This window comes from Afifella sp. YEN Y35 (genome assembly GCF_047553465.1).
Lineage (GTDB): Bacteria > Pseudomonadota > Alphaproteobacteria > Rhizobiales > Afifellaceae > Afifella > Afifella aestuarii.
Genome location: NZ_CP180203.1, coordinates 2259811 through 2487881, shown reverse-complemented (window position 1 = coordinate 2487881; position 228071 = coordinate 2259811). Strand labels below are relative to the sequence as shown.

At 63.7% G+C, this 228071-nt stretch carries 203 protein-coding genes, 2 tRNA genes, 2 pseudogenes and 1 riboswitch (2 of these 208 only partly in view); of the genes and pseudogenes, 107 read left to right on the top strand and 100 right to left on the bottom strand.

The genetic code is table 11. The features are described from left to right. Both ACK8CP_RS11850 and ACK8CP_RS11845 read left to right on the top strand, forming a co-directional pair. A protein-coding gene (locus tag ACK8CP_RS11850; protein ID WP_234629505.1) for an RT0821/Lpp0805 family surface protein crosses the window boundary here: on the top strand, positions 1-355 show its 3' portion. It extends 68 nt beyond the left edge of the window; 355 of the gene's 423 nt are visible here — the last part of the coding sequence; the start codon falls outside the window, past its left edge; the stop codon is at positions 353-355. 81 nt (positions 356-436) lie between these two features. Beyond that, positions 437-1471 (top strand): DnaJ C-terminal domain-containing protein, encoded by a 1035-nt coding sequence (locus ACK8CP_RS11845; RefSeq protein WP_234629504.1) that lies wholly within the window; start codon positions 437-439, stop codon positions 1469-1471. A gap of 36 nt (positions 1472-1507) precedes the next feature. Here ACK8CP_RS11845 and ACK8CP_RS11840 read toward each other — a convergent pair whose 3' ends face one another. The 3 genes from ACK8CP_RS11840 to ACK8CP_RS11830 are packed head-to-tail and all read right to left on the bottom strand — an operon-like array spanning position 1508 to position 5051. Then, the gene (locus tag ACK8CP_RS11840; protein WP_414831920.1) at positions 1508-2368 is read right to left on the bottom strand and encodes an SDR family oxidoreductase; all 861 of its coding nucleotides are present in this window, start codon (positions 2366-2368) and stop codon (positions 1508-1510) included. Between the two features lie 54 nt (positions 2369-2422). Then, complete coding sequence (locus tag ACK8CP_RS11835) at positions 2423-3178, bottom strand: crotonase/enoyl-CoA hydratase family protein (RefSeq protein WP_414831919.1); 756 nt, start codon at positions 3176-3178, stop codon at positions 2423-2425. Positions 3179-3230: 52 nt separating this feature from the next. Further along, positions 3231-5051: an acyl-CoA dehydrogenase gene (locus tag ACK8CP_RS11830; protein WP_414831918.1), complete on the bottom strand. Its 1821-nt coding sequence runs from the start codon at positions 5049-5051 to the stop codon at positions 3231-3233. 176 nt (positions 5052-5227) lie between these two features. Between ACK8CP_RS11830 and ACK8CP_RS11825 the strand changes: the two genes are divergently transcribed. From ACK8CP_RS11825 to dxs, 4 genes are all read left to right on the top strand, one after another. Next, a complete protein-coding gene (locus ACK8CP_RS11825) occupies positions 5228-6247 on the top strand; it encodes an L-threonylcarbamoyladenylate synthase (RefSeq protein ID WP_414831917.1) in 1020 nt (339 codons plus the stop codon). A gap of 97 nt (positions 6248-6344) precedes the next feature. Next, entirely contained in the window at positions 6345-7271 is a 927-nt protein-coding gene (locus ACK8CP_RS11820) for a histone deacetylase family protein (protein ID WP_414831916.1), read from the top strand. 9 nt (positions 7272-7280) lie between these two features. Then, on the top strand, positions 7281-7532 hold the full coding sequence (locus ACK8CP_RS11815; protein WP_234629498.1) for an exodeoxyribonuclease VII small subunit: 252 nt from the start codon (positions 7281-7283) through the stop codon (positions 7530-7532). A 121-nt stretch (positions 7533-7653) separates the two neighbouring features. Further along, positions 7654-9579 carry a 1-deoxy-D-xylulose-5-phosphate synthase gene (gene dxs, locus ACK8CP_RS11810; protein WP_414831915.1) on the top strand — a complete coding sequence of 642 codons (1926 nt, stop codon included), beginning with the start codon at positions 7654-7656 and terminating at the stop codon, positions 9577-9579. 97 nt (positions 9580-9676) lie between these two features. Here the strand turns inward: dxs and ACK8CP_RS11805 are convergent, their stop codons facing one another. The 3 genes from ACK8CP_RS11805 to ACK8CP_RS11795 form a co-directional block, all read right to left on the bottom strand. Beyond that, on the bottom strand, positions 9677-10228 hold the full coding sequence (locus ACK8CP_RS11805) for a superoxide dismutase family protein (RefSeq protein WP_414831914.1): 552 nt from the start codon (positions 10226-10228) through the stop codon (positions 9677-9679). 117 nt (positions 10229-10345) lie between these two features. Beyond that, positions 10346-10765, bottom strand: a complete 420-nt coding sequence (locus ACK8CP_RS11800; protein WP_414831913.1) for an ester cyclase — start codon at positions 10763-10765, stop codon at positions 10346-10348. 370 nt (positions 10766-11135) lie between these two features. Continuing rightward, entirely contained in the window at positions 11136-11324 is a 189-nt protein-coding gene (locus ACK8CP_RS11795; RefSeq protein ID WP_414831912.1) for a hypothetical protein, read from the bottom strand. Positions 11325-11336: 12 nt separating this feature from the next. Between ACK8CP_RS11795 and ACK8CP_RS11790 the strand changes: the two genes are divergently transcribed. The 4 genes from ACK8CP_RS11790 (at position 11337) to ACK8CP_RS11775 (ending at position 14731) form a co-directional block, all read left to right on the top strand. Then, on the top strand, positions 11337-12080 hold the full coding sequence (locus tag ACK8CP_RS11790) for a TlyA family RNA methyltransferase (RefSeq protein WP_414831911.1): 744 nt from the start codon (positions 11337-11339) through the stop codon (positions 12078-12080). Then, complete coding sequence (locus ACK8CP_RS11785; RefSeq protein ID WP_414831910.1) at positions 12073-13326, top strand: class I SAM-dependent RNA methyltransferase; 1254 nt, start codon at positions 12073-12075, stop codon at positions 13324-13326. The genes ACK8CP_RS11790 and ACK8CP_RS11785 overlap by 8 nt, the downstream gene beginning before the upstream one ends. 281 nt (positions 13327-13607) lie before the next feature. After that, on the top strand, positions 13608-14453 hold the full coding sequence (locus ACK8CP_RS11780; protein WP_414831909.1) for a class I SAM-dependent methyltransferase: 846 nt from the start codon (positions 13608-13610) through the stop codon (positions 14451-14453). After that, positions 14453-14731, top strand: coding sequence for a hypothetical protein (locus ACK8CP_RS11775; RefSeq protein WP_234629490.1), 279 nt, complete (start codon positions 14453-14455; stop codon positions 14729-14731). Before ACK8CP_RS11780 ends, ACK8CP_RS11775 begins: the two co-directional genes overlap by 1 nt. Positions 14732-14754: 23 nt before the next feature. Here the strand turns inward: ACK8CP_RS11775 and ribB are convergent, their stop codons facing one another. The 7 genes from ribB to ACK8CP_RS11740 form a co-directional block, all read right to left on the bottom strand. Then, on the bottom strand, positions 14755-15861 hold the full coding sequence (gene ribB / locus ACK8CP_RS11770) for a 3,4-dihydroxy-2-butanone-4-phosphate synthase (RefSeq protein ID WP_414831908.1): 1107 nt from the start codon (positions 15859-15861) through the stop codon (positions 14755-14757). Between the two features lie 2 nt (positions 15862-15863). Beyond that, positions 15864-16961: a chorismate synthase gene (aroC, locus tag ACK8CP_RS11765; protein ID WP_234629488.1), complete on the bottom strand. Its 1098-nt coding sequence runs from the start codon at positions 16959-16961 to the stop codon at positions 15864-15866. A 75-nt stretch (positions 16962-17036) separates the two neighbouring features. Further along, positions 17037-17615: a histidine phosphatase family protein gene (locus ACK8CP_RS11760; protein WP_414831907.1), complete on the bottom strand. Its 579-nt coding sequence runs from the start codon at positions 17613-17615 to the stop codon at positions 17037-17039. Beyond that, positions 17612-18655, bottom strand: coding sequence for an NUDIX hydrolase (locus ACK8CP_RS11755; protein WP_414831906.1), 1044 nt, complete (start codon positions 18653-18655; stop codon positions 17612-17614). Before ACK8CP_RS11755 ends, ACK8CP_RS11760 begins: the two co-directional genes overlap by 4 nt. Then, on the bottom strand, positions 18627-19142 hold the full coding sequence (locus ACK8CP_RS11750) for a tyrosine phosphatase family protein (protein WP_414831905.1): 516 nt from the start codon (positions 19140-19142) through the stop codon (positions 18627-18629). The genes ACK8CP_RS11755 and ACK8CP_RS11750 overlap by 29 nt, the downstream gene beginning before the upstream one ends. Before the next feature lie 4 nt (positions 19143-19146). Further along, a complete protein-coding gene (locus ACK8CP_RS11745) occupies positions 19147-19776 on the bottom strand; it encodes an HD family hydrolase (RefSeq protein ID WP_234629484.1) in 630 nt (209 codons plus the stop codon). After that, positions 19769-20647: a YgfZ/GcvT domain-containing protein gene (locus ACK8CP_RS11740; RefSeq protein ID WP_414831904.1), complete on the bottom strand. Its 879-nt coding sequence runs from the start codon at positions 20645-20647 to the stop codon at positions 19769-19771. Before ACK8CP_RS11740 ends, ACK8CP_RS11745 begins: the two co-directional genes overlap by 8 nt. An 88-nt stretch (positions 20648-20735) precedes the next feature. Here ACK8CP_RS11740 and ACK8CP_RS11735 point away from each other — a divergent pair, with 88 nt between their 5' ends. Further along, positions 20736-22061: a dihydroorotase gene (locus ACK8CP_RS11735; RefSeq protein WP_234629482.1), complete on the top strand. Its 1326-nt coding sequence runs from the start codon at positions 20736-20738 to the stop codon at positions 22059-22061. Positions 22062-22176: 115 nt separating this feature from the next. Next, entirely contained in the window at positions 22177-23601 is a 1425-nt protein-coding gene (locus ACK8CP_RS11730; RefSeq protein ID WP_414831903.1) for a polysaccharide biosynthesis C-terminal domain-containing protein, read from the top strand. Between the two features lie 34 nt (positions 23602-23635). On the opposite strand, the gene ACK8CP_RS11725 is transcribed toward ACK8CP_RS11730, so the two are convergent. The 3 genes from ACK8CP_RS11725 to ACK8CP_RS11715 form a co-directional block, all read right to left on the bottom strand. Then, positions 23636-24385, bottom strand: a complete 750-nt coding sequence (locus tag ACK8CP_RS11725; RefSeq protein WP_414831902.1) for a hypothetical protein — start codon at positions 24383-24385, stop codon at positions 23636-23638. A 196-nt stretch (positions 24386-24581) separates the two neighbouring features. After that, positions 24582-25025, bottom strand: a complete 444-nt coding sequence (locus ACK8CP_RS11720; protein ID WP_414831901.1) for a TIGR02301 family protein — start codon at positions 25023-25025, stop codon at positions 24582-24584. A gap of 32 nt (positions 25026-25057) precedes the next feature. Then, the gene (locus ACK8CP_RS11715; protein WP_414831900.1) at positions 25058-25522 is read right to left on the bottom strand and encodes an NUDIX hydrolase; all 465 of its coding nucleotides are present in this window, start codon (positions 25520-25522) and stop codon (positions 25058-25060) included. 41 nt (positions 25523-25563) lie between these two features. On the opposite strand from ACK8CP_RS11715, the gene ACK8CP_RS11710 reads away from it, so the two are divergent. After that, positions 25564-26283 (top strand): SOS response-associated peptidase, encoded by a 720-nt coding sequence (locus ACK8CP_RS11710; protein WP_414831899.1) that lies wholly within the window; start codon positions 25564-25566, stop codon positions 26281-26283. Here the strand turns inward: ACK8CP_RS11710 and ACK8CP_RS11705 are convergent. Both ACK8CP_RS11705 and ACK8CP_RS11700 read right to left on the bottom strand, forming a co-directional pair. After that, positions 26280-26744: a GNAT family acetyltransferase gene (locus tag ACK8CP_RS11705; protein ID WP_414831898.1), complete on the bottom strand. Its 465-nt coding sequence runs from the start codon at positions 26742-26744 to the stop codon at positions 26280-26282. The genes ACK8CP_RS11710 and ACK8CP_RS11705 overlap by 4 nt on opposite strands. Continuing rightward, positions 26741-28165: an FAD-binding oxidoreductase gene (locus ACK8CP_RS11700; RefSeq protein ID WP_414831897.1), complete on the bottom strand. Its 1425-nt coding sequence runs from the start codon at positions 28163-28165 to the stop codon at positions 26741-26743. The genes ACK8CP_RS11705 and ACK8CP_RS11700 overlap by 4 nt, the downstream gene beginning before the upstream one ends. Positions 28166-28290: 125 nt before the next feature. On the opposite strand from ACK8CP_RS11700, the gene fabI reads away from it, so the two are divergent. Next, complete coding sequence (fabI, locus tag ACK8CP_RS11695; protein ID WP_414831896.1) at positions 28291-29112, top strand: enoyl-ACP reductase FabI; 822 nt, start codon at positions 28291-28293, stop codon at positions 29110-29112. Between the two features lie 24 nt (positions 29113-29136). On the opposite strand, the gene ACK8CP_RS11690 is transcribed toward fabI, so the two are convergent. The 5 genes from ACK8CP_RS11690 to ACK8CP_RS11670 form a co-directional block, all read right to left on the bottom strand. Continuing rightward, on the bottom strand, positions 29137-29721 hold the full coding sequence (locus ACK8CP_RS11690) for a class I SAM-dependent methyltransferase (RefSeq protein ID WP_414831895.1): 585 nt from the start codon (positions 29719-29721) through the stop codon (positions 29137-29139). Between the two features lie 7 nt (positions 29722-29728). After that, positions 29729-30859: an acyl-CoA dehydrogenase family protein gene (locus ACK8CP_RS11685; RefSeq protein WP_414831894.1), complete on the bottom strand. Its 1131-nt coding sequence runs from the start codon at positions 30857-30859 to the stop codon at positions 29729-29731. Next, positions 30834-31880 (bottom strand): glycosyltransferase, encoded by a 1047-nt coding sequence (locus tag ACK8CP_RS11680; protein ID WP_414831893.1) that lies wholly within the window; start codon positions 31878-31880, stop codon positions 30834-30836. Before ACK8CP_RS11680 ends, ACK8CP_RS11685 begins: the two co-directional genes overlap by 26 nt. Positions 31881-31953: 73 nt before the next feature. Then, positions 31954-32949, bottom strand: a complete 996-nt coding sequence (locus tag ACK8CP_RS11675) for an MDR family oxidoreductase (protein WP_414831892.1) — start codon at positions 32947-32949, stop codon at positions 31954-31956. 99 nt (positions 32950-33048) lie between these two features. Beyond that, positions 33049-34293 carry an MFS transporter gene (locus tag ACK8CP_RS11670; RefSeq protein ID WP_414834249.1) on the bottom strand — a complete coding sequence of 415 codons (1245 nt, stop codon included), beginning with the start codon at positions 34291-34293 and terminating at the stop codon, positions 33049-33051. 108 nt (positions 34294-34401) lie between these two features. Here ACK8CP_RS11670 and ACK8CP_RS11665 point away from each other — a divergent pair, with 108 nt between their 5' ends. After that, positions 34402-35175 (top strand): 2-keto-4-pentenoate hydratase, encoded by a 774-nt coding sequence (locus tag ACK8CP_RS11665; RefSeq protein WP_128292403.1) that lies wholly within the window; start codon positions 34402-34404, stop codon positions 35173-35175. Between the two features lie 152 nt (positions 35176-35327). Here the strand turns inward: ACK8CP_RS11665 and ACK8CP_RS11660 are convergent, their stop codons facing one another. The 6 genes from ACK8CP_RS11660 to nadA form a co-directional block, all read right to left on the bottom strand. After that, the gene (locus ACK8CP_RS11660) at positions 35328-36536 is read right to left on the bottom strand and encodes a cell wall hydrolase (RefSeq protein ID WP_414831891.1); all 1209 of its coding nucleotides are present in this window, start codon (positions 36534-36536) and stop codon (positions 35328-35330) included. Between the two features lie 254 nt (positions 36537-36790). Next, positions 36791-39460, bottom strand: a complete 2670-nt coding sequence (gene ppdK, locus ACK8CP_RS11655; RefSeq protein ID WP_414831890.1) for a pyruvate, phosphate dikinase — start codon at positions 39458-39460, stop codon at positions 36791-36793. A 166-nt stretch (positions 39461-39626) separates the two neighbouring features. Then, on the bottom strand, positions 39627-40481 hold the full coding sequence (gene nadC, locus ACK8CP_RS11650; RefSeq protein WP_414831889.1) for a carboxylating nicotinate-nucleotide diphosphorylase: 855 nt from the start codon (positions 40479-40481) through the stop codon (positions 39627-39629). Then, a complete protein-coding gene (locus ACK8CP_RS11645; protein ID WP_414831888.1) occupies positions 40465-42093 on the bottom strand; it encodes an L-aspartate oxidase in 1629 nt (542 codons plus the stop codon). Before ACK8CP_RS11645 ends, nadC begins: the two co-directional genes overlap by 17 nt. Before the next feature lies 1 nt (position 42094). After that, on the bottom strand, positions 42095-42559 hold the full coding sequence (locus ACK8CP_RS11640; RefSeq protein WP_234629465.1) for a GNAT family N-acetyltransferase: 465 nt from the start codon (positions 42557-42559) through the stop codon (positions 42095-42097). 22 nt (positions 42560-42581) lie between these two features. Next, a complete protein-coding gene (gene nadA, locus ACK8CP_RS11635; protein ID WP_414831887.1) occupies positions 42582-43670 on the bottom strand; it encodes a quinolinate synthase NadA in 1089 nt (362 codons plus the stop codon). 295 nt (positions 43671-43965) lie between these two features. On the opposite strand from nadA, the gene ACK8CP_RS11630 reads away from it, so the two are divergent. Together ACK8CP_RS11630 and ACK8CP_RS11625 are read left to right on the top strand one after the other, a co-directional pair. After that, positions 43966-45570: a phage minor head protein gene (locus tag ACK8CP_RS11630; RefSeq protein ID WP_414831886.1), complete on the top strand. Its 1605-nt coding sequence runs from the start codon at positions 43966-43968 to the stop codon at positions 45568-45570. Next, positions 45567-46133, top strand: a complete 567-nt coding sequence (locus ACK8CP_RS11625; protein ID WP_414831885.1) for a contact-dependent growth inhibition system immunity protein — start codon at positions 45567-45569, stop codon at positions 46131-46133. The genes ACK8CP_RS11630 and ACK8CP_RS11625 overlap by 4 nt, the downstream gene beginning before the upstream one ends. Positions 46134-46275: 142 nt before the next feature. Here ACK8CP_RS11625 and glyS read toward each other — a convergent pair whose 3' ends face one another. The 6 genes from glyS to ACK8CP_RS11595 form a co-directional block, all read right to left on the bottom strand. Then, the gene (gene glyS / locus ACK8CP_RS11620; RefSeq protein WP_414831884.1) at positions 46276-48393 is read right to left on the bottom strand and encodes a glycine--tRNA ligase subunit beta; all 2118 of its coding nucleotides are present in this window, start codon (positions 48391-48393) and stop codon (positions 46276-46278) included. Positions 48394-48402: 9 nt separating this feature from the next. Next, the gene (locus ACK8CP_RS11615; RefSeq protein ID WP_414831883.1) at positions 48403-48882 is read right to left on the bottom strand and encodes a hypothetical protein; all 480 of its coding nucleotides are present in this window, start codon (positions 48880-48882) and stop codon (positions 48403-48405) included. A gap of 1 nt (position 48883) precedes the next feature. Beyond that, entirely contained in the window at positions 48884-49822 is a 939-nt protein-coding gene (locus tag ACK8CP_RS11610; protein ID WP_092809197.1) for a glycine--tRNA ligase subunit alpha, read from the bottom strand. Between the two features lie 123 nt (positions 49823-49945). Beyond that, on the bottom strand, positions 49946-50818 hold the full coding sequence (locus ACK8CP_RS11605) for a 4-(cytidine 5'-diphospho)-2-C-methyl-D-erythritol kinase (RefSeq protein WP_414831882.1): 873 nt from the start codon (positions 50816-50818) through the stop codon (positions 49946-49948). A 155-nt stretch (positions 50819-50973) separates the two neighbouring features. Further along, on the bottom strand, positions 50974-52794 hold the full coding sequence (locus ACK8CP_RS11600) for a tetratricopeptide repeat protein (RefSeq protein WP_414831881.1): 1821 nt from the start codon (positions 52792-52794) through the stop codon (positions 50974-50976). A 124-nt stretch (positions 52795-52918) separates the two neighbouring features. Next, the gene (locus ACK8CP_RS11595) at positions 52919-53935 is read right to left on the bottom strand and encodes a polyprenyl synthetase family protein (RefSeq protein WP_234629457.1); all 1017 of its coding nucleotides are present in this window, start codon (positions 53933-53935) and stop codon (positions 52919-52921) included. A 157-nt stretch (positions 53936-54092) separates the two neighbouring features. On the opposite strand from ACK8CP_RS11595, the gene ACK8CP_RS11590 reads away from it, so the two are divergent. The 5 genes from ACK8CP_RS11590 (at position 54093) to ACK8CP_RS11570 (ending at position 56828) form a co-directional block, all read left to right on the top strand. Then, positions 54093-54329 (top strand): DUF2007 domain-containing protein, encoded by a 237-nt coding sequence (locus ACK8CP_RS11590; RefSeq protein ID WP_128292416.1) that lies wholly within the window; start codon positions 54093-54095, stop codon positions 54327-54329. A 3-nt stretch (positions 54330-54332) separates the two neighbouring features. Continuing rightward, entirely contained in the window at positions 54333-55103 is a 771-nt protein-coding gene (locus tag ACK8CP_RS11585) for a tRNA1(Val) (adenine(37)-N6)-methyltransferase (protein ID WP_414831880.1), read from the top strand. Positions 55104-55194: 91 nt separating this feature from the next. Continuing rightward, positions 55195-56037, top strand: a complete 843-nt coding sequence (locus tag ACK8CP_RS11580; RefSeq protein WP_128292418.1) for a S49 family peptidase — start codon at positions 55195-55197, stop codon at positions 56035-56037. 4 nt (positions 56038-56041) lie between these two features. Further along, positions 56042-56230, top strand: coding sequence for a hypothetical protein (locus ACK8CP_RS11575; protein ID WP_092809203.1), 189 nt, complete (start codon positions 56042-56044; stop codon positions 56228-56230). Between the two features lie 7 nt (positions 56231-56237). Beyond that, positions 56238-56828: a Uma2 family endonuclease gene (locus ACK8CP_RS11570; protein ID WP_414831879.1), complete on the top strand. Its 591-nt coding sequence runs from the start codon at positions 56238-56240 to the stop codon at positions 56826-56828. A 156-nt stretch (positions 56829-56984) separates the two neighbouring features. Here ACK8CP_RS11570 and ACK8CP_RS11565 read toward each other — a convergent pair whose 3' ends face one another. Continuing rightward, positions 56985-58649, bottom strand: coding sequence for an electron transfer flavoprotein-ubiquinone oxidoreductase (locus tag ACK8CP_RS11565; RefSeq protein ID WP_414831878.1), 1665 nt, complete (start codon positions 58647-58649; stop codon positions 56985-56987). A gap of 189 nt (positions 58650-58838) precedes the next feature. Here ACK8CP_RS11565 and ACK8CP_RS11560 point away from each other — a divergent pair, with 189 nt between their 5' ends. From ACK8CP_RS11560 to moaB, 3 genes are all read left to right on the top strand, one after another. Next, the gene (locus ACK8CP_RS11560) at positions 58839-59753 is read left to right on the top strand and encodes a uracil-DNA glycosylase (protein WP_414831877.1); all 915 of its coding nucleotides are present in this window, start codon (positions 58839-58841) and stop codon (positions 59751-59753) included. A 97-nt stretch (positions 59754-59850) separates the two neighbouring features. Then, the gene (locus ACK8CP_RS11555) at positions 59851-61218 is read left to right on the top strand and encodes an MFS transporter (RefSeq protein WP_370642391.1); all 1368 of its coding nucleotides are present in this window, start codon (positions 59851-59853) and stop codon (positions 61216-61218) included. 129 nt (positions 61219-61347) lie between these two features. After that, positions 61348-61890, top strand: a complete 543-nt coding sequence (gene moaB, locus ACK8CP_RS11550; RefSeq protein WP_234629450.1) for a molybdenum cofactor biosynthesis protein B — start codon at positions 61348-61350, stop codon at positions 61888-61890. A gap of 6 nt (positions 61891-61896) precedes the next feature. Here the strand turns inward: moaB and ACK8CP_RS11545 are convergent, their stop codons facing one another. After that, complete coding sequence (locus tag ACK8CP_RS11545; RefSeq protein ID WP_414831876.1) at positions 61897-62388, bottom strand: glycosyl transferase family 2; 492 nt, start codon at positions 62386-62388, stop codon at positions 61897-61899. Positions 62389-62540: 152 nt separating this feature from the next. Between ACK8CP_RS11545 and ACK8CP_RS11540 the strand changes: the two genes are divergently transcribed. Together ACK8CP_RS11540 and ACK8CP_RS11535 are read left to right on the top strand one after the other, a co-directional pair. Beyond that, positions 62541-63800 carry a PA0069 family radical SAM protein gene (locus ACK8CP_RS11540; RefSeq protein ID WP_414831875.1) on the top strand — a complete coding sequence of 420 codons (1260 nt, stop codon included), beginning with the start codon at positions 62541-62543 and terminating at the stop codon, positions 63798-63800. Positions 63801-63910: 110 nt separating this feature from the next. Further along, positions 63911-64603 (top strand): ribonuclease HII, encoded by a 693-nt coding sequence (locus ACK8CP_RS11535; RefSeq protein ID WP_414831874.1) that lies wholly within the window; start codon positions 63911-63913, stop codon positions 64601-64603. Positions 64604-64770: 167 nt separating this feature from the next. Here the strand turns inward: ACK8CP_RS11535 and ACK8CP_RS11530 are convergent, their stop codons facing one another. The 8 genes from ACK8CP_RS11530 to ACK8CP_RS11495 all read right to left on the bottom strand — a co-directional run bounded on the left by ACK8CP_RS11530 (position 64771) and on the right by ACK8CP_RS11495 (position 72405). Further along, positions 64771-65256 carry an ATP F0F1 synthase subunit B gene (locus ACK8CP_RS11530; protein WP_128292428.1) on the bottom strand — a complete coding sequence of 162 codons (486 nt, stop codon included), beginning with the start codon at positions 65254-65256 and terminating at the stop codon, positions 64771-64773. Between the two features lie 2 nt (positions 65257-65258). Further along, positions 65259-65831 (bottom strand): F0F1 ATP synthase subunit B, encoded by a 573-nt coding sequence (locus ACK8CP_RS11525; protein ID WP_234629447.1) that lies wholly within the window; start codon positions 65829-65831, stop codon positions 65259-65261. A gap of 70 nt (positions 65832-65901) precedes the next feature. Beyond that, complete coding sequence (locus ACK8CP_RS11520) at positions 65902-66129, bottom strand: F0F1 ATP synthase subunit C (RefSeq protein ID WP_092810041.1); 228 nt, start codon at positions 66127-66129, stop codon at positions 65902-65904. 48 nt (positions 66130-66177) lie between these two features. Beyond that, positions 66178-66957 carry a F0F1 ATP synthase subunit A gene (locus ACK8CP_RS11515; RefSeq protein ID WP_234629446.1) on the bottom strand — a complete coding sequence of 260 codons (780 nt, stop codon included), beginning with the start codon at positions 66955-66957 and terminating at the stop codon, positions 66178-66180. Positions 66958-66997: 40 nt separating this feature from the next. Further along, positions 66998-67402, bottom strand: coding sequence for an AtpZ/AtpI family protein (locus ACK8CP_RS11510; RefSeq protein ID WP_414831873.1), 405 nt, complete (start codon positions 67400-67402; stop codon positions 66998-67000). A 193-nt stretch (positions 67403-67595) separates the two neighbouring features. Continuing rightward, positions 67596-71072 carry a chromosome segregation protein SMC gene (gene smc / locus ACK8CP_RS11505; RefSeq protein ID WP_414831872.1) on the bottom strand — a complete coding sequence of 1159 codons (3477 nt, stop codon included), beginning with the start codon at positions 71070-71072 and terminating at the stop codon, positions 67596-67598. 69 nt (positions 71073-71141) lie between these two features. After that, positions 71142-71783: a DsbA family protein gene (locus ACK8CP_RS11500; RefSeq protein ID WP_234629444.1), complete on the bottom strand. Its 642-nt coding sequence runs from the start codon at positions 71781-71783 to the stop codon at positions 71142-71144. Positions 71784-71937: 154 nt separating this feature from the next. Further along, complete coding sequence (locus tag ACK8CP_RS11495; RefSeq protein WP_414831871.1) at positions 71938-72405, bottom strand: DUF721 domain-containing protein; 468 nt, start codon at positions 72403-72405, stop codon at positions 71938-71940. 135 nt (positions 72406-72540) lie between these two features. Here ACK8CP_RS11495 and mutY point away from each other — a divergent pair, with 135 nt between their 5' ends. Together mutY and ACK8CP_RS11485 are read left to right on the top strand one after the other, a co-directional pair. Beyond that, on the top strand, positions 72541-73644 hold the full coding sequence (gene mutY, locus ACK8CP_RS11490) for an A/G-specific adenine glycosylase (RefSeq protein WP_414831870.1): 1104 nt from the start codon (positions 72541-72543) through the stop codon (positions 73642-73644). 105 nt (positions 73645-73749) lie between these two features. After that, positions 73750-74391, top strand: a complete 642-nt coding sequence (locus ACK8CP_RS11485) for an HAD family hydrolase (RefSeq protein ID WP_414831869.1) — start codon at positions 73750-73752, stop codon at positions 74389-74391. A gap of 6 nt (positions 74392-74397) precedes the next feature. Here the strand turns inward: ACK8CP_RS11485 and ACK8CP_RS11480 are convergent, their stop codons facing one another. Then, positions 74398-75537, bottom strand: coding sequence for a site-specific DNA-methyltransferase (locus ACK8CP_RS11480; protein WP_128292435.1), 1140 nt, complete (start codon positions 75535-75537; stop codon positions 74398-74400). A gap of 153 nt (positions 75538-75690) precedes the next feature. Between ACK8CP_RS11480 and ACK8CP_RS11475 the strand changes: the two genes are divergently transcribed. From ACK8CP_RS11475 to gcvPB, 6 genes are all read left to right on the top strand, one after another. Continuing rightward, positions 75691-76281 carry a hypothetical protein gene (locus ACK8CP_RS11475; RefSeq protein WP_414831868.1) on the top strand — a complete coding sequence of 197 codons (591 nt, stop codon included), beginning with the start codon at positions 75691-75693 and terminating at the stop codon, positions 76279-76281. 131 nt (positions 76282-76412) lie between these two features. Beyond that, positions 76413-76516, top strand: a riboswitch (glycine riboswitch). A gap of 176 nt (positions 76517-76692) precedes the next feature. Then, a complete protein-coding gene (gene gcvT, locus ACK8CP_RS11470; protein WP_414831867.1) occupies positions 76693-77859 on the top strand; it encodes a glycine cleavage system aminomethyltransferase GcvT in 1167 nt (388 codons plus the stop codon). Further along, the gene (gene gcvH, locus ACK8CP_RS11465; RefSeq protein ID WP_128292438.1) at positions 77856-78227 is read left to right on the top strand and encodes a glycine cleavage system protein GcvH; all 372 of its coding nucleotides are present in this window, start codon (positions 77856-77858) and stop codon (positions 78225-78227) included. Before gcvT ends, gcvH begins: the two co-directional genes overlap by 4 nt. Beyond that, positions 78224-78685 (top strand): OsmC family protein, encoded by a 462-nt coding sequence (locus ACK8CP_RS11460; RefSeq protein ID WP_092809223.1) that lies wholly within the window; start codon positions 78224-78226, stop codon positions 78683-78685. The genes gcvH and ACK8CP_RS11460 overlap by 4 nt, the downstream gene beginning before the upstream one ends. Before the next feature lie 90 nt (positions 78686-78775). Then, positions 78776-80116, top strand: a complete 1341-nt coding sequence (gene gcvPA / locus ACK8CP_RS11455) for an aminomethyl-transferring glycine dehydrogenase subunit GcvPA (RefSeq protein ID WP_414831866.1) — start codon at positions 78776-78778, stop codon at positions 80114-80116. 64 nt (positions 80117-80180) lie between these two features. After that, positions 80181-81755, top strand: a complete 1575-nt coding sequence (gene gcvPB / locus ACK8CP_RS11450; protein ID WP_414831865.1) for an aminomethyl-transferring glycine dehydrogenase subunit GcvPB — start codon at positions 80181-80183, stop codon at positions 81753-81755. Between the two features lie 8 nt (positions 81756-81763). On the opposite strand, the gene ACK8CP_RS11445 is transcribed toward gcvPB, so the two are convergent. Next, on the bottom strand, positions 81764-82537 hold the full coding sequence (locus ACK8CP_RS11445) for a sulfite exporter TauE/SafE family protein (protein WP_414831864.1): 774 nt from the start codon (positions 82535-82537) through the stop codon (positions 81764-81766). 247 nt (positions 82538-82784) lie between these two features. Between ACK8CP_RS11445 and ACK8CP_RS11440 the strand changes: the two genes are divergently transcribed. From ACK8CP_RS11440 to ACK8CP_RS11415, 6 genes are all read left to right on the top strand, one after another. After that, positions 82785-83765, top strand: coding sequence for a 1-phosphofructokinase family hexose kinase (locus ACK8CP_RS11440; RefSeq protein ID WP_234629437.1), 981 nt, complete (start codon positions 82785-82787; stop codon positions 83763-83765). Positions 83766-83901: 136 nt separating this feature from the next. Beyond that, entirely contained in the window at positions 83902-84219 is a 318-nt protein-coding gene (locus ACK8CP_RS11435) for a hypothetical protein (RefSeq protein WP_414831863.1), read from the top strand. Between the two features lie 261 nt (positions 84220-84480). Next, positions 84481-85119 (top strand): cell wall hydrolase, encoded by a 639-nt coding sequence (locus tag ACK8CP_RS11430; RefSeq protein WP_234629435.1) that lies wholly within the window; start codon positions 84481-84483, stop codon positions 85117-85119. Positions 85120-85395: 276 nt separating this feature from the next. Beyond that, positions 85396-87588, top strand: coding sequence for a methyl-accepting chemotaxis protein (locus tag ACK8CP_RS11425; protein ID WP_414831862.1), 2193 nt, complete (start codon positions 85396-85398; stop codon positions 87586-87588). Positions 87589-87845: 257 nt separating this feature from the next. Beyond that, positions 87846-88628: a hypothetical protein gene (locus ACK8CP_RS11420; RefSeq protein WP_414831861.1), complete on the top strand. Its 783-nt coding sequence runs from the start codon at positions 87846-87848 to the stop codon at positions 88626-88628. 411 nt (positions 88629-89039) lie between these two features. Next, entirely contained in the window at positions 89040-89699 is a 660-nt protein-coding gene (locus ACK8CP_RS11415; RefSeq protein ID WP_414831860.1) for an isochorismatase family protein, read from the top strand. 63 nt (positions 89700-89762) lie between these two features. Here ACK8CP_RS11415 and ACK8CP_RS11410 read toward each other — a convergent pair whose 3' ends face one another. Together ACK8CP_RS11410 and betC are read right to left on the bottom strand one after the other, a co-directional pair. Next, the gene (locus ACK8CP_RS11410; protein WP_414831859.1) at positions 89763-90254 is read right to left on the bottom strand and encodes a DUF523 domain-containing protein; all 492 of its coding nucleotides are present in this window, start codon (positions 90252-90254) and stop codon (positions 89763-89765) included. Between the two features lie 13 nt (positions 90255-90267). Next, on the bottom strand, positions 90268-91782 hold the full coding sequence (gene betC / locus ACK8CP_RS11405; protein WP_414831858.1) for a choline-sulfatase: 1515 nt from the start codon (positions 91780-91782) through the stop codon (positions 90268-90270). A gap of 506 nt (positions 91783-92288) precedes the next feature. On the opposite strand from betC, the gene ACK8CP_RS11400 reads away from it, so the two are divergent. The 6 genes and pseudogenes from ACK8CP_RS11400 to ACK8CP_RS11375 all read left to right on the top strand — a co-directional run bounded on the left by ACK8CP_RS11400 (position 92289) and on the right by ACK8CP_RS11375 (position 97760). Further along, a complete protein-coding gene (locus ACK8CP_RS11400) occupies positions 92289-94091 on the top strand; it encodes an ABC transporter ATP-binding protein (RefSeq protein ID WP_414834248.1) in 1803 nt (600 codons plus the stop codon). A gap of 118 nt (positions 94092-94209) precedes the next feature. Then, positions 94210-94947 (top strand): spermidine synthase, encoded by a 738-nt coding sequence (locus tag ACK8CP_RS11395; protein ID WP_414831857.1) that lies wholly within the window; start codon positions 94210-94212, stop codon positions 94945-94947. Positions 94948-94955: 8 nt separating this feature from the next. Then, the gene (locus tag ACK8CP_RS11390) at positions 94956-95609 is read left to right on the top strand and encodes a class I SAM-dependent methyltransferase (RefSeq protein ID WP_414831856.1); all 654 of its coding nucleotides are present in this window, start codon (positions 94956-94958) and stop codon (positions 95607-95609) included. Positions 95610-95704: 95 nt separating this feature from the next. Further along, positions 95705-95956: pseudogene (locus ACK8CP_RS11385) on the top strand (type II toxin-antitoxin system RelE/ParE family toxin). Positions 95957-95981: 25 nt separating this feature from the next. Next, complete coding sequence (locus ACK8CP_RS11380) at positions 95982-96278, top strand: HigA family addiction module antitoxin (protein WP_414831855.1); 297 nt, start codon at positions 95982-95984, stop codon at positions 96276-96278. A 270-nt stretch (positions 96279-96548) separates the two neighbouring features. Continuing rightward, complete coding sequence (locus ACK8CP_RS11375; protein ID WP_414831854.1) at positions 96549-97760, top strand: MFS transporter; 1212 nt, start codon at positions 96549-96551, stop codon at positions 97758-97760. A gap of 82 nt (positions 97761-97842) precedes the next feature. Here the strand turns inward: ACK8CP_RS11375 and ACK8CP_RS11370 are convergent, their stop codons facing one another. Beyond that, positions 97843-99249: a sigma 54-interacting transcriptional regulator gene (locus ACK8CP_RS11370; protein WP_414831853.1), complete on the bottom strand. Its 1407-nt coding sequence runs from the start codon at positions 99247-99249 to the stop codon at positions 97843-97845. Next, positions 99246-101096, bottom strand: coding sequence for a two-component system sensor histidine kinase AtoS (gene atoS, locus ACK8CP_RS11365; protein WP_414831852.1), 1851 nt, complete (start codon positions 101094-101096; stop codon positions 99246-99248). Before atoS ends, ACK8CP_RS11370 begins: the two co-directional genes overlap by 4 nt. A gap of 421 nt (positions 101097-101517) precedes the next feature. Between atoS and ACK8CP_RS11360 the strand changes: the two genes are divergently transcribed. The 6 genes from ACK8CP_RS11360 (at position 101518) to ACK8CP_RS11335 (ending at position 108055) form a co-directional block, all read left to right on the top strand. After that, positions 101518-102111, top strand: coding sequence for a CoA transferase subunit A (locus tag ACK8CP_RS11360; protein WP_414831851.1), 594 nt, complete (start codon positions 101518-101520; stop codon positions 102109-102111). Then, positions 102112-102768 (top strand): 3-oxoacid CoA-transferase subunit B, encoded by a 657-nt coding sequence (locus tag ACK8CP_RS11355; protein ID WP_414831850.1) that lies wholly within the window; start codon positions 102112-102114, stop codon positions 102766-102768. Between the two features lie 136 nt (positions 102769-102904). Continuing rightward, a complete protein-coding gene (locus ACK8CP_RS11350; RefSeq protein WP_414831849.1) occupies positions 102905-104341 on the top strand; it encodes a short-chain fatty acid transporter in 1437 nt (478 codons plus the stop codon). Positions 104342-104475: 134 nt separating this feature from the next. Then, the gene (locus ACK8CP_RS11345; RefSeq protein WP_261213451.1) at positions 104476-105657 is read left to right on the top strand and encodes an acetyl-CoA C-acetyltransferase; all 1182 of its coding nucleotides are present in this window, start codon (positions 104476-104478) and stop codon (positions 105655-105657) included. Between the two features lie 152 nt (positions 105658-105809). Further along, positions 105810-106754 carry a bifunctional enoyl-CoA hydratase/phosphate acetyltransferase gene (locus ACK8CP_RS11340; protein WP_414831848.1) on the top strand — a complete coding sequence of 315 codons (945 nt, stop codon included), beginning with the start codon at positions 105810-105812 and terminating at the stop codon, positions 106752-106754. Positions 106755-106840: 86 nt separating this feature from the next. Beyond that, positions 106841-108055: an acetate/propionate family kinase gene (locus tag ACK8CP_RS11335; RefSeq protein ID WP_414831847.1), complete on the top strand. Its 1215-nt coding sequence runs from the start codon at positions 106841-106843 to the stop codon at positions 108053-108055. A gap of 154 nt (positions 108056-108209) precedes the next feature. Here ACK8CP_RS11335 and ACK8CP_RS11330 read toward each other — a convergent pair whose 3' ends face one another. From ACK8CP_RS11330 to ACK8CP_RS11310, 5 genes are all read right to left on the bottom strand, one after another. Continuing rightward, positions 108210-108458 (bottom strand): DUF2442 domain-containing protein, encoded by a 249-nt coding sequence (locus ACK8CP_RS11330; protein WP_414831846.1) that lies wholly within the window; start codon positions 108456-108458, stop codon positions 108210-108212. Positions 108459-108472: 14 nt separating this feature from the next. Further along, entirely contained in the window at positions 108473-109213 is a 741-nt protein-coding gene (locus tag ACK8CP_RS11325) for a DUF4145 domain-containing protein (RefSeq protein ID WP_414831845.1), read from the bottom strand. Positions 109214-109245: 32 nt separating this feature from the next. Then, the gene (locus ACK8CP_RS11320; protein WP_414831844.1) at positions 109246-113001 is read right to left on the bottom strand and encodes a vitamin B12-dependent ribonucleotide reductase; all 3756 of its coding nucleotides are present in this window, start codon (positions 112999-113001) and stop codon (positions 109246-109248) included. A 485-nt stretch (positions 113002-113486) separates the two neighbouring features. Next, positions 113487-115544 (bottom strand): putative bifunctional diguanylate cyclase/phosphodiesterase, encoded by a 2058-nt coding sequence (locus ACK8CP_RS11315; RefSeq protein ID WP_414831843.1) that lies wholly within the window; start codon positions 115542-115544, stop codon positions 113487-113489. 274 nt (positions 115545-115818) lie between these two features. Next, a complete protein-coding gene (locus ACK8CP_RS11310) occupies positions 115819-116691 on the bottom strand; it encodes an alpha/beta hydrolase (RefSeq protein WP_414831842.1) in 873 nt (290 codons plus the stop codon). Positions 116692-116828: 137 nt separating this feature from the next. Between ACK8CP_RS11310 and aroQ the strand changes: the two genes are divergently transcribed. From aroQ to aat, 4 genes are read left to right on the top strand one after another with little or no spacing between them, the layout of a single operon-like run. Then, positions 116829-117281, top strand: a complete 453-nt coding sequence (aroQ, locus tag ACK8CP_RS11305; protein ID WP_128292463.1) for a type II 3-dehydroquinate dehydratase — start codon at positions 116829-116831, stop codon at positions 117279-117281. A gap of 2 nt (positions 117282-117283) precedes the next feature. Continuing rightward, positions 117284-117754, top strand: coding sequence for an acetyl-CoA carboxylase biotin carboxyl carrier protein (gene accB, locus ACK8CP_RS11300; protein WP_234630401.1), 471 nt, complete (start codon positions 117284-117286; stop codon positions 117752-117754). A gap of 17 nt (positions 117755-117771) precedes the next feature. Continuing rightward, positions 117772-119136: an acetyl-CoA carboxylase biotin carboxylase subunit gene (accC, locus tag ACK8CP_RS11295; RefSeq protein ID WP_092809252.1), complete on the top strand. Its 1365-nt coding sequence runs from the start codon at positions 117772-117774 to the stop codon at positions 119134-119136. 4 nt (positions 119137-119140) lie between these two features. Next, on the top strand, positions 119141-119818 hold the full coding sequence (gene aat, locus ACK8CP_RS11290; protein WP_414831841.1) for a leucyl/phenylalanyl-tRNA--protein transferase: 678 nt from the start codon (positions 119141-119143) through the stop codon (positions 119816-119818). Here aat and ACK8CP_RS11285 read toward each other — a convergent pair. The 4 genes from ACK8CP_RS11285 to ACK8CP_RS11270 form a co-directional block, all read right to left on the bottom strand. Continuing rightward, positions 119815-120282 carry a DUF2155 domain-containing protein gene (locus ACK8CP_RS11285; RefSeq protein WP_128292467.1) on the bottom strand — a complete coding sequence of 156 codons (468 nt, stop codon included), beginning with the start codon at positions 120280-120282 and terminating at the stop codon, positions 119815-119817. The genes aat and ACK8CP_RS11285 overlap by 4 nt on opposite strands. A 132-nt stretch (positions 120283-120414) precedes the next feature. Next, positions 120415-120795, bottom strand: coding sequence for an NADH:ubiquinone oxidoreductase subunit NDUFA12 (locus ACK8CP_RS11280; protein WP_414831840.1), 381 nt, complete (start codon positions 120793-120795; stop codon positions 120415-120417). A gap of 80 nt (positions 120796-120875) precedes the next feature. Continuing rightward, a complete protein-coding gene (locus ACK8CP_RS11275; protein WP_234630404.1) occupies positions 120876-121694 on the bottom strand; it encodes a DsbA family protein in 819 nt (272 codons plus the stop codon). A 35-nt stretch (positions 121695-121729) separates the two neighbouring features. Continuing rightward, positions 121730-123133 carry a M48 family metalloprotease gene (locus ACK8CP_RS11270; protein WP_128292470.1) on the bottom strand — a complete coding sequence of 468 codons (1404 nt, stop codon included), beginning with the start codon at positions 123131-123133 and terminating at the stop codon, positions 121730-121732. Positions 123134-123261: 128 nt separating this feature from the next. On the opposite strand from ACK8CP_RS11270, the gene ACK8CP_RS11265 reads away from it, so the two are divergent. Then, a complete protein-coding gene (locus ACK8CP_RS11265; protein WP_414831839.1) occupies positions 123262-124449 on the top strand; it encodes a pyridoxal phosphate-dependent aminotransferase in 1188 nt (395 codons plus the stop codon). Here ACK8CP_RS11265 and ACK8CP_RS11260 read toward each other — a convergent pair whose 3' ends face one another. Together ACK8CP_RS11260 and ACK8CP_RS11255 are read right to left on the bottom strand one after the other, a co-directional pair. Next, positions 124450-124605, bottom strand: coding sequence for a hypothetical protein (locus ACK8CP_RS11260; RefSeq protein WP_164879643.1), 156 nt, complete (start codon positions 124603-124605; stop codon positions 124450-124452). Positions 124606-124718: 113 nt separating this feature from the next. Next, positions 124719-125135: a hypothetical protein gene (locus ACK8CP_RS11255; protein ID WP_414831838.1), complete on the bottom strand. Its 417-nt coding sequence runs from the start codon at positions 125133-125135 to the stop codon at positions 124719-124721. Between the two features lie 141 nt (positions 125136-125276). Here ACK8CP_RS11255 and ACK8CP_RS11250 point away from each other — a divergent pair, with 141 nt between their 5' ends. Both ACK8CP_RS11250 and ACK8CP_RS11245 read left to right on the top strand, forming a co-directional pair. After that, the gene (locus ACK8CP_RS11250) at positions 125277-126905 is read left to right on the top strand and encodes a long-chain-fatty-acid--CoA ligase (protein ID WP_128292472.1); all 1629 of its coding nucleotides are present in this window, start codon (positions 125277-125279) and stop codon (positions 126903-126905) included. A 13-nt stretch (positions 126906-126918) separates the two neighbouring features. Continuing rightward, complete coding sequence (locus ACK8CP_RS11245) at positions 126919-127752, top strand: DUF1499 domain-containing protein (RefSeq protein ID WP_234630407.1); 834 nt, start codon at positions 126919-126921, stop codon at positions 127750-127752. Between the two features lie 171 nt (positions 127753-127923). On the opposite strand, the pseudogene ACK8CP_RS11240 reads toward ACK8CP_RS11245, so the two are convergent. The 5 genes and pseudogenes from ACK8CP_RS11240 to ACK8CP_RS11220 form a co-directional block, all read right to left on the bottom strand. Beyond that, a pseudogene (locus ACK8CP_RS11240) lies at positions 127924-128871 on the bottom strand (dipeptide ABC transporter ATP-binding protein); the annotation flags it as partial. Beyond that, positions 128868-129842 carry an ABC transporter ATP-binding protein gene (locus tag ACK8CP_RS11235; protein WP_414831837.1) on the bottom strand — a complete coding sequence of 325 codons (975 nt, stop codon included), beginning with the start codon at positions 129840-129842 and terminating at the stop codon, positions 128868-128870. The gene ACK8CP_RS11235 and the pseudogene ACK8CP_RS11240, both read right to left, overlap by 4 nt. Before the next feature lie 72 nt (positions 129843-129914). Further along, the gene (locus ACK8CP_RS11230; RefSeq protein WP_414834247.1) at positions 129915-130817 is read right to left on the bottom strand and encodes an ABC transporter permease subunit; all 903 of its coding nucleotides are present in this window, start codon (positions 130815-130817) and stop codon (positions 129915-129917) included. A gap of 13 nt (positions 130818-130830) precedes the next feature. Next, entirely contained in the window at positions 130831-131841 is a 1011-nt protein-coding gene (locus ACK8CP_RS11225) for an ABC transporter permease subunit (RefSeq protein ID WP_414831836.1), read from the bottom strand. A gap of 76 nt (positions 131842-131917) precedes the next feature. Beyond that, positions 131918-133522 (bottom strand): ABC transporter substrate-binding protein, encoded by a 1605-nt coding sequence (locus tag ACK8CP_RS11220; RefSeq protein ID WP_414831835.1) that lies wholly within the window; start codon positions 133520-133522, stop codon positions 131918-131920. A gap of 200 nt (positions 133523-133722) precedes the next feature. On the opposite strand from ACK8CP_RS11220, the gene ACK8CP_RS11215 reads away from it, so the two are divergent. Both ACK8CP_RS11215 and ACK8CP_RS11210 read left to right on the top strand, forming a co-directional pair. Next, positions 133723-134475 (top strand): phosphatase PAP2 family protein, encoded by a 753-nt coding sequence (locus ACK8CP_RS11215; protein ID WP_092810058.1) that lies wholly within the window; start codon positions 133723-133725, stop codon positions 134473-134475. Positions 134476-134477: 2 nt separating this feature from the next. Next, complete coding sequence (locus ACK8CP_RS11210) at positions 134478-134999, top strand: TlpA family protein disulfide reductase (protein ID WP_414831834.1); 522 nt, start codon at positions 134478-134480, stop codon at positions 134997-134999. A gap of 23 nt (positions 135000-135022) precedes the next feature. Here ACK8CP_RS11210 and ACK8CP_RS11205 read toward each other — a convergent pair whose 3' ends face one another. From ACK8CP_RS11205 to ACK8CP_RS11165, 9 genes are all read right to left on the bottom strand, one after another. Next, complete coding sequence (locus ACK8CP_RS11205) at positions 135023-135565, bottom strand: copper chaperone PCu(A)C (RefSeq protein ID WP_414831833.1); 543 nt, start codon at positions 135563-135565, stop codon at positions 135023-135025. A 26-nt stretch (positions 135566-135591) separates the two neighbouring features. Continuing rightward, a complete protein-coding gene (locus tag ACK8CP_RS11200; RefSeq protein ID WP_414831832.1) occupies positions 135592-136917 on the bottom strand; it encodes an ABC transporter permease in 1326 nt (441 codons plus the stop codon). Further along, positions 136910-137593 carry an ABC transporter ATP-binding protein gene (locus ACK8CP_RS11195; protein ID WP_414831831.1) on the bottom strand — a complete coding sequence of 228 codons (684 nt, stop codon included), beginning with the start codon at positions 137591-137593 and terminating at the stop codon, positions 136910-136912. The genes ACK8CP_RS11200 and ACK8CP_RS11195 overlap by 8 nt, the downstream gene beginning before the upstream one ends. A 5-nt stretch (positions 137594-137598) precedes the next feature. Next, complete coding sequence (locus tag ACK8CP_RS11190; RefSeq protein WP_414831830.1) at positions 137599-138039, bottom strand: hypothetical protein; 441 nt, start codon at positions 138037-138039, stop codon at positions 137599-137601. 167 nt (positions 138040-138206) lie between these two features. Next, the gene (locus ACK8CP_RS11185; protein ID WP_414831829.1) at positions 138207-139706 is read right to left on the bottom strand and encodes an alkaline phosphatase; all 1500 of its coding nucleotides are present in this window, start codon (positions 139704-139706) and stop codon (positions 138207-138209) included. Positions 139707-139873: 167 nt separating this feature from the next. After that, on the bottom strand, positions 139874-140794 hold the full coding sequence (locus tag ACK8CP_RS11180; RefSeq protein ID WP_414831828.1) for a 2-hydroxyacid dehydrogenase: 921 nt from the start codon (positions 140792-140794) through the stop codon (positions 139874-139876). A gap of 32 nt (positions 140795-140826) precedes the next feature. Continuing rightward, positions 140827-143175, bottom strand: a complete 2349-nt coding sequence (locus ACK8CP_RS11175; protein ID WP_414831827.1) for a molybdopterin-dependent oxidoreductase — start codon at positions 143173-143175, stop codon at positions 140827-140829. Between the two features lie 66 nt (positions 143176-143241). Continuing rightward, positions 143242-144216, bottom strand: a complete 975-nt coding sequence (locus ACK8CP_RS11170) for a quinone oxidoreductase family protein (protein ID WP_414831826.1) — start codon at positions 144214-144216, stop codon at positions 143242-143244. A 36-nt stretch (positions 144217-144252) separates the two neighbouring features. Then, positions 144253-144939 carry a GntR family transcriptional regulator gene (locus tag ACK8CP_RS11165; protein WP_234630420.1) on the bottom strand — a complete coding sequence of 229 codons (687 nt, stop codon included), beginning with the start codon at positions 144937-144939 and terminating at the stop codon, positions 144253-144255. 299 nt (positions 144940-145238) lie between these two features. On the opposite strand from ACK8CP_RS11165, the gene metC reads away from it, so the two are divergent. The 9 genes from metC (at position 145239) to ACK8CP_RS11120 (ending at position 155909) form a co-directional block, all read left to right on the top strand. Then, on the top strand, positions 145239-146444 hold the full coding sequence (metC, locus tag ACK8CP_RS11160) for a cystathionine beta-lyase (protein WP_414831825.1): 1206 nt from the start codon (positions 145239-145241) through the stop codon (positions 146442-146444). A gap of 57 nt (positions 146445-146501) precedes the next feature. Then, entirely contained in the window at positions 146502-147503 is a 1002-nt protein-coding gene (locus ACK8CP_RS11155) for a TAXI family TRAP transporter solute-binding subunit (RefSeq protein ID WP_414831824.1), read from the top strand. Between the two features lie 56 nt (positions 147504-147559). Further along, positions 147560-149473, top strand: a complete 1914-nt coding sequence (locus tag ACK8CP_RS11150) for a TRAP transporter permease (RefSeq protein WP_414831823.1) — start codon at positions 147560-147562, stop codon at positions 149471-149473. A 9-nt stretch (positions 149474-149482) separates the two neighbouring features. Further along, the gene (locus ACK8CP_RS11145) at positions 149483-150196 is read left to right on the top strand and encodes an aspartate/glutamate racemase family protein (protein WP_234630424.1); all 714 of its coding nucleotides are present in this window, start codon (positions 149483-149485) and stop codon (positions 150194-150196) included. Positions 150197-150199: 3 nt separating this feature from the next. After that, on the top strand, positions 150200-151318 hold the full coding sequence (locus ACK8CP_RS11140; protein ID WP_414831822.1) for an NAD(P)/FAD-dependent oxidoreductase: 1119 nt from the start codon (positions 150200-150202) through the stop codon (positions 151316-151318). Further along, positions 151302-151613 carry a 2Fe-2S iron-sulfur cluster-binding protein gene (locus tag ACK8CP_RS11135; protein WP_414831821.1) on the top strand — a complete coding sequence of 104 codons (312 nt, stop codon included), beginning with the start codon at positions 151302-151304 and terminating at the stop codon, positions 151611-151613. Before ACK8CP_RS11140 ends, ACK8CP_RS11135 begins: the two co-directional genes overlap by 17 nt. Next, positions 151610-153022, top strand: a complete 1413-nt coding sequence (locus ACK8CP_RS11130) for an FAD-dependent oxidoreductase (RefSeq protein ID WP_414831820.1) — start codon at positions 151610-151612, stop codon at positions 153020-153022. Before ACK8CP_RS11135 ends, ACK8CP_RS11130 begins: the two co-directional genes overlap by 4 nt. Next, positions 153015-153410, top strand: a complete 396-nt coding sequence (locus ACK8CP_RS11125; RefSeq protein WP_234630428.1) for a carboxymuconolactone decarboxylase family protein — start codon at positions 153015-153017, stop codon at positions 153408-153410. Before ACK8CP_RS11130 ends, ACK8CP_RS11125 begins: the two co-directional genes overlap by 8 nt. A 117-nt stretch (positions 153411-153527) precedes the next feature. Further along, positions 153528-155909 carry a transketolase-like TK C-terminal-containing protein gene (locus ACK8CP_RS11120; RefSeq protein WP_414831819.1) on the top strand — a complete coding sequence of 794 codons (2382 nt, stop codon included), beginning with the start codon at positions 153528-153530 and terminating at the stop codon, positions 155907-155909. A gap of 65 nt (positions 155910-155974) precedes the next feature. Here the strand turns inward: ACK8CP_RS11120 and ACK8CP_RS11115 are convergent, their stop codons facing one another. The 3 genes from ACK8CP_RS11115 to ACK8CP_RS11105 are packed head-to-tail and all read right to left on the bottom strand — an operon-like array spanning position 155975 to position 159475. Next, positions 155975-157066 carry a hypothetical protein gene (locus ACK8CP_RS11115; RefSeq protein ID WP_414831818.1) on the bottom strand — a complete coding sequence of 364 codons (1092 nt, stop codon included), beginning with the start codon at positions 157064-157066 and terminating at the stop codon, positions 155975-155977. Further along, positions 157063-158697, bottom strand: a complete 1635-nt coding sequence (locus tag ACK8CP_RS11110; RefSeq protein WP_414831817.1) for a class I adenylate-forming enzyme family protein — start codon at positions 158695-158697, stop codon at positions 157063-157065. The genes ACK8CP_RS11115 and ACK8CP_RS11110 overlap by 4 nt, the downstream gene beginning before the upstream one ends. 13 nt (positions 158698-158710) lie before the next feature. Next, positions 158711-159475, bottom strand: a complete 765-nt coding sequence (locus ACK8CP_RS11105) for an enoyl-CoA hydratase/isomerase family protein (protein WP_414831816.1) — start codon at positions 159473-159475, stop codon at positions 158711-158713. A gap of 144 nt (positions 159476-159619) precedes the next feature. On the opposite strand from ACK8CP_RS11105, the gene ACK8CP_RS11100 reads away from it, so the two are divergent. From ACK8CP_RS11100 to ACK8CP_RS11050, 11 genes are all read left to right on the top strand, one after another. Further along, on the top strand, positions 159620-160402 hold the full coding sequence (locus tag ACK8CP_RS11100) for an IclR family transcriptional regulator (protein WP_414831815.1): 783 nt from the start codon (positions 159620-159622) through the stop codon (positions 160400-160402). Between the two features lie 105 nt (positions 160403-160507). Continuing rightward, positions 160508-160822, top strand: a complete 315-nt coding sequence (locus tag ACK8CP_RS11095; RefSeq protein WP_414831814.1) for a (2Fe-2S)-binding protein — start codon at positions 160508-160510, stop codon at positions 160820-160822. Positions 160823-160826: 4 nt separating this feature from the next. Continuing rightward, on the top strand, positions 160827-162227 hold the full coding sequence (locus ACK8CP_RS11090) for an NAD(P)/FAD-dependent oxidoreductase (RefSeq protein WP_414831813.1): 1401 nt from the start codon (positions 160827-160829) through the stop codon (positions 162225-162227). Further along, positions 162224-163423, top strand: coding sequence for an NAD(P)/FAD-dependent oxidoreductase (locus ACK8CP_RS11085; RefSeq protein WP_414831812.1), 1200 nt, complete (start codon positions 162224-162226; stop codon positions 163421-163423). Before ACK8CP_RS11090 ends, ACK8CP_RS11085 begins: the two co-directional genes overlap by 4 nt. 647 nt (positions 163424-164070) lie before the next feature. After that, a complete protein-coding gene (locus ACK8CP_RS11080; protein WP_234630437.1) occupies positions 164071-165135 on the top strand; it encodes an ABC transporter substrate-binding protein in 1065 nt (354 codons plus the stop codon). 59 nt (positions 165136-165194) lie between these two features. After that, a complete protein-coding gene (locus tag ACK8CP_RS11075; protein ID WP_414831811.1) occupies positions 165195-166301 on the top strand; it encodes an ABC transporter ATP-binding protein in 1107 nt (368 codons plus the stop codon). Continuing rightward, complete coding sequence (locus ACK8CP_RS11070) at positions 166294-168108, top strand: ABC transporter permease subunit (protein ID WP_414831810.1); 1815 nt, start codon at positions 166294-166296, stop codon at positions 168106-168108. Before ACK8CP_RS11075 ends, ACK8CP_RS11070 begins: the two co-directional genes overlap by 8 nt. Positions 168109-168219: 111 nt before the next feature. Continuing rightward, a complete protein-coding gene (locus ACK8CP_RS11065) occupies positions 168220-169530 on the top strand; it encodes an NAD(P)/FAD-dependent oxidoreductase (RefSeq protein WP_414831809.1) in 1311 nt (436 codons plus the stop codon). Then, the gene (locus tag ACK8CP_RS11060; RefSeq protein WP_414831808.1) at positions 169527-170531 is read left to right on the top strand and encodes an ornithine cyclodeaminase family protein; all 1005 of its coding nucleotides are present in this window, start codon (positions 169527-169529) and stop codon (positions 170529-170531) included. The genes ACK8CP_RS11065 and ACK8CP_RS11060 overlap by 4 nt, the downstream gene beginning before the upstream one ends. 162 nt (positions 170532-170693) lie before the next feature. Further along, the gene (locus ACK8CP_RS11055) at positions 170694-172196 is read left to right on the top strand and encodes an aldehyde dehydrogenase family protein (RefSeq protein ID WP_414831807.1); all 1503 of its coding nucleotides are present in this window, start codon (positions 170694-170696) and stop codon (positions 172194-172196) included. A 148-nt stretch (positions 172197-172344) separates the two neighbouring features. Next, positions 172345-173421, top strand: coding sequence for a DUF6625 family protein (locus ACK8CP_RS11050; RefSeq protein ID WP_414831806.1), 1077 nt, complete (start codon positions 172345-172347; stop codon positions 173419-173421). Between the two features lie 260 nt (positions 173422-173681). On the opposite strand, the gene ACK8CP_RS11045 is transcribed toward ACK8CP_RS11050, so the two are convergent. Next, positions 173682-173758, bottom strand: a tRNA-Pro gene (locus ACK8CP_RS11045). A 192-nt stretch (positions 173759-173950) separates the two neighbouring features. Between ACK8CP_RS11045 and ACK8CP_RS11040 the strand changes: the two genes are divergently transcribed. Then, a tRNA-Gln gene (locus ACK8CP_RS11040) sits at positions 173951-174025 on the top strand. Between the two features lie 141 nt (positions 174026-174166). Then, entirely contained in the window at positions 174167-175123 is a 957-nt protein-coding gene (locus tag ACK8CP_RS11035; protein ID WP_414831805.1) for a polysaccharide lyase, read from the top strand. A 19-nt stretch (positions 175124-175142) separates the two neighbouring features. On the opposite strand, the gene ACK8CP_RS11030 is transcribed toward ACK8CP_RS11035, so the two are convergent. Genes ACK8CP_RS11030 through ACK8CP_RS11005 form a run of 6 tightly spaced genes read right to left on the bottom strand, consistent with a single transcriptional unit; the run spans position 175143 to position 181586 of the window. Continuing rightward, positions 175143-176231 carry a Stf0 family sulfotransferase gene (locus tag ACK8CP_RS11030; RefSeq protein WP_414831804.1) on the bottom strand — a complete coding sequence of 363 codons (1089 nt, stop codon included), beginning with the start codon at positions 176229-176231 and terminating at the stop codon, positions 175143-175145. Next, the gene (locus ACK8CP_RS11025; protein ID WP_414831803.1) at positions 176224-177003 is read right to left on the bottom strand and encodes a polysaccharide deacetylase family protein; all 780 of its coding nucleotides are present in this window, start codon (positions 177001-177003) and stop codon (positions 176224-176226) included. Before ACK8CP_RS11025 ends, ACK8CP_RS11030 begins: the two co-directional genes overlap by 8 nt. Beyond that, a complete protein-coding gene (locus tag ACK8CP_RS11020) occupies positions 177003-178145 on the bottom strand; it encodes a glycosyltransferase family protein (RefSeq protein WP_414831802.1) in 1143 nt (380 codons plus the stop codon). Before ACK8CP_RS11020 ends, ACK8CP_RS11025 begins: the two co-directional genes overlap by 1 nt. Beyond that, positions 178145-179233 (bottom strand): glycosyltransferase family 4 protein, encoded by a 1089-nt coding sequence (locus ACK8CP_RS11015; RefSeq protein WP_414831801.1) that lies wholly within the window; start codon positions 179231-179233, stop codon positions 178145-178147. Before ACK8CP_RS11015 ends, ACK8CP_RS11020 begins: the two co-directional genes overlap by 1 nt. Further along, positions 179230-180483: a glycosyltransferase family 4 protein gene (locus ACK8CP_RS11010; protein WP_414831800.1), complete on the bottom strand. Its 1254-nt coding sequence runs from the start codon at positions 180481-180483 to the stop codon at positions 179230-179232. The genes ACK8CP_RS11015 and ACK8CP_RS11010 overlap by 4 nt, the downstream gene beginning before the upstream one ends. 23 nt (positions 180484-180506) lie before the next feature. Further along, the gene (locus ACK8CP_RS11005; protein ID WP_414831799.1) at positions 180507-181586 is read right to left on the bottom strand and encodes a glycosyltransferase family protein; all 1080 of its coding nucleotides are present in this window, start codon (positions 181584-181586) and stop codon (positions 180507-180509) included. A gap of 587 nt (positions 181587-182173) precedes the next feature. Between ACK8CP_RS11005 and ACK8CP_RS11000 the strand changes: the two genes are divergently transcribed. From ACK8CP_RS11000 to ACK8CP_RS10955, 10 genes are all read left to right on the top strand, one after another. After that, entirely contained in the window at positions 182174-184030 is a 1857-nt protein-coding gene (locus tag ACK8CP_RS11000) for a dipeptide ABC transporter ATP-binding protein (RefSeq protein ID WP_414831798.1), read from the top strand. A gap of 92 nt (positions 184031-184122) precedes the next feature. After that, the gene (locus ACK8CP_RS10995; RefSeq protein ID WP_414831797.1) at positions 184123-185988 is read left to right on the top strand and encodes an ABC transporter substrate-binding protein; all 1866 of its coding nucleotides are present in this window, start codon (positions 184123-184125) and stop codon (positions 185986-185988) included. A 33-nt stretch (positions 185989-186021) separates the two neighbouring features. Continuing rightward, positions 186022-187047 carry an ABC transporter permease gene (locus ACK8CP_RS10990; RefSeq protein ID WP_414831796.1) on the top strand — a complete coding sequence of 342 codons (1026 nt, stop codon included), beginning with the start codon at positions 186022-186024 and terminating at the stop codon, positions 187045-187047. After that, positions 187044-188219, top strand: a complete 1176-nt coding sequence (locus tag ACK8CP_RS10985; protein WP_414831795.1) for an ABC transporter permease — start codon at positions 187044-187046, stop codon at positions 188217-188219. The genes ACK8CP_RS10990 and ACK8CP_RS10985 overlap by 4 nt, the downstream gene beginning before the upstream one ends. Before the next feature lie 34 nt (positions 188220-188253). Beyond that, on the top strand, positions 188254-190923 hold the full coding sequence (locus tag ACK8CP_RS10980) for an ABC transporter transmembrane domain-containing protein (RefSeq protein ID WP_414831794.1): 2670 nt from the start codon (positions 188254-188256) through the stop codon (positions 190921-190923). Between the two features lie 16 nt (positions 190924-190939). Then, complete coding sequence (locus ACK8CP_RS10975; RefSeq protein ID WP_128292497.1) at positions 190940-191404, top strand: Crp/Fnr family transcriptional regulator; 465 nt, start codon at positions 190940-190942, stop codon at positions 191402-191404. A gap of 2 nt (positions 191405-191406) precedes the next feature. Continuing rightward, on the top strand, positions 191407-192261 hold the full coding sequence (locus ACK8CP_RS10970; RefSeq protein ID WP_414831793.1) for an MBL fold metallo-hydrolase: 855 nt from the start codon (positions 191407-191409) through the stop codon (positions 192259-192261). Then, positions 192258-193622: an adenylate/guanylate cyclase domain-containing protein gene (locus tag ACK8CP_RS10965; protein ID WP_414831792.1), complete on the top strand. Its 1365-nt coding sequence runs from the start codon at positions 192258-192260 to the stop codon at positions 193620-193622. The genes ACK8CP_RS10970 and ACK8CP_RS10965 overlap by 4 nt, the downstream gene beginning before the upstream one ends. A gap of 161 nt (positions 193623-193783) precedes the next feature. Then, the gene (locus ACK8CP_RS10960; RefSeq protein ID WP_234630458.1) at positions 193784-194527 is read left to right on the top strand and encodes an SDR family NAD(P)-dependent oxidoreductase; all 744 of its coding nucleotides are present in this window, start codon (positions 193784-193786) and stop codon (positions 194525-194527) included. Positions 194528-194542: 15 nt separating this feature from the next. Next, entirely contained in the window at positions 194543-195550 is a 1008-nt protein-coding gene (locus tag ACK8CP_RS10955) for an asparaginase (RefSeq protein ID WP_414831791.1), read from the top strand. 330 nt (positions 195551-195880) lie between these two features. On the opposite strand, the gene meaB is transcribed toward ACK8CP_RS10955, so the two are convergent. Further along, positions 195881-196867 (bottom strand): methylmalonyl Co-A mutase-associated GTPase MeaB, encoded by a 987-nt coding sequence (gene meaB / locus ACK8CP_RS10950; RefSeq protein WP_414834246.1) that lies wholly within the window; start codon positions 196865-196867, stop codon positions 195881-195883. Between the two features lie 58 nt (positions 196868-196925). Further along, complete coding sequence (locus tag ACK8CP_RS10945) at positions 196926-197252, bottom strand: heavy metal-binding domain-containing protein (protein ID WP_414834245.1); 327 nt, start codon at positions 197250-197252, stop codon at positions 196926-196928. Between the two features lie 237 nt (positions 197253-197489). On the opposite strand from ACK8CP_RS10945, the gene ACK8CP_RS10940 reads away from it, so the two are divergent. From ACK8CP_RS10940 to ACK8CP_RS10930, 3 genes are all read left to right on the top strand, one after another. Then, positions 197490-198200, top strand: coding sequence for a hypothetical protein (locus ACK8CP_RS10940; RefSeq protein WP_234630460.1), 711 nt, complete (start codon positions 197490-197492; stop codon positions 198198-198200). Positions 198201-198333: 133 nt separating this feature from the next. Further along, positions 198334-199023 carry a hypothetical protein gene (locus tag ACK8CP_RS10935; protein ID WP_414831790.1) on the top strand — a complete coding sequence of 230 codons (690 nt, stop codon included), beginning with the start codon at positions 198334-198336 and terminating at the stop codon, positions 199021-199023. A gap of 88 nt (positions 199024-199111) precedes the next feature. Next, positions 199112-199411: a hypothetical protein gene (locus tag ACK8CP_RS10930; RefSeq protein WP_414831789.1), complete on the top strand. Its 300-nt coding sequence runs from the start codon at positions 199112-199114 to the stop codon at positions 199409-199411. Between the two features lie 68 nt (positions 199412-199479). Here ACK8CP_RS10930 and ACK8CP_RS10925 read toward each other — a convergent pair whose 3' ends face one another. The 8 genes from ACK8CP_RS10925 to ACK8CP_RS10890 all read right to left on the bottom strand — a co-directional run bounded on the left by ACK8CP_RS10925 (position 199480) and on the right by ACK8CP_RS10890 (position 210864). Then, positions 199480-200757 (bottom strand): AGE family epimerase/isomerase, encoded by a 1278-nt coding sequence (locus ACK8CP_RS10925; RefSeq protein WP_414831788.1) that lies wholly within the window; start codon positions 200755-200757, stop codon positions 199480-199482. Beyond that, entirely contained in the window at positions 200750-201577 is an 828-nt protein-coding gene (locus ACK8CP_RS10920) for a glucose 1-dehydrogenase (RefSeq protein ID WP_414831787.1), read from the bottom strand. Before ACK8CP_RS10920 ends, ACK8CP_RS10925 begins: the two co-directional genes overlap by 8 nt. 214 nt (positions 201578-201791) lie before the next feature. Continuing rightward, the gene (gene scpA, locus ACK8CP_RS10915) at positions 201792-203957 is read right to left on the bottom strand and encodes a methylmalonyl-CoA mutase (RefSeq protein WP_414831786.1); all 2166 of its coding nucleotides are present in this window, start codon (positions 203955-203957) and stop codon (positions 201792-201794) included. Then, positions 203954-205438 carry a methylmalonyl-CoA mutase family protein gene (locus ACK8CP_RS10910; RefSeq protein ID WP_414831785.1) on the bottom strand — a complete coding sequence of 495 codons (1485 nt, stop codon included), beginning with the start codon at positions 205436-205438 and terminating at the stop codon, positions 203954-203956. The genes scpA and ACK8CP_RS10910 overlap by 4 nt, the downstream gene beginning before the upstream one ends. Before the next feature lie 267 nt (positions 205439-205705). Then, a complete protein-coding gene (locus ACK8CP_RS10905) occupies positions 205706-206116 on the bottom strand; it encodes a DUF4332 domain-containing protein (RefSeq protein ID WP_307152890.1) in 411 nt (136 codons plus the stop codon). Between the two features lie 151 nt (positions 206117-206267). Next, positions 206268-206648 (bottom strand): DUF2267 domain-containing protein, encoded by a 381-nt coding sequence (locus ACK8CP_RS10900; protein WP_414831784.1) that lies wholly within the window; start codon positions 206646-206648, stop codon positions 206268-206270. 171 nt (positions 206649-206819) lie between these two features. Continuing rightward, positions 206820-208592, bottom strand: a complete 1773-nt coding sequence (locus ACK8CP_RS10895) for a hypothetical protein (protein ID WP_414831783.1) — start codon at positions 208590-208592, stop codon at positions 206820-206822. Positions 208593-209304: 712 nt separating this feature from the next. Beyond that, complete coding sequence (locus ACK8CP_RS10890) at positions 209305-210864, bottom strand: DUF1963 domain-containing protein (RefSeq protein WP_414831782.1); 1560 nt, start codon at positions 210862-210864, stop codon at positions 209305-209307. A gap of 236 nt (positions 210865-211100) precedes the next feature. Here ACK8CP_RS10890 and ACK8CP_RS10885 point away from each other — a divergent pair, with 236 nt between their 5' ends. The 6 genes from ACK8CP_RS10885 (at position 211101) to ACK8CP_RS10860 (ending at position 219209) form a co-directional block, all read left to right on the top strand. Then, positions 211101-211886: a MauE/DoxX family redox-associated membrane protein gene (locus tag ACK8CP_RS10885; RefSeq protein WP_414834244.1), complete on the top strand. Its 786-nt coding sequence runs from the start codon at positions 211101-211103 to the stop codon at positions 211884-211886. A 157-nt stretch (positions 211887-212043) separates the two neighbouring features. Continuing rightward, entirely contained in the window at positions 212044-213438 is a 1395-nt protein-coding gene (locus tag ACK8CP_RS10880) for a dipeptidase (RefSeq protein WP_414831781.1), read from the top strand. A gap of 12 nt (positions 213439-213450) precedes the next feature. Continuing rightward, positions 213451-214032: a TIGR00730 family Rossman fold protein gene (locus tag ACK8CP_RS10875; RefSeq protein WP_414831780.1), complete on the top strand. Its 582-nt coding sequence runs from the start codon at positions 213451-213453 to the stop codon at positions 214030-214032. A 16-nt stretch (positions 214033-214048) separates the two neighbouring features. Continuing rightward, on the top strand, positions 214049-214285 hold the full coding sequence (locus ACK8CP_RS10870; protein WP_414831779.1) for a DUF1413 domain-containing protein: 237 nt from the start codon (positions 214049-214051) through the stop codon (positions 214283-214285). Then, entirely contained in the window at positions 214282-214842 is a 561-nt protein-coding gene (locus ACK8CP_RS10865) for a DUF1284 domain-containing protein (protein ID WP_414831778.1), read from the top strand. Before ACK8CP_RS10870 ends, ACK8CP_RS10865 begins: the two co-directional genes overlap by 4 nt. Positions 214843-215108: 266 nt before the next feature. Beyond that, positions 215109-219209: a helix-turn-helix transcriptional regulator gene (locus tag ACK8CP_RS10860; RefSeq protein WP_414831777.1), complete on the top strand. Its 4101-nt coding sequence runs from the start codon at positions 215109-215111 to the stop codon at positions 219207-219209. A gap of 228 nt (positions 219210-219437) precedes the next feature. Here ACK8CP_RS10860 and ACK8CP_RS10855 read toward each other — a convergent pair whose 3' ends face one another. Genes ACK8CP_RS10855 through ACK8CP_RS10845 form a run of 3 tightly spaced genes read right to left on the bottom strand, consistent with a single transcriptional unit; the run spans position 219438 to position 223259 of the window. After that, complete coding sequence (locus ACK8CP_RS10855) at positions 219438-221687, bottom strand: xanthine dehydrogenase family protein molybdopterin-binding subunit (RefSeq protein WP_414831776.1); 2250 nt, start codon at positions 221685-221687, stop codon at positions 219438-219440. After that, complete coding sequence (locus ACK8CP_RS10850; RefSeq protein WP_414831775.1) at positions 221680-222768, bottom strand: FAD binding domain-containing protein; 1089 nt, start codon at positions 222766-222768, stop codon at positions 221680-221682. Before ACK8CP_RS10850 ends, ACK8CP_RS10855 begins: the two co-directional genes overlap by 8 nt. After that, on the bottom strand, positions 222765-223259 hold the full coding sequence (locus ACK8CP_RS10845) for a (2Fe-2S)-binding protein (protein ID WP_414831774.1): 495 nt from the start codon (positions 223257-223259) through the stop codon (positions 222765-222767). The genes ACK8CP_RS10850 and ACK8CP_RS10845 overlap by 4 nt, the downstream gene beginning before the upstream one ends. Positions 223260-223443: 184 nt before the next feature. Between ACK8CP_RS10845 and ACK8CP_RS10840 the strand changes: the two genes are divergently transcribed. The 4 genes from ACK8CP_RS10840 to ACK8CP_RS10825 all read left to right on the top strand — a co-directional run bounded on the left by ACK8CP_RS10840 (position 223444) and on the right by ACK8CP_RS10825 (position 226666). After that, positions 223444-224022 (top strand): TetR/AcrR family transcriptional regulator, encoded by a 579-nt coding sequence (locus ACK8CP_RS10840; RefSeq protein ID WP_414831773.1) that lies wholly within the window; start codon positions 223444-223446, stop codon positions 224020-224022. 255 nt (positions 224023-224277) lie between these two features. Next, positions 224278-225360 carry a DUF262 domain-containing protein gene (locus ACK8CP_RS10835; RefSeq protein WP_414831772.1) on the top strand — a complete coding sequence of 361 codons (1083 nt, stop codon included), beginning with the start codon at positions 224278-224280 and terminating at the stop codon, positions 225358-225360. Continuing rightward, on the top strand, positions 225341-225961 hold the full coding sequence (locus ACK8CP_RS10830) for an MAE_28990/MAE_18760 family HEPN-like nuclease (protein WP_414831771.1): 621 nt from the start codon (positions 225341-225343) through the stop codon (positions 225959-225961). The genes ACK8CP_RS10835 and ACK8CP_RS10830 overlap by 20 nt, the downstream gene beginning before the upstream one ends. A gap of 264 nt (positions 225962-226225) precedes the next feature. Then, positions 226226-226666: a GFA family protein gene (locus ACK8CP_RS10825; protein WP_414831770.1), complete on the top strand. Its 441-nt coding sequence runs from the start codon at positions 226226-226228 to the stop codon at positions 226664-226666. A 1210-nt stretch (positions 226667-227876) separates the two neighbouring features. On the opposite strand, the gene ACK8CP_RS10820 is transcribed toward ACK8CP_RS10825, so the two are convergent. Continuing rightward, positions 227877-228071: the end of a VOC family protein gene (locus ACK8CP_RS10820; protein ID WP_414831769.1), read on the bottom strand. Its footprint extends 660 nt past the window's final position; 195 of the gene's 855 nt are visible here — the last part of the coding sequence; its start codon lies off the right edge, out of view — the gene reads right to left on this strand; the stop codon is at positions 227877-227879.

Genomic DNA, 228071 nt, shown 5'->3' with positions numbered 1-228071 from the left:
CGCCGATGAAAGCCCCGCGATCACCACCGGTTCGATCGGACCTGCCGTCGTCGTGCAGGAGCCGCTGCCGGAGGCATTGTCGTATTCCGATGCCGCACGAATCGGCCAGACGGCCGGGATCGCCGGCATCGACACGCTGCCGAAGGATGGTATCGACTGGATCAACGAGGTCACCGGTTCGGCCGGCAAGGTGCGGCCGCTGTCGCAGATCTCGCAAAACGCCACCCGCACCTGTCGCGACATCGAAGCCACGGTGACGAGCGTCGGCGGGGTCCACCGATTCGGCGGCACATTGTGCAAGGACCAGACAAGCGGCGTCGTGCAAATGGAGGCTCTCGCGACCGAGCCGAGTTAGGCGTGCGGGCGACAGTGGCATTTTCAACGTGCCGTTCCCATATTTTGGCCGTACGTTATGCCAAATCGGGAAAGGAGATCCATGCGCGACCCCTATGATGTCTTGGGTCTGTCACGCACGGCGAGCGCCGCCGAGATCAAGCGCGCCTACCGCAAGCTGGCCAAGGCCAACCATCCGGACCACAACGCCGGCGACCCGAAGTCGGCCGAGAGGTTCGCCGAGGTCAATGCCGCTTACGAGATCCTAGGGGACAAGGACAAGCGTGAGAAGTTCGACCGCGGCGAGATCGATGCCGAGGGCAAGCCTCGCTTTGCCGGCTTCGAGGGTTTTGCCGGCGGTGGTGCGCAAAATGCTGACTTCGACCCACGCAGTTTTTCCGATATCTTTTCAAGCTTCGGCCGGGGCGGCGGCGGCGGACGTGCGCGCAGCTTCCGGTTTTCCAGCGGAGGCCGCGGGCCTCGCGCCACGCATACGGGCGGGATGGATGAGGAAGACGTGCTGAATTCCATCTTCGGCGCCTTCGGTGGTGCGCAGGGGGCCGGCCCCCAGGCTGGCGCGGGACGGCGGGCAGGCGCTTCGGCGCAGCCGCCGAAAGGCACCGACCTGAAGGCTGAAGTCGCGGTGACGCTGGAAGACCTCGTGGCCGGGAAGAAGCCCACCGTGACGCTGCCCGACGGGCGCGACGTGGCGCTGACCCTGCCGAAAGGCGTGAAGGACGGTCAGGTGATCCGCCTCCGCGGCCAGGGCTATGCTTCGCCGCAGGGCGGGCCTTCGGGCGATGCGCGGATCACCGTGCGTTTCGTACCGCATCCGCGCTTCAAGGTGGACGGTTCCGATCTGAGGACGGACGTCGCCGTTTCGCTGGAGGATGCCGTCCTCGGCGGCAAGGCGACGGTTCCGACCATCGAAGGCAATGTGAGCCTGACTGTGCCGCCGCAGACGAGCGGCGGGCGGGTGATGCGGCTCAAAGGCAAAGGCCTTCCGACGTCCACGGGCGGGCGCGGCGACCTTCTCGTGTCCCTCCGCATCACGCTGCCGGAGACGCATGATGCGGAGTTGGAAGCTTTGATGAAGAAGTGGCGTGCGACCAAGGCGGAGCGCAAAGCCTCCGCCTGAGTCCTCTTCACGGGATCATCTGAGAGACGATGAGTGTCAGCCGACCGGCTTCAAAGAGGCCGGCGGCTGGCTGTCCGCCGGCAGGAAGAAATCCGGCTGCAGAGCGACCGTCGGATCGACCCGGTATTGATCGAAGTCGCTGACGCCTTCGCCGGCCAGAAACGTGTCGTCGATCAGGAAATTCCCGGTGAAGTCACGTGACGGCTTCTGGAAGATGCGCCAGGCCGCGTCCGCCAGGATGTCCGGCTTGCGGGAGGCGCGCATCATCGCGTCTCCTCCGACGACGTTCTTGATGGCCGCCGTGGCGATGGTCGTGCGCGGCCACAGCGCGTTGACCGCGATCCCCTTCGGACGGAATTCGCCGGCAAAGCCCAGAACGCAAAGGCTCATGCCGTATTTCGCCAGCGAATAGGCGACATGCGGCGCGAACCATTTCTCGGTGATGTCGAGCGGCGGCGACAGCATGAGAACGTGCGGGTTCTCCGCCTTCTCCAGGAAGGGCAGCGCCGTCTTGGTGACGAGGAAGCTGCCGCGCGTGTTGACCTGATGCATCAGGTCGAAGCGGCGCATCTCGGTGTCGGGCGTCTTCGTCAGCTGGATGGCGGAGGCGTTGTTGACGACGATGTCGATGCCGCCGAAGGTCTCGGCCGTCTTCGCCACCGCCTCCTTGACGGCCGCCTCCTCGCGGATGTCGACTTCGAGCGGCAGCGCCTTGCCGCCGGTCTTCTCGATGGCTTCGGCAGCCGTGAAGATCGTGCCTTCGAGTTTCGGATGCGGGCGTGCCGTCTTGGCGGCGACGGCCACATTGGCACCATCGGCCGCGGCCTTGAGGGCGATGGCGAGGCCGATGCCGCGCGAGGCCCCGGTGATGAACAGCGTCTTGCCGGAAAGGCTCATGAGCAGCCGCCTTCGGTCGAAAAAATCCTGGGCATTCGTTTCTCCCTGAAGCTCTTATGAATTGAGAAAAGCGGCGAAGGCGGCCTGCGCCTCCGCGCTCTGCAGCCGCTTTGAAAAGAGCGCGGCCTCCTTGTCGATGCGCGCCATGACGTCTTCGCCATTGCCGCGCAGGAGCCGCCGCGAGGCGAGCATCGCCTGCCGGGGCTTGGCGGCGAGACGGGCTGCAGCCGCAAGAGCCGCCTCTTCGGCGGCACCGTCCGGCACCGTGCGGTTGACGAGGCCGGCGATCGCCGCGTCCTCGGCGCTGAAAGATGCCCCCATGACCAGGAGCTCGAAAGCCTTCTGATGGCCCATGACGCGGGGTGCGAGCAGGCTCGACGCGGCCTCCGGCACCAAGGCGAGATCGACGAAGGGCGTGCGAAACGTGCTCGGCTCCGACGCGACGACGTAGTCGCAATGCATGAGGAGCGTCGTGCCGATGCCGACGGCGAGGCCGTCGACGCCGGCAATCAGCGGGCGGTCGCTGATGGCGAGCTCTTTCAGAAAATTGAGGATGTCTTCCGCAATGCCCTGACCGCCCGACACGCGCACGAGATCGGCGATGTCGTTGCCGGCGCAGAACGTGCCCGGGTGGCCGAGAAACACGCAGGCCGCGATCTCCTCGTTTTCGGCCGCACCGCGCAGCGCCTTCACCATCTCGTGGTACATGGCGGTCGTCAGCGCGTTCTTCTTCTGCGGCCGGTTGAGGCGAATGATGCGGATGAGACCGTTGCCCTCCGTCGGGCGGTCTTCGATGACGATGTCGCTCATAAATCCTTCCTGCTTCGCCCTTCCGGGCCGGATGTCATTGAGGGGGCTCGTTTCACTGGAAGCTCGCAAGTGTTTCCGCCGGCACCTGGAGAACCGACTGGCCGCCTTCCTTGATCTCCGCCAGCAGCGCCTCGGTCTGCGGACAGAGCCGCTCGCAGAAGCTGCGCGCCGTGGCGATCCTGAGCCGGTCCGCCTCGCTTTCGGTCGGATCGGAGGAGATCGCCCCTTGCGCGAGATAGGCGCCGCCGGCCGTCAGGCCGAAGAGCCTGAGATAGGGAGTGGCACCGCACAAGGCGCCTTCCATCCGGCCTTCGGCCATCTCCTGGAGGAGGTATTCGCTCGCCGCACGGCAATGCGCGATCGAGGCGGCCACCCGCTCGCCGATCTTTCCCATTTCGTCGCGGTTGGACGCACGCGCGGCCTCGGCGATCGCGGCGAGCTCCTCGAGATAGGCGCGCACGCAGGCGCCGTCCGATTGCGGCAGCTTGCGCGTGAGGAGATCGATCGCCTGGATGCCGTTGGTGCCCTCGTAGATCGGGAAGATGCGGGCATCGCGCAGATGCTGGGCCGCTCCCGTCTCCTCGATATAGCCCATGCCGCCATAAACCTGGATGCCCATGGAGGCGACATCGACGCCGCAATCGGTGGAAAACGCCTTGGCAATCGGCGTCAGGAGAGACGCGCGTTCGTTCCAGAAGCGCCTGCCGTCGCCGTTCGTCTCGGGGCCGGGTGCACCGGCTTCCGCCAGATCGATCGCATGCGCACAGGCATAGCAGATCGCGCGGCTCGCCTGGGTCAGCCCGCGCATCGCGAGAAGCGTGCGGCGGATGTCCGGGTGCTCGACGATGGGGCTCATCTCGCCGTCTTTCGGCGCATGGGGGGCTTTGCCCTGGCGCCGCTCCAGCGCATAGGCGGCAGCTTCCTGAAGCGCGCGTTCAGCGACGCCCACGCCTTGGATGCCGACCATGAGACGGGCATTGTTCATCATCGTGAACATGCAGGCGAGGCCGCGGTTCTCCTCGCCGATGAGATAGCCGACGGCTCCCGGCTCGTCGCCGTAATGGCCGTCGCCGTAGAGCATCGTGCAGGTCGGAGAGGCGTTGATGCCGAGCTTGTGTTCGATCCCGGCACAGAAGACGTCGTTGCGCGCGCCGAGCGAGCCGTCCTCGTTGACGAGATATTTCGGCACCAGGAAGAGAGAGATGCCCTTGGTGCCTGCGGGTGCGTCCGGAAGGCGGGCCAGCACGGTGTGGACGATATTGCCGGCCATATCGTGCTCGCCATAGGTGATGAAGATCTTCTGCCCGAAGAGGCGGTAGGTGCCGTCGTCGCGCCGTTCCGCGCGGCAGCGGAGCGCTCCGAGATCGGAGCCGGCCTGCGGCTCCGTCAGGTTCATCGTGCCGGTCCACTCTCCGGAGACGAGCCTTGCGAGATAGCGCTGTTTGATCTCTTCGGTGGCGTGCAGCTTGAGGGCTTCGACCGCGCCGACGGTCAAGGTCGGGCCGAGCGCGAAGGCCGCGCAGGCGGAGTTCCAGATGTCGAAGGCTGCGACCGCGAGCGACACGGGCAGATCCTGTCCGCCGAATTCCTCCGGTCCCGACAGCGCGTTCCAGCCGGCCTCGCACCAGGCCGAATAGGTCTTCGCCCAGCCTTCCGGCAATGTCACGCCGCCGTTGTCGTAGGTCGACGCACGCTGATCGCCGATCTTATTGAGGGGCGCGATCTCGTCGGAAGCGAAACGGCCCGCCTCCTCCAGAATGGCGTCCAGAAGGTCGCCGCTCAGCTCGCCCAGATGGCCGGCCTCGATGGCCGGCGACAGGCCGATGACATGCTTGAGCGTAAAGGCGATCTCGGCAACGGGTGCGCGATACATCAGGCTCCTCCCTGGGGCATTTGTCGGTTTCCCCCTGAACTCGTCTCGTTTGGCTCGACCAATTTTAAAGCTTCGACACGGCGCTGACTTGACGGAGCAGGCAGCGCGCGCGATCCAAATCGGCAGCACCGCCTTATGTGCCGTTGACGTAAGCTGCAATCAAGCGATGGAGTGGAATGTACGCCAAAAGACTGCTCTGGCAGGAAACCGGCAACGACGAGCTTCTTGCCGAGGCAGCGGACATTCTGCGGGCTGGCGGTCTCGTCGCGATTCCGACGGAAACCGTCTACGGGCTGGCGGCGGACGCCACCAATGGCGAGGCAGTGGCGCGGATCTTCGAAGCCAAGGGCAGGCCGCGCTTCAACCCGTTGATCGCGCATGTGGCCGATACCGCGATGGCGGGCCGCTGCGGCGAACTGAAGGGCGATGCGCTCCGTCTGGCGGCGCATTTCTGGCCGGGGCCGCTGACACTGGTTGTGCCGCTGGCCGTTCCGTCCGGTGGGCCGCTTGCGGGCGAGCCCGTCGTGCATCCGCTGGTGACGGCGGGGCAGAAGAGTATTGCTTTGCGGCGCCCGATAGGACCGACGGCCGAACTCATCGCCCGCTTCGGGCGGCCGCTCGCCGCGCCGAGCGCCAATCGCTCGGGGCAATTGAGTCCGACGCGTGCTGGCCATGTTCTTGAACAGCTTGGCGATCGAATCGATGCCGTCATCGATGCCGGCCCGTGCACGGTAGGGTTGGAATCGACCATCGTTGCAATCAGCGACGAAGGGCCGCGGCTTCTGCGTCCGGGCGGTTTGGCGGCGGAGGCGATAGAAGAGCTTCTCGACCGCAGATTGCGGCGTCTCGCACCTGGCGCGCATGTGGAAGCACCCGGAATGCTGGCGAGCCATTATGCCCCGCGGGCCGCTCTGCGGTTGAATGCGACGCGCGTCGAAGCCGGCGAGGCGCTTCTCGCTTTCGGGGAAAAGGCCCCGGAAAACGCCGCTGCGGCCGTCGTGAGCCGGAATTTGAGCGTCACCGGCGACCTCGTCGAAGCGGCTTCACGGCTTTTCTCCGACCTTCATGCGCTCGATGAAAGCGGGGCGGCGGTGATCGCCGTCGCGCCGATCCCCGCACACGGTCTCGGCGAGGCGATCGCCGACCGCCTGCGCCGCGCGGCGGCGCCGCGGCCTGGCCCCGCCTCTTCCGGTTGAGCGGGCGTCATCCAAAATGGTCGTTGCGTCCGATGCAACCTTGGCGGAAATGTTACGCCCCCATGACTTGGCCGCACGGCCCTGCTAGAGCTTGCTGGTGACGACACTTCTCCTTCATCACGCCGACTTCCTCGACCATCTGACCGCGCCGGGACATCCGGAGCGGCCGGATCGCCTGAAAGCGCTGCATGCGGCGCTCGATCATGAGGCGTTTTCCTCTCTCCTGCGCGAAGAGGCTCCGCTCGGGGACAAGGATGTCGCCGCTCTCGCGCATCCTCAGGAATATGTCGACCGCGTGCACCGCGCCATTCCGGAGGTGGGGCTCGCCAGCATCGATGCCGACACCGTCGTGTCGCCCGGCTCGTGGAATGCCTGTCTGCGGGGTATCGGCGCCATCTGCCGCGCCGTCGATGCGGTGGTGTCGCGCGAGGTGAACAATGCCTTCGCCGCGATCCGCCCGCCCGGGCATCATGCGGAAAACGACACCGCCATGGGCTTTTGCGTCTTCAACAACGCGGCTGTGACGGCGCGCTATGCTCAGAAACAGCATGGGCTGGAGCGCGTGGCCATCGTCGATTGGGACGTCCACCACGGCAACGGCACCCAGGACATTTTCTGGTCCGACCCCAGCGTGCTTTACGCTTCCACGCACCAGATGCCGCTCTATCCCGGCACGGGCGCGCGCTCGGAAACCGGCGTCGGCAATATCGTCAACGCCCCCCTTGCCGCAGGCGACGGCAGCGACCATTTTCGCCAGGCCTTCAACGAACGCATCCTGCCTTCGGTGAAGAATTTCGCCCCGGACCTGATCATCATCTCGGCCGGTTTCGACGCCCATCACCGCGATCCTCTGGCAGAGCTCAATCTCGAGCATGAGGATTTCGCCTGGGCGACCGGCAAGCTGATGGATCTGGCCGATGACCATGCCGGCGGCCGGCTCGTCTCGGTGCTGGAGGGCGGATACGATCTGCGCGGTCTGGCGGTCTCCGCCGCCGCCCATATCCGCATGTTGATGAGCGCATGAGGCAGCTTGATGAATGACGACAAGAGCGACGCGATCGAAACGATGTCTTTCGAGACCGCGCTTGCCGAACTTGAGAAGATCGTAACGGACCTGGAGCGCGGCGAGGTGCCGCTGGAGCGCTCGGTGGCGCTTTACGAGCGGGGCGAGAAGCTGAAGAAACGTTGCGAAACGTTGTTGTCGCAGGCTGAAGAGCGGGTGGAGAAGATCCGGGCCGGCAGCGACGGCAATGCGGCCGGCACGGTTCCCCTCGATGCCGAGTAATTGCTGACGCCGCCATTGCTTTTTGCCGCGTCGCGGCGTCGCTTGCGGCGTCTTACGATTTGCGCCAAAGGCCTCGAATGGCTAAGGTCTGAACTCGTTTTTCCTGCATCCGTAGGATGTCATGTCTGACACTACTCCTCACACGCCACTTCTGGACCAGATCAAATCTCCGGAAGATCTTCGCCGCCTGAGCGATCGCGATCTGCGCCAGCTTGCCGATGAATTGCGTCTTGAAATGATCGACGCCGTGTCTGTGACCGGCGGCCATCTCGGGGCGGGCCTCGGCGTCGTAGAGCTCACCGTGGCCATCCACCGGGTCTTCAACACGCCGCGCGACAAGCTGATCTGGGATGTGGGGCATCAATGCTACCCGCATAAGATCCTGACGGGTCGGCGCGACCGTATCCGCACTCTTCGCCAGGGCGGCGGTCTTTCCGGTTTCACCAAGCGGGCGGAATCCGCCTACGATCCGTTCGGCGCCGGGCATTCCTCGACCTCGATCTCCGGCGGCCTCGGCATGGCCGTGGCGCGTGATCTGCAGGATGAGGATTTCAACGTCATTTGCGTCATCGGCGATGGGGCGATGTCGGCCGGTATGGCCTACGAGGCGATGAACCAGGCGGGGCATCTCGGCTCCCGGCTGATCGTCATTCTCAACGACAACGACATGTCGATCGCTCCGCCGAGCGGTGCGATGAGCGCTTATCTCGCGCGTCTCGTCTCCGGTCAGGCCTATCTGTCTCTGCGCGACGCGGCCAAGCAGCTCGCCAAGCGGCTTCCGCTGGCCGATCTCCTGCACGAAAAAGGCCGGCGCGCGGAAGAATATGCCCGCGGTTTCTGGACCGGCGGCACGCTCTTCGAAGAACTTGGCTTCTATTATGTCGGCCCGATCGACGGCCACAATCTGAACCATCTCCTGCCGGTCCTGCGCAATGTGCGCGACGGGCACAAGGGGCCGGTTCTGGTCCATGTCGTGACCCGAAAGGGCAAGGGATATGGACCGGCGGAGGCTTCCGCCGACAAATATCACGGCGTCTCGCGCTTCAACGTCATCACCGGCGAACAGGCCAAGGGTCGCTCCAACGCCCCGTCCTACACGAAGGTTTTCGCGACGAGCCTCGTTCAGGAGGCGAAGGAAGACGACAAGATCGTGGCGGTGACGGCGGCAATGCCGGCCGGCACGGGTCTCGACATTTTCCAATCGGAGTTCCCCGAGCGGACTTTCGATGTCGGCATCGCCGAGCAGCATGCCGTGACGTTTGCGGCCGGGCTCGCCGCCGACGGCATGAAGCCTTTTGCGGCGATCTATTCCACCTTCATGCAGCGCGCCTACGATCAGGTCGTCCACGACGTGGCGATCCAGAACCTGCCCGTGCGTCTCGCCATGGACCGCGCCGGTCTCGTCGGCGCAGACGGGCCGACGCATGCCGGCGCTTATGACGTCGCCTATATGTCGTGTCTTCCGAACATGGTGGTGATGGCGGCCGGCGATGAGGCCGAGCTCCGCAACATGGTGCGCACCGCCGTCGCCTATGACGAGGGCCCGATGGCCTTCCGTTATCCGCGCGGCGAGGGACGTGGCGTGGAGATGCCTGAGCGTGGCGAAATCCTCGAGATCGGTCGCGGCCGTATCCTCAAGGAAGGCACCAAGGTTGCGATTCTGTCGCTCGGCGGACGGCTGGTGGAGGCTCTCTCGGCGGCCGAGACGCTGGAGCGCAGCGGTCTTTCGACGACGGTGGCCGATGCCCGCTTCGTCAAGCCGCTCGACACCGATCTCGTGCTGCGGCTGCACCGCGAGCATGAGGTCGTGGTGACGATCGAGGAGGGATCGGACGGTGGCTTCGGCAGCCGTGTGCTCTCCTTCCTCGCCAATGCCGGCAAGCTGGAGGAGGGGGCGCGGATCCGCACCATGACGCTCCCTGACCGCTTCATCGACCACGACAAGCCCGAAGTGATGTACGCGGCCTGCGAGCTCGACGCGAATGCGATCGTGGCGCGTGTCTTCCACGCCCTTGGCCGCGACGTGCCGGAGGCGGCCCGCGCCTGACGAAAAAGGCCCGGCGGATAGGCCGGGCCTCGCTTCTATCCAGAATGGGCGAGACAGGCGCGGCGGAGAGATCGCCGCGCCTTTTTGTCGTGCGCCCTTACTGCTGGGCCTGCTCGTCGTCGATCACCATGCAGCCGACCCGGCTGCCGGCATCGCCCGAAGGCTGGCTTCCGTAATCGTCGGCCCCGGCATGGATCATCAGGGCAGAGCCGTCGTCATCCATCAGCGGCGCGTCGCCGTCGTGGAAGCGCACGCGCGTGTTGAACACGTCGAGTTTCGTTGCCTGGCCGTCGACGACCTCGAAGTTCGGCATATCGCCGGCATGCATGCCGCCTTCTGTCATGATGCCGTGCTTGGCGTCGGTCGGGTTGTAATGGCCGCCGGACTTCTTGAAGTCGGGTGCGTCCGAACAATCGCCGGTTTCATGGAAATGCAGGGCATGCACGCCGGGCTCGAGCGCACCCTCGTTGATGACGAGCTGCAGGAGCACACCGTTGGGCGTATCCGTCAGATGTGCCTCGCCGATCGTCCCGTCCTTGCCGGTGATCGATCCCGAATAGGTGCTGTCTTGTGAGACGTTCTGTGCGAGGGCCGGGGCCATTGCGGTACTTGCCATGAGGGCGCAGGCGGCGACGGCGAGAAGTCGCATATCGGGTCTCCCTTTGGGGTTTCGTCCTGGGCTGTCCAACACGATCTCCGGCGCGAAGTTCCGCAAGGCGTCGGTGCCTGCCGAAAAGATCGAAGCTCCTGGCCCATGTGGCGGCCCCTACGTGCCCTCGCCCAGACTGGACTCGGCGCCGGAGAGTTGTGCGGCGACGGCTGCCTTGTCGATGACGGACCAGACATTCCGGATCCGTCCGTTCTCGACTTCGTAGAAGACATTCTCGCTGAACTGCACGCGCTTGCCGTTCACCGGCAGGTCGAACAGTGTTCCGGCCGGCGTGCAGTCGAACCACAGCCGGCTTGCGATCATCGGGGGGTCGCAAACGAGACGCTCGATTTTGAAATAGAGATCAGGGATCGATCTGTGGTCTTCCACGAGCATGGCCTCGTACCCATGCAGACCGAGCGACTTGCCGTTATAGTGGACATCGCGGCTGACGTAGAGGTGAAGATCCTCCCAATCCTGCCGGTTCAGGCAGTCGATATAGGCGCGATAAAAGGCGGCAATTTCCTGCAGGTCCATGCGCATCCCTCGCGAAACTGGGGTCTTCGTATCTGTCTTCACGCGGTCGGCCGGCAACCATATGTCGCTTTTGTCCCGCGGTGAAAGGCGCCCTCGACACGACGCCCCACGGATCGTTGCGAGGCTATGAGCTTGGAGCTCTGTGCGTCGCGGCCATCGCCTGGCCGAGACGAAGGGGAGCGAGGCGATCTCATATTATGATTTGAATATACACCGATGGGTTGCATTTTTATTGGCGTCCCTACAGCCAGAAATGAGGGTCAAAGAACCGGATCTCGCTTCAGGCGGCGGCTTTGTGTCCGATAGGCAGCCGCTTCCGAATTTGAGAAGATTCCCGTAATGGGCGAGGTTCCGGATGCGGCTCTGGGTTTCACTGCTGATTGCGTGCATTCTGACTGCGCTTGCACTGCTTTTCATGATATTCGGCGGCCACCCCGACGAACCCTATACGCTGCTCGCTCATGAGCTTGTGCTCGCTGATTTCGTTTTCCATTGAAGCTTTCTCGTTTGTCGCCAGGCCGGCCTTCGCCAAAGCGGGCGCCAGCTGGCCAGCCGTCATGGGGACGGCCGGATGAGCGCGCGTCTTCGTCTTGATGAAGCGGTCGTCGCGGCCGGACTTTTGCCGAGCCGCGCCCGCGCCCGCGACGCGATCCGCCGGGGGACGGTGACGGTGAACGGCGAAACGGCGCTGAAGCCCGCAACTCCGGTGACGGCGGATGCGGCCCTGGCGATCGGCGATCCCGCCGCCGCCTATGTGTCGCGCGCGGCCATGAAGTTGAAGGCCGGGCTCGACACTTTCGGCTTCGAGCCCGAAGGCCGGACGGTCCTTGATCTCGGCGCGTCGACCGGCGGCTTCACGCAGCTCCTTCTGGAAAGAGGCGCAAAGCATGTCGTCGCCATCGATGTCGGCCACGGCCAGATGCATGAAAGCCTTGCGGGCGACCCGCGCGTGCAGCTCGTCGAAGGGGTCAACGCCCGCAATCTCTCAGAGGCGCATCTCGATGGACATTCCGTGCAGGCGATAACCGCCGATCTCTCTTTCATCTCGCTCCGGCTTGCCCTGCCGCCGGCGTTGGAACTCGCCGCGCCCGGGAGCTGGGGTGTCTTTCTGGTCAAGCCGCAATTCGAGCTCGGCCGCGAGGCACTCGGGCGCGGGGGCATCGTCCGCGACCGAAAGGCCGCAGACGGCGCCGCCGAGGCGCTGAAAGGCTGGCTCGAGGGACGGCTCGGCTGGCGCGCGGTGGGGCTTTGTCCGGCGCCCTTCACCGGAGGCGACGGCAACCAGGAATTCTGCCTTGGGGCCTGGCGTGAGTGACATTGTCGACATCGACCGGATCGGCCATCGCGGCGACGGCGTCGCGGAGACGCCGGAAGGACCGCTTTTCGTCCCCTACACGCTCGCGGGCGAGCGCGTGCGCGTCGAGCGCCGCGGCCGGCGGGCCGAAGCCGTCGAGATTGTGGAAGCCGCGCCGGACCGGGTCGCGGCGCCCTGTCCGCATTTCGGCCCGCGTCTCGGCGCGCAGCAGGGAGGATGCGGCGGCTGTGCGCTGCAGATGCTGCCGATCGAGGAGACGCGCCTCCTGAAGCGTCGCTTCGTCGTCGACGCGCTCGCCAAGAGCGGCCTTGAGACGGAAATCCGCCCGGCCTTCGGCGCACCGCTCGGTGCCAGGCGCCGTGCCGTCTTCTCGGCGACGCTCGCAGGGCGAAAAATCCTCTTCGGCTTTCATGAACGCGGTTCGCGGCGCATCGTCGATCTGACGACATGTCTCGTCGTCCGTCCGGCGATCGTCTCCGCATTGCCGCTTCTGCGCCGCCTGGCGCAGATCCTCGCCCGCCCCAAACGCGAGCTTCGTCTCACCGTTCTGGAGACGCGGTCCGGGCTCGATATCGCAGGCGAGGGGGCCGGCGCCGTGCCGGCCGCCGCGGCGGCGCGCATCGCCGAGCTTCTGGCGGGACAGGGCGTCGCCCGCCTCGTCGTCGACGGCGATATTTTGTTCCAGCTCGAAGAGCCGCAGCTCGAGGTCGGGGGCGTCAACGTTTCACCCCCACCCGGTGCCTTCGTTCAGGCCTGCCGCGAGAGCGAAGCGGCGATGGGGAGGCTCGTTGCGGAACATTGCGCGGGCGCAAAGCGTGTCGCCGATCTCTTCTCCGGGCTCGGGACGTTTTCCTTCATCGCCGGCCGCACGGCGCGGGTGACGGCCGTCGAGGCCGAAGGAGCGGCGCTTGCCGCACTCGCCAATGCCGTGCGCGGAGCCGAGGGGCTTAAGCCGGTGGAGACGCTCGCCCGCGATCTCTTGCGCTTTCCCTTGGCGCCCAACGAGCTGTCCCGCTCCGACGCCGTCATTCTCGATCCGCCCTGGGATGGGGCGCGGGCGCAGGCGGAAAGCCTCGCCGCTTCGAAGGTCGCACGCGTTGCCTTCGTGTCCTGCAATCCGGCCAGCCTCGCGCGCGATCTGCGCATTCTGGTGGATGGCGGTTATCGATTAAAATCAGTGACTCCGATCGACCAATTCGTCTATTCAGCGGAGACGGAAGCAGTCGCTCTCCTGGAACGCGAATAGCGCTCGACTTCCGCGCTCGCGCACCCCATTTCTGTTTCAGGAGAGGTTCATGGCGTCTGTGTCGATAGAGGATTGGACAAGCGGAATGCGCTATGCGGCGACGCAGGGTGCGCGCGTCGCCTGGTACACCGGCCATGGCCTTGTGATGCGCCGCATGGTGCGCCGGATTGCAGCGCGCCATCCCGAGGCGACGCCGCGTGTCCAGACGCCTTCCACCCCGGTTCCTTCGATGGGCAAGCTGTTGCGCGACGTGGCGGCGCTCCTGGCCCGCGATTATGCCAATGCGCGCGCCGGCCTCTACCCTCTGCCGGACGACGAAGAAGCGGATTTCCGCCAGCTCGTCGCGACCTCGCGCGCGTTTTTTCGCGGATGTGCCGGAGGTCGCGCGTCGCCGCCGCGAGGGCGCTCACCAGGAGATCGGGGCCACCTTCGAAGGTCGCCGGCCGCGCTATTATATGCAGAACTTCCACTTCCAGAGCGGCGGCTGGATGACCGAGGAATCCGCCCGTCTCTACGATATGCAGGTGGAAGTTCTCTTCTCGGGCGCCGCCGGTGCAATGCGCCGTCAGGCGCTCGTGCCGGTCGCCAACGCTCTGAAGGGCCGTGATCAACGCGCCTGTCTGGCCGCCGACATCGCCTGCGGCACCGGCCGGTTCACGGCGGAGCTGCGTGGGGCCTATCCGCGGCTGCCGCTTTTTGCGACCGATCTGTCGGAATCCTACCTGAACGAGACGCGCCGCCATATCGGCCGCGTGGCGACGCTGAGACCGTCCGTCGCGAAGGCCGAAGCGCTGCCGCTCGCCGATGCGAGCCTCGACGTCGCGACGGCCATCTATCTCTTCCACGAACTGCCGCCGAAGGTGCGCCGCCAGGTGGCGGAAGAGATCGCCCGCGTGATGAAGCCGGGCGGCACCTTCGTTCTGGTCGATTCGCTGCAGACGGGCGACGCGCCGGATTATGACGGGATTCTGGAAGTCTTCCCGCAGCTCTTCCACGAGCCCTATTACCAGGGCTACCTCAAGGAAGATCTGGCGCGCATTTTCGCGCCGCACGGGCTCGTCCTCAAGGAAAGCCGCAACGCCTTCTTCTCCAAGGTCATGGAGTTTCGTAAGGAACGGCCGAGCTGATGCGGCGTGTTTCGATCCTGTTCCTGGCGTTTCTCTGTTTCATCGTCGGCGTCGCCTTCATCGCGACACCGATCCCCCTCGGCGCGCCGCTTTTTGCGCTGTCGCTCGTTCTGATCGTGGCCTCGAGCCGCTCGGCCACCCGCCTCGTCACGGGCGTGCGCATCCGTGCGCCGCTTTTCGATCGCGGCGTCGGCTTTCTGGAGCGTCGCGCCGGGCGCCTCGGGCGTATTCTCAGGAAAACGAGCCCGCGGCGCTATCCCCGCAGGCCCGTCGTCTGAGACCCGAAACGCCGGCCGATACGTCAGCCGTCGAGAATTTCCGTATCTTCGATCTCGATGCCGAAGCCTTTGAGGCCGACATAATGGCGCTCGCGCGTCGCGAGCAGCCGGATCGAGTGCACGCCGAGATCGCGCAGGATCTGTGCGCCGAGGCCGACTTCCCGCCAGGCTTCCTTGCGGCCTTCCGCCGAAGCGTGGGCCTCGCCGCCCTCGATGTCGCGCATGCGCCGTGACTGCCGTGCGACGCCAACGGAACCGTCGCGCAGATAGACGATGACGCCGCGGCCGCGCCTGGCGAAATCCTGCATCACGTCGTCGAGCATCTTTTTGGTGCCGAAGACGTCGTCGAGGACGGATTCCAGATGCAGGCGAACCGGAATTCCCTTCCCGTCGCGGATATCGCCGAAGACGACCGCGAGATGATCCATGGGATCGAGCGGGGTGACGAAGCTGTAGGCCGTCGCCGGGCCGGCAGGCGTGGAGATCTTTTGTTCGGTGACGCGCTCGATGAGCTTCTCGTTGCGCTGCCGCCAGGCGATGAGGTCGGCAACGGAGACGCGCACGAGATTGTGCTTTTCGGCGAAAGCCCGCACCTCTTCGCCACGCGCCACGGTGCCGTCGTCATTGACGAGCTCGGAGAGGACGCCGACGGGCGGCAGGCCTGCGAGCTTGCAGAGATCGACACAGGCTTCCGTGTGGCCGGAGCGGACGAGAACGCCGCCGTCGCGTGCAAGAAGCGGGAACACGTGGCCCGGACGCACGAAATCGGCGGCGCCGGTATTGGCATTGGCGAGGGCCCGCACGGTCGCCGTGCGCTCTTCCGCCGAAATGCCAGTGGTGAGCCCGTGACGGAAATCGACGGAAACGGTGAAGGCCGTGTTGAGCGGCGCGTCGTTGGCGCTCACCATCGGATCGAGGCGCAGCCGCTCCGCCATGTCGCGCGGCAGCGGCGCGCAGACGATGCCGCTCGTATGGCGGATGATGAAAGCCATCTTCTCCGCCGTGCAATGGACCGCGGCGACGAAGAGATCGCCTTCGTTCTCGCGGTCGTCGTCATCGGTGACGACGACAATTTCGCCGCGTTCGAAGGCGCGTATCGCCTCCGCGACTTTTCCAACCTGTTCGCTCATATCTATATCTGACTGCCGCTTTGGGCTCTTTGCCTGAGATAATGGTCGGCAAGGACGAGCGCCATCATGGCCTCGCCCACCGGCACAGCACGGATGCCGACACAGGGATCGTGCCGGCCTTTGGTGAAGACGTCGACCTCTTCGCCCGTCGCCGTTACGCTCGGCACCGGCGTCAGGATGGAAGAGGTGGGTTTGACGGCGAAGCGCACGACCACCGGCTGTCCGGTGGAAATGCCGCCCAGAACGCCGCCGGCATTGTTGGACAGAAAACGCGGCCGCCCGTCATTGCCGGCGCGCATCGGATCGGCGTTTTCCTCGCCGCGAATGCGCGCCGCTTCGAAACCGTTGCCGATTTCGACGCCCTTCACCGCGTTGATCGACATCATCGCCGAAGCGAGATCCTGGTCGAGCTTGCCGTAGATCGGGGCGCCGATGCCGGCCGGCACGCCTTCAGCCACGACCTCCACGATCGCCCCGACCGAGGAGCCGGACTTGCGGATCTCGTCGAGATGGGCGGCCCATTTTTCGGCCGCTTCCGCATCGGGCGAGAAGAAGGGATTGTTGGCGGTCTCCGCCCAGTCGAAGCGGTCGCGGTCGATCGCGATGCCACCGAGCTCAACGAGCGCGCCGCGGATCGTGACGTTCGGCAGGATTTTTCGGGCGATCGCTCCGGCTGCGACCCGCATCGCCGTTTCGCGGGCCGAGGACCGGCCCCCGCCGCGATAATCGCGCACACCGTATTTGACGTCGTAGGTGTAATCGGCGTGGCCCGGCCGGTAGCGGTCGCGAATTTCGGAATAATCGCGTGAGCGCTGATCGACGTTTTCGATGAGGAGCGAAATCGGCGTGCCGGTGGTGACGGGCCCACCGGTGCGATCGTCCTCGAAGACGCCGGAGAGGATCTTGACCTGATCCGGTTCCTGCCGCTGCGTCGTGAACCGTGATTGTCCCGGCCGCCGGCGGTCGAGCTCGGCCTGGATTTCCGCTTCCGTGATCGGAATTCCCGGCGGGCAGCCATCGACGACGCAGCCGATCGCTTTGCCGTGGCTTTCGCCCCAGGTGGTGATGCGGAAAAGCTGACCGAAGGAATTGTGAGACATCTGCGCTTCTTGGCGCCCCGGCTGGACAGGGCCGTTTCTAGAAGGTTTTGGCGGCCGATAGAAGGGTCTGCGACCTCAGATTACAAGCGCTTTGGCGTCGAAGATGGCGATGATCCGGTCGTGCGGAATGAAGAATTGCGGCACGGAGGCCGACGGCATGCCCGAAAGGAGATGGAGCGCCACCCGCGTGATGCCGCCATGCGCCACGATCACCTGGCGGCCCTGGCGCGTCTTGAACCATTCGCCGAACCGCTCGGCGAGCATGGCGTAGCTCTCGCCCTCCGGAGGCACGTAATTCCATTTGTCGCGTTTGCGGGTCGCGACGGCCTCGGGGTCTGCCTCGCGAAGCTCTTTGAGCGTGCGCGCCTCCCATGCCCCGAAGCAGACTTCCTTGAGCGGATCGTGCGTGACGAAAGGCTGGTCGGGCCTGCCGGCGTTTTCCAGAATGATGCGCATCGTTTCCTGCGCGCGCCCGAGCGGCGAGGCGACGAACTGCCAGTCATGCTCGCCGAGAAGCGAGGGCAGCACCCGGCCGTTGCGCCGTGCCTGTTCGCGGCCGACGGCATTGATCGGAACTTCCCGCGCGCCCTGAAAGCGGCCTTCCAGGTTCCAGTCCGTCTGGCCGTGGCGAATGAGCAGAAGGACATCTCTCATAGCCGAGCTCGCAGTCGCAATCCGCCCATGGCACCCTCTTTCATGATATCTCGCCTGAACCGGAAAAGGGCGGCCGGTCGGCCCCCTGTTGAGATGCTGGTTTCGCCGGTTTGTTCCACGACTCGTGTCTGTTCCACAAGCCGCCTAAAGTTCTGTTTGTGCAGATGTCGCCCGGAAATCGCTTCCACAACCTTTTGCAATTCGGTGAGAGTGAAGGAATCGGCAATGAGCTCGAAAATGAGCGGCCGGTATTTCAGCTTGCCGCGCAGGCGCCCGATGGCCGTGGCGAGGATGCGGCGGTGGTCGAAGCGCATGGGTCGGCCGAGACGCGGCAGATCTTCCCATAAGGCGGCACTCTGGCGCCCGTCGCGCCCAGCCTCCGGCACCAGCCCCGCCTCATAAAGGAGTTCGTAGCGCTCCAGGACGCGTTCCTCGTCCCAGGGGAGGCCATCCCAGCCGAAAGCGATTTTCACCCGCTCCTGGCGTGCAAGCGGCCGATCCGGCCGTTCCGCCGCGGGAGCCATCGCACACCACCGCTTCAGCAAGGGTTCGATCGCGGCATCGAGAATGGCAGGCCGGCCCTGGCGCCAATCCTCCCAGGGAAAATAGGCGTACCAGGGGCGCCATTGCGCGCCGGATTCGCGCAACGCCGTTTCATCGTCTTCCAGGCGGCGGGTGAGCGCCAGATAGCCGATGGTCATCACATGCGGGCCGAGATCGCCGCGCCTTGCATGGCGCCCGCGATCGCCGAACGTGTAAAGCTGCTCCACATAGCCGAGCTTGAGGCGCGTCTGCTCCTCCACCCAGGCGCGGAGCCCGATCTCCATGGTGCGGTGCTCGACCGGGTCGAAAGGTCCGAAGGGCAGTCCGTCCTCGCCCTCCGCTTCCCCCGGCCGCACGACGAGGATGAGCGGCGTCAGCCGGTCGACGGCAACGATGGCGGCGTTGAGGCCGACTTCGATGCGCGCGCCGCCCTCGGCCCCCGTCTCGGAGGCGGGAGCGAGCGAATGCTCATTCGTCGATGGCGAGGGAGAAGACATTGCCTTCAAACGCGTTGGCGCCGCGGCCGATCGCTTCGATCGCCGCAATCATGCGTCCGTCCCGCTTCAGATAGGCGTCGGCGAGGGCGACGAGACGACGGTTGGGGGTCGCCTGCGGCGAACGCTGGCGCAGGCGTCTCGCGACGAGATCTTCGCTCACATCCGGACGCAGCGCGCAAAAGGCGATGAAGGCGCCGGCGGTGGAGCGGCTGATGCCCGCCCAGCAATGCACGACGAGCGGCGTCGTCCGATCCCAGGCTTCCACGAAATCGAGAAAGCGCCCGACATGTTCCTGGGCCGGTAGGGTCATGCCCTGCATGGCTTCGGAAATGTCGTTGAAGCCGAGAAAGAGGTGGTTGTCCTGCGGCACGCTTTCCGGGCGCGGCACCTCGGTGCCGGCATTGATCAAGGTGGCGATGTGGCGGGCGCCACTCTGTTCGACGGTCGCCGCAAGCTTCGACAGCGGGCAGACGTAGATTTCCGGCATTTTCTCAGGCGGTCCTTGCGCGCGGCAGGGTCTCGGTCAGGGCCTCGATCTCGGCAAAACGGGCCAGGAAGCGGCGCTCTGCTTCGGTGGCGGGCCAGGGATCGAGGAGGTTCTCGTCCGGATTGAGAGACGGATCGCCAAAAAAGCGCCGCGCCTCTTTCTCCTGGAACCCCGCAAGGCGCGTCGCCTCCCAATAGGCAGCCGTTTGATCGGCCTTCTTGATCATGCGGTGAAGCTTCGGCTCGACATCGGCGGCAAGGGCGAAGCGCAGATGGATGGCATGCTGCAGACGCCGCTCCACGCCCTTGTAGTCTTCGCCCAGCACCGCCTTGAAGGGCGAGATCATGTCGCCGATGACATATTCCGGCGCGTCGTGGAGGAGAGCGAAAAGACGCTCCTCCGCGGTGATCTCGGGTTTCAACTCGGCCAGCAGGGCCTCCACAAGAAGCGAATGCTGTGCCACCGAATAGGCATGGTCGCCCCGCGTCTGGCCGTTCCAGCGCGCGACGCGCGCAAGCCCATGCGCGATGTCGCCGAGTTCGACGTCGAGCGGCGAGGGGTCGAGAAGATCGAGCCGGCGGCCCGACAGCATCCGCTGCCAGGCGCGCGCAGGGGCGTTTGCCCGGTCAGCCATTGTTCGAAGTCCCGCCGGTCTCTGTCCCCGTTCCCGTGGACGGCCAGGAATAGGTCGCCCATTCGGGCAGTTTCGCCGTCACGGTGATGCGGCCGGCCGAGACGGGGAGATCCTGCTCCAGGGCCTCGGCGAGCCGGTCGAGGCGGACAAGGCCGATGCCTTTGCCGTTGGCAGACGAGCCGAAGCGACCGATGGCCCGTTCGCCGGCCATGATCTCCGCACCGGTTTCGGGGAGGGGACTGTCGTCTTCGACCGCCTCGATCGCAATGATGCGCCGCCGGGCCGTGCCGCGATGCTGCATGCGCGAGACGACCTCCTGCCCGACATAGCAGCCCTTCTGGAAGGAGACGCCGTGAAGGCTGTCCATCGCCGCATCGTGGGGAAAGGTATCGCCGAAGACGAAATCGATGCCGCCTTCGGGGATGCCGCAGGCGATGCGGTGGGCATGATAGGCGGCAAGATCGGCATCGGCAGAGACGCTCTCAGGCGCGGCGGCGAAGCGGCGTCCGAGCGCGGCCAGTCTTGGATCTGCCGGCGCCTCGGATGCTGCATCGCCGTCACTCCACTCGGCAAAGACGGAGAGGTCGTCTGCGCGAGACAGCTCGACCTTGGCGCGCAGACGGTAAAGCGTCATCCGCTTGACGAAATTATCCGCCTCCTCGGACCGGAGATCGACGAGAAAATCTTCGCCCCGGCGATGGATGAGGAAGTCGAAGAGAATTTTGCCCTGCGGTGACAGGAGCGCGCCATAGGCGATACCCGCGCTCTCCACCTCGTCCATCGAAGAGGTGACGAGATTGTGCAGGAGGTTGTGCGCGTCCGGCCCTTTCACCAGGACCACGGCTCTGTCGGTCAAACGTGCAAGCGGCATGATCAAATCCTCGACACTCAGCTAAGGCGTATGCGGTGCGGGGGCAATCCTGCTTGCGTTCAAAGCCGGCAATTGGCAAGCAGCGAGCATGGCTCAGAACTTCGATCTTCTCGTCCGTGGCGCGATCCTCATCAACCACGACGGCATCGGCCCACGCGACATCGGCGTGAAGGGCGGTCGCATCGCCGCACTCGGCGACCTTTCCGGCGCCGACGCCGGCGAAGTCATCGACGCAACCGGTCTGCACATTCTGCCGGGCGTCATCGACACGCAGGTGCATTTCCGCGAACCGGGCGCCGAACACAAGGAGGATCTGGAAACGGGTTCCCGCGCGGCGGTGCTCGGCGGCGTCACCGCCGTCTTCGAAATGCCCAACACCAAGCCTTTGACGACCTCCGCGGAAATGCTGGCCGACAAGCTTGCCCGGGCGCACGGGCGCATGCATTGCGACCACGCCTTTTGGGTCGGCGGCACCCATGCCAATGCGAAGGATGTGGCCGAGTTGGAGCGTCTGCCGGGCGCGGCCGGCATCAAGGTCTTCATGGGCTCCTCGACCGGCGATCTTCTCGTGGCCGACGACGAGGGCGTCGAGGCGATCTTGAGGAACACCCGCCGCCGTGCCGCCTTCCACAGCGAAGACGAGATGCGGCTGAAGGCGCGGCTCGACGAGCGGCGCGAGAACGACCCGTCGAGCCATCCCGTCTGGCGTGATGTGGAGGCGGCGCTTTCCTCCACCCGCAGGCTCGTTGCGATCGCCAGGCGCACCGGCGCGGCGATCCATATCCTGCATGTCTCCACGGCCGAGGAGATGGCCTTTCTCGCCGCGCATAAGGATGTCGCCTCGATCGAGGTGACGCCGCACCATCTGACGCTGTCGGCGGAGGAATATGGCCGTCTCGGCACGCTCTTGCAGATGAACCCGCCGGTGCGCGGGGCGGAACATCGTGCGGCGCTGTGGAAGGGTGTGGAAAACGGCACGGCCGACATTCTGGGCTCCGACCATGCCCCGCACACTCTGGAGGAAAAGGCTGCGGTCTATCCGGCCTCGCCCTCGGGCATGCCGGGTGTACAGACGCTTCTGCCGGTCATGCTCGACCATGCCGCAAAGGGGCGGCTTTCGCTTCTGCGCTTGATGGACATGACGAGTGCCGGTCCGGCGCGGCTCTTCGGCATTCGTGGCAAGGGCCGCGTCGCGGTGGGCTACGACGCCGATTTGACCCTCGTCGATCTGAAGCGGGAGACGACGATCACCAACGCGTCGATGGGCTCGCGGTCCAACTGGACGCCCTATGACGGCAAGACGATCACGGGTGCCCCGGTCGGAACGATCATCCGCGGCAGGCGGGTGATGTGGGAGGGCGAGATCACCACGGCCTCGATGGGCGAGCCGGTGCGGTTCTGGGCTTCGGCCTGAAGCGTCAGACGAAGCGGGATTGTTTCAAGGCGTTCTTAACTCCGTTTCGTGAGCTTTCTCTGCAAATGCAACGGATCTGCTAAGGAGTGGATAACCACCAGCGGGAGCTCTCGCATTGATTCCTGATCAGGAGATGCCGGCAGGCCGTGTGCGCGGCTTCCTGGCGCTTGCCCGCAATGTCCTCGCCAACAGCGATGAACGGGCTCGCGCGCGCCGCGCCTCTCTGATCGCTCTTGCCCTGCGTGTCGCGAACGCCGTTCTCGCTTACGGAACCCAGGTCGTTCTGGCGCGCCTGATGGGGCAGTTCGAATACGGCATCTTCGCCTTCACCTGGGTCTGGCTTCTCGTCTTCGGCGCGATCAGCACATTGGGCTTCGGCGATTCGCCAGTGCGCTATGTGGCGGCTTTGCGCGAGACCGGCGAGGACGATCAACTCCGCGGATTTCTGCGCTTTGCGGGGATAGCGTCGTTTGCGGCACCCGTCATCTTCGCGGTGCTCTTCGCCCTCGGCGTCTATTTTGCCGGGTCGTGGATCGAGAATGCCTACGTCTATCCGCTTTTATTGATGGCGGTGGCGATGCCCTTCGGCTGCTTCCAGGCCTATCTGGAAGATGTCGGGCGCGCCTATTTCTGGACGATGCCGGCCTTGTTCCCGGTCTATATCCTGCGCCACTCGCTCATTCTCGTGTATATGGTGGCGGCCGTGGCGCTCGGCTTCGAAGCGAGCGCCGTGACGGCCTTTGCCTGCACCATTCTGGCGATGGCGACGGCGACCATCTGGCAATCCTACCAGATCCTCGGCCGTCTCAAGAAAACGGTCCCGCCCGGCCCACGCGCCTACCGGCCGAAGGAATGGTTCATCGGCTCCGCGCCGTTCGCCGTCTTGCAGGGGATGTTCCACCTCTTCGCCTATATGGCGGTGATCGTGCTCTCCTTCTTCGTGAGCCCGGCCCAGATCGGCATCTATTTCGCGGCGACGCGCATCGTGCAGGTGGTGGCCTTCATCCCCTATGCGGCCTCCGTCGGCTCGGCGCATCTCTTCTCCGCGAGCCATGCGGCAGGCGATCAGGCGCGGCTGACGACGCTGACGCGCGAAGTGAGTCTCGTGACCTTCGTGGCCTCGACAGGTGTCACGGTCCTCGTCGTCACCACGGGCCTGTGGCTCCTGCAGCTCTTCGGTGACGGCTTCGAGACAGGCTACAACGTCCTCCTCATCCTCTCCGTCGGCATGGTCGCACGGGCGATCTTCGGGCCGGCCGAGGACATCCTCAACATGACCGGCTTCAGCCACCTGTCGGCGACGACCTATGTGGTGATGGTGGTGATCAACGGCGTGCTCAACGTCGCCCTGATCATTCCTTTCGGGATCACCGGGGCCGCGATCGCGACGACGCTTGCGCTCACCATCCGCTCCATCTGGCTCGCATGGGCCGTGCGCCAGAGGCTCGGCCTCGATACCAGCATCGTCGGCGCCTGGGCGCTCCTTGCCGAGACGGTCGGGCGTTGGCGCAAAGGCAAAGCGGCAAACCCCGCACAATAGGTCCGGCGGGGCTTCCTTATTCTCGCGCCAGGGCTCAGTCGCCCGCCAGAAAGAAATGCCAGCGCCCATCCGGGCTGATGCCGAGACGGAAGAAGATGTAGGCGCCGTAGGACTGGATATCCTGCCAGTCGCCGGCCGTGATCAGCGTGAAGAGCTGCACCATCTGCTGCGGCGAGAGCCGGTCGAGCGGGTAGCGCGCGAAATACGGCCAGAGATACATCGCATTGGGGCTGTCGCGATCGACATAGAGGAAATCGCTCTCCAGGATTTCCAGCATGATGGCGAGCATCTCCCGGCCTTCCGGATCGCCGGACAGAGATTTGAGATATTCGATCGGATCGCCGACATTGTCGAAGCCGAAGGCCGGCGCCGGATCCTGCGCCTCGATCAGGGGTCTGAGCCGCTCGATATCGCCGGAGAGCGCCGCCTCGTGCAGCGCTTCCCAGGTCTTGCGCACGGGCTCCGGCATCGCCTGCTCGCCCTTCAGGACATCGAGATATTCCGGCACGGCCTTGCCGGGCTCGGCCGCCGCCTGCGGATCTCGAGGCGCGGCCTCTCTCGGCGCTTCGCGCGTCTGACCGGTTTCCGGGTCTGGCTCGCCTTCCTCTTCCGATTGGCCCTCGGCCGGTGTGGCGGGTGCCGGTGTCGCCTGATCGTCAGAGGCTGGGGGCGGAGCGTTCTCCGGGGCGGCGCCGTCCTGCGCAAAGGCGGCTGCGCCGAGCCCAAGGCAGAATGCCGTCGCGATCGCGGCAACGCCCCCGAACCGCCGAGCTTTCCGGGCCACGGATCGCTCCGATCGATGGTTTCTCTGTGTCGATGCGGTCAAGGCTCTGACGGCGCCCGCTGCGGCTGTGTCGGTCATCTCGACCAATCCCCCTTTTTGCCCATCGTGAATATCTGCCGGATTCGATGGCGAGAGCGAGGCAACTCGCAAATTCCGGCAGGACGCCCCGCCAGTTTCCGTCTCCCGGCTGCCGCCTTCACTGCCCGTAGCGGGTGCGGATATCGGAGGCGATTTCCGCGCTTTCCTTCAGATAGCGGGCGATGCTCGCCTCGGCCGCCGGCGTGCAGGTCTCATAGACGGCGTTGTAGGTTTCAAAGCCGTGGTTGAAGCGTCCGATGAGGCGCGCCTTGCGCTCCGGGCCCGGCGCCTCGGCAGCGAGCATCGCCTCCATGTCGGCCTTCCAGGCGGGCCCGTCTTCCGCCCCGCAGAGATTGCGCAGGAAATAGAGGGCGCCCAGAAGCTCCGACAGGCGCAGAAGCTTCGGTTCGTAGATCGGGGGCGGCGGTTCGGAGGATTTCTGCGAAGCCGCAGCGTCGCCGCCTTCCTGCGCCGCGGCCATCCCGACAAAGCCGATGCAAGACTGGGCGACCCCGAGAGAGGTCACAATCACGAGGATCAGAAGAAAAGAAAGACGCCGCATCGTTGCGATCATGCGCCGGGGTCTTTCTCGCTTCAAGACGATGCCAGGGCACATGCCCCGTCCTCCTTATGTGCGGCGCCTGCGGCGATGGCTTGTGCGATGAATGCGATCGCGCCGGGCGTGAGCGGCAGCCCTCCGACCTCCTCGAAGGGCACGAAGAGCGCGCGGTCGACGTCGTCGCCAGCCGCGGGTTCGCCGCCGCAATGATGGCCGGTGAAGACTTCGAGGCGTTTCGATGGGCTGCCGCCCGTCTCATGGCGTCCGAGCGAAACGAGGGGGCCGGCCGAAAGTCCCGTCTCCTCCATAAGCTCGCGGCGTGCCGCTGCTTCTGCTGTTTCGCCGGGCTCCACATGGCCGCCGGGGAAGCTCCATATGGCGCTGAAGGGCGGTTTGCTGCGGCGGACCAGGAGGACGGCCGTGCGCTTGAGAAGCACGACGCTCGCGCCATCGACAGGATCGGTGGCCGGTCGTTTTGAACTCGTGCCCGGCTTTGTCATCGCCTCTCCCTTTTGCCGCGTGGCGCTGATACACAGAGCCTATGTGCGGACGCTTCGTTCTGGCCATGCCGGCCGACGTCATCAAGGAGCTTTTCAACCTCGCCGTCTTCGACGAGCGTCTCCTGCCGCCCCGCTACAACATCGCCCCGACGCAGCCGATCGTCGTCATCCGCCAGGGCTTCGACGGCGCCGAAGGCGTCCCCATGCGCTGGGGTTTCCTGCCGTCCTGGGTCAAGGACACGACGCGCTTTCCGCTCCTCATCAATGCGCGGGCGGAGGATATCCGCGAAAAGCCGGCGTTTCGCAACGCCATTCGCAGGCGCCGCTGCCTCGTCCCGGCCTCTGGGTTCTACGAATGGCAGGCGCGCGGCAAAGGCCCGAAGCAACCCTATTGGATCGCGCCCAAGGCGGGCGGGCCGGTCGCCTTCGCCGGGATCTGGGAAACCTGGATCGGCACGGACGGGAGCGAGATCGACACCGCCGCCATCATCACGGTCGCGGCCGAAGCGCCGCTCGACGAGGTGCATCATCGGCGCCCGGCGATGATCGCGCCGGAGAATTTTGCGCTGTGGCTTTCAGGCGAGGAGACGACCGATGCGGCCTTGTCGATCCTCACCGATCTCGGGGCGGAGACATTGCAGGCGACACCGGTCTCGCGGCGGGTCAACCGTGTCGCCGACGATGATCCGGGTCTGATCGAGCCGGTGTCGGGGGAAGAGGAGGCGCCACCGGCAAAGCCGGTGCAGCAGCGGTTGCTTTAATCGGCTTGTGGCTTTTCCGCCGACGGGATTTCTTTCTGCATGCAGATGCGGTCCTGGGCGTGGAAGCCGAGTGCTTCGTAAAAACCCTTGGCGACTTCGTTGTCGCCGCGGATGAGCAGGTTGAGCTTCCAGATGCCTTTTGCCGCAAGCCATGCCTCGGCCGCCGCCATCATCTCCCGGCCGAAACCCTGGCCACGCCAATCGGGGTCGGTCGCGACGTAATAGACGGCGCCACGATGCCCGTCATGGCCGACCATCACTGAGGCGACGAGGTGATCGTCCTCAGGCCGGCGTCCGACGAGGATCGTGCTCGCCGGTGCGGCAAGGGCGAAGCGGATATCCTGGCGCGGGTCGTTCCAGGGGCGGGTCAGGCCGGCGCGCTCGAAAAGGGCGACGAGCGCGTCCTCGTCTTTGCCCCCAATATCGCCGTTGTCGAACTCAGCGATCGAAAGCGACGTCACAGCATGCGTCCCGGGTTCAGGATGCCGTTCGGATCGAAGGCCGTCTTGATCCGGCGCATGAGGTCGAGCTCGATCCCGCTTTTGACCTCCGCGAGGAGTTTGCGTTTCAGCCGTCCGATACCGTGCTCGGCGGAGATCGAGCCGGACAGCTCTCCGACGATGCCGTGGACGATCGTATTCACCTCGTCCCAGCGGGCGAGGAATTCCTCACGGTCGGCGCCGACGGGCTGGCTCACATTGTAATGGATGTTGCCGTCGCCGAGATGGCCGAAGGGCAGGGGGCGCGCGCCGGGCACGGCCTCTATGACGGCCGCCGATGCGCGCTTCAAGAATTCGGGGATCTTGGCGACCGGCACGGAGACGTCGTGCTTGATGGAGCCGCCTTCCTTCTTCTGCACTTCGCTCATCGTGTGGCGGATGTGCCAGAACTCGGCCGCCTGGGCGAGGGAGGCTGCCGGGGCGCCATCGAGCACTTCCTCCGCCTCGAACGCGGCTTCGAGCGTCGTCTCCATCAGCTCGCTCGCCTCCGCCTCGCTGCGACCGGAGGAAATCTCGACGAGGCAGTACCATGGATAGGGGGCCTCAAGCGGATCGCGCGTGCCCTCCTGGTGCCTGAGCACGAAGTCGATCCCGAGGCGCGGCATCAGCTCAAAGCCGGTCAGAGCCGAGCCGGCTGTCTGCGAAAACCGGCGAAAGAGTGTGAGAGCGGTCTCAGGATCTTCGACCGCGAGAAAGGCGACGGCGCGGCCCTTGGGAGCGGGAAAGAGCCTCAATGACGCCGCCGTGATGACGCCGAGCGTGCCTTCCGATCCGATGAAAAGCTGTTTGAGGTCGTAGCCGGTATTGTCTTTCCTGAGGCGGCGCAGGCCGTTCCAGATGGTGCCGTCGGCCATGACCACCTCGAGGCCGAGCACGAGGTCGCGGGTATTGCCGTAGGCGAGCACGCCCGTGCCGCCGGCATTGGTGGCGATGTTGCCGCCGATGCGACAGGAGCCCTGTGCGCCGAGCGACAGAGGAAAGAACAGCCCCGCTTCGCTCGCGGCCTTCTGGATCTCTTCCAAGACGACGCCCGCCTCGGCGACGAGGGTTGCCCCCTCGCGGTCGACGTCGCGAATCGCTTTCAGTCTTTCGAGCGTCAGAACGACTTCGCGACCGCTTTCGTCCGGAACCTGAGCCCCTACGAGCCCGGTATTGCCGCCCTGCGGCACGATCGGCACGCCGGTCTCGTTGGCAAAGCGCAGGATGCCTGCGACTTCATCGGGCGACGCCGGCCGGACGACAGCCGCCGGCACGCCGAAATAGAGATCGCGCCATTCCACACAATAAGGCCGTGTTTCCTCAGGCCTGGTGAGGACATGCGTCTCGCCGACGATGGCAGATAGGGCCGAGACGACGGCCTGTTGGGTCGGGGTGTCGTTCATCGCAGCGACATTAGCAGCTGGCGTCAGGAGGTGAAGCCCTGCTTGCGGCACTCAGAATCCCGTGCCATTACGGCAGCGTTCATGGGGCGCCGGGCGTCGCGAAGGGCAAAGCAAACGGAAGAAATATGACCGCAGCAAACGGCATCATGGCGGGTAAACGCGGACTGATCCTCGGAATCGCCAACAATCGATCCATTGCATGGGGCATCGCCAAGGCAGCGCGCGACGCCGGGGCGCAGCTTGCGCTCACCTATCAGGGCGACGCTCTGAAGAAGCGTGTGGAACCGCTTGCCAAAGAGCTCGACGCGCTGGTGGTCGGCCATTGCGACGTGACGGACGGCGCGACGATGGACGCCGTGTTCGAGACGATCCGCGAAGAATGGGGTGGCCTCGATTTTCTCGTCCATGCGGTTGCCTATTCCGACAAGGACGAGCTCGACGGCCGCTATCTCGACACGACCGAGGCGAACTTCAACAAATCGCTCTACGTCTCCTGCTACTCGCTGACCGCGCTGGCGCAGCGCGCCGAGAAGCTGATGACGAATGGCGGCTCGATCCTGACGCTCACCTATTACGGGGCGGAAAAGGTGATGCCGCATTACAACGTCATGGGTGTGGCCAAGGCGGCGCTCGAGGCGAGCGTGCGCTATCTGGCCGTCGATCTCGGCCCGTCCGGCATTCGCGTCAACGCGATCTCCGCCGGCCCGATCAAGACGCTGGCCGCCTCCGCCATCGGCGATTTCCGCTACATCTTGAAGTGGAACGAGTACAACGCCCCGCTCCGCCGCACCGTCACACCGGACGATGTCGGCCAGTCGGCGCTTTACCTCCTCTCCGATATGGGACGTGCGGTCACCGGCGAAGTGCACCACGTCGATGCCGGCTATCACGTCGTCGGCATGAAGGCGGTCGACGCGCCGGACATCACGACGGTCCTGAAGGAATAGCGGAAAGCGCGATCGCGGCGGGCGTCACGGGCGGATGAGCGCATCCACCCGGTAATGTGCCCGGGCTTTGTGCCACACAGGCACGAGCTGCCGCTCGAGAGTTTTCCGCACGAATCCGTGCGCGAGAGCCGGATGCACCGCCGCGTCCGAAAAAGGCCGCACATGGTGCACGAGGACGATGCGTCCGCCGCGCGCAAGGCGGGCCGGAAGCTCCGCGGCCAGTCGGCGAAGGGCTCTTTCACTGAGATAATAGGCGATCTCCGAGGCGACGATGAGGTCGAATTCGCCCCTCGGCAGATCGTGCGGCAACACCGCCTCGCGGAAGCTGACTGCGGTGAGGTCGGCACATTCCCGTCTCGCTTCGGCAAGCGCTGTTGGCGAGGCGTCGAGCGCGAGAAGCCGGAGCGTGAGCGGGGCGAGCGCCCGGCTCGTCACGCCGATGGCGCAGCCGAGTTCCAGCCCGCGGGCATAAGGCCCGCTGCCGGCCGCAGCGATGAGATCGCGGCGCTTCATTTCTTCAAAGGATGAGCTTCGATAACGCCAGGGGTCGATGTCGTGGCGGAATTTCGCTTCAAACCCGTCCGGATCGATTGCGGCGCGCGGCGTCATTCGGACCTCAGTCGCAACGGATGTCGCGAGGAGATTTCCCGAGGACGAAGCGTTCTTCGGCAAGCGCCTCGCCCACGGCCGTGAGCGCGCCGTCGGGATTGGGCTGGCGGAGATAGGTTCTGAGATCGCGGTCGAGCCGCTCCAGCGGGTGCGGCTGCATCAGCCCCGCCGCGCCGACAGCACGCTCCGCTGTCGCGAGCACCTCCATGGCGAGCTTTTCGATGGCGAGGCGCATGGCATTGGCGGTGGCGACCGCCTGCGCCTGTTCGGCGTCCGCGGGAGCCCCGAGGCAACCCCGGCACCAGGCCGCGGCCGCGCGGGCGAACCAGCCGTAGCCGCCCTCGATCGCAAGCGCCATTTCGCCGAGCCTGTGCGCCTGATGGGGGTTATCCGCGCGTCCCGTCCGTGTCAGGTGCGCGCGGGCGGCATCGAGAACGGCATGCGCTCCGCCGAGCTGAACGGCAGCAAAGCGGATGGCGCCGGCGGAAAACCAGGGCTGGCGCACATAATCGCCTGGCCGGCCGAGAAACCATTCCGGTGCGACCTCGACGCCCGAGAAATCGACGACGTGGCTGCCAGAAGCCTTCATGCCGAGCGGCCGCCACCAGCTGCGATCGACCGGCCTGTCGCCGACCGGCACGAGCAGCATTTGCCGACCTCCCGGCTCTTCGACCGTGACGATGGCGTGCGAGAGACCATCGACGCCCGAGGCGAAGTTCTTGGCGCCGACGAATGCACCATCTTCGAGCGTGAGCGGCTGGCCCGGCGCGTCCGTGTTCCAGACGCCGAAGATGCGACCGCGCCGCGCCTCTGCCTGGTAATGGCTCTCTTGCGCCTTGGAGCCGAACAGCGCGATGAGCTGCAGGGCGTTCACATGGCCTTCGAAGATGCGCCCGACATTGAGATCGCCGCGCCCGACGGCGGCAAGCAGGTAGAGGAGATCCTCCATCCGCTCCGCCGACAGAAGCGGCCCGGAGAGGAGACCCGCCTCGGCGAGGATGGCGAAACCCTCCGCCGGAAACGAGCCTGCCGCGTCGTGGCGGGCCGCTTCGGCGCCGATTTTGGTTGCGAGTGTGCCAAGATCGAGCGGTTCGGACTGATCGGGCGTGCGCTCAGGCCGCGAAGCTGTTTGCAGCATGGTTCAGTCGCTCCTCAAGGTAGGACAGCGCCTCTTCGACCGGCATGGTGCGCGGCGCGTCCGGCTCGTCGCCGGCCAGCCTTTCGATCAGCGCAAGAGGTGGTTCGGCCGCCGAAACCGGCAGGTTGGAAAGCGTCTGCTCCGTCGAAGCGTTCCGCCAGGTGCCGTCGGCAGCTGCGAGGTCCCGCAGGCGGCGACGAAGCCGGAAGCGCGCCTCGGCACGTTCCGGCGCTTCCACAAGCAGAGGTCGGTGGGCTTCTTCCTCCTCAAGCCAGGTGGCAATGCAATCGGCCATGCCGCCCTTCGCGCGGCCTTCAAGACGCGCCGAGACGATGACCTCCACGTCCGGCGCATGCCTGAGCCGGGCACCCTGCGCTCGGGCGCGGCTGACGAGCGCGAGGTCTTCGCGGTGGGGCAGCGGTGGCAGGCCGCCAAGAGCGCAATAGAGCTCCGTCCGCAGTGCGAGACTGGCGCCCGTATGGTCCGAGTGGCGTGGCCAGGGATCGTAGGGCAGGGGATCGATCAGAGCTGCGAGACGGTCGAGAAGTTCCTGGTAACGGGCGACGAGCCGGGCGCGCCGCATGAAGCCGGGGCCGAGCCTTCGTTCCTCCTCCTCGTCGCCCACGAGGTGGCCGGCGACGATATCGGCACCCTTGCGCAGGGCGATCAGATTGGCGAGCACCCAATCGGGGGCCGGCCTCGCGTCGGCATCGGTCGTCAGGATGACGGTGGCGCCGCTGGCTGCGGCCTCTTCCATCGCCATGCGGCGGGCGATGCCGACATGGTTGTCGCTGCCCGTGAGCGTCACTTCGATGAGCCTGAGCGCGATGTGCGGGGCGCTCACCGCGGCCGCGCGTGCGACGGCGGCCGAGGCGTCTGTGCAATTGTTGCAGACGATGACGACGGGCAGACGGTGCCCGCCGGCAAGCCAGGTCTGCCGGGCGAGAGCTCCGATCAGCTGTGGCAGGCGTTCTTCTTCATTGCGGGCGGGAACCGCCACAACCGGGTGGAACGAGGGCAATTTTGGGCCTCACGGAAGACACGACGCCTCCCACAACACATGAGGCCCAATTTGGTTACCGCTCGTTAGCTGGCTACGACGCGATATTGACCACGAGCCGGCCGCGCACCTTGCCGGCGAGGAGGTCGGACGTCGCCTGCTCGATATCGGAGAAGCCAATTTCGCGTGTGATCGAGGTGAGCTTCTCGCGGTCGAGATCGCTCGCAATCCGCTGCCAGGCGAGTTCGCGGATCGCTTTCGGAGCCATCACCGAATCGATGCCGAGAAGCGAGACGCCGCGCAGGATGAACGGTGCGACGGAAGCCGGGAGATCCATGCCGCCGGCAAGGCCGCAGCAGGCGACGGCCCCGCCGTACTTCGTCTGGGCGAGCACATTGGCGAGCGTCACGGAGCCGACAGCATCGACGCCGCCGACCCAGCGCTCCTTGCCGAGGGGTTTTCCGGGTTCAGAGAGTTCCTTGCGGTCGATGATCTCGGAGGCGCCGAGGCTCTTCAGATAATCGGCTTCTTCGCTGCGCCCGGTCGAGGCGATCACGTGATAGCCGAGCTTGCCGAGAAGAGCGGTCGCAACGGAGCCGACCCCACCGGTGGCGCCTGTGACGACCACCGGACCGCGATCCGGGGTGATCTGATGGCGCTCAAGGGCAATGACGCACAGCATCGCCGTATAGCCGGCCGTGCCAACCGACATCGCCTCTGCCGCCGAGAGCGTCTCGGGCCGGCGGATGAGCCAGTCGGCCTTCACCCGGGCCATGCCGGCATAGGCGCCGTAATGCGTTTCACCCAGGCCGAAACCGTTCAGGATCACACGGTCGCCGGGCTGGAAGGCGCCGGTCTCGCAGGAGACGACCTCGCCTGCGAGATCGATGCCCGGGATCATCGGCCAGCGCCGAATGACCGGACCCTTGCCGGTGACAGCGAGCGCATCTTTGTAGTTCACCGTCGAATGCGTGACGCGGACGAGCGTGTCGCCTTCCATGAGGTCGTCGGTCGTCAGATCGACATGCGATAGAGACTGCTTCTTGTCCTCGTCCCGATCGATCAGGATGGCTTTGAAGGTTTCGGCCATGGGGGGATCTCCCTGTTGTCGCGGTCACGTTGCGCAGATGAGGCCGACGCGCAAGGGGACAAGAGGGAGGCAGGTTTTCGGTATCCGATCAGCTTGCCGTCACGAGGCAAAACGCGGCTCGGCCGCCTGCTCGCGGATTGGCCAGTGCACGATGGCCGCAAACAGCCCGAGCCCCACGCCGAGCCACCAGACTTCGTCGTAGGAGCCGGTCTTGTCGTAGAGATAGCCGCCGAGCCAGACGCCAAGGAAGGAGCCGATCTGGTGGGAGAGGAAGACGAGCCCGCCCAACAGGCCGAGATGGCGCGTGCCGAACATGATGGCGACGAGCGCATTGGTGGGCGGCACCGTCGACAGCCACAAGAGCCCGATCACCACGGAGAAGATGACCACCGAAGCGGGGCTGGGCGGCGCCAAGAGGAAGATCGTGATGGCGAGTGAGCGCGCGAGATAGATCAGCGCGAGGAAGATCGGCTTCGAGTGGCGCTCGCCGATGGCGCCGGAGGCGATCGAGCCGATGATGTTGAAGAAGCCGATCAGGCTGATCGCGATCACCGCCCAGCGTGGCGACAGGCCGAGATCGGCGATATAGGCCGGAAAATGCGCGGTGATGAAGGCGACCTGGAAGCCGCAGACGAAGAAGCCGCAGAACAGAAGCACGAAGCTGCGGTGGCGCAGGGCCTGGGTGAGGGCTTCGGCGACGCTCTGCTCGGTCTCTCCCGGCTTGAGCTGATGGCGCGGCTGGCCGCGCAGGGGGATCGCGGCGAGCGGAATGAGTGCCATCAAGACGGCGAGACCGATCAGGGCGTCCGACCAGCCGAGCGCATCGATCATCGCCTGCGAAATCGGCGCGAAGGCGAACATGCCGAAAGAGCCGGCGGCGGTCGCCAGGCCAAAGACGAAGGAGCGCCGTTCCGGCGGCACGCGGCGGGCAAGGGCTGCCATGACGACGCCGAAGGAGCCGGCTGCAACCGCAAGACCGACGAGAACACCGCCGCCGATATGAAGCCAGAAGGGCGCCGGCGAATAGGCCATGACGACGAGGCCTGCAGCGTAAAGGAGAGCGCTCGCGACGAGCACCCGCGCCGTGCCGAAGCGGTCCGCCATCGCCCCGAAGAACGGCTGGCCGAGGCCCCAGGCAATGTTCTGGATCGCCATCGCGAGCCCGAAGGTGGTGCGGTCCCAACCCCGATCCGTGAGAAGCGGGATCTGGAAGAAGCCCATGGCCGAGCGCGGCCCGAAGGTGAGAAGCGCCACCGTGCAACCGGCTACGATGATCGCCCATGGCAGGGCGGCATGTCCGGTGCCGGACACCAGATTGCCTGAGCCGGCAGATTGACCGCGCATCGTCATGAGGCCTATCCCGCAAAGAAAGCGAGGATAGCCTGAGACTTTCCGCCGCGGAAAACGAAAAGACCTTATCTTGCTTTTGAGAGATTCTGAATTGGAGTTGGGATGAACAAAGAGGATATCGCCAAGTCGCTGGCTGCGGCGCGGGTGTCGGGAGAATATGCAGCCGTTGATATCACGGCCATCGATCAGGCCGAGGCTGCTGAAGATATCCTGGCTGCCGCCGGTGTGTTCTATGGCGGGCGCCGGATCGGCTACAAGGTCGGGTCAACGAGCGAGGCGGCGCAGAAGGCGACCGGTGCGCCAGGCCCGTGGTTTGCGCCCATGGTCGAGAGCGATCTCAGCCGCGACGGCACCACCCTTGTTTGGAAGAAGCACTACCGCGGCGTCGAATGCGAGTTCGCCTTCCGCATTGGCGAGACCTATCCGGTGTTTGATACGAAGCCCAATCCGGCGAGCCTGCGTCAGGCGGTTGCGGCCTGTCATCTCGCTCTGGAAGTTGCGGGCCGCCGCACCGAAGGCGAAGGGCTGACGCGCTATCCGGCGGTTCTTGCCGATTTCGGTGCCCATTGTGCCTTCGTGTTGGGTCCGCAGGTGAAGGATTGGGAAAACCACGATCTCGCCGAGGTGGCCGTCTCGGGGCTTCGCGACGGCGTCGTCACAAATAAAGGCTCGGGAGCGGCCGTCATGGGTGGGCCGCTCAATTCGCTTCTCTGGCTGACCGAAAGGCTCGCCGAGCGTGGCCTGCAGCTTCAGGAAGGCGATTGGGTGCTGACCGGAACGACCATGGGCATCGTGGTGCCGGAACCCGGCTCCACGGTGACCGGCGATTTCGGTGAACTCGGCAAAGTGAGCGTCAATTTCGCCCGCGAGAGCTGAGCGAAAGAGCGCATACGCGAAGAGACCTTTTAGAATCGGGGCTGGCTCTGTCGTCTGTCGGCAGGGCTGCCCAAACGGCTCCCAGAAATCTGGCTCTCAAAAAAAACGGTGGGGGCGGAACGAAGCCGGCGGCACGACGTTGATGGGTTGGATCAGCTCCAGCCGCCGCCATAGGTTCGATAGAAGATGTGGCGGCCGATCCTGTCGGTGCGCTTCATGCTGCTCGCCCAGCGGGGCCGGACATAGGTGGCATGGTAGTGGGTGGAATCGCCCACTTCCTCGAGCCAGGCTTTTCCCTCGGTCACATCGAGCGCAACCTGCTTGGCGCGCTGATAGGCGGAGGGCGATCGGATTCGGTCGCGAATCCCGTCGCAGGCAAATGAGAATTGGCAGCGATTGCGCCAGTTCTTGTTCTGATAGACGACGCCGCAGATCGTGTTCGGATAGGCCGGGTTCTTCACCCGATTGAGAATTACCTGAGCGACGGCGATCTGGCCGAGCTTGCTCTCGCCGCGGGCCTCGAAATAGACGCCGCGCGACAGGCACGCTTGCTCTTTTTCGCTTTTGACACTTTCCGGCAGCGTATTGAGCATCCAGGCATGCTCCGGCTTGGTGCGGTGGCGACCGCGCATCCAGTCCCAGAGCGACGGTGTTTCTTCCGGCTTCACGCGCGGCGTGCCGAGATCGCCAAGCTGACCCGTCGCGGGGGCCGAGCCAATGACGGCGTCGAACGGCGCATCGAGGCCGTCTCCGGTGGGGGCATAAGCCACGAGTGCGGCGTCGGCGGGGATGCTGTCCCTGCGCGCGAGCAAGATGCCGTTGTCCTGCGTGGTCGTCTCGTGCTTCTGCATAAAGTGGGAGTAGGCGACCATCAGCCCCACCATATCCTCATCGGACGCATTGGCGAACGCGACCTTCGGCAGATCCTGGCCGTCGCGCGAAGAGAAGATGTCGTCCATGTTCCAAAGCTGGCCGGCGGCCGGCAGCTTGTCGGATTTGCGCGCGACCGGCGAGCGCGTCATCAAGAGATCGCCCTTGCGGTCGCGATTGACGGTTTCGGTGGTGAGCGGCCCTTCCGGGCTTGGAACGGCGACTTCCGCACCCTTGCCGAGCGCGGGCACCGGGATGGTGCGGGCATCGCCCAGGCCGGATCCGGGTGTGAGCGATGCGTTCTGAATATTGCCGACGGACATCGCCTCAAGACGGGTCTGCCAGCGCTGGTCGGGCAGATCGCCCGAAATCATGGCCGCAGCATCCTGATAGGCAATTGGCGACGTCGCGGCGACCAGGGCGCCCAGACCGAGCAGTCCCGCTGTCGATGCGGAACGCCAAGTCCTTCCTACGCCGCGCCATACTGCCATGAAGAAACCTCTTTGTCGGGCACAAGCGTTTTCGCCGCGCGAATCGCTCGCGTTCCGCTCCCGTCCTCACGAACGAGAAAAACAAATCGCGGTTTACAACCGGTTAATCGGGTCGCTCCGCTTGGCATCCGACCCGTCTGCCCGACGATCCCCCCTTTGCCCCAGAGGTCCATCCGACGAGGCTGCCGTATCGCGTCGGAATGGGGCAAGAAGTTGACAATTCCTTGCCCCAGCCTTGCATGCGGAAAGAAGATTCAGCTTGTTGCTTTTTTGCCAAGGGCCGCCTGGGCGGCGGCGAGCCGTGCAACCGGGACGCGATAAGGAGAGCACGACACGTAGTCGAGACCGGCTTCTTCGCAGAAGCGGATCGAGGCGGGATCGCCGCCATGCTCGCCACAAATGCCGAGTTTGAGGTCCGGCTTGGTCACGCGCCCTTCCTTGACGGCGAGCGCAATCAGCGCCCCCACGCCCTCGGTGTCGAGGGTGATGAACGGATCCTTCTCGATCAGCCCGATCTCCTGATAATGGCCGAGGAAGGAGGCCGCATCGTCACGCGAAATGCCGTAGGTCGTCTGCGTCAGATCGTTGGTGCCGAAGGAGAAGAACTGAGCGCTCTGGGCGATCTCCCGCGCCCGAATGGCGGCGCGCGGCAGCTCGATCATGGTGCCCACCGTATAGGTGATCTTGATCTCGCTTGAGGCGTTCACCTCTTCGGCCGTGCGGTCGATGACTTCCTTCACCTTGTCGAGTTCCGGCAGCATGCCGACGAGCGGCACCATGATCTCCGGGATCACAGGTTCGCCGGTCTGATGGGCGGCATCACGAGCTGCCTCCAGAATGGCGCGGGTCTGCATTTCCGTGATTTCCGGATGCAGGAGCAGGAGCCGGCAACCGCGGCTGCCGAGCATCGGATTGGCTTCCGTCAATTCGATGATGCGCTCGCGCAGGCGAGACGGTTCCGTGCCGATCGCCGCTGCAACCTCTTCGATCTCTTTTTCGCCCTTCGGCAGGAATTCGTGCAGGGGCGGATCGAGGAGGCGGATGGTCACCGGCAGGCCGCGCATCGTCTTGAAGAGCTCGAAGAAATCGTGGCGCTGCAGCGGCAGAAGCTTGGCAAGCGCGGCGCGCCGCGCCTCCCGGTCTTCCGCGACGATCATCTCGCGCATGGCGATGATGCGGTCGTCCTGGAAGAAGGTATGCTCGGTGCGGCACAGGCCGATGCCTTCGGCCCCGAAATCGCGTGCCGCACGCGCATCTTCCGGCGTTTCGGCATTCGCCCGAACGCCGAGGCGGCGGGCCTGGTCGGCCCATTTCATCAGCGTGGCGAAGTCGCCGGAGACTTCCGGCTGCAGCATCGCGACGGCACCCTCCATCACCTCTCCGGTGGAGCCGTCGATGGTGATGACGTCGCCTTCCTTATAGACCTTGCCGAGCACCATCATGGTGCCGGCCTTGTGGTCGATCTTGAGCGAGCCGGCGCCGCAGACGCAGGGTTTGCCCATGCCGCGGGCGACGACGGCCGCATGGCTCGTCATGCCGCCGCGCGAGGTCAGGATGCCGCGCGAGGACACCATGCCCTGAATGTCTTCCGGGCTCGTTTCCATGCGCACCAGGATGACCTGATGGCCTTCTTTGGTGAGGAGATCGGCCTTGTCCGGCGTGAACACGATCTCGCCGCTGGCAGCCCCCGGAGAGGCGGGCAGGCCGCGTGCGATGACGTTGCGTTCCGCCTTGGGGTCGAGCGTGGGATGCAAGAGCTGGTCGAGCGATGTCGGCTCGATGCGCATCACCGCCTCTTCCTGCGTGATCAGGCCTTCCTCGGCCATGCCGGTGGCGATCTTGAGGGCCGCATGGGTGGTGCGCTTGCCGTTGCGGGTCTGCAGCATCCACAACGTCCCGCGTTCGATCGTGAACTCCATGTCCTGCATATCGCGGTAATGGCGTTCCAAGCGGTCCGCATGCGCGCAGAATTCCTTGAAGGATTCCGGCATCAGCGTTTCGAGCGACGGGGCATCGCTGCCGGCCTGAACACGGGCCTTTTCCGTCAGATACTGGGGGGTGCGGATGCCGGCGACGACATCTTCGCCCTGCGCATTGACGAGGAACTCGCCATAGAGCGCCTTCTCACCCGTCGACGGATCGCGCGTGAACGCCACGCCTGTCGCCGAGGTGTCGCCCATATTGCCGAACACCATCGCCTGGACGTTGACGGCGGTGCCCCAGCTCTCCGGGATGTCGTGCAGTTTGCGGTAGGTGATGGCGCGGTTGTTCATCCAGGAGGAGAAAACGGCGCTGATCGCTCCCCAAAGCTGGTCCTGCGGATCCTGCGGGAACGGGCCTTCGTTGACCTCGATGACGAGCGCCTTGAAGCGCTCGATCACCACCTGCCAGTCTTCCGCGGAAAGCTGCGTGTCGGTTTCGAAGCCGCGTGCCTCGCGCTCCTGCTCGAGGATCGCTTCGAAATCGTGATGTTCGACGCCGAGGACGACGTCCGAGTACATCTGAATGAAGCGGCGATAGGAATCGTAGGCGAAACGCGGATCGGCACTTTCGGCGAGCGCCTGAACGCTCTCGTCGTTGAGGCCGAGATTGAGGACCGTGTCCATCATGCCCGGCATGGAGCTGCGCGCCCCCGAGCGCACCGACAGAAGCAGTGGCATCGGTGCGCCGCCGAGGGTCTTGCCCTGCAGCTTCTCAAGCTTCGCCAGCGCTTCGGCGACCTGTTCGTGCAGGCCTTCCGGCATCTGCCGGCCATTTGCGTAGAACCAGTTGCAGGCTTCGGTGGAGATGGTGAAGCCCGGCGGCACCGGCAGGCCGAGATTGGCCATCTCTGCAAGATTGGCGCCTTTGCCACCGAGAAGATTGCGCATGTCGCGCGAGCCCTCGGCGCTTCCGCCGCCGAAGGAATATACCCACTTCGTCATCGTGCCTCCGGAAACCTGGTCGATTTACACGTTGTCCCACACCGGCTGTAAAACGTTCAGCCGGTCCGCACAACGCAGGCTTCGGGGCATCTGTTGCGCGAAGAACGCTTCATTCCCTTAGGGAAGCAGACCGCCAAAAAACGATTTCGTCAGGCCAACAAGTGCTTTAGAGCGCAATATCGAGGCCGAGATCCAGTATCGGAGCCGAATGCGTTATAAAACCGGTGGAGATATAGTCGACGCCGGTTTCCGCGATCGCCCCGACCGTGGCGAGCGTGATGCCGCCGGAGGCTTCCAAGGTGGCGCGACCGCGCGTCATCGCCACTGCTTCGCGCAGTGTCGGCGGACCCATATTGTCGAGGAGAATGACGTCGGGGCCTTCTTCCAGGGCCTCTTCAAGCTGTTTGAGCGTGTCCACCTCGACCTCGATCCGGACCAGATGTCCGGCGAATTCCTGAGCGCTGCGAATGGCTTCTCTGACCCCTCCGGCAACTGCAATGTGGTTGTCCTTGATGAGGATTGCGTCGTCGAGACCGTAGCGGTGGTTTGAACCGCCGCCGCAGCGAACCGCGTATTTCTGGAAAGACCGCAGGCCCGGATGGGTTTTGCGGGTGCAGGTGATCCGCGCCTTGGTGTGGGCGATGGCGGCTGCAAATTCGGCGGTCGCGGTCGCAACGCCCGAGAGGTGGCAGAGGAAATTCAGCGCCGTGCGCTCGGAAGAGAGGAGCGCGCGGGCATCGGCCGAGATCTCTGCGATGGCGGCACCGGCTTCGAGCCGGTCGCCATCGGTCGCGCGCGGCTGAAACTCTGCGTCCGGGTCCATCAGAAGGACGGCCTTGCGGGCAAGCGCGAGGCCGGCGAGCGTGCCGGCGGCGCGCGCCCCGATGGTGGCCGTCGCCCGGCGGTCCGCAGGGATCGTTGCCTGCGACGTAATGTCACCCGCACGCCCGAGATCTTCTTCAAGCGCCGCACGCACGGCTTTCTCGACGATCAGGTCTGGAAGCTCAGGCGAGGTCGGCATGACGGGATGTCTCCTGGAAAGCGGCGATGGCGCCCTTGGCGATCGCATCGGCCTTGGCGAGCGTGAGAAAGCGCCGATGCGCCTCTTCGGGTTGCGGATGCGGAAAGTCGGAGCGGAAATGCGCGCCGCGGCTCTCTTCGCGGCGAAGGGCGGCCACGGCGATGAGCTTGGCGGCGGTCAATGAGTTGAGGAGACTCGGCTGCCGGGCCGTCGCCCGGATCGCGTCCATTTCGGCGAGTGCGGCTTCAAGTCCCTCGCGGCTGCGCACCACGCCGACCGCGGCATCCATGAGCCGGCGCAGCCGCTCAAGCAGCGCGTCTTCGTTCGGAAGCCCGGCGGCCGTATCGGCCGTCGATTCGTCCGACCAGCGCACCATGCGGTGATTGGGCAAAAGCCCCTGCACGTCTTCGGCGATGCGCGCGGCAAAGACGACGGCTTCCAAAAGCGAGTTGGAGGCAAGCCGGTTGGCCCCGTGCGCGCCGGTGGAGGACACCTCGCCACAGGCCCACAAACCATCGAGGGAACTGCGGCCGAGCCCGTCCACATGGATGCCGCCCATATGATAGTGGGCGGCCGGCGCGATCGGGATCGGCGTCACGCGCGGATCGATCCCCGCCTCCATGCAGGCGGCAAAGACGGTCGGGAAGCGTTCGGGAAATTCCGCTCCCACGGCCTCGCGGCAATCGAGGAAGGCGCCCCGGCCGGAATGGCGCGCCTGGTGCACCCCGCGGGCCACGATATCGCGCGGCGCGAGCTCGCCCGCCTCATGGATGTCGAACATGAAGCGGTGACCGTTGCGGTCGACGATGGCCGCACCTTCGCCCCGGAGCGCCTCCGTGGCGAGCGGGGCCGGATCGCGACCGACATCGACCGCGGTCGGGTGGAACTGCACGAATTCCGCATCCGCCACGAGCGCGCCTGCGCGCGCGGCCATGCCGAGGCCTTCGCCGCGCGCCTCCTGGGGGTTGGTGGTGACGGAGTAGAGATGGCCGATACCGCCGGAGGCGAGCACGATCGCTCGCGTCGGCAACAGCATGCGCGCCGAAAGCCCTCCGCGGCGATCGCGGGCAATGAGCCCGGTGACGTAGGAGCCTTCGGCCTTCAGGCTTTCGGCGACGAAACCTTCCAGGACGCGGATCGAGGAGGTCTCGCGCACCGCTCTGATGAGTGCCTGCATGATGGCGGCGCCGGCGCTGTCGCCGCCGACCCTGACCACCCGGCGATGCGAATGCGCGGCCTCGCGGGAGAGCGTGAGCCTGCCCTCGAGGTCGCGGTCGAAAGGCACACCATAAGACAGAAGGTCGTGGATGCGGGCGGCGGCCTCTTCCGCCATGCCGCGGGCGATGGCGCCTTCGACAAGGCCGGCGCCGGCCGCGATCGTGTCCGCCACGTGGTTTTCGACCGTGTCGCCCGGGTCCATGGCGGCTGCGATGCCGCCCTGCGCCCAGCCGGAGGACGAGCCTTCACCGATCGGCGCGGCCGTGATGATGGTGACGGGCCGCGGCGCGAGTTTCAGGGCGCAGAAAAGACCGGCGAGGCCGCCGCCGACGATGACGACGTCGTCGATGCCGGCCCAGGATTGCGGCGGGAAGGGGTGTGGGGAAAGGCTCACCTCAGGAAAGCCGCTTCGACATCGGCTGTGCCTTGGCGAAGTCGATCGCCTTTCCGTGTTCGCCCTCATCCGTCCAGCCGGCCGAGCGATAGAAACGGTGCGCCGTCGCCGTACTCGTCAGCCGCGCCTCAACGATACCTTGTTTGCGCATTTCCCCCTCCATATGGGCAAGCATGGCTTTGCTCGCGCCGGAAAAGCGTGCTGCGGGTCTCACGTAGTTGAGAAGGATCTCGGCACCTCTGAAGGCGCCGACGCAGACGATCTCGCCATCCTCCTCAGCTACGAGGAAGGTCGAGGCGGGATCTTTGATCCATCCCGCCACGATGCCGGGCGCCTTGTTGGCCGTCCATCGTTTGATATTGGCGGGAATGCCGCCGTGATCGGCTTCGCAGAGGCCGGTGATGGATGCGATCAAGACGTCGCTCACTGCCTCTGCATCGCCGGGCTTTGCCCTTCTGATGCGCATGCCGAAGCCCTCACGGCAGAACTCAGCTCTTCAGATTGACCATGCGCTCCACCGAGCGGCGAGCCTTTGCCGCCATCATCGGGTCGAGGACGACCTCCTCGCTCATATAGACGAGGGTATCGAGGATCTTCGGCAGCTGGATGCGCTTCATATGCGGACAGAGATTGCACGGGCGCACGAATTCCACCCCCGGCGCCTCGCTCGCGACATTGTCGGCCATGGAGCATTCGGTCACCATCAGGACCTTGCCGGGGTTTTCCTTCTGCACCCAGCCGATCATCTTGGCCGTCGAGCCGGTGAAATCGGCTTCGGCCAGAACGTCGGGCGGACATTCCGGATGCGCGATGATGCGGATCGACGGATCGGCCTCGCGGTAGGCGCGCAGCTCGTCGCCGGTGAAGCGCTCATGCACCTCGCAGGCCCCGTTCCAGGTGATGATCTTCACATCCGTCTGTGAGGCGACCCAAGCGGCGAGATACTGGTCGGGCAGCATGATCACCTCTTTGGCGCCGAGGCTTTCCACCACTTCGAGCGCGTTGGAGGAGGTGCAGCAGATGTCGACCTCTGCCTTCACGTCGGCGGTCGTGTTCACATAGGCGACGACCGGCACGCCCGGATGCGCCTCGCGCAGAAGCCGCACATCGTCGCCGGTGATGGAGGCGGCGAGCGAACAGCCGGCATGGCTGTCGGGAATGAGCACCGTCTTTTCCGGGCAGAGGATCTTCGAGGTTTCCGCCATGAAGTGCACGCCGCACTGGACGATGATCTCCGCCTGGGATTTCGCTGCCTCCTGCGCGAGCTGCAGGGAATCGCCGACGATATCCGCAACGCCGTGATAGATCTCCGGCGTCTGGTAATTGTGGGCGAGGATGATGGCCCCGCGCTCCGCCTTCAGGCGGTTGATGTGGTAGACGTAAGGCGCGTGCACCGGCCATTCGATCGCCGGGATGACATGGCGCACCTTCTCGTAAATCGGCGCCGTCGCTTCGGCGATCTCCGGCGTGTAGGCGAGATCCGGGTAAGGCTTCACGCCGTAGCGATCGGCCGCCGTGTCGAGCGAAACATTCCCGCCCGTGCCGATTGCGGCCGCTGCGCTGGAACCCTGAACCATACTCGCCCCTCCCGTTTATATGTTTATGCTCAATTTGAGCATAAGATGGGCCAAACAAAAACCGGCAGTGCCGGATGCGACTCAGATAGGGGCGAAATCAACGCCGTGCAAGACGGTTGACGCAACGTCGTCATGCACAAAGTGCGCGGCTCGGCGGCCGCGATCACCCGAAAGGAGCGAGAAACCGCCGTTTCCTGCCCATTGAGACGCGGCCATTTCCACGGCCGCCATTCTTATCCCCGCCTCTCAAACCTCCCGCACACTTCGCGCCGTCGATGAAGTGCGGTGAGAGATTATGCTTCAGGTTGAGCGAGCGCTGCCTGAATTCAAGGCGAACCACTACGCAGCCCGGCTGCAGCTCCAGGCGCTCGAGACTGCGCACTCCGTCCGTCGGGAGAATTTCACCAAGAGCTTTGCCGAACCGGCTGCCGCACGGCGGCGCTTTGCGGCGCGCCTCAATGCCGAGATTCACCGCAACGCCGCCATGCTGCGGGCCGCCTTCGTGCGTGCCTACGCCGAGACGCGGCCCGGCGCCCGTCGCACGCCAGGCCGCATCGACCTGCCGGATGTCAGCTGGCTCAAGGACGAGACGCTCGCCGAATGGGATCGCCGTCAGAAGGCCGCCGAGCGCCGGCTGGGCAGCGAGCCAGAGCGGCGTCAGGCCGTTCTTGCGCGCGTCGAAGACACGTTGTTTCGCCGCTTTGCCGGCCGCCTCAACGAGGTGCAGCAGCATGGCCTGGGCATCGATCGCTATGTCTGGTGCTCGCGCGACGATGCCCGCGTCCGGCCCGCACATGCCGAGAACGACGACAAGGTCTTCTTCTGGGAGGAGCCGCCGGAGGAGGGTCATCCGGGCGTGGCCTACAATTGCCGCTGCTGGGCCGAACCGGTCATCGAGCCGATTGCCGATGATGCCGCGCCGCCCGACACCGGCCTGCGCTACCGCCTCAGCCTTGCCGCCGCTGCGGTCGCCGGAATCGTCGAAGCCGTCCGCGATGCCGTCCTCGACAGCGTTCGCTCGGTCGGCGAAGCCGTCGAAGAGGTGCCGGCGGCGCGCCGGTTGGTCTTTCTGCTACGCCGTGAGGCACGGGGCGAGCTTTCCGATGCTGAGCGTGCCGAGCTCGAAGGCGTGCGCGACGCCGCCCGTGCCAGGGCAGAGACCTTCTTTCGTGACGCTCCGGAGCTCGCAAAGGCGCTCGGCGCCTATCTGCTTGCCCTGCAGAAACGCCCGGGTCTTCTCGAGGACGCCTACCGCCAGGGTCTCGCCACCCGCGAGGAGGTCGAGGCGGCCTATCGCGAGCGCGCCTATGTCGACACGCTCGTCCTTCTCAACGTGCCGCCGCCGTTCCTCGCGCTGCGTGCCGGCAAGCTCGTGGGCCTGCGCAATCTGGCTGGCGATGCGAAGGTGTTGGCTGAGGCAATCACGCGGGAAGCCGCTCGCCTTCGCCGCCTCCTTGGCCATGTCGGTCACAACATCGTCGACAATCCGGGCATCGTCTGGGGCCGCGGCATCAAGGAGCAGGGAATTCCCTGGGAGGACGCGCTGGAAGCGACCGGCCAGTTCGGCCAGAGGCTGCCCAAGAATTACAAGACGATCGATTTTTACGACCCCGTCACCAAGACAGCTACGAGCGCAAAAACTCTTGACACAAGGGCAGCGGGATATTCGCAGAATCCAAGTAAAATTTTCACCGCCATCAAGAGATATGTCGATAAAATGCAGTCTTTCGATGGAAAGGAGGATTTACGACGAGGCTTCGAGGTTACGGAGATCCAGAGGAAGAAAATCGAGCTCGCAGTTCCCGAAGGCACGACCAGAGAGCAGATCGTTCAGCTTCGACGTGCCGTGAGGTATGCTGAGGGTCAGGGGGTTGAACTCAAGGTGACTTTCATAAAATGAACCGTGAACGCGCTATCGAGCAGCTCAGAGCCAGGATTCTCCGAGAACGACGGTTCGAACCTAAGCCATCCCCTCCGAAAGAGCGGAAGAGGGCGAAAATCCACGCATTCCTGACTCATACTCTGATTTTCTCCCAGGCCGTCTACAGCTCAGTCCACGCGGACCCGGACGGATATGACAAGCGATTCCCGCCCGAAATGCCCGCAGCTGAGATCGGACGAGAAGCGCGGGAGGCGCTTCAAGCGAGCCGGTTCATTACGCCGGACCACCCGGAATGGGAGCGGCTCATTCGATTTGGCTCGGATGAAGAGATTCGAGCAGATGTTGCACGGGAGATGGCTCATGCGCGCGTCAGGACGCAAAAGGCGCTTTTTGAAGGCTCAGGCTCGGTCAGTCTGACGTTGCAGGACGGCCGGATATCCGTCGATCCGTGGCGCTATGCGGGCCGTGGCACTTGGGAACCCGTCCCCGGCATCAAGCCGACCATCCTCCCCGAAAGTGTCTCCGACGAGGACCTCGGCGCGGCGATCAACGCGGCGCTGGAGGTGAGCCGGAATGCGTGAGGGGGCCGGGGGGCGGCCTGAGCGGCCGCTCGCAGTGGTGTTGAAGCTTTCCTGCGGCGGGCGAGGGCGCTTCTGGTGATGTACCGAGCGGTTCGCGGCGGCGCTGCGGCCGCCGCCGTTCCCCTCGTCCTGCCTTGCGCCCTCAGCCGCCGATCTTGGAAAAATCGGCGACGCCGTGCATCGCTTCGCGGATGCGGTTGAGGAGTTTCAGCCGGTTTTCGCGCAGTTTCGTATCTTCGGCATTGACGGTCACATGGTCGAAGAAGGCATCGACGGCCGGGCGGAGCTCGGCGAGAGATGCCATCGCGCCTGAAAAATCCTCAAGCTTCAGATGCTTTTCGACATGCACCTCGACGCTTTCGATGACGGCGAGAAGCTCGCGCTCGGCCGCTTCGCCCTTCTCGTGAATGAGGGCGTGGTCGGGCTCGCCCGTGTAGCTCTTGCCGTCCTTCTTCTCCTCCGCGCGCAGAATGTTGGCGGCGCGGCGGTAGGAGGTGAGGAGGTTCTGGCCGTCGTCGGAGGCGAGAAGCCCGGCAAGCGCCTCCACGCGGCGCACGATCATGAGAAGATCGTCCTGCCCGGGCAGTGCGAAGACGGCATCGATCAGATCGTGGCGAGCACCCTGATCGCGCAGATGCACTTTGAGGCGGTCCGCGAAGAAGGCGAGGAGATCGGCAGATGTCGTCTCGTTCAGGCGCTTGGAGAAGAGCGGCAGAAGCGGCAGCCTGAGCCCGTTTTCAAGCACGATGCGGATGACGCCGAGGGCGGCACGACGGAGCGCGAACGGATCTTTCGAGCCGGTCGGCTTTTCGTCGATCGCCCAGAAGCCGGTCAGCGTGTCGAGCTTGTCGGCGAGTGCCACCGCCATGGCGACAGGTTCTGTGGGAACGGCATCGCCTGGGCCCTGCGGCTTGTAGTGGTCGCGGATCGCATCGGCGACATTGGCAGCCTCGCCCTGCGCTCTGGCGTAATAGCGGCCCATGACGCCTTGAAGCTCCGGGAATTCGCCGACCATGCCGGTCGGCAGATCCGCTTTGGCGAGCTTTGCAGCGCGTTCGGCTTCTCCGGCCTTGGCGTCGACCACCGGGGCGAGCGCGCCAGCGAGCGTCGCGATCCGGGCGACACGCTCCGCCTGCGTGCCGAGCTTGTCGTGGAAGGTGACGGCCTCGAGTTTTGCCCCCCATTCGCCGAGCGGCGTGGCGAGATCCTGCTCGTAGAAGAAACGGGCGTCGGACAGGCGGGCCGCGATGACGCGCTCATTGCCGGCAATGATCTCCTTGCCGCCGTCGCGCGCCTCGATGTTGGAGACGAGCAGGAAGCGGTTGGTGAGCGCGCCGTCCGCTCCGCGCAGCACGAAACACTTCTGGTTCTGGCGGATGGTGAGGCGGATGACCTCTTCGGGGATCTCCAGAAAGGCCTCGTCGAAGCGACCCATCAAAACGACGGGCCATTCGACAAGCCCCGCCGTCTCGTCGATGAGCCCGGCATCCTCCACCACCTCGAAGCCTTGCGCGAAGGCAAGGTTCTTGGCTTCCGTGGCGATGATGTTGCGGCGCCGTTCCGGGTCGAGGACGACTTTGGCGGCCTCAAGCTTCGGCACGTAATCGTCGAAGCGACGCACGCGGATGGCATCCGGCGCCATGAAGCGGTGGCCGTAGGTGACGTTGCCGGATTCGATGTCGCCGACCTTGAAGGGAACGATTTCGGGGTCTTCCGTCTCCGGGCCGAACATGCACAGGATCGAGCGCAGGGGCCTCACCCAGCGCAGCGAGCCGGTGCCGAGCGCGTCGGCCGCGGCAAAAGCGGAATCCTTCGGCGCGGAGGCCGCTCCCCAGCGCATCGATTTCGGCCAGGGGAAGTTGCGGATCACCTGCGGCAGGAGCTCCGCCACGATCTCTTCGGCGGCCCGGCCGGGCTTTTCGATGACGGCGACGTAGAAATCGCCCTTCTTCGGGTCGCTCTCGATCTTCGCGTCGTCGATCGAGGCGAGACCGGCAGAGCGCAGGAAGCCTTCGAGCGCCTTTTCCGGTGCGCCGACGCGCGGACCTTTGCGCTCTTCCTTCACGTCGGCGGAACGCGCCGTCACACCGTGAACGGTGAGCGCCAGGCGGCGCGGAGTGGCGAAACCCTTGGCGCCCTCATAGGTGAGGCCGGCCTCGACGAGACCGTCGGTCACGAGGCGTTTCAGATCCTCGGCGGCACGCGCCTGCATGCGCGCGGGAATTTCTTCAGAGAAGAGTTCGATGAGAAGGTCGGGCATGGGATCGGATCAATGGTCATCGCCCGCCGCCGGGGTCGCCGGGGCGGGCTCAGCGGCGTCGTGCGGCCGCGAGGAGAAACTGAAGTCGACGGCTTCCAGATATTGCGGCAGATCCGTGTCGGTCGCCTGGAAGACGACACGCATGATCATGTTGTAGCCGCTGACGTATTCCTTCATCCGCTCCAGCATGCGCTGCATGGCGAAATCGTCGAGCGGCACGACGAGACGGCTCATCTTGTCGCGCAGCCGCAGCTCCAGACGCTGGTTCGCGTCGCGCTTGACGATGGCGAGACGCGCCGATCGCTTGACGAGCGGTTCGTCGCCGATGCGGTAGGCGATCTCGCCCAGCGCGTAAGCCGCTTCGCTCTCCATGCGGCCGGAGCGGTTGAAGCGAAAGGTCGCCGTCCAGCTGTCGCAGGAGAAGATCATCGGCACGCGCGTCGGCGAGGTCACTCCCGCCTCTTGCGGCTCGGTCTCGGTTTCAGCCATCTCAGGCGCCTCCGGCCTCGGTCATCAGCCAGGCCTCGCCGCAGGCGATGGCGAGGGAGCGGACCCTCAGGATGTAGTTCTGCCGCTCCGTCGGCGAAATCACGCCGCGGGCATCGAGAAGATTGAAGACGTGGCTCGCCTTGATGCACTGGTCATAGGCGGGAAGCACCATCCGGTGCGGACCGCCGTTGCGCGCCGCCTCGTCCCGCCCGGCCGCGAGCAGCGCTTCGCATTCACCCTCGGCGTCCTGGAAATGGCGCAGAAGCTTGCCGGTGTCGGCATGCTCGAAATTGTGCCGCGAATATTCCTGCTCCGCCTGCAGAAAGACGTCGCCATAGGAGACCCGCTCCGCGCCTTCGCGGCCGTTGAAGTTGAGGTCGTAGACGTTGTCGACGCCCTGCACATACATGGCGAGACGCTCAAGCCCGTAGGTGAGCTCACCGGAGACGGGGGCGCAATCGACGCCGCAGACCTGTTGAAAATAGGTGAACTGCGAGACTTCCATGCCGTCGCACCAGCATTCCCAGCCGAGCCCCCAGGCCCCGAGCGTCGGGCTTTCCCAATCGTCTTCCACGAAACGGATGTCGTGCACGGAGGCGTCGATGCCGATCGCTTCGAGAGAACCGAGGTAAAGCGCCTGCAGATCGGGCGGCGACGGCTTCAGGATCACCTGGTACTGGTAATAATGCTGCAGCCGGTTCGGGTTTTTGCCGTAGCGTCCGTCAGTCGGGCGACGCGAGGGCTGCACATAGGCAGCCTTCCACGGCCGCGGACCGAGCGATCGCAGGGTCGTGGCCGGGTGGAAGGTGCCTGCCCCCACCTCCATGTCGTATGGCTGCAGAATGACACAGCCTTTGTCGGCCCAGTAACGCTGCAACGTCAGGATCAAGCCCTGAAAGGAGCGCGTCGGGCTCATATGCGCGGGAACCGCTTCGTTCATCACCGGTAGCTCTTGGAAATAGTGGCCGTTGCCTGCCACGCGGAGGGCGAGGGGTCAAGCTAACCAAACGCCTGGGTGCACTCGAGCGCATCCTTTCGGCGAGGGAGGGTGTGGGTGCTGCTCTCAGCGAGCGAGGGTTGCGCGGACCCACCATTGCGGATGCGCGCGGGCAAGTGTCTCGGCCGCCGTGCCGGCCGCATCGAGCGTCTCATAGATCGCAAAGCAGGCCGAACCGGAGCCCGACATGCGGGCAAGGTGGCAAGGCGTCTTCGACAAAGCCTCTAGGACCTCTCCGATCGCCGGCTCGAGCGCAATCGCCGGGGCTTCGAGGTCGTTTGTCGTGGTCTTCAGGAAATCTGCGACCGCGCGCGCATCGCCCAGGTTGGCCGGCACTTCTGGGAGAGTGCGTCCGGGCGGCTGACCGAGGGTCTGAAACACCTTGCCGGTCGAAACCACCCGTGCCGGCCAGGCGAGCACGAGCGGCAGAGCGGGCAGGGAAGGCAGAAGCGTAATTTCTTCGCCGATTCCGCGCGCCCGCAGAGCCCTGCCGAAAAGCCCCATCGGGACATCGGCACCAAGCGTCGCCCCGAGCGCGACGAGTTCGTCCATCGACATTCCGACACCCCAAAGCTCCGCGAGAGCCAGAAGCGTGGTCGAGGCATCGGAGGATCCGCCCCCGAGCCCGGCGCCCGCGGGGATCTCTTTGGTGACGGCAATCTGCGCGCCCGTCCTGGCGCCTGACGCCCGCTTCAGCGCTTCGGCGGCGCGCAAGATGAGATTGTCCGCTCCATCCGGGACGATCTCCGCAAACCTGCCGCTTACCTCGAGCGCGAAGTCTTCGGCCGGGGCAAAGCTCAACGCGTCGCCGAGATCGGCAAAGACGGCGAGCGTATCGAGGAGATGATAACCGTCGTCCCGCTTTCCGGTCACATGGAGAGCGAGATTGATCTTGGCAGGTGCCGTGCGCACGAGGGCGGGAGGGAGGTTATCGTTCAAAGCTTCTCAGATGTAGCAGCCGGTCGGGGACCGCTCCAGCGCCGGTCGTGAGGCAGAAGAGCGCGATCTTTCATCGACCGAGCGGGCAGAGGAGACGGCTCGTCCGCCTTTCGGCCAATGGCCGGCAAGAAAGCCCTCCGGTCCAGACGAAACTCTCAGCGCGCTCCCGACGCCTGATCGGCAGGACCGCTGAAGGAGATCGGCTTGGCTGCTTTTGTCCGGCTCGAATCCTGTTCCGCCTCGGGTGTCGGCGTGATGCGCGGGGCGCTTTCCACCAGGCGCTCGGCAGCGATCTTGCGGTTGATCACCTCAAGCTCGGGGAGTTTGGCGCCAAGGTCGCGCGCATGGCGCCACTGAAACTGCGCTTCGAGCTTGCGACCGACTTTCCAGTAGGCGTCGCCCAGATGGTCGTTGATCACGGGATCCGCGGTCTCCAGGGAAACGGCGCGTTCCAACTCTTCGACGGCGTCTTCGTAGCGCCCGAGCCGGTAATAGGCCCAGCCGAGACTATCGACGATGAAACCATCATTGGGCCGGAGATCGACGGCTTTCTGGATCATGCCGAGGGCTTCGTCGAGATGCACGCCCTGATCGACCCAGGAATAGCCCAGGTAATTGAGAACAAGCGGCTGGTCCGGAAACAGTTCGAGGGCTTCCTTGAAGTCCGCTTCCGCCTTCGCCCATTGCTTCGCCCGCTCATAGGCGACGCCCCGGAAATAAAACAGGGTCCAGTTGCCCCGAGCCGGCTCGTCCAGATGCTCGATCGCGCGGCTGTAGATGTCGGCGGCTTCTTCGTATTTTTCTTTCGCGCGCTGCATGTTGCCGTAGGCGATGTAGGCGGCGAGATCGTCGGGATTTTTCCGGATCGCTTCCTCAAACGCCGTCTTCGCTTCGTCGATCCGATCCTGCTGCGCGAGAACGACGGCGGCTCGCAGAATGCCGACCGGGCGGAAAGGCGATTGCGCCGGGATCTGCTCCAGCACTTGGATTGCCTGATCGCCGAGACCGTTGCTGTCCAGGATATCGCCAAGAGACAGGGCTGCGAGACCGCCGCCGCTGTCGGGATCGATGTAGAGGGCGAGACGCAGATAGACGGCTGAAAGTTCAAAGCCGCCCTCCTGGCCGAGAGCGGTCCCAAGGCCGGAGAAAGCTTCAGCCGCACCCTCGACGGGCGTGTTCACCGCCTGCGTGACCGGCTTGCCGGATTCGATGTCGGCCATCGTGTCGATGGCGAGCGGGTTGCGCGGGGCGCGGTCGAGATACTCTTGCAGGATCTCTTTGGCTTTGTCCTTGTCGCCGGCGCGCGCCAGTTCGCGTGCATAGGCTTCCACGACGCGCACGGAATTGCCGTCCTGCTCGTAGGCCTTCGCGAAACGGGCAAGGGAATCTTCGGTGTTGCCGGCGACGTCGGCCATCAGGCCGGCATGGATGAGCTTGAACGGCTCGTACCAGCTTTCGCCTTCCAGACTGTCGACGAGGGCGATCGCCTCATCCGTTTTGCCTTGGCCCGTCAATGCCCAGGCTTTCAGGAGTGTCGCCGTCAGTGCAGCGAGCGCGCCCTGATCGTTGCCCTGAAGCGTCTTGATCGAGGCTGCGAACTTTTTCTGCTTGAGAAGATCCGCGGTGACGATGAAGCTCGCGATCTGACTGTCGGGCGCTTTCTTGACGAGGATTTTCGCCATAGGCAGCGCCGTTTTCAGATCGCCCTCAGCCGTGGTCAGGACGACGGCGCGCTCCAGCCAGGCCGCGTTGTTCGGATCCGCTTCATAGGCCTGCTGGTAGAACTCCGCGCCATGCGTGACGTCCTTGGTTTCGTCAGCCACCCGCGCGGCGAGAAATATCCCGGCAAGGCTCGTGAGCTCGACCGGATCGTCGTCGCTCTTGGCCGCTGCCATGGCGGGGGCCGCGAAGGCCGCGGCCAGCAGACAGGCCGCAACGAAAGGCCGCAAAGCTGGCACGGTCCGGAAAGATGTCATGCGGGATCTCCAGTTGGGGTCCACGGTCAAACAATTGGCTATCGCCGGCCCCATTAAATAGGCACCGGCAGGCTTGCCGGTACCCTGCCTTGCCCCCGCACTCGCAGAATTCCCAGTCCAGGACTCAATGAACGCGCGCCACGCAAAATTCAACTGCTTCCAGGAGAGCCGCCTTTTCCGGGCTCTCCGGGGCCGGGGCGAGAGCGTCGCGGGCCATGGCGCCGTAATGTTTCGCGCGATCGACCGTGTCGGCGAGCGCCGATGTTTCGGCGAGACGCGACATGGCGCCTGCTAGAGCCTCGTCGTCGGTCTGGCCTTCCACGAGGGTACGGCGCCAGAATTCGCGATCCTCCGGCGAGCCACGGCGATAGGCGAGCACGACCGGGAGAGTGAGCTTGCCCTCGCGGAAATCGTCACCGACATTTTTGCCGAGCGCTGGTGTGGCACCGCCGTAATCGAGCGCGTCGTCGATGAGCTGGAAGGCGATGCCGAGATTGGCGCCGAACGAACGGAAGGCGGCGCGGGTGGCGCGGTCGGCGCCGGCGACGATCGGGCCGACTTCGGCTGCAGCCTGGAAGAGGGCCGCCGTCTTGCCGCGGATCACCTCGAGATACTCGTCTTCCGTCGTTTCCGTGTTCTTGGCCGTGCCGAGCTGCATCACTTCGCCTTCGGCGATCGTGGCCGAGGCTTCCGAGAGCACGCGCAACGCATCGAGCGAGCCGACATCGACCATCATCTTGAAGGCCTGGCCGAGCAGAAAGTCGCCGACGAGAACGGTCTCTTTGTTGCCCCACAGAAGACGTGCCGTGCGCTTGCCGCGGCGGGTGTCGCTTTCGTCGACGACGTCGTCGTGGAAAAGCGTCGCCGTGTGCATGAATTCGACGGCGGCGGCGAGGCGGACATGGCCGTCGCCCTCATAACCGAGCGCCCGCGCGCAGGCGACGGTCAGCATCGGCCGCATGCGCTTGCCGCCCGAATCGACCAGATAGCGCGCCACCTCCGGTATCAGCGTGACTTGCGATCCAGTCCGCTCTAGGATCAGGCGATTGACCGCATCCATGCCGTCTTGCGTGCATTCCACAAGCGGTTCAAGCGAAGCCGTGCCTGCTTTCCGCTCTCCGAGCGAGAGGATAACGCCCAATTGACAACTCCTTGCTGTTTCAAAGGGTAGAACGGATAAGCCGCCGCGCAAAGGGACAGATTGCACGCGCCCTACAAGGCTGACGGAATCCAGGCAACTGCCCCCTTTTACACATGCCCCCTGATGACCCGCCCCTATATGACCGGAGCGTGACTGGATGGAAGAGCTTATCCGCACCAACGACCTCGCGCTGATCTCTTTTGTGGAGGCGCTTTTGCGAGATGCCGACATACGTTACTCCGTCGTCGACGCCAATATGAGCATCATGGAAGGCTCGCTCGGCATATTGCCGCGACGCGTTCTGGTCGATGCCTCGCGTCGCGACGAAGCGAAGGCGATCCTGCGCGATGCCGGGCTCGACAAGGAGTTTTCCCTCGGCCTCGGCAGCGATTGAGCGATGAGCGCAGACGAGAGGACGGTCGAGACGCACGGCTTTCTGGGGGCGCGGATCGCGCTCGTGAAACCGGCGAGCGGCCACCGGCCGGGATTGGACGCAGCCTTGTTGCAGGCGGCGGTTTCGCCGCAGCGAAAAGGCCTCTGCGTCGAGTTCGGCTGTGGCACCGGCGCCGTGGCGCTCTCGGTTGCAGCTCGCGCTGCGGAGCTTGAGGTCGTCGGCGTCGACATCGACGAGGTCGCGGCCCACCAGGCCGAGGAGGCGCGTCGGCTTCCGCCAAATCGGGCCTTCGCCGAGCGTGTGAGATTTGTGGCGGCCGATGTGACGGAGCCGCAACTCGGTGAGCGACTTCGTCCGGCCCGCGTCGATCTCGTCCTCATGAACCCGCCGTTCTATGCTGCTTGCGAAGTGAGCGCCTCGCCCGACCAGCGCCGCCGGGTGGCGCATCAGGCAGAGGTGGATCCTCTGCCGCGCTGGATTGCCGCGGCTTCGTCTCTGCTCGTCCGGAAGGGCGATATCGCCATCGTCCATCGGGCAGACCGGCTGGCCGCCATCTTGAAGGAACTCGCGGCTCATCGCTTCGGCAGCATGAAAATCCTGCCGTTCCATGCCCATGCAGGCGAGGCGGCGGGACGTGTGCTGGTTTCGGCCCGTCTCGAGGGGAAGGCACCGCTGGTGCTCGGCGCCGGCATCGTCCTCCATGAAGCCGATGGGGCGTGGACGCAGGCGGTCGGTGCGATCCTGCGCGGGGAGGCGGATTTCGGTCTTCTGTGAAGCGCCGAAGCGTCACGGCATCTGGCAAATTCTCGCGGCATGACCATCTTGCCGAGACGATCTTTGATGAATTTGAGAGTTTGGAAGACAGATGGCGAATTGGTTGCACAGTCTCCTGCCGGGCGTGTTCAAGGCTGAGCCCGTGGTTCCGGTCATCAGAATGTCGGGCACGATCGGCCGGGGCAGCCGCTTCCGGCCCGGGCTCACGCTCGCCTCGGTGGCGGGGCCGTTGAAAAAGGCCTTCGACAACAAGAAGGCCGAGGCCGTGGCGATCATCATCGATTCGCCAGGCGGCTCGCCGGTTCAGTCGCACATGATCTACAAGCGCATCCGCGCGCTCGCCGAGGAAAAGCAGAAGCGGGTGTTCATCTTCGTGGAGGATGTGTGCGCCTCCGGCGGCTATATGATCGCCTGTGCCGGCGACGAGATCATCGTCGACCCGGCCTCGATCGTCGGCTCGATCGGTGTGGTCTCGGCCGGGTTCGGCTTCGTCGATGCGATCCACAAGCTCGGCGTCGAGCGCCGCGTCTATACGTCGGGGGAATCCAAAGTGATCCTCGATCCGTTCCAGCCGGAAAAGCCGGAAGACGTCCGCCGCCTCAAAGTCATCCAGGAAGAGGTGCACGAGCTTTTTATCGATCTCGTCAAGAAGCGGCGCGGCAGCGTGCTCGCCGATGATCCCGAGATCTTTTCGGGGCTTTTCTGGTCCGGCAAGACGGCCGTCTCGCTGGGGCTTGCGGATCGTCTCGGCGATATGCGTCACGTGCTGCGCGAGAAGTACGGAGACAAGGTGCGCCTGAAACTCATCGGCGCGGAGAAGAGTTTCTTCGGCATGCGCCCCGGCCGCGTCGGTGCAGGTCTGGCCGCTGCGGCGGGCGAGGGCTTCCTCGATACGCTCGAAGAGCGTAGTCTCAGGCAGCGTTTCGGAGGTTAGAACGATGCCCCAGTTCATCGCTCTCGGATTGATCGCCGCCGGCGGCTATTACGCGTTCAAGGTCCTGAAACGGGAGATGGCGCGCGTCGATCGTGAGGTGCGCGCCGCCGAGAAGGTGCGGGCCGACGACCGTGGCGAACTTCTCGTGCGCGACCCTGAGACCGGCCATTATCGTCCGCGCGAGGAGCGGTGAGGGCGTCATGAACGCGCCGGCAAAGGCGGCAAAACCGGTCGGCTCGGGCCTGTGGACCGCCGATCAGTTTCTGGAATTCTACATGACGCGGCCGGACGAAGAGCGTTGGCAGCTCGTGGATGGCCTCGCCATGATGATGGTTCCCCCTGATGTCGAGCATCATAAGATCGGCAAACGCCTGACGCGGCTTCTGGACGATGCCCTGGCCACGAGCCATCCCGAGTGGGAAGCCTTCGAGGAAATGGGAGTGCGGATTGCCGGCGTTGCCGATTTCAATCCTGAGCCCGATGTCGTGGTCGTGCCCACAGCCGAAATTTCGGGACGTTATGCGACCATCTTCTTCCTGGCTGCGGAAGTGATTTCCCCGTCCAACACTGCAGAGATGATCGCCCGTAAGATCGAGCTCTATCAGCGCCATCCCGACAATCTCTATTGCCTCACCGTCGCGCAGGACGAGGTGAGGGTGCGGCTCTGGTCGCGTGAGACGGAATGGGAGATGACGGAGTTCACCTCCCTGGACGACAGGCTCTGTCTGCCGGCTTTCGGCTTCGATGCGACACTCGCCGAGATCTACCGCGGCACGAAGCTGGTCGGCTGAGGCTCATAGGACGTGAGGGTCGGGTCTGAGGCTCTTTGGGGCTTGGGATGACCTTCGGATGCCTCGCCGCTTTGGCCTCAGCGTCTGGAGGCTCGCGAAGCCCGCAGGTGGGACACAACCTGCGGGCCCGGTTTCGTCACCTCGCGGGATGCGCGCTCACATGCCGACGTAAATCGGCCCCTCGCCCCCCTGCGGCGGGACCCAGGTGATGTTGCGGTTCGGATCTTTGATGTCGCAGGTTTTGCAGTGGACGCAGTTCTGCGCATTGATGACGAAGCGCGGTTCGGCGCCGTCTTCCTGCACCCATTCGTAGACGCCGGCCGGGCAATAGCGGGCCGAAGGGCCGGCGAAGACGGCCCATTCGCTTTCCTTCTGCGTCATCGGATCGGACAGGCGCAGATGCACCGGCTGGTCCTCTTCATGATTGGTGTTCGACAAAAACACCGAAGAGGGCTTGTCGAAGGTGATGACGCCGTCGGGTTTCGGATAGTCGATCTTGGGGCATTCGGAAGCAGGCTTCAGGCATGCATAATCGGGCTTCTCGTGGCCCATCGTGCCGAAGAAAGAGAAGCCGAAGAGCGAGTTCGTCCACATATCGAGGCCGCCGAGCATCACGCCAAGGCGTGTGCCGAACCGCGACCAGAGCGGCTTCACGTTGCGCACCTTTTTGAGGTCGTGGCCGATTTCAGATTCGCGCCAGCTCGCCTCGAAGCTCTCCACCGTGTCCTGGCTGCGCCCTTCACCCAGAGCGCCGGCCACATGTTCCGCCGCCAGCATGCCCGACAGCATGGCGTTGTGCGTGCCCTTGATGCGCGGCACGTTGACGAAGCCCGCCGAGCATCCGATCAGTGCGCCGCCCGGGAAGACGAGCTTCGGCACGGACTGGATGCCGCCCTCGGTGATGGCGCGCGCGCCGTAGCTGATGCGCTGTCCGCCCTCCAGGAGGCTCTTGATCGCCGGATGCGTCTTGAAGCGCTGGAACTCCTGGAAGGGCTCCAGATGCGGGTTCTCGTAGTTCAGATGCACGACGAAGCCGATCGCCACCTGGTTTTCCCCGAAATGGTAGAGGAACGAGCCACCGCCCGTTTTGTTGTCGAGCGGCCAGCCGAAGGAATGCTGGATGAGGCCCGGCTTGTGCTTGTCCGGTTCGACTTCCCAGAGCTCCTTGAGCCCGATGCCGAATTTCGCCGGCTCGCGACCCTCGTCGAGCGCGAAGCGGGCGATCAGCTCCTTGGCGAGCGAGCCGCGGGCGCCTTCGCCGATCAGCGTGTAGCGGCCGAGAAGCGCCATGCCGGGCTGATAGGCGGGGCCCGGCTTGCCGTCGCGCCCGATGCCCATGTCGCCGGTCGCGACGCCAATGACGGCGCCATTGTCGTCGGTCAGAATTTCGGCGGCAGCAAATCCCGGATAAATCTCCACCCCGAGGGCTTCCGCGCGCGCCGCGAGCCATTGGGTCAGCCGTCCGAGCGAGCCGATATAGCTGCCGTGATTGCTCATGAGCTTCGGCATTAAAATGTTCGGCAGCTTCGTGGCGCCTTTCTCCGTCAGGTAGAGAAAGCGGTCCTCGGTGACATGCGTCGTCAGCGGGCGGTCCGGATCGTCGCGCCAGTCGGGGATGAGTTTGTCGAGGCCGATCGGGTCGATGACCGCGCCGGAAAGAATATGGGCGCCGACCTCGGAACCCTTTTCCAAGACCACGACGGAGATTTTTTCGTCGAGTTCCTTCAAGCGGATGGCCGCTGCAAGTCCTGCCGGTCCAGCTCCGACGATGACAACGTCGTATTCCATGCTCTCACGTTCGGGCGTCTCGGCGGCTTCCATTCTTTTCTCCAGATGAGAGTGGGGGCCCAAGGGATAAAACGTCGTCCCGCTCAAATTCAATGCAAACCCGCTTCGTCTCGTCTGTCTATGCCGCAAGCGGGCCTTCTGCGGGCTTTGAGCGTGGCGGGTTGACGCGTTGCGGGCAAGCCTCCTCTTCCGCCCCGGCGCGCATGATGGCAGAAAGGTCTGGTGAGCCCGCTTTCGCCAGATATCTCTCTCGCCCCCCTCAAGGAGCTGTTGCGCTTCTATCTTGAGAACGGCGTCGATTGTGCCGTGGAGGAGGTGGGCGTCGACCGTTTCGAAGAAACCCGCGAAAGGATGGCCGCCCGCGAGATGGCGGCCCGCCAGGCGCCCTCGCAGCAACAGGGCAGACCCGCCAGCGCGCAATACCGCGACGACGGGGCGCGTGCGCCTGCCGAGAGGCAGCGCCGGAGCGAAGCGCGCCCGCAGCCGCCAGTAGCGCCGCCGCCGGTCGCCCCGGCGGCCCTTCCGTCGGAAGAGGCGGTGATGGCCGCGCGTGAAGCCGCCCGCAGCGCGGCCTCGCTGGAGGAACTGCGCGAAATTCTGGCGGGCTTCGACGGGTGCAATCTGAAGCGCACGGCAACGCAGCTGGTATTCGCCGACGGGAACCCCGAAGGTCGGGTGATGCTGGTCGGCGAAGCGCCCGGCCGCGACGAGGATCTGCAGGGTCTGCCGTTTGTCGGGCGTTCAGGACGCCTCCTCGACCGCATGCTCGCCGCAATCGGGCTCGATCGCAGCGGCGTCTATATCGCCAACACGATTCCGTGGCGGCCGCCCGGGAACCGCGATCCCTCGCCGATGGAGCGGGCGATCTGCCGGCCTTTTATCCAGCAGCAGATCCGTCTCGCCGATCCCGATTTTTTGATCCTCCTCGGCAATGCCGCCGCCAAGGAAATGCTCGACACCACGATGGGCATCACGCGGCTGCGCGGTCGTTGGATCGATTTCGACACGGGGGCCCGCCAGGTCCGTGCCATGGCGACGTTTCACCCGGCCTATCTCTTGCGCAATCCGCTGCAGAAAAAGCTCGTCTGGCGCGATCTGTTGACTCTGAAAGCCGCCCTCGAAGATCCTAAAGACTGAACGGCTGACAAAGCTGTCGCAAAGCGTGAACGCGTGAGGGCTTGACCGTCGCCGATGCGCAGGGGTACCGGCGGCTCGCGGCAATTCGGCGTCCATCATGGCCAGGCAACTTCTTCCTATCGCTGCGCTCTTGTTGAGCGTGGCCTTCTTGCTGACTGCGAACGGTTTGCACTCCATCCTGCTGCCGATCCGCGGCGGCTTGGAGCATTTTTCGACGTTCTCGCTGGGCCTCGTCGGCACGGGCTGGGCGATCGGCTTCGTCGCCAGCTGTTTCATGGCGCCGCGTATCGTCCATCAGGTCGGCCATATTCGCGCTTTTGCCGCCTCTGCCGCGGCCGCGGCCGTCATCATCCTGTTGAATGCGATGATCGTGACGCCGCTGTCGTGGATCCTTCTGCGCGTCTTTTCCGGTTTCGTGCTCGCGGCCTGCTTCATGATCATCGAAAGCTGGCTGAACGAGCGCGCCACCAACGAAAACCGCGGCACGATTTTCGGTGTCTACATGACGATCACATATGTTGCGATCGTCGTCGGGCAGATGCTCGTGGCCGTCGGTGATCCCGCCCGTGAAACCTCTTTTATGGTCGGGGCGATTTTCTTCTGTCTGGCGCTCCTGCCTTTGTCGCTGTCGCGTGCGGCAGCTCCCCAGCCTCTGGCTGGCGTCACGCTCGATCTGAAGCGGCTTTTTCAGAATTCGCCGGTCGGCTTCGTGGCGACGCTCCTCGTCGGCGTGGCAAACGGCGCTTTCGGCACGCTCGGGCCGTTGTTCGGTTTTCAGATCGGCCTTGGTACGGCGCACATCGCCACCTTGATGAGCATCGCCATCATTGCCGGCGCGCTGATCCAGATGCCGGCGGGACGGCTCTCCGACCGCATCGACCGGCGTTACATGATCGGCGGCGCAGCGCTTCTTTCCGGTTTGGTCGGAACGGGGCTGGCGGTCTTCGCGCCGCATAATCCAATCGTGCTCAGCGTCGCTTTCGCGCTTTATGGCGGCACATCCTACGCGCTTTATTCGCTTGCCGTCGCCCATGCGAACGATTTTGCGAGCGACCTTTCCTTCGTGCAGGTGTCCTCGGGCCTCCTGCTTCTTTACGGCATCGGCACGATGGCCGGGCCGCTCGTCGCCTCCGGCACGATGGAAAGCTTCGGCCCGCAAGGGCTCTTCGTCACCACGGCGGTGGCCCATTTCGCCATGGCGATCTTTTCGGTCTACCGCACGACCCGCCGCGCCCCGCCGCCGCAACATGAGCGCGAGACGTTCTCCGCCGTGCCGAGCCCGCGCATGCTGACGCCGCAGACGGCCGTCCTGCAGCCCGATCCAGAAGAGCTGCCGCCGGCGCCCGAACCCGAGGAGGCGTCCGAAGCGGACGTGGCGCAGGGAGATGGCTCCGACGACGCGTCCGGGGCGACGACGAGCGAGGCGAGCGGCGACAAAACGAAAGAGACGGACGCGACCTCCTGACGAGGCCGCGCCTGCCGCCCGGGGTGTGAGGCGCGTGCCCGAAGGATCTCAAAGCTCCGCCCCTCTCTTGACGGGGGAAGCGTTGCGTCCTCTCTGGACTCACTCTGTGTTTCGAGCCCGGGAGATGGAATGACGCAAAGCGGCGACGAGCGGGCCTTCATTCCCGTCAAGATCGCGGTGCTGACTGTGTCGGATACGCGCGCGCTTGCCGATGATCGTTCCGGTGACACGCTCGAAGAGCGTATTCGCGACGCCGGCCATGTTCTCGCCGGGCGCGACATCGTTCGCGACGATGTTGAGGACATCCGCAAGCTTGTTCAGGGCTGGATCGCCGATGATGCGATCGATGTGATCATCACCACGGGCGGCACCGGCTTTACGGGCCGCGACGTCACGCCGGAGGCGCTCGAGCCCCTGTTTGAAAAGCGCATGGACGGCTTTTCAGCGGTCTTCCACCGCATTTCCTATGACAAGATCGGCGTCTCGACGATCCAGTCGCGCGCCACCGCAGGCGTGGCGAATGCGACCTACATCTTCGTTCTTCCGGGCTCGCCGGGGGCGTGCCGGGATGCCTGGGACGGCATCTTGAAGAGCCAGCTCGATTACCGCCACAGGCCGTGCAATTTCGTCGAGATCATGCCGCGGCTCGACGAGCATCTGAAGCGCGGCTGAGGCCTCTCAGGCCGGCGGCGCCATCCGCGCGGAAAGGCGTTTGGTGGACTGTCCGCGGGCAAGAGCTTTGAGGTCGTCCGCGCCGGCCGCCGCCATATCGGCCTTGCGCATGAGCACGCCGCGGCGAAGCGGTTCCTCCCGCTCCAGAAAACCGAAGAGCGTCTTGCGCTTGCCGGCGAGGGTGAAGCTCGCGGCCCCGCGGCCTGGCTCTTCCATCCACTCGCGAACCGCCGTCATCCAGCCGTCGAGCGGGCGGGCGCCGCCTTCCATCAGGAGAAGCCACTCGCCGCGCGCGGAAGCGATGGTCTCTGTGAGAGCTTCGCGGCCTATGAGTTCCGCGCCGGCAGCATCCGCCACCGCTTCGATCTCTTCATCGTTGGGCGCGCCGACGACATAGGCGTCGCGCACCAGACCCTCGACCGCCGCCGGAACGAGGGCGGTGAGGCTGCGCGCCAGATGCTGCGCATCTTCAGGCACGGAAAGAAGCACGGTGATCATGCTGGTTTGCTAGCGAAATCCGGCTCTTAACCCAACAGAAAGGTAACTGTTTCGTTAAGGCGGATGGTCCAATCCCCGGCTTCCTCGCTTTGCCTAGGAATAAAGTCACTTTTGTTCTTGTAATGTTCCTATGTTCGCGCTATATTCTCATTATGCCTGAGCCGAGCGCCACCTTCGCCCCGCCCACACCCCACACCCCAAGGGGCGGTTCCGCAGCAGCCGCAAAGCGGACTGCCGCATCCTCTGCGTCGTCACGGTTTCGCGCAGAGCGCGATGCGGCCTGGGTGGCGCTCGGCCAGGCAAACTCCGCCTCCGAAGATGGGGGGACCGAACAGATCTCCACCGCGCTGCGTCCGCTCGTGCGGCGCGGCCGCGGGGCCGTCTCCAACGAGACGGGCCGTTACGAAAAACAGACGCGGCAGATCGTCGACGATGGCTGGGAGAGCCTCGACGAGCTGCCCCGTCTGCGCACGGAGGTGACGATCGAGCGGCCGCGCAAGATCATCACCCGCAATGCCTCACCCGACATTTCCTTCGACCGGTCCATCAATCCCTATCGCGGCTGCGAGCACGGCTGCGCCTATTGTTTCGCCCGGCCGACGCACGCGTATATGGGCCTGTCGCCGGGGCTCGACTTCGAGACGCGGCTCTTCGCCAAACCGGATGCGGCGAAGCTTCTGGAGAAAGAACTCGCCGCGCCGGGCTACGAGGTGCGTCCGATTGCGATCGGCACCAACACCGACCCTTACCAGCCGGTCGAGCGCCAGTACCGGATCATGCGCGATGTGCTCGAAGTGCTTTCGGCCGCCAATCATCCGGTCGGCATCGTCACCAAATCGGCGCTCGTTCTGCGCGATCTCGATATCCTCGCGCCGATGGCGGAGAAGGGGCTCGTCAAAGTCGGCCTCTCCGTGACGAGCCTTGACCATAAGCTGTCGCGCTTGATGGAGCCGCGGGCTTCGACGCCGGCGAAACGGCTTGAAGCGATTTCAGGCCTGAGCGAAGCCGGCATTCCTGTCTCGATCATGACGGCGCCGATCGTGCCGGCCATCAACGACAATGAGATCGAGCGCCTTCTCGAAGCGGGCGCGGCGGCAGGCGCCACCTCTGCCGGCTATGTGTTGTTGCGGCTGCCGCTCGAAGTGGCGCCGATCTTCAAGGAATGGCTTCAGGAGAATTTCCCGGACCGGGCCGAACATGTTCTGTCGCTGATGCGCTCCATGCGGGGCGGCAAGGATTATGATTCGGCCTGGCATGAGCGCCAGCGGGGCAGGGGGCCTTACGCCTGGCAGATCGGTCGCCGCTTCGAGCTGGCGGCAAAGCGCCTGCGTTTGAACGAACGGCGCTACGATATGCGCACGGATCTGTTCTCTCCGCCGGTGCCGGTCGGCGGCCAGCTGAAGCTCTTCTAGACGTCACCGGCGCCAAGGGCCCAAGAAGCCTGTGTCCGAAGGTGGAAAGCGCGGCTTCGTGGGCGAGCGCCCGGCTTGCATCGGGAGTAGCCGCGGCCTATCGGCGGTCCATGTCGGCGACAAAGACGATTCGTAAACCGAAAGCTCCGAAGCAGGGCGCTGCAAAATCAGCCAAGGCCTCCGGGGCTGCCGGCCCGCATCTCCAGGCCGAGACGCGGCTGCTGCTTGCTGGCTACCGTCGCATCGCGGGCGTCGATGAGGTGGGCCGGGGCCCGCTCGCCGGCCCGGTCGTGGCCGCCGCCGTGATTCTCGATCAGGAAAACATCCCGGTCGGCATCGATGATTCCAAGGCGCTCACCGCATTGCGCCGCCAGGAACTCTATGAAGAGATCCTCGGCTGTGCCGATGTCGCCGTCGCCTATTGCTCGACGGCCACCGTCGACCGCATCAACATCCGCAATGCGGCGCTCCTCGCCATGGCGCGCGCTCTTAAAAGTCTGCCGGAAGCGGCCGACGCAGTTCTCGTCGACGGACGGGACAAGGTGCCGAACATCGATCTGCCGTGCGAGGCGCTGATCGGCGGAGACGCCTCCTCGCTGTCGATCGCCGCCGCGTCGATCGTGGCGAAAGTCTCCCGCGACCGGATGATGGCACATTGCGACGGGGTGTTTGCTGGCTACGAGCTCGGCTCCCATAAGGGGTACGCGACGCCGGCCCACAGAGCCGCCCTGACGCGGCTCGGGCCGTGCCGCCTCCACCGCACGAGCTTTGCGCCCATCGCGGCGCTCCTCGCCGGCAAATAGGCCCGGCAATCAGGTAGAGAGCAGAGCCGCGAAGAGGGCGGGCCCACCCGCGCTCAGCCACGCGCTGCCCGGCGAGGTCCCGCCGGACGTCTGTCGAATAAACTGTCTGCCGAAAAAGAAAAAGGCGGGCCAAGGCCCGCCTTTTGTCGTCTCTTTGTCGAATCCGCTCAGTGCCGCTTCAAGCCCTCGATGGAGCTGTTGATCAGCCGCTGACCGACCGCGCCCTCGTTCTGTTCAGCGAGGATCTTTGCGGAGGCTGCGACGGCCACATCGACCGCCCGTGCCTTCACGTCGCTGACCGCCTGGGCCTCGGCCTGAGCGATGCGCTGTTCCACACCGCGCGTGCGGCGCTCGATATATTCCTCGAGCCGCTGTTTGGCTTCGGCGGCGTGGGCGGCCGCTTCGTTTTCGGCAAGCGCCACGATCCCGGCCGCCTCTTCCTCGGCCTCCTGGCGGCGGCGCTGATATTCGGCCAGAAGCGCCTGCGCCTCTTCCCGCAGGCGCCGAGCCTCGTCGAGCTCGTGCTGGATCTTCTCCGAGCGCTTGTCGAGCGCGGCCGTCATCATCTTCGGCACGCCGAGATAGATCATGATGCCGAGGAAGGTGAGAAGGCCGATGAAGACCCACAGCGAAGCTAGGCTGGTTGCATCCATCGTTATCTCCGCTCGTTCATGGCGGCGGAGACGGCTGACCCGACCTCCGCATCTGCCGGAGCTTCTCCGGACAGGGTCTCAACGAGCGCCTCGGTCGTCTCCTTGGCGATCGCGTCGACTTCGGCGAGAGCCTTGTCGCGCACCTCGCCGATGCGTGCTTCGGCGGCCTGCAGCTTCTCTTCGAGCTCCGCCTCGGCCTTCGCCCGTTCGTCCTCGACCTCGGCTTTCGCCTTGTCTCGGGCGTCCTGGGCGATGCCGTGAGCGCGCTGCCGGGCTTCGGCGAGCGCCTGCTCGTAGGCCGCGATCGCCTCGTCGCTCTCCCGCTTCAGCTTTTCTGCCTCTGCGAGATCGTCGGCGATGCGGTCGTGCCGCTCCTCAAGGATGGTGGCAATGCGTGGCAGCACCATCTTGCTGAGCAGGTAATAGAGCAGGCCAAAGAAGACCGCGAGCCAGATGAGCTGCGAGAGATACGTCGACGGATCGAAAGGCGGAAACGCGCCATGGGCCGAATCCGCGATTTCGGTATGTTCCGCCGCCGTTTCCGCGGCCGTCTGAGCGAGTGCCGTTGTTACCACGTGCTCTTCTCCTCAAGCCGTTCGGCCGCCGGTGGCGTGTGCCTCCGGCGCGCCGTCTTCGCTGTCTGGCTTAGACGGCGAAGATGAGGAGAAGGGCGATCAGGAGCGAAAAGATGCCCAGCGCTTCCGTGACCGCGAAGCCGAAGATGAGGCGGCCGAACTGGCCGTCCGCAGCCGCGGGATTGCGCAATGCGCCTTCGAGGAAGTGGCCGAAGAGCGAACCCAGGCCAACGCCGGCCCCGCCCATGCCGATGCAGGCAATGCCCGCGCCAATCAGCTTTGCAGCATCTGCTTCCATGTTCATGCTCCTTGCGTGTTGGAAGAGGATGGAGAAAAAATCGCGCCGTCAGTGCGAAGGATGCAGCGCGTCGTTGAGGTACATGCAGGTCAGAATTGCGAAGACATAGGCCTGCAGGACAGCCACAAGAATTTCAAGGGCCGTGAGAGCCACCACCATCAGGAAAGGCAGGACCGCACCGGCCCAGCCGATCACGCCGAACGTCGACAGCGAGATGATGAAGCCGGCGAACACCTTGAGGGTGATATGACCGGCCAGCATGTTGGCGAAAAGACGAATGGAGAGGCTGACGGGCCGCGAGATAAACGAAAGGATCTCGATGGCCACGATCATCGGCAGGATGAGCCCAGGCACCTCGTCGGGCACGAAGAGCTTCAGGAAGCCGAAGCCGTGCTTGGAAAAGCCGTAGCCGATCACGATCGCCATGACGAGAAGCGCGAGCGCGCCCGTGATCACGATATGCGCCGTCACGGTGAAGAAATACGGCACCATGCCAATCAGGTTCGCCACCAGGATGAACGAGAACAGCGTGAAGACGAACGGGAAGAAGCGCATGCCTTCCGATCCGGCGGCTTCGCGCAGCATGTTGGCCGTGAACTCGTAGAACATCTCCGTGACGTTCTGCATGCGCCCCGGCACGAGGCCGCGGCCGCGCGTCGACAGCATCATGAAGCCGACGATCAGCATCACCGTAATGGCCATGAACAGCGCCGAATTGGTGAAAGCGAACGTGCTGTGGCCGATCTGGCCGAAATCGACCAGATTGTTGATGTGAAACTGGTGGATCGGATCCACGGTGTCGGAATGCGTCGCCGCTTCGCTCGCCACAGCCTACCCCTTGCTTCCCCGGGCCTTAATCGGCCTCGCCTCAATCGTGACGGGCAGGCCCGCCGTCCTTGTCCTTGTCGAGCCTGTCGTAAGGCCCGGCTATTTTACCCGCGGCGCGCATCACATTGAGCACGCCGGCGGCAAATCCCAGCATCAGAAAGCCGATAAGCCCCCAGGGGGAGGTCCCTGCGACCTCGTCCAATCCCCATCCCAGGGCCGCTCCGACCAGAACACCTGCGATAAACTCGCTGGCGATGCGTAACGCAAGCGCATATCCCGACGAATCGGTGCGCTCAGGCGCTTCAGCGGCCTGCCTGACCCGTCTCCCCTTGTCCAGGGTGCGCGAAAGGTCGGCAAAGCGACGTTCCAGGTCGGTATCGGCAATAGGCCCCTGTCCGCCGTCCGTCTTCTCCCGGCGCTCCTCGCCGGAGCGTTTGTCAGCCATTCACCGGCTCCTTCCTGGAAGCCTTGATGCGGCGCCATCGTGAAGACGGGGCGGGTCCGGGCCCCTGCGAAACCGGGCGCACCATAATTTTGCCGTCAGGCCAAGTCAAGAACATCAAAATTAGGGATATGCCGTTGAAAAGAAAAGAGAAATAGATCCTGAAGGGTTTTCTTGGCCGGGCCCCGCCCACCCTTTACCCGGCTTCGCGAAAACGTTCCGCCGTTTCGAGGTCTACAGAAACGAGTTGTGACACGCCGCGTTCGGCCATGGTGATGCCGAAGAGCCGGTCCATTCGGGCCATGGTGATCGGATTGTGGGTGACGACGAGAAAACGGGTCTCCGTCTTTTGGCGCATATCGCCGAGAAGATCGCAGAAACGCTCCGTATTGGCGTCGTCGAGCGGTGCATCGACCTCGTCGAGGACACAAAGCGGCGAGGGGTTCGTGAGAAAGACGGCGAAGATCAGCGCCATCGTCGTGAGCGCCTGTTCGCCGCCCGAGAGGAGCGTCATGATCTGCGGCTTCTTGCCGGGAGGCCGCGCCATGATCTCTAGCCCGGCGTCGAGGGGATCGTCGGATTCGGTCAGCATGAGCTCCGCCGACCCTCCGCCGAAAAGGGTGTGGAAAAGCTCCTGAAAGTGCCGGTTGACCGTGTCGAAGGCGCCGAGCAGCCGTTCGCGGCCTTCCCGGTTGAGGGAATGCACGGCCTGACGCAGGCGCTTGATGGCGGCCGTGAGATCGTCGCGCTCGGCCGTCAGCGTGGTGAGGCGCTCCTCGACCTCCTTGGCTTCCTCCTCCGCCCGGAGATTGACCCCGCCGAGGCGCTCGCGCTCGCGCAACAGCCGCTCCAGCCGCTGGTCGACGGCGGCGAGTTCCGGCAGCGGGGCACCCGGCTTCAGTTCGGCGGTTTCCCGCAGCCCCTCGGGGCGGGTGCGGAAATGCGCGGTGATTTCCGCGACGAGATCTTCCCGCTTCTGGCGGATGGCGGAGGCCCGCTCGTCCTCACGCGCTTTTGCCTCGCGGGCCTGGGACAGCCCATCGAGGGCGCGCCTGGCGGCATCGGCGAAGCTGCGATGCGCCGTTTCCGCTTCGGCGAGCCGGTCGGCTTCCGCCTTAGAATGGGTGTCCGCCTTGTCGATCTCGAAGGCGAATTCGCGCTGGCGCACGGCATAGGTTTCCGGCTCTTCGGCGAGCTTTTCGATTTCTGCGTCGAGCTCGGCCTGTCGGGCCTGCAATTCTTCAATGCGCCGCGCCGCACGTTCGATCCGCCCCTGCCAGGCGGTGATCTCCCGGCCAAGCGCAGCCAGACGCTCGTCCCGCGCCGCGCTCGCATGGCGCAAGGAATCCGCGGCCGCGCGCGCATCGGAGGCTTCGCGGCGAGCGGCCTCCACGTTTTTGGCGAGCTTTTCCGCCTTTGCTTCGGCCTCGTCGTTCGCCTCTGCCTGGCCAAGCGCGGCGCGTGCTTCTTCAAGCCGTGTCGCCTGCGCCTCGGCATCGCTTTCCACGCGGGCGAGGTTCGTGGCGATCGAAGCGAGCCGCTCCGACTGGCGCGCAAGAACCCGTTCTGCCTCGGACAGAGCGGATGCCTGGCGGTCGCGCTGGCCGCGGGCCTCCTTGAGCGCCTGGCGCGCCTGACGTTCGGCCTCTTCGCCTTGCCGACGCTTTTCGGTCGCCTTCTCAAGCGCCGCCGTCGCTTTCGCGGCGTCTTTTTCTGCCTTCGCAACCTTGCCAGAAAGGGCTTCCAGCCGGTTCTTTTGTTCCAGGCGAACGGCGGCCGCCGTCTTGGCGCCGCCCTTGATCGTCAGGCCGTCCCATCGCCAGAGGGCGCCGCTGCGGCTGACGAGGCGCTGCCCGACGGCAAGCTTCTGAAAGAGTGCGTGGCCATCCTCTTCCTCGACGATGCCGATCTGCGAAAGCCGCGGTGCGAGGCGCGGCTCCCCGGAGACGAACTGCGCCAGGGAAGGGACGTTCGGCGGAAGTTTTGGTGCGCGTGCGATCTTGCCCCGCTCCTGCCACGAGAACGGCGCCTGCGGATCGGCCGATGCGTCGAGATCTTCGCCGAGCGCTGCCGCAAGTGCCGCTTCGTAGCCGGGCTCAACCTTCAGCCCCTCGACGACCGGGACGAAATGGCTGTCCGTCGCGGGCCGCAGGAGCTGGGCTAGCGTCTTCTCTTCGGCCTGCAGGGCGGTGAGGGCGCGCAATCCTTCCGCTCTCTTTTCACGGGCTTTCGCCTCGCCCTCACGGGCGCGCTGGATCTCCTGCTCTTTCTTCTGGGCGGTCTCTTCAGCCGCTTTCAGCGCTTTTTCCGCGGCTTCGAGCGCGGATCTGGCGGCCTCGACGGTGCCTTCGGACCCGGTTTTCTGGGCAAGCTCGGCCTGTTCCGCCTTCAATTTCCGGGCCTCGCCGAGAAGGCGCTCGCGCGCTGCCTCCGCTTCGCGCACCCGCATCTCCTGCTGGCGGCGTTCCGCGGCTTGCGCCGCAAGCTCGGCCCGGGCTTCTGATAGTTCCGCCTCGGCCTTGGCGAGCGCCTCGGCCCGCTCCTTCGCTGTCGACGTCGCTTCGGCGAGCCGCTTGACCGCGCCCTCCTTGTCGCGGGTGAGCGTCTTCGCCTCGGCGGAGAACGTGGCGAGCGCGGAGCGCGCTTCGCGCCCGTGCTCCTCCTCGCGGGCGACGTCCTCGGCCGTTTCCTTGCGCCGGCTCTCGAGCTCGCGCTGCCGGGCTTCCCGTCGCGCCGCTTCGCGTTTCAGTTCTTCGGATTTGAGCCGCAAATGCTGCACGGCTGCCGAGGCTGCGGCAGCTTTCTCACGCAGTTTCGGCAAGGATGAGCTTGATACCGCTTCTTCTCTGGCGGCCTTCGACTGCTCTTCCGCAGCCTTGGCGAGGGCAAGTCCCGCCTGGTTGAGGGCCGTTTCCGCCTTGGCGAGGCGTTCATCGGTTTCGCTCAGCCGGATCAGCGCCTGCTGCGCCTCCATCTTGCGGATGTCGAAGGAGAGGTTGCGGTAGCGGGCGGCCTGCCGCGCCTGCCGCTTCAAGGTTTCGAGCTGGCTCGTGATTTCGCCGAGGACATCTTCCAGGCGCTCGAGATTTTGCTCCGCACCTTTGAGCTTCAGCTCCGCCTCGTGGCGGCGCGAATGCAGCCCCGAAATGCCGGCGGCATCTTCGAGGATCGAGCGCCGGTCTTTGGGTTTGGCGGCGATCAGCTCACCGATCTGGCCCTGGCGCACGAGAGCCGAAGAGCGCGCGCCGGTCGCCGCATCGGCAAACAGGATATGCACGTCGCGGGCGCGCACCTCGCGTCCGTTGACGCGGTAGGTGGAGCCCGCTTCGCGCTCGATGCGGCGGCTGATCTCAAGTTCGGCGCTGGTCGCCGGTATCTGGCCGGGCTTCATGACGTGAGCGGCCGCCGCACCGTCGACGATCGCCTGCAGGCTCACCTCGGCAGCGTTGCGCGCCGGCCGGTTGGTGGAGCCGGCAAAGATCACATCGTCCATGCCCGAGCCGCGCATGGCCTTGAACGAGCTCTCGCCCATGACGAAGCGCAGGGCTTCGACGAGGTTCGACTTGCCGCAGCCGTTCGGGCCGACAACGCCAGAAAGTCCGGGCTCGATGACCACATCCGTGGCGTCGACGAATGATTTGAAGCCGGCGATCCGCAGCCGCGTGATTTTCATCCGCGGCCGCCGTTGATGTCACAAGACCTGGTGAGGCCGGAATCGGATGCAGCCCTCTCGCAGGAGGGCTTAAAGCGCCGCCTCGATCTTGGCCTTGATCTCATCAAATGATCGCGCTCCGACCAGCTTCTCGCCGTTGATGAAGAAAGTCGGGGTACCGTGAACGCCGAATTCCTTCGAAGCCTTGTCTCGTCTGGCGCTTAGTCCATCGAACAATTCCTGTTTTTGCAAGCATGCCTCGAAGCTTTCCTCAGAAAAGCCGGCCTGCTTGGCGAGATCGAGAATGGCTCCGTAATGATCCTCGGCGCGGATCCAGTCGAGCTGATGCTCAAAGAACAGGTCGATGATATCGAAATAGCGATCTTCCGGTGCGCAGCGCGCCGTCATGGCGATGGCGAAGGCCGCGGCATCGATCGGGAATTCGCGGAAGACGAAGCGAACCTTTCCGGTGTCGATATACTGCTCTTTCAGCTTCGGATAGGTCTCGTTGTGGAAGTCCGCACAATGCGAACACGACATGGACGCGTATTCGACGATCGTGACGGGTGCGTCCTCTGAGCCGAGAGCGCGGTCGGGGATCGGTCCGGAGGCCATCAACTGGTCCATCGGCACTTCGGACGGGCCTTCGTCCTGCGCAAAGGCCGGGGCTGCGGCGAAAAGCCCGGCAATGAGGGCGGTGGCGGCGAATTGTCGGCGGGTGAACAACGGCAAAGGGAAACCTCCTGAGGGGGCCGCCATTCTCCCGAAAGGGCATGAAGGCGGCATGAACAATTTAACAGCGCTCAGGCGCGTGTTTAGGGCGGATGAATGTGGCCGCAAAGAGCCGCCTCTGTCTCACGGGGTCACGAGACCGCGAGAATGAGGGTCATGAGCGTGCCAGGATGGCACGTCCGAGCGCCCGCAGAGAATCGCGAAGTGGTCCGTCGACGGTCGCGAGCTTCGTCTCAAGACGTTCGTTGGTCTGCGGGCTCGCGGGCCGCGGTACGGCCTTGGGTTCGCTCGCAAAAGGGCGTTGCACCAGTTTCACCCCGCCGACGGCGCGAAAGCCGAGAAAGGCGTTGAGCCGGTCGCGCACGCCCTCGAGGTCATAAGAAAGCGGCAGCGCCACGCTCGGGTCGGCATGGACGATCAAGGTCGCGGCCCGTTCGCCGTCATTGCGCGGCCAGCGGATCCGTTCAGGCGCCGTCAGCCCCGCATAGCGGCTGCCGACGATCTCGGGCCACCAGCGCAGAATGTCCGCCTTGGCGAGACCGCGCTTGCGCATCAAGGGGTCGAGCGTGCCGCCAATGAGTTCGGCGATCGGTTTTGCTTTCGTCGGAACGGGTCCCGCCAACTTTTGCCTCCTCGACTACGACCTGTCGCGACAGAAAAACTCACCGGCCCACTTGCAATAGCCATTTTCTCAAGCTCCATGGCCGGAATGATCCAGTCTAGACCCGCCGGCTTCCCCTCGGAAGAGGGGCTTTCCTTGGAAAATGGGGAAGACGCGTCCGTGAAGGACGTGCTCGCCCAGGCTTTGCTGGCCTGGTACGAGCGCCATGCGCGCACCTTGCCCTGGCGCATCGGGCCGAAATGGCGCCGTGCCGGGGTCAAGCCGGACCCTTATCGCGTCTGGCTCTCCGAAGTCATGCTGCAGCAAACCACGGTGAAGGCCGTCGGCGAGTACTTTGCCGCCTTCACGGCCCGCTGGCCGGACATGATGGCGTTCGCCGCCGCCCCGGAAGAGGAGGTGATGGCCGCCTGGGCGGGGCTCGGCTATTATTCGCGGGCTCGCAATCTCGTCGCCTGTGCGCGCCGTGTCGCCGAGGATTACGGAGGCATGATGCCGCGCAAGGCGGAGGAACTTGCCAAGTTGCCGGGCATCGGCCCCTATACCTCCGCCTCTATCGCCGCGATCGCCTTCGACGAGCCGGTGCCGGTCGTCGACGGCAATGTCGAGCGTGTCGTGTCCCGGCTTTTCGCCATCGACCGGCCGCTGCCGCAGGCAAAGTCGGAGATCCGAGAGACGCTGCGCCCGCTCGTGCCGCAAGACCGTCCGGGCGAGTTTGCCGAAGCCATGATGGATCTCGGCGCCACGATCTGCTCGCCGAAACGTCCCGCCTGCGCGCTCTGCCCGCTCAATATGATGTGCCGTGCGCATGGCGAGCAGCGCGAGGAGGCCTATCCCGTCAAGGCGCCGAAACGGGCGAAGGCGAAGAAGTTCGCCGGCGCCTTCGTGGCTTTGCGCGATGACGGCAAGATCCTGCTGTCGCGGCGCCCTCCGAAGGGGCTCCTCGGGGGGATGAGCGAAGTGCCGACGGGGCCGTGGCAGGAATCGCCCGTAACGCGGATGCCGACCCCGCCGCTCTCCGCGCCCTGGCGCAAGATCACGCCGCAGGTCTCGCATATCTTCACCCATATCGATTTGAAGGTGACGATCTGGCAGGCCGCTTTGCCCCCCGAGACGCCGGCGCCCGAAGGCTTCTGGTGGCACGGCCTTGAAAACCTGAAGGAAGCCGGCCTGCCGACAGTCATGGCGAAAATCGTCGAGGCGGCGATCCCAGGAGCAACGAAGGCGCGGGCGACAAGGTGAGGGCGTGCGATCGTGCCGGCGCACTTGCCGACCGCGTCTCGCGCATTCGCCGCATCGAACTCCGCGTCATGGATTTGCGATCATGCGCCGGCTATGGGGGAAGCCATGCAACCGATCCGTCACATCGTCTTCGACATCGGCAAGGTGCTTCTGCATTACGATCCGCACCTTGCTTATAAAGATCTCATTCCCGCCGAGGCCGAGCGCCGCGCCTTCCTGGAGGAGGTGTGCTCCAACGCCTGGAACCTGGAACAGGACCGCGGCCGGTCCTGGGCCGATGCGGAAGCGGAAGCGATCGCCCGTCATCCCGACAAGGCGGAGCTGATCCGAGCGTTTCGCCGGCGCTGGTCGATGATGGTGCCTTACGCTTATGAGGACAGCGTCGCCGTGCTTCAGGATACTCTGGCGGCCGGCTACGACGTCACGCTCTTGACGAATTTCGCCCCGGACACGTTCGTGGAGGCCCGAAAGCGGTTCCCGTTTCTGAACGCAACCCGCGGCGTGACGGTGTCGGGCGAGCTCGGCCTGGTGAAACCGGACCTGGCGATCTATCGCCACCACGCGGCGGCCTTCGATCTCGATCCGGCCGCGACCCTCTTCATCGACGACAGCGAGCCGAACGTCGAAGGCGCGCGCCAGGCCGGCTGGCGAGCGCTGCATTTCACCGGCGCCGACAAGCTTCGCGCCGATCTCGCTTCAGAGGGCGTGAAGCTCGATCGCGCGAAGCCGCGGCTTGCAAGGGCCTGAGATCGCTCAGGCAGCCAGAGCGCCGCGAACCGTGTCGCGCAGGCAATCGATGGGCTTCAGCCCCTCTTTGGTGCGCATGTGCCAGAAGACCCAGCCATTGCAGGCTTCGAGGCCCTGAACCGCGGCGCCGACGCGGTGGATCGAGCCTTCATGGCGCCGGCCGTCTTTTTCGTAGATGAGCGAGGCGTCGGCACGCACGAGCGCGCTCAAGCGGCCCTTCGGATCGTAGAGGCGCTCGCCCGGCTTCACGAGACCGGCTTCAAGCAGAGTACCGAAGGGAATGCGCGGCTGGGCGCGTTTGCCCTGGACGACGCTGAGCGCCGGAGCGTCTGAGGGACGCACCGCCTCGATGCGCGCTTCCGCAGCATCGATATAGGATTGTTCGCGCTCGATGCCGATGAAATGGCGGCCGAGCTTTTTGGCGACCGCACCTGTCGTGCCCGTTCCGAAGAAGGGATCGAGAACCGTCTCGCCCGGCTTCGTCGTCGACAGGAGAACGCGATAGAGAAGCGATTCCGGCTTCTGCGTCGGATGCACCTTGCGCCCGGTCTCGTCCTTGAGCCGCTCCTCGCCGGTGCAGATCGGCAAGGTCCAGTCGGAGCGCATCTGCAGGTCGTCGTTGAAGGCTTTGAGCGCGTCGTAATTGAAGGTGTAGCGCTTGGCCTTCGGCGAGGGCGCCGCCCAGATCAGCGTTTCATGCGCATTGGCGAAGCGGCGGCCGCGGAAATTCGGCATCGGGTTGGTCTTGCGCCAGACGATGTCGTTCAGGATCCAGAAGCCCAGATCCTGCAGGATCGTGCCGAGGCGGAAGATGTTGTGATAGGAGCCGATCACCCACAGCCCGCCATCGGGTTTCAGAACGCGGCGCGCCGACAAAAGCCAGGCACGCGTGAACGCATCATAGGCGGCGAAATCGGAAAACTGGTCCCAGGCATCGTCGACCGCATCGACCCGCGATTGGTCCGGGCGATGCAGGTCGCCCTGGAGCTGCAGGTTGTAAGGCGGATCGGCGAAGATGAGATCGACGCTTTTGGCCGGCAATTTTTCCATCATCGGGATGCAATCGCCCTTCAAAATCACGTCCTGCGGCAGGCTCGGCAGAACGCTTGCGAAGCCGGCACCCGGCCGCTTGGAAGCAGTACGCATCGACAAAACTCTCCCCTTCCGGTCGTTAACTACGCTCGCAGAACAGGGTGAATGACGGGTTGACAAACAGGGTTAACGTTTCCTGAAGCCTTAATTTCTGACGCGGGGACTGCTATAGAGCCGGCCGCTCTTGAGCCAATTCATAGGTCTGCCGTGCGTCCCTCCTTTCCGATCCCTGCCGTCTCGCTCCTTGCCGCACTATCCCTGTCGTTCCTGCTTGCCGGCTGTCTCGGCGGGCTGGGCTTCGGCGGCGGAGCCGAGGAAACCGTGCCTGTCGAGCCCGGTACCGCCCAGAAAGGCTCCAACGAGATCGACATCCGCCGCTATCTCGGGCCGAGCTATTGCCCGGATCTGCGCATCAAGGCCGACACGCAGACCCTGCGGCGCTACAAGCGGGGTGCCGAAGAAAGCGACGAAAACCTCGTCTGGCAGGGCAGTCTCGGAGAGACCGCGCGCGAATGCCTTTACGATGCGTCCGGCAATCTGACGCTCAGGATCGGTGTGTCCGGGCGGGTTCTCGCAGGCCCGCAGGGCGGGCAGGCGACGGTCGAGCTGCCGATTCGCATCGTGGTCGTGAAACACGACGAGGCGGTGCTCACCTCCGAGCTGAAGAAGGTCTCCGTCACCATTGGGCCGGAGCTTTCGAGCGTGTTTTCGCACGTTTACGAGGTGACCGTGCCGTCGCCGGGCAACGACCGCGATTACATCATCTATGTCGGCTTCGACGAGGACTCTAAGCGCTGAGCCAAGCGCATTTTGTTGCGCGTGGCGGCAAAAGGGTGCTGACAAACGGGTTCGACGCGCGTTGTGCGTTGACTCCGTCGCAGCGATGCCGATGATAAGCAGGGCAGGTCCAGTCGCGGCCTGCCCTGACGATACGCCGCTCGGGAGAGTTTCATTGCAGGTTTGAAGCCTGTTTTGAAACGCCGAAGGAGCAACCGCCCCGGAAACTCTCAGGCCACGGGACCGTGACGGCGAGCGACACTCTGGAAAGCAGCACCGGCTCTCTATTTGTAGCGAGAGTCGGCGGCTCACCGACGGAGTAACCGGCGGAGGCGTATGGCCTCAGGCCGGGAATCTCTCAGGTCCTGCGACAGAGGGGGCGTGGAAGGGTCGAAGGTCCGACTGCGTTCGAAGTCTGTTGCGGGAGGTCGTGTGGCGACTGATATCAGTGATTTGAAGCGTACCCCTTTGTTCGAGCTCCATCAGGAGCTGGGCGGGCGTATGGTGCCTTTCGCCGGCTATGCCATGCCGGTTCAGTATGATGGCATCATCGGCGAGCACCATTGGACGCGCGACCGCGCGGGGCTCTTCGATGTCTCCCATATGGGCCAGCGAATTCTTTCGGCTCCGGATCACGAGACGGCCGCCAAGGCGCTGGAGCGTCTGGCGCCGGGGGATTTCCAGGGGCTGAAAGCCGGCCGGCAGCGCTACACGTTTCTTCTTCTCGACAACGGCGGCATCGTCGACGATTTCATGGTCGCGCGCCTTGCCGGCGAGGAGGACGAGGGCCGTCTCTTCATGGTCTTCAATGCCGCGCGCAAGGAGATCGACGACGATTATGTGCGCGAGCGTCTGCCGGACGGGGTCACGCTCGAGGCGGTCGAAGATCGCGCGCTCCTGGCCCTTCAGGGGCCTGCCGCCGCGGAGGTCTTGAGTGGCCTCTGCCCCGAGGTGGCGGATCTCACCTTCATGCAGGCCGCGCGTGCTGAAATCCGGCTCGGTGATGGCCATTCCGCAAACGTGCATCTCTCGCGCTCCGGTTATACCGGCGAGGACGGGTTTGAGATTTCTGTCTCCGCGGATGAAGCCGAGGCTTTAGCGAGAGCGCTCCTCGCGCATGAAGAAGTGAAGCCCATCGGTCTTGGCGCGCGCGATTCGCTCCGGCTCGAGGCAGGGCTGCCGCTCTACGGTCATGATATCGACGAAACCACGTCTCCGGTCGAGGCGGGGCTGCGCTTTGCCATCGCCAAGGCGCGCCGCGAGCGTGGCGACTTTCCGGGTGCCGGCCGCATCCTGGCCGAACTTTCCGATGGTCCCTCGCGCCGTCTCGTGGGCCTGAAGCCTTCCGGTCGCGCCCCGGTGCGCGAAGCCGCTCAGATCCTCGGTGCAAGCGATTCCGTCATCGGTGAAGTGACCTCGGGAGGCTTTGGTCCGACCGTCGGGGGCCCTGTCGCGATGGGCTATGTCGACCGCGCCTATGCCGATCCCGGCACCGAATTGCATCTCGCCGGCCGGCGCGGCGCCGAGCCCGCCGAGGTCGCGCCTCTTCCCTTTGTCCCGCACTGCTACCACCGCCCGAAATCAGGAGCCAAACAATGACGACCCGTTACAGCAAGGAGCACGAATGGGTGCGCCTGGATGGCGATACGGCCACAATCGGCATCACTCCCTTTGCCGCCGAGCAATTGGGAGACGTCGTTTTCGTGGAGCTTCCTGAGAAGGGCAAGGCGATCGCCAAGGGCGACGAGGTTGCAGTCGTGGAATCGGTGAAGGCCGCGAGTGAGGTCTATGCGCCGGTTTCCGGCGAGGTGACGGACTCCAATGCCGCATTGGAGGACGCGCCGCAGACGGTCAATGAGGCGCCGGAGGGTGATGGCTGGTTCTTCCGCGTCAAGCTCTCCGACAAAAGCGAACTCGACGGTCTCATGGACGAGGCCGCCTACAAGGCTTTCTGCGAGGAATTATGAGCAGCTACTACGCAACGATCGAATGGAAGGGCGACGCCGAGGCGGTGCGCGCCAACAAGCATAGCCGCGTTCATGAGTGGCATCTCGATGCGGGCCTCGTCGTTCCGGCCTCGCCGGGACCTGCCGTGTTGCCGGCGGCCGTGATCAAGGAAGATGCTGTGGATCCGGAAGAGGGGCTCGTCGCTTCTCTGTCGAGCTGCCACATGCTCTTCTTCATCGATCTGATCCGCAAGCACGGCTTCACGCCGGTCGCCTACGAGGACAAGGCCGAAGGCATCCTGGGCGTTTTCGAGCCGCGCAAGAAGGGTCTGACGAAGATCATCCTGCGTCCGAAGGTGACCTTCGATGGCGACCAGCCGGATCACGCAATGCTCGAAAAAGTGCACGAGCAGGCACACGAGCTCTGCTTCATCGGCAATTCTTTGAAGTCGGAAATCGTTGTCGATTTCCGCGAGTGAGGCGTCCTTGACGCCGCGCTTTCACGCCTCGCCCCGCCCCTTTAGGGGCGGGCTCTCTGGCTCTCCCCGCCACTAAGTTTCGGGTTCCATATGCGCTATCTCCCCCATACCGATCAGGACCGCGCCGATATGCTGCGCGTGATCGGCGTCGAATCCATCGACGAATTGTTTCGCGACGTTCCGGCCGACAAGCTTCTGAAAGAGGCGGTCGATCTGCCGCGACACAAGAGCGAGATGGAAGTCGCCCGGCTGATGCGCCGGCTGGCCGCCAAAAATCGTGCGGCCGGCGACGGACCGTTTTTCCTGGGCGCAGGCGCCTATCACCATCACGTGCCGGCGAGCGTCGATCACATCATCCAGCGCTCCGAATATCTGACCTCCTACACGCCCTATCAGCCGGAGATCAGCCAGGGCACGCTGCAGACCCTGTTCGAATTCCAGACCCAGGTCGCCGAATTGACCGGCACCGAGGTCGCCAACGCCTCCATGTATGACGGCTCCACGGCGACGGCCGAGGCCGTGCTGATGGCCTGCCGCGTGACGAAGCGCTCCAAGGCGGTTCTCTCCGGCGGCTTGCATCCGCAATATCGCGAGGTCGTCGAGACGCTCGCCAATATGGAAGACGACGAATGCATCTCGCTGCCGCCTGACCCGAAGGGTGGAGAGGATCTCCTTGCCGAGATCAGCGAAGACGTTGCCTGCGTCGTCGTCCAGTCGCCGTCTTTCTATGGTCAGCTCATCGACCTGAAGCCACTTGCTGCGCGCTGCCGGGAAAAGGGCGTGCTTCTCGTCGCCGTCTTTACCGAGGTCGTGTCTCTCGGTCTGATCGAGCCGCCGGGCGCGCAGGGCGCCGATATCGTCGTCGGCGAGGGCCAGTCGATCGGCAATGCGCTCTCCTTCGGCGGGCCTTATGTCGGGCTCTTCGCGACGAAGCAGAAATACATCCGCCAGATGCCGGGCCGTCTTTGCGGCGAGACCCGCGACCGGGAAGGCAAGCGGGGCTATGTGCTGACGCTCAACACCCGCGAGCAGCATATCCGCCGCGACAAGGCGACCTCCAACATCTGCACCAATTCCGGCCTTTGTGCGCTCGCCTTCACGGCGCATATGACGCTGCTCGGCGGCGATGGCTTGAAGAAGCTCGCTCTTCGCAACCATGAGCGCGCCTGCCGTCTCGCCGATGCGCTCGGCGCGATTTCGGGCGTCGAGATCGTCAACGACAGCTTCTTCAACGAGTTTACCATCCGCGTGCCGGGCGATGCGGCCGCTCTCGTGGAAAAGCTCGCCGACGCCGGCATCGTCGCGGGCCTGCCCGTGTCGCGGCTCGAACCCGATTGCGGTCTCGACGATCTCATCGTCGTCGCCGCGACCGAGACGGCCACGGACGACGATATCGCTGCCTACGCCTCGGCCATCGAGGCGGCGCTTTGAACCCCATGCGCTGCCCGCTCCGCCGTTGTTTTTCATCGCCGCGCGCGATTTTGGAGACACCTTCATGGTGAATGACGAACATCTTGCCCCGAGCCTCGCCACTCTGAAGCCGAAGCGGCCGACCTTTTCCGGCAACAAGGCGCTCGATATTTCCGAGCCGCTGTTGTTCGAGCTCGGCCGCGACGGCGTCTCAGGCGTTGATATCGAAGAGCCCGCGGCCTTCACGCCGCGTCTCGGTGGCCAGGAGCGGCAGGCGGCGCTCGATCTGCCGGCCCTCTCGGAGCCGGAAGCGATGCGCCACTACGTCCGCCTGTCGCAGAAGAATTACGCCATTGACATGGGGATCTATCCCCTCGGCTCGTGCACGATGAAGCACAATCCGCGCCTCAACGAGCAGATGGCGCGGCTGCCGGGCTTTGCCGACCTTCATCCGCTGCAGCCGGTCGGCACCGTGCAGGGAGCGCTCGAGCTCATCCACGAATGCGGCCGCTATCTCTGCACATTGACCGGTATGGCCTCCGTCGCCATGAGCCCGAAAGCGGGCGCCCATGGCGAGCTTTGCGGCATGATGTCGGTGAAGGCAGCGCTTGCCGCCCGCGGCGAGGATCGTCGCACCGTCCTGGTGCCGGCCTCCGCGCACGGTACCAATCCGGCGACGGCCGCGCTCCTCGGCTTCAAGGTCGTCACCGTGCCGGCCGGCGAGGACGGCACCGTGGCCGCCGAGATGGTGCGCGAGATCTGCGCCAAGCATGAAGGCGATGTCGCTGCCTTGATGTTGACCAACCCCAACACCTGCGGGCTGTTCGAGCCGCAGATCGTGGCGATCGCCGAAGCGATCCATGAGGCGGGGGGCTATTTCTACTGCGACGGCGCCAATCTGAATGCGATTTTGGGCAAGGTGCGGCCGGGCGATCTCGGCGTCGACGCCATGCATATCAATCTCCACAAGACCTTCTCCACCCCGCATGGGGGTGGCGGCCCCGGCGCCGGGCCGACGGTTTTGTCGGAGGCGCTTGCGCCCTTCGCGCCGCTGCCGCTGATTGCGAAGACCGAGGAAGGCTATCGTCTCATCGAGACGGCGGAAGACTGCGAGGAGAAGCCGTTCGGGCGCATGACCGCCTTCCACGGCCAGATGGGTATGTTCGTGCGGGCGTTCGCCTGGATGCTGTCGCACGGCGCCGACGGCATGCGGCAGGTGGCCGAGGACGCGGTGTTGAACGCCAATTACGTGCGTGCCCGCCTGCAGGACCTGATGTCGCTGCCTTTCCCGGATCATCCCTCCATGCACGAAGTTCTCTTCGACGAGAGCTTCCTGGAGGAGACGGAGGTCACGACGCTCGATTTCGCCAAGGCGATGATCGACGAGGGGTTCCATCCGATGACCATGTATTTCCCGCTGGTCGTCAAAGGCGCGATGCTGATCGAGCCGACGGAATCGGAAAGCCGCGCGTCGCTCGATGTCTTCACGGCGACTTTGCGCGATCTCGTGATGTCCGCGAAAGCAGGGGATACGGCGCGCTTCGTCGACGCGCCGCGCTTCGCACCGCGCCGCCGGCTCGACGAGACCGGTGCCGCCCGCAAGCCGGTGCTGCGCTGGACGCCGCCTGCGAGCGAGGCAGAGGCCGAGGCGGCCGAATAAGGCCGCCTTCAGGCGAGGAGGAGCACGACGCCGCGGCGCAGAAGATCGAGCGCCAGAAGCGAAACGACCAGGCGAAAGCCCAGGCGGAAGTTCTCCTCCTTGAGCCCCTTGAGGATGCGCGTGCCGAGCGCTGTGCCGATGAAGCCCGCCACCACCATGGCGACGAGGAACGGCAGCCATTCGGCAAAGGCGAAGCCGACGGCGACGAACGCCACCACCTTGAAGAGGTGCTGGGCGGTCATCATCACGGCATGTGTGCCGATCACCTGCATGCGGTTTGAAAGAGCCGGACCGACGAAGGCGGCGACGAAGGGGCCCGTCGCGCCGAAGAACATGGTGAGGAACGTCGAGAAGAGCCCGACGAAGCCGAACAGCAGCCGCTGCGCCCCGAGCTTCATCGCCGGCAGCTTCGTCCAGATCATCACCAGGATGAAAAGCCCGAGCCCGGTCTTCAAAAGGGCTTCCGGCAGGGCGACGACGAAACGCGCGCCGAGAGCCGCGCCGATGACGCTGCCCACCAGGAACGGCCAGATCAGGCGCCATTCGGCGTGCCGCCTTTGCAACAACGCCCGCCCGGCATTGGAGCCGAGCTGGACAACGCCGTGAACAGGGATAAGTGCAGGCACCGGCAGAGCAAGCCCGAGGGCAGCAAGCATGGCTATGCCACCGCCGAGCCCGAGGGCCGCTGTCAGAGCCGAGGTGACGACGCTCGCTGCGATGAGCAGGAGAGCGGCAAGAATGCCGAGGCTGTCAGGAAGAAGGACGGAGAGAAAGCTTTGCATTCGGCGGGTGATCGATATCCTGTCGGCCTGCTCTCGCCCCGATGGCTGATGATGGCAAGGCTGGCCGGTGGGCAAATATGCGGCATCGTCCGGCGCAAAGCGAGGCGAGCCGGATGCCATTCTCCTTCGGGCTCCCGGTTCTGCAATCTCCTCCTTGGCGCCGAATTTGCATGGCGGCGACACAGCTGCTTCAAGGTTGCGTGATAAGGCGGCTCGCCGAATCGCGCGCTCTCATGTTGGGGAATTCATGCCTTCAATCGTTACGCTAACCGTCAACCCGACCATCGATGACACGAGCGAAGCCGAACTCGTTCGGCCGGTGCACAAGATCCGCACGCACCGCGGACGGATCGATCCAGGCGGTGGCGGCGTCAACGTGGCGCGCGTCGTGCATCGTTTGGGTGGTGACGTCGAAGCGATCGTCTGTCTCGGAGGCGCCACTGGCGCCCTGCTCGATGAGCTTTTGGAGCGCGAGGGCGTCAAGCGGTCGGTGGTCTCCATCGCCGGGGCGACGCGCATGGCCCATGTGGTTTTCGAGACCGCGACCGGACAGGAATATCGCTTCGTGCCTGAAGGCCCGACCCTGTCGGAAGAGGAGCAGAACGCCTGCTTCAAGCGTGTGGAAGAGACCGAATGCGACTACTTCGTTGCAAGCGGCAGCCTGGCGCCCGGCGTGTCCGAGGATTTCTACCCGCGCATCGCCGAGATGGTGACGAAGAAGGGCGCCAAATTCGTGCTCGACACGTCCGGCCTGCATCTCAGCCGCACGCTCGCCGGCAACAACGTCCTCCTCGCCAAGCCGAGCCTCGGCGAACTCGGCAGCATCGTCGGCCAGGACCTGCATGGCCCGAAGGCGGCGGCAGTTGCCGCCCGCGATTATGTTCAGCACGACGGGGTCGGCATGCTCGCCGTCACGCTCGGGCGCCATGGCGCTCTTCTCGTGACGCCCGAAGAGACGCATTTCTGTCGGCCTCCGGAGGTGAAGACGCGCTCCGCATCCGGCGCCGGCGACAGCTTCCTGGCCGCGATGGTGCTCGCCATTTCTCAGGGCAAGACGCCGGACGATGCCTTGCGTCTGGCAACCGCATCCGGTGCGGCGACTGCTCTGACGCCCGGTACGGCACTTTGCTATCCGGAGGATGTGGAGGGTCTCTATGAAGAAATCTCGACCCAGCGCATCTGGCCGGTTGATACGGAGAAAGCCGCGCGCCGACGTTCGATCGCCTGATTAAACGCCCGAAAGCGAACACAAAAAGGAACCAATTGCCTCTTTCCGGACTTGTGCTGAGGAATGCGGCGCTGCCTCTGTCGATCAGACAGATCGCCGCGCCCCGAGGTTCAAGTTCATTTGAGGAGAGAGGTACATGTCGCAGGATAGGCTCGTTTCGAAAGCGTTTGTTTCGGCAGCCTGCATCGGGCTCGCCGCTTTCATGACGATCGCTTATTCTACGATGGGCGAAGCGACCATGGGCGAGGCGGCCGTTGACCGGACGGCGGCGGCCTCCGTCGCCGAATTGTCGCCGAAGACGCGCGTCGCCCGCGCTCTGGATACGGCCTGCGCCCACGATACCTGGCCCAATATCACGCCGGGCTGCGAAGCCGGCGCAACGCGCCTCAAGGCCGATCGGACGGTCCCCCTCACGCATCCGAGCGATGTGCGTCTCGCCACCTCGCTGCAGTGAGGCACCGCAGTGTGGTATTGAGCTGACACCATGCCGCGGGAGCGCCCGCGGCATTCTTGTCTTCACGCTGCGAATTTCCGGGCAAATATCGAGATCCTAAGGCTTTATTTACCGCTTTCTGGACAATGCGACCCTTGAGGCGGCTCGTCGCCGCCCACCGGGTCGCGAATGTTTGTATCTCGTCGTCTTCGCCTGATTTCCTCGTTCCTTTCCCTCGGCGCCGTGCTGGCCCTGGCCGGCTGCGGTCACTCGCCGCGACGCATGAGCGATTTCGAATGCATGCAGCGCGTCATGTATTTCGAATCCAACCGCTCCAGCCCTGACGGCATGCTGGCCGTCGGCACCGTCGTGATGAACCGGGTGAAGTCGAAGGATTTTCCGAATTCGGTCTGTGCCGTCGTCGGCCAGAAGAAGCAGTTCGCGCCGGGCGTTCTGTCGAAGCCCATGACCGACAGCGGCAAGCCGCTGGCGGCCAAAATGGCGAAGAAGGTCCTTCGCGGCGCTCGTCATCCCGGGGTCGGCAAGGCCCGCTTCTTCCATACGGCCGGCTACAATTTCCCTTACACCAACATGCATTATGTCGTGCTGGCTGGGGGCAACTCCTTCTACGAAAAGCGCAAGGCTCTGCCGGGCCGGCCAAACCGTCCGCAGGCGGAGGTCATTCTGGCGGCGAAGTTCAACAAGCCGGTGCGTCCGGTGCGCGAGGAGAGGCCGACGCTGCCGGAAGTGCGGCCTGAGCGGCCGATCATGGTGGCGTCCGCGCAATCGGTCGTGGCGCCGCGTATGCCGGTGCCGAGCCAGTCGACGCTGTTTGCACCTGCTGGCGGGCCGACCATGGCCCCCGATGCCCCAGCACCGCGCGCGCCGGCGTCGATCGAAGAGCTGATCGCCTTCAACTGACGGCCGTCGACGAACACGGGTCGTGCCGCATTCCGTGCGGCGGTGTTCCCGAGCCGATCGAAGCTTGCACCTGTGAAGCCGGTTTCCGGTTCGCCGGAGCCCCTGGCTGTGCTTGTCCTCCGCGACACTTTGTCTGAAGGGCCGGAAACGCCTCGACGGTCAGCTCTGATTGTCTGCCCGGCCTCTGTCGAAGGTTTGTCGATTAGAACGAATGCAAGCTCCACGCGAGCCTCTCCTCCTAGCCGATGGCCCAGACCTCAGGCAGGAGAGCCTTTCGTGAACATCCACTCCGTCAAGTTCAGGATCACCGCGTTATCCGCCGCATGCGTCATCGTTTTGACGGCCGTGCTTCTGGGCTTCGGGATTTACGCCGCCCGCGACACGTCGCGCTACGTCAATGAAAACGTGGACGAACTCCTCGACCGGACGAGCAAGGAGTCGCTGCAGCGGCTGGCGAATGCCCAGGCCGGAACGATCCGCGCCGAAGTCGACATGGCCTTCGATGCTGCCCGCAATATGGCACGTACTTTCGAGGTGATGGCGAGCAGTGGCGGGACCGCAACCCCGATCTATCAGCGTCGCGATCAACTGAATGCGGTTCTTCTGAGCGTGTTGAAGGACAATCCGCGCTTCAACGGCACGTACAGCGCCTGGCTGCCGAATGCGCTCGATGGCCGGGATGATATGTACGGCGATCGCAAGGACGTGGGATCGGATGCCACCGGTCGCGTCCTGCCGTACTGGACGCGCGACGCGGACGGAAAGATCGCGCTTCAGCCGCTGGTCGAATACGACAGCGAGGCCCTGCATCCGAACGGCGTCATGAAAGGCGGTTGGTTCCTGGGGCCCCAGAAGACCGGGGATGAGAGCATCCTCGCCCCGCTTCCCTACATCGTTCAGGGCAGGTCGGTTTATCTCGCCACCATGTCGGTCCCGATCATGGTCGACGGCAAATTCGCGGGTGTGGCCGGTGCCGATTTCGATCTTGCCTTCCTGCAGAAATTGGCTGAGCAGGTGAACGCCGACACGTACGCGGGGAAGGGTGCTGTCACGATCGTCTCCGGTGCCGGTCTCGTCGTCGCGGCGAGTGACGATCCGCAAGCCATCGGCGGCTCATACGAGACAATTTCCGCCAGTGCCGCCGAGGACATGGACATCCTGAAGGACGGGCGGGCAACGGTGAAAACCGACGAGGCGAGCGACACCCTCAAGGTTTTCGCGCCTGTGGAGCTTGGGCGTACGGACCAGGTCTGGTCTGTCGTGATCACCGTGCCGCGTCAGGTCGTTCTGGCCGAGGGCGACAAACTCGCCAATTCGCTGGCAGAACGTGGTCGCGAGGATCTCATGTCGCAGGTGCTCGTCGGCCTTGCCGTGGTTTTTGCCGCTCTTGTTGCCATGGCCGTCGTCGCATCCGGCATCTCACGCCCGATCACGCAGCTCACGGGTGCCCTTCGGCGTCTCGCCTCTGGCGAGGCGGTGGAGGAAATCGCGGGCGCTGAGCGTCGCGACGAGATTGGCGCCATCTCCCGTGCCGTCGACCAGATCCGTATGCGCATTGAAGAAGAGGTCCGCCAGAAGGCCGCCGAAGAGGAACAGAACCGCATCAAGCAGGAAGACGAACGCCGCCGCACCATGCACAAACTCGCCGACGAGTTCGAAGAGGCGATGGGCGGTGTCGTTCGTGGCGTCGTTGCTGCGACCGGGCAGTTGCAGGACGCCTCCGCGACGATGAGTTCGGCGACGGAAAAGGTCGCGCGGCAGTCGCAGACGGCGGCCGGCGCGTCGGCCGATGCATCCTCCAATGTCCAGACGGTGGCCTCTGCCGCCGAAGAGCTTGCCTCCTCGATTGCCGAGATCAAGCGCCAGGTCGACGAATCGGCCCGGATCGCAGGCGCGGCCGTCGGTGATGCGAATGGCACGGCCGGCAAGGTGCGCGACCTCTCGGCTTCCGCAAGCCGCATCGGACAGGTCGTCGACCTCATCAAGGACATCGCCGAGCAGACCAACCTTCTCGCCCTCAACGCCACCATCGAAGCGGCGCGTGCGGGCGAGGCGGGCAAAGGCTTCGCCGTCGTGGCGGCGGAGGTCAAGCAGCTCGCCGATCAGACATCTCGGGCCACTTCGGAGATCGCGGCCCAGATCTCGGAGATCCAGAATTCCACCTCCGATTCGGCCACGGCGATCGTCGGCATCACCGAGGTCATCGAGCAGATCAACCAGATCGCGACGGCCATCGCCACGTCGGTCGACGAGCAGGGTGAAGCGACCCGCGAGATCGCGGGCAGTGTCTCTCAGGCGTCCATGGGCGCGAAGACCGTCGCCGACAACATCGAGGGCATCAACGAGGCGGCCGCCGACACGACGGCCGTTGCCGGAAAGGTCGAAGGTGCCGCGACGACGCTCGGACAGCAATCGGAGACGCTGAAGGCGGTCATGGATCGCTTCCTCAGTACGGTGCGGGCCGCATGATCTGCCGGACGTCGCCACTTTCCGGCGCGACGCCTGAGAGCGGCGTTCGCCGATCCGGCGCCTTTCGCCCGTCTGCCATCTGGCGGACGGGCCGCCCCTTCTTTCCGGGTTTTCCGAGCCACGATCACCGCGCGCCTTTGGAAGCCTTGAGAGGCTACCGCAATCGTCTCGGATCCAGGCGCGCGACATGCAACTTTTGGTAGTGAATCGCGTGCTGTTCGCGTAGGCTGGTCCCGTGCACAATTGGGGAGGCCATTATGCGCACAGCATCGATAGCATTGTTTGCATGCGGCCTGGTTTTCGCCGCAAGCGAAGCCTGGGCGGCCTGCGGCTGCACCGGTATGAGCGTTGCCCGCACAACCGGCAACACGCAGATCATCTGCAGCACCGTCGACCAGGACGAGTTCGACGAATGCACCAAACGCTCCGGCAACGCCCGGACCATTTGTGGGACCACTTACGAATATGCGTGCCCGGTCGGGGTGAATAGCGAGGATTGGGGCGCCGACGAGCCCGAGCAGCGGACGGGCTTCGGCGTAACGGCGACGCTGACGGGCACCGCTTCGGAATGCACCTCCGGTCAGCTTCTGGCGATGACCATCACGGGAAACGGGGGGACTGAGGACAATCCGAAGATCAACCCGACCGATTCGACGGGAGGTCCGGGCGAACTCGTCACCGGCGTGACCTTCGACGTCGACAACAACGCGACCCATCGCTTCCCCGCTTATCCGATCGGCGGTGGCACGGCGACCAATCCGAAGTTCGGCGGTGACAATTATCGCTGGTCCGACAACGCGTCCGTTCTCATCGAACGCAAGGACGGGCTTTATCGCTGGTGGGACAACACCGACCAGGGCAAGGAGGATAAGGACGAAGATGCCTCCTGGCGCTACAAATTCGTTTCCTGGGTGAGGGGCAGCAGTGGCCAGCCGAGCTGCGCCTGCAGTTTCAATATTTCGGTGGACTGGGGATCGGATGAAGATCCCGATACCACGTACACGCAGGACACCGACTACAGCTCCCGCTGCAACTGGTGAGAGCCAAGGTCGAATAAGAGCGCGCGCCGTCTTCGGGCGGCCGCGCATGCCGGAGGAGAGGACCGGCTGATCGGCCTTCGCGCCTCGCCATGCGCGCCCCCCTGTCGCCAATCATGGGTCGCCGAATGACGTCTCGCCAAATTGTGGGCCGGCGCGCTGTGTTGGCGATACTGTGTCCGATTTGCCTCTCGGTGCAGCAAGTGCGATCGACCGCATTGCACTTTCGCGGAGCTTATGGCAGAGGCTATGTCATGATCTGCTCTGCCCGACCACAGACTTTTGGTTACTGGCGCTTCCGTTAGGAAGCGGCAGGGCGCAATCATTGTGTGACCATGCCGCCGTGTCTGGGCGGAAAGGTCATTTCAAGCGACACCAATCCCTGTCACGGCGGCCCTTCGAAGGGGAAGGCCCGTGAATGTGATCAACAAGGTCGATTGGACGATCCGTGCCGAGCGATCGGCGCTCCTAATCCACGATATGCAGCCGCATTACTGCGAGGCTCTCGATGAGACGGTGCACACCGATCTCGCCGATCAGATCTCGCGGCTTGCGAGGTTCTGCGCGGCGCGCGCGATGCCGATCTTCGTCTCGCAGGTGCCGCCTGCCCGGCTCGATTGCGAGCGCGGTCTGATGCGGGACATGTGGGGCAGGGGCCCGACCGACGGCGTCTCTGCGGAGAATGCGGGGCGGATGACGAACGCGCCCGCCCTCGACCCCGCGCTCGAGCTTGATGGCCTGTCGCTGATCCCGGTGACGAAGCGCAGCTATTCGGCTTTCTACGGCAACGATTTCGAGGTCATGCTTCGCCGGCTCGGCCGCGACAACCTGATCATCACCGGCCTCTATACGTCGATCGGCTGTCTTTCGACGGCGATGGACGCCTTCATGCGCGATATCCGCCCGTTCATGGTGGCCGATGCGCTCGCAGACTTCTCCAAATCCGAACATGAGGCCGGCCTCAAGAAGGCGGCTCAGACTTGCGCGCGTATCGTGGAGACGACGGAAGCGGTCGAACATCTGCAGGCACGCCGCCCGCAGCGGCCTTCCACTTGGGCGTTTGATGTTTGCTGAAGGGAGGGCGCGTCTTGATGCGGATGGACGCATCGCTGCAAGACGCGCCGCCGTCCCGAGGGCTTACGACGAGCCGAGACGCTCCGCGAGTGCGTCGATCTCGTGATTGGCAAAGACCTCGATGCCGTTTGCCCGCAACAATGCGCTCGTCACGCCCATGGCGGCATGTTTTCGGCCGCCGAAGCTGCCGTCGTAGATGAGGTGGCTGCCACAGGACGGGCTGCCGTCGATGAGGAGCGCGAAGGAGCAGTTTTGCGCGCGCGCGATCTGAAGCGCGGCTCTTGCGCCGGCGAGAAATCCTTCCGTGACGTCGGCTCCGGAAGTGTCGACGACCCGGCCGCGCCCGGCAAGAACGTCGTCGCCGCTACGCCCGTCTGCGATCTCGGCTGGCCTTCTCGGTACGGAAAAGCCGCCGATGAGTTCGGGGCAGATGCCGACGACACGGCCTTCGGCTCGCCACCTGGCAAGCGCCGGATGGTGAAGGGGTCGCGTGCCGCCGTCGTAGCGCACGGTTTCGCCCAGAAGGCAGGCACTGACGAGAATCCGCGATGGCATGGATAGCGACGGCTCACTCTCCGCGCGGAAAGCGTTGCGCGTCTTCCAGAATGTTCAAATCCATATGGTTGCGCATATAGCGCTCCGAGGCTCGCTGCAGCGGCTGATAATCCCACGGGAAATAGGCGCCGTTCCGGAGCGCTTCGTAGACCACCCAGCGCCGAGCCTGGCTCTCGCGCACCTCGGCGTCAAACGCCTTGAGGTTCCACTTCTCGCGCACAAGCGCCATGAAGCGGTCGATCTCGTCCTGGCAGGCCGGGTCTTCCGCGAGGTTCGTCATCTCGTCCGGGTCGCTTTCGAGATCAAAGAGGAGCGGCGCATCGACCTCGCAAAAGACGAACTTCCATTTGCCCTCGCGGATGGCGACGAGCGGGGCGATCGATCCCTCGGCCGCATATTCCATGAGGATCGGACCATGCTGGGCGCCGCTTGCGGCGAGCGGCAACAGGCTGCGCCCGTCCGTCCAGGGCATGATTTCCGACAGATCGATGCCGGCGAGGTCGGCGAGCGTCGGCACGACGTCGAGTGTGGAGACCGGTGTCTCGATGAGGCCCGGTGCGAGGCCGGGCGCTGCGACCATCAAGGGGACCCGCGCCGAGCCTTCGAAGAAGCTCATCTTGAACCACAGGCCGCGCTCACCCAGCATGTCGCCATGGTCGGAGAGGAAGAGGATGATGGTGTTTTCCGCCATGCGGCAGCGTTCGAGCGTGTCGAGGATCTCGCCGATCTTGTCGTCGAGATAGGAGACATTGGCGAAATAGGCGCGCCTTGAGCGGCGGATGTCCTCATGGCTGATGTCGAAGTTGAGATAGTCGCAGGATTCCAGGAGGCGCTTGGAATGCGCATCCTGCGCACCGAAGGGGATCTCTCCGATCCTCGGGGAAAGCTCCTCGCAATCCGCATAGCGATCCCAGTATTTTCGCCGTGCCACATAGGGGTCGTGCGGATGCGTGAAGGAAACGGTGAGGCACCACGGCTTTGAGACATGCCCGCGCGCCAGATCGTAGAGCTTGCGGTTGGCGTGGTAGGCGACCTCGTCGTCATATTCGAGCTGATTGGTGATCTCCGCCACACCCGCGCCGGTGACGGAGCCGAGATTGTGGTACCACCAGTCGATGCGCTCGCCGGGTTTGCGATAATCCGGTGTCCAGCCGAAATCCGCCGGATAGACGTCGGTCGTCAGCCGCTCTTCGAAGCCGTGCAGCTGGTCTGGTCCGACGAAATGCATTTTCCCGGAAAGCGCCGTCTGGTAGCCGGACCGGCGCAGATGATGGGCGTAGGTCGGGATCGAGGAGACGAATTCGGCTGCGTTGTCGTAGACGCCGGTGCGCCGCGGCAATTGCCCGCTCATGAAGGAGGCGCGCGCCGGCGCGCACAGCGGGCTCGCCGTATAGCAGTTCTGAAAACGCAGCGATCGCTCGGCGAGTTTGCTCAGTGCCGGCGTCTTCAGGAAGCCCGCCGGTCCGTCCGGAAACAGCGTCCCGTTGAGCTGGTCGACCATGAAGATCAGGATGTTGGGACGGCTCATGCGGGCAATTCCTCAAGGGTCGGCGTGACGAGACGGAGCGCGGAAACGGGGTGCACTCCGCGCAGACACTGCGTCAGCCGACAGCCGCAACACAAGAGCTCGTCGGACGAGGGTCTCGGACGTCGTGCGTGGCCGCAGTGCCACACGGCGCGCCCGCAATTGTCCGAAACACCGTCGACGGCTTGTCAAATCGGCGGAAGAGGAGCATAAGCCGCGCCGTTATGACCAGATTCGCTCTCTATCTCAGCATGATCCCGGTCCGTTCGTAACGGATCGCGTCCGTCAGACGGACGCCTGAAGGGGCTGATAGCCCCGGGGTTAGTGCCGGTCCCGCCGCTGCGGGACGATCGGTTCACCGATTTTCTTGAGAGCTTTCCATGTCCACCGCAGGCGCTTTGAGGCGCGGGCTTCGTGCCCTTCATTTCCGCAATTTCGTTCCGCTTCGGCATGCCGGCCGCACGCGGCCCGTGTGGCGCGCAGCCAACGGGCGGGTGGGGTTGGCCGGCATCGGGCGGGTGAAGTTCAATCTTCGTGGCGATGTGTTCTCCGCGGTTCTGGGCTTTGCCTTTGCGCGCTGGCGCGAGCAGCCGGGGCGTGTCGCGCTGATTGCCGGTATGGTGATCCTCGCCACCTTGGCGGAAGTTTTCACGCCGCTTTTCGCCGGCCGCATCGTCGATGCGATCGCCGCAGGCGCGGCCGATCCGGACGCCAGGCATTCGGCGATCGTGGCGTTTCTCACGGTGACCGGCCTCGGACTTGCCGCGGTCGGGCTCCGCCAGCTCGTCTTCTTCCAGATCATCACGCTGACCTTGAAGATGATCCGAGAGGTGGCCGAGGACGCCTTCCATCGCATTCAGCGCTTTTCGACCGACTGGCACGCCAACGCCTTCGCCGGTTCCACCGTGCGCAAGATCACGCGCGGCATGTGGGCGCTCGATCTGTTGAACGACACGCTTCTGGTCGCTCTTCTGCCGTCCTTTGTGGTGCTTGTCGGCGCAACCGCGCTTCTGGGCGCCTTCTGGCCGGTGATGGGGCTCGTCATCGGGCTGGGCGCGCTCGCCTATATCGCCGTCACCGTCACCCTGTCGGTGGGCTGGGTCGCACCCGCGGCGACGCTCGCCAATGCCTGGGACACGCGGCTTGGCGGCGCGCTCGCGGATGCGGTGAGCTGCAATGCCGTCGTCAAGGCGTTCGGGGCCGAGGATCGCGAGGAGGCGGGTCTCACGCGCATCCTGGCGAAATGGCAGCACCGCACGAGGCGCACCTGGCGGCGCGGCACGGTCGGCGCGGGCGCGCAGGGGCTGATGATGGTCGTCATCCAGGCGGGCATTCTCGGTGTCGCACTCGTTCTCTGGCAGCGGGGCGCGGCAAGCGCCGGCGATGTCGCCTTCGTCCTCACCATGTTCTTCGTGGTGCAGGGGCATCTGCGCGATATCGGCATGCACATCCGCAACCTGCAGCGGTCCCTCAACGATCTCGAAGAGCTCGTCGCGCTGAACCGTGTGCCGATCGCGATTGCGGACCGGCCGGGCGCGGGTGAGGCGAAGATCGCCGCGGGGGAAATCGTCTTCGACCATGTCGATTTCCACTACGGCAATCACGCGACGCCGCTTTACCGCGATTTCTCGGTGAAGATTGCGGCGGGCGAGCGGGTCGGTCTCGTCGGCCATTCCGGTTCGGGCAAGACGACCTTCGTCAAGCTGATCCAGCGGCTCTACGACGTGACCGGCGGCCAGATCCTGATCGACGGCGAGGATATTGCCGCCGTGAGGCAGGCCTCGCTGCGCCGGAAGATCGCCATCGTGCAGCAGGAGCCGGTGCTTTTTCACCGCTCGCTGGCCGACAACATCGCCTATGGCCGCCCCGGTGCGTCGCAGCCGGAGATCGAGCAGGCGGCGCGGCTCGCCCATGCCGACGAGTTTATCTCGCGGCTGCCGGAGGGCTACCGCACCATGGTGGGCGAGCGCGGCATCAAGCTGTCGGGCGGTGAACGCCAGAGGGTGGCGCTGGCGCGCGCCTTCCTGGTCGATGCACCGATCCTGATCCTGGACGAGGCGACCTCTGCACTCGATTCCGAGAGCGAAGTGCTGATCCAGGACGCGATGGAGCATCTGATGGTCGGGCGCACGACGCTCGTCATCGCCCATCGTCTGTCGACGGTGCGGGCGCTTGACCGCATCCTCGTCTTCGACCGCGGGCGGATCGTGGAGGAGGGCGACCATGCCGCCCTCATCGGCCGCGCGGGTGGCATCTATCGCCGCCTCTTCGAGCGCCAGGCGCTGGAGCTGACGAAGGGTCTCGTCATGTAATCAGCGAGGGGGCCATCATCCCCCTCGCACCACTCTTTGCCGTGTCACGACGACTTTGTTGCGCGCCGGTGCCACAGCAACGCCTTCCCTCGGCGGCCGGTTTGTGGTCGATGGGGCAATGAGTGCTCTTTTTGCGGAACTGGACTACCGCCCGACCCCGATCGGCCCCATCAGCCTGCGTCGGCGGCGCGAGTTGCGGCTGGGCGTCGACATCTTCGAAATCAAGCTCGGCGAGGAATTCCTCATGTCGAGCCTTTTCACGGCCTCCGAGATTGCGCTCGCCCGCCTCGGCATTGCGGCGCTTGCCGGCACCGACCACGATGTTCTCGTGGGCGGGCTCGGCCTTGGCTACACCGCCTGCGAAGTGCTTCGCCACGATGCTGTCGGCTCGCTCCTCGTCGTGGAATTCCTGGATCCCGTCATCGAATGGCATCGCACGGGGCTCCTGCCGAACGGAGCGACGATGGAAGCGGATCCGCGCTGTCAGATCGTCAGCGGCGATTTCTTCGCCGGCGCTGCCAGCGCGGCGGGGTTCGACCCTGAGACGGAGGCCCGCCGCTTCGATGCCATCCTCCTCGATATCGACCATTCGCCGGAAGCGCTGCTCGATGCACGCAGCACGAGCTTTTACCGTCCGGAGGGTCTTGCCGCGCTCGCGGCCCATGTGAAGCCCGGTGGCATTTTCGCACTCTGGTCCGACGCCTTGCCGGACGACACGTTCACCGAGCGCCTCAGAGCCGTCTTCGACGAGGCCTGGGTGGAACCGGTCACGTTTCACAATCCCCTTCAGGATCGCCCTTTCACGCAGAGCGTCTATCTGGCGCGCAAAGCAGTCGGCTCTTCGGCCGGCGCGTGAGGACGGCGATGGCGGAGGCGCGCGGGCAAGCCTGTCCGGTCTGTCGGGAAGGCGATGTCGAGCTTTTTCTCACCATTGACGGCAAAAACTACTGGCGTTGCGCGACCTGCGCCGCCCGCTATCTCGATCCTGCCCAGCGCCCGTCGCCGGCCGAAGAGCGCGCGCATTATCTGACGCATGAGAACGAGCCGGACGATCAGGGCTACCGCCGCTGGCTGTCGCGGCTGACGCGCCCGCTCCTGGAACGCCTTTCCCCCGGCGCGAACGGCCTTGATTATGGCTGCGGTCCCGGGCCTGCGCTCGCGAAAATCTTTGCCGAGGCCGGGCATCATATGGCGGTCTACGACCCGATCTTCGCGCCCGATCCCGCCCCGCTTGATGACCGCTACGATGTCGTCACCTGCACGGAGGCGGCCGAACATTTTCACGATCCGGCGGCCGAGTTCGATCGCCTGGCAGACCTCTTGAAGCCCGGTGGTCTTCTCGGTGTGATGACCATCTTCCAGACCGACGATGCCGGCTTTGCGAACTGGCGCTATCGCCGCGACCCGACCCATGTCGTCTTCTACCGCGCCGAGACATTTCACCTGATCGCCACCCGCCGCAGCCTCACCTGCGAAATCGTCGAAAAAGACGTCGTGCTGATGCAAAAGGGCGGGTGAGGCGCCGTCTCATCGTCTTGCCAGTCAGAGATGTATCATTATATGATACATGACGGAGGCGGGTGGTGATCGTTTCGACCAGGGGCAAGTTTGTTTTGGCCGTGGCGGAGGGGAAAGCTCCAAAGGGGTTCCCTGCCGATCTCATCTCTCGCGCCGAGCGACGGTTGCGCGCAATCGCGAACGCTGTCGAGCTCGATGATCTGCGCTCGCCGCCGGGCAATCGCTTGGAGAAGCTATCGGGAGACCGGACCGGCCAGCATTCGATCAGGATCAATGATCAATAGCGTATCTGCTTCGTTTGGACAGAGGCCGGCGCAGAGGATGTGGAGATCGTCGATTATCATTGAGACACCGACCATCAAGGAGGGTGACATGGCACTCAAATTTGCCCGGCCTGTTCATCCGGGCGAGTATCTTCGAGAGGAATATCTGAAGCCTTTATCGATGAGCCCGGGCGCACTGGCGAAGAAGCTCGGTCTGCCGCGCACGCGCATCGAGCGCATCGCGCGCGAGGAAGTCGGCATCACCACCGACACGGCGATGCGGCTCGCGCGCTATTTCGGCACGACCCCGCAATTCTGGATGAACTTTCAGGTCGCCTGGGAGATCGAGACGGCCGAACGGGAGCTGGCCGAGACGCTCGAGAAGATCGAGCCGATGGCGGCTTGAGTGACGATGCGTCCGTATCTCGCGCTGATCCACACGGAAGAGGGGGAGACGGGTTAGCCTGGCAACGTTGCCTCGGCGGCGGCCTCAGATGTCGTCTCCGCAAAAGGCGTAAGGAAGGGAGCGTGTGGCAAGCTTTCGATAAGAATGATGCGGCGCCGCGCAAAACAGATGAACGGGCCTCGAAGCGGCGTGGGCGCGCGGTATGTTGCGGTGCGGAGGGCGTTTCGGCTGCACCCGCCGGCGTCTCCCGCATCACCGAAAGGATAGTGAGTGACACAACGAGGCCATGGCAGCCTGGCGGTTTATTTCGGCGCCGTCTTCGCCTTTGCCGTCACCATGGTGGGCACCACCATGCCGACGCCGCTTTATCCTCTCTATCGCGGTCTTTTCGGGTTTTCCGAGCTGACGATCACGGTGATCTTTGCCGTCTATGCGCTCGGCGTCATGGCGGCCCTCATCAGCACCGGGCGCTGGTCGGATCAGCTCGGCCGCCGGCCGCTGCTGTTTGCGGGCCTCGCTGCCTCGGCGCTGAGCGATCTCGTCTTCTGGAATGCCGGCGGGCTTGGCATGATCCTTTTCGGGCGCGTTCTCTCAGGGATTTCGGCCGGCATCTTCACCGGCACCGCGACCGTGGCGCTCATCGAGCTCGCGCCGGAGCGTATCAAGCGCTGGGGCACGTTCTTTGCGACCTCCGCCAATATGGGCGGTCTCGGGCTCGGGCCGATGTTCGCCGGTGCGCTGGCGGAGTATCTGCCGGCGCCCCTCGTCCTGCCCTATGCGCTGCATTTTCTGCTGGCGCTTCTGGCGTGCCTCTGCGTCTGGCGCGCGCCGGAAACCGTGACGCGGCCGGATAAGTTGCAATTGAAGTTTCAGCGCCTTGCCGTCCCACGCGAGGTGCGGGCCGCCTTTGTGCCGGCCGGCATCGCCGCTTTCGCGGGCTTCATGGTCTGCGGCTTCTTTACCGCCGTGGCGCCGGCTTTTCTGGGTGAAGAGCTCGGCTACGACAACCATCTCGTCATCGGCTTCGTCTCGGGCATCTTGTTCATCGCCTCGACCGTCGGCCAGCTTCTGCAAAGCAATTTTCCGAGCGGAAGGCGGCTGCCGATCGGTTGCGCCATTCTCCTGACGGGCGTCGTCGTCATCGCAGTGGGCCTCGGCAGTGAGATGCTGTCGGCGATCATCGCGGGCGTTTTGATCGCCGGCTTCGGTCACGGCGTCGCGTTTCGGGCGGGGCTCGGCGCCGTGGCGGATGCGAGCCCACCCGACGAGCGGGCGAGCGTCGTGTCGACCTTCTTCATCGTCGCCTATGTGGCGATTTCGTTTCCCGTCATCGGCATCGGGCTCGCCGGGGCCTCGCTCGGCCTCAAGACGGCAAGCCTCGCATTCTCCGCGATCGCGGCCGTCCTCTGCTGCCTCGCCCTCGTTCTCCTGTTGCGGGGCGGCGGCGTGCGACCTCAGAACGCCTTCCCAGCCCGCGAATGAGCGGGGAGGGGCGGTGACAAGATTGCACGGATTGCTTTCAAAAAGACGCCCGGCGGCGCGGCAGATGCCGGCCGGGGGCGGCTCAGTTTTCCGCCTCTCCCGAGGCTGAGGCGAGGCCGTATTCCTGCAGCTTGTAGAGGAGCGTGCGCCGGCTGATGCCGAGCTCGACGGCGGTATGGCTGCGATTGCCCGAGTTGCGCGTCAGCGCGTTGCGGATCACCTGGCTTTCGAACTCGTTGACGAGCTCGCGCAGGGAGCCTTTGCGCATCGTCGCATCGAGGTTGCCGGTGTCGGCAAGTCCCTCGCTCGCCCCGGTGATGGAGGCGGGAAGGTCCTCGACCGTGATGACATTGGTCGTGCACATGACGACGGCATGTTCGATGGCATTGGCGAGCTCGCGCACATTGCCGGGCCACGGCCAGGCAAGCAGGCAGTCCATCGCCGAGGTGTCGAAGCCGCGGATGACAAAATTGTTTTCCGCGCAGAAGCGCTCCAGAAAATGCTCCGAGAGCAGCCGCACATCCTCCGGCCGGTCGCGCAGCGGGATGGTCTCGAGCGTGACGACGTTGAGGCGGAAATAGAGATCCTGCCGGAACGTCCCCTCCCGCACCATCTCCTGAAGGTTGCGGTTGGTCGCTGCCACGATGCGCACATCGGCCTTGATCGGCGTGCCGCCGCCGACGCGCTCGAATTCGTGCTCCTGCAGAACCCGCAACAGCTTCGCCTGCAGGCCCGGAGAAATCTCGCCGATCTCATCGAGGAAGAGGGTGCCGTGTTCGGCCTGCTCGAAGCGGCCGCGATGCCGGCTTGCGGCGCCGGTAAAGGACCCCTTTTCGTGGCCGAAGAACTCGCTTTCGTGCAGCCCTTCCGGGATCGCGGCGCAATTCACCTTGACGAAGGGATGGGCCGCGCGGGCGCTGCCGTAATGGATGGCGGCGGCGACGAGCTCCTTGCCGGTGCCGCTCTCGCCCTGGATGAGCACGGTCGCATTGCTGCGTGCGACCTTGGCGATCGTCTGCCGCTGCTCGATCATGCGCGGATTGTTGGTCAAAATGCCTTCCGCGCCGTAGCGCTCGGACAATTCGCGCCGCAGCGAGGCGATGTCGTGGCGCATCGCCCGGATCTCGAGGATCCGGCGCACCAGCATGCGGATCTCGTCGAGATCGAAGGGTTTCAGGACGTAATCGAAGGCGCCGTCCTTCATCGCCTGCACGGCGGTCCCGACCTCGGCGAAGGCCGTCATCAGCACGATCTGCGCGGTGCGGTCGATCTCCACGATGGCTTTCAGCGCATCGAGCCCGTTCATGCGCGGCATGCGGATGTCGAGCAGCACCACATCCGCATGCTGGCGCCGGAAGGTCTCCACCCCCTCCAGCCCGTCTTTGGCCACGACGACCTCAAGGCCCTCCTTCTGGAGGACCGCCTTGAGCATGTGGCAGATGGCCTGGTCGTCATCGACGACGAGAGCGACGGGTGTGGAATTGGTCATTCTGTTTTTTCTGATACCGGAGCGACAATCGGAATGCGAATCCGAACAACGGTTCCGTGGCCGGGCCGGCTGTCGAAACTGATGACGCCGTGATGCGCATCGATGATGCGGTGGACCATGGCGAGGCCGAGCCCCGTGCCGGTGGGCTTGGTGGAGAAGAAGGGATCGAAGACTTTGCCGACGTGATGCGGCTCGACGCCGACGCCGTCGTCGCGCACTTCGATGGCAATGTCGTCCGGGCCTTCCCGGGCCGCCGTGACGATGACGCTGCCGTCGTTGGTGATCGCCTGCAGCGCGTTGATGAGGAGATTGAGGAGCGCCTGTTTCAGCGCTTCGGCATCGGCGTCGATGTCCGGCAGATCCTTCTCGAACTGGAGGTCGATCTGCACGTTCCCCTGGCCCTTGGCGAGGAAGCTCACGTCTTCGATGAGATGGGCGACGTCGATCCTGCTGATCTTCGGCGGCCTAAGCCGGCCGAAGGCGAGAAGCTTGCCGATGGTGTCGTTGAGGACGTCGACCTCATGGATGATGATCGCCGAATAACGCCGCCATTCCTCCGGATCGTCGCAATCGGCGAGATATTGCACGAAGCCGCGGATCGAGGTGAGGGGGTTGCGGATCTCGTGCGCGATGCTGGCCGTCAGTTCGCCGAGCGCGGCCAGACGATCGGCGCGCATCACCTGCACCATGAGCCGGTCGCGTTCGCTGACGTCCTTGAGCACGACGACGGCCCCGATGCGTCGGTTCTCCGCATCGTGCAGGACGCTCGACGTGGCCGTCAGGCGCCAGACGGACTCCTTGCGCGGGATCTCGAGCGTCACCCCGATATGCGGGCGACCGGTGTCGAGCGTGTCGAGAAGGGCGCTCGCCACATGCATGTGATCGGCAAAGAGCGACCGGTAGGACTGGCCGATGACCTCCGTCGCCGGCACGTCGTACATCTGTTCCGCAGCGGGGTTGAACGCGGTGATCCGGCCGTCGACGTCGACCGCCACGACCCCGTCGGCGATGCTGGTGAGGATGTTTTCCGTGAGCGTGCGCGCATCGAGAAGTGCCATCGCCATGTTGTTGACGGCATCGACGATTTCGCCGAGCTCGCCGCGCAAGGGCGCGATCGGCTGTCTGAGATCATCCTTGAGGCGTGCGAGCCCGCCGACGATCATGTCGACTTCGTGCGACAGCCGCTTCGACATCAAATGAATGACGATGCCGGCGACCAGGATACCGCCGAGTGTGATGGCGAGAACGGTGCGGTCTACCGTCTGTTCCTGGCGCTCGATCGCGTCGGTGAATTCGTTTGCCCAGATATAGCCGATCACGTCGCCGTTGCGGCGGATCGGCCACATCGCGTTCATCACCGAGCCGCGCACGAGCGAGCCGAACTCCACATCGGGCTTGCCCGCGCGCATCACCGCGCGGCCGGGATGGTCGGGAGCGATCGCCTTCCCGACCGTGTGCCCGTAGCTGGCGCTCGGCCCGTAGGTGATGATGGCGTCGAGCCGGCGCGAGTAATAGCCGACGCCGACGCCGGGGTCTGACGCGGCGATCTTGTCCGTGATGGGGGCGAGCCTGGCATTGAGATGCTGGATCGCGGCCTGTCGGTCCTGCCAGCCGGACGGCAGATCGGCGAGAAGGGCATCGAAGCCCGTCCCGAGTTCGGCATCGAGGATGCGCGCCAATGAGAACAGCTTGTCCTGCTTTTCCTGCAGGAGCGCCTCACGGCCTTCATATTGCAGGATGACGCCGAGGATGACGATCGGCAGCACGACCATGATGAAGGATGTCAGCATCAGCCGCTGACGCATCTTTTCCGGCAGAACCCGCCGGCTCAGCCATCTCAGCCCCATCGGACGCTCCGTGAGATCATGCTGGCGAGCGGATCTGCCCGCATCAGGCGGTCGTCTGCTGTGAAGCCCGGACTCGAACATGATTGGCGCCTTCGGCCGTCGGGAGAGACGAAAGCCCTCCGCGCTGCCTGCTGGAAAGCTCTTGCGACGCCGGATTTATCTGCGCAGATGGAAGTAAAGTCTATGTGAAAAATTTTGCGCATTGCGCAAATACCTGCACAAAATTGAGGGTGCTATTTTGTCGCGGAACTACATCTAAGTCCGCAAGAAATAAGGGATCATGAAAACTGGCACGGTCTGTGCATTACATCTCCCGCAAGCCATCGCGTCGATGGGAAACGACGTAGATGAGGGAGAATAAATGTCAAAGCTATGCAGTTGTTCATGTGCTGTCGAAAGTATCGCTGACGGGTCGTCGGTGATGATCGGCGGTTTCATGGGTGGCGGGTCTCCACATCGACTGATCGATGAACTGGTCCGTCAGGGCAAGAAGGATCTCACGATCATCGCCAACGACACGGCACGCCCGGGGATCGGGATCGGCAAATTGATCGATGCCGGCGCGGTGAAACGTTTGGTCGCCTCTCACATCGGGCTCAACCCCGAAACGCAAAAGCGGATGATCGCCAACGAAATAGAAGTTGAATTGGTCCCGCAGGGCACGCTCGCGGAGCGTATCCGCGCTGGCGGCACGGGTCTCGGCGGCGTCTTGACGGCGACGGGCGTGGGCACGGTCGTCGCAGAGGGCAAGCAGACGGTCGAGATCGAAGGTGAGGATTATCTGGTCGAAACGCCTCTGAAGGCGGATTTCGCCCTCATCCACGCTCTGCGCTCCGACATGTTCGGCAACCTTCAGTACCTTCTGACCTCGCGGAACTTCAATCCGTCGATGGCGCTCGCGGGCGAGACGGTCATTGCCGAGGCGAGTGAGGTCGTGCCGGTCGGCATGATCCCTCCTGACCACGTCGAAACCGTCGGCGTCCTCGTCGATCACCTCGTTTCCTGGGAGGCATAAATGGAAGCCAAAACGCTCATCGCCAAACGTGTCGCTCAGGAAATGGTCGACGGCGATCTCGTCAATCTCGGCATCGGCCTGCCGACTTTGGTCACGAATTATCTGCCGGACGGCGTGCGCGTCTTCTTTCAGTCCGAGAACGGTCTGATCGGCATGCAGGCCCTGCCGGAGAAGGCGGCTGCCTTTGAGGATCTGACGGATGCCGGTGGCACCCCGGCGAGCTTCATCCCCGGTGCTGCGGCCTTCGACAGCGTCGCCTCTTTTGGCTTCATCCGCGGCGGACATCTCGACGTCACGGTGCTCGGCGGCCTTCAGGTCGACGAAGGTGGTCAGCTCGCCAACTGGATGGTGCCCGGCAAGATGGTTCCCGGAATGGGCGGTGCGATGGATCTCGTGACCGGCGCCAAGAAGGTGATCGTGGCCATGACCCATACCGCCAAAGGTTCGCCGAAGATCATCAAGAAGTGCAATCTGCCGCTCACCTCGGTGCGTCGGGTCGATCTCATCGTCACGGAAATGGCGGTCATCGAGCCGAGCGATGCCGGTCTCGTGCTCAAGGAGCTCGCTCCTGGTGTCTCCCTTGATGAGGTCAAGGCGGCAACCGAGGCTGAGCTTCTCGTGCCTGACGATCTCAAAGAGATGGCGCTCGCCGCCTGACGGTCGCGTCACGCCCTTACCCTCGACCGGCCTCCCTTCTCCGCGTCCAACCCCTTTGCAACCGCTCGGATCGAGCGGCTGAGAGCGGCCGCGCGCGGGGACGGGCAGGGCCTCCAATCCTCAGAGAGGAAAGTTCATGTCAAGCACCTACGCCAGCGCTCCGGCGCCCGTAGAAGGCGACGCGCCCGGCGGCCGTGGCCTTGCTCGTCTAGCCTACCGCTTCACCGCCATTTCGGAGAAGTGGTTCCCTGACGCCTTCGTCTTCGTGGCGCTGGCTCTTGTCGTCGTGGTCATCGCCAATCTCGCCACGGGCGCACAGCCGCTCGAGATCGCCGATGCTTTCGGTAAGGGCTTCTGGACGCTCATCCCCTTCACCATGCAGATGGCCCTCGTTGCCATCACCGGTTATGTGGTTGCGACGTCTGGTCCCTGCACGCGCCTCATCGCGCGCCTTGCCTCGGTACCGAATTCGAGCCGCGGGGCCGTCGCCTGGGTCGCCTTCATCACCATGTCGGCATCCTATCTCAACTGGGCGCTGAGCCTGGTTCTGGGCGGCCTCCTGGTGCGGGCGATCGCGCGCCGCACGGACATCAAAGTGGATTATCGTGCAGCCGGTGCTGCCGCCTATCTCGGTCTTGGTGCCACCTGGGCGCTCGGCCTGTCGTCGTCGGCTGCCATGCTGCAGGCGAACCCGGCCTCTCTGCCGAAGTCGATCTCCGACATCAGCGGCGTCATCCCGCTCAGCCAGACGATCTTCCTCTGGCAGTCGATCGTCATGCTTCTGATCATTGCCGCCATGGCCATCACCATCGCCTATTTCTCCGCTCCGCAGGGTGCGCAGATCAAGACGGCGGAGGACATGGGCTGCGATGTGACGGAAGCCAACACCAAGGAGCAGAAGCAGGCGCGTCCGGGTGAGTGGCTGGAGTTCAACTTCATTCTGCCGGCGCTCGTCGTGCTTCTTGCGGCAGGCTACGCCTATGTCGAGATCAGCACCAACGGCGTGCTGGCGACGATCTCCAACCTCAACAACTACAACTTCTTCTTTCTGATGATCGGTCTCCTGCTGCATGGCAACATCCGCAGCTTCCTGACCGCCGTCACGAAGGCCGTGCCGACGACGGCCGGCGTCATCATCCAGTTCCCGTTCTATGCGGCGATCGCCGCCCTGCTCACGCAGGTTCCGGGCTCCGACGGCGTCACCATCTCGCACCACATCTCGCATCTCTTCGTGTCGATCGCCAATACCAGCATCTTCCCGGTGGTGATCGGCGTCTATTCCTCGATCCTCGGCTTCCTCGTCCCCTCGGGTGGCGGCAAGTGGATCATCGAAGCGCCTTATGTGTTGCAGACGGCGGCCGATCTGAACGCCCATATGGGCTGGGCGATCGAGGTCTATAACGCGGCCGAAGCTCTGCCGAACCTGATCAACCCCTTCTGGATGCTGCCTCTTCTGGGCGTCCTCGGGCTCCGCGCCAAGGATCTGGTCGGCTTCTGCTTCACGCAGCTGATCTTCGCCTTCCCGCTCGTGATGTTCCTCCTGTGGGTCCTGGCTCCTGCGGCCAATCCGTGATCCCAGACTGCCGGCCGCGCCCATCCTGGTGCGGTCGGCCCCCAGATCCTCCGCGAAGACGGCAATCGCCCGAGTGTCTCACCGGCGCGCCCTCCCGAATTCGCGCAACGCTCAAGTTCAATTAGGAGATTAAAATGATCGACGAGATCGTCATCGCAGGCGCAGCACGCACCCCGGTCGGCACCTTCAACGGCTCCCTGTCGAAGCTTCCCGCCCACGAACTCGGCGCTGCCGCCATCACCGAAAGCCTCGCACGCGCCAAGGTGAAGCCGGAAGAAGTCGATGAAGTCATTCTCGGCCAGATCCTGACCGCTGCCGGCGGCCAGAACCCCGCCCGACAGGCGGCTCTTGCTGCCGGCCTGCGTGTCGAATCCACCGCCTACGGCATCAACCAGCTTTGCGGATCCGGCCTGCGCGCCGTCGCCATGGGCTACCGGGCCCTGCAGAACGAAGACGCGAAGATCATCGTCGCCGGCGGCCAGGAGAGCATGAGCCAGGCTCCGCATGCAGCGCGGCTTCGCACCGGCGTCAAAATGGGGTCGGCCGAGATGGTCGACACCATGATCAAGGACGGTCTGTGGGACGCCTTCAACGATTATCACATGGGCGTCACGGCGGAAAATGTCGCCGAAAAATACGGGATCTCCCGCGAAGAGCAGGACGCTTTCGCGCTCGCCTCGCAAAAGAAGGCGGGTGCCGCGCAGGAGGCGGGCCGTTTCGCCGACGAGATCGTTCCTGTGACGGTCAAGGACCGCAAGGGCGAGGTCGTCGTCGACACCGACGAGCATCCGAAACCTTCGACGACGGCTGAAGCTCTCGCCAAGCTGCGTCCGGCCTTCAAGCGGGACGGCGGCACGGTCACGGCCGGCAATGCCTCGGGTATCAATGACGGCGCGGCCGCCGTGGTGTTGATGAGCGGCGCGGAAGCCAAAAAGCGTGGCGTCACCCCGCTGGCGCGCATCGTCTCCTGGGCGACCGCCGGCGTCGATCCGGCGGTGATGGGCACGGGCCCGATCGCAGCCTCTCAGAAGGCGTTGGAACGCGCCGGCTGGTCGGTTGCCGATCTCGATCTGATCGAAGCCAACGAGGCCTTTGCCGCGCAGGCGATCGCCGTCAACAAGGAGCTCGGCTTCGACACGGACAAGGTCAACGTCAATGGCGGCGCGATTGCGCTCGGCCATCCGATCGGAGCCTCCGGCGCGCGCATTCTGGTGACGCTTCTCTACGAGATGCAGCGCCGCGACGCCAAGAAAGGCCTCGCCACTTTGTGCATCGGTGGCGGCATGGGCATGGCGCTCTGCGTTGCCCGCGACTGACCTTTCAGTCTGAGCTCTCGCTCCCCCTCTCCAGCCTGACCGCTCACTCCCAATCACGATCAGGTCGGAGCCACGCCTCCCGCCCGTCCACACTTCCGGGCGGGGGGCGCGCGGGGATCTTCTTTTCATTTTAGACGCAGGATCATCCCCCAATGACCGTGTTTTCGCAGATTTCCGAAGCGGGCTCGCAGCTTGCCCATCTGAAAGAGCTGTGCGCGCATCTGCCGCCGCTGCCGACCTCCGTCATCTTTCCATGCGACGAGACCTCTTTGCGCAGTGCCACCGACGGCGTACGCGAAGGTCTGATCGACCCCGTGCTGGTCGGCCCGAGCGAGATGATCCAAAAGCTCGCGCTCACCCATGAGATCGATATCGCCGGCCTGCGCATCGTCGATGCGGCCAATGCCAAAGCCGCCGCCGCCAAGGGTATCGAGCTTGCCCATCTGGGCGAGGTTGGCGCGGTGATGAAGGGGGCGCTCCATTCCGACGAATTGATGGGCGCCGTCGTCAAACGTGATGTCGGGTTGCGCACGTCAAAGCGCATCAGCCACGTCTTCATGATGCGTGCGCCGACCTATCCGAAATCGCTTCTGATCACGGATGCCGTGGTCAACATCGCGCCGGCACTCGAAGACAAACTGCACATTGCGCAAAACGCGATCGATCTCGCCCGTGCGCTCGGCATCGATCTGCCACGCCTTGCGGTACTCTCAGCCGTGGAGACGGTGAACCCCAAGATTCCTTCGACCGTCGATGCGGCGGCGCTCTGCAAGATGGCCGATCGCGGTCAGATCCGTGGCGGCATCATCGACGGGCCGCTCGCCTTCGACAATGCGATCTCGGCCGAGGCTGCGCGCACCAAGGGCATCGTCTCGGAGGTGGCCGGCCGTCCCGACATTCTCCTCGTCCCGGATCTCGCGGCCGGCAACATGCTCGTCAAGGAACTGACCTTCCTCGGCCGGGCGGAGGTTGCGGGTATCGTTCTCGGGACCTCGGTCCCGGTCATTTTGACGAGCCGCGCCGACAGCCTGGACTCGCGCATCTCCTCCTGCGCCCTGGCGGCCCTTCTTGCCAACCAGACGGCGGCCCGCGCCTGATTTGCGCCGCTGACCTCTCGCGCGTGCCCTTCCACGCGATCGGCGCGCACGCTCTCGCCCCCTCATAATCGACAAGGATCTTCCACATGGACCCACGCTTGTCGCACGATGGAGCGCTGCTGGTTCTCAACAGCGGCTCCTCCAGCATCAAGTTCACCGTCTTTCAGGTCGCCGATGCCGGGAAAGACATTTCTCCCCTTTTCTCCGGCCAGGTGACCGGCATCGGCACAGCGGCGGAGTTCTCCGTCAAAGACGTGTCGGGAACCTCTCTCGCCCGCGAATCCTGGGCGGCCCGTGATACGGGCGGCGTCGCGCCTCTGTTGCGCGATCTCATCGCCTGGATCCGTGCCCGCCTGCCGGATCTGCCGCTTCTCGCCGCCGGGCATCGTGTCGTCCACGGCGGTGCCGGTTTCCATCATCCGGTCCGCGTGACCAATCGTGTGCTCGATGAGTTGGAATCCCTCATCCCGCTTGCGCCCTTGCATCAGCCGCAGAACGTTTCGGCGATCCGGGTGCTGGCGGAAAGTTTCGACGGTCTGCCGCAGATCGCCTGTTTCGACACAGCCTTCCACCATTCGCAGCCGTTTGTGGCCAAGACCTATGGGCTGCCGCGTCAATTGAGCGAGAAGGGCGTGCAGCGCTACGGCTTTCACGGCCTCTCCTACGAGTTCATCGCGCAAAGACTGCGCGAAACCGTGCCTGAGGTGGCCGAGGGCCGGGTGGTGGTCGCCCATCTCGGCAACGGTTCGAGCCTCTGCGGTCTCAAGGACGGGCGCAGCATCGACACGACGATGGGTTTTTCGGCTCTGGAAGGCGTGCCGATGGGGACGCGTTCCGGCAGCCTCGATCCCGGCATTCTGATCTATCTCATGCGTGAGATGGGCATGGACGCCGATGCGCTCGAACATCTCCTCTATCAGGAATCCGGGCTTCTCGGCGTCTCGGGCATTTCGAACGACATGCGCGTGCTTCTGGAGAGTGACCGGCCGGAGGCAAAGGAGGCGGTCGATCTCTTCTGCTACCATGTCGCCAAGGAGATCGGTGGTTTGAGCTGCGCGTTGGGCGGGCTCGATGCGCTCGTCTTCACCGCCGGCATCGGCGAGCATTCCGCGCCGGTGCGCAGCCGCGTCTGCGCCTATCTCCGCTTTCTCGGCATCACCCTCGACGAGGAGGCGAACGAACGCGGCGACACGGCCATTGCCGCGGACGGCTCACTGCCGGTCTACATCATCCCGACGAACGAGGAGTTCATGATCGCGCGCCATGCCGTCGACCTCATGAACCTCAGAAACGCCGCGTAGACGGCCGTGAGACAGGCGCAGGCGTGCCCGCTCCCGCCCGCCTGCGCCGCTTTTTTTTGAGAGATGGGGATCGCGGTGGTCGGCTTGCCCGCATGCACGGGATGCCGCGTCATGTCGGAAGATAGCCTGAAAGGGCGCGAACCGAAGCGACCGCTCAGGCGGCCTTGCCGTGCGGCCGTGTCTGGTCGCTGCGCCCGGCGAGAAGCCCTTCGACGGAAATGTCTTCGTCGAGTGCGTCCCAGTGGAGACCGAAGGGCGAGATCTCGACCTCCTGCCGCTCTTCGGCAGAGGCATTCAGAAGTCGCGGGAACCAGGCGAGCGGCACGCCGATCGTGCGACCATCGGAAAGGCCAACCCACATTTGCGCGTCGTCAAACCGGACGTCAGTCGCCGAAATGGTCATAGCTTTGCTTGGCTTCAATCAGTCGGGCGGCTGCCAGTATTGGAAGAGGGTGAATCTTCAACTCTCTCCCGGACTTCCGCCACCATGCCAGGAACAGTATACGCATAGGTCAAAAAAGCTTGGGCATAGCCAACCAGTCTTATTGCATCCTCCTTTGAGTAGGGCTCATCATCGTGTGCCGCTTCGTCTCCTCCATCTTTCAGAACTCCGGCCAGGTCCGAGAGATCAACTGTCAGAAGTCCCTCTGACGTCAACGCTTCGATTCGTTTTTTGAGCCACAACTTTACGATTGTTTCGGAACGTTTCTCGTTGCCTATGCGCGTGCGCGCCATATCACGGGTGGCCACATCCAAGGCTTTACGAACCATCGTTCCCGCTGCATCCCAATTCTCGGCTGATATGTTTGATATGGCTTGCCTGAAAGGAGACGCCACTTTGGAAGGCAGGTGCTCAGGTTCTTCCAGAGTTACTTCGGAAGGGAAGTGCACTTTGTAAGTGTATCCTATATCCTCAAGGGAGCCATGTTGACTCAATACATTTTTTAGCTCCCTATGAGAATTGTGCTCAGATATATATTGAGCTGTTATGCATTTTTTGCACCGCCCGCAGGACAATAGAAACCAGTCTTCATCTATAAAAACTGCTGGATCTCGGCGGCTTATTAAATCGCTTGAGCGGCGAAAGCCTCCTTCCACCTGAAATCCAGATGATTTCGTGTGACAGTGCGGGCAGTCAATTTTGACTATCAGAGGCATCTGTGTTCCTGCTGATTGTTCGGCTCCTCAGATCAAGAACACCCGCTCGTCGACCCGCACGTGTCGCACTTCAGGCAGGTGCCGTTGCGGACCATGGTGAAGTTGCCGCATTCGGTGCAGGCTTCGCCCTCGTAGCCCTTCATGCGGGCCATCGCGACTTGCGTCGCCTTGTCGGGGCTGGCGGCCGTTTCCGTCTGTGGCTCTTCGATGTCGAGCGGTGCCACATGGGCATGCTGTTCCGCCTCCGGGGCGAGATCGCGCTTGAAGGCGAGGTTGCCCTTGGCCATCGGCTGGCCGGAGGAGATCGCCGTCACGTTGGAGCTTGCAGGCTTTGCCGGAGCCGTGTCGGCGGAGCCTTTCGGCTCGTTGCCGGCGAACACCCGGAAGCGGCTCGTCTGGCCGCGCACCAGCCCGTGCGAGACGGGGGCAGGCGCCGGCCGGTCACCTTCCACGCCGCGTCCGATCGAGGTGGAGCGGATGTCTTCGGGCGCGACATGTGCGAGATCGTGGCGGCCGAGATAGGAGATGGCGAGCTCGCGGAAGACGTAATCGAGGATCGAGGTGGCGTTCTTGATCGCCTCGTTGCCGGTCACCATGCCCGCGGGTTCGAAGCGGGTGAAGGTGAAGGCGTCGACATATTCCTCAAGCGGCACGCCGTATTGCAGGCCGAGCGAAATGGCGATGGCGAAATTGTTCATCATGGCGCGGAAGGCGGCGCCTTCCTTGTGCATGTCGATGAAGATTTCGCCGATGCGCCCGTCGTCGAACTCGCCGGTCCTGAGATAGACCTTGTGGCCGCCGATGATCGCCTTCTGGGTATAGCCCTTGCGGCGGTTCGGCAGTTTTTCGCGCTCGCGCACATGCACTTCGCGCTCCACGATCCGCTCGACGATCTTTTCCGCCGCGATCGCCGCCTTCTGCGGCGTGTTGGCGGCGGCGATCTCTTCCACGAGATCCTCCGCCTCCTCCTCGTCGTCGGAGAGAAGCTGGGAGTTGAGAGGCTGCGAGAGCTTTGAGCCGTCGCGGTAGAGCGCATTGGCTTTGAGGCCGAGCTTCCACGACAGCATATAGGCGTTCTTGCAATCCTCGACGGTCGCCTCGTTCGGCATGTTGATCGTCTTGGAGATGGCGCCGGAGATGAAGGGCTGGGCCGCCGCCATCATGCGGATATGGCTCTCCACCGACAGATAGCGCTTGCCGAGCCGTCCGCAGGCATTGGCGCAGTCGAAGACCGGCAGGTGCTCGTCCTTCAAGTGCGGCGCGCCTTCAAGCGTCATCGCCCCGCAGCAGAAGGTGTTGGCGGCCTCGATCTCGCTCTTGGAAAAGCCGAGATGGGCGAGAACGTCGAAGGTGGGATCGGCCATCGCTTCGGCCGAGACGCCGAGAGACGCCATTTCCTCGTCGCCGAGCGTCCAGCGGTTGAAGACGAACTTGATGTCGAAGGCGGAGGCAAGAGCTGCCTTCACCTTGGCGATCGCCGCATCCGACAGCCCCTTTTCCTGAAGCGCTGCAATATTCACGCCCGGGGCATCGTCGAGCGAGCCGTGACCGACGGCATAATCGGCGATGTCGGACATCTGTTCGGCCGTATAGCCGAGCCGCTTCAGGGCTTCCGGCACCGCCCGGTTGATGATCTTGAAATAGCCGCCGCCGGCGAGCTTCTTGAATTTCACCAGGGCGAAATCGGGCTCGATGCCGGTCGTGTCGCAATCCATGACGAGGCCGATCGTGCCGGTCGGGGCGAGCACCGTCGCCTGGGCGTTGCGATAGCCGTGCTTCTCGCCAAGATCGAGCGCCCGGTCCCAGGCCGCCTTGGCGTGCTCCGACAAGGCCTTGCCGTCTTCGCCGAGGCGAACGCAGACGTCGTGATCGAGCGGCACCGGATTGGTGTTGAGCCCGTCATAACCCGCGGCCTCGCCGTGCGCGGCCTGCCGGTGGTTGCGGATGACGCGCAGCATATGCGCCCGGTTCGGCGGAAAGCCCTGGAAGGCGCCGAGTTCGGCGGCCATTTCCGCCGAGGTGGCGTAGGCGGTGCCGGTCATAATGGCGCTGATCGCCCCGCAGATGGCGCGGCCTTCCTCGCTGTCATAGGGGATGGCCGAGCTCATCAGAAGCCCGCCGATATTGGCGAAGCCGAGACCCAGCGTGCGGAACTTGTAGGAAAGCTGTGCGATCTCCTTCGACGGGAACTGTGCCATCAGGACGGAGATCTCGAGCACGACCGTCCACAGCCGCACGGCATGCTCGAAGGCTTCCACATCGAAGGCGCGGTGGCCGCTCTCGTCGGCCTCCTTCAGGAACTGCAGAAGGTTGAGCGAGGCGAGATTGCAGGCCGTGTCGTCGAGGAACATGTACTCCGAGCACGGATTGGAGGCGTTGATGCGCCCCGAGGCCGGGCAGGTGTGCCAGTCGTTCATCGTCGAGTTGAAGTGGAGGCCGGGATCCGCAGAGGCCCAGGCGGCAAAGCCGATCTGATCCCACAGCTCGCGTGCCCGCACACGCTTGGCGACCTTGCCGTCGATGCGGTTGATGAGGTCCCACGTGCCGTCGGATTCCACGGCGCGCAGGAAGTCGTCGCGGATCGAGACGGAATTGTTGGAGTTCTGGCCCGAAACGGTGAGGTAGGCCTCCGAATCCCAATCGGTGTTGTAGGTCGGGAATTCGATGTCGGTGTAGCCCTGGCGCGCGAACTGGATGACGCGGCGGATATAGGCCTCCGGAACCTGAGCCTTCTTGGCGGCTCGCACTTCGCGCTTCAGGGCCGGGTTCTTGGCGGGCTCGAAGCAATCGCCGCCCGGACCTTCGCAGTTCACGCAGGCGCGCATCACGGCTTTGAGGTGCTGCGAGACGATTTTCGAGCCGGTGACGAGGGCGGCCACCTTCTGCTCTTCGCGCACCTTCCAGTCGATGTACTGCTCGATGTCGGGATGATCGATGTCGACGATCACCATCTTCGCCGCGCGCCGCGTCGTGCCACCCGACTTGATGGCGCCCGCGGCACGGTCGCCGATCTTGAGGAAGCTCATCAGGCCCGACGATTTGCCGCCACCCGACAGCTTTTCGCCTTCGCCGCGCAAGTTCGAAAAGTTCGAACCGGTGCCCGAGCCGTATTTGAACAGCCGCGCCTCGCGCACCCACAGATCCATGATGCCGCCCTCGTTGACGAGGTCGTCGGCGACCGACTGGATGAAGCAGGCATGCGGCTGCGGATGCTCGTAGGAGCTCTTCGACTTGACGAGTTTCCCGGTCTGGAAGTCGACGTAATAATGGCCCTGGCTCGGCCCATCGATGCCATAGGCCCAAAAGAGGCCCGTATTGAACCATTGCGGGGAGTTCGGCGCCGCCTTCTGGGTGGCGAGCATGTAGCGCATCTCGTCGAAGAAGGCTTCCGCATCCTCTTCGCCGTCGAAATAGCCGCCCTTCCAGCCCCAATAGGCCCAGGCGCCGGCGAGCCGGTCGAAGACCTGACGCGCGTCGCTCTCAGAGCCGGTGCGCTCTTCCTCGGGCAGATCGGCAAGCGCCTCCGAATCGGCGACCGAGCGCCACAGGAAGGAGGGCACGGAATTTTCTTCGACGCGGGTCAGCCGCGCCGGCACGCCCGCTTTGCGGAAATATTTCTGCGCCAGGATATCGGCCGCCACCTGGCTGAACTGCGCCGGCACCTCGAAATTCTCCAGCCGGAAGACGACGGACCCGTCCGGATTGCGGATCTCGCTGGTGGCTGTGCGAAATTCGATGGACGCGTAGGGCGACTGCCCCGCCTGCGTGTAATGGCGCGAAATCCGCATAATCTCTCCTCATCCCAAGGGCCGGCCATGCTGACCGCCCTTTGCCTGGAGTCCGTTTGAAAGGACTGCCGCATTTGTCCCAGAGAATGGCTCGCCCCGATGTTGGCGGGGTCGCAAACCGATCCTCCATATATAGTGTAAACAAACCCCTAAATCCACCATATATTGCGGTTTTGTGACGACAGGGTTCGTTTGCTCAAGGCACAGCTAAGGGCCGAGCGCGGGGCCCGGACTCTCACTCGAAAACTGTGATTTTACGCTGACTTATGACGGCGACGCCGTGGGCGCCTGTCGTTGTCCGGAAGCTATGTGCTTCGGCGCCGCTTCGTCAATCCCTTGTGGGCATCACAAGCGATGAATCGAGATGTTGTGGAGGAAGCGCAGATATGTGGGGAAAAGCGTGCACGCAGCCCCGAGGCCGGCAGCAGGCAGCGAGGCGATTCGCTCAAGGCAGCAAAGGCTTTGCTGGCAGTTTCTAAGGCTTTCTAGGGTCTCTGCCGACCCGGCCAGCCAAGCACACAGCCGTGCAGATCGAGAAGCGGCATCGCCATGCCGAAGAGGCGCCCCTGGCCTTCAGGACAGCCATGCGTTTTGAGCCATTGCGCCTGTTCTGAGGTTTCCACGCCTTCAGCCGTCACCCCGAGACCGAGGCTCTTGGCGAGAGACAAGATCGCCTCGACGATCGTCGCATGGGTATCGTCAACGCACACCGAGCTGATGAAGCTCTGCTCGATCTTGAGACGCGTCACCGGATAGCGGGTGAGCATGGAGAGGGAGGCATAGCCGGTGCCGTAATCATCGAAGGCGAGGGAGCAGCCGAGATCGGTGATTCGGTCGAGCCTGGCGAGGGTCGCCTCGTCGTTGGACAGAATCACGTGCTCGGTGATCTCGATCTCGAGGAGATGCGCCGGCAGACTGCTTTCCGCGAGGCAGCGCTCGATCGTGCGGTCGAGCGCGCCGCTCTGCAGCTGGGCTGAAAACAAATTGACGGCGACGCGCAAAGGCTCGCCCTGAGCTGCCAGTTTTGCCGCGTCGAGACAGGCCCGTCGCAGCACCCAGTCTCCCGTCGGTCGCGCCCAGCGACTTTGGGCGAGGATCGGCAGAAAGTCCTTCGGTTCGAGCAGGCCCCGCTCGGGATGACGCCAGCGCAAGAGCGCCTCGGCGCCGATGATGTTGCCATCCTGCAGCGCGACCTGCGGCTGATAGAAGAGATCGAACTCGTCCTCGTCGAGCGCCCGCTCGAATTCGTCGAAAAGCTGCTGTCGTCGATGCAGACGCTCACGCAGCGCAGGCGCGAAGAACGCCGTTTCACCCTGGCCGGCCCGTTTTGCCTCCGCAACGGCAAGATCGGCTTCGACGAGAAGCGTGCCCATGCCTTCGCGGCGCTCTTTGGCAAAAGCGATGCCGATGCCCGCTGAAAGATGCACGCTGCGTTCGGGAGCCGGGAAGGGGCAGGCGAACGCCTCGTGGATCTGTTGCGCCATGGCGAGTACCTCGCCGCTGCGATCCATTCCGGGGAGGAGCACACCGAATTCGTCGCTGCCGAGACGGGCGATCGGCGCCTCGTCCGGGATCACATCGCGCAGACGTCGCGCCACGGCGCGCAGAACCTCGTCGCCGATCGCATGACCGAATCGGTCGTTCGTGTCTTTGAAATTGTCGATGTCGACGATCAGAAAGCCCATGCGCGCCACGCGCGCCCCATGCTCTGTGAAGAGCTGCGCGAGCCGCCGCCTGTTCGGGAGACCCGTGAGGTGGTCGTAATGCGCCAGTCGGAAGAGCGTCTCCTGCTGCCAGCGCCTCTCGGTGATATCACCGAGCGTACCGATGATGCGCGAGAGCGTGCCGTTCGCACGGAAGACGAGGCGGGCGGAACATGCGGCCCAGATCGTTTCGGCCGGGTCCCCGCGGCGGATGCGAAACTCGGTCTCGAAGCGCTCCTCGCTGCGCCGTGTCACCGCATCACGGAAAAGAGCCATCAACGCCGGGCGATCATCGGGATGGAGAACGGCATGGCGTTCCTTCGGCGTCAGGCGAAGGCCGGGACGCTGCAGCAGTTGAGCCGCGGTTTCCGACAGCCAGGTGACGCCTGTCGCAACGTCATATTCCCAGATGCCGAGGCCGGTGCTCTCCAGGGCGAGCCGCAAGCGTTCCTCGCTCAGACTGAGAGCGGCTTCCATCGTGACGTGGTCATGGATGTCGCCAACCGTGCCGACCCATTCCTGCACGCCTCCCTCGTCTGTCATCAGCGGGATGCCGCGCCCGCGTTTCCAGCGATACGAGCCGTCCGCCTGACGAAGGCGATAATGCATGTCGAAGGGCGACACCTCGGCAAGGCAGCGATGCCACTTCGCGCGCATCGGCTCCTGGTCTTCTGGATGCACCAGCGCGATGCAGGCGAACGGCAAGACCGTCGGAGCTTCCATCTGGCGCGTATCCGCAAGGGCCGCCAAAGGCGTTCCATCCGGCGCCGCGCGCCAGATCAAAAGAGCGCCCGCCTCGGCAATGGCGCGAGCGCTTTCTTCCAGCGAATAGCGCTGCATCTCGCTGCTCGTTGCGGACACCGTGCCTGCCTGCCTTTCCCGTGCTTTGTTCAGCTTGTTTTTGGCAAGATTGACGAGGAGATGGACAGGCGGATGCCTTTGCTGCGATGCACCCATACGGCCCTTATTCGCCGTGGGGTAGAAATCGGTCGGGCCGTTCGCCTGGACGAATCACTTACCCGGGAATTATCGCTCTTTTACGTCGTGTCTGGAATGAGACGAAACGTACAAATTGTCGAAAAGTTATGTCTTTTTCACGCTTTGTGTGAAGCCTTCAGGTCGCCGGAACGACTTCTCGAATGGGCTCTTCCGATGGCCTCGGCGGCTGCGAATACGCGGTGATGAAGCCGCCCAAATCGGCAAGAAGAGGGGCTCTGCGCTGCAGCAATGGCAGCAGAGTCCCGATCAGCTCCGCATGGCCGATTTTCGGATAGACGACATGCGTGACGTTCTCGTTGCCAAAGCTGCGCAGCTTTCTGGCGAGGCGTTCCGAATTGGCCGGATCGACGGTCCGGTCCGCGGTGCCGGTGGCGAGGAAGACCGGCGGCGTCGGGCCTTCCACGAAGGCGATGGGTTGGCTTGCCGCGCGCGTCTCCAAGGGAAAGACGCGCTTGTAGCGTTCCTCTTCGAGCGGCAGGAAGTCGTAAGGACCGGCGAGACCGATCGCGCCTTGCACAGCGGTCTCCACCGCGCTGCCGGCTTTTGCGAGATAGCGGCGGTCGAGCGTCAGAAGGAAAGCGATCTGGGCTCCGGCCGAATGCCCGGCGAGAAAGACCGGGCGACGGAGCCCGTCGGCCTTGCCGGAGGCGAGGAAGGCGACGGCCTTCGCCCCGTCTTCGACGAACTGAGGAAAGTGCACGTCCGGATAGAGGCGGTAATCGGGGATTGCGACGTCGCAGCCGAGCGCGGTGAACGCCTGGGCGACGAATCGATAATCCGCCTTTTTGCCGCTGTCCCATCCGCCGCCATAGAAAAACACCACCAGCGGTGTGTTCTCACGTGGTGATTCGCTCTTGTAGAGATCGAGCTTGCGGCGCGGTCCCACGCCGTACGCGATGTCGGATATCCGCTGATAGCCCCGCTTCGGGGAGGTGAGGTCGGCAAACCGCAAGGCGGCGTCCTGCCAGAGATAGGAAAGTGACAACATGGTGAAGAAGTTGGTGGGAACCTTGCCTCTATTATGGCTGCCGCGGCGAAATGGTTGCGGGAAACCCGCCGCGTTCGTTTGACCCGCTCGTCAAAACGTCTAAAACACGCCCAATTGCCCACCTCCTTAATGGCTGCATGGCGCCCGTCCTCCATATCCTCAACGGTCCAAATCTCAACCGTCTCGGTGTCCGGGAACCGTCGATCTATGGAATGGCTACGCTTGCCGATATCGAAGCGATGTTGCGCGACCGCCTTCAGGAGCGGGGATACGATTTGATTTTTCGTCAGACCAACCATGAAGGCGAACTTGTCGAGTTCGTCCATGCGGCGGATGGCGCGAAGGGTGTGGTGCTCAATGCGGGCGCCTACACCCATACTTCTGTGGCGCTCGCCGATGCGGTTCGTTCCATCGCTGCGCCCGTCATTGAAGTGCATTTGTCGAACGTCTTCGCTCGCGAAGCGTTCAGACACCATTCTTATATCGCGCCGGTGGCGCAGGGTGTGGTCTGTGGCTTCGGCGCGCAGTCCTACTGGCTGGCAGCCGAAGCGCTGATCGAGATGAACGAGGCCGGGAGGCTTGAGACTTAGGCATGGCTGAAAAGAAGCGTGCGATCGACAAGGAGCTGGTGCGTGAGCTGGCCGAGCTCCTGAAGGAAACCGAGCTTTCCGAGATCGAAATCGAAAACGAAGATTTGCGCATCCGCGTGGCGCGCAATCTGGGGCCGGCGCCGGCGGCGAATTATGCCGTCTCCGTGCCGGCGGAAGCTGCACCCTCCGCACGCGACGCGGCGGATGCATCGGAAGCGATGGACGATCCGAGCCGGCATCCGGGCTGTGTTCCTTCGCCCATGGTCGGAACGGTCTACCGTGCGCCCGCGCCAGGCGCGCGGCCTTTCGTCGAAATCGGCGATACGGTGCGCGAAGGCCAGACGGTCCTCATCGTGGAAGCGATGAAGCACATGAACGAAGTCGCGGCTCCGCATTCCGGACGCGTCAGCGCCGTCCTCGTCGAGGATGGCCAGCCGGTGGAATACGGCGAGCCCCTGTTGATCATCGAATGAGACGAACAGGCGGGCCGATGTTTTCCAAGGTTCTGATCGCCAATCGCGGGGAAATCGCACTCAGGATCCTGCGTGCCTGCAAGGAGCTGGGCGTGCAGACCGTGGCTGTGCACTCGACCGCCGATGCGGACGCCATGCATGTGCGTCTCGCCGACGAGAGCGTGTGTATCGGTCCGCCCTCGGCTTCCCAGAGTTATCTCAACATTCCGACGATCGTCTCCGCCTGCGAGATCACTGGCGCAGACGCCGTGCATCCAGGCTACGGCTTTCTGTCGGAAAACGCGCGCTTTGCCGATATTCTCGCCGCCCACGGCATCACCTTCATCGGCCCGACGGCCGAACATATCCGCCTGATGGGCGACAAGGTGCAGGCCAAGGAAACGGCGATGGCGCTCGGCATCCCCGTCGTCCCGGGCTCCAAGGGCGCGATCACCGACGCCGCTGAAGCCTCGCGGATCGCTGCCGAAGTTGGCTACCCCGTCCTCTTGAAGGCCGCAGCCGGCGGCGGAGGCCGCGGCATGAAGGTGGCCAACGGGCCCGATGAAGTGGCGTCGGCGCTCGCAACAGCCAAAGCCGAAGCGATGGCCGCCTTCGGCGACGATTCCATGTATGTGGAAAAATACCTCGCCAATCCGCGCCACATCGAAGTTCAGGTCATGGGCGACGGCGAGGGGACTGCGATCCATCTCGGCGAACGCGATTGTTCGCTGCAGCGTCGCCACCAGAAGGTCTGGGAAGAGGCGCCGTCTCCCGCCCTCAACGAGGAAGAGCGCAGCCGCATCGGCGAGACCGTCGCCAATGCCATGGCCAATCTCGGCTACCGCGGCGCCGGCACCGTCGAATTCCTCTACGAGAACGGCGAGTTCTATTTCATCGAAATGAACACCCGTCTGCAGGTGGAGCATCCGGTGACGGAGGCGGTGACGGGCATCGATCTCGTCGTCGAACAGCTTCGGGTCGCCGCCGGTTCGCCTCTCTCCGTGCGTCAGGAAGACGTGGTCATAAGGGGCCACGCCATCGAATGCCGCATCAACGCGGAGAACCCGGAGACGTTTTCGCCTTCTCCGGGCCGCATCAGCTATTATCACCCGCCGGGCGGCCTCGGTGTGCGTGTCGATTCGGCCGTTTATCAGGGCTATCGGGTGCCGCCGCATTACGACAGCTTGATCGGCAAGCTGATCGTCTATGGGCGCACGCGGGTGGAATGCATGATGCGCCTGCGCCGCGCCCTCGACGAGTTCGTCGTCGATGGCATCGAGACGACGCTGCCGCTCTTCCGTGATCTTGTCGCAAATGCTGATATCGCCAATGGCGCGTATGATATCCGCTGGCTCGAGAAGTTTCTGGCCGACACGCGCTCGCGCGACAAGCTGATCGCCTGAGCCGATGCGCGGCGAAGACGCATTCGCCATTACGCCCGATATTCTGCTCAAGGCCTATGCCTGCGGCATCTTTCCGATGGCCGATTCGGCCGACGATCCGAACCTGTTTTGGGTCGAGCCGCACGAGCGGGGCATCATCCCGCTCGAGACTTTTCATGTGCCGCGCCGGCTCCGGCGGACCATGCGCTCAGGGCTTTTCGAGATTCGCGTCGACACCGATTTCGACGCGGTGATCGGCGGATGCGCCAGGCGGCGTCCGGGGCGCCGCTCGACATGGATCAACGGCGAGATCCGCCGTCTCTTCGGCGCGCTCTTCAGGCGCGGCTATGTGCATACGGTCGAGGCGTGGCAGGAGGGACGGCTCGTCGGTGGCCTCTACGGCCTGTCGCTGGGCGGCGCCTTCTTCGGCGAGAGCATGTTCTCTGATGCCCGCGATGCCTCGAAGGTGGCGCTCGTCGCCCTCGTCGAGCGTTTGCGCGCGGGCGGCTACGCGCTCCTCGACACGCAATTTACGACCTCGCATCTCGAAACCTTCGGCGCCGTGTCCGTGTCGCGTGCGCGCTATCAGGAGATGCTGGAAGAGGCCCTGCAGGTGGAGGCCGACTTCTTCCGTCTCGACAAGATGGATCAGAGTTCGGCCGAAGAGACGAAAGGCGGGGGCGGCGCTGGGGGCCGCGCTTAGTCTTCCGGCGGAGCTTCTTCCTCGGTCCCCTGACTGCTGTCCGGCGCGAGTTCGGGCAGAGCATCGGGCCCTCGCGGCTCTTCGCTCATTTCGTCGACGCTGGCCTTACAATTGACGAGCCACACGTCGTAGACCGGATGTTCGACGGCGTGCAGGCCGGGGCTCGAGGCGAACATCCAGCCGGTGAAGATGCGCTGCACTTCGTTGGACAGCGTGATCTCGTCGATCTCGACGAACGCCGTCGTCTGCTCCGGCTCCGTCGGCGGGCGCGTATTGCACACCCGCGGCGTCACCTGCAGCGCACCGAATTGCACGGTTTCGTCGATCCGCACATCGAAGGTGATGATCCGGCCGGTGATCTTGTCGAGGCCGCGAAACACGGCCACGGGATTCTTGATGGGCTCTGCCGCTGCAGCCTGGATCGACATGGCGATCGCAAGAGCGGCGAGAAAAATCCGCGTCATAAAAGATATCCGTTCAAAGGGAACGCGATCCGAAGAGCTCCGCTTGCGCCTGCTGGGCTTTGCCAAGTGAGGCTGTGCCCAGTGGCGTTGTGCCCAGTGGCGTTGTGCAAAGACACCCTTTGTGCGGCAGGATCAGGGCGTCCACGGCTCGTAATCGCCGGTGACATTGGGGCGCGTTTCCGGCGTCGTGAGGGAGCCCGGCGGATGATAGGCGCCAGCGGTGCCGGTCATGTTCGGCCGATGCGGTTTCTCCCAGGCTGGCGGGGTGTAGCTCTCGTCCGTCGGCGGGATATCGGTCCGGTAATGCAGCCAGCCATACCATCCCGGCGGCACGCGTGATGCTTCCGGATCGCCGTTGTAAAGCACCCAGCGAGAATTGGTCTTGCGGTGCCGGTAATAGCGGTTCCCGGCATCGTCCTCGCCGACGAAGATGCCTTTGCGCCAAGTGAAGAAGCGCGTGTTGAGGGTCGCGTCGTGCCACCAGGTGAAAAGATGCAGGAAAAACTTCTTCATACGGCCGCTACCCTTTGTTCAAACTCGCGCTCTGACATCAACGCCTCGTTCCCGTCTGTGCCTCTAGCCCAGCAACTCTCTCAGCAACTGAGCGTGTTGCCACCGCATTTGCGCGCAGCGGAAACTTTCTGCTGCAATTGGTCGAAGCCGACCGCGCCCGGCACGGCCTCGTCGGCGATGATGTAGGACGGCGTGCCCGAAATATCGAGAGCGCGCGCCAGAGACTGCACCTCGGTCAGGTTTTCGTCGACGGAGCTCTCGCCGGCCTTGGCCTCGATCGCCGCGACATCGAGATTGAGATCGCGCACCACATCGAGCGCCTTGGCACGGTCCGCCTGGCCGCCGCGCGTCATCATTTCCCGGTGAAAATCGCTATAGCTGTCCGGAGCGACGACGTCGACGGCAACGGCGATCCTGGCGGCCTGCACCGAGCCTTCGGAGAGGATCGGGAACTCCTTCAACACCATCTTGAGGTCGGGATTGTTGTCGATGAGCGCCATCATGTCGGGATAGGCGCGCCGGCAATAGCCGCAATTGTAGTCGAAGAACTCTACGAGCGTGACCGCACCGTCAGGATTGCCGAGCACGACCTGGTTCTTGGAATTGAACAGCTGGTCCTGCATGCGCGTGATCATCTCGCTCTGCTGGCTCCGGGCTTCCTCGACGCGCTTGTTCTGCAGCGCCATGAGCGCCTCTTCGATGACCTCCGGATTGGAGACCAGATAATCGCGCACCAGCTTTTGCGTCGCGCCGGTGCTCTCCTCGGAGACGGCACCTTGCTCGGTCGCTGCGGGCGATGTCTCAGATCCGCTCGTCTGGCTGATCACATAACCGACCGAAACGGCAAGGATCAAAGCTGCAGCGACGATCGAGGCGTAGAAGATACGAAGCGCGTTCATACGGAATACCTGGCTGTGTTCTGTTCCATCAGGACTTAGCGTTGGGTGTCAGGCGGCTTATAGGTGAGAATGTCATCGGCCTGCAGCCATTCCGGCGAGCCGCGCTTCACCTTCGCTTGAACCCGTTTGGCGTAGCTCTGCGCTGTCCTGACGTCGCCGTCAATGAGAAGGCCGTTGGCCGTGGCAAGTTCAGCCTGCGGGATATGGCCCTGGCGGGCATAGGCCATGGCGAGATAGCGATAACCGAGAGAGGAAAGCGGCTCGCTGGTGACGCCCGCCCGCAAATGACCGATCGCCTCGCCGAGAAGATTGTCACGGCCCGTCTCCAGGATCGCGTGACCGAGCAGGATGCGGATGAGGCCGGCATCCGGCGCCAGCGAATACGCTTGCCGCAACGGCGCGACGGCGGCATCGGCCTTGCCGGATTCCAGGAGCGCCTGCCCCTTCAATTCGTAGAAATAGGGATTGTTCGGATCGCTCCTGATGAGGGCGTCGATCTGGCCGAGCGCATTGCGCACGCCTCCCGTGCGGTAGGCGAGGATCGCATGGGCATAGGCGGACGGCAGCGTCTTCTGTGAGCGCGGAAAGCGCTGCTCCACCCGCGCAGGCGATTCCGTGTAGCCGGAGAGTTTTGCCCGCATCATATCGTGACGAAGCTGCAGCGAAGGGGGATCTTTGGCATCCCAATACTGGCTCTTGGCTGCAATCGTCTCCAGCTGCGCGATGCGCTCGGCCGGCATCGGGTGCGATTGCACGTAGGGATCGACATATTGCGCCGAAAACAGCGACTGGTCGGCGAATCGGCGGAAGGTCTTGATCATGCCTTTTGCCGATTGATGGGTGGCATTGAGATAGGTGAGTGCCGCACGGTCGGCCGAGATTTCCTGAGCTCGCCGATAGCTGAGGACGGATCGCATGGCCATGCCCGGTCCGGCCGTCATGGCCGCTGCGCCCCCGCGCCCAACGGCGCTGGAGCCGGCGGCTGCTCCGGCCACCATCGCGCCGGCGCTCAGGATCGAGGCGATGGCGCCGATCGCCTGGGCGCGGGCCATTTCGTTGCGAAGGTTCTGAAGGTGTCCGCCCGCGAGATGTCCCGTCTCGTGGGCAATGACGCCGATGATCTCGTTGGGCGTCTCCGCCTCCAAGAGCGCGCCCGAATTGATGTACATGCGCCGCCCGCTCGCCACGAAGGCGTTGAAATCGCGGTCGTCGATGATGACGATCTGCGCGCCTGAGGAGCCGATGCCGGCCGCCCGAAAGATTGGCCGGGCATAGTCCATCAAGAGTGCCTCGATCTCCGCATCGCGGATGATCTTCATCTGCCGCTGCTGCGCCGAAGCCGTCTCGGGCTGTGCGGCGAAGGCGAGGCTTGCGGCGAGGCCGAGACTGAAGACGGCCTTTGCAGTGTGGCGGAAGCGGCGCAGGAGGATCGAGGTCATGGCGCGGAAAGGGGACGCAGATGGCCGGTGATGCTGTTCACGGATGCAACTTCACGCTAGGAATTGCGGAACGGCCGGTCAATCGTTCTCAGGCTGGGTCCAAGATTAGCATCGACAAAGGGCAAACAATGTGGCGTGCAGATGACGCAGGAGGACGCGTGTTCCCACGTAAGCCGTCCCTGCGCAGCGCGGTGGAACCGTTCATCGCAATGGATGTGCTCTCCGCCGCCGCGAAACTTGAGAGCGAAGGCCGCGACATCGTTCACATGGAAGTCGGCCAGCCCGGCGCCCCGGCGCCCGCCGGTGTCCTGGAGGCTGCCCGCCTGGCGCTCAAGGACGGACGTCTCGGCTACACGGAAGCGCTCGGTATTCGCACGCTGCGGCAAAGGATCGCCCGCCATTACGGCGAAACCTACGGCATCGACCTCGATCCGGAACGGGTGGCGGTGACGACGGGCTCTTCGGCCGGCTTCATGCTCGCCTTCCTGGGGGCTTTCGATGCCGGAGCGCGCATCGCCATGGCGGCGCCCGGCTATCCGGCCTACCGCAACATCCTCTCCGTGCTCGGGCTCGAGGCGGTCGAGATCCCGGTCGGTCCCGATACGCACTGGATCCTGACGCCCGACCATTTGCGGCGCGCACATCGCGAAACGCCGCTGTCAGGTCTCTTGATCGCAAGTCCGGCCAACCCGACCGGCACGATGACTCCGCCTGAGGAACTCGAGGCGCTGATCGCCACCTGCAACGAGCTCGGTATCCGATTCATCTCGGACGAGATCTATCACGGTCTCGATTTTGCCGGCCGCGCGGAAACGGCGCTGAGGTTTTCCGACGAAGCGATCGTGATCAATTCGTTCTCGAAATATTACTGCATGACCGGCTGGCGCATCGGCTGGATGGTGCTGCCCGAATATCTCGTGCGGCCGATGGAGTGTCTGGCGCAGTCGCTCTACATTTCCGTGCCGGATCTGTCGCAGCGCGCGGCGATCGCCGCCTTCGACTGCACGCAGGAGCTGGAAGCGATCAAGGCCGGTTACGCGCGCAATCGCACGCTTCTTCTGGAGCGGATGCCGAAACTCGGCTTCCAGGCGATACCGCCGGCCGACGGTGCCTTCTACGTCTACGCGTCTGTCGCCCGCTTCACCAACGAGTCGACGAGCTTTGCCCGTCGCATGCTGGAGGAGGCAGGCGTCGCTGCCACGCCCGGCGCCGATTTCGATCCGGCGCGCGGCCACCTGACCATGCGTTTCTCCTTCGCAGGCGCGGAGGAGGCGATGCAGGAAGGGCTGAGCCGCTTGGAGCGGTGGCTGGCCTGATCAGCCCTTCTGCGCGGCCTTGGCCTGAGCGCTTTTCATCGTGGCGGCGGCCCGGACGGCCGGAATGCCGATCTGCTGATAGCGCTGGCGCAGCCGTTCCGCGACTTGTTGATCGTGATGTTGCGACTGGAAAGCCGTCTCTTTTCGGTCGTGCATCTTGAAGGTCCATTCCGCAGTTGCGGTGTTGAAATTGTGGGCCTCGTAGACTTAAAGCGCTCTTAACGGCAATCCGAAATCGACACCTGCGGCGCTTCGCGCAACACTTTGTTTTAGTTCTCGGTTTCGGCGAGAGGCGTCACGATCTGAGCATCGGATTGCATACGCCGCAAAACGTCAATCGAGGCGTGCGCGAAATCCTTCAATTCCTCGTCGATCGCTGCCTCGGCCTCATAATGGAAGCCGTCATCATCGTGGCTGACGGCGATGAGAACATCCTCCTCCCCATCGGGCAGACGCACCATCGCCTTCTCCGTGGCCTCGCCGTCGCCGGAAAAGCTCGGCAGGACGAAAAGCAGGTCTCCGCCTGAGGTCTCGGCCGCGTGGCGCACCAGGTCGATCCAGGAGGCGGTGTCGCCGTCGGCCATGTCGAGAGCCATCTCGAAATCCAACTGCGGCAGAGAGAAACTGTCTTCGCGTTTGTCTTTGCCGTTGCCGGCTTCGATGCCGGCGAGATTTTCTTGAGCCATACGAAGCGCCTAACGCCTGTCTTGGGAAAGAGTTCGACGCGATTGCGGCTTTTTGCGAGCCGAGAGACAATGCGCGCACGCTGCAGCGCTCAATTGTGCTGGGCGATGACATAACGCCGAAAGGCGAGAGGGAGGAACAACATGCACGGTCTCATGCAAGATTGGCCCTTGAACTGCCATCGCATCCTCGATCATGCCGCGACCTATCATGGCGACCGCGAGGTGGTGTCGCGGCTCGTGGAAGGGGAGATTCATCGCACAACTTACCGTGAGATCAGGCGACGGGCGCTGAAGCTGTCGCAGCAGCTGACGGCGCATGGGATCCGGCTCGGCGACCGGGTGGCGACGCTCGGCTGGAACACGATGCGCCATCTGGAAGTCTGGTACGGCGTGATGGGCATCGGCGCGATCTGCCACACGGTCAATCCGCGCCTCTTTGCCGAGCAGATCACCTACATCATCAACCACGCGGAAGACCGACTTCTCTTTACGGATCTCACTTTCGTGCCGCTCGTTGAGAAGCTGAAGGATGCTCTGCCCACCCTGGAGAAGGTGATCGTGATGAGCGATCGGGCGCATCTGCCATCTTCCTCGCTCGATCTCGTCCCGTACGACGAATGGCTCGACGAAGCGGACGGGGATTTTGCCTGGGAGAGCTTCGACGAAAACACCGCTGCCGGCATGTGCTACACCTCCGGCACGACGGGCGTTCCGAAGGGCGTCATCTATTCGCATCGCTCCAACGTCCTGCATGCGATGGTCGCGAGCCTTCCCGACATGATCGATTTGTCGAGCAGTGACCGGATCATGCCGGTCGTGCCGATGTTTCACGCCAATTGCTGGGCGATCTGTTTTGCCGCTCCCATGGTCGGCGCCGGAATGGTGATGCCCGGGCCGAAAATGGATGGCGCATCCATCTACCAGCTTCTCGACGAGGAGAAGGTGACGGTGACCGCCGCCGTGCCGACAGTATGGCTGATGCTTCTGTCATATCTGGAAGAGACGGGCAGCAAGCTCCCGCATCTCGAGCGGGTGGTCATCGGCGGCTCGGCCTGTCCGCGTGCGGTCATCGAGAAGTTCCAGAACAATTACGATGTGGAGGTCATCCACGCCTGGGGCATGACGGAGACGAGCCCTCTCGGAACGGTGTGCACGCTGACGCCAGAATATCAGGGTCTCAAGGGCGAAGCGCGTCTCGACGTGCTGCAGAAACAGGGGCATCCGCCCTTCACGGTCGAGATGAAGGTCACCGACGATGCCGGTGAGCCGCTGCCCTGGGACGGCAAGACTTTCGGGCGTCTGAAGGTCCGCGGACCGGCCGTCGCGAAAGCCTATTTCAAAGGCGAGGGCGGTCCGCTTCTCGACGAGCAAGGATTCTTCGACACGGGCGACGTCGCCCATATCGATCCTTACGGCTATATGCAGATCACCGACCGCTCCAAGGACGTGATCAAATCGGGTGGCGAATGGATCTCGTCGATCGAACTCGAAAATGCGGCGGTCGCTCACCCCGATGTCGCCGAAGCCGCGGTGATTGGCGTCGCCAACGAGAAATGGGGCGAGCGCCCGCTCCTCATCATCGTGCCGAAGAAGGATGTCCGGCCCGAGAGGGAAGACATTCTTGACTTCGTTCGTCAGAGAGTGGCCAAGTGGGCCGCTCCCGACGATGTTGCCTTCGTTGAGGAAATCCCACACACGGCGACCGGCAAGATCCAGAAGATGGCGCTACGCGATCAGTTCCGCGATTACCGCCCGGCCGTCGAAGCCTAGGAAAAGACGATAAGTGGCTGCGCGTCCGCCGATCCGACATTCCCGATCCGCAAGGTGGGCGCGCAGGCTCGCTGTCCTGTCGTTGCCGGTCCTCGTCCTGACGGGGCTTGGCAACCGCTTCGGCTTGATGCCGACGGAAGCCGTCGCGCCGACCGTTGCGCTCGGCTATGGCCTGGCGCTCGTCGCCTTCGCGCTGGCGGTGTTTGCGCTGGTGCGCATCTGGAATGCCAGCGACGAAGGAGCCGGAAAGGCCTTTTCGGCGCTCTTCTTCGCCGCCCCCGCCCTCGTCCTCTTCGGACTCGCCATGGGGGCGCTGGTCGTCTACCCGCCGCTCAACGACATCTCGACGGATGTGGACGATCCGCCACGCTTCTGGACGCATCCCCATGAGGCGATCTCGCTCGCTGATGCGCAGAGCCAGGCATCCGCGTATCCACGCCTTACCGCGCGCTTTTATCCGCTAACGGTCGAGCGCGTGTTTGCCGCCGCGCAGGCCGTCGTGAAGGATCGCGGCTGGAAAGTCGAAGAAAGCCTGGACCCGGTCGAGGGCGAAGGCATCGCGACGATCGAGGCGGTCGCCCGCACGATCCTCTTCGCCTTTCCCGATGATGTGGTGATCCGTATCGCGCCCACGACCGACGGCGACATCGACGGCGCGATCGTCGATATGCGGTCGGCCTCACGCTTCGGGCGCCACGATCTCGGCAAGAACGCGCGCCGCATCAAGGATTTCCTGCGTGATCTCGACGGCGTGTTGCAGGGGACGATCGAGGTCGAACCGGCTCCCGAAGACGAGGAAGAGGAGCGCTTCGGCCCGCTTCCGAGGCCGGAGCCGCCGAGTTCGTGAGCCGCTAAAGCCAGAAAAGGTTCGACGGACTCAGAGCGGGCCGCCCGTCTCTGGAGATTTGACCGCGCTTTCCGCCCGTTCCGCAGGCTCGGTTCCGGCATGGTCCGGCATCGGCGCTTTGCCGCCTCCCGGCGGGACGGCGGTGTAGTCGATCCAGCCGTCGTCGATGCCGTGGCAGGCGACCTTCGTCGGCCCGTGCAGCGTCAATTCCGGCCTGACCTCAGCGCATTTTTCCCGCGCGTAACGGCAACGCGGATGGAAGGGGCAACCGGAGGGCGGATTGAACGGGGAGGGGAGCTCGCCTTCGAGCTTGATGTTCTGGCGCGGGCGTCGCGGATCGGCGACAGGCGTCGCCGACAGAAGCGCCACCGTGTAAGGGTGCAGCGGCTGCTCGAACACCGTTTCCACGGGCGCAATCTCCACCGGCCGGCCGAGATACATCACCATCACCTCGTCGGCGACGAAACGCACGACGGAGAGGTCGTGGCTGATGAAGATGTAGGTGAGGCCGAGCTCTTCCTGCAGATCCGCGAGGATGTTGAGAACCTGCGCCTGGATGGAGACGTCGAGCGCCGAGACCGGCTCGTCGAGGACGAGGATCTTCGGGTCGAGCATGAGGGCGCGCGCAATCGCGATCCGCTGGCGCTGCCCGCCGGAGAACATGTGCGGGTATCGGCTGTAATGCTCCGGCCGCAGGCCGACGCGTTCCAGCATATCGAGCGCCTTTTCGCGGCGCGCCTTGCCGGGCATGTCGGTGTTGATGAGAAGCGGCTCTTCCAGAATGGAGCCGATCTTCTGCCGCGGATTGAGCGACCCGTATGGGTTCTGGAAGACGATCTGCACCGTCTTCCGCAGGGCGGCGAGATCGCTGTGCCCGGACTTTCCGACATCATGCCCGTCGATGACGAGTTCGCCCTCCGACGGCGGCTCGATCATGGTGAGAAGCCGTGCAAGCGTGGACTTCCCGCAGCCGGACTCTCCGACCACGGCGAGCGTGGTGCCGGCGGTAACTGAGAAACTCGCCTCCGTCAGAGCTCGCACTTTGCCGGGTTCGGCAAACAGGCCGCGGCGGACCTCGTAGACGCGCGACAGGTTGGCCGCTTCGATGATCGTCGTCATGCCGCCTGCTCCGCACGGTTGAGGGGATAGTGGCACAAGGCCTCGCCGAGAGCCGCGGGCTGCCGCGGTGGTATGACGGTGCGGCAGGTGTCGTCGGCATAGGGGCAGCGGGGATTGAAGAGACAGCCGTTCGGTCGGTCGCCCTGACCCGGCACCACACCGCGGATCGCGGGCAGCCGGTCGCCCGTCGCCCGGTCGGGAAGCGCATCGAGAAGCGCGGAAGTATAGGGATGATGCGGCGCGTCGAAGAGGCCGATGACGTCCTGACGTTCCACCTGCTGGCCGGCATATTGCACAACGACGCGCTGAGCCGTCTCCGCCACCACGCCCATATCATGGGTGATGAGGATGAGCGCCATGCCGTGCTCTTTCTGCAGATCGACGAGGAGGTCGAGGATCTGGGCCTGAATGGTCACGTCGAGAGCCGTCGTCGGTTCGTCGGCGATAAGAAGCCGCGGCTGGCAGGCGGTTGCCATGGCGATCATGACGCGCTGGCTCATGCCGCCGGACAGCTGATGCGGGAAGGCCGACAGGCGCCGTTCCGGTTCCGGGATGCCGACGGAGCGCAGGAGTTCCACAGACCGCTCGCGCCTTTGCGAACGGGTGAGGTCGGTGTGAGCCGAAAGCGCTTCGTTGATCTGAAAGCCGACCGTGAAGCACGGATTGAGGCTCGACATCGGTTCCTGGAAGATCATGGCGATGTCGCCGCCGACAACCCGACGACGGGCGCGCCGCGACAGCTGCCGCAGATCCTGCCCGTCGAAGGCCATGTGGTCTGCCGTGACGGTCGCCGTCGGGGGCAGAAGCCCCATGACGGCGAGCATCGCAACGGATTTGCCGGAGCCCGATTCCCCGACGATCGCGAGACGTTCGCCGGCATCCACGCTGAAATCGACGCTGTCGACGGCAAGGAACGGACCGGATGCGGTCTGGAATGTGACGGAGAGGTTTTCGATGTGAAGAAGGGGCATCGCGGTTCAAGCTTGGCGTTGGGACGTTGAACGCCCGGTTTTGTCAGTGGCGCAATCTCTCACGGCGTTTCATCAGCTCCGCTTCAGCTTCGGGTCGAGCGCGTCGCGCAGCCCGTCGCCGACGAGGTTGATCGCAAGCACGGTCACGAGGATCGCAAGGCCCGGGAAGGTCACCACCCACCAGGCGCGCAGGATGAACTCGCGCGCTTCGGCCAGCATGGTACCCCATTCGGGCGTCGGCGGCTGTGCGCCCATGCCGAGGAAGCCGAGTGCTGCCGCATCGAGAATGGCGTTGGAGAAGGAAAGGGCTGCCTGCACGATGAGAGGCGACAGCGAATTGGGCAGGATCGTCACGACCATCAGCCGGAGCGGGCTTGCGCCCACGACACGTGCCGCCGTGACGTAATCGCGCTGCTTTTCCGCCATTACGGCCGCGCGGGTGAGGCGCACGTAATGTGGCTGCTGCACGATCGCGATGGCGATCATTGCATTCGTCAGGCTGGGGCCGAGGATCGCGACCAGCGCGAGAGCGAGAAGCAGGCTCGGAAAGGCGAGGATGATGTCCATCACCCGCATGACGAGGGTGTCGAACCAGCCGCCGAAAAAGCCGGCGAGGAGCCCGACAATGATTCCGACCACAAGCGCACCAGCCACCACGACGCAGCCGACGAACAACGAAAAGCGGCTGCCGTAGATGAGCCGCGAAAGAATGTCGCGCCCGACCGGGTCCGTTCCGAGGATGAATTGCCACGATCCACCCTCCTGCCAGACGGGCGGCACGAGCAGCGAATCGCGAAACTGCATGCTCGCCGAATGAGGCGCAATCACATTGGCGAAAATCGCCACGAGGCAGATCACGACGAAGACGACGAGGCCGATGACGGCGCCGCGGTTCTCGCTGAAATAGGCCCAGAATTCCCGCAACATCGCCATGCGGGGCGATTCCGCTGCGAGCTCCTGAGTTTCGGCTTCCATACGGCTCATAAAGTCACCTCGTATGCCGGATGCGGGGATTGATGAGCCCGTAGAGCAGATCCACGATGAGGTTCACGAACATGATGATCACCGCGATCATCAAAAGACCGCCCTGCACGGCCGGATAGTCGCGCCGGAAGATGGAATCGACCATCCACTTGCCCACGCCCGGCCACGAGAAGATGGTTTCCGTCAAAATGGCGCCCGCCATCATCACCCCGACCTGGAGGCCGATCGTCGTCACCACCGGGATGAGCGCGTTGCGCAGCGCATGCAGGCCCACGACCCGGGCTTGCGAAAGCCCCTTGGCGCGGGCGGTGCGCACATAATCCTCGCCGAGCACTTCCAGCATCGCCGAACGCGTCTGGCGCGCAATCACCGCAAGCGGGATCGTGGCAAGCACGACCGCCGGCAGGACGAGATGCGACACGGCCGAAACGAAGGCGCCTTTCTGCCCCGACAACAGACTGTCGATCAGCATGAAGCCGGTATGGGCGGGAAAATAGTAGAGGAGCGAGATGCGCCCGGAGACCGGTGTCCAATGCAGCACGCCGGAGAAGAAGATGATGAGCAGGAGGCCCCACCAGAAGATCGGCATGGAATAGCCGACGAGCGCGGCCCCCATCACCGACTGATCGACCCAGGTCCCGCGCTTCATCGCAGCGATCACGCCGATCGGAATACCGACGACGGTGGCGATGATGATGGCGCAGACGGAGAGTTCCAGCGTGGCCGGGAAAAGTGTGGAAAATTCAGCCAGGACAGGCCGATGAGTGACAAGCGATCGGCCGAGATCGCCTTGCAGCACCGACCATAGAAAGTCGAAATACTGCACCCAGATCGGCCGGTCGAAGCCAAGTTGATGCATAAGCTCTGCATGCCGTTCGGGGCTGACGCCATGCTCTCCGGCCAAAAGCAGGACCGGATCGCCGGGCAAAAGGCGGACAAAACCGAAAGCGGCAATCGTGATGCCGATGAAAGTCGGCACCAGCAGGCCGATGCGCACGAAGAGGAAGCGCAGCATATCTCAGAGAGTTGGCTCGATGATTTGAAGCCCCGCCGATAGACGGCGGGGCTCCTTGATAAAGCGGTTGGACTGATTACTCCACGATGTCAACGCCGTCAAAGCGATGCGAGCCGAGCGGGTCCATCTTGTAGTTCTGAACGGAGTTGCGCATCGGCATGTAAACGACCGAGTGCGCGAGCGTTGCCCAGGGCGCGTCTTCCTTGAAGACTTCCTGCGCCTTTTTGTAGAGCTCGGCGCGCTCCTCCTGGCTCGAAAGCGTCTTCGCCTTCTGGATCAGGCTCTCGAAATCCTCGTCGCAATATTCCGCGACGTTGTTCGAGGTGCCGACGCCGTCGCAGCCGAGAAGCACCGCGAGGAAGTTGTCCGGGTCACCATTGTCGCCGGTCCAGCCGAGGATGATGGCACCGTCGTGGTCCTTCTCCGCAGCGCGCTTCAGATACTCGCCCCATTCAAAGGAGACGATCTCTGCATCGACGCCGACTTCGGCATAATCCGACTGGATGAGTTCCGCGGCGCGGCGGGCATTCGGCATATAAGGCCGCTGCACGGGCATCGCCCAGATCTTCATCTTGAGGTCGGTCACGCCGGCGTCCTCGAGCATCTTCTTCGCGGCTTCAGGATCGTACGGATCGTCCTCGATGTCGTCGTTGTAGCCCCACATCGTCGGCGGGATCGGGTTCTTGGCCACCGAGCCGGAGCCCTGGAATACGGCGTCGATGATCGCCTTCTTGTTGATCGCCATGTTGAGCGCTTTGCGCACTTCCGGCTTGTCGAACGGCTCCTGCAGCGTGTTGTACGCGAGATAGGCGACGTTGAGGCCGTTCTGCTCCATGACGTTGATGTCGTCGTTCGACTTCATCGCCTCGATGTCGGCCGGTGCCGGATACGGCATGATCTGGCACTCGTTGGCGAGAAGCTTCTGGTAGCGAACCGCCGCGTCCGGGGTGATGGCGAAGACGAGGTCGTCGATCGCTTCTTTCCCGCCCCAGTAATCCGGATTGGCCTTGTAGCGGATCACCGCATCCTTCTGATAGGCGACGAACTGGAACGGCCCGGTGCCCAGCGGCTGCTGGTTGAGCATCGGCATGTTGTCGTCAGCCTGCAGCTGGTCGGCGTATTCCTTCGACATGATCGAAGCGAAATCCATCGCCATATTGGCGATGAAGGGCGCCTCCGGCCGAGTGAGCACGAACTTGACCGTGTGGTCGTCGACCTTTTCGATGCTCTTCAGGAGGTCTGGCATCGACATGGCGTCGAAATACTGCCACTGGCCGCCCGCATAGTTGTACCAGGGGCTTTCCTTGTCGAGCATGCGGGTGAAGCTGAACACCACGTCGTCGGCATTGAATTCACGCGTCGGCGTGAAGAAGTCCGTGGTCTGGAACTTGACGCCTTCGCGCAGATGGAAGGTGTATTCCATGCCGTCGTCGGACACGTCCCAGCTTTCGGCGAGAGCCGGGACAACTTCTGTCGTGCCGCTCTTGAACTCGACCAGGCGGTTGTAGACCGTCTTTGAGGAGGCGTCGAAATCGGTGCCTGCGGTGTAAAGGCCGGGATCGAATCCGGCGGGTGAGCCTTCAGAGCAGTAGACAAGCGTCTTGGCCGAAGCCGCGCCAACTACCATAGCGGCCATGCTGACGCCCAGTGCGAGCGCCCGGATGGTGGTTTTGAGGATCATATACGCTCCTTACGAGGGAACTTGAGCAGCGCGGGCCCCACGCCCTCGCCTGCTTGCGACAGGTAACGACGGAATCTAAGCGGAAATCAACAGCAACCTCACGCGGGATCGAACGTTGAAAGGCCGCATATCGAGCCGCTGACCCGCGATCTTTTGGCCCTTATGAAAGACCCATGGCATTTCCCGAACAGCTATTGAGCATGAGCCGACGCACCATTCACCACGTGCGTCATCACTGGGCCCGGCAGGAATTTCTGCTTCTCCTCCTGATCGGCCTCGGAGCCGGTTCGGTCTGGGCTTTCATCGCGCTCGCCGATGAGGTGGTGGAGGGCGAGACACACGCCTTCGACATGTTCGTCATGCTGGCGATGCGCAATCCCGCCGACCACGCCGACCCTCTGGGGCCCTTATGGTTCGAGGAGACGATGCGCGACGTCACGAGCTTCGGCTCGACCTTCGGTCTCGTCTTCGTCTCGTTGACGGTGATCTTCTGGCTCGTTTTGACAAAGCGCCCGCATGCAGGCCTTCTCGTTTTCGCCTCGCTTGCCGGCGGCGCGATCGTCGTCAATGCGCTGAAATACGGCTTTTCCCGCCCACGACCCGATCTCGTCGCCCATTCGGCGGAGGTCTTCACGACGAGCTTTCCGAGCGCTCATGCCGCCATGTCGGCGACGGTCTATTTGACCCTCGGTGCGCTCGTCATGCGGTTCAGCAAGGGCAGGGCTCTCAAGCTCTACGCGCTGTTCGTCTCCGTTCTCCTGACGATTCTCGTGGGTCTTTCACGGGTTTATCTCGGCGTGCACTGGCCGACGGATGTCATCGCCGGTTGGGCGATCGGCGCGGCCTGGGCGACTGTCGTGTGGGTGGTGGCGCTTTGGCTGCAGGGGCGGGGCCGCATCGAACCGAGCGGTATCCGCAGCGAGGAGGCCGTCGCGCCGGCCGCAAAGGAGTGAGTTTGCCGCACTGCTCTCGGCGGACGTTTCTGGCCCTGAGCGCCGCTCTCGTTGCCGGGGCAGCGAGAGCTGCCGAAGCGGCCCCCGATCTCGCGGGCCTCGCCGTCACGGACGGCAGCGGGAGTACCCTCCCGTTCCAGGAGATGTTGGGGAAGGGGCCGGCGATCATACATTTCTGGGCGACGTGGTGTGGTCCCTGTCGCGATGAACTGCCGGAAGTCGCGCGATTTGCGGACTTCCTGACAGAGCGGGATTGGAGAGATCGGTTCTTCGTCGTCTCCGTCGATGATCTTCCCTTCGAGCGGGTCCGAGATTTCTATGCCGGTGAGCTCGGCCTTCAGAGCCTTCGGAGCTGGCAGCTTGTTCGCGGCAATGCGGGTATGGTCTTTCGTCTGCTTGGTTATCCGGCAACCGTCGTTCTCGGCGATGATCGCTCGCTCAAGCGAACGCTCCGCGGTCCTGCCGCCTGGGACGATCCGGTATTTCGCGAAGAGCTCCTGCGCGAGCTGGCTGCGGCTCGGTAATCCGCGATGCGCTGTTGCTGCGCTCAGTGCGTATGCCCGACATGGCTGTGGTGCATGGCGCCTTCCGCCTCGACCTGCACGAACATGTCGATATGACCGGCGTCGAAACGGAATTCCATCTGGAACTCGTCGCCCTCGTGAAGTTGTCGCGTGAGGCCATCGAGACGGAGTGCCAGACCGTTGGGTGAAAGCTTGATTTCGCCGCCGGCCGTCACCGGCATCTTGGGAAGCGCGACATAGTCCGGCTCGCCTTCTTTGAGCTGGAAGCCGACCAGCTCGACGGTCTCCGCGATGTCGGCCTCTCCGCCCTTAAGGACGACGTTCTTGTCGGATTTGTTTTGGATGTCGACGAAGACGAGCGCCGTCTTGGCGTTCGTCGCGCGTGTCCACGCATGGAGGAGACGCACGCCCTGGAACTCGGCCTCATGGTGGCTGTGGTCGTCATGGCTTTCTGTATGCCCGCTTTCCACCGCATGCTCGTGCTTCTCTTGTGCTGAGCTTGGGGAAGCTGCGAGACCGATGGCCGCAAAGGCCGCCGCAAAAGACACGAGACTTAACTTGAGCATTTTCCGCACTCCCTCATGAGATGTCTTCACCCTCGAAGGTCGCGCACCACCGGCCGTGCGAGGGTGATAAAGGCCGGGACGAGAGCGAGCAGAACCGTCAGGCTGACGAAACCGGCGACGAGATGGAATTCCGGCCAGCCAAGGCTGGCGCGGATCAGGATATCGGTTTGGGCGGTCAGGACCCGCGAGATGATGGCGGTGGCGACGATGCCGACGACAACGCCGAGGATGGCGCCAGCGCCGATCAGGAAGGCCGCATAGGACCAAACCACCGCGAAGACGAAGCGCCGCGGAGCGCCTAGGGCCCGCAACAAGGCGAGACGGCGCGCAAACAGCCGCATCAAGATGATGAGACCGGAAAGAACGCCGGCCGTGACGAGGACCTGCGTGACGATTGCCATCACCGACAGGATCTGGCGGACATCGCCCAAGAGAGCATGCAGGCTGGCAAGGACCGCACCCGGAAAGAACGCCATGGTCTCGGCTGTCGTGAATTCGGAGCGGAGCGCATAATTCGCCCAGAGCTGATCGGCGCGCACCAGAATGGCGGGCGTGCCCGGAAAATAATCCGCGTCGAAGGGCGGTCCGATCTGTTCGGCGCGTGACGGGCGATGTCCGAGGGGAAGGTTGTGGACCTCCCAGACCGCTTCCACCGGGACGAGAATGGCTTTGTCCCATGGGCTGCCGGATGGGGGCATGCGTCCGACGACGGTATAGGAATGGCCCTCATGGGCATGCTCTTCGGCAGACGGGCCGACGCCATGTGCGGGAGTGAAATGGTCTCCGAGATCAAGGGCGACACGTGCGCCGACGACCGCCTCCTCGTGCGCCGCAAAGAGCCGGCCTTCGGCGAGCGTGCCGGAGGACAGATGCGACACGAACTCCGGCGTCGTCCCGACGACCGGCGCACCCTCAAAACTGTCGCCGAAGGCGATCGGCGCGGCGAGGCTGACATTGGCGTGGTCTGCGATGCGATTGTAGACCTCGCCGGAAAGAAGCGGCACGTCGGAGGGCTGGAGATAGACGGCGGCAAGCATCATCGTCACTTCGCTGCCGGGGGCCGTGACGACGAGATCGAATTTGTCGGCCGCGCGTGCCGTTCCCTGCCGCAGGCCGCGTTCCTGGGCGATGAGGCCGACGCCGATCCCCACCGAAACCCCGATCAGAACGACGAAGAGAAGGCTCGTCCATCGAAAGCGCCAGAGCATTGCACGCACCAGAGCGAATGGCCGGTAGCCCGTGACGACGAGAAACCCCGTGAGGATCGCGGGCGACAGCAAGAGGAGGAAGAGAAGCCCGTCCTGGATGCCGGGCGCGAGCCCGTTCCACCAATCGCTCGCGGTCTCAAGCATCGCGCCGGACCTCGCCGATGAGGCGCCCGTCGGCGACGTCGATCACGCGGTCGACGGCCTCGTGCACTTTGAGATCATGGCTTGCGACGATGAGGGTGCGTCCGCTCTCTCGCGTCAGTTGAATGAGGTCGTCGACGAGCGCGTCGGCCGCTGCCCGGTCGAGGCTCGCTGTCGGTTCGTCGGCGAGGATGATGGAGGGTTCGGTGGCGAGCGCACGCGCCACCGCGACACGCTGACGTTCGCCGCCAGAGAAGGTTGCAACCGTGCGGGCATCGTCTCCTTTAAGGCCGAGCCTTTCGAGCGCTCTCCGCGCGCCTTCGCCGATCTTATGGCGCCGCTTGCGGACATAGGCGCCCGCAAGGCTCGCATTCGCCGCGGCGCTCAACTCCTCGAAGAGAAGGAAATCCTGAAAAATCATGCCGATATGGGCACGGCGGAAGGCGGCGCGTCCGTCCTCCTTCAAGGAAGAGATCTCCGTCTCGCCCCAGCGCACGGAGCCTTGCGCGATCGGCACCAGTCCGGCGAGCGCGAAGAGAAGCGTAGACTTGCCCGCCCCGGACGGGCCGCGGATGGCGATCGCCGTGCCTGCTGCAACCTCGAAGGCATTCGCCTCGAGAATGGCCCGACCGGCATCACCCTCGACCCTGAGATGGGAGACGGAGAGGGAGAGTGTCATCGTCGTCAATCGCGGGCGTAATGCGATTCGACCGTGCGCACGCGGCTGACGAAGCCCGTCTCGGGGTCCTCATAGGTGCCGAGCTGGAGCCTGCCTGCCACGGTGATCGGAACGTTGTAGGGCACCACGTCGATGATGCGTTTGGTGTAGACGGCGAGGATATCGTCCGGCCATTCGGCTTCCGTTTCGCAGAACGGACAGACGGCCATCGGCCGCTTGGTGAGCACGAAGAAACGCGATTCCGCCTTGAGCGGCGGCGCCATATAGCCGCGCACTTCGATGCGCTCGTTCTCCATCGTCTGCGCGAGATCGGAGAAGGAGAGGTCCTTGTTGTAGAGGTCGCGCATGCGCAACGTCTCTGCGCGGGCGTGGGAAGGACCGAGGGCCAACGCTGCTGCCAGAGCGGCAAGCAGAGTGCGGCGGTCGATGAGGGGCTCGTTTGGCATGACGTCACCCTATCCGGGCTTTGTGACAGCTGAGAAAACCCGGAACGCCTGCGACACCGTTTTCCGGTGGGACGCACCTTTTCCGCAGCTTGTTATGCAAAGGGGCTCCGGCATTTGCCGGAGCCCCCGAGATCGAGATGCCGTCGTGCGGCGTCTGTGACAGCCGCCTATTCGGCGTTCGCCGCGTGGTTCATCACGTGGAAGATGTAGTTCTGCTCGATGACGCCATCGAAGAGATGCGCGAAAGGGCCGCGTGCCCACACCGCCACGTCCTCGCCGGAATGGCTTTCCGACGACATCGGGATCAGGGCCTGCTGCACATATTCGGAATCTTCCGCCTCTTCCTCGGTGAGGTCGGGGCGCGAACCGGAATAGCTCTTGTCGTCCTGCTCTTTCAGGACGGCGCCCGGGCCGTTCAGAAAGCCGATGACGGTGAAAGGCTTGCCGTCGTCGCCGAGAACCGGCTCGTCGGCATGTTTCACCTGGCCCTTGCCGATATCGTAGCAGAGCCCGAGGATCGGCGAGCCGCGCCCGCAATAGCCGTTGAAGGCGATCGAATGCTCATGGTCGGCCGTGACGATGATGAGCGTCTCTTCCGGATTGGTCATCTCGGCCGCAGCTGCGACCGCATTGGCGAATTCCACGCCGTCCGTCACGGTGCGGAAGGCGTTGCCGTCGTGATTGGCGTGATCGACGCGACCGGACTCGATTTCGAGATAATAGCCTTCGTCGTTCTTGGAGAGGTAGTCGATGGCCGTCTTGGTCATCTCGGTGAGAGACGGCTCGTCGGCCTCGGTGCGATCGTGCTCGTACTTCATGTGGCTGTCTTCGAAGAGAGCGAGCACCGGCGTTTCGCCGTCGAGATCGAGCGCCTTCGCGGTCTCGGTATTCCAGGCGTACTGGACGCCTGCGTCCTTGGCTTCATCGACGAGATTGTGGCCGTCCTTGCGTTTGCCCTTCTTGCCTTCTTCGTCGGTCACGGTTTCAGGCAGGAAATAGCGACGGCCGCCGCCCATGGCGAGGTCGACGACGCCCGCCTTCATCTGGTCGACAAGCTGCGTGGCGATATCGGTGCAGCCCTCCGGTGCTTCGCCTTCCCAGTTGCGGTTGGCCGTCTTGGCATAGGCCGCGGCCGGCGTCGCATGGGTGAGGCGGGCCGTGGTGACGACACCGACCGATTTGCCCATCTCGCTCATCAGCTCTGAGAAGAGCGTCAGCTTGTTGCCTTCTTCAGACGCGCATTCGTCCCAGACGGCATTTTCGCTCAGATTGATGGTGTTGAAGACCTGCTTCACGCCAGTGTTCATCGAGCCGGCCGTCGGTGCGGAATCCGGCGTCTGGGCGTTGATGTTGTAGGTCTTCACGAGCGCCACGTTCGGAAAGTCCTGATAGGCCTCGTAGGGCAGCACGTGCTCGGAGCCGTATTCGCCGTTCTGCTGGCCGGCATAAAGCCGAATGGCATAATTGGTGCCGACACCCATGCCATCGGCGATGAACAGGATGACGTTCTTGGCGCGATTGGTGTTCGGCTGATGCTCGAGCCGCTGATTGAGAGCGGCCTCCGCATCGGTGTACCAGCTGCTGTTGCTCTGGACGATGTCCTGGGCAAAGGCCGCGGTGGATCCGAGCGCGAGCGCTGCGGAAGTGAAAAGGATGTTTCGAAACACGACCGTCTCCATGCGGAATTCCTGCGGTCGCATTCCTTAACCAAGCCGGATGACAGCCAGACGATTGCTGGGTGACAGCCCGACGACGCTCGAATGGGCTGTGTTTCTGCAGGTCTGAGCGGCGTTCGCCACGCGCGCTTCCTCCGGGGACGCCGCTGCGGCAAGCCTCAGCCGCGGTCGACCAGACCGTGAGGCGGCAGCCCGTCGCGGACGCGGCGGAGATTTTCTGCCACGACGCGGGCGCCGGTTTTGGGATCGGCACAGGTCGCGACGTGCGGCGTCAGGATCAGGTTTGTCGTGTCCCAGATCGGATTGCCGGCATCCGGCGGCTCGTCCCGCACCACGTCGAGCGTCGCGCCGGCGAGATGGCCGCTCTCGAGGGCTGCAACGAGGTCGGCTTCGACGAGCTGCGCCCCACGGCCGACATTGATGAAACGGCTCCCCGCCGGCATGCGCGCGAAGAAGGTCGCATCGTAGAGATCCCGCGTCTCCGGCGTGAGGGGCAGGATCCCGACGAGGATCTCGTTGCGGCCGAGGAACGCGTCGAAGCCGTCCTTGCCGTGGAAGCTCGTCACGCCCTGCAGCGATTTTTCGCTGCGCGACCAGCCGGCGACGTCGAAGCCGAAAGCGGCGAGCGCTTCTGCGACGGCACCGCCGAGGCCCCCGAGACCGAGGACACCCACCCGGCGTTCGGCGGCGGGCGTGCGCGGCACCTCTTCCCAGTATCGCGCGCGCTGCCACTTCGCGAAGACATCGAAGCTGCGGTGATAGTGGAAAACCGCGTGGAGGACGTATTCGATCATCCCGGCCTTCTGGCCGGGCTCGATGAGCCGCACCACCGGCAGACTGGCAGGAATGTCCGGATTGGCGACGATCTGGTCGGCGCCGGCGCTCAAGAGATGGATGCAGCGAAGATTGGGGAAGAGCTCGAACGCGCGGGGCGGGATCTGGAAGACGAGGAGGGCGTCGATCTCGCTCGGATCGCCGACCTCGGGCCAGACCCTGAGCTCCGCCCCTGGGAGCTCGGCGGCAAGCGCCTCGCCCCAGGCGACCGGATCGGCGGTCTGACTGTGAAAGAGGATGCGCATGGCTCAAACCGTCGGAGAGGTGGGACGGCGTCTCATCCGTGTTTCTTCGTGGCACCTGATGAAGGATGCGCGGCAAAGGCGGGCGGGTCGAAGGCGGTGATCTCCGGGACCTCCCCTTCGAAGCGTTCGACCTCGACGAGACAGGACTGGGCGCTCGGCCCCTGGCCGAGGCGCGACGTCCCCTCATCGCGGGTGAGGACGTTGGGATTGCCATGCTTGTCGAGGCTGTCGGGCGCACCCGGATCGAGCGGATCGTACCAGGCGCCGGTGGAGAGCTGGACGACACCCGGCCGCAGCGTATCGGACAGCCGGACGGCAGAGAGACAGGCGCCGCGGGCGTTGAAGACCCGCACGACGTCGCCGTCGGCAATGCCCCGTGCGGTAGCATCGTCCGGATGCATGCGCATCGGCTCGCGGCCGTGCAGCTTGTGGGCGCGCGAATGGCTGCCGGAATCGTACTGGCTGTGGAGTCGCGTCTTCGGCTGGTTTGAGAGGAGATGGAGCGGGAAGCGGGCTGCCGCGGGGCTCCCCAGCCATTCGCGCGGTTCCAGCCATGCGGCGTGTCCCGGGCAATCGTCGTAACCGAAGCCGGCGATCGTCTCGGAAAAGAGCTCGATGCGGCCGGAAGGGGTCGGCAGCGGGTTCGCTTCCGGTTCGTCGCGGAAGTCGTCGAGAAGGTTGCGATCCTTTGCCGGCGCAGGAAAGAGGCAGAGCCCTGCACGCCAGAACGTCTCGAAATCCGGCAAATCGAGGCCGGCTTCGCTGCCTCGCTGGCGTGCGATCCCGTAGAGATGGCGCAGCCATCCTTCTTCGTCCCGACCGTCCGTGAACGCCTCTTCGACTCCGAGGCGGGCGGCAAGCCCGGCGAAAATGGCGAAGTCGTCGCGTGCCTCGCCCGCCGGTTCGGCGATGCGATGCGAGGCGGAAATGAACCGGTCGCGGCTTGCGGCTGCGATGTCGTTGCGTTCGAGCGCGGTCGTTGCCGGAAAGACGATGTCGGCATGGCGAGCGAGCGGGTTCCACCAGGATTCGTGCACGATGATCGTCTCCGGCCGCTGCCAGGCGCGGCGCAGACGGTTCAGATCCTGATGGTGATGGAAGGGATTGCCGCCAGCCCAGTAGACGAGCCGAATGTCGGGATAGCGGCGGCGTTCGCCATTGAAATCGTAGGCTTCTCCGGGGCCGAGAAGCATGTCGGCGATGCGGGCGACGGGGATGAAGTCGGCGACCGCGTTGTTGCCCTGCGGCAGCGACGGCCAGGACATTTCCGGCACATCGTTGCCGATGCCGTTGACGGAGGCATAGCCGAAGCCGAAGCCGCCGCCCGGCAGGCCGATCTGGCCGAGCATGGCGGCGAGCGTGATGGCCATGAAATAGGGCTGCTCGCCGTGATCGGCCCGCTGCAGCGACCACGCCATCATGATGAAGGTGCGCGTGACGGCCATGCGCCGGGCGAGGGCGCGGATCGTATCGGCGGGAATGTCGGTCCGCGACGCCGCCCAGTCGGCGTCCTTGGGCGTCCCGTCCTGTCGTCCGAAGAGATAGGCTTCGAACTGGTCGTAGCCGGAGGTGTAGCGCTCCAGAAAGGTGCGGTTCGTGAGCCCCTCGACCGCGAGCGTGTGGGCGAGCCCGAGCATCAGGGCGACATCGCTGGTCGGCCGGATCGGCAGCCATTCCGGCGCCGGATCGCCGACCGTGTCGTCGCGGATCGGGCTGACGGAGACGATCTCCGCGCCGTTTCGTTGCGCCGTCGCGATCGCCTCGCTGACGATGTGGCGCGCGATGCCGCCGGAGGAGACCTGCGCATTCTTGCGCGGCGCACCGCCGAACATCACGATGAGACCGCTCTCTCTGGCGATCACGTCCCAGGTCGTGTGGCGGGAAACGAGGCCGCGCTTGTCGCCGAGGACATGCGGCACGATCGCATCGGCTGCCGCGTAGGAGTAGTTCTGGACGGAGCGAGTGTAGCCGCCGATCGTGTTGAGGAAGCGGTGGATCTGGCTCTGCGCATGGTGGAAGCGTCCGGCGCTCGCCCATCCGTAGGAGCCTCCGTAAATCGCCGAATTGCCGTGCTCTTTGCGCACGCGGTCGAGTTCGGCGGCGGCGAGATCGAGGGCTTCCTTCCACGACACTTCGACGAAGGGCTCGGCCCCGCGCCCCGCGCCGCCTGCCACATGGCCTTTCTCCAGAAAGGACCGGCGCACGGCAGGCCGCAGGATGCGGCTCGGATTGTCGAGCGCATCGATCATCGAGTTGGCGATGGGGGAGGGATCGGGGTCCTCCGCCACCGGATCGAGCGCTGTGAGCCGGCCTCCCTCCCAGCGGGCGCGGTAGGTGCCCCAATGGGTGGCGACGGTCGGCTTCTCGGGCTCAGGCAGCATGCGGCGGGATCCTCATCGATGGGGCCTCAGTGGGGAGAAGGGCGGCCGCGACCGCCCTGATTTGGCTCAAGGATGAAGGACGATCTGGCCCGTGGTGCGGCGGGCGGCAAGGGCCCGATGCGCCTCTGCCGCCTCGGCGAGGGGGAATGTCTGGTTGATGTCGCTGCGCACGATGCCCTTGCGGATAGCGGCGAAGAGGTTTTCCGCCGTCTCCAGAAGGTCAGCGCGATCAGCGATGTAGGGAAACACCTGCGGGCGCGACAGCGCGATGCATTTGGGCGCGAGAACCGCAATGTTGACCGGTGGCACGGCGCCGGACGCGTTGCCGAAGCTGATCAAATGGCCGAACTTCGCCACGGCCTTCAGCGATGTCTCGAAGGTATCCTTGCCGACGCCGTCATAGATGAGGCGGCAGCCCTTGCCTCCGGTGATCTCGGCGACGCGTTCCGCGACGTCCTCTTTGGTGCTGACGACGACATGATCGGCGCCTGCGTCGGCCGCGAGCTGCGCCTTGGCCTCGGAGCCGACCGTGCCGATGACGGTGGCGCCGATGGCTTTCGCCCAGGCGGTGAGAAGGAGGCCGACGCCACCGGCCGCCGCATGGATGAGGATGGTATCGTCCGCCGTCGCCACTGCCGTCTTGTGGAGGAGGCGCTCCACCGTCATCCCCTTCAGCATGAGGGCAGCGGCCGTATCGTCCCTGATGTCGTCGGGAAGCGGGACGAGGCGGTCGGCCGGCATGACCCGACGTTCGCTGTAGGAGCCGGGCGCGGTCGTGACATAGGCGACGCGGTCACCGACCTTCAGCCCGTCGACGCCGGGCCCGAGGCTTTCAACGACGCCGGCCGCCTCCATGCCGGGCGTTCCCGGCAGCGTCATCATCGGATAAGCGCCCTCGCGCACATAAATGTCGATGAAATTGACGCCGATGGCGGTATGGCGAAGCGCAACCTCGTTTTCGGCGGGCGCCGGATCCTCGCGCTCGCGCCATTCCAGCACCTCTGGTCCGCCCTTGTCGGTCTGGATGATCGCTTTCGACATGAAAATCCTCTTTTTTCTGTGATCTTCGGGATGGGCTCAGGCTTTGCCCGGCCGCGGCAGGTCCGTCAGGCCGCGGAGGGTCATGGGCGGATTCCATGCACCGAGGAGGCGCCACGCGAAGCCCAGATGTTCGCGCTGTAGATAGGTGAGGCGGTCGGCGTCGCGGGCCTTCAAGGCGTTGAGAAGCTCGCTGTGCTCCCCGGCGGCGGCCGTCCATTCCTGCGTGCTCATCACGGCCAGATAGCGGATGCGGTAGAGACGGATGTTGAGATGGCTGTGCATCTCCATCAGCGTGGAATTGTGGGAGGCGGCGACGATGGCAAGGTGGAAGCCCTGATTGGCGGCGAAATAGGCGGCCCTGTCCTCCTCGGCGAAGGCACGTGCCATCACCTTGTCGTAATGGGCGACGCGCAGGATGTCGGCCTCCGTGGCGGCACCACACGCGATGCGTCCGCCGAGCGCTTCGAGTTCCGAATAGACCGTCAGCATTTCGGCGATTTCGGCATCCGTGGAATGGACGACGACCGCCCCCTTGTTCGGGGTGAGATCGACGAGCCGCTCCATCGCCAGAATCTTGAGGGCATCGCGCAGAGGGGTGCGTGAGACGTTGAGCTCTTCGGCGATGCGGCGCTCGCGGATGCGTTCGCCGGGCTTCAGGTGATCGTGGATTATTAGGTCACGAACATACTCTGCGACCTGCTGGGGCAGGGGTCTCGGCGCCACGCTATGGGCACCGGACTCACCAATCCTGCTCGAAGGGAATCGGAGGTCGGAACTGGTCTCGTCCATCTTGCTCTGGCGCTCCTCGTCCTTCTGTCATCCCCGGCGCCTGGAAGGCAGTTTCTCGTGGCGAGCCAAAGGCCGAACGGCTTTCTTTCGGCACGCCCCACAGCAGATTCTTGTTGCTTCAAACCGAGGGAGCGGAATGCTCTGATAGAAGAATGTTGGCATACAATATTGACGGATGGCATGCAATACGCCACGCTTGCCTCGTCTGTTCTACTTGAAGCGGAAAGGACACGATGCCCGATAGCGGTTCGTCAGGCTCTCAGCCCCGCCCGGAGACGCTTCTAAGCCGGCTCGGCCGGCCGCTCGCCCATCCCGGGCCGGTCAACATGCCGTTGCACCGCGCCTCGACCATCGTCTTCGATACGCTTGAAGATCTGGAAGCGGCCAAGAGCGCCCGCTTCGACAAAGGCACCCTGTTCTACGGTCGTTTCGGCACTCCGGACGTGTTTGCTTTCGAGGAGGCCATCGCGACCCTGTCGGAAGGCTATGGCACCGTCGCCGTCCCCTCCGGTCTCGCCGCCTGCGTGCTGCCGCTCGTCGCCTTTCTGAAGCCGGGCGACCATGTCCTGGTGACGGACAGCGTCTACGAGCCGGCGCGCACCTCTCTCTCCGCCTTCATCGCCCGCAGCGGTGTCGAAGTGAGCTATTTCGATCCGCGCGCCGGGGAGAACATCGCCGATGCGATGCGGCCGAACACGCGCCTCGTCTATCTGGAATCGCCCGGATCTCTGACCTTCGAAGTCCAGGATCTGCCGGCAATCGCGGCCGTGGCACGCGCCCATGGCGCCCTCACCATGTGCGACAACACCTGGGCCTCGCCGCTTTTCATGAAGCCACTCGCTCTGGGCGTCGATCTGGTGGTGGAGGCGGCGACCAAATATGTGGTCGGCCATTCCGATGCCATGATCGGCACGGTGACGGCGGCATGCGAAGAGCATCACCGGCTGCTGCGGCAGGCGGCGAACTGGCTCGGCTACCGCATCTCCCCTGACGACGTCTATCTCGCCGCGCGGGGCTTGCGCACGCTCGGCGTGCGGCTGGAACGGCATTACCGCACGGGGCTCGCTCTGGCCGAATGGCTGGAGAGCCAGCCGCAGGTGCGGCGCGTCCTGCATCCGGCACTTGCCTCCCATCCCGATCATGCCCTTTGGCGCCGAGACTTTTCCGGTGCTTCGGGCCTCTTCGCCATTGAGCTCGATGCCACTAAGGCCGGTGCGACCGCCTTCGTGGAAGCGCTGCAGCTCTTTTCCCAGGGCTTCTCCTGGGGCGGTTTTGAAAGCCTCGTCCTCCTCACCGATCCGGGACATGCCCGCACGGCGACGCGCTGGGAGGCCGAGGGCAGTCTCGTGCGTCTCTACGCAGGCCTCGAGGACGCGGACGATCTGAAGGCGGATCTCAAATCCGGCCTCGACCGGCTCTATGCCTTCACCCGCGGGTAGCTGCCCGGAGCTCTCCGCTCCGAGCCGTCTGCCTGCCATAAGCAGAAGGGGAACGTGATGAAGACAGGAATTGCAGCGTTCGGGGCGAGGCTGGCTGCCGCCGTCGTTCTCGGCGCGGGAGTGCTCCTCTCGGCGGCGCCGAGCCGGGCGGCTGAGAACCTCGAATGGGCCGCCGGCTCGCCGGGCGGCAGCTGGTTCACGATCGTGACCGGCCTTGCCAACATCGTCATGGAGGAAAATCCGGACATCAAGATCCGTGTCGTGCCGGGCGGTGGCCGAGACAATCCCACCAGGATCGAAAGCGGCATCAGCCAGATGGGCATGGGGATCGACTTTCTGGCCGCGGCGGCGATGAAGGGCGAGGATCCTTATGATCGCAAGCACGAGACGCTGCGCTCGCTTGGCGGGACCTGGGCGCCGGCGGAGTTCCACGTCATCGTGGCCTCAGACGACCCGCGCCCGCTTGCCGAGATCCTCGCCGATCCGAAGATTCGCATCGGCACCTCGCCGCGTGCGACATCGGAGGAGCTGACGCTGCAGCGGGCGCTCGCGTTCTACGACAATTCCTCCGAAAAAATCTCCGAGGCGGGTGGGACGCTCATCAACGGCACCTACACGCAGCTCATCTCCGCTTTTCAGGACGGACAGATCGATGTGCTGTGGGGTGCGGGCAGCGCGCCGACCGGCATTGCGCTGGAGACCGAGACCGGCCGCCGCGAGGCGCGGCTCGTGCCCTTCGGCGACGATCTGATGACCTACCTCTCCGACACCTATGGTTACGGCAAGGGCACGATCCGCGCCGGGTCGTACGAGAAGCTGCAGGCGGGCGAGGGCGATGTCCCCGTCACCACGATGGAAGCGCTCATCCTGATGTCCTCGAACGTATCGGAGGACACCGCCTACACGATCACCAAGACCCTGATCGAGAACCGTGACCGCTTCGGCAACATCTACAAGGTGCTGGGCCGATATGATCCGAGCGTGGCCTGGAAGAACCAGCCGGTGCCGCTGCATCCGGGCGCCGAGAAGGCGTACAAGGAACTCGGCTTCATGAAATGACCACCCGGGAGCGCCCGCGCCCCGGGCGCTTCCGCTGCGCAGCGGAGTGGTGAAGCATGCGTGACCTCAAAGGACCGATCGGCATCGCTGTCGCCGTCTGGCTGGCCGCGATGGCGGCCCTGCACTTCTATTTCACGGGCTTCGGCTTTCCTGAGCCGCTGAAGCTCGCGAGCCTGCACCTCATGTTTGCGGTGCCGCCGATCTTCCTGCTTTACCCGGCCTTCAAGACCTCGCCGCGCCACCGCCCGAGCATTGTCGACGGCATCTTCGCCGTCGCCGCCTTTCTGCCGAGCCTTTATATCTATCTCGACCCCGGCCGGGTCTACGACCGCAGCGCCTTCATCGATCCGCCGACGCTTCTGGAGACGGTGCTCGGCACGATTCTCGTCGTCCTGATTCTGGAAGCGGTGCGGCGCGCGCTCTCCATTGCGCTCTCGATCCTGACCGGCCTCGTCATCCTCTATATGTTCATCTGCGATCTTCTGCCCGGCGTCTGGTACTACCGCGACTTGCCGTACAATCAGATCATCGACGTCCTCTATTTGATGAACGGCAGTGGCCTTTACGGCCAGCTCACCGGTATTTCTGCGACCATCGTCGCAGCCTTCCTCGTCTTCGGCGCCTTCCTGCAGACGAGCGGCATGGGCCGGCTCTTCATGCATCTCGGCACCTTCCTCGCCGGGCGCTACAAGGGCGGGCCGGCGAAAGTCGTCGTGGTGGAATCCGGCCTCTTCGGCATGACGAGCGGTTCCTCCGTCGCCAATGTCGTAGTCACGGGCTCCGTCACGATCCCGGAAATGAAGCGTATGGGTTTCCCGCCGGCGATGGCCGGCGGCATCGAGGCCGCGGCAAGCGTCGGCGGCCTCATCATGCCGCCGATCATGGGTGCCGCGGCCTTCGTCATGGCTGAGATGATCTCGGTCCCCTATGTCGACATCATCTCCGCCGCCTTCATCGGCGCGGTCCTCTACTATCTCGGCATCTTCGTCGCCGTGCACTTCCAGTCGAAGCGGCTTGGCATCGCCTCGCTGCCGAAGCACGAGATCGCCACCTTTCGGGACGTCCTTGTCGACGTGCACTTCGTCATCCCGATCGTCGTGCTTCTGACGCTGATGACGATGCATTTCTCGCCGTATTTTTCGGCCTTCTGGGCAACGGTTGCCGTCGTCGTCAGCGCCTGGTTGCGCACGCATACGCGCATGGGACCGGTGAAGATCTGGACGGCGCTCGTCAATGCCGGGCGGACGATCTGCGTCATCGCGGTCGCCGTCACCGCTGCCGGCATCATCACCGCGGCCCTCACCAATACCGGCCTCCTGCTCGCCTTCACCGGCATCATCAAGGGCCTCGCCGGGGATTCCTTGTTCCTGCTCGTCGTCCTGGTGGCGATCAGCTGCCTGTTCCTCGGCATGGGCGTGCCGACCACGCCTGCCTACATCATCACCGCGGCCATCGGAGCGCCGATCATCGCCGAGCACGGCGTGGCGCCGCTCCTCTCGATCCACCTGTTCGTATTGTATTTTGCCGTCCTGGCCGATGCGACGCCGCCCGTCGCGGCCGCCTCCTATGCGGCTGCGGCGATCGCGAGAGCCAATCCGATCATGACCGGATTCCATGCCTTCCGCATGGCCGTCGGGGGTTTCATCGTCGGCATTTCCTTCATTTACGAGCCGGCGATCACGCTTGATGGCTCGCTCTACGAGATCGTCACCGCCACGGCGGCGATCGCCAGCGGCATCGTGCTCATCAGTCTCGGCTATGTCGGCTACACTGACGGACGTCTGCCGTTCTGGCTGCGCGGGCTTCTTATTGTGGCCGGCATCGGCTGCGCGCTCTTGCATGAGGTGCCGGAGCTCTATCGCGCCCTCTTCGGCTTTGCCCTCGTCGCCACCGTAATTTTTGGAGGACGGCGCTATTTCGCCGCCATGGCCGAGCGAGAGCCAACCTCCGAACTCAGGAACGAAGCTTAGGGGAATTCAATGGACAGAAAGAAAACCTATTACGGTGTCTCCGTCGGCATCCTGATGGTGCATTCCTATTTCCGCCGCTACATGGGCGATATCGGCCATGCCGGTACCTGGAATTTCCCGGTGCAGTACAAGGTGGTGACCGGCGCAGTGCCGTCGATGATGACGGACCTGCACAATTCGAGCCTGCTCGAACCGTTCAAGAAGGCGGCGGACGAGCTCATCGAGGCCGGCGTCGACGGCATCACCACCACCTGCGGCTTCCTCTCGATCTACCAGCGCGAGCTCGCCGATTATTGCAGCGTGCCGGTGGCGACGAGCAGTCTCCTGCAGGTGCCGATGGTCGAGCGTATGCTGCCGACCGGCAAGAAGGTCGGCATCCTCACCTACAATGGCGAGGTGCTGAACGGCCCCTATCTCGAGGCAGTCGGCGTCGATCCGGCAACGCCCGTCGGCGGCATGCCGCAGACGTCCAACTTCGTGCGCTGGATCCGGGAGGGCGACAACTCCGTCACCTTTGAGACGTTGCGCGGCGAGGTCGTGGCGACGGCGGAGAAGTTCCACGCTGAAAACCCGGATGTCGGCGCCATCGTGCTCGAATGCACCAATCTCGCGCCGTTCACCGCCGACATCGCCGACCGTCTCGGCATCCCGGTCTATGACACGGTGTCGATGGTGAACCTCTTCCACGCCGGGCTGCGGCCGCGCCGTTACGTGCAAGACTGAGCCGTGAGCGGCGCGCGTTCCACGCAATGGGCGGTGATCGGCGGCGGCATTGTCGGCGCCGCCATCGCCTATGGGCTCGCCCGTGCCGGCGAAAAGCCGCTCCTCCTCGACGAGGGCGATGTCGCGCACCGGGCGGCCCGCGGCAATCTCGGCAATGTCTGGGTGCAGGGAAAGGGCGCGGCGCTTCCTCCCTATGCCGATCTCAGCCGGCGCGCCGCCAATGACTGGGCCGCCTTTGCCGGCGAGCTGGAGGAGGTGACGGGCATCGACGTGCATTTTCGCCGGCCTGGTGCCTTCTTTCTCTGCTTTTCGCCGGATGAGCTCGAAAAGCGCGGCGCCATGATGGCGCGCCTCAACGAGGCCGCGACGGTGAAGAGCCGGTTCGAGGTGCTGGAGGGCGACGAGCTGAGACGGCGGCTGCCGGCGGCTGGTCCCGCGCTTGCCGGTGCCATCTTCTCGCCCGACGACGGCACGGCGAACCCCTTGCGGCTCCTGCGCGCCCTGATCAAAGGCACGGTCACCCTCGGCGGCGAATACCTTCCCTGTCAGAGGGCGGAGAATATCGCCCTCTCCGGCGCCGGTGTCGAGATCGCGACGGAGAAAGGGCCCGTGCGGGCGGAGCGGGTCGTGCTCGCTGCCGGTCTCGGCAATGCCCGGCTTGCGCCGCTTCTGGGTCTTGACGCGCCAGTGCGCCCGGTTCGCGGCCAGATTCTTGTGACGGAAAAGGTCCGCCCCTTCCTCGCCAGCGGCACGAATTTCGTCCGCCAGACGGTGGAAGGCGGCTGCGTCTTCGGCGAATCCTCCGAAGAAGCCGGTTTCGACGAGGGGACGACGCTTCCGGTGCTGCGCGAGACGGCTGTGCGCGCCGTCGCGGCCTTTCCGCTCCTGCGCCACGTCCAGGTGGTGCGCGCCTGGGGGGCGCTCAGGATCATGAGCCCGGACGGCGCGCCGATCTACCAACAGACGGAGGACGGCCGCGCCTTCCTCGTCAGCGTCCACAGCGGCGTGACGCTTTCTTCCTTCCATGCCGGGCCACTGGTGAAAACTCTGATGGGTGAAGGTTTCTCCATCCCCGCCTATCGGCCCTTCTCGCCGGAGCGTTTTCATGTTCAGGCGGCTTGAGAGAGGCGCCGGTGGGCGCGTCACGGTGCATGTCGACGGGCGCCCGGTGCAGATGAAAGAGGGGGCGAACCTTGCCGCCGCCCTTCTTGAGGCCGGTTTCTCGCCTTTTCGCACCACGCCTGCGAGTGGTGCGCCGCGCGAACCCTATTGCATGATGGGCGTGTGCTTCGACTGCCTTGCGGCCGTTGATGCCGTGCCGAACCGTCAGACATGTCTCGAAAGGGTCCGCGCCGGCATGACGATTGAGATCCAGGACGGGGCAGCGGGTGTCGCTGAGGCGGAGGGCGAGTTTTGAGCGACGCAAACCGTGTCGATCTCGCGATCGTTGGTGCAGGTCCCGCCGGCATGGCTGCAGCCATTGCGGCGCGCCGGCATGGGCTCAAGGTTGCCGTCTTCGACGAGCAGCCGGCGCCGGGCGGCCAGATCTACCGCGATGTGGAGACGGCGGAGGCGGGCCGCAGTGCAATTCTCGGTGCGGACTATGTTGCCGGCCGGACGCTTGCCGAGGCGTTTCGGGAAAGCGGTGCGAGCTACTATCCGCGCGCCACGGTCTGGCGGCTTGCCTCCGACGGTCTCTCGTGGAGCGCGCCTGCGGGCGGGGATGAAATCGCGGCCGAGCGTATTCTTGTGGCCGGCGGCGCGATGGAGCGGCCGTTCCCTGCAAAGGGCTGGACGCTGCCCGGCGTCATGACGGCAGGGGCGGCGCAGATCCTCCTGAAGAGTGAGGGGGTGGTCGCCGACGACGCCGTCTTCATCGGCTGCGGACCACTCCTTGCGCTCGTGGCGTGCCAGTATCTGAAGGCTGGTGTTCGCATCCGAGCGATCCTCGACACGACGCCGCCGCAAAATCGCATGGCCGCGCTGCGGCATCTGCCAAAGGCGCTCGCCGCGCCGGGCATGCTTTCCAAGGGGATCGGTATGCTCGCCCGCATCGCCGCCTCGCCGGTCGCCGTTTACCGGCGCGTGGAAAGCGTCGAACTGGTGGGCGATGGGCGCCTCGCTGCCGTGCGCTGGCGCGACCCGCAAGGCTTCCATGAGATCGAGGCGGAACGGGCCTTCCTGCATCAGGGCATTATCCCGAACCTCAATATGACCATGGCGGCCGGATGCCGACACGTTTGGGACGAGCGCCAGCTCGCCTTCCGGCCTGAGACCGACGAATTCGGCCACACCAACCTCGCCTGGCTTATGTCCGCTGGCGATGGCGCGGGCATCGCCGGGGCCAAGGCTGCAGCTTTGTCGGGCGAGATCGCCGGTCATACGGTGGCGCACGACCTTGAGCGCCTCGACGGCGCATCCTTCGAGGCGGCCACGGTACCGCTCCTCAAGGCACGTCGGCGCGAACTCGCGTTGCGCCCTTTCCTCGATGCGCTTTACCGCCCGGCGCAGAGCATGCGCGTACCGGAGGACGATGATGTCGTCGTCTGCCGCTGCGAGGAGGTGCGGCGAGGCGAGATTGCGCGTGCCGTCGCCGAAGGCTGTCCCGGCCCCAATCAGCTGAAGAGTTTTACCCGCGCCGGCATGGGCCCGTGCCAGGGGCGCTTGTGCGGCCACACGGTCGTCGAGACGATCGCCGCACTGTCCGGAGCCGCGCCGGAAGCGGTTGGATACTATCGCAGCCGGATGCCGTTGAAACCGGTCACGGTCGGCGAGATCGCCGGTCTATCGTTTGAGAACAACTTGAGGGAGAAAAGCCATGGGTAAACCGCAGCCGATCGAATATGCGGACGCGTCACCGGAGGTGAAGGCGGTTTTCGACGACATCAAGACCTCGCGCGATATTCCCGACGTCAACAATTTCTGGAAGTATCTTGCGAACGACCCGACGACGCTGAAGCGCACCTGGGAAAGCGTCAAGGAGGTGATGGCCCCCGGGGCGCTCGATCCGCTCGTTAAAGAACTCATCTATGTCGCCGTCAGCGTCACCAACAATTGCGGTTATTGCATCGCCAGCCATACCGCGTCGGCGGAGAAGGCGGGGATGACGGAGGCGCAGTTCGGCGAGCTGATGGCAGTCGTCGGCATGGCCAACGAGACGAACCGGCTCGTCAACGGCTACCGTGTGCCAATCGATCCTGCCTACGAGAAATAGATCTCTGCGCGCAGGCCGGGCGTGGACGCATAAGAAGAAACACGCAGGGGGCTGAAGCGGCCAGGATCAGTCGAAAAACGCGCCGGTGATGGTGCGGACAGGGAGGGGAGAGGCACCATGGACACGGACACAATCCGGCATCTGAAGGCGGTGGAGAGGGAGCTGTTGTGGCTCTCCTCCTGGATGATCCACAACGCCAACAATGTGCGCGAGAAAGATGCGGTGAAGGTTGGCGGCCACCAGGCTTCCTGCGCCTCCATGGTGTCGATCATGACGGCGCTTTATTTCCACGCCCTGCGGCCGGAAGACCGGGTGGCGGTGAAGCCGCATGCCTCGCCGCTCTTCCACGCCATGCAGTACCTGATGGGCAACCAGACCCGCGACAAGCTCGAAGCTTTTCGCGGCTACGGCGGTGCCCAATCTTATCCGAGCCGCACCAAGGACGTCGACGACGTCGATTTCTCCACCGGCTCGGTCGGCCTCGGCGTCGGCATCACCGCCTTCGCGTCGCTGGTGCAGGACTACATCACCGCCCACAGCTGGGGCCGCGACGTGCCGCTCGGGCGCATGATCGCCCTCGTCGGCGATGCCGAGCTCGATGAAGGCAATGTCTACGAATGCCTGCAGGAAGGCTGGAAGCACGAGCTGCGCAACACCTGGTGGATCATCGACTACAACCGCCAAAGCCTCGACGGCGTGGTGCGCGAGGGGCTGTGGCAGCGCATCGAGGCGGTGTTCCGCGCTTTTGGCTGGAATGTCGTGGTGCTGAAATACGGCGCCTTGCAACGCGCCGCCTTCGAGGAGCCCGGCGGGGACCGCCTGCGGGCTTGGATCGACACCTGTCCGAACCAGCTCTATTCGGCGCTCGCCTTCCAGGGCGGGGCCGCATGGCGCAAGCGGCTGATGGACGATATCGGCGATCAGGGGGCGGTGAGCGAGCTGTTGGAGCGGCGCTCCGATGCCGAGCTCGGCGAACTCATGAACAATCTCGGCGGTCATTGTGTGCGCTCGCTCGCCGACGCCTTCGATGCCGTGGACGACGATACGCCGACGGTCTTCCTCGCCTATACGATCAAGGGCTGGGGCACACCGCTCGCCGGCCATAAGGACAACCATGCCGGCCTGATGACCGGCGCCCAGATGGGCGAGCTGAAATCGGCCCTTGGCGTTGCCGACGGTGCCGAATGGGGGCCCTTCGCCACCTGCGGTGATGATCCGGGGCTTCGCCGCTTTCTCGCTGCCGTACCTTTCTTCGAGAAGGGAACGCGGCGCTACAAGGCGAAGAAGGTCGCAACGCCCGGGCCGGTCCTTCTCGACGACAAGGTGCTCTCCACCCAGGCCGGCTTCGGCAAGATCCTCGATGGCCTGGCGCGTGCCGGCTCTGAAATCGCCGATCACATCGTCACCACTGCGCCGGACGTCACGGTCTCGACCAATCTCGGACCCTGGGTGAACCGCCGCGGCCTCTTCGCCCGCCAGGCGCTCTCCGACACGTTTCGCGACGAGCGCGTGCCCTCCGCGCAGAAATGGATCTTTTCACCCGAGGGTCAGCACATCGAGCTCGGCATCGCCGAGATGAACCTCTTCCTGCTTCTCGGCGCCGCCGGGTTGTCGCACGCGCTGTTCGGCGAGCGGTTGATCCCGATCGGTGCTGTCTACGATCCCTTCATTGCGCGTGGCCTCGATGCCCTCAATTATGCCTGTTACCAGGATGCGCGCTTCCTCATCGTCGGCACGCCCTCGGGCGTCTCGCTGGCGCCGGAGGGTGGCGCGCATCAGTCGATCGGCTCGCCGCTCATCGGCATCAGCCAGGACGGGCTGGCAAGCTTCGAGCCGGCCTTCCTGGACGAGCTTTCGGTGATCATGGATTGGGCCTTCGACTATCTGCAGCGCGACGGCGAGGGCGATCCTGACGAACGGACCTGGCTGCGTGACGAGACCGGCGGCTCGGTGTATCTGCGGCTGACGACGCGGCCACTGGAGCAGCCGATCCGACGCACCGACGAAGATTTTACGCGCGGTGTCATCGATGGGGCCTATTGGCTGCACGAGCCGGGGCCGAATGCTGACGTCGTGCTCGCCTATCAAGGCACTGTCGCCCCGGAAGTGATCCAGGCGGCCGGACAATTGGGGGAGGGGCGGCGCGATATCGGCGTCCTTGCCGTCACCTCTGCCGACCGCCTCAATGCCGGATGGACGGCGGCGCAGCGCGCCCGCCGGCGCGGTCACCGTCATGCCGCCGGTCATGTGGAAACGCTGCTGAAGCCTCTGCCGCGCCACTGCACCATCGTGACGGTGACGGACGGCCATCCTGCCACGCTTGGCTGGCTCGGCGCCGTCGCCGGCCATCGCACCGTACCGCTCGGCGTGGAGCATTTCGGTCAGACAGGCACGATCGCCGACCTCTACCGCCATTACGGCATCGATACGGCGAGCATCGTGGAGAGTGTCGCAGCGCTGACGCCAGGCCGCCAGATCCGCGGCGTGCTGACGAGCTGAGGGCGCAAGATTGCTCGCCGCATCCCAGGCGAGCGTTTTGGATGGCTAGATGAAGAGCCGCCGCCTCAGTGCTGCGGCTCTGCCAGGAGCTTGTCGCGCAGGCCGAGCATGTCCTCACAGACGGCTTCCAGCGCCTGGACGTCGAAGCCCTGCGCATGGGCAAAGCCTTCGCGTTCCAGAAGCTCAGCGAGCCGCCCATGAAACACCGCCTGCGTCCCTTCCACGGTGAGACCACTTTGCCTCTCGAAAGCGTCGTTCCAGGCAATCGCCTCATCCTCTGAGACGCCGGCGGGCAGATCGAGCGACAGAGCGCCATCCTTGAGCGCGACCGGATAACCGCCGGGCAGTCCGTTCGGCCCGGGCACATGGCCCGACCAGGGAAGGCCAGCCGCAAGCGCCAGAATGAGCGTCACGCCGCTCGCCCCGGAAACCTCGATGGCGGGCTCTGGCGTCAGGCGCACATCGGCGAAGGTGGCGAAGACGTCGGAAATCTCGCTGTCGCCGACGAAGACGCGCGGGGCGGGAGCGCCTTTGCGGTCCTCCGCTTTGCGCCGCCACGGGGCAAGGCACTGATAATGCGCCAGGATGCGGAGAGGGCCGTCGCCGAGCGCGGTACGCGCCTCGGCACCGTCGAAGACATTCGACAGGATCGCCACATTGCCGGTGCCGCACAGAACGCGGTGGCCCATAGCGGTAATCAGGCCGTTCACGACGTCGGGGAAGGAGCAGTTGATGAAATGCGTGCCCGGCGCGTTCTGGCTGATCGCGGCAGCCATGCGGCTGGAAATCAGTGCCTGAAAGATCGCCGTTGCCGACAGCCCGCCATCGGCGACGAGTTGGCTCCAGCGGTTGCCCGACTGTGCGATCACGGCGGAGGTCTGGATCGACGCGGCCTGCACGACGATGCGCGGCGCGGCGATTTCGAGGATCCGTTCGCTCGCAGACTCCTCAAGAAGGTCCAACCGGTGCGTGACGACGCGCGCGGGCGTACCGAACATGCGGGCGCGGGCATTGCCGGCGGTGCGCAGCCAGTCGAGCCGCTCCGCATTGCGGCCGGCGACCATGACGGTGACCGGGCTCTTCGCGGTTGCGGCGATATCGAGAACGATCCGGCCAGCGAACATGCCGGTTCCGGTCACGAGGACATCGACGCTCATGGCTTTCTCCGCTCCGTATGTGCTGCGCTGTCCCACCGGCCCTCGGGCGCTTGCGGGAGACGGTGTTTCTGAATCCGCTGGCTTGGCGTCTTCGGGAATGCCTCGACGAAAGCGATGTAGCGCGGCCGCTGATACGGTGCGAGCCGGCCGGCGAGCCACGCATGCAGCACGTCGGGCTTAAGCTCGGAGCCCTTGCGCCGGACGACGAAGAGTTGAATGTCGTATTCGCCGACCTCGGCAGGCACGCCGACCATGGCACATTCCTCGACGTCGGGATGGTGCAGGGCGACCGATTCCACCTCATGGGATGAGACGTTCTCGCCGCGGCAGCGGATGCTGTCACCCATGCGCCCGTGGAAGAAGAGGAGGCCATCCTCGTTCCACGAGCCGAGATCGCCGGTGTGGAAGCCATCGTCGCGCAGCGCCTTCGCTGTCGCTTCCGGATTGCGGTAATAGCCCGGAAAGATCGCCGCCGGCAGCGACGTGTTGACGATGATCTCGCCGCGTCCTTCGCCGGCGCCGAGCAGCTTGCCGGTCTCGTCCTTGACCGTCACGGTGAACCAGGGCAGCGGGCGGCCGACGGAGCCGAGGGCGCCTTCGGTGTTGCAGGTCGTCAGGCTCGAGGATTCCGTCATGCCGTAGCATTCGCGGATCTGTACGCCGAAGCGGTCCTCGAAGGCTTTCCAGACATCTGCCGGACAGCCGCCGCCCCAGGCGATCCGCACATCGTGGTCACGGTCGAGCGGAGAGGGGGGCTGCTTCAGGAGAATCTGGATGATGCCGCCGAGATGGTGGATATGCGTGCAGCCGGCTTCGCGCACATCGGCCCAAAAGCGGCTGGCGCTGAACCGGTCGCGCAAGGTCACAACGATGTCGTGCAGGAGCGGCATGACGATCACCTGTGCGCCGCCGATATGGTAGAACGGCTCCCACATATAGAGGTTGTCGCCCGGCCGCAGCCCGGCGCAGAACGCCGCCGCCTGCGCCGACAATTCCAGCATGGCATGCGTGACCATGACGGCTTTGGACGGGCCCGTCGTGCCGGAGGTGAACATCAGAGCGACGAGGTCGTCAGGGGCCAGAGCGCGCTCTTGCAAGCTTGCGTGCTCAACCGCTGGAGGCAGCCCGGCCAAGGGCAGGATACCGTTCTCGGCCGTCGCTCCGCAGCTTTCGATGGTCGCCACGAGATCGGGATCGCAGACCACGATCGCGGCTTCGACGAGCTTGATCGCATGAGCGAGCCCGTCGCCGACAAGTGCTGGGTTGGTCGGGACCCATATCATGCCGGCCCGCATCAGCCCAAAGATGAGCGCCAGCGACGCAGGGCTGTTGCGCATCATGACGACCACGCGATCGCCGGCGCGCACGCCATGCGTCGAAAGGTGCGCGATCATCGCATCGGCGCGGGCCGAGAGTTCCCCGAAGGTGAGCGGCCCCTCCGGCGTGTGCGCAAACACGCGTTCGGGGATGCGGTTGGACAGCTCGTTGAAGCTTTTCGCCAGGCCGTGAATGCGCACCTCGGAGCCCGGCGCGAAAAAACCATCGCTCTGCGGCTCGCCCGGCCCCCGATTGTTCTCGGGCGGCATGGCGCCGTCTGTCGTCGCGCCGTCTGTCGTCGCGCCGTCTGTCATCGCATTGCCCGGCTCAGCGCTTGCGGCGCGCTTCGAAGAAAGCTTCCATCATGGCCTGCGGCTCGCCGGTTCCATAGGCTTCGACCTGGACCCGGATGCCGGAGTTCATGGCGTCATCGAAGCCGGCCTGTGTCACCTCGGCGATCCGCTGACGGTCGAGACGCATGGCGACGGGGGGCTTCGCGGCAAGAAGCTCGGCCAGTTCGAGCGCCGTCGCCTGGACCTGGTCTGCCGGCACGAGGCGGCTGATGAGACCGAACGAGAATGCCTCTTCCGCCTCGATCATCCGGCCCGTCAATGTGAGGTCGATGGTGCGGGCGAGACCGAGATGCTCGCGCATGATCCAGTTGCCGGTGACCGTCGGGATGCCGGAATTGATCTCCGGCTGTCCCATCTTCACGCCTGGATGTGCCACGCGGAGATCGCACAGGAGTGCCACCTGGAAAGCCGATCCGGCGGCCAGGCCATTGAGCGCGGCAATGATCGGCTTCGAGCCGAGGCGGAAGCGATTATAGAGCGCCTTCCATTCGCCCATCCACGTTTGGGCGCGGTCCGCGTCGAAGGTCTTGCTTTCGCTGAGGTCCTGCCCCGCGCCGAAGGCACGATCGCCGGCGCCCGTGAGGACGATGGCGCGAATGCCGGGATCGGCCTCGGCATCGTCGAGGGCGGCGTTGAGCATGTCACGCATCTGCGTGTTCCACGCATTGAGCTTGTCCGGCCGGTTCAAGGTGATGCGGCGGACTTGGCCGATTGTCTCGGTGAGGATGGAATCTGCCATTGTATCCATTATATTGCAATAACAGTTATTGTAATAATGCAGCCGGCAGCGCTCTGTCAACCAACGGACGTCTGCACGGCGGGTGATCGCACTGGACGGCACGCCTTCAGGATGTAAAACGCTAACCGCGGATCAGGGGCAGAGATGAGCACGCAGGGGCAAAAAGGGCGGAAAACCAACCCGCTGATGGTGCAGTCGGTGGCGAAGGCGTTTCGGGTTCTCCAGGCCTTCGATTCCAAGCACCCTTCGATGAGCCTGTCGGAGATCGCTGAGCAGACCGATATGGATCTGAGCGCCGCGCAGCGTTTCGCTTACACGCTCCAGCATCTCGGCTATCTGACGAAGAATCCGGTCACGCGGCAATTCTCCCTGGCCCTCAAGACGCTCGACCTTGGCTACAATTACCGGCAATCCTCTGAACTCGTCGGCCGCGCGATGCCGGTCTTGCAGCATCTCAGCAAGCAGACCGAGGAGACCGTCAATCTGACGATCCTCGATGGTACCGAGATCGTCTACATCGCCCGAATCCAGAGCCGGCATGTGCTCAATGCCGACGTCACCACCGGCACAAGGCTGCCGGCGTATTGCATGTCGCCGGGTCGGGCGATCCTCTCGCAAATGAGCGAAGAAGACGTACGCGCAGTGATCGCGAAATCGGATTTGCAGATGCACACGCCGGCGACGGTGACCGATCCTGACCGGCTGATGGAGTTGATCGCCGAGGTGCGCGTGCAAGGTTACGCGGTTTGCTTTGAAGAGCTCTACCGGGGCGATGCCTCGATCGCTGCGCCGATCATCGGTCCCGGCGACAAGGTGACCGGCGCGGTCAGCATCGCCACCTCTTTGGCGCGTTTTTCTCCTGAAGAAGTGACGGAAAACTACGCCAATCTGATCATTGCCGCCGGACGGTCGATCTCGATCCCTTGAGGGGTGTGAGATTTCCGATGCCATCTCTGAGGCTCCCCTGCAGTCCAGCTTGACAGGGGCGTGAGCTGCGTTCAGCCTTAATGCGATAGAAGTTATCGCAATGAAATGACAGCACCCGCCGCGTCCCCTCCCGGGCTTTTCGTTCCGATCTATGAACTTGCCGCCGAGCTCTTCATCAGCCTCGATGGCGTTCGCATGCCGGGCCGGCGCGGCGAGACCGTCATGTCGGTGCTGCTCCGCAACGCGGCCGCTCTTGGCCGCTCGGAATTCGATGGTCGTTCCCGCGCGGGCTTCTGTCTCATGGGCGCCTGCCAGGATTGCAGTCTTTGGAACATGGATGGGGGGCGCATCCGCGCCTGCATGACAATGGCGGAGGACGGCATGGCGCTTGTGACGGCGCCGCCGCTTGCCGAGATATGATGCGATGAGCGGCGCTCCCCAAGACGCTCCGCCCGTGATCGTCGGAGCCGGCCCGGCGGGTCTTGCTGCCGCCGGAGCCTTTGTCGAGGCTGGGATCCGTCCGATCGTGCTCGACGAGTCCGACCGACCTGGCGGGCAGGGTACGCGACGTCTGACGCCTCTGCTTCGCGACAAGGCCGAGCCCCTGTTTGGGGCGCGGGCAGCAAGGCGCCGGCAGGAGCGCGAAGCGCGGGAGGATCACATTCTGTCGGGTTGCGATTACCGGGCGAACACCCTCGTCTGGGGCGCTTTCGACGGCGGTCTTGAACTTTTGAGCGGGGGTGCGTGCCAGGAATTGCGGTATGCGCAGCTCCTCCTCGCGACCGGTGCGACCGACGCTATTCTTCCTCTCCCCGGCTGGACACTGCCCGGCGTCTATTCGCTCGGCGGGGCGCAAGTGGCCTTGAAGCGTCACGGCAACTTCATCGGCCGCAAGATCGTCTTCGCCGGCTCTTCGCCGCTCCTTTATCTCGCTGCGGCCCAGTATTGCCGCCTCGGCCTATGTGAGATCACCGTCCTCGATACGACGCCCTTTCGCGGCAAGCTGCGCGCCGCCGTCGGGATGGCTCGACACGCGGCGGGAACGCTTCGCCAGGGCCTTTCACTGATGGCGGAGCTGCGGCGCGCGGGCATACGCATTCTCGCGGCGGCAGATCTTCTCGCGGTCGAAGGCAAAGACCGCGTCGAAGCATTTCGTTTTTGCGATGCCGCCGGCCGGGAGGATCGTCTTGACTGCGACGCTGTGGCGATCGGCTTCGGCCTGCGGCCCGAGACGCAGCTGGCCGAACTCGCTGGTGCTGCCTTCGAATTCGATCCGGTGCTGCGGCACTGGTTTCCTCGCCTTTCGCCGGATGGGCAGGCCGGGCCGGCTTTGTGGATCGCCGGCGATGGCGCCCGCACTATGGGGGCGGAAGGGGCCAGTTTCGCTGGCCGCCTTGCGGCGCTCTCGATGCTTCAGGAAATGGGCCGCGGCGATGCCGTGAAGCCCGATGAGATGAGGCGTTTGCGGCGACGGCTCGAGCATGCGAGGCGTTTCCAGCTCGCGGCTGCGGAGGCCTTCCGCATTCCCCGCGAGATGCTGTCGCGTCTGCCCGAAGACACCATTCTTTGTCGCTGCGAGCGCGTGACCTTGGGCGAAGTCCGGTCGGCCGTGCCGCGCGCGTCGGGACCGGTGGAAGTCAACCGCAACAAGGCGATCACCCGCTGCGGTATGGGGCGCTGTCAGGGGCGGTATTGCGGCGTTGCGCTTGGCGAAGTGGTGGCGAAGGTGACGGAACGTGATCTTGCCGAGGTCGGGCGCCTGCGAGCCCAGGCTCCGATCCGCCCGATCCCGATGTCGGCGGCGATGCGGGACGCGGCCGAATGACTCGTCCGACCGCCTTCGATGCGATGGTGATCGGGGCCGGTCTCTTCGGCGCCTTCACCGCGTTCTTTCTGGCGCGCGCCGGCCTGAGAGTGGTGCTCCTCGAACGCGGCTTTGTCGGCGCGCAGTCGAGCGGCGCAAATTTCGGTGGCCTTCGACTTCAGGGCCGCGATCCCGCTCAGTATCCCCTCTCGTTGCGCGCCCAGTCCCATTGGGAGGGCTTCGTCGAGCTCGTCGGCGAGGATTGTGAGTACGATCGCGCCGGCCATGTCTATTTTGCCCGAACGCCCGAGGGCAGGGCAAAACTCTTGAAATATGCTGCGACATCCGAAGCCTCCGGCCTCGCGGTTGAAATCCTGGAAGGCGACGCACTCCGTGCCCGGCTGCCTCTGCTTGCGCCCGAGATTGCGATTGCGAGCTATTCACAGCGCTGCGCGACCGCCAATCCGAGGCTGGCGACACCGGCCGTCTGCCGGGCCTTTCTGCGGGCGGGAGGCGTGCTTCACGAGGGATTCTCGGTCGCCGAGATCCGGCATGACCAGGGGCTTTTTACGGCTGTCTCGGCGGACGGGCGGGGGCATTCAGCGCCCATCCTGGTGAATGCCGCCGGTGGCTGGGCCGGTGCTCTTGCCGCGATTTTCGGCGAGAGAGTACCGATCTTCGCTGCCGGCCCCCCGCAATTCGTGACGGAGCCGCTGCCGTATATTCTGCGCCCCACGATTCAGGCCGTCGAGGGCGATGTGATCGTTCGCCAAATCCCGCGTGGCAACGTCATTTTCGCTGGCTATCCGCGCACGCGATCAACCGCCGATGGCAAGCATACTTTCGTCCCGCCGCAGAAGACCCGCACGGGCATGGCGGCTCTCGTCTCCGCTCTGCCGGCCTTCCGGCACGCCGAGGTCATCCGGAGCTGGTCGGGTGTCGAAGGCTATCTGCCCGACATGCTGCCAGTCGCAGGGGCAAGCGCGACGACAGAAGGCCTCTTCCATGCCTTCGGAGGAAGCGGCGGCGGCTTTCAAATCGCACCCGCCGTGGGCGAGTGTCTGGCCGCGAACATCCTAGGTGAACCGCCACCTACGTCGCTTCATCCGTACCGCATTGGCCGGTTCGATGGTCATCTCGAAGAGAGCGAAAAGATCCTGGCGGAGTTCGACCGCGCGGATGAGAGAAGTGTGGGCGAGGGCATCTTGGCGGGATAGCAGGCGAAGATGCGTCTGCGGTCCGGCCGTAACATGAGCCTTTGCACGAATTGCCGACAATCAGACTGGAGGCAAAGCCCCTGTGGCCGCTCCGCTTTCTGAGTGGCGCTTGGAAAATTTGCTCGGGCTCGCCTTTCCCGCGTGAGCTCCCGCTTGACAGGCCTGCCTCTGCTGGGCTTCATTTCAATAAGTACTATTGAAATCCAATAGTACAGTTTTGGAGAGGAACCGTTTGGGCGACAGCCTGGTGATCGAATTGGCAGACGGCATCGGGCAGCGGACCCCGGAGCCGCCGCGCGACCATCGTCTACCCGGGCGAGACGCGGACGGCAGAGCTTCGGCACAATTGGATACGCGCTGCGATCACCCCCGGGATCTGCTGTGGAATTGCCGGAGCGATCATAAAGGCCCCCGGGCGGGCCCGACGACATCGACAGCGCTCAGGCCGCAGATCGCATGCCCTCAAGCGGCATCGCCGCTCCCACCCGCGAGGGACGATGGGCGGATCGCCCGGCCACCCCGACAGGTGGATGACGCTTTTCTTCAAGACGGGACTGCGTTTGGGCAGGCTCTCAGATCCCGCACACAGAACACCTGCAGCCTGTCCCGCCTATGAGCACGTCTCACGAGAGGAAAGGAACAGAACCATGCCGTTAAACAGGAAGATCTCCCGCCGCAGCATTCTCCTTGGGAGTGCGGCGAGCCTCGCCGTCAGCGCAGTCGGCCTTTCCATTCGCCCGGCGCGCGCGGCGGATTCCCTGACCGTCGCCGACCCCGGAGGCCCCTTCAAGGATGCCTATGGGGCTGCCTTCTACAAGCCCTACGAGGAGAAGACAGGTCTCCAGATCGTCAACGTTGCCCGCGAGCACCAGCCGACGAGCCAGGTTCAGGCGATCGTCGACACCGGCAATTACAGCTGGGACGTCGTCACGATCACTCAGGGCGACGAGGTTCTCCTGCATGACCGCGATCTGCTCGAGCCTCTCGACTGGGATCTGGAGCATATGGGAGACATCATGAAGGAGGCGAGGGCGCCCGACTGGATGGGTGTCGACGTCTACGCCACGATTCTCGCCATCCGTTCCGACCACTTCAAAGACAAGAAGCCGGCCTCGTGGGCGGATTTCTGGGACGTCGAGAACTTCCCCGGCCGGCGTGCGCTGCGTAAGAGCCCGATCGATACGCTCGAGATCGCGCTTCTCGCCGACGGCGTGACGCCGGAGGAGCTTTATCCTCTCGACCTGGATCGGGCCTTCAAGAAGCTCACCGAGATCCGCCCGCATATCGACGTGTGGTGGACGGGCGGTGCCCAGACGAGCCAGATGCTGCAATCCGGCGAAGTCGACATGCTGCCGACCTGGAACGGCCGCGCTCAGACCGTCATCGACGCCGATGGCACCGTCGAGATCGTTTGGAACCAGGGGCTCTATTCGATCGAAGGCTGGGCGATCCCCAAGGGCAGCCCGGCGAGCGACGAGGCCAAGAAGTTCATCGCCTTTTGTGCCGATCCGAAGCGCCAGGCCGAATACACGAAGACGCTGGCCTATGGGCCGACGAACCCGAAGGCCTACGACTACATCCCGCCGGAGCGGGCGAAGTTCCTGCCCACTGCGCCTGCGCATTTCGACAAGCTCATTCTCGCCAGCCAGGAATGGTGGGGTGAACACAAGGAAGAGGCTGAACAGCGCTTCAACGAGTGGCTCCTGTCCTGACAAGATCTCGTCCTCCCGCTCCTGCGCGGGAGGACGACCTCCTATCCAAGGTTTCCTTCATGAAGATGGCTGACGGTTCGTCAAATTCCGATTCGCTGAAGCTCGAAGTCCGCAACCTCCGCAAGACTTTTGGAGAGTTCGTGGCGCTCGAGGGAGCCTCCGTCGAGGTCCGCGCCGGCGAATTTCTCACTCTTCTCGGCCCTTCCGGCTCGGGCAAGACGACACTCTTGCTGGCGATCGCGGGACTCAACGAACCCGACAGCGGCGAGATCAGGATCCATGGGGATCTCGCGACCTATCTCCCGCCGTATCAGCGTGACATCGGCATGGTCTTCCAGAACTATGCTCTGTTTCCGCATATGACGATTGCCGAGAACATCGGCTTTCCGCTCCGCATGCGCCGCTGGTCAGCTTCGAAAATCGATGAAGCGGTGAGCCGGATCCTGGAAGTCGTGCAGCTTCCGGGCACGGAAAACCGTTATCCACGCCAGCTCTCGGGTGGCCAGCAGCAGCGTATCGCGCTCGCCCGCGCTCTCGTCTACGAGCCGTCGATCGTCCTCATGGATGAACCGCTCGGCGCGCTCGACAAAAAGCTGCGCGAACAGCTCCAATACGAAATTAAGCGTCTGCACGAGCGTCTCGGTCTCGCCATGCTCTACGTGACGCATGATCAGGAAGAGGCGCTCGTGATGTCCGATCGCATCTGTCTGATGCGGCAGGGCAGGATCGAGCAGATCGGCACGCCTGAAGAACTCTATTTCCGCCCGAAGACTCGTTTTGCTGCGGACTTCCTTGGCGAATCGAACCTTCTCCAGGGCGAGGTGACCGGCCGGGGGGAAGGCGACTGCGCGGTCGTGCTTGCCGACGGCAGCACGGTGAGAGGTCCCACCACCACGGAGCTGAGTGTCGGCGATAAGGCGGTCGTGATGATCCGCCCCGAAGCCATCCGCATCAATGCGGCAGAGCCAGGCGCCAATTCCGTCACCGCCACCTTCATCGAGGCCGTCATGACCGGCGGGACGACGAAGTGCTTTTTCGAGGGCCATCAGGGGCAGCAGCTCAAAGCTCAGATCCTCACCGGCCAGCCGCGCGACGGCCTTGCCCCCAACAAGGAAGCGGTTCTTTCCTGGGAACCCGAATCCTGCGTGGTGCTGGCCCATGACTGACATGTCCAGCTCTGCGGCGCCGGCGCCCGCGCGTCCGCTTGGCCGAGCGCTTGCCACGTTGCGCGGCAGCTGGCCTCTGATCCCGGCGGCCCTCTTTCTTGCCGTCGCCTTCGTCTATCCGGTGGCGCTGTTGCTTGGACGCAGCTTCGTCGGCTCCGATGGCGGGCTCAGTGCGGAAAACTATGCCCGCCTCGGCGAATCCACCGTCGTTGTCCGGGTGATGCTCATCACCTTCAAGATTGCCGGCTGGACGACCCTCTTTGCCATCATCGCCGGCTATCCGATCGCCTATCTGCTCGCGACTTTGCCTCCCAGCCGGCGCAATCTCCTGGCGATCTTCGTTCTGATGCCGTTCTGGACGAGTTTCCTCGTCAGAACCTTTGCCTGGATCGTGCTTCTCGGGCGCAACGGTGCGCTCAATCAGCTGCTTCAGGCGCTCGGCGTCAGCGATCCGCCGTCTTTTCTCTACCAATTCTCCGGTGTCATGATCGGCATGGTGCATGCGCTGATGCCGCTTTGCGTGCTCACCATGCTGTCCGTTATGGAGAATATCGACAAGCGTCTCACAGATGCGGCGGGAACGCTCGGCGCTCGGCCGGCCGCGGCCTTCTGGCGGATCTATTTCCCGCTCTCTCTGCCGGGTGCTGCCGCAGGCGGGCTTCTCGTCTTCATCACCTCGCTCGGTTTCTTCATCACTCCGGCGCTCCTCGGCAGCGAGCGCGAGACCGTTATCGTCCAGCTCGTCATTTTCCAGATCAAGGAGATGCTGAATTGGGGCTTCGCCGGTGCGATCGCGATCATGCTTCTCGTCGTCGCGCTCGTCATCTTCTACATCTATGACCGGCTCGTCGGCCTTTCGACGCTTTCGGGCGGCGATGTGCGCGGGAGCTCCTCGTCGCGCAATCCGCTCTCCTGGCTCGGTTCGAAGGTTGGCAATCTTCTCCTGACCGTGATCTCGGAGATATCCGACGTCATCGGCCGCGCTCTGGGCGCTCTCATGCCGGTTCGGCCGGACCGCAAGCCGCGCCGCATCGGCGGTAAGGTCTTACGCCTCGTCGCGCTCGCCGGTATCGCCTTCCTCGCCGTTCCGGCCTTCTTCGTCGTCCCGGTCTCGTTCAGCGAATCCCAGTTCCTCAGCTGGCCACCGAAAGGCTTTTCGCTGCAATGGTATCGCGAGGTCCTCGACAATCCTCTGTGGATCGGTGCGGCCTGGCGCTCCTTCGTCGTCGCGTTCAGCGTCGCCGTGGTGGCCCTCATCCTCGGCGTTCCGGCGGCCTTCTATTTGGTCCGGCGCGCCCGCCGCACGACAGCCATCATGGCCTTCCTGATCTCGCCACTGATCATGCCGCACATCATTATCGCGGTGGCGCTTTTCTATCTCTTCGCCCAGATCGGTCTCGTCGGGACGACCATCGGCCTCATCATCGGGCATACGGTCCTGGCCATTCCCTATGTCGTCGTCACGGTCGTGGCGGTTCTCAAGAACTACGACATCCGGCTCGATCAGGCCGCCTCGACACTCGGGGCGAACGGCGTGCGCACCTTCCTCAACGTGACCTTCCCGCTGATCCGTTCGGGGCTCATCGCCGCGTTCATGTTCGCGTTCATCATCTCCTTCGACGAGCTGACGATCTCGCTGTTCGTGACGGGCGGGCAGGTCACCACCTTGCCGAAGCAGATGTGGGACGATGCGCTTCTGCGTGTCAGCCCGGCGCTCGCGGCCGTCGCCACGCTCATCCTCGCCTTCATGACGGCGGTGATCCTCGGCTCGGAGATCCTGCGCAGGCGCGGCGTTGCCAAACAATAGGGGAGACGGTGGGACGGTGATGGACGTGAGGTTACCGCCATATTGCGAGCCGACGGCCTCCCACCTCGTCGTCCCGCGCGATTGTCGTCACGCTATCGAGGACGAACGGCAGTGACATCGTCCGATGCAAGTGTCGCCGCGCACGGCCCGACAGAGAAGCCTCTCCGCACCGTCGTGATCGGCGCCGGTATCGTCGGCATTTTCTGCGCCCTGGAGCTCCAGAAGGCCGGTCACGATGTGATCCTCCTCGATCGTGGCCCTCCGGGGGGCGATCAGGCGGCCTCCTATGGCAACGGCGCGTGGCTCAGTCCGGCCTCGATCATGCCGATGTCGGTTCCAGGCCTGTGGCGAGACGTGCCGGGCTATCTTGCCGATCCGTCTGGCCCCTTCGTCATCCGCTGGCGCCACCTGCCGTCGCTTCTGCCATGGCTTGTTCGCTTTCTGCGCGCAGGAAGCAGCTGGCGGAAGGTCGAGATCTGTGCCGCGCATCGTTACCGCCTGTGCCGCAGGACGGTGGACTGGCACCTGAAATGGGCGCGGCCGGCCGGCATCGAGCATCTCATCGCCCGCGAGGGGGTCTGGTTCCTCTATCGCGACCGCTCCGACATCGAGCGCGAGGCGCGAGAATGGAAGATGCGCAAGGAACTCGGTGTCCGCTTCAGCGAACATGATCGCGCGGCGCTGATCGAGCGGGAGCCGGCGCTGTCGGAGAAGTATAACTTCGGGATTAGGGTCGATGAGGGGGCCTTCCTCCGCGACACGCGCAGCTATTGCGAAGGCCTTGTGGCGCATTTCTGCGCCGAGGGCGGCCGTCACGTCCGCAGCGCCGCTCGCAGCTTCGAGACGACGCATGGCCGTCTCACACATGTGGTGACGAGCGATGGACGCATTGCCTGCGACCGTGCGGTCATTGCGGCCGGCGCCTGGTCGGCCGAACTCGCGCGCCAGGCGGGCGACAATGTTCCGCTCGTCTCTGAACGCGGCTATCATGTGGTCCTGCCCGGGGTCATCGGCCATCCGCCGATGTCGGTCATGCCGGCCGACGGAAAGATGGCGGTGACGCCGACGGACCGTGGCCTGCGCATCGCAGGACAGGTCGAGCTTGCCTCGCTCGATGCCCCGCCGGACTGGCGCCGTGCCGACATCCTCCTCGCTTTCGGCAAGAAGCTGTTTCCCGGGCTCCACGGTGTGCAGTCTCCTGATCGCGTGGAGCGCTGGATGGGTCACCGACCGTCGACACCGGACGGCCTTCCTTCGATCGGCGCGGCATCGGCCTGCGCCGATATCGTGCACGCTTTCGGTCATGGGCATTCCGGTATGATCCAGGCGCCCGCGACGGCGCAGATCGTCTCGCGTTTCCTCACAGCCGGCGTGGTCTCCCCGGAGGATGCGGCTTTCTCTCCCCGGAGATTTGCCGCGTGAATGAAGCCCCCCGATTTCTGGGCGAGGCCGAGATCAGGGCGCTCGCCATCACGCCGGATGAAGCTCGGCGCGCCGTTGCCGACACCTTCCGGGCGGCCAGCGAAGACCGCGCCGTGAGGGCACCCAAGACGGCGCTCACGCTTGCCCCCGGGCACGGCTTCCAGGCGATGGCAGCGGCTTCGGCATCCACCGGCCTCGCTGTCGTGAAATGGACGGGCATCGCGACGGTGCCTCCGGGCGGCGAGGGGCCCGGTATCAACAGCCTCATCATCGCCAGCGATTATGACACCGGCAAGCCGATCGCCGTCCTCGACGGCAACGAGATCACGCTTATCCGCACGGCGGCGCTCTCTGCCGTCGCGGGCGCGTATCTCGCCCCGCCCGGCGCCCGCACGCTCGGCATGATCGGTTGCGGCCTGCAGGCCCACCAGCATCTCGCAGCCCTTTGCGCTCTCCGGCCTGGTCTCGATCATCTTCTCGCCTTCAGTCGAAGCGAGGCGTCAGCCGTGCGTCTCGCCGAGGCCGCGGAGGCGCGGGGTCTTGCCGGCGAGGTCGTGTCTTCGCCGCAGGATCTGCTCGAGCGCGCCGATATCGTCGTCTCGATGGTGCCGGCCTCGCCGGAGCTGGTGCCGTTCCTTGATGCGCGCGTCCTGAAACGTGACTGCTTCGTGTCCGCTGTCGATTTGGGCCGCGCCTGGCTGCCCGAGAGTTTTGCCGCTTTCGATGTTCTGGCGACCGACGATCTGGCGCAGGGCACGCATCCTTGGGACGTGAACGGGCGCGAGGTCGACACGGCGGAGTTCGCCACCGACCTTCTGGCATTGTGTCGGGAAACTGCGGTCCGGGAGGCGACAAGTCCTGCGACACGCGGCCGCCGGCTCTTCTGCTTCAAGGGGTCGTCCCTGGCCGACCTCGCCCTGAGCGCGCTGGTGGTAGAAAGGGCGTGGCCCGGCATCATCGCCAGTCACGCCAGAATTGCAGAGGTTTCCAAAGGAACATGAGGACTTGCGGCACTGTCCTGGAGGGGCGGACCGTCGATCGTTTCAGTCTGGCCAAAGCTTTCGCCCCCTGACGGCTCTTGCCCTTGGCAAGCGGGCATGTCGTAAGGAGGCATGGCCACTGCATTGCCCGATCACATCAAGAACACGCGGAGAATTCATTCCATGACGTATCAGACGCTTCTCGACGCTTGCGGGCTCTCGGCCGGGCAGACGTCCTCGGGCTCGCTCGTCGTTACCACGCCGGTTGACGGATCGGAGATCGCGCGCCTCGAAACCCATGCCCCCGGCGATGTCGAGGCAATGGTCGCGACAGCGAAGACGGCCTTCAAGGCCTGGCGGGACATGCCCGCGCCGCGCCGTGGCGAGCTTGTCCGTCTCCTTGGCGAAGAGCTGCGTACTGCCAAGGAGGACCTCGGACGCCTGGTCGCGCTCGAATGCGGCAAAATCTATCAGGAAGGCCTCGGTGAAGTGCAGGAGATGATCGACATCTGCGACTTCGCTGTCGGCCTGTCGCGGCAGCTCTATGGCCTGACGATCGCATCAGAGCGTCCCGGACATTCGATGCGCGAGACCTGGCATCCGGCCGGCCCTTGCGCCGTGATCACTGCCTTCAACTTTCCGGTTGCGCCTTGGGCATGGAATGCCGCGCTCGCGCTGGTCTGCGGCGATCCGATCCTTTGGAAGCCCTCGGAGAAGACGCCCCTGACGGCGCTTGCCACGCAACGGATCTTTGAGCGTGCTCTCGCCCGTTTCGGCGATGCGCCGGAGGGGCTGCTGCAGGTCGTCATCGGCGACGCGGCAGCCGGCAATGTGCTGGTGGAAAGCCCTGACGTGGCCGTGGTCTCGGCCACGGGGTCGGTGCGCATGGGCCGGGCTGTCGGGCCGAAGGTCGCTGCTCGCTTCGGCAAGCTCATCCTCGAGCTTGGCGGCAACAACGCCATGATCGTCGGCCCGTCCGCCGATCTCGAGCTCGCCGTGCGGGCCATCGTCTTTGCCGCGGTCGGCACGGCCGGCCAACGCTGCACCTCGCTCCGGCGGTTGATCGTCCACGAGGATGTCTACGACAAGCTCGTGCCGCGTCTGGCCGAGGTCTATGCCAAGCTGCCGATCGGCGATCCCTTGGCGGATGGAACGCTCGTCGGGCCGTTGATCGACGGTGCGGCGGCGGAGATGATGGACAAGGCGCTCAAGGCGGCCGCCGCCGATGGCGGCACCGTGCATGGCGGTGGCCGGGCGCTTGTCGATACCTATCCAGACGCGGCCTACGTACATCCGGCGATTGTCGAAATGCCGGCGCAGACCGACATCGTCCGCGAGGAGACTTTCGCGCCGATCCTCTACTGCATGAAGTATCGCGAACTCGACGAGGCGATCGCGATCCAGAACGACGTCTCCCAGGGCCTGTCCTCGTGCATCTTTACGACCGATCTGCGCGAGGCGGAGCGTTTCCTATCGGCGGCGGGCTCCGATTGCGGCATCGCCAATGTCAATATCGGCCCCTCGGGTGCAGAGATCGGCGGCGCCTTCGGCGGTGAAAAGGATACCGGCGGCGGCCGCGAGTCGGGTTCCGATGCCTGGAAGGGCTACATGCGGCGCGCCACCAATACGATCAATTATTCCAACGCCTTGCCGCTCGCTCAGGGCGTCTCGTTCGATATCGATTGATCAGCTTTTCGGCCAGCGGCGGTTTTCCCCGCCGCTGCCGATTGGTACCATTTACCTCAAAGTTGCGAGAGGCTTGCCGGCAATCAGAAGAAGGCGGATGGTGAGCGTGTGACGTGCCCTAGAAGGTTGCGGCACGTGAGGGCCAAAGATGTCCTACCATCCCCATATAGACGCGTTTCGTCCGGCCGAGGCGTTGCCGGTTTCCTCCGAGAAGCCGATGATCCTCATTCCCTTCCTCGGCAAACTGTCCGATTTCGCATTGCTTTCTCTGCAAATGCTCGGATGCAGCGCCGACCGGGCCGACATCGTCCTTCTTTCCGATCAGCCTTCACCGACTATTGAAGGTATCTCTCATGTCGATTTTCGTTCGGCTTTCGCACCGGCGAACCCACTTGGCATCTCCTATGACGCCTTGCTCGCTTATCCTTACAAGATCTGCGACCTGAAGCCGTTTTTGAATCTCGTTTTCCCGCAGGTGGTCGGAGCCGCGCGCCGCTGGGGTTGGGCCGACATCGACTGTCTTTATTCGCGCCGTATTCTGGAGCCCCTGTCCGCGCGAGCATCGAATGGTCCGCCCTGCATCTTCGGTCAGTTCGGCCATTTCCTCGTAGGTGAGTCCGACGCTTTCGACGTTACGCAGGCAGTGTTTCTCGAAGCGGATCGGCGCGAGCCGAGCTTTGCGATGTTCGACCCGCACCGGCACCTCGCGCTCGATGAGTTTCTCTTCCTTCATGTCGTGCTTACGGAATTGGAGAAGAAGGGCCTGATCGCGTGGGAACGACGTTTTCCGATCTCGATAGGCGATGTTGAGCCCTTCCACCGTTTGCCGGTGGTGGGCGGTCGGAGATTTGCGAGCTTCCATGTCGAAGAAGGGCGGCTCTTCGGTCGACCTCTCGACGGCGAAGACGTGGAGTTCGACTATATCCACGTGCAGAAACGACGTGTGGAGATCGACAGGAACCTCGGGCCAGACGATGCGATGCTTTTCTATCCTGAGGCTGACGGCTGCATGCGGCTTGCGCGCGCCAGCTCTTCCACGGCCGTTTCAACGGCACCTGATGCGCTTGCAGATCTTCGTTTCTTCCTGAAGTGCAACAGCAAGCGGCTGCGCCAGCGCTTTGCCAATCACGGTTTCGGCCCGCGTCCGCATTTGACCGCGGAACGTGTGCGGTCGATCTTGCAGGAATTGCGCCATCATATTCCGGACGTAAAAGCTGCCGCTTGAACGATCTGGCGCTGTCGAATGCATCGCAACCGACAGCGTCCTGCCGGATCGGGAGTCCCCGAATCGGCTGCAGCCGGCTCACCCGCTCGGCCGGCCGATAGGATCCGAATCAAAACTGCGATTCGCACCTTGAGCGGCGGTTCTGTCAGGGCTTGGGAGAAGAGACGTCGCGGTCTGGATCTTTGGCCTAGACTGGGCCGGCAGCATAGGCCGGCAAAAGCTAAGGGGCCGCGATCCCGCCCCAAAGCCTCGGGATAAAATGGTCGGAGTGGCAGGATTCGAACCTGCGACCCCCTCGTCCCGAACGAGGTGCGCTACCAGGCTGCGCTACACTCCGCCAAAGCGGGGTGGCTTATAGCCTTGCACCGCTTCAGCTTCAAGCCATCTTCTTAATGTCATGCAATGGATTTCGCATAAGAGGCCTGCAGCTATGTCGCAGGCTGCTTCGCAGGCTCTTGATGGGCTCGGCATGTTGCCCAATTTCGTCAAAGCCCTTATAGGCGCATTCACTGCTCTCGCGAGCGTGCATTGGGGCGTAGCCAAGCGGTAAGGCAGCGGCTTTTGGTGCCGCCATTCGCAGGTTCGAATCCTGCCGCCCCAGCCAATTCCCTCATGTTTCGTAGTCCTGCTGGTCGCTTTCCGCGGATCGGTCGCGGCCGGCTGTGGGTGGCAACCGCCCGCAGAGCGTGGATTGCGTGCGCAAACCGTGACCGGTAAGGGCTTGTGGGGATCCCTGCCTCTGGTGATGAGACCGATGCGCTTTTTCCTGCCGCTCCTTTTTGCCGGCCTTTGGTTCTCTTTCTTTGCATCCGCCGGACAGGCGAAAATGCTGCGAGAGGATTTCGAAAGCGGCGAGCTCGATCCCGCCGTTCTCTATTACAAAGACAATTTCGAGCAGCGGGCCGGCAGCTACCGCTTCGTGCCAGGGGAGGGGCGGGACGGCTCGACCGCGATCGAGCTCACACTTGACGAGCATTGTCCGCCACAGGCGGAAGATTGCAGCGAGCGTGCCGAATTGTGGGAATCGAAGAGCGCCCATCTGCCGTATGGAACGCCCGTCTGGTACCGCTTTTCGGTGCGTTTCGTCGGTCCCCGCCCGGACGGTGATCACCGGCACGTCCTGGCGCAATGGAAGCGTACGATCCCGAAGGGCGTCCCCGGCAATTCGAGCCCCTTCCTGGCTCTGAGACTGCGCGACGGGAAGCTCTTCTTCACCGTCGAGACCGAATTGCTGAAGCCGCTGCTTTCCGCTGACGGGACCAGGATCTCCCCGTGCCAGCCGGGCGAAATGGAGGTCTGGAACCGACCCTATGATGGTCAAAGCCGTGGCTGGGTGATTGCGGAAGGTGGCGATCGACCTGCCCGCCACGAAGAGTATGACGCCTGCACGGACGAGATCCATCTGACCCGTTTTGTGCCGACCTTGCCCGAAGCGGAGGATGGCTGGTTCGATATCATCGCTTTCACACGCGCCGGGCCCGACGGTGACGGCCGCATCGAACTCTTCGTCAACGGCGAGCGGGTGGCGCAGGTGACCGGCCGCATCGGCCATCACCATCTCGGTCCGAATCAGTATTTTAAATTTGGCCCCTACCGCGATGCCGGCGACGGCACGTGGTCGCTCTTATTCGATGATTTTGCGCGCAGCGAGAAATGCACCGATATGCTGGCGGAGGCGATTTGCCGCGAGCTCGGCTTGTGAGAACGCAGAGGTGGCGGGTCTACGAGGAGGGCGTCTCAAGACCGAACTCTGCACGAAAGCGGCGTGCCATATCGCCGTTCACTTCGTCACCGAGCCGCTGGTAGCGTGTTGGTGAAATCCGCAAGGTGGGTGCCGTCGCGCCCCCAAGAAAGCTGAAGATCTCGGCAATGCGCTCTTCCGGTGCTGCGAGAACGTCCTCGTAGACGACATTGAGTGCTGGCCTTCCTGTCCTGAAAAGCCAGTCGTCGATGGTGGCTTCGGCGGCGCTGTGCCGGCGATAGGAGGCGAGGATGCGCTGATAGTCGTAGGTGACGGCCTCTTTCGCCTCGCTGTAGGCGGCCATCGCTTCGCTGTTGCGCACATGCCAGACCTTTGTCGCTTCCGCGATATATTCCGACACCGCCTGGGCCACACGATCACGCCGACGAAAGCGGATGAAGCGCGTCTTCGCGGCAAGGCGCTGGACCACGGCCCGTTCGCTGGCATCGAGAAGCGGAGCAAGCGAAATGGCGAAATCGTCGATGACCTTTGTCCCGAAGACCCCGTTTTTCTGCTCCTGCCGCACAAGAAGGGCGAGCCAGCGGCCGAGATCCACCCCAAAGCGGCTTCGGTGACGTGCCATGAAAACGATCAGCGGGCGCAGATGCTCGGTGGGCCGACCGAGCCGTCCCGTTTCGCGCAGGAGATTGACGAACCAGGTGGAGCCAGTGCGGGGCCCGCAGATAACGGCATAGAGCCGGCTGGGCTCCGGCTCGCTGAGGACGCCGGTGTCGTCGGCAAGGGGATCGGCATGTGCCGCTGCTCTGAGAGCCGCATCGCCGATGAAGCCGGCGACGATCGTATCCGGAAACCGGCCTGTCAGGCGATGTTTCAGACCTGCTTCATCATCGCACGAGACAGCGATGATCTGGCGGGGATGGCGAGCGGAGGCCGATGATCCTTCCTTGAGAAGAAGGGCGGCATAGGCACCGTTGCGGTAGCCTTTCAGGAATTCGGCACATGTGGGATCTGCCGCGATGCGAACATCTCCGGCATCCTGAAAACGCTGCAAGAGGCCGAGCTTCTTGACGGCGCGAAACAACTCCCGCGGGCTTGGCGGTTCACCCATGGGTCGTTGGGCACCCCGGCTCGCGGAGCGCGAAAAGCTCCTGAAGAGGCGGAAAGGCTGCGCCAGGATGATTTGCAAGGAGCGTCAGCAATTCGCGGGAGAAGGCCCAGCAGGCTTCGTCATGGGCGAGATGGTGAGTGAGCACGCCGATCGGTTCGCTGGCGCCTGCGAGCCGCCGCTCCGCCTCCTGGGTGAGAAGGCGGTAGGCCGCCTCTCGGCCGATGAAGCCGCGCGTGTGCCGCCATTCGATGATGTCGAGATGGGTGTTGCATTCCCCGCACGCGCCCTTCGTCGCACCAAATCGCGACAGACCCTGGATCCCGAGCGCAGTCAGCCCCTCCACAACGGGATGCGAGACGTTGTTCCATGGCGGCACAAAGACGGGGAGGAGCCTGCCGTCGAAAAGCTGCAGCAACCGCGTGCGACCGGTTTTGACATCGGCGAGACAATTCGTCAGCGGGCGCGAGAGCGGAAATTCCGACTTCTTTTCGCCTTCCTGCGCGTGATTTCTGTGCGCCAGGCCGTGTTGCAGGATGGCGATATGGGGCTCGCGTGCGAGCCGGTCGACGAGCGCTGGGCGGGCGCCGTCCGGGATCACGGCGAGGCCGAGCGGTGGACGCCTGGCTTCGTCGATCTCGCCGAAAAGCCCCGCCAGTCTGTCGAGCTCGGGCGTCGGTTCGGTGGCATCGTCGTCGCGCCACCAGAAGGAAAGCGCCCTTCCGGTCTCCGCCGCCGCGTCCAATCGCGCGCAAAACCGCTCCGCTTCTTCCATCACGATCCTCTTTTCGCCGCCGCGATCAAAAGCTTGGCGGTTTTTTGGGCGCCATCCAGCGAAAACGGCACAGCCATCGGTCTAAGCTGCATCGCCTGGTCCACTGCCCGGGCGAGGTTCTCCGCAGAAAGAGCTTCTTCTGGCACGACGACGGCAAGCCCATTGATGGCAAATAGGTCTGCACGCTGCGTTTGCTCGGTTTCAGATCCGGCCGCGAATGGAACGAAGAGCGCGGGCACCTTGGCCTGCAAGATGTCGACAGCGGTGTTGTAGCCAGCCTGGCTCACCGACAGCCGCGCACGTTTCAGGAGATCTGGAAAGTCACGCCTTGCTCGCTCCACAACGATGCCCGTCGGGGCAGCCTTCGCAAGAGCGGCAAAATCTGCGGGGCTTAGATGGGGACCAGCAAGCACCCGCCAAAGGCATGTGGCTGCATTGGAGCTATGCAGGCGCGCTGAAAGCGCAGCCCGCAGGATGGCTTGTCCCACCGCTCCACCTCCGCAAGAGACGATGACCTCGCCTTCCCCATCACCATCCGGTGCGGGCACGGTGGAACTGGAATTGACATAGCCCGTGTAGGTGACGAGCGGCGCGAGCCTTTCCGCTTCCCCGAAACTATGTTCCAGCCGCACGAGCTGCGGATCTGAATGGATCAGGAGCTTGTCATAATAGGCGAGGGCAAGATCGGCCATCGCCTTTTCTTTGTCGGGCGGCTTCCGCACCAGGATGTCGCGAACCGAAGCGGCGATGATGGGTTGCCGGGGCTTCGCCCGTAACTTCTGAAGAAATGGGACGAGCTCTGTCCGAAAGGCGCGCCTTGCGAGCGGGAATGCCTCCGTCACCACGATGTCGGGATCGATCCGATCGGCGAGCGCGAGAAGGATGTCGCGTCGCCGTTGCCAGAAGGCATCATCCACCTTGCGGCCATTGTCATCGATGATGGCGCTGAAGGCCGGATCGGATGCCCGTGCCGCCGGTAAAGGCGTGACCTCGATGCCCTGTGTATCGACGGAGCCTGGCAGAGACGCCCCGGTTACGAGCGTGACGGCGACGCCTTCTTCACGAAGCGCGCGCGCGATCGCGCCGGCGCGGACCGCATGCCCGACGCCCAGAAGATGCTGAACCCAGATCAGCGCCCGCATCAGGCGGTCTCGCGGGCGGTGGCACCCGCTCGCGCGATGAGGGAGGACAATCCTGCCATGCCCGCCTCGAGGCTGTGCTTTTCGGCGGCGATCAGCCGCCCCTTGGCGCCCACCCGCGCCCGCAGCCCAGGATCAGCGAGCCGGGAAAGCGCCGCCACGACATTCTGCGGCTCTTGCGGCTCGACGAGAAAGCCGTTCACGCCGTCCTGCACCAGATCTGGCACGCCGCCGCCACGGCCTCCAATGATTGGAAGGCCGCTTGCCATCGCTTCCAGGAATACAAAGCCGAGTGGCTCTTTGTGTGCGGGCCACACGAAAACATCAGCCGCCGCGTAAAGAGCGGGCATCGCGTCCGGCGCGATCGCGCCGATGAAGCGTGTGCTGGCTTTCGGGAAGAGCGGTTCGAGCGTGGACCGTTCTGGGCCGTCCCCCACGGCGGTCAACGTCCACTCTGCCTCCTCCCATGCCGCCAGTGCTTTCGCGAGGGCCTGGTATGTGGAGGCCTTGCTGCCTTCCCGCATCATGCCGACAGCAAGAAGCCGGAGGGATCCAGAATGCGGCTTGCTTTCGACGCGCAGAAACGGACTAAGCTCCATGAAGGGTGCGAGATGGGTAAGCCGCGCCGGCGGCACGATTTTGCGAAGTCCTGCAAGATCTTCAGACTGGATCGCCGCGACCATGTCGGCTTTCGCAAGCGCCGCCTCCGCAGCCGCAGCCCCCTCGCGCCAGGGGCCGGAACGCTGCTTGTCCGCGAAGCTTGCCTCGATCACGACATAGGGGATTCTAAGTCCTGCGCTGATCTCGGGTCCGAGCCAATCCGGCGCCTTGTGATAAAGGTGATAGGTAAGCCAAAGATCCGGAGGTGCGGTTTCGAGCTGGCCACGCACCGCCGCCCGTTCCGCCTCTGCGGCATGCGCGAGCGCGGTCTGTTCTTCAGGATTGCGGCACCAGCTGCGGAAGCGAGAAACCACCTCGACCTCGTGCCCAAGAGCCTTGAGAGCGGCAAGAATGGCGCGGGCAAAGGTTCTGTCACCGGATGCAACAGGATGGTCCGGAGGTTTCATCGGCGCGTAGAAAGCAATCTTCATCTGGCGCTCGCGGCAGATGCTTCTTGATCCTCCTGATCGCCAATCAAAGAAGACCGCAGCATCGCTGCCACCTTGTCGATCCCCGGCGTTGCGGCAAAATCGGTATGTGCTCGCCGGAAGGCCGCAAGACCAAGATGGCGTCGGAAGTCTCCGTCGCGCATCAAAGCTGCGATCGCAGTCGCAAGTCCCTCCGTATCCCGTTGCGCCACGAGACGGCCGGTGACGCCATCTTCGATGAATTCCGGGATCGCCGAGACACGGGTTGCGATGATCGGCAAGGCGAAGGCGGCCGCCTCCAGAATCACATTCGGCAGGCCATCGCGATCGCCATCCGCGGTCACGCGTGACGGCAGGACGAATAGATCGCCCTGATCCAAGGCTGCGAGAACGGCGGCGCGCGGCTGCGGTCCGCGAAACTCGATACGTCCTGAAAGCCCAAGCCGTTCGGCTTGTGCCTTAAGGGGTGCAATCAGTGCGCCGCCGCCGATATGGACGAGCCGCCACCGGGGCTCCGCAGGCAGACGTGAAAGCGCCGTGAGAAGATCGTCGAAGCCTTTCTTCTCGACGGCTCGACCGACGGTGATGAGCGTGAAGCAGCTGGCGTCCGAAGGCTCACGGCGCGGCTCTTTGGGAAAGCGGGAAAAGTCGAGACCGTGATAGACGAGCACGATCTTCTCGGGATCGTCCGTCAGGCTTCGAAGATACTGAAGGTTCGCCTCGGTGCAGGTGACGCCCCATGCGGCGCTCGCGAGTTTGTCGGAGAGCTCTTCTGGTGGTGTTGTCCAGATATCCTTGGCGTGGGCCGAAAACGACCAGCCGATGCCCGTCATCAGGCTTGCATAGCGCACGACCGAAGCGGGGGTGTGCAGGAAGTGGCAATGCATCCACCCGATATCATCTGGCATTTCTGCAGCAAGCACAGCCGCCTGTCCGAAGCGGCGCTGACGGTTGGCTGTCGGATCGCGGGCGAAGTCCTTCGCGAACTCAGCTTTTGCCGCTTCAAAACCCGGAAGCTTCTCCACCTTCCGCCGTGCCTGTGACACCCGTTTCGGATCGTCTTTGAGATATTCCGGAAGATAATAGCGCTCGGCTTCGATTTCGCGGTGGATGTCGTGTTCATAAGGATCGGTGGGATGGCGCAGCGAGACGATGCGTTGCGCGATGCCGCGCCGCTCCAGCCCTCGGATCTCCTGGGCGATGAAAGTCTCCGACAGGCGCGGATAGCCTTTGAGGATTGTCGCGACGCGCATTTTGAACCCGCGAGAAGCCTTGCTCACGGCAGGCTGCGCTTGAGGGCGGGGGCTTCCAGAAAGGGCGTGAGCAATTCACGGATCGTCTCCCAGCCATCGAGGAGGCCCGGAACGAAATGCTGCGATGGCAATGGTCGCTCTGGCAAATCCGCAAGCGCTTCGGTGATGGCGCTCACATCCGGGTAGTCGTCGATCGGCAGATGCGTGCACAGACCGAGCTTCTCCGCCTGTTCGGCTCGGATCGCCTGCTCGCGCCTCGGAACGACGCGTGGGATGAGGAGCGTCGGCTTGTCGAAGGAAAGAGCCTCGCAAAACGTGTTGTAGCCGCCCATGCCGACCAGGGCGATGGCATCGTTGATGAGTGGTTCGAGTTGCGGCGTAAAGCGCATCGTCTTGACGTTGCGTAGCGATTGTGCCCGCTCGAAGAACCCCAGCTGATCGTTATGCGCCATGAAAGGTCCGAGCACGATCAATGCGGGAAAGAGCGGCCGCTCCTGCGCCTCATAGGCGCGCAGCACCCAATCGACGAGCTCAATCCCGTCCGCTCCGCCGCCCGGTGTGACGAGGATGAAGGGATCGCCGTCGAAAGGCTGCGGATGGTTCGGATCGAATCTCGGCAGCTGGCGCCGCAGATAGCCAGTGAAGACGATTTTGTCACGGACAGCGTCACTGATGGGCAGCCCGGCGAGTGGGTCATAGATGGAAGGCAGGCCATAGACCCAGATATCGTCATAGAGGTCGCTGAGGGCCCGATAGGAATCCTTGCGCGCCCATTCCTGGGCAAGGATCTCCTGATCGTCGAGCACATCGCGGAGACCGAGTATCAGGCGCGTTCCCTGCCTCTTCAGGAGAGACAGCGTGGGCCGTACTTCGCCTCTCAATCCGTAGGGCTCTTTGTCGACGATAAAAATGTCCGGTCGATAGATGGAGGCGGTATGCTCAATGATCGATGAGCGCAGCGACAACGTCTCGTCGATGTCGATCTTCGGATTAAGGGAGGTGTATTCGCCGTTCCTGAGCTTGATAACGCCCGGAACCCGAACGAAATCGACGCGCGAGCGGTACTCGAAGCTGCCGATGATCGGTGATCCCGATAGGATCATCACCGATGCATGTTCGAAATTCTCGACAATCGCCTCGGCGAGTCCCTGGCATCGCCGGAGGTGACCCAGCCCAAATGTATCGTGGCTATAGATAAGAACGCGTGATTTCTGTGTCATGCCGCTGCCGAGCCCGCCGTACACGAAAGGGCATGACCATTCCCCAGTACCAACTTGCCCCGGAGAAAGGTATCGCGCCCGTTCTTGTCCAACAAGAGAGGGGGGGGGAAGGGCTGATTGCCCCGGCGCCTTGAAGCCTTCATTGGCCGCGCATGGCAAGCAAAAAGCAGCGCTGGCTTCATGATGATCGCCTGCAAGGCGAGTGAGAGCCCGTCGCCGGACGGCTTTCTATGGCGATCTTTGAGTGCGGAACCGGCTGGCTTTGCGGCGAAGTGGAGCCGATTTCCGGGCAGTTGGCCACGGCCGGGCTCTGCCGTTCTGGCATTTCTCTCCAGAGGCTCTTGCGTAGCCGTCTTGAAGCGCAGCGAAAGCGCTTGCCTGCCATTGAGGGCTCCGCCAAGCTATGAACCGTGGACGATGTAAAGGCTCCTCACTCTCCGTCGTTGCGTCTCGATGCGGCTCCCCGCCCGGTGCTCGAGATCACCGATCTCGTGTTGGAATTCGCCGGCGACGAGGGTCGCACACGCGCTGTCGATGGCGTCTCTTTGAAAGTGCCCGGGGGCTCCACGGTTGCTCTCGTCGGGGAATCCGGTTCCGGAAAGACCGTGATTTCGCAAGCGATTCTGGGAATACTGCCGCAAAAGGGCCGTATCACAGGCGGGCGGATCGTCTTCACTGACCCCCGCGATGGCATCAGCGTGGATCTTGCGGCCAAGGACCCGCGCAGCCCTAAGATGCGAGCGATCCGCGGCGATCGTATCTCCATCATTTTTCAGGAGCCTATGACGGCGCTGTCGCCGCTTCACACGATCGGTGACCAGCTGGGTGAAGTGGTGCGTTTGCATCGTGGCGCCAGCCGGGCGGAAGCGCGGGCGCTGTCGGCCGAAATGCTGAGGCTCGTTCGCTTTCCGGATCCGAAGCGGGCAATGTCTGCGTATCCTTTTGAGCTCTCCGGAGGCCTCCGCCAACGCGCCGTCATTGCCATGGCTCTGATGTGCCGGCCGGCGCTCTTGATCGCCGACGAACCCACGACCGCGCTCGACGTCACCATCCAAGCCGAGGTTTTGAACCTCATCTGCACGGTGCAGGCCGAGCTCGACATGGCGGTGCTTCTGATCACGCATGATTTCGGCGTCGTCGCCAATATCGCCGACTATGTGGCGGTCATCTATCGCGGCCGCATCATGGAAACGGGGGCGAGCGAAACCGTCTTCCGTGCGCCAGAGCATCCCTATCTGCGTTCACTCCTGCGCGCTGTTCCCCGTTTCGATATGGGGCCGGAGGAGCGCCTTCAGCCCATCCGCCCGATTGAGGCCCAGCCGGCCACGTTTCTGCACCGTCCCGCACAGGACAAGCGGGCGCGTGGCAACGAGCCGTTGCTTGAATTGTGCAAGCTCAGCAAAGTCTATCGGCTGCGCAAGATGGGAGACGCGCTGACCCGAACGGTGCGGGCGGTCGATCGGCTCGACCTGACCGTGAAATGCGGCGAATGTCTCGGTCTCGTCGGGCAGTCCGGCTCGGGCAAAACGACCACGGCGAAGCTCGTCCTGGGGGCCGAAACACCCGACGAAGGGCACGTGCTTTACCGCCTCGGCGGTGAGATGCGCGATCTGGCGCATCTTTCTAAAGCGGAACGCTTCGCCTTTCGTCGCAAGGTACAGATCATCTTCCAGGATCCCTTTTCCTCGCTCAGCCCGCGCATGACGGTGCGCGAGATCCTGACGGAGCCGCTCGCCATCCATGGCATCGGCACGGCGGCTGAGCGATACGAGCGGGTGAAGGAGCTTGTACGCATGGTGGGGCTGAGCGTCAGCCACCTCCGGCGCTATCCGCATTCTTTTTCCGGCGGGCAGCGCCAGCGGATCGGTATCGCTCGGGCATTGGCGCTCTCTCCGGAACTTCTCCTTTGCGACGAGCCGGTCTCGGCGCTGGATGTCTCGGTGCAGGCGCAGATCCTCAATCTTCTGAAGGATCTGAAGTCCGAGCTCGGTCTCACGTTTCTGTTTGTCAGTCACAATCTCGCGGTCGTCGATTATATCGCCGATCGGGTGGCGGTCATGTGCGCCGGTCGCGTCGTGGAGGTCGCCGACAAGAAGGCGATCGTCGAGGATGCGCGTCACCCCTATACGCAGGCGTTGTTGACCGCGATCCCGACGCCGAGCCTGGATCACAAGCTCGATTTCTCTGCTCTGGTGGAAAACGGCGCGAGCGAGCCGTCCTGCTGGCCAGAGCCCTACAGGCTTCTCCCCGGTATGGAACCGCGCCTGCGCGAAGTCGCGCCCGGCCATCTCGTCTGCCTTCCTGAATCCCACGATAAGGCCGCCTGATGCGCGTCCTTAGTTTTCTTTTGGTCGTTGTTTTTGTCGCGGCTTTTGTCGCTCCGGCTCATGCGCAGCCGCCGTTGATCGAGACGGAGACGTTGAGCAACACACATGACCCGGCGACGCTGCCTCCGATCGAAGAGCGCGTACCGGAGGAGCCGCTCGTCTATGATGACTTTCCCGAAGGCGGCGGGCCCGGTCGCCATGGCGGTGAACTCAAAACGATCATCACGCGGTCCAAGGATGTGCGGCTGGCCAATGTCTGGGGCTATGCCCGTCTCGTCATCTTCGATCGAAACCTAAACCTCGTGCCGGACATCCTGAAATCCGTGGATATCGAAGGTGATCGCATCTTCACCTTCCATCTCAGGAAGGGTCACAAATGGTCTGACGGGCATCCGTTCACGGCCGAGGACTTCCGCTATTATTTCGAGGATATCGCATCCAATCCGGAGCTGATGCCGACGGGACTTCCGAGCTTTCTCCTGGTCGACGGCAAGGGGCCGCGCTTTGAGGTGCTGGATCCGCTGACCGTGCGCTATTCCTGGGATGGCCCCAATCCCGGATTTCTGCAGAACCTCGCCAAAGCACGGCCGCCCTTCATTTATCGTCCGGCGCATTTCCTGAAGAAATGGCATGGGCGCTATGGGAATAAGGCATTCATCGAGAGCGAGATGGCACGCGACCGCAAAAGGAGTTGGGCGGCCGAACACAATCTCATGGACGATATGTACGGCAACGAGCATACCGGGATGCCGACCTTGCAGCCGTGGGTTATCCAACCCAGCTCAGGTCGCCGCTTCATTCTCGTCCGCAATCCCTACTATCACCGCATTGATCGCAATGGACGCCAGCTTCCCTATATCGATCGCGTCGTAATGGATGTCGCCGACGCACGCCTCGTCGCTGCGAAGGTGCATGCGGGCGAAGCGGACTTGCAGGCGCGCGGCCTGAGTTTTTCAGACATTACCGTGTTGAAAGACGGAGAGCAGGAGCGCCGTTATCAAACGTTGTTTTGGCCTGATGCTCGAGCCGCGCGGATCGCGCTCTATCCAAATCTCAATGTCGAAGACGAAGCTTGGCGAAAACTCTTTCGCGATGTGCGCTTCCGTCACGCGCTTTCGCTCGGAATCGACCGTGAGCTCATCAATCGTGTTCTTTTCTTCGGCCTCGCTGAACCTTCCAACAATTCCGTCACACCGCTGAGCCCGCTCTTTCGACCGCCCTATCGGAGTGCCTGGACCGAGTATGAGCCTAAGCGGGCGGAAGCTCTCCTCGAGGATATCGGGTTTACCGAGCGCCGTGGCGATGGCATTCGCATGCTGCCAGATGGACGGCCCCTGCAGATCATCGTGGAAACGGCGGGAGAGAGCCCGGAGATCGTCGACGCTCTGGAGCTCATCCGCGAGACATGGCGCGAGATCGGTGTCGATCTCGTCATCAAACCGTCTGAGCGTGACAACATCCGCCGCCGTGCCAATGCCGGGCTCGTGCAGATGATAGCCGATGCCGGCTTCGACAATGGCATTCCGACAGCTGACATGCCGCCTGACGATTTTGCGCCGGTCTCTTACGAAAGCTTCATCTGGCCCGCCTGGGGCGAGTATTATGCGCATCGTGGCGCCAAGGGAGAGCCGGTCGACTATCCACCCGCGAGCGAGCTCCTGAAACTCTATGATGCCTGGCAGCACACGGTGACGCTGCAGGAGCGCCAAATGATCTGGAGGCAGATTCTGGAGATTCATGCCGCGCAGACGTTCTCCATTGGTATTGTCGCCGATGTTTTTCAGCCTGTCGTACGCTCCAACTATCTGCGGAATGTGCCTCCCGCCGGCATCTATGGCTGGGATCCCGGCGCCCAGTTCGGTCTTCACCGCATGGATGCGTTCTGGTTCGACGACAAGCCGAAGATGGTGGATGCGCCCCTCTTCGGCAGGACGAAAAGCCTTGCGTCAGGTGAGTGAAGCTCGCTTGATCGTCTGCGAGAGGAGGGGCTGATGCTGCGCTATATGCTCCGCCGCCTCCTGGGTATGATCCCGACGCTGTTCGTCATTTCGTTTCTGATCTTCTTGATCATCGAGTTGCCGCCGGGCGACTATCTCACCAATCAGATCGCCGCCTTGCGCGCTGCCGGCGAGGGGGCGAGTGCCGACAAGATCGCCTTCCTTCGAACCGAATTTGCGCTCGATCGCCCGTTTCTCGAGCGCTATTTCATCTGGATCGGCCTCTGGCCGGGCCCCACGGGCTTCTCCGGTCTTCTGCAAGGTGATTGGGGCTGGTCGTTTGAATATAACGCTCCCGTCGAGACCGTTATCGGCCCGGCTTTGCCGCTCACCATTATCTTGAATTTCGCGACGATCCTTTTCGTCTATGCGGTGTCGCTGCCGATTGGCGTCTATTCAGCCATGAAGCAATATTCATTCGGAGATTATTTTTTCACGTTTCTTGGCTATATCGGCCTTGCGACGCCTAATTTTCTCTTGGGGCTCGTTCTTCTCTACTATTTCAATGTCTGGTTCGGCATGTCGATCGGCGGCCTCATGGATCCCGTGTATGTCGACGCGCCGTGGTCGCTCGCCAAGGTCGGCTCACTGCTGTCGCATCTGATCGTGCCGACAATCGTCATTGGCACGGCCGGCACCGCCGGGATGATCCGACGGCTGCGGGCGAACCTTCTCGATGAACTCGACAAGCAATATGTGCAGACCGCTCGCGCCAAGGGGCTGTCGGAGGAACGCCTGGTCGCGAAATATCCGCTCAGGATGGCGCTCAACCCCTTTGTCGCCGATATCGGCAATCTCATTCCTTCACTCGTCTCCGGCTCGGTGATCGTCTCCGTGGTGCTCAATCTGCCCACCGTCGGGCCGATCCTCCTTGATGCGCTGCAGTCACAGGACCAGTTCCTGGCAGGCTTTATCCTTCTCTTCGTCGCGATCCTCACTTTGATCGGCATGCTCGTCTCTGACCTCCTGCTCGCCGTGCTCGATCCCAGGATCCGGCTTGGTGGGGCCGCCCGCAAATGAAGAAGCGGCCATCTTCCGAGGGCGAAGTCTTTCCGCGCTACGTCGATCAGGCGCCCTTTGACCCGTCTGTGGCCGAAGTTCTGACGCCCGAACAGGAGCGGTTTTATGCAGCCTCCGCCGCCCGCATCATGTGGTGGAAGTTCCGCCGCCACCGCCTCGCCGTCCTCGCAAGCTTCGTTCTCTTTATCTTTTATCTGACGGTGCCCTTCGCGGAGGTGATCGCGCCTTATGCGCCCAATGAGCGGCATGTCGATTATCTCTATGCTCCGCCCCAGGGTGTGCAGCTCTTGCACGACGGACGGCTCATCGGCCCGTATGTCCATCCCTATATCGCCAATGTCGATCTCGATCGTCTGCGTTGGGAATACACACGCGCTCCTGAGGAGGTGCAGAAGCTGCGCTTTTTCTGCCAGGGCGAGCCTTATCGGTTCTGGGGGCTGTTTCAGGCCCGCTTTCATCTCGTCTGTCCGCCGGTGGGCGGAACGCTCTTCCTCGCCGGCACCGACCGCCTCGGACGCGACGTCTTCTCGGGTCTCGTCTATGGCGCCCGCATTTCTCTGACCGTCGGGCTCGTCGGCGTTGCGATCTCTATGCTGTTCGGCGTCGTGATCGGCGGAGCCGCTGGCTATTTCGGCGGCTGGGTCGATGCCGCAGCCCAGCGCGTGATCGAAATTCTTCGCTCCCTACCGGAGCTTCCACTGTGGATGGCTCTGTCCGCGGCGCTCCCCGTCACCTGGAGCCCGATCTTCATTTATTTCGGCATTACCATCATTCTGGGACTTCTCGACTGGCCGGGCCTGGCGCGCGCCGTGCGCTCGAAACTCCTGGCATTGCGCGAGGAGGAATATGCCAAGGCGGCAGTTCTCATGGGCGCCTCGCCCACCCGCGTTATCGGCCGCCATCTCGTCCCGGGCTTCATGAGCCATTTGATCGCGAGCGCCACTTTGTCGATCCCGTCGATGATCTTGGGCGAGACAGCTCTCTCCTTTCTCAATCTTGGACTGCGACGCCCGATCATCTCCTGGGGGGTGATGCTCAACGAGGCGCAGTCCGTGACGATCATCACCGTTTATCCATGGCTGGTTGCACCCGTAGTACCGGTGATCATCGTCGTGCTAGCATTCTCCTTCTTTGGAGATGGTTTGCGGGATGCGGCGGACCCATACAAATAGCCCTGGGCCGGACGCGGCAAAGCGGGAGAGAAGCGTGCGGGACGGCGGGCTCGACCGTAATTTCTTTCGCTATATTTGGCGCTACTCCAGGCGCCAGCAGCTCGTCATTCTAGCGATCACGCTGGTTTCTTTCCCGATCCTCTATGTCACGCTGGAGCTTCCCAAGACGATCGTCAATCAGGCGATCGGCGGCAAGGACTTCCCGAAGATCGTCTTCGGGAGAGAGTTTGATCAGATCGAATATCTGATCCTTCTCTCCTTCGGCTTTCTCTTCGCCGTCGGTCTCAACGGCGTCGTTAAGTACGTGATGAACGTCTATAAGGGGCTCGTCGGCGAGCGCACCTTGAGACGCCTGCGCTATCAGCTCTTCGAGCGTGTTCTGCGTTTTCGTCTGCCGCACTTCTCGCGTGCGTCGTCGGGTGAGATCATCGCCATGATCGCTTCTGAGGTGCAGCCGCTCGGCGGCTTCATTGCAGATGCCATCGCCGTGCCGATCTTTCAGGGCGGCACGCTCCTCGTCTATCTCTTCTTCATCTTCATGCAGGACCCGCTGCTTGGTGCTGCGGCGGTCTCACTCTACCCGTTCCAGGGCTGGCTCATTCCGCGCTTGCAGAAGCGTGTGAACATGCTGGCACGCGAGCGCGTACGCAATCTGCGAGAATTGTCGGAGGATGTCGGAGCTTCTATCGCCGGTATCCGCGATATCCATGCCAACAACACGGCCGCGTACCATCTCGCCGAATTCACCAATCGGCTACAGAGAAATTTCGACATCCGCTACGAGATCTTCAAGCGGAAGTTCATGATCAAGTTCATCAACAATCTGATGAATCAGATCACTCCATTTTTTTTCTATGCCGTCGGCGGATATCTGGTCATCAAAGGGCAGATCTCCTTCGGCGCGCTTGTCGCCGTGCTCGCGGCTTATAAGGATCTTGCATCTCCGTGGAAGGAGCTTCTCGATTATTATCAGAATTTTGCCGATACCCAGGTGAAGTATGTCGCCGTCGTCGAGCAGTTTGATCCGCCCGACCTTTACCCGGTGGAGCGTCTGCACGCCGACCCGGAACTTGATTTTTCAGCTGCGCAAAGCCTCGTTCTCACCCATGTCTCCTATTCGGGTGAGGGAGCTGGGCAGGAAGTGAACGATGTTTCGGCGGAAATTCCGCTCGGTGAAAAGCTCGCGGTGCTCGGTTCTGAAGCGAGCGGTCGCACACAGCTTCTGATGATGATGGCGGGCCTTCTGTCGCCCACCGCAGGGCGTATCGAGATTGGTGGATATAACCTTGAGACGCTGCCTCAATCTGTGCTCGGCCGGCGCGTCGCCTATGCCTCGGCGCATCCGTACATTCTCAATGAGACGATCCGCTTCAATCTGGTTTATGGGCTCCTGCATCGCCCGATCGCGCCGTCCGATGGTATCGACGAGGCCCTTCTGAGAGCTCGTCTCACCGAAGCCGAACTGACCGGTAACGCATCCTACGAGTATCTGAGCTCATGGGAAGATCTGGCCGAAGCGGGGGTCGGTTCGGTGGAAGAACTCGACCACCGCATCATTGAGAACATCGAAGCCTTCGGCATGAGTGACGAGGTTTATCGCCTCGGCCTCCAGGCGCGTTTGCCGGAGGCGCTCGGCGAGGAGGCCCGCGAGCGTATTCTTTCGGCTCGCAACATGATCGCGGAGAAAGTGACGGCGGGTGGGGCCAAAGCGGATTTCGTCGAGTTTTGGCGCGAAGACAGCTTTAATCGCAGTGCCACACTGGCGGAGAATCTGCTCTTCGGAGTGCCGCGCGACCCTGACGTGACGACCCGCGAGTTGGCGGACGTCCCGGCCTTTCGCGAGGCTGTAAGAGAGGCGGGGCTCGAGGATGTTTTGGTGGCTGCGGGCCGTGATCTTGCCGCCGCCATGGTGGAGCTCTTTTCGAACGTCAGCGGACAGAGCGATGCTCTGGCGAATTACTCCTTCATTCCGATGGACGAGTTACCGGAAGTCGCGCCGGTTCTGCGGCGGGCTAAAGATGGGATCGGCCGTTTAAAGCCGCGCGACCGCGCCCGACTGTTGGGTTACGCGCTGCAACTTGTCCCGGCGAAGCATCGGCTAGGTATCGTCACTCCTGAACTTGAGGCTCGCGTTGTCTCCGCCCGCCCTGACCTCGTGAGAGCGCTGCGGCGCAAAGCGCCCGGTGCCTTCCATTTCTTCTCGCGAGAATCCTTCAACGAGGCTCTGACGGTGGAACAGAACCTCCTCTTCGGGCACTTGCGCGCCGATCGCAGGAAAAGTCGTGAACAGGCGGAAGCTGTCATTGCCGACGCTGTCGAGCGTTTCGAGCTCCGTCCTCCTATTCTGCGGGCGGGGCTTGATTTCCGCGTCGGTATCGGCGGATCGCGTCTGTCTTCGCTGCAGCGGGTCAAAATCGGATTGCTGCGCGGGTTGATGCGTCGTCCGGAGATCCTCGTTGTCGACGATCTTTTCAAAGGCAATGGCGAGGAGGGCGAAGATGCGCGCCTGGGCAAGCTCTTGCAGATGATGGAAGGTCGCACGGTGATTGTCGGAATGACGGGAATGTCCCTCTTAGATCAATTCGATCATTGCCTTAGCTTGCGTGGTGGCGCAATTCTTGCCGACGAGCGGCCTCCGTCACGCTCTCGGTCAGGAACCCGCGGCCGGAACGAAGACGATCCAGATGCGGTCGCTGCCGAATGATGAGGAACGCGCGGTCATGAGCATGGACGAGGAAGTCAGGGCCCTTTCGCGGGTGCCGATTTTCGCTAACGTCGATGTCGCGAAATTGAAGCTTCTCGCTTTTATCAGCGAGCGCGTGGTCTTCCACCCCGGAGAGGTCTTGTGCCGGCAGGGCGAGGAAGGCGACACGGCGTTCATCATCCTGTCCGGGGATTGTGACGTGCTCGTCGATACCGGTCAGGGGCGGAAGAAAATTGCCGAGCTTGGCAGCACGGACATTGTCGGCGAGATTGCCGTCTTGTTTGAGGTGCCGCGCACGGCGACGGTTGTCGCGACGCACACGACCGAGGCCCTGGCTTTGTCGCGCGATCAGATGTTCTCGCTGCTTCGGGAATTTCCCGATGTGGCCTTCGATATCATGCGCGTGCTCGCCCATCGCCTGGAGCGCACGACGCAGGATCTCGCAGAACTGAGGGGGCGGCTGGCAGGCGAAGCGGTGTAAAAATGGAAAACCATACGGGGCTTTCGATCCGTTTCTGGGGCGTGCGGGGCTCTTACGTGGTGCCGGGCGCCAAGACCGTGCGCTATGGCGGCAATACGTCATGCATGGAAATCAAGGCAGGCGGGCAAAGCCTCGTTGTCGATTGTGGGAGCGGTGTGCACGACCTCGGCGAAGCTTTCCTAAGGGCGGGAAAACGTCGAACGACCGTGCTTTTTACCCATACCCACCTCGATCACATTTGCGGTCTGCCTTTTTTCAGACCGGCATACTGTAGGGATTTCGAGGTCCGTTTCGTCGCGGGTCATCTTCTCGCGGATATCAAGCTTCGTGACATCTTTGAACGCTTGATGGATCCCGTGCTCTTCCCGGTTCAGCCGGTCGTCTTCAAAGATTGCGCGTTTCACGATCTGAGTGTTGGAGAGGAATTGGTCTTCGCGGACGGCCTGCGTGTGACCAGTGAGTGTCTCAACCACCCGGGTGGCGCGCTGGGTTACCGCTTCGACTATCGCGGCTCTTCCATCGCCATCATCACCGATCATGAACACGGCGACCAAAGCAAAGACAAGGCCGTGGAACGTTTCGTCCGCGGCTGCGATATCATGGTCTACGATGCCACATACACGGCCGCGGAGTACCGCGACCACGTCGGTTGGGGGCATTCCACCTGGCAGGAGGGGGTGGCGCTTGCGCGCCGAGCCGGAGTCTCCCGGCCCGTGATGTTCCATCACCATCCAGAGCGCTCGGATGACGCCCTTGACCTTCTGCGTGCGCAGATGCGGAAGGTTTATCCGGCTGCAGAAATCGCCTGCGAAGGCATGGTCCTCCATGCTGGGGAGGTGACGGCGCCGGTTGCATGAGCCGAACAACGAAGGCACTCCCGCCTGGCCTCAAACGGCGGATCGACGAACTCGATGAACGAGCCGAGATCCGCATTGGCTGGGCGCAGCTGGCTCTCATCGTCTTTTTCGGTTCGGCTTACGCATTTCTGCCCCGTGCGGAAGGCTCGGCAGGCTTCAACTTCGTGCCATACGCCCTTGCTGCCTACGCCGTGTTCACGGTCCTCCGGCTTGGTTTGGCTTACCGGCGCCGGCTTGGAACTTGGCTGATCGTCGCCTCGATCGTCTTTGATGTGGCGCTCCTAACGGCCATTATCTTCTCGTATCATGTTCAATATGACGAACCCGCGGCCTTCGTACTCAAGTCGCCGACAGTTCTCTATTTCTTCCTTTTTATCGCACTGCGAGCGCTGCGCTTTGATCCGACCTTTCTTATCTTGACGGGGGCACTTGCGGTCGCAAGCTGGGTGTCTCTCGTCATCTATGCGATCTATTTTGACCCGGATTTCGCGGGGATCACCCGCAATTACGTGGAATACACCAATGGCTCGAAAGTTCTCGTGGGGGCCGAGCTCGACAAAATCATCGTCATCTCCGCCACCACCTTCCTGCTCGCCTATGTCTTGATGCGCTCGCGCGCACTTCTCGTTTCGGCGGTTCGCGACCACGTGATTGCCGGCAATCTTTCTCGCTTCTTCGCTCCGGAGATTGCCCGCAATGTCGGAGAACAGGAGCCGACGGAACTCGTGTCGGGCGTAGCAACGACGCGCGATATCGCTGCACTCTTTATCGATATTCGTGGCTTCACCGCCCTGGCGGAGGCAATGCAGCCCTCAGACGTGATGGCGCTTCTGACCGGCTACCAGAGTGCGATGGCGACCGTTATTGGTCGCTTTAACGGCCATATCGACAAATATCTGGGTGACGGCATTCTGGCGACTTTCGGTGCGGTGGATGTTTCTCCATGTTACGCGGCCGATGCGCTTCACGCTGCATTTGGCGTCTATGCCGCGGTCGATGTCTTGAATGAAGAGATGGCAAGGGAGGGGCGTGCTGTTCGCCTGCGGGTCGGCTGTGCGGTTGCCGCCGGATCCGCTCTTGTCGGCGTTGTTGGTGGTGCGGAGCGGCTTGAACACACCGTCATCGGCGTGCCGGTCAATCTGGCGGCCAAACTGGAAGATGCCAATCGCGTCGAGGGCACTGCCGGCCTTACCACAAGATCGACGCTCAAACTCGCCAAGCGCCAGGGCTTCGTGACGCCGCAACGCCTTGAGCTTCGTAGAAAGCGGCAAGTCGCCGGCCTATCGGGGAGCGTCGACCTAATCGTTCTGAAAAGCGCGCCGATGAGGGCAGAGACGGCTCCGATCACGGCTTTATCGTAAAGGGGAATGGCCTCTCGCATGCCGCAACTCCGCTGGGAACCTCACTTGTCTGCCGAATAGCGGCGCTTTAACCTCAGATGCATGAGCTGGTGGTTGGCGGCACTAATGAAAGAATGGTCGGAATCGAGCGGACGAGAGGCGCTTCCGCCTGGAGACAGGCTGTGAGCGGCCATGTCGTTGTGGCTGGAGGTGCCTCGGGCATTGGGCTCGCAACCGCCCGGCTTCTCGCTCACAGCGGCTTCCAAGTCAGCGTGCTTGATGCCAGCCGCGATTCCCTTGCCGGGGCCGATGCCGAACTCCGGGGCGGAGATGCCCTTCTTCTGGAAGCCGATATCACCGACGAAGACGCTGTCGAGGAGGCGCTAGACGAGGCGGAGGAGACTTTTGGCCCACCGGTGGGACTTGTTAACTCGGCCGGATTTGCCCGCGACCTTTCCTTTGAAGCGACTGATGCGGAAGGTTTTCGCGAGGCACTCGAAATCAATCTCACGGGGTCTTTCATAACCGCCAAGGCCGTCGTGTTGCGCATGGTCGATGGGGGAGCGGTCGTCAATGTCTCCTCGGTGTCTGGACTGCGGGGCTTCCCTGGGCGCATCGCCGATGCCGCAGCCAAGGGCGGCCTTATTGCGATGACGCAGGCGATGGCGGCAGAACTTGGCCCCAAAGGTATTCGCGTCAACGCCGTTGCTGCCGGTGCCATCGATACGCCTCATGTCCATCATTTGCACGATGCAGAGATGCGCAGATTGTGGCGCGACCACATTCCTCAGCGCCGCTACGGGGAGCCTGCAGAGGTCGCGGCAGCCGTCCACTTTCTGTTGTCGGAGGCGGGCGGCTACATCAACGGCCATGTCCTTTGTGTCGACGGCGGCTTTCTGGCTGCTGGTATTCTGCGTCCCGATTAGGCCGTGAGCTGACCTATGGAAGATCCCATTCTCGTTGAAGTGACGCGCGGCGGGTGCGTCGAAAGCCGTCACCGTGGTGCATTCGTGGTGTGTGATGCGCAGGGAAGCATGCGCGCCTGCGCTGGTGATGTCGAGCAGGCTGTGTTTCCGCGCTCGGCGGTGAAGGCGCTGCAAGCCTTGCCGTTGGTGGAGACGGGGGCGGCAGATGCCTATGGCTTCGGGCCAGCGGAGCTGGCGCTTGCTCAGGCCTCACATGGTGGAGAGCCCGCCCATGTGGCGCTCGCCCGCGCCATGCTGGATCGCTGTGGCCTGACGGAGGCGGCGCTTTTGTGCGGTCCGCAATGGCCGAGCCACGAGGAATCGATGCTGCATCTCGCCGCGAGCGGCGGCATACCGAGCCCCCTTCACAACAATTGCTCTGGCAAACATGCCGGCATGCTTGCAGTCGCTGTCGGTTGTGGCTTTGACCCCGCCGGATACGTGGAGCCTGATCATCCTGTTCAGCATCTTGTCCGCGAAGCCTTGGAAGGCGTGACGGGCGTCGCCCATCCCGTAGAGCGGTCGGGCATCGATGGCTGTTCGTTGCCGACCTATGCCGTGCCTTTGCGCGCCCTCGCGCATGGCTTTGCCCGTTTCGGCACCGGTGCAGGTCTGTCGCCCGAGCGCGCCGCCGCGGCGCAGGCGCTCTTTGCCGCCGCCACCGAGCATCCCTGGTACGTTGCCGGGACCGGCCGTTTCTGTACTCTTTCCATGCAGGCACTCGGCGGGCGTGCGCTCGTCAAGACAGGCGCCGAAGGCGTCTTCTGCGCGGCTTTGCCTGAAGTCGGCCTCGGCATCGCTCTCAAGGTCGATGACGGTGCGACACGCGCCTCAGAAGCCGTGATGGCGGAGATTCTGGCCCGCCTCGTGCCGGAATGTGCGGCCTCATTCGCGCCTTGGCGTCCTCGCGAGCTCGTCAATCGCCGCTTGATTCCAACGGGCCATGTGGGCGTGATCGAAGAAGCTTTCGCCGGTCTCAGCTGAGCCGCATTTCCGCGCCGGGGGATATCTCAAAGTGCCGGGCGTCGCGGAAGATCGTCGGCGTCTGCCAGTTCTTCGGTGACTGCACACCCTCTCGCGCTGGGGCGATCGGACCACGCAATTCCGCCGGTGCCTCCCCGTGCGGTCCGGGCAAGAGAGTCGCGGGAAGGACGGCGAGGGCTGTGAGGAGCAGCCGGTGAGAGAAAGACGGCTTTTTCATCTGCGCGATCATGGCCCAAGATGTCCCGCGCCAATCACTTTTGGTTAAGATAAAGTTAATGCAAAGCCGCGAGTTCGCGACGTTGCCTGTGTGCTCGGAGCTTGAGGAGAATCTCATCGCAGCAGGCGCGCCATCGCCTCTTCGGCCGCGGCGGCCGCGCTCTGTCCGCCGCCTCTGACCGTATCTTCGAGTCTTGTGATCTCGTCTTCGAAGCCCGCCAGGACACGTTCGCGGATGCGCTCGTCGAGAATGGCGTGAAACCAGATCACGGCCTGCCGCCTGCGCCGCGCGGCGAGGCTGCCGGTTGTCTCACCTTGTTTGCAGAAGCTGTTGATCGTCTGCCAGAGTTCGTCGAGCCCTTCATTGGCAAGCCCCGAAATTGCCAGTACCGGAACAACCCAGCCATCCGGCCTTGCCCCGAGAATGCGCAAAGCCGACTGCAGATCGCCGGCCGCCTCGCGGGCGCGCGCGGCATTTGTTCCCTCCGCCTTGTTGACGGCAAGGATGTCGGCAATCTCTACGACGCCCTTCTTCAGCCCTTGCAATTCGTCACCCGAGCCGGGCAGGGCGAGAGCCACGAAGACATCGACCATGTCGGCCACGGTCGTTTCTGACTGGCCGACGCCCACCGTCTCCACAATGATGACGTCGAATCCAGCTGCCTCGCAGACGAGCATGGCTTCGCGCGTGCGGGCCGCAACGCCGCCGAGTGTGCCGCCGGTCGGTGAGGGACGGATGAAAGCGTTCGTGTCCTGCGCCAGCCGGCCCATGCGGGTCTTGTCGCCGAGAATCGAGCCACCGGTGCGCGTCGAGGTCGGATCGACGGCAAGGACGGCGACCTTGTGGCCCGCTGCGGTCAGATTGCTGCCGAAAGTGTCGATGAGGGTAGACTTTCCGGCGCCCGGTGAGCCCGTCATGCCGATCCGGATACTGCGCCCGGTTTTTGGCCGGAGTTCTTCGATGAGCAGGGCTGCCTCGCGACGATGGTCCTCACGCCGAGATTCGACAAGCGTGATGGCGCGCCCGAGTGCCCGCCGTTCGCCGGCAACGACGGCCTGTGCAAGAGTTTTGATCGCCTCGGTCTGGTTCTTTTGCCCCATGGTGCTGTGGTAGCTGCCGGGCAGACATGGGTCCATGCCCTCGCGGATGTCTTACCCGTTACTCCACCAAAACCGCGGTGCCGGAGGCTGAGACCATCATCATGCCGCCGCGATCGCCGATTGAAATTGTTTCATAGTCGATGTCGACGCCGATGATCGCGTTGCTGCCGAGTGCCCGGGCTTCCGCCTGCATTTCGGCAAGCGCTGTTTCGCGCGCTTCGCGCAGAGCGTTCTCGTATGCTCCGGCACGTCCGCCGACAATGTCGCGGATGCCGGCAAAGAAGTCACGAAAGACGTTTGTTCCAAGGATGGCTTCGCCGGTAACGACTCCGAAATATTCACGGATGCGACGGCCCTCGATTGTGGGTGTGGTGGTGACGAGCATTTTGGGCTCCTTCAAGCGACGCCCGCAATCTGCCGTAAGCGCTGCCAGCTGAGAAGCCCGTGTTTCCCGGGTGTGGGCAGGTGACCGGGATTCGTTCCAATTCAGAGTGTCGTCGAAAGACAATGTTCACGCTTGCAAATGCTGTGTCTATGCAATCATAAATTGCAATAGTAGCCTAAGAACGTCGCCTGGGAGATGCGGCGACCACAGGTTCGGACCTGTAAAACGGAGGATAAAATGGCTGAATATTCAATCACTGTTGAAATGGACCAGAATACCGTCAAGGCCCTTAAGGATTCCGGATACTATATGTACGGCTTCAAAGCTGTGCGCGGGCAATCCTCAGGCATGCCGACGGTCTGGTTCTCGAGTCAGAACTTCCTCACCGACACAACGCTGACCTGGGAGGAGAACTACCAGGCCTATATCTCGAACGATCAAATCGAATCGAACGTCGTGATCCACGCCTCGGCTAAAGCCGACATCGATCTCGGCCAGACGATGAATGTCGACAATGTCGGCAATGTCAGCGTGACCGGCGAGGGAACCGCCGGCGCGATCTCGATCATGAACAATTCGACGACGCAGTACACCTGCGGCATGTCTCAGCAGAATCCGAGTGGCGACTATACGACCCTGTGCGCCTTCCCGCTCTATGGCAATGGCCTCGATCTGATCGTGCCGATCGAGACGGTGTTGCTCATGTTCGCCACCAAGCCGGTCAAGACCGCGACGGTGATTGCCCAGGCCTTCGCACAGGGCGCTCTGATCGACCTGACCGGTGTGAGCTCCCGCTCGCTGACCTTCGACATCAACAAGGGCTGGGATGCGTCGAGCGCGACCTGGATGAAGAAGATCGCAGCCAACAGCCCCCTGCAGCCTCTCCTGATCCTCCCCCAGGTCAGCGAGAGCAAGGCCGCCAGACGGCTGGTTGCAGCTGCCGCTTGAGCTTCTGTGGCATTTCGCGACAGCTTGGCGGACTGCGATCGGGAGGGGGCGATTGCGCCCCTTCCTTTTTCTCCTGCGAAGCTGAGATTCTCGCCTGGTTGCCAGGCGCCGGGCTTTCTAAGCGGATAATGGCATGGCCTCGCGTAACGTCACCATCGAACTTGATAACGCGACGCTCTCCCAGCTGAGCAAGCAGGGTGCCCGGCTTTACGTGCTCCGTGCCGTGACCTCGGCCGATAGAACCGGCCAACCCACGGTCTGGTACACGAATTCCGCGCTTCTCGCGTCCAACTACGTCAGCTGGGACGCGACCTATGAAGCCTATATCTCGACCGATCCGCTGACCGCCTACGAGGTGGTTCGTCCCCAATCGAAAACCAAGATCGCGCCCTCGCAGGTGGCGGTCATCTCGGAGCCGGGGACGCTCACCACCCAGACCGGCGATCTTGAGGGGCGGTTCCAGATCGAGAATTCGAGCAAGACGGCCTACACTTGCGGCATCATCGGAGATTCCGCTGTCGGCGGCAATTATTGCGCCTTTCACGTCACGGTCGGTGGCCTCGTTGTCATCACGCCGACCGACAAAGTGTTCTTCATGTTTGCGTCTCAGAAGTTCGATGTCGGGACGATCATCTTGCAATCGTTTGGTGCAGGAATCATTGTCGATGTGCCATCTGGAAATACAAATCTGATTTTCAATATTAATTCAGGATGGAGTGTGGATATGTCTACAAACTTCGAGTTGGTCGCTGCCGGAGAAAAACTTCAAGAAAAGTTAATCATTCCAAGTCAAATGATATTTGCTAGTCAGATGCAGAATTGAAGTATAGATGAAAAAGTTATTGTCACATAGGAGAAATATAATATAATGGATGTTGCAAGTTGACTTGCAGGATGAAGGAGATGCGGAAATGAAAAAATATGTTGTTTCCGGCTTTGCCGCTCTCGCGATGTTGGCCGCGATGGCTGCGCCAGCGGTTTCCAGTGAGACTCAAACCAACGGTTCGACACAGGTGGTGACGGAAGCGTTGAAGAAGCTCGCCCAGGCCGACGATGCGAGTGCCTGCGCCAACATCCCGACGAGCGAACTCGGCCGGTGCACGCTCGACAATCCGCCGGAGGTCCTCAACAACCTCAATTGCCCGGCCTGTTGTGCGCACCGCAATGCGCTGACGTGGATCTCTGCCATCCACAACGTGGCCTGCCAATGAGATAGGCGGCTGAGCACGGCTGCTTCGCTGCTTGAAAAATGGAGGCGGCGGCACCTGCGTCGCCGCTTCTACTCTCGCTCAAATCTGTCCCCTTGCTGCGCGAGCGCGACAGCGATGCTCGGCGTTGCGGGCAGGAGGGGCGTCAGCGTTGCCTGATACGCGTGATAGAGATCCGGCTTGCCTTCGTAGATGCGCTCGCTGTCGCGCCCTTCGGCATCGACTTCGTTGAGCCATCCACCGCGTTCGCGGTCAATCATGGTAAGGTCGATATAATCCCAAAGACGTCGGTACCATTCGCCATAGATTTTTCGCCCCGTCCGCTTGAAGAGCGTGGCCGCGGCAGTGATCGCTTCCGCGTGCACCCAATGAGCGCGTTCGGGGACGCTGGGCCCGCCGTTCCAATCGAGCGTGTAGACGAGGCCTGGCCGTTCATCGGCCGCCCATCCGAGATGCATCGCGGTCTCAAACAGAGCAATGGCATCCTCCAGGAGCCAGCTGGGCGGTGTCTCTCCATGGGATAAAATTGCTGCTTCCAGCTTGAGAAGCAGATGCGACCATTCCAGAGAATGTCCCGGCGTCGTGCCATAGGGGCGGAGATCGTCCTCCGGTTTGTCGCGATTGTAATCGCGCAAGATCTGCCAGTTTCGGTCGAAATGCTCTGGAATGCAGTAATCATTGGCGCGTGCATGGTCGTGGATTAGGCGTTCGGCGATGCGAAGCCCGCGCTCGCGCCATTTCGGTGCATCGAGGGCGTCCGCAAGCGCGAGGCACATTTCCAGGGAGTGCATGTTGCTGTTGGCGCCGCGATAGTCCTCTTCGTTGCTCCAGTCTGAGGCGAAGCTCTCTCGCATCGCGCCTGCCGGTTCATCCCAGAAATGCGTCTCGATCACGTCGATCGCCTCTTCGAGCAGCTCCTTTGCAGCCGGTCGCTTTGCGACGAACGCTGTTGAGGCTGCGAGCGCCACAAAGGCATGCGCGTAGGCCTGCTTGCGTCTCGGGGCGCCGGCATCCGGGGCCCGCAGCCACCAGCCGCCGTTTTCGCCGTCAAGTAACGGCCCCGATGCGAGCGAAGCCAGGCCGTGATCGACGAGCGGAATGCATCCGGGAAGGCCTTGCAACATGCCGAGCCCATAAGAATGCACCATGCGCGCGGTCACGATGGTTTCGGCGACCGGCTTATCCGGAAGGCGTCCATCGAGATCGAGCGCAGCAAAGCCGTGGGCGACAAGCGACGGCTTGGAAAAGTCGAGAAGTTTGCGACCTTGCGTTCCGAGCCAAGCCTGGTGCTGGCGTTGGACGAGCCAGTTGTCCGGCTCCGGTCCGAAAAGTGCAAGAGGATCAAGCATTGACGATCATGCCGCCGTTCACGTGGATCGTCTGACCGGTAATGTAGGAGCCGTCTTCGCTTGCCAGATAAACGAAGGCGGGGCCGACTTCAGAAGGCTGGCCGATCCGGCCCATCGGCGTATCCTTACCCATCTCGGGCATGCTCTGCGGATCCACGCGACCCCAGCTGGCGGGCTGAATGGGCGTCCAGATTGGGCCTGGCGCAACCTGGTTGACCCGCACGCCTCGTTTGGCGACTTGCTTGGCCAGAGCCCGGGTAAAACCGGATATGGCCCCCTTGGTGCTCGAATAGGCGAGGAGATCTTGGTCTCCCAGGAAGCCATTGACTGAGGCGCAGCTGATGATCGAGCTGCCCTTGCTGAGATGCGGCATTGCGGCCCGGCTCAGATAAAAGATCGAATGAATGTTGACGTCGAAATGCCAGTTCCAGTCGGCATCGGAGATCTCGGTCACATCCTTGGCCACTTTCTGAATGCCGGCGTTTGGTACCAGAATGTCGAGGCCGCCGAAGGCGGCAACAGTCTTTTCGACCGCCTCCTGACAGAAACCCGGATCCCGCAGATCGCCTTCAATCGCTATGGTGCGCGTCCCCTCTGCCTCGATCCGGCGGATCGCCTCTCGCCCGTCCTCGGCTTCTTCCGGGAGGTAGACGATGGCGACATCCGCTCCTTCGCGAGCAAAATGCAGTGCTACGGCGCGGCCGATACCGCTGTCGCCGCCGGTAATGAGCGCGCGCTTCCCGGTAAGGCGTCCGGCTCCTTTGTAGCTGTCTCGGATATGTTCGGCCGGCGGCGTGAGTTCGCTCTCGCGGCCCGGCATGCGGTCTTGGCTTTGCGGTGGGATCTCGGTCAAGGGATCGCCCTCCGTTGTTTATGGGATCAATAACGCAACGGAGAAATGCCGAGCCCGTTGCATGATCGCTGTCACGCTGGGCGATATCTGCTGGTCGGCGCACGTGGGCGCCCGACTTGGTTTTTAAGAGGCTTGCGGGGCGGCGGGAAGCCGCCCGCAGTACCTCTTCAGATCCGACTCTTTACTCGGCCGCTTCCTGACTGTGATAGCCGCGCCGATGATTGAGCTCGTCCAAAAGCTTCGCTGCCGATTCCGCAATCACGGTTCCGGGAGGGAAAATCGCCGAAGCTCCGGCCTTCTTCAGCGCCTCGAAATCCTGCGGAGGGATCACGCCACCGACGACGATCATGATGTCTTCAGCCCCCTCGCGATCAAGCGCCTGCCGCAGCGCCGGTACGAGCGAGAGATGGCCCGCAGCAAGAGACGAGACGCCGACGACATGCACGTCGTTTTCGACTGCCTGGCGCGCCACTTCGTCCGGCGTGGAGAAGAGGGGGCCGACATCGACATCGAAGCCGAGATCCGCGAAGGCCGACGCGATCACCTTCTGGCCCCGGTCATGCCCGTCCTGACCCATCTTGGCGACGAGGACGCGCGGTCTCCTTCCGTCGGCGCGCTCGAACTCGGCCGTCATTTTTAAGACTTTTTCGACCGCTTGATTCATCGAGCCGACCTCGCGTTTGTAGACGCCCGACAAGGTCTTTACCTCGGCCATGTGGCGGCCGAAGACCTTCTCCATGGCGTCGGAGATTTCGCCGACCGTGGCGCGTGCTCTCGCGGCCTCGATGCTGAGGGCGAGGAGATTGCCTTCGCCACTTTCGGCCGCTTTCGTCAAATTGGCGAGGGATTTCTGCAGTTTCGCCGGATCGCGCTCCGCCTTGAGGCGGGTGAGTTTGTCGATCTGCTCGCGACGCACGGCCTCGATGTCTACCTTGAGGACGTCGATCTCCGGTTCTTCGTCGCTTGGGTAGAGATTGACGCCGATGACGGCCTGCTTGCCGGAATCGATGCGCGCCTGCGTCTTCGCAGCGGCCTCTTCGATGCGAAGTTTCGGTAGCCCCGCCTCAATGGCCTTGGTCATGCCGCCGCGGGCTTCGACCTCTTCGATATGGGAAAGGGCGCGCCGCGCGAGATCGTCGGTCAGTTTCTCGATCGCGAACGAGCCGCCCCACGGGTCGATCGTATCGGTGGTGCCGGATTCAAGCGCCAGGATGAGCTGCGTGTTGCGGGCGATGCGGGCGGAGAAATCCGTTGGCAGCGCAAGGGCTTCGTCGAGTGAATTCGTATGAAGACTTTGCGTGCCGCCTTGCGTCGCTGCCATCGCCTCGATCGCCGTGCGCGCGACATTGTTGAAGATGTCCTGCGCGGTCAGCGACCAGCCGGAGGTCTGGCAGTGGGTGCGCAGCGACAAAGAGCGCGCATCGGAGGGAGAAAAATTCTCCTTGATCAGCTTCGCCCAGAGGAGGCGGGCGGCCCTAAGCTTCGCCACCTCCATGTAAAAATTCATCCCGATGCCGAAGAAGAAGGAGAGCCGCGGTGCGAATTTGTCGACGTCGAGCCCGGCTTTGACGCCGGCGCGCACATACTCGATGCCATCGGCGAGCGTGTAGGCGAGCTCAAGATCCGCCGTCGCCCCGGCTTCCTGGATATGGTATCCGGAAATCGAAATGGAGTTGAAGCGCGGCATATTCTCCGCAGTATAGGAGAAAATATCAGAAATGATGCGCAGAGATGGGGGCGGCGGATAAATATAGGTGTTGCGGACCATGAACTCTTTCAGAATGTCATTCTGGATGGTTCCTGAAAGATCCTTTTGCGCAACACCCTGTTCTTCCGCCGCGACGATGTATAATGCCATCACCGGCAGGACGGCGCCGTTCATCGTCATCGACACGCTCATCTTGTCGAGCGGGATGCCGTCGAAGAGTTCCTGCATGTCGAGAATGGAATCGATGGCCACGCCCGCCATGCCGACATCGCCGGAAACGCGTGGATGATCAGAGTCATAGCCGCGATGGGTGGCGAGGTCGAAGGCGACCGAAAGGCCCTTCTGACCGGCGGCGAGATTGCGGCGGTAGAAGGCGTTCGATTCCTTCGCCGTGGAGAAGCCGGCATATTGGCGGATGGTCCACGGTTTCTGCACGTACATGGTGGGGTAGGGGCCGCGGAGATAGGGCGCGATACCCGGGTAAGTCTCTAGAAAATCGACGTTTTCGACGTCGGCCGCGCCCGGGCGGGGGGTGAGCGTGATCTCTTCCGGCGCGGTCCAGGAGCCCTGTTCGTGAGTTTTCGGCGCGGTTTCGGGCTTTTGCCAGGCGATCTGGCGAAAATCGGGAAGCGGGCTCATGCCGACACCTTTTCGTTGGCCGTCAGGGCCGTGATTTCGGCCGCAGACAGCGGCGTGAGAAGACCGGATTGTTGTGGAATTTGAGAGGCTTCCACGGCAATCTCCGGCTCCTTCGGATTGGGGTAGAGCGTCGCCCCGACAAAGGGCGAGGCGCCGTCCGCGATCTTTTCAAGCAGCGCCTTGCGCGCCTCCGCGATGCGCCCGGTAAAAGCCTGATCGATAAGGGTTTTCAGGATTCCGCCCTCGGATTCGATCGCCTGAAATTCTGCCCAGCTTTTCTCACAAAGGGCGTCCGTGAGGGCTTCGACGGCGCCGGATCCGGCGGCGGGATCATCAAGATGATGTATGCCGGATTCCGCCATCAACAAATGCTGGATGTTGCGGGCATAACGGCGCGCGGCGCGGTCGGGCAGCCCGTGGGCGGAAGAAAACCCAAGCACGCCAAGGGTTTGCGCCCCGCCGGCAGCCGCCGAGAAGGCCGCGATCGTGGTGCGGATGAGGTTGTTGTGGGCGTCCGCCGCCATCATCATGCGCGACGCCGTCTCGCCGTGAAGGCGCGGGGAAAAGTCCGACACACCGCAGACTTCGCCGAGCCGGCGGGTGAGAAGCGACACAGCGCGGAATTTGCCGATGGTGGCGAACTGGTCGTGCCCGGCGGCGAGCGTGACGCCGATTTTCGGCAGGACTTCGCCGGGCGAAAGCCCTTCGCCCGCAAGACCGCGAACAAGGCCCGCGATCGTCGCCACGACGGCGGCAAGCTCCTGCGCCTCGCTCGCGCCGGCGGAATGATAGATGCGTCCGTCGGCCTCAAAGACCGGACCGGCAAAACCCGCTGTCTCGAGTTCTCTCAAAAGAACAGCAAGTGCGGAAAAATCGACCGACGAGATATCCCCGCCGAAACGGGCGATGCGGCCGATCGGATCGATGCCGAAGGCGATGGAGCAATCGGCCGGGGAGAGGTTTTTCTTGGCGACCAGCGCGGCGACGCGGCGGGCGGTTTGAACCGCGTCCGCCCCCGGTTCGAGACGAAGATGAATGGCCGGGAGCTCGACGCCCTCGAGCGCAGTCGCGATCGCCTCCTCGCTCTCCGGCAGACCGAAGCCGGCGGCGGACGGCGCGCCCGCGAAAATGAGCGCGAGCCCGTCGGCACCGCCCGACAGATCGGCGAGCGCCTGGCGCGAGGCGGCGGTCGGTTCGGGATGGTCGATGCGCTGCACGATCCGCCAGGGACCGCTGCGTGCGGCGATCGGCGCGGCATCGGCGGCGCGGGGATAAAGCGGCTCGATCGTGATGCCGTCGCGCGTCTCTGAGCGAAGCGAGGCAAACTCCGCGCCCTTCAGCGCCTTGTCGGCGAGTGTGCGCCAGTCTTCGGCGGCGGGCTGCGGAAAGATGTTGAGCGGCGGGCGCGGGGCGCCGGTTCCGCCAGTCCCCGGTGAAGAGGAGCCGGGCGAAGAGGCCTCAGATGATTGGCTCGATGACATGACAAATCCTCCCGGCCTTTTTGGTTCGGCCGTTTTACTCTTGGGCGAAGCGAGGGGGCAAGACAGGCGGGGATTTCGCCCGCACATCGACGCCGCTTTCGCCACACCGCTTTTGGCTGGCGTCTTACCGGCTCGAAGGCCTGGCGCCCATTCGCCAATAGTCGTTGCCGCTCAAGAGCCTCGGGGGTGAGGGGGGAGGGAAGGGCGCAGATGGCGCGGAGATGTGCCGGAGTGTGTGCGTGCCGGGCGCGAGAGCCCGGTAAACCCTCAATAGGTCATCATCACGGGGAGGCTTTTGGCTTCCTCGACCCAGCCGGCGACGCGCTTTTCGCTCGGCAGGAGCTGCACCATCGGCCGCGCCGCGTTCGCCTCCTGCATGCGCTTGACGAGATTGGCGACGTTGCGCCGCTTCAATTCCTTGACGGTGTCGACGCCCGCGGCTTCGAGAAGCTCCGAATATTCCTCCGCCACGCCGCGAATGCGCATGAGATCGGCCATATTGGCGAGGCGCAGGATGAATTTTTCCGAGATGCCGGTTTCCTGGGCGAGCATCCGCCGCCCCTTCGGCGTCGACGCGCGCTCCAGGAGTTTCGCGGTCGTGCGAACGCGCACGCGCTTTAACGCGGCGCATTCCTCAGGCGACAGGCATTCCATGGCCGAGATGGAATAGGACGGCACGCTTGTCCTCCAAGAGCCCCCCTCCGCCATCATTTAGCCGCATCTTCACCCGCAACGCCAGCGCCGAGATCACGTGGGTGTGAGTGGCGACCGGTCGCGCCCCGGATGACGCGGGCCAGACGGCTACGATGCGGGCTTGTGCGGATCGGTTTTAGAGAAACTGGGAAAGCCCCGGAGTGCCGCGCACCAGTTTGTCGGTCGTTTCCGTGCCGACCTTTTCGCGGGCAAAGCCGAAGATTTCCTCGCCCAGCGTCTGGATCTGGCCGATGTCGAGGCCGAGCGACTGAAGCTCGCCCAGAATTTCCATGATGCCGCCGCCCATCAGCCCGCCGAGACCGCCGAGCGTCACCGCATCCTGATCGGGCGTCGGCCCGACATAGTCTTCCGCCCCGTCGATCGCTGCGACGAGTTTCGCCATCTCCGCCTCGGGGCCTTCCCGGTTGAGGAAGGAGAACACGGCGCGGATGGCAGATTGCGCCGTCTCCGCGTCGACACCAAGGGCGCGCATGACGCGCTGAACGAGCTCTTCCATGAGGATTTTCCCGGGACGTTTCGGCGAGGGGTTATGGCCGCGGGGAGGAGGGGAGGCAAGGGGGAGGTGGTGCGTGAGGAAAACAGCTAGCGGCTTCTAGTAGAAGCTCGTGGCGAGCAGAACGTCAGCAATAGGCGGGGTCTGATTGTGTAGAAATAGGCAGGATCGACCTCAGCCTGTGGGATCTCGCTGGCCGCAGACTATCTCTGCCGCCCTATGAAGCGTGCACGCTGCCACCTCTAGAAGCTGTGCGCCCTGCAGGGGCGCTGGAAGCGTCCGATTAATGCCCGCTAGAGCGAACGCTTCATTAATCTTGTCCGATGGCAAATGGGCATCGCCTACGCGCAGCTCGTAAATACCAAAAAGCGGAGACATCAATCCGTGCACATCGGCGTTCTTATCTCTGCTGGCCAAGAACTTCTCAAGTGATTTCAGCGAACCCCACTTCTCCCCTTTCGGAGGCGGTACAACAGCATGCAGTGCTCTCTTCTGCATGCTGTCAGCGGTAACGCGTGCAACATCTTTCGCCAGAGCAAGGAGGCCTGCGTCGTCAGTCGCACGAAACCGATGGAGGGATCGCAAAATTTCCGCCGTGGAATTATGCGTTTGCAATAGGGGCTCTCCGTGGTGCGCGGAGAACGCTTCATTCAACTCGTCTAGCGCTATGTTAAACAGCTTCTCCGGGGGGAGAGTGTCTGCCGGCCCAGGTCCCATCTGGGCGGCCAGCAGCTCCACAGAGACACCTCCTTCAGGTGTCACGTTGCAGCCGGCCCATATCTGTTGCTGCCAATCCGGCAGGCGGGCCACGTCATAGGCGTACGCGTTAATAAGGCCCAAGCCGTTCACGCCGAAGTGGACGCGATAACAGCCGTTCAGTCCAATGCTGCCCGTGTCGCGCGTGTGCCAATCTAGACTATATCCTCTATAACGAAGTAGAGTAGTTATGATGCTACCGCGAAACCAGAGGTACTTGCCAACGTCCTCTCTACGGAGCGTGGCTCGCGATTCCTTTGCCCCTCCAGCGTCGGTGAAAAAATAAGCCGTTGGGGGGACATCGTCTCCTCGGATGCGCACGCTGTGCGTAGCTGGCTGAATCCATTCGTCTCGCCACACCTCTCCTTGGACCATGAAGACAGTCCGTTCGCTCTGACGTGTGAACAAATGGGACTCGTGGCTCGTGTTGTTCTCGCTCTCGGGGCCGAACCTCGGGACATCAACTTCATGATCCACGTCTGTCCGCCAGATACGAAACAGCGCGACACGTGAACCCAAGCGCTCTCCTCCCTCGCCAGCCGGCCAGCATTGTCCCTCAAACCGCTCCTCAGCCGTATCTTCATTCAGTCGGCCATTGGTCCAAGAAATGAAGCTTGCGTCAGTTACAGTCGCGATGCGTTGACGATACCAGGTAATTCGCAACGCCATCTGGCGGGCGGCGAGATAGTCTTGAAGAAACTCAGCGCGAACGTCGATTTTAATCGGGTGCCCGTCAATATCCCGCTTTAATTTGACGACTTCTAAAAATCCGTCGTTAGGGCTAACCCAAGTGTCCTTCTCGCGAAGTAAGTCGAGGGAAATGATAAAATCCTGATGTAGATGCCATTCAGGAGGTGTTTCGTCTGAGAAATGTTGAGGAATAACTAAACTAATGCCTAGGTCTTGCTCTTCGTCGTATTGATAAACGTCCGCGGGTTTGTAACTGTTGCGATAGGCGTGAGATCTGTGTTCGTAAATGAGGCCGATGTCGTTCCAACTCAAACGTTCAGCCTCGTCACGTTGTGAGAGCGGAACGGCAACTGATCCCAATCCAAAAAATTCTTTGGAAAAACCAGGATAACCGTGGCGACCTTGCTTTGAGATGTTCCACGCGGATCGAACTGGAATCCAAACCATCTCCGACACCGGGCGGCGTCGGATATCCCTCATTTCAAACCAAGCTTGATCCATCACGACCTCCGCCCAGGCGAAAATCAGTGTAAAGGCTTCGATGTCAATACCTCATCGGAAGGGAAGAGCAGTTACGAATAGTGACAGAGTAAGTTTTGGGCCATCCTCGGGCAGGGGCGAGGGAAGCTGTGTTATTGGCCGGTATCGTGCGCCAAATTCCTTTCCTTACTTTCCTAGTCTGGCTGTTTACCGGTTATGGCCGGCGGCTGAGCGCCGACGAGTTTGAGATCAGGGGGAGTTCCCCTCCCCCTTGCGGGGAGGGGTGAGGGGAGGGGTGCCGGCGGCGTTCGTTTGGTTGGCTCGGCCGTGCCCTGAGCTGGCTCGGAGTTGCCCCTCACCCGGCTGCCTTTGGCAGCCACCCTCTCCCCGCAAGGGGGCGAGGGTCGGCCGTGCCGCGGGCTGATGGTGTGCTTGCTATCAAGTTCCTTTCCCCGCCGGGCCTGGGACCCCCTTCCGACCTTTAATCTCGCGGAGAAGAGGGAAGGCCGTGCCGCTGGCTGATGGCGCGCTCGACAATCGGCGCCACCCCTCACCCGCCGCTTCGCGGCGACCTCTCCAGCCTGTGTTCCTTTGGGGGGAGAGGAACAGGCCGTGCCGCGGGTGAGGCCGTGCGGTGCCGCCGTTTCCCTTCAGCTCGGGGATTGTGCCGTGTTCTCCGGTCATCTCCGGCGGGCGAGGGCTCATCACGCAGGTCTTCGGCTGCGACTGGGCGTCATCCAGAGACGACGAAGGCGTGGATGCGGGAGAAATCGCCGTTGCGGGTGTCCTGGCGATTGGCCATGTAGATGAAATCTCCATGGTCGAAGAAATCGAAACCGGCCTCTCCCCCGGATGCGATCTTCAAGAGAAGGAACCAGTCCTGAGCGGTCGTGAGGTCGTGCCAGCCCGCACGGCGGGCGTGTTTCGCCGCCGCGTCCTGCAATGTTGGAAGGTCGCGCACGCCCGTCACGCCGAACATCTGGTGTTGGGGGCCGTCGCCGACTTCGAAGGCTTCGCGGATGGCGGCATAGAAGTCGTACGGGTCTTCGAGCCCGACTTCCACATAGGCCTCGGGCAAAGAGCCGGGCAGGCCGAAGGGAACGCTCAGAGCGCGATCGAACCGCAGGAGCTGCCGCGAGCGACTGATCTCATACTCCGACGCCAGCACGACGACGGGCTCGCCATCGCGCAAAAACGCCAGGCGCCCGGTGGCGTCGGTGGCCGCGACGAGATCTTCCTCGCCCTTTGAGGTGGCGACCATACGATCGGTCGCCTCATCCCATTCCACCATGTTCATGGCCCGGCTGGCGGTCTCCTCCGCATCCGAAGGCAGGTCGTGCGCGACCAGCGCCGTGTCGCCTTGGGTGTAGAGGACAGTCCCGTCCGACATATCCGTGCCGCTGAAGAAGGATAGAAGCCCGGCGGCTGGGAGGTCATCCGGCAGATCGGCGGGCAGATCGTGCGGCAGGTCGGCGAGATTGATCTGGGCAAGAAAGTTGAGATGGAAACCGCTGCGGTCGCGCGGCCATGCGCTCGCCTCGGCGAGGTCGGGCCCGCCGCCGACGCGGCTCTGCCCCAGGCTTTCGCCGTCGCTTTCGCCCGCTTCCGTCAGGACGAGCGTCGGCAAGGCGATCCGACGAAGGGCCTCGCGTCGATCGCCGAGGCCTGCGGATTGAACGGCTTCGTCGAAGCGCGTTTCGACATCTCGGACAGGCGGCGCGGGCTTTTCGCCGGGACCCGCCGGGCGGGCTGTCTGCCGCTGCACAGCGGCCCTGCTTCTTTCCATCGCCCGGGTGAGGAGATCGTCCATTTCCGCTCTGGCTTCGGCGCGGGCCGCATGCGCGCTCTCGCCTTCAACCTTCAGTCGCATCGACTGGAGAACCCGGAGGAATTCGCTCTCCACCGCTGAAAGATCCTGCCCGTCGCACATGGCCGTCGCGTGGTACCACGCGGCGCCGTCCGACGAGACGAGAAGAACGCGGAGGCGATGCCAGGGGCGGCTTTCCCCGGTCTCGGGATCTTCCAGGCGGTCATCGACCCGGCTCCACTCGCCGGACAGATCGGCGAAGGCGACGGGCCGGCGCTCGGTTACGGGCCGGGCGCCGGAGAGCGTTCTCGTCAGCCAGTCTTCGGGCGAAATCCCCTCGGATGGATCGCTCGTCCAAACGCTCATCTGCGCGGAGAACATCGTTCTCGGCTGTCTGAGGAAAAAGATCGATCCCGCCAGAGCCGTGACGGCTTCGAAGAATTGCCCCTTATCGACGGACAATTCTCCGGTTCCGATTCTGTCCATGCGTTGAGGCCCCCCGACCGACGGCAGCTTGGAGAGAGCTTATGCTAGAAGCCGCCCCCGCACTTTCAAGCGGCAGCCGCCTCTTCATCCGGCGTTTCTCCGTCCGCGCGTGAACTCCAATGCGCTCAAGGCGTTGACCCCGCGAGGGACTTAAAAACGTGGGAAACGGCATGTCGGAGACAGCGGAAAGAGTGGCCCCGGAGAGAGGGGCGGAGGGCCGGGCGCCTGAGAGTGGAATGCCGGCGAACGCCAACGGGCAGGCGCGTGCGGGCGGGGCGAAGGAGGCTGCCGTTTATCGCATGGTGATGGAGGAGCATGTCTGCCCCTATGGCATCAAGGCGAAGGATCTGCTCGAACGCGAGGGGTTTGCGGTCGCCGATCACTGGCTCGAAACCCGCGCGGAGACGGACGCCTTTCAGCGCGAGCACGATGTGGAGACGACGCCGCAGATCTTCATCGCGGGCCGCCGCATCGGCGGTTATGACGAATTGCGCGAGCATTTCGGCCAGCATGTGACGAAGGAAGGCGAGACGAGTTACCGGCCGGTGATCGCCATCTTTTCGGTCGCCTTTTTGATGGCGCTTGCCGTCAGCTTTGCCGCCTTCGGCACCATCTTTACCGTGCGCGCGCTCGAATGGTTCATCGCCATTTCGATGTGCCTGTTGGCGGTGCAGAAGCTGCAGGACGTGGAGAGCTTTTCGACCATGTTCCTGAACTACGACCTGCTCGCGCCGAAATATGTGCGCTACGCCTACTTTTATCCTTTCGGCGAGGCGGCGGCCGGGATCTTGATGGTCGCCGGGGCGCTGACCTTCATTTCCGCGCCGATCGCGCTCTTCATCGGCGGGGTGGGGGCGGCCTCCGTCTTCAAGGCCGTCTATATCGACAAGCGGGAACTGAAATGCGCCTGCGTGGGCGGCGGCAGCAATGTGCCGCTCGGCTTCGTGTCGCTGACGGAGAACCTGATGATGCTCGCGATGGGGATCTGGATGCCCTACCGGATGCTGGTTCTGGGCTGGTGATCGGCGCACGGCTTTTCTGCGGGGCCGCCATGCGCCTGTGATTTGCCGAGCGGGGGCGCGATCGGCTAGGGACGGGGGAACCCTGGCGCGCCCGGGCGGGAGAGGCATCGTTCGTGCGATGCCGCGATCGCAACGCCCGTCCGGCCGGCGCGAAAACATGAAGGCTCACATGCTTCAAAACACCCTTGCCCGCATCGATTCCGCCGTTTCCGGCGAGGCGCTGGAGCGGCTCTTTCAGTTGATCCGCATCCCGTCGATTTCCGCCGATCCGGCCTATGCCGCCGCCTGCCGCAACGCCGCTTCCTGGTGCGCGACGCAGCTGAACGAGATTGGTTTTGAGGCGTCGGTCCGCGACACGATCGGCCATCCGATGGTGGTCGGCCATTACAAGGGCGCGGGCGCGGACAAGCCGCATATCCTCTTCTACGGCCATTACGACGTGCAGCCGGCGGACCCGCTGGAATTGTGGGAGACGCCGCCGTTCGAGCCGCAGGTGGCGGGCGAAGGCGATGAGGCGAAAATTCTCGGCCGCGGCTCCTCCGACGACAAGGGCCAGTTCATGACCTTCATCGAGGCGGCGCGCGCCTTGATGGAAGAAGAGGGCCGGCTGCCGGTCAATGTGACGGTGCTTCTGGAAGGCGAGGAGGAATCGGCGAGCCCGTCGCTGCTGCCGTTCCTCAAGGAGAATGTCGAGGAGCTGAAGGCCGACGTCGCCTTCGTCTGCGACACCTCGCAATGGGACGCCGATACGCCGGCGATCGCGACGCGCCTGCGCGGGCTTCTCTATGAGGAGGTGTTCATCGAGGGGCCGTCCTATGACCTCCATTCCGGGCATTACGGCTCGGCGGCGAGGAACCCGATCCATGTCTTGACGAAGGTGCTCGCCGACCTGCGTGATGACGAGGGGCGCATCCAGATCCCGGGCTTTTATGATGGCGTCGCCGAGCTGACGGCGGAGGAAAAGGCCGAATGGGAGAGCCTCGGCTTCGACCCGCAGGCGTTTCTCGCCGAGATCGGGCTGAAGGAGCCGGGGGGCGAAAAGGCCTATTCGGTTCTGGAGCAGATCTGGGCGCGGCCGACGGCGGAGGTGAACGGCATCATCGGCGGCTATACCGGCGACGGCAGCAAGACGGTGATCCCGGCGAAGGCCTCGGCGAAAGTCTCCTTCCGGCTCGTCGGCGAGCAGGAGCCGGACAAGATCCGCGAGGCGTTCCGCGCCTTCGTGGCGGCGCGCGTGCCGGGCGATTGCAAGGTGACGTTCAAGAGCCATGGCGGCGAGGGCGCCATCACCCAGCCATCCGACAGCGAATGGGTGTCGCGGTCGCTGACGGCGCTCACCGAGGAATGGGGCACGGAGGCGAAGCTCATCGGCATGGGCGGCTCGATCCCGATCGTGGCGCAGTTCAAGCGCGTGCTCGGCATGGACACGGTGCTCGTCGGCTTCGCGCTCGACGACGACCGCATCCACTCGCCGAACGAGAAATACAATCTGAAGAGTTTTCGCCACGGCATCCGCTCCTGGGCGCGGATCCTTTCGGCGCTCGGGGCGTAAGCGGGGCATATTATGCAGGCGATCTGCGTCTTCTGCGGCTCCAATGCCGGAGCGCGCGCCGATTATGCGCGCGTGGCCTGCGGCCTCGGTGCGGCGATTGCCGAGGCGGGGCTGCGCCTCGTCTATGGCGGCGCGCGCGTCGGGCTGATGGGGGCCGTCGCCAACGCCGCGCTGACGGCGGGCGGCGAGGTGATCGGCGTCATCCCGCATGCGCTCGTGCAAAAGGAGGTGGCGCATAAGGGGCTCACAAAACTCCACGAAGTCGGCTCCATGCATGAGCGCAAAGCGCTGATGGGCGACCTCTCCGACGGGTTCGTGGCGCTGCCGGGCGGGGCGGGCACGCTCGAAGAGCTCTTCGAAGTGTGGACCTGGGGCCAGCTCGGCTATCACAAGAAGCCGGTCGGGCTGTTGAACGTGGCGGGGTTTTACGACGGCCTCGCCGCCTTCCTCGACCACCAGGCGGCGGAACACTTCATGCGCCCCGAACACCGGGCGATGCTGATGGTGGAGGCGGATCCCGGCACGCTTCTCCACCGCTTCAAGACCTATCAGCCGCCGCAGGTGGAGAAATGGATCGCCGGCCGCGAGAGGTGAGCGTGGCATGAGGGGCATGGGTTTTGACGATAAGGAACGCGCGCGGCTTGAACGGGCGCTTCAGGCCCGCGCGCCCGGCGCATTTCACTTCCCCGAGATTTATGGGGAGGGCTGGGACGGGCTTTACATCGGCGACCGGGTGAAGCTCGGCCGCACGTTCTTGAACGCCGTGCGCGCCGGTGATTTTCCGGGCGTCGAGGATACGGGCCGCAAGACGGACGGCGGCCGGGTCTATCGCTGGACCGGCCGATGACCCAGCCCGTGGAAAGGGCAGGCCGCGCCAAAGAGACCGCTGAGGGCGAAGGCCCGGCGGGGGAGGGTGCGGGCGCCCGCGCGGGGGGCGACGATGCGGGCGCCGGTGATGCGGCCGCCGGCGACGCGACCGTGGTGGAGCTGCGCGCCCACCATCTCCTGTGCATGCTGACCTTTGCGGGCAAAGGCTATTCGCCGGGCTTCGTCGCCCGCTTCGAGGAGGTGGCTGCGGCGATCAATGCGGGGGCTACCGTCAAAATCGTCGACGGCCCCGACCCGCTCTGCGCCTGCGTCATCGCGGCGGAAAAAGAGCCGCATTGCTTCAAGGCGTCCGTCACTGAGCGCGACCGCAAGGCCGCCCGCGATGTCGGCGAGAAACTCGGGCTAACGATTGAGGCGGGCACGGTGATCCCGCTCTCCCGCGCGCGGGTCGACGAGATGCGCACCTGGTTCCAACACGGCACCACCCGCCCCGCCTGCGTCGGCTGCGAATGGGACACGCTGTGCACGCGGCTGGCGGATGGGGGATTTGAGGGGTGCCGGGTGAGGGGGGTGTAGGCCGGCTCGCTGTGCCGGTGGGAAATGACCGAAAGTGGGCCGGAAGCCGAATGGCAGCTCCCGAGCAGCAGTGATGAAAAGCCGCCGTTCAGGTTTCAACCTCGATCGGACAATGACTGAGCGCCATTGCTCCGCACAGAAGGCAAGTGCATTCGATCCGGGAGCTCCATCGGGTCGTAGCCTCTATCGCCGCATTCTTGTTGTGTAAGGCGTAGGGTTACACTATACAAAGCGGGGAGAATATCCTCCATCCAAGGAGCCTCAAGTTGGCCAACGCCCCAGAACACCCCGGCCCATGGCTCCGCGAGACCTATCTCGTCCCGCGCAAGATCAACGTCACAGAGGCGGCCAAGCTCATCGGCATCAGCAGGCCGGGGGTATCCAACTTCCTGAATGGAAAGGTATCGGCCACTGACCGTATGGCCTCGCGAATCGAGGCCGCGTTCTCCATACCGAAGGCTACCCTTCTGAAAATGCAGGCCGAACACGACGCTGCAGCTGCCGCATCGGAGGGGGCTTCGGCCAGCACAAAGCGCTATGTCCCGCCCTTCCTTGCGATCAAGGCAAATGAGATCGCGGCGTGGGCGGACCACAACACAGCGGCCCGGAGTCGCCTCTCCGTGCTGCTGCGCACACTTGTTCATTCGACAGGCGCCGGACTTGAGCAGGTGGACTTCCCTGGCAATGATGACGCTGAACGTCCGGGTTGGGACGGGTTTACCAGGGCCACGGCCGGCACGCCGTGGGTCCCAGCGGGTGTATCTGGTTGGGAATTTGGTGTCACCCAGGACGTTAAGAAAAAGGCGGACGGCGACTTTGCCAAGAGCGTCAAGGCTCACAAACCTGCTGAGCGGAAGAACATCACCTTCATCTTCGCGACCCCGCGCCGCTGGCCCGGGAAAGATGAATGGATCAAGGAGATGCGCTCCAAGAAACTCTGGAAGGATGTCAGAGCCTATGATGCCAGCGACTTCGAGCAATGGCTCGAGCAGTCACCATCGGCGCAGGCGTGGTTTGCGGGTGAAACGCTGAGGCCTTCGCAAGGAGCGAAATCGCTCGACAAGGCTTGGGACGAATGGGCAGGGGTCGCCAACCCATCACTTGCCCCCGAACTTTTAGCAACGGCGAAGGAATCGGCTGTGCCGAAACTGAAAGCCTTCCTAGCCAAGCCAGCCGGCGCTCCGTTCGTAATTTCAGCGGATTCGGTTGAAGAGGCGCTAGCGCTGCTAGCGCACGCATTCGGGAGCGCCGAGCTGCTTGCGGACCGAGACCGCGTGTTGGTTTTCGATCAGACAGGAACGCTCCCCAAGCTCGCGCAGGGCACCCAGGACTTTATCGCCGTCGTGCATACGCGTGACGTCGAGAATGAGCTCGGGCCCCTCGTCCACAGACTACGCTCCATCGTGATTTATCCCAGGAATGCGACCAACGAAGATCCCGACATAACGCTGGAGCCGGTTGGGTACGAAGTCTTCCGAAAGGGCCTCGAAGCGATGGGGATGGAGCGCGACGACATCAAGCGGCTGGAAAATGAATCTGGCCACTCGCTCACCGTGCTCCGCCGCCGGCTTGCAAAGGTTGAAGGTGTAAGGACGCCGGGCTGGGCGTCCGATCCCCACTTGGCTGCCTCCCTCGTCCCGCTGGTTCTGGCCGGCGCATGGAATTCGTCAAACGTGTCGGACAAGGAAGCGGTGAGTCTGCTCACTGGAGGAACTCTCTCCTATGACGATATTGAACATCGCCTGCAGGACTTGCTCCGCGTCAATGACTCTCCGGTTTGGTCAGTAGGCACATATCGCGGCGTCATCTCGAAGATCGACGCTCTATTCGCGATCGCCTACGCCATCACCCTTGCCGATCTGGAGCACTTCCTCGGCTTGGCGAGAATCGTGCTCAGTGAGGATGATCCTTCGCTTGATATCCCTGAGAAAGATCGCTGGTGGGCCAGTGCCCAAGGCAAACGCCGCGAATTTTCGGGCGCACTACGAAGTGGCTTTGGTGAAACTCTGGTGCTGCTGGCGGTTCATGGCAAGCATCTCTTTGGAAGCCGCTTTGGCTTTGACGGGGCATTGCAGGCTGATCGCCTAGTGCGTGACGTGCTACTGCCGCTGACGACACGGAAACTCGAAGCAAACGACCGCGACCTTCCCGTCTATGCGGAGGCCGCGCCGGACGCCTTCCTAAAGATTCTCGAAGATGATCTTCGTGAAGACAACCCCGAGGTGTTCGGGCTGCTCCGCCCGGTGGACGATGGTCTTCTAGGGGTTGCAATCGTGCGCACGGGACTGCTTTGGGCACTTGAGGGGCTTGCCTGGAATAAGGAGACATTTCTTCGTACCGTTCTGGTTTTGGGAAAGCTTTCGGAGGTCGAGCTCAAGGACAATTGGTCCAACAAACCAATCAACTCACTCGGCGGAATTTTCCGATCATGGATGCCGCAAACTGCGGCGACGCATGACGATCGGGTCCGCGCCGTAGCGAAGCTGATGGAAAAATACCCGCGTGCCGGTTGGAGCGTTGTGATTGACCAGTTCGGCACCTACGGCAACGATATCGGCCACTACTCCCACAAGCCTAAGTGGCGCTCCGATGGCTACGGCGCAGGCGAGCCCTTCAAAATGACGGGACCTGCCTACGAATTTCAAAGGGTCATGGTAGAGATGGCGCTGTCGCAGCCAGCATATACTGCGGCGATGATCTGCGACCTGATCGAGCGTCTCCACATTCTCGGTGCCCACTACCAGAAGCAGGTGTGGCACATCGTCAAAGCTTGGCATGCCATCAAGCCGAGTGATGACGAGATCGCTGTAGTACGCGAGAAAATTCGCGTAACCGTTCTCTCGCGCCGGGGGCGGAAACGCGGCTCCACAGCTGACTTTGCTGCGCTCTCGCGAACGGCGCGAAAGGTCTATGATTCCCTCGAGCCCGCCGACGTTGTCAGCAAGCATGAGTGGCTATTCCGCCAAGATTGGGTCGAAGAATCCGCAGATGAGCGTGAGGAAGCTGATTTCGACTTTCGCGCACGCGAAGAAAGGATCGAGAAGCTGCGGATCGACGCGCTCCGGGCGATCTACGAAAGCCGCGGGCTAGACGGCATCTTCGCGCTTGCCGAAAAAGGCAGCGCCCAGGGCCAGATTGGCGCTTACTTCGTCAAAAGCGTGCTGAGTAGAGAGGGCATTGCTAACTTCATCATCGAGGCGCTGTGTCCGGGCGCGAGCCAGCTTTCCAATGAGCGCCAGAACTTGGTGTTCGGATCGCTGAGAGGCGTACCGCTCGAAGACCGCGAGGAATTGATGAGGGCTGTTCTGGCAGACCTCGAAGAACCAGACCGGGTGCGACTCTTGCTACTGGCGCTCTACGAGCCCGCGACGTGGATCCACGTTGATGCCTTATCTCCGAAAGGCCAAGCTGACTATTGGCAGGCCGTGCATCCAACATGGATTTGGGATTCTGAGGATGCCAACAACGAGTCCGTAGAACGGCTCTTGCGCGCCAAACGCCCGCGCGCCGCTTTCGCCGCCATTCACTTCAAGCTCGCGGCAGTGAGGCCCGCGCTGCTAGTCGAAATCCTTCGGGGAATCGCTCAGAGTGGAAACGACAAACCCGGCGAGTACCAGCTGAGCAGCCATCGCCTCAAAGAGGCGTTCGCCCTGCTAGATGGCAATCCCGATGTAACGCTCGATGAGAAAGCCGGATTGGAATTCGCGTATATTGACGTGCTGACGGAGGAGTTCGACGGTAGGGAAAGCAACATCATCAATCTGGAACGCTATATCGAAACCCATCCTGAGATGTGGGTTCGGGCTCTAGCCTGGGCAACCCGGCGAAAGAGTGGCGGCGAAGACCCGCCGGAATACTTGATGCCCGAAGGTCGGCACGATCTGTCCCAGAAAGGCTATAGCTTGCTGGACCGGATGAAGAGAATCCCCGGACACGACGCAAATGACGATCTAAGCACGGCAGAGCTCTCGGCTTGGGTCGCAAAAGTTCGAGAAACTAGCGCCACGATTGATCGCCTTGACATCTGCGACATCTTTATAGGGCACCTTTTCGCACATGCGCCAACAGGGGATGACGGTGTTTGGCCTTGCGAGCCTGTGCGAGACGTCATGGAGGAGCTTCAGTCCGAGAAGATTTTCGAAGGCGCACACACCGGTCTCTACAATCTGCGCGGCACCCACTTCCGCGGGGAAGGCGGGGCGCAGGAGCGCAAGCTTGCTGACAAGTATCGAGGCTGGGCCGATGCACTGCAATTCACGCATCCCATGCTCTCCTCCTCTTTACTCAGAGGTATGATCAAGACTTATGAGTCGGAAGCGAACCAACACGACACTGAGGCCGGGGTTCGACGTCGCTTGCATTACTAGCAAGTTCGCGGGACGAACAACTTCGTCGCTTGCTGCTAGTGGCGCAAAGTTTGCGCTAGGTGCGGCCTTGCATATGTCAGCTTATGGACGATTGCCGCACCAAGTGAAGGCTCGCAATGGGCGCATAGCGGCGATCGTCACTGCTTTTCGTCCTTAATGACCTTTTAAAAGAAAAGGGCGCGAGCAACCGGCTTGCGCCCTATCCAAAGGCTATCAAATTCCGCCACCCTACATCACCTCCGCCAATCCGATCGGAAAACTCCGCACACGCTTTCCCGTGGCGTGGAAGATGGCGTTGGCGAGGGCGGCGCCGGTGCCGGTGATGCCGATTTCGCCGACGCCTTTGATGCCGAGCGGGTTCACATGGGGGTCTTCTTCCGGCACCAGGATCGCTTCGAGCCCCTGAATGTCGGCGTTCACCGGCACGCGGTATTCGGCGAAGTTGGCGTTGACGATGCGCCCGGTGCGGCGGTCGTGGACGGCCTTTTCGTGGAGCGCGAAGGAGAGGCCCCAGATCATGCCGCCGAGATACTGGCTTTCCACCATGCGCGGATTGATGACGCGCCCGGCGGCGAAGGCACCGATGAGCCGGTTGACGCGGATCTGGCCGAGCTCCGGATCGACGGCGACTTCGGCGAAGACGGCGCCATGGGCGTGCATGGCATAGGCCTCCTGGGCGGCCGCATCGCTCCCCGCCTGGCCTTCGGCCGCGATCTCGTCGAGGCCGGCGCGCGTCAAAATGTCGGAAAAACTCTCGGTCGCCGTCTCGTCGTCGCGGCGGGTGAGGCGGCCTTCGCGGGCGACGACTCCGACATTGCCGGCGCCGAAGAGGGGTGAGCGCTCGTCGGCGACGGCGAGGGAGGCGAGCTTGTCGATGACGGCGGCACCGGCGCGGTGGATGGCGTTGCCGGCGGTGGCCGTATGGCTCGAGCCGCCGGCGAGGCCGGCATCGGGGAGGTCCGACGTGCCGGAACGGAAATCGACCGCCTCGACCGGCAGGCCGAGAGAATCGGCGGCGATCTGGGCAAAGGCCGTCCAGGCGCCCTGGCCCATATCGTGGGCGCCCGCCTCCATCACGCCGGTGCCGTCGCGGCGGAGAACGGCGCGGGCATTGCCCTGGAACATGAGCGCGGGAAAGATCGCCGTCGCCATGCCCCAGCCGAGAAGGCGGCCCGACGGATCGCGCATCTGGCGCGGCTGGAGCGGGCGACCCGCCCAGCCGAAGCGCTCGGCCCCTTCGCGGTAGCATTCCTTGAGCGCCTTGGAGGAGAAGGGTTTTCCGGAGATCGGCTCGACCTCGGCGTAGTTTTTGAGGCGGAAGGCGAGCGGGTCCATGCCGGCCGCGTAGGCCGCCTCGTCGATGGCGCTTTCAAGGGCGATCGAGCCCGAGGCCTCGCCCGGCGCGCGCATGAAGGAGGGCGTGCCGATATCGATGCGCACGCCTTCATGCGCGGTGTGGAGCGCCGGCACGTTGTAGAGCGACTGGCCGACGCCGGAGGAGGGCTCCAGAAACTCGTCGAAGCGGCTGGTGGCGGCGCGGGTGAGGTGATCGAGCGCCGTGAGGGCGCCCTCTGCGTCGAGGCCGAGACGGACCGTCTGCCGCGTCTGACCGCGATGGCCGACGGGGCCGAACATCTCTTCGCGGGCGAGGACGAGCTTCACCGGGCGCCCGGTGAGTTGGGCCGCGAGAATGCCGAGCGCTTCCGGGCTCGAGACGGAGCCTTTCGAGCCGAAGCCGCCGCCCAAGAACGGGCTGCGGATATGGATGTTCTCAGGGTTCAGGCCAAAAAGGCCGGCGATGCGCATCCGCGACATGGCAAGGCCCTGGGTGGGCATGTCGAGGAAGAGGCTGTCGCCGTCGAAGCGGGCGACGACGGCATGCGGCTCCATGGCGTTGTGGTATTGCGGCGGCGTCTCGTAGACCGCCTCGATCACCTGGGCGGCCGCGGCGAAGCCCGCATCGACATCGCCCTTCGTGGCGTCCGCCGGCCGGCCCGGGCCGACGGCCTCGGGCGTGTATGGCTCGGCATCGAGGCTGACTTCCGGGGTGTCCGCCTCGTAGCGCGGGGCGAGGAGGGCCGCACCTTCTTTCGCCGCTTCCAAAGTCTCGGCGATGACGACGGCGATCGGCTCGCCCGCATAGCGCACCGTCGGGTCTGAGAGCAGATGCATGCGGAACATGAGCGGGTTGGATTTTTCGTGCGGGTCCATGGCGAGCGGCGGGCGGTTCTCCGGCGTCATCACCTCGACGACGCCCTGATGTGCCCTGGCGGCGGCGACATCGAGGGAGGTGACGCGGCCGCGGGCGATTTTCGCCGGCACGATGACGGCGTGGAGGAGGCCGTCCGGATGGTTGTCGGCGGCATAGATGGCGGCGCCGGTGACTTTGAGGCGGCCATCGGCGCGGGTGAGCGGCTGGCCGATACTGGAGCCGTGGCGCTGGCGCGGGCCGGGTGTGAGCTGTGCGATCTCAGACATGGGGGGCTCCTTCTGGCTGGACATCTTGCGGGATGACGCCGTCGGGGAGGGCGGCAAAGGGCGAGGCGGGGAGCGCCGGCATCTCCTCCGGAGTGCCGGCGGCGGCCATCGCCAGCGCCCGCACGACGAGGCGGCGGCCGAGCGCGATCTTGTAGGAATTGTCGCCGGAGGGTTTTGCCGCCGCGAAGGCGATCTCGGCGGCTTCTTCGAAGGCGGCGCGGTTTGCCGGACGGCCGGCGAGGAGCGCCTCGGCTTCAAAGGCGCGCCAGGGTTTTGCCGCGACACCGCCGAGCGCGAGGCGGGCCTCGGTGATCGTGCCATCCTCGAGTGTGAGCGCGGCCGCGGCCGAGACGACGGCGAAGGCATAGGACGTGCGCTCGCGGACTTTCAGATAGCGCTGGTTGGCGGCGAAGGCGGCGGCTTCGGCCGGAAGGCGCAGGGCGACGATCATCTCGCCCGGGGCGAGCAGGTTTTCCCGCTCGGGCGTGTCGCCGGGCAGGCGATAGAAATCGGTGATCGGCACCTCGCGGCGGCCACCCTGTCCCTCGATCTCGACGATGGCGCCGAGTGCCGTCAGCGCGACGCAGAAATCGGACGGGTGGGTGGCGATGCAATGCTCGCTGAAGCCCAGAATCGCGTGGCCCTCATTGGCGCCGCCGAGCGCGTCGCAGCCGGAGCCGGGCGCGCGTTTGTTGCAGGCGCTGGCGGTGTCATAGAAGTACGGGCAGCGGGTGCGCTGCAGGAGGTTGCCGCCGACGGTCGCGGCGTTTCGGAGCTGCGCCGAGGCGCCGGAGAGAAGCGCTTCGGCGACGGCCGGAAAGCGGGCGGAGAACGCCGCGTCGTAGGCGAGCGCGGAATTCTTGACGAGCGCGCCGATGCGCATGGCGCCGTCGGAGAGCGTTTCGATGGCGCCGAGGCCCGGCAGATGCGTGACGTCGACGAGGCGGTCGGGGCGCGCGACGCCGCCCTTCATCAGGTCGAGAAGATTGGTGCCGGCAGCGAGATAGACGGAACCCGGTTCGGAGCCGGCGGCGACGGCCTCGGCGATGGAGGCGGGACGAATATAATCGAAGCGGTTCATGCGGCGTCCCTTTCGCGGCTTGCGAGCTTCGCTTCGGCCTCGAGCACCGCTTCCGTGATGCCGCGATAGGCGCCGCAGCGGCAAAGATTGCCGCTCATCAATTCGCGCACGCGCTCGGGATCGCCGTGCGCATGGCCCTCGGCGATGAGGCCGACGGCGCTCATGATCTGGCCGGGTGTGCAATAGCCGCATTGGAAGCCGTCATGGGCGATGAAGGCTTCCTGCACGGGATGCAGGCGGTCCCCTTCGGCGAGGCCTTCGATGGTGGTGATTTCGGCACCGTCATGGCTGATGGCGAGCGCCAGGCAGGAATTCACCCGCTCGCCATCGACGAGGATGGTGCAGGCGCCGCACTGGCCGCGGTCGCAGCCCTTCTTGGTGCCGGTGAGATGGAGGCGCTCGCGCAGAAGATCGAGGAGCGTGACGCGCGGATCGTCGATTGCGACGGATCGTGGCTCGCCATTGATGGTGAGGCTGATAGAGAGGGTCATGCGGCCACCTTTGGACAAGAGGTCGGGCCGGAAACGCCGCCGCGGCTTGAGCGCATTCGGCGGTTTTCCGTCGCGCAGGCCGGAAGGCGCACTGCGCACTGCCGGGCCTGGCTCGCATGAGTTATATGGAGGGTGCCTCCGCTTTCAAGAGACGCGCAGTGAAAAGATTGGCGTAGAAGATTAGATGGAACGGAAACTGGAACAGCCAAGGCGCAGGCCACGCGCCGATTATCTGCGCAACCGCGAGCGGCTTCTCACCGCCGCGGCCGAGGTGTTTCGCACCCATGGCGGGCAGGCGACTTTGGAAGGCGTGGCGAAGGCGGCGGGGGTGGGCATCGGCACGCTCTACCGGCATTTTCCGACGCGCGAGGCGCTGTTTGAGGCCGTCTATCGCCGCGAGATCAACGAGATGGTGGCGCTCGCCGAACGGCTCGAAGCCGAGGCGGACCCGGTGGCCGCGCTGCGCCAATGGGTGCACGCCAATATCCGGCTGATTGCCACGAAGCAGGGCATGCTGACGGCGCTGGCGCTCGCCGTCGACAAATCCTCGGAGATCTACACCTATTCCTACACGAGCCTCACCGGCGCGATCGCGCGCCTGCTGGAGCGCGCCAAAGAGGCCGGGCGCATGCGCGAGGACGTGACGCCCGAGGATCTTCTTCTGACCCTCATCGGCATGTGCCTGGTGCGCACCGGGCCGGGGTTCGAGGACGATGTGACCCGGCTTGCGGATCTGTTTTTGGATGGGCTGACGCGGGGGTAGGCGAGCTATGATTTCAAATGGCCCCCATTCGGAGACAGGCTGAGGATGCGGTAGGGATTAGATGCTCAGTCGTTTCTTCTGGGGGGATGACTGCAATGGGCCGAAGCGTAATGGTGGCTTTGAAATGGGACAGATGATAAAGTTGACGCCCCGTGGTTCCCAGACCGATTATAGTCGTGACGAACTCTAAAGAGCGGTGTCACCCATTCTTTCACTGCGATGCAGAGTCATCGTAACTTTATGAAGGTATCAAAATTGACTGACAGCGTTCAGAGCAACCATGACCGTGAAATTCGCACGACGGCAGTAGATTTTTCGTTCGGCGAACTACTTAATCTACATAAAGATGGTGAAATTATTATTCGCCCAGAATATCAAAGGTTGTTTCGTTGGTCGAATGAGCAAAGATCTAGGTTAATAGAGTCGATTATTATGGGACTTCCAATACCCCCAATTTTCTTAATCGAAAATGATGATGGTATTTTAGAGCTTATAGATGGCTTGCAGCGAACAAGCTCTGTTCTCCAATTTTTAGATTATAAAGCAATAAATCAACCTGAGTTAATTCTGGAGGGGTGTGATTTTATAAAAGATATAAACGGAGAAACTTTTAGTACAATAAGCACAGTTTTACGCTTAAAAATAAAGCGTACACCTATTAGAGCTACAATTATTAATAAATCTGGCGATGCATTCGTTAAATACGAGCTTTTTAAGCGTCTAAACACTGGTGGCTCGCTGCTCTCTGCTCAGGAGATTCGAAACTGCTCCTCTCGGATGATTGAGGGTGGTGCCGACTTTTATGAGCTGCTGCAGCGGCTCGCGCAGTTCGAGCCGTTCGCTTCAACGATCTCGCGCCTTCCTGAGAGCATGGTAGAGCAGCGTGCCAACGAAGAGTTGGTGCTTAGGTTCTTCGCTCTAGTAAATTCCAGACATACGTTTAAAGGAAACATTGAGGAATGGTTGGATGGATATATGGAGAGTATCCTTTTTGGTCTTGGCAATTTCAATAGCCATGCAATGGCGGCACTTTTCGAAAAAACTTTTAATGCTATTTTTGATAAACTCGGAAATCAGGCCTTCACTCGCTTCAACACTCATGGTGAAGCGACTGGTCGCCTAGCACCCGCGTACTATGAGGCCGTCTGTGTGGCCTTCGTTGAGCGGTATGATGACCTGATTGACGTTTCTGCGGATGATATTTTGTCGCGTCTGAGAGCGGCCTTTGGAAGCGATAGATTTAAAAGCGCGACAGGGCCCGGGGCGAATACAATTCCAAAGCTGCATGAAAGAATCCAGGTTGTGCAGGAGTATCTATGTGCAGAGATTGCCGCTTGATTTGATCTCAGATGATCTGAGTTGGCGCGAGGCAGAGCTGGGCTCTTTGAAGCTTCTGCTGGCGAGAAAAGATCTCAGTAGTCATCAGAAGAAAGTGTTGCTTAGAGTTTCCTGGGCTCTTTTATATGCTCACTATGAAGGATTCGCAAAAACGGCACTTACAGTTTTCTATGATTGTGCCAAAGAGGCAGTCGCAAATTGCGGAACCCTTCCGGTAAAAACTCGCCTGTTCGCGCTCAGCCAGAAGATAAAAAGTCTTAGGGGACTTTCATCTGAATATCTTCTGATTGAAATAGAAAATTTTACTACGGCGCTCTACGAGCCGGTTCCGGATTTTCCCGATGTAGACACAAAAAGCAATCTATGGCCTAATATTCTTGGGGGTCTTCTTGAGGATGCGGATATAAAAATAGATGCATTGGACGTTCATCGAGCAAAAATATCGACTTTGGTTAGTAGGCGTAATCAGATTGCTCATGGTAAGAGGGATATTGTCGATGAAGTTTCATATTATATTGGATTCGAAGAAGCGGTCTATGATATCATGTACGAGATGGCGCTTAAGATAGACGAAAGGTTGAAATTGGCGCCGTACATTTAATTATTATTTTTGCGCGCACTAAGGTCTTAAACTCGGCTTTTCGGAATCGTTGCCAGGCACTGTCGGCGGTAAAAGGCGCTAAGCATCCGTTCGATGGATAGAGAGGTGTCTGTCGCGTCAGTCCGCCCCTTCGTCTTCAGGGAGGGCGTTGCAAGTTAGGTATGGCCTCCATATGCATGGCTCTGCTTGGGGAAGCGTTCGCCGCGCTGCCGCCAGCTTCCCCCGCAAACCTCGCGCCAAAACACGGCTTTGGGAGATCAGATCATGGTGGCGGAACGGACGGTACGGAGCGGGCAGTGCCATTGTGGGGCGGTGCGTTTTGCGGCGGAGCTTGTCGATGATCTTGCGACAGCGCGGCGGTGCACCTGCTCTTTTTGCCGGATGCGCGGTGCGGTCGCCGTCTCGGCGGTGACGGGCGGCGTCCGGATTCTTCAGGGCGAGGCGTTTTTGACGCGTCATCCCTTCAACACCGGCACGGCGGAGCATTTTTTCTGTTCGCGCTGCGGGATCTACACGCACCATCAGCGGCGCTCCGACCCGCTTCAGTACGGCGTCAACGTCGCATGTCTTCAGGGGCTGAGCCCGTTCGATTTCGCCGAGGTGCCGGTCACGGACGGCGTCGAGCATCCCTCCGACACCGGCCGGCCGGCGCGCCTCGCCGGCGTTTTGCGCTTCATTCCCGCGGACGACGAAGCGACGCCGTGAACGGGTGGCGGGTGAGATGAGAACGGACGCTGCGGCCTGACGGGGCCTCGGCGACCCCCACCCGCCGCTCCTGGCGGAGCGTCGACCTCCCCACAAGGGGGAGGTGGGCGCGCGTGGCACGGCCTTGCTGGAGAAATGGGCGCCGGGGAGGCTGGAGCGGCGTTGGGGCGCGAGGACGGCGGGAATGGATCTGCGTGCCTGGATTTGAGGGAGGGCACGGGTTTGAGCGTGGCACGGCCGTCCCCCTCCCCCTTGTGGGGAGGGGTTAGGGGTGGGGGTCCGCTAGGAGAAACAACGTCTGAAATCTGACGGGGCCTCGGCGACCCCCACCCGACGCTCCTGGCGGAGCGTCGACCTCCCCACAAGGGGGAGGTGGGCGCGTGCGGCGCGGCCTGGCTGGAGAAATGGGCTCCGGGGAGGCTGGAGCGGCGTTGGGGCGCGAGGACGGCGGGAATGGATCTGCGTGCCTGGATTTGAGAGTGGGCACGGGTTTGAGGGTGGCACGGCCGTCCCCCTCCCCCTTGTGGGGAGGGGCTAGGGGTGGGGGTCCGCGAAGAAAAACAAAATCTGAGATCTGACGGGGCCTCGGCGACCCCCACCCGACGCTCCTGGCGGAGCGTCGACCTCCCCACAAGGGGGAGGTGGGCGTGTGCGGCACGGCCTTGCTGGAGAAGTGGGCGCCGAAGGGGGTGGAGTGGCGCCCGGACCGCGAGGGCGGCGGGAATGGATCTGCGTGCCTGGATTTGAGGGCGGGCACGGGTTTGAGCGTGGCACGGCCGTCCCCCTCCCCCTTGTGGGGAGGGGTTAGGGGTGGGGGTCCGCTAAGAAAAACAAAATCTGAGATCTGACGGGGCCTTGGCGACCCCCACCCGACGCGCCGGACGGCGCGTCGACCTCCCCACAAGGGGGAGGTGGGCGTGTGCGGCACGGCCTTGCTGGAGAAGTGGGCGCCGAAGGGGGTGGAGTGGCGCCCGGACCGCGAGGGCGGCGGGAATGGATCTGCGTGCCTGGATTTGAGGGCGGGCACGGGTTTGAGCGTGGCACGGCCGTCCCCCTCCCCCTTGTGGGGAGGGGTTAGGGGTGGGGGTCCGCTGGAAGAAACAACGTCTGAGATCTGACGGGGCCTCAGCGGCCCCCACCCGCCGCTCCTGGCGGCGCGTCGACCTCCCCACAAGGGGGAGGTGGGCGTGTGCGGCGCGGCCTTTCGGGGTTATGCGGCGGCGGCGTTTGCGGGGCGGGGGTGGATGGCGATGCGGTTGCCCCAAGGGTCGGTGAAAGAGCGGTCGGTGAAAGAGGGGGCGGTGAAAGAGGGGTCGGTGACGGTTTTTGCGCCGAGGCGGGCGGCTTCCTCCGGGGTTGCGGCGAGGACGAGTTCGCTGAGGCCGGCGGCATCCGGGCTGCGCGG

Bases quoted from the DNA above. Each gene is read 5' to 3' on its own strand.
- ACK8CP_RS11845 (WP_234629504.1), top strand. From the start codon at position 437: ATGCGCGACCCCTATGATGTCTTGGGTCTGTCACGCACGGCGAGCGCC.
- ACK8CP_RS11840 (WP_414831920.1), bottom strand. From the start codon at position 2,368: ATGAGCCTTTCCGGCAAGACGCTGTTCATCACCGGGGCCTCGCGCGGC.
- ACK8CP_RS11835 (WP_414831919.1), bottom strand. From the start codon at position 3,178: ATGAGCGACATCGTCATCGAAGACCGCCCGACGGAGGGCAACGGTCTC.
- ACK8CP_RS11830 (WP_414831918.1), bottom strand. From the start codon at position 5,051: ATGTATCGCGCACCCGTTGCCGAGATCGCCTTTACGCTCAAGCATGTC.
- ACK8CP_RS11825 (WP_414831917.1), top strand. From the start codon at position 5,228: ATGTACGCCAAAAGACTGCTCTGGCAGGAAACCGGCAACGACGAGCTT.
- ACK8CP_RS11815 (WP_234629498.1), top strand. From the start codon at position 7,281: ATGAATGACGACAAGAGCGACGCGATCGAAACGATGTCTTTCGAGACC.
- dxs (WP_414831915.1), top strand. From the start codon at position 7,654: ATGTCTGACACTACTCCTCACACGCCACTTCTGGACCAGATCAAATCT.
- ACK8CP_RS11805 (WP_414831914.1), bottom strand. From the start codon at position 10,228: ATGCGACTTCTCGCCGTCGCCGCCTGCGCCCTCATGGCAAGTACCGCA.
- ACK8CP_RS11800 (WP_414831913.1), bottom strand. From the start codon at position 10,765: ATGGACCTGCAGGAAATTGCCGCCTTTTATCGCGCCTATATCGACTGC.
- ACK8CP_RS11795 (WP_414831912.1), bottom strand. From the start codon at position 11,324: ATGACGGCTGGCCAGCTGGCGCCCGCTTTGGCGAAGGCCGGCCTGGCG.
- ACK8CP_RS11790 (WP_414831911.1), top strand. From the start codon at position 11,337: ATGAGCGCGCGTCTTCGTCTTGATGAAGCGGTCGTCGCGGCCGGACTT.
- ACK8CP_RS11780 (WP_414831909.1), top strand. From the start codon at position 13,608: ATGCGCGCGCCGGCCTCTACCCTCTGCCGGACGACGAAGAAGCGGATT.
- ACK8CP_RS11775 (WP_234629490.1), top strand. From the start codon at position 14,453: ATGCGGCGTGTTTCGATCCTGTTCCTGGCGTTTCTCTGTTTCATCGTC.
- ribB (WP_414831908.1), bottom strand. From the start codon at position 15,861: ATGAGCGAACAGGTTGGAAAAGTCGCGGAGGCGATACGCGCCTTCGAA.
- aroC (WP_234629488.1), bottom strand. From the start codon at position 16,961: ATGTCTCACAATTCCTTCGGTCAGCTTTTCCGCATCACCACCTGGGGC.
- ACK8CP_RS11760 (WP_414831907.1), bottom strand. From the start codon at position 17,615: ATGAGAGATGTCCTTCTGCTCATTCGCCACGGCCAGACGGACTGGAAC.
- ACK8CP_RS11755 (WP_414831906.1), bottom strand. From the start codon at position 18,655: ATGTCTTCTCCCTCGCCATCGACGAATGAGCATTCGCTCGCTCCCGCC.
- ACK8CP_RS11750 (WP_414831905.1), bottom strand. From the start codon at position 19,142: ATGCCGGAAATCTACGTCTGCCCGCTGTCGAAGCTTGCGGCGACCGTC.
- ACK8CP_RS11745 (WP_234629484.1), bottom strand. From the start codon at position 19,776: ATGGCTGACCGGGCAAACGCCCCTGCGCGCGCCTGGCAGCGGATGCTG.
- ACK8CP_RS11740 (WP_414831904.1), bottom strand. From the start codon at position 20,647: ATGCCGCTTGCACGTTTGACCGACAGAGCCGTGGTCCTGGTGAAAGGG.
- ACK8CP_RS11735 (WP_234629482.1), top strand. From the start codon at position 20,736: ATGGCTCAGAACTTCGATCTTCTCGTCCGTGGCGCGATCCTCATCAAC.
- ACK8CP_RS11720 (WP_414831901.1), bottom strand. From the start codon at position 25,025: ATGCGGCGTCTTTCTTTTCTTCTGATCCTCGTGATTGTGACCTCTCTC.
- ACK8CP_RS11715 (WP_414831900.1), bottom strand. From the start codon at position 25,522: ATGACAAAGCCGGGCACGAGTTCAAAACGACCGGCCACCGATCCTGTC.
- ACK8CP_RS11710 (WP_414831899.1), top strand. From the start codon at position 25,564: ATGTGCGGACGCTTCGTTCTGGCCATGCCGGCCGACGTCATCAAGGAG.
- ACK8CP_RS11700 (WP_414831897.1), bottom strand. From the start codon at position 28,165: ATGAACGACACCCCGACCCAACAGGCCGTCGTCTCGGCCCTATCTGCC.
- fabI (WP_414831896.1), top strand. From the start codon at position 28,291: ATGACCGCAGCAAACGGCATCATGGCGGGTAAACGCGGACTGATCCTC.
- ACK8CP_RS11690 (WP_414831895.1), bottom strand. From the start codon at position 29,721: ATGACGCCGCGCGCCGCAATCGATCCGGACGGGTTTGAAGCGAAATTC.
- ACK8CP_RS11685 (WP_414831894.1), bottom strand. From the start codon at position 30,859: ATGCTGCAAACAGCTTCGCGGCCTGAGCGCACGCCCGATCAGTCCGAA.
- ACK8CP_RS11675 (WP_414831892.1), bottom strand. From the start codon at position 32,949: ATGGCCGAAACCTTCAAAGCCATCCTGATCGATCGGGACGAGGACAAG.
- ACK8CP_RS11670 (WP_414834249.1), bottom strand. From the start codon at position 34,293: ATGCGCGGTCAATCTGCCGGCTCAGGCAATCTGGTGTCCGGCACCGGA.
- ACK8CP_RS11665 (WP_128292403.1), top strand. From the start codon at position 34,402: ATGAACAAAGAGGATATCGCCAAGTCGCTGGCTGCGGCGCGGGTGTCG.
- ACK8CP_RS11660 (WP_414831891.1), bottom strand. From the start codon at position 36,536: ATGGCAGTATGGCGCGGCGTAGGAAGGACTTGGCGTTCCGCATCGACA.
- ppdK (WP_414831890.1), bottom strand. From the start codon at position 39,460: ATGACGAAGTGGGTATATTCCTTCGGCGGCGGAAGCGCCGAGGGCTCG.
- nadC (WP_414831889.1), bottom strand. From the start codon at position 40,481: ATGCCGACCTCGCCTGAGCTTCCAGACCTGATCGTCGAGAAAGCCGTG.
- ACK8CP_RS11640 (WP_234629465.1), bottom strand. From the start codon at position 42,559: ATGCGCATCAGAAGGGCAAAGCCCGGCGATGCAGAGGCAGTGAGCGAC.
- nadA (WP_414831887.1), bottom strand. From the start codon at position 43,670: ATGGTTCAGGGTTCCAGCGCAGCGGCCGCAATCGGCACGGGCGGGAAT.
- ACK8CP_RS11630 (WP_414831886.1), top strand. From the start codon at position 43,966: ATGCTTCAGGTTGAGCGAGCGCTGCCTGAATTCAAGGCGAACCACTAC.
- ACK8CP_RS11625 (WP_414831885.1), top strand. From the start codon at position 45,567: ATGAACCGTGAACGCGCTATCGAGCAGCTCAGAGCCAGGATTCTCCGA.
- glyS (WP_414831884.1), bottom strand. From the start codon at position 48,393: ATGCCCGACCTTCTCATCGAACTCTTCTCTGAAGAAATTCCCGCGCGC.
- ACK8CP_RS11615 (WP_414831883.1), bottom strand. From the start codon at position 48,882: ATGGCTGAAACCGAGACCGAGCCGCAAGAGGCGGGAGTGACCTCGCCG.
- ACK8CP_RS11610 (WP_092809197.1), bottom strand. From the start codon at position 49,822: ATGAACGAAGCGGTTCCCGCGCATATGAGCCCGACGCGCTCCTTTCAG.
- ACK8CP_RS11600 (WP_414831881.1), bottom strand. From the start codon at position 52,794: ATGACATCTTTCCGGACCGTGCCAGCTTTGCGGCCTTTCGTTGCGGCC.
- ACK8CP_RS11590 (WP_128292416.1), top strand. From the start codon at position 54,093: ATGGAAGAGCTTATCCGCACCAACGACCTCGCGCTGATCTCTTTTGTG.
- ACK8CP_RS11585 (WP_414831880.1), top strand. From the start codon at position 54,333: ATGAGCGCAGACGAGAGGACGGTCGAGACGCACGGCTTTCTGGGGGCG.
- ACK8CP_RS11580 (WP_128292418.1), top strand. From the start codon at position 55,195: ATGGCGAATTGGTTGCACAGTCTCCTGCCGGGCGTGTTCAAGGCTGAG.
- ACK8CP_RS11575 (WP_092809203.1), top strand. From the start codon at position 56,042: ATGCCCCAGTTCATCGCTCTCGGATTGATCGCCGCCGGCGGCTATTAC.
- ACK8CP_RS11570 (WP_414831879.1), top strand. From the start codon at position 56,238: ATGAACGCGCCGGCAAAGGCGGCAAAACCGGTCGGCTCGGGCCTGTGG.
- ACK8CP_RS11565 (WP_414831878.1), bottom strand. From the start codon at position 58,649: ATGGAAGCCGCCGAGACGCCCGAACGTGAGAGCATGGAATACGACGTT.
- ACK8CP_RS11555 (WP_370642391.1), top strand. From the start codon at position 59,851: ATGGCCAGGCAACTTCTTCCTATCGCTGCGCTCTTGTTGAGCGTGGCC.
- moaB (WP_234629450.1), top strand. From the start codon at position 61,348: ATGACGCAAAGCGGCGACGAGCGGGCCTTCATTCCCGTCAAGATCGCG.
- ACK8CP_RS11545 (WP_414831876.1), bottom strand. From the start codon at position 62,388: ATGATCACCGTGCTTCTTTCCGTGCCTGAAGATGCGCAGCATCTGGCG.
- ACK8CP_RS11540 (WP_414831875.1), top strand. From the start codon at position 62,541: ATGCCTGAGCCGAGCGCCACCTTCGCCCCGCCCACACCCCACACCCCA.
- ACK8CP_RS11535 (WP_414831874.1), top strand. From the start codon at position 63,911: ATGTCGGCGACAAAGACGATTCGTAAACCGAAAGCTCCGAAGCAGGGC.
- ACK8CP_RS11530 (WP_128292428.1), bottom strand. From the start codon at position 65,256: ATGGATGCAACCAGCCTAGCTTCGCTGTGGGTCTTCATCGGCCTTCTC.
- ACK8CP_RS11520 (WP_092810041.1), bottom strand. From the start codon at position 66,129: ATGGAAGCAGATGCTGCAAAGCTGATTGGCGCGGGCATTGCCTGCATC.
- ACK8CP_RS11510 (WP_414831873.1), bottom strand. From the start codon at position 67,402: ATGGCTGACAAACGCTCCGGCGAGGAGCGCCGGGAGAAGACGGACGGC.
- smc (WP_414831872.1), bottom strand. From the start codon at position 71,072: ATGAAAATCACGCGGCTGCGGATCGCCGGCTTCAAATCATTCGTCGAC.
- ACK8CP_RS11485 (WP_414831869.1), top strand. From the start codon at position 73,750: ATGCAACCGATCCGTCACATCGTCTTCGACATCGGCAAGGTGCTTCTG.
- ACK8CP_RS11480 (WP_128292435.1), bottom strand. From the start codon at position 75,537: ATGCGTACTGCTTCCAAGCGGCCGGGTGCCGGCTTCGCAAGCGTTCTG.
- gcvH (WP_128292438.1), top strand. From the start codon at position 77,856: ATGACGACCCGTTACAGCAAGGAGCACGAATGGGTGCGCCTGGATGGC.
- ACK8CP_RS11460 (WP_092809223.1), top strand. From the start codon at position 78,224: ATGAGCAGCTACTACGCAACGATCGAATGGAAGGGCGACGCCGAGGCG.
- gcvPA (WP_414831866.1), top strand. From the start codon at position 78,776: ATGCGCTATCTCCCCCATACCGATCAGGACCGCGCCGATATGCTGCGC.
- gcvPB (WP_414831865.1), top strand. From the start codon at position 80,181: ATGGTGAATGACGAACATCTTGCCCCGAGCCTCGCCACTCTGAAGCCG.
- ACK8CP_RS11445 (WP_414831864.1), bottom strand. From the start codon at position 82,537: ATGCAAAGCTTTCTCTCCGTCCTTCTTCCTGACAGCCTCGGCATTCTT.
- ACK8CP_RS11440 (WP_234629437.1), top strand. From the start codon at position 82,785: ATGCCTTCAATCGTTACGCTAACCGTCAACCCGACCATCGATGACACG.
- ACK8CP_RS11435 (WP_414831863.1), top strand. From the start codon at position 83,902: ATGTCGCAGGATAGGCTCGTTTCGAAAGCGTTTGTTTCGGCAGCCTGC.
- ACK8CP_RS11430 (WP_234629435.1), top strand. From the start codon at position 84,481: ATGAGCGATTTCGAATGCATGCAGCGCGTCATGTATTTCGAATCCAAC.
- ACK8CP_RS11420 (WP_414831861.1), top strand. From the start codon at position 87,846: ATGCGCACAGCATCGATAGCATTGTTTGCATGCGGCCTGGTTTTCGCC.
- ACK8CP_RS11410 (WP_414831859.1), bottom strand. From the start codon at position 90,254: ATGCCATCGCGGATTCTCGTCAGTGCCTGCCTTCTGGGCGAAACCGTG.
- betC (WP_414831858.1), bottom strand. From the start codon at position 91,782: ATGAGCCGTCCCAACATCCTGATCTTCATGGTCGACCAGCTCAACGGG.
- ACK8CP_RS11395 (WP_414831857.1), top strand. From the start codon at position 94,210: ATGAGTGCTCTTTTTGCGGAACTGGACTACCGCCCGACCCCGATCGGC.
- ACK8CP_RS11390 (WP_414831856.1), top strand. From the start codon at position 94,956: ATGGCGGAGGCGCGCGGGCAAGCCTGTCCGGTCTGTCGGGAAGGCGAT.
- ACK8CP_RS11380 (WP_414831855.1), top strand. From the start codon at position 95,982: ATGGCACTCAAATTTGCCCGGCCTGTTCATCCGGGCGAGTATCTTCGA.
- ACK8CP_RS11370 (WP_414831853.1), bottom strand. From the start codon at position 99,249: ATGACCAATTCCACACCCGTCGCTCTCGTCGTCGATGACGACCAGGCC.
- atoS (WP_414831852.1), bottom strand. From the start codon at position 101,096: ATGGGGCTGAGATGGCTGAGCCGGCGGGTTCTGCCGGAAAAGATGCGT.
- ACK8CP_RS11360 (WP_414831851.1), top strand. From the start codon at position 101,518: ATGATCGGCGGTTTCATGGGTGGCGGGTCTCCACATCGACTGATCGAT.
- ACK8CP_RS11355 (WP_414831850.1), top strand. From the start codon at position 102,112: ATGGAAGCCAAAACGCTCATCGCCAAACGTGTCGCTCAGGAAATGGTC.
- ACK8CP_RS11350 (WP_414831849.1), top strand. From the start codon at position 102,905: ATGTCAAGCACCTACGCCAGCGCTCCGGCGCCCGTAGAAGGCGACGCG.
- ACK8CP_RS11345 (WP_261213451.1), top strand. From the start codon at position 104,476: ATGATCGACGAGATCGTCATCGCAGGCGCAGCACGCACCCCGGTCGGC.
- ACK8CP_RS11340 (WP_414831848.1), top strand. From the start codon at position 105,810: ATGACCGTGTTTTCGCAGATTTCCGAAGCGGGCTCGCAGCTTGCCCAT.
- ACK8CP_RS11335 (WP_414831847.1), top strand. From the start codon at position 106,841: ATGGACCCACGCTTGTCGCACGATGGAGCGCTGCTGGTTCTCAACAGC.
- ACK8CP_RS11330 (WP_414831846.1), bottom strand. From the start codon at position 108,458: ATGACCATTTCGGCGACTGACGTCCGGTTTGACGACGCGCAAATGTGG.
- ACK8CP_RS11325 (WP_414831845.1), bottom strand. From the start codon at position 109,213: ATGCCTCTGATAGTCAAAATTGACTGCCCGCACTGTCACACGAAATCA.
- ACK8CP_RS11320 (WP_414831844.1), bottom strand. From the start codon at position 113,001: ATGCGGATTTCGCGCCATTACACGCAGGCGGGGCAGTCGCCCTACGCG.
- ACK8CP_RS11315 (WP_414831843.1), bottom strand. From the start codon at position 115,544: ATGCAGCGCTATTCGCTGGAAGAAAGCGCTCGCGCCATTGCCGAGGCG.
- ACK8CP_RS11310 (WP_414831842.1), bottom strand. From the start codon at position 116,691: ATGTTGTCACTTTCCTATCTCTGGCAGGACGCCGCCTTGCGGTTTGCC.
- aroQ (WP_128292463.1), top strand. From the start codon at position 116,829: ATGGCGCCCGTCCTCCATATCCTCAACGGTCCAAATCTCAACCGTCTC.
- accB (WP_234630401.1), top strand. From the start codon at position 117,284: ATGGCTGAAAAGAAGCGTGCGATCGACAAGGAGCTGGTGCGTGAGCTG.
- accC (WP_092809252.1), top strand. From the start codon at position 117,772: ATGTTTTCCAAGGTTCTGATCGCCAATCGCGGGGAAATCGCACTCAGG.
- aat (WP_414831841.1), top strand. From the start codon at position 119,141: ATGCGCGGCGAAGACGCATTCGCCATTACGCCCGATATTCTGCTCAAG.
- ACK8CP_RS11285 (WP_128292467.1), bottom strand. From the start codon at position 120,282: ATGACGCGGATTTTTCTCGCCGCTCTTGCGATCGCCATGTCGATCCAG.
- ACK8CP_RS11280 (WP_414831840.1), bottom strand. From the start codon at position 120,795: ATGAAGAAGTTTTTCCTGCATCTTTTCACCTGGTGGCACGACGCGACC.
- ACK8CP_RS11275 (WP_234630404.1), bottom strand. From the start codon at position 121,694: ATGAACGCGCTTCGTATCTTCTACGCCTCGATCGTCGCTGCAGCTTTG.
- ACK8CP_RS11270 (WP_128292470.1), bottom strand. From the start codon at position 123,133: ATGACCTCGATCCTCCTGCGCCGCTTCCGCCACACTGCAAAGGCCGTC.
- ACK8CP_RS11265 (WP_414831839.1), top strand. From the start codon at position 123,262: ATGTGGCGTGCAGATGACGCAGGAGGACGCGTGTTCCCACGTAAGCCG.
- ACK8CP_RS11260 (WP_164879643.1), bottom strand. From the start codon at position 124,605: ATGCACGACCGAAAAGAGACGGCTTTCCAGTCGCAACATCACGATCAA.
- ACK8CP_RS11255 (WP_414831838.1), bottom strand. From the start codon at position 125,135: ATGGCTCAAGAAAATCTCGCCGGCATCGAAGCCGGCAACGGCAAAGAC.
- ACK8CP_RS11250 (WP_128292472.1), top strand. From the start codon at position 125,277: ATGCACGGTCTCATGCAAGATTGGCCCTTGAACTGCCATCGCATCCTC.
- ACK8CP_RS11235 (WP_414831837.1), bottom strand. From the start codon at position 129,842: ATGCCCCTTCTTCACATCGAAAACCTCTCCGTCACATTCCAGACCGCA.
- ACK8CP_RS11230 (WP_414834247.1), bottom strand. From the start codon at position 130,817: ATGGAAGCCGAAACTCAGGAGCTCGCAGCGGAATCGCCCCGCATGGCG.
- ACK8CP_RS11225 (WP_414831836.1), bottom strand. From the start codon at position 131,841: ATGCTGCGCTTCCTCTTCGTGCGCATCGGCCTGCTGGTGCCGACTTTC.
- ACK8CP_RS11220 (WP_414831835.1), bottom strand. From the start codon at position 133,522: ATGATCCTCAAAACCACCATCCGGGCGCTCGCACTGGGCGTCAGCATG.
- ACK8CP_RS11215 (WP_092810058.1), top strand. From the start codon at position 133,723: ATGAGCCGACGCACCATTCACCACGTGCGTCATCACTGGGCCCGGCAG.
- ACK8CP_RS11205 (WP_414831833.1), bottom strand. From the start codon at position 135,565: ATGCTCAAGTTAAGTCTCGTGTCTTTTGCGGCGGCCTTTGCGGCCATC.
- ACK8CP_RS11200 (WP_414831832.1), bottom strand. From the start codon at position 136,917: ATGCTTGAGACCGCGAGCGATTGGTGGAACGGGCTCGCGCCCGGCATC.
- ACK8CP_RS11195 (WP_414831831.1), bottom strand. From the start codon at position 137,593: ATGACACTCTCCCTCTCCGTCTCCCATCTCAGGGTCGAGGGTGATGCC.
- ACK8CP_RS11190 (WP_414831830.1), bottom strand. From the start codon at position 138,039: ATGCCAAACGAGCCCCTCATCGACCGCCGCACTCTGCTTGCCGCTCTG.
- ACK8CP_RS11180 (WP_414831828.1), bottom strand. From the start codon at position 140,794: ATGCGCATCCTCTTTCACAGTCAGACCGCCGATCCGGTCGCCTGGGGC.
- ACK8CP_RS11175 (WP_414831827.1), bottom strand. From the start codon at position 143,175: ATGCTGCCTGAGCCCGAGAAGCCGACCGTCGCCACCCATTGGGGCACC.
- ACK8CP_RS11170 (WP_414831826.1), bottom strand. From the start codon at position 144,216: ATGTCGAAAGCGATCATCCAGACCGACAAGGGCGGACCAGAGGTGCTG.
- metC (WP_414831825.1), top strand. From the start codon at position 145,239: ATGCCCGATAGCGGTTCGTCAGGCTCTCAGCCCCGCCCGGAGACGCTT.
- ACK8CP_RS11155 (WP_414831824.1), top strand. From the start codon at position 146,502: ATGAAGACAGGAATTGCAGCGTTCGGGGCGAGGCTGGCTGCCGCCGTC.
- ACK8CP_RS11150 (WP_414831823.1), top strand. From the start codon at position 147,560: ATGCGTGACCTCAAAGGACCGATCGGCATCGCTGTCGCCGTCTGGCTG.
- ACK8CP_RS11145 (WP_234630424.1), top strand. From the start codon at position 149,483: ATGGACAGAAAGAAAACCTATTACGGTGTCTCCGTCGGCATCCTGATG.
- ACK8CP_RS11135 (WP_414831821.1), top strand. From the start codon at position 151,302: ATGTTCAGGCGGCTTGAGAGAGGCGCCGGTGGGCGCGTCACGGTGCAT.
- ACK8CP_RS11125 (WP_234630428.1), top strand. From the start codon at position 153,015: ATGGGTAAACCGCAGCCGATCGAATATGCGGACGCGTCACCGGAGGTG.
- ACK8CP_RS11120 (WP_414831819.1), top strand. From the start codon at position 153,528: ATGGACACGGACACAATCCGGCATCTGAAGGCGGTGGAGAGGGAGCTG.
- ACK8CP_RS11115 (WP_414831818.1), bottom strand. From the start codon at position 157,066: ATGAGCGTCGATGTCCTCGTGACCGGAACCGGCATGTTCGCTGGCCGG.
- ACK8CP_RS11110 (WP_414831817.1), bottom strand. From the start codon at position 158,697: ATGACAGACGGCGCGACGACAGACGGCGCGACGACAGACGGCGCCATG.
- ACK8CP_RS11105 (WP_414831816.1), bottom strand. From the start codon at position 159,475: ATGGCAGATTCCATCCTCACCGAGACAATCGGCCAAGTCCGCCGCATC.
- ACK8CP_RS11100 (WP_414831815.1), top strand. From the start codon at position 159,620: ATGAGCACGCAGGGGCAAAAAGGGCGGAAAACCAACCCGCTGATGGTG.
- ACK8CP_RS11095 (WP_414831814.1), top strand. From the start codon at position 160,508: ATGACAGCACCCGCCGCGTCCCCTCCCGGGCTTTTCGTTCCGATCTAT.
- ACK8CP_RS11090 (WP_414831813.1), top strand. From the start codon at position 160,827: ATGAGCGGCGCTCCCCAAGACGCTCCGCCCGTGATCGTCGGAGCCGGC.
- ACK8CP_RS11085 (WP_414831812.1), top strand. From the start codon at position 162,224: ATGACTCGTCCGACCGCCTTCGATGCGATGGTGATCGGGGCCGGTCTC.
- ACK8CP_RS11080 (WP_234630437.1), top strand. From the start codon at position 164,071: ATGCCGTTAAACAGGAAGATCTCCCGCCGCAGCATTCTCCTTGGGAGT.
- ACK8CP_RS11075 (WP_414831811.1), top strand. From the start codon at position 165,195: ATGAAGATGGCTGACGGTTCGTCAAATTCCGATTCGCTGAAGCTCGAA.
- ACK8CP_RS11070 (WP_414831810.1), top strand. From the start codon at position 166,294: ATGACTGACATGTCCAGCTCTGCGGCGCCGGCGCCCGCGCGTCCGCTT.
- ACK8CP_RS11055 (WP_414831807.1), top strand. From the start codon at position 170,694: ATGACGTATCAGACGCTTCTCGACGCTTGCGGGCTCTCGGCCGGGCAG.
- ACK8CP_RS11050 (WP_414831806.1), top strand. From the start codon at position 172,345: ATGTCCTACCATCCCCATATAGACGCGTTTCGTCCGGCCGAGGCGTTG.
- ACK8CP_RS11035 (WP_414831805.1), top strand. From the start codon at position 174,167: ATGAGACCGATGCGCTTTTTCCTGCCGCTCCTTTTTGCCGGCCTTTGG.
- ACK8CP_RS11030 (WP_414831804.1), bottom strand. From the start codon at position 176,231: ATGGGTGAACCGCCAAGCCCGCGGGAGTTGTTTCGCGCCGTCAAGAAG.
- ACK8CP_RS11025 (WP_414831803.1), bottom strand. From the start codon at position 177,003: ATGGAAGAAGCGGAGCGGTTTTGCGCGCGATTGGACGCGGCGGCGGAG.
- ACK8CP_RS11020 (WP_414831802.1), bottom strand. From the start codon at position 178,145: ATGCGGGCGCTGATCTGGGTTCAGCATCTTCTGGGCGTCGGGCATGCG.
- ACK8CP_RS11015 (WP_414831801.1), bottom strand. From the start codon at position 179,233: ATGAAGATTGCTTTCTACGCGCCGATGAAACCTCCGGACCATCCTGTT.
- ACK8CP_RS11010 (WP_414831800.1), bottom strand. From the start codon at position 180,483: ATGCGCGTCGCGACAATCCTCAAAGGCTATCCGCGCCTGTCGGAGACT.
- ACK8CP_RS11005 (WP_414831799.1), bottom strand. From the start codon at position 181,586: ATGATCCTATCGGGATCACCGATCATCGGCAGCTTCGAGTACCGCTCG.
- ACK8CP_RS10990 (WP_414831796.1), top strand. From the start codon at position 186,022: ATGCTGCGCTATATGCTCCGCCGCCTCCTGGGTATGATCCCGACGCTG.
- ACK8CP_RS10985 (WP_414831795.1), top strand. From the start codon at position 187,044: ATGAAGAAGCGGCCATCTTCCGAGGGCGAAGTCTTTCCGCGCTACGTC.
- ACK8CP_RS10975 (WP_128292497.1), top strand. From the start codon at position 190,940: ATGAGCATGGACGAGGAAGTCAGGGCCCTTTCGCGGGTGCCGATTTTC.
- ACK8CP_RS10970 (WP_414831793.1), top strand. From the start codon at position 191,407: ATGGAAAACCATACGGGGCTTTCGATCCGTTTCTGGGGCGTGCGGGGC.
- ACK8CP_RS10965 (WP_414831792.1), top strand. From the start codon at position 192,258: ATGAGCCGAACAACGAAGGCACTCCCGCCTGGCCTCAAACGGCGGATC.
- ACK8CP_RS10955 (WP_414831791.1), top strand. From the start codon at position 194,543: ATGGAAGATCCCATTCTCGTTGAAGTGACGCGCGGCGGGTGCGTCGAA.
- meaB (WP_414834246.1), bottom strand. From the start codon at position 196,867: ATGGGGCAAAAGAACCAGACCGAGGCGATCAAAACTCTTGCACAGGCC.
- ACK8CP_RS10945 (WP_414834245.1), bottom strand. From the start codon at position 197,252: ATGCTCGTCACCACCACACCCACAATCGAGGGCCGTCGCATCCGTGAA.
- ACK8CP_RS10940 (WP_234630460.1), top strand. From the start codon at position 197,490: ATGGCTGAATATTCAATCACTGTTGAAATGGACCAGAATACCGTCAAG.
- ACK8CP_RS10935 (WP_414831790.1), top strand. From the start codon at position 198,334: ATGGCCTCGCGTAACGTCACCATCGAACTTGATAACGCGACGCTCTCC.
- ACK8CP_RS10930 (WP_414831789.1), top strand. From the start codon at position 199,112: ATGAAAAAATATGTTGTTTCCGGCTTTGCCGCTCTCGCGATGTTGGCC.
- ACK8CP_RS10925 (WP_414831788.1), bottom strand. From the start codon at position 200,757: ATGCTTGATCCTCTTGCACTTTTCGGACCGGAGCCGGACAACTGGCTC.
- ACK8CP_RS10920 (WP_414831787.1), bottom strand. From the start codon at position 201,577: ATGCCGGGCCGCGAGAGCGAACTCACGCCGCCGGCCGAACATATCCGA.
- scpA (WP_414831786.1), bottom strand. From the start codon at position 203,957: ATGAGCCCGCTTCCCGATTTTCGCCAGATCGCCTGGCAAAAGCCCGAA.
- ACK8CP_RS10910 (WP_414831785.1), bottom strand. From the start codon at position 205,438: ATGTCATCGAGCCAATCATCTGAGGCCTCTTCGCCCGGCTCCTCTTCA.
- ACK8CP_RS10900 (WP_414831784.1), bottom strand. From the start codon at position 206,648: ATGGAAGAGCTCGTTCAGCGCGTCATGCGCGCCCTTGGTGTCGACGCG.
- ACK8CP_RS10895 (WP_414831783.1), bottom strand. From the start codon at position 208,592: ATGGATCAAGCTTGGTTTGAAATGAGGGATATCCGACGCCGCCCGGTG.
- ACK8CP_RS10890 (WP_414831782.1), bottom strand. From the start codon at position 210,864: ATGGACAGAATCGGAACCGGAGAATTGTCCGTCGATAAGGGGCAATTC.
- ACK8CP_RS10885 (WP_414834244.1), top strand. From the start codon at position 211,101: ATGCCGGCGAACGCCAACGGGCAGGCGCGTGCGGGCGGGGCGAAGGAG.
- ACK8CP_RS10880 (WP_414831781.1), top strand. From the start codon at position 212,044: ATGAAGGCTCACATGCTTCAAAACACCCTTGCCCGCATCGATTCCGCC.
- ACK8CP_RS10875 (WP_414831780.1), top strand. From the start codon at position 213,451: ATGCAGGCGATCTGCGTCTTCTGCGGCTCCAATGCCGGAGCGCGCGCC.
- ACK8CP_RS10870 (WP_414831779.1), top strand. From the start codon at position 214,049: ATGGGTTTTGACGATAAGGAACGCGCGCGGCTTGAACGGGCGCTTCAG.
- ACK8CP_RS10865 (WP_414831778.1), top strand. From the start codon at position 214,282: ATGACCCAGCCCGTGGAAAGGGCAGGCCGCGCCAAAGAGACCGCTGAG.
- ACK8CP_RS10855 (WP_414831776.1), bottom strand. From the start codon at position 221,687: ATGTCTGAGATCGCACAGCTCACACCCGGCCCGCGCCAGCGCCACGGC.
- ACK8CP_RS10850 (WP_414831775.1), bottom strand. From the start codon at position 222,768: ATGAACCGCTTCGATTATATTCGTCCCGCCTCCATCGCCGAGGCCGTC.
- ACK8CP_RS10845 (WP_414831774.1), bottom strand. From the start codon at position 223,259: ATGACCCTCTCTATCAGCCTCACCATCAATGGCGAGCCACGATCCGTC.
- ACK8CP_RS10840 (WP_414831773.1), top strand. From the start codon at position 223,444: ATGGAACGGAAACTGGAACAGCCAAGGCGCAGGCCACGCGCCGATTAT.
- ACK8CP_RS10825 (WP_414831770.1), top strand. From the start codon at position 226,226: ATGGTGGCGGAACGGACGGTACGGAGCGGGCAGTGCCATTGTGGGGCG.